Genomic DNA, 223069 nt, shown 5'->3' with positions numbered 1-223069 from the left:
GCCCGGGAGGGTCTGTCGGAGCGGCTGGAGGAGGCGGCGGAGCGGCTGCGCAACGAGCGGACGGACCGTTCCGCCGAACGGGGGCGGGGTGCCGCCCCGGCGGGCGCGAGCGCGCTGACGCGTTCGCGCGTACGGCTCGACCAGCCGCGGCCGGCGCGCCGCAGGCTGCTGCCCGAGTACGACCCGGAGGCCTTCGGGCGGCTGTCGGAGCGGGTCGCCCGGTTCCTCGGCACGGGCCGGTTCATCGTCTGGATGACCCTGGTCATCGTGCTGTGGGTGCTGTGGAACATCTTCGCGCCCGACCACCTGCGCTTCGACCGGTACCCGTTCATCTTCCTGACGCTGATGCTGTCCCTCCAGGCCTCGTACGCGGCCCCGCTGATCCTGCTCGCGCAGAACCGGCAGGACGACCGGGACCGGGTGAACCTGGAGCAGGACCGCAAGCAGAACGAGCGCTCCATCGCCGACACGGAGTACCTGACGCGGGAGATCGCGGCGCTGCGGATGGGTCTGGGCGAGGTCGCCACCCGCGACTGGATCCGATCGGAGTTCCAGGACCTGATCAAGGAGATGGACGAGCGGCGGCTGTTCCCCGGTGAAAGTGACGAAGGCGACCGCTGATCGGCTTACCTGAGCCCTGCTGCCGAGCCGTACCATCGGGGGCATGGCTACCGAGACACCCTCCGCCGCCGTGCCGGAGCAGGACGCGATCCTGGACGCGCTGGCGACGGTCAACGACCCCGAGATCCACCGGCCGATCACCGAGCTCGGCATGGTCAAATCGGTGGAGATCGGCGAGGGCGGCGCCGTCGCCGTCACGGTCTACCTGACGGTGTCGGGCTGTCCCATGCGCGAGACCATCACCAAGAACGTCACCGAGGCCGTCGAGAAGGTCGCGGGCGTCGGCTCCGTCGCCGTCACCCTCGACGTGATGAGCGACGAGCAGCGCAAGGAGCTGGCGGCGACGCTGCGCGGCGGCACCGCCGAGCGCGAGGTGCCCTTCGCGAAGCCGGGTTCGCTGACCCGCGTCTACGCGGTCGCCTCCGGCAAGGGCGGCGTCGGCAAGTCCTCCGTCACGGTCAACCTGGCCGCGGCGATGGCCGCCGACGGCCTGAAGGTCGGCGTGGTCGACGCGGACATCTACGGCCACAGCGTGCCGCGGATGCTCGGCGTGGACGGCAAGCCCACCCAGGTCGAGAACATGATCATGCCGCCCTCCGCGAACGGCGTGAAGGTCATCTCCATCGGCATGTTCACCCCGGGCAACGCCCCGGTGGTGTGGCGCGGCCCGATGCTGCACCGGGCGCTCCAGCAGTTCCTGGCCGACGTGTTCTGGGGTGACCTGGACGTGCTGCTGCTGGACCTGCCCCCGGGTACGGGCGACATCGCGATCTCCGTGGCGCAGCTGGTGCCGAACGCCGAGATCCTCGTGGTGACCACCCCGCAGCAGGCCGCCGCGGAGGTCGCGGAGCGGGCCGGTTCGATCGCGGTGCAGACCCACCAGAAGATCGTGGGCGTCGTGGAGAACATGTCGGGCCTGCCCTGCCCGCACTGCGACGAGATGGTGGACGTGTTCGGTTCGGGCGGCGGCCAGAAGGTCGCCGACGGCCTGACCAAGACGGTCGGCGCGACGGTGCCGGTGCTCGGCTCGATCCCGATCGACGTGCGGCTGCGCGAGGGCGGCGACGACGGCAAGCCGGTCGTCCTGTCCGACCCGGACTCCCCGGCGGGCGCGGCGCTGCGCGCGATCGCGGGCAAGCTGGGCGGCCGCGCGCGCGGCCTGTCGGGCATGTCCCTGGGGATCACCCCGCGCAACAAGTTCTGACGCGAGGACGCGGGCGGCCCGGCCGCCCGCTCGGGAGGGGGCACCGCCGGGCCGGCGGTGCCCCCTTTCCCGTCCCCGGGCCCGGTCTACTCGTACGCCGCCAGGTCGGCGATCGCGGAGAACCCGAGCCCGTAGGCGCTCATCCCCCGCCCGTACGCCCCGAGGTGCACCCCGCTGGCGGTGGATCCGGCGAGCACCCACCCGAACTCCGACTCCCGGTAGTGGAACGGCGTCGGCTCCCCGTCCACCGGCAGCGACAGCGTCGACCAGTCCGGCCCCGCGAGGTCGTCGGCGAGTTCCCAGGCGGCCTCGGTCTGCTGGTCCAGCCAGTCGTCGCGCCGGGTGTGGTCCATCTGCGGCGGCCAGCTGTAGGTCAGCAGCCCCGAGCCGGCCAGCCAGGCCGCCGAGGCGACCGAGGTGGCCTCCAGGACGCCGGTCCCGTCAGCGCTGCGGCGCAGCGGGTTTCCGGCGACGGTGATCACCACCGCGAAGCGGTCCTTCTCGCCGGTGGCGATCTCGCCCCGGGCGGAGGGCTCGTCGCCGTGGCCGGTGGAGCCGTGCTGGACGGTGCCGTCGGCGCCGGTGCCGACCTGCATGAGCCAGCGGGGGCCGGTGAAGGCCCCGTCCAGCCCGTACCAGGGGAAGTCGGCCTTCAGGTATCCCGCCGCCCCCCGGCGGGCCGACGGGACGGGCGCGGCGGTCTCGGGGGCCTGGCCGGGGGCGGCCTCGGCGGTATGGTCCGGGGGCTCGGTCAGCCCGGGTGGCGGTGCGTCTTCAGGGGCTTCGGCAGGGCGTACGCCTACGCGGCCGGTGCTCGTCGTCTCCATGGGCGGCCTCTCGTTCCGTGGGGTCCGGAACGGCCCTCCCCCGCGCTGCGCTGGGGGACCCCTCCGCGGGCGGCCTGGGTCCGGACAGATGGAGGATAGCCATCCGGCCCGGGATCGAGGGGCAGGCTGCGGCTCAGGTGGCGTCGGCGTCGAAGGGCGTACGCGCCTCCTGGGCCGGTGCGGCGGGCTTCTTCAGCAGGTCCGGACCGGTCCCGGCGGCGGGCGTGGCGGACGGCGTGGCGGAGGCCGGGGCCGGTCCGCCCTCCCGGCTGTTGACCGCGTCGGTGACCTCGTTCAGCTCCTTGCGGAGGTCGAAGCTGGTGCGGAGCTCCTGGAGGTCCTCGTTCTCGGTCAGCTGCTTGCGGATGAAGGTCTTCGGGTTCAGGTCCTCGAACTCGAAGTCCTTGAACTCGGGGCCCAGTTCCGAGCGGATGTCCTGCTTGGCGCTGTCCGAGAACGCACGGATCTTGCGGATGAAGCCCGAGACGTCCTGGATCACCTTCGGCAGCTTGTCCGGGCCGAAGACGAGGATGGCGAGCACCACGATCGTGACCAGCTCGAGTGCGCCTATGTCGTTGAACACCTTGCCGCTCCTCGGCTCTCTCCACTTCCGGCCCGGTCAACGGTACCCGGCGTTCCTTGCCCGCCCCTACGCCGGTGCGGGACCGTTCACGGATTCACCCGGGCGTCATCCGGTATTCGTGTGGGGACGGCCCGTCTCAGGAGCCGCTCGCCGAGCCGAGGACGACGTCCAGCGTGCGCTCCTTGCCGTCGCGCAGCACGGTCAGGCCCAGGCGGTCGCCGGGCCGGTGGGCCCTGATCTTGATGATCAGCTCGTCGCCCCCGTGCACGCGTACGCCGTCCACCTTCGTGATCACGTCGCCCGGCCTGATCCCGGCGCGGGCGCCGGGCCCGTCGGCCACCACGGAGGGCTTGCCGCCCTCGCCCTTGGCGTCGACCCTGGCTCCGTCGCCGTTGTACTCCATGTCCAGGGTGACGCCGATGACGGGGTGGGTGGCGCGGCCGGTGCGGATGAGTTCCTCGGCGACGCGCTTGCCCTGGTTGACGGGGATGGCGAAGCCGAGACCGATGCTGCCGCTCTGGCGGGTGGGGTCGTCGCCGTCCTCGCCCTTGTCGGCTCCGCGGATGGCGCTGTTGATGCCGATCACGTGGGCGCGGGCGTCGAGGAGCGGGCCGCCGGAGTTGCCGGGGTTGATGGGGGCGTCGGTCTGGAGGGCGTCGACGTAGCTGATGTCGCTGCCGTCGCGCTTCTCGCCGCCGGCGGTGATGGGGCGGCCGGTGGCGCTGATGATGCCCGAGGTGACGGTGTTGGAGAGGTCGAAGGGGGCGCCGATGGCCACCACCGGGTCGCCGACCCGGACGTTCTCGGAGTTGCCGAGCGCCAGCGGGCGCAGGCCGCGGACGCCGTTGACCTTCACCACGGCCAGGTCGTAGCCGCCGTCGCGGCCGACCAGCTCGGCGGAGACGCTCTCGCCGGTGCTGAAGGTGACCGTTATGTCCCGGGCGTCGGCGACGACGTGGTTGTTCGTCAGGATGTGGCCCTGCCCGTCCAGGACGAAGCCGGTTCCGGTACCACTGCCGCCGCCCCCGCTGACGTGCAGGGTGACCACGCCGGGCAGTGCGGTCGCCGCGATGCCGGCCACGCTGTCGGGGGCCCGGCCCTTGTCGTCGGCGGCGGCCTGCGGGAGCTCCAGGCGGGTGCCGGTGCGCCGCTCGGCGAGGATGCCGAGGTAGCCGCCGGCGCAGCCCGCGAGGAGGGCGATCACGGCGCCGAGGACCGCCAGCTGCCACAGGGCCGGGCCTCCGCGCGCCCTGCCGTGGTCCACGACCTGGAGCGGGGCGGCGGACCAGGGGTCGTAGCGCGGGCCGGCCTGGGAAGTCGCGGAGGCGGATCCGGAGTCGGGGGCGGGGGCCGCAGGAACCTCTCCGGGCTCCGCGGCCGCCGTCTCCGGGGTGCCGGCGGGCCGGCTCCACCACCGCGGAGCCGGACCGTTGTGCTGACTGTCGGACATGGGCGCTCCCCCGCTGGGCCTGGCGCACCGCGGGGCGGCGCGTGTGCCGCAGATTCAACCAGGTGCCCGGGCCCCTCGGGGCCCGGGTCAGCGGGAGAGCGAGACCGGCTGCGCCGTCGCCGGGGCCGAGGAGGCGGCCGTCGGCAACTGCCCCACCGGGACCGGGCCGGCCGGCACGCCCGGGGTCGGCTCCCGGTCGCGGACGAAGGCGTCGGTCAGCGGCACGGCGGATCCGGGCCGGGTGGCCGGCGCATCGCCTCGCGCGTTCGGCTCGATCCCGTCCAGCGGCAGCGAGCCGCCGAGCGCGATCGCGGCCAGCGACACGGCTCCCGCCGCCACGAAGGCGAACCGGCGTCTGGGACGGCCCACCTCATGGATACGGAAACCCTCCCGCGGGGCGGCCGCGGGCGCGTACCGGAACGAGGAGAAGGGGTCGGCGCCCGGAGCCGGGGGCGCGAGCGGAGCCCCCGGTCCGCCGCCCGGCCCGGCAGGTCCCTCGGGACCCGCCCCCGGCAGCCCCTGGAGCCGGGCCAGCAGCCCGGCGGACAGCGGCGGCGGGGCGCTCTCCACGAACATCGTCTTCAGCCGGCGCTGCGCATCGGCCTCGGCCTTGCACTTGGGGCAGGTCGCCAGGTGCGCCAGCACCCGCTCGCGCGCGTCGTGCTTCAGTTCCCCGTCCACCAGGGCGGCGAGCCGGTCGCCCAGGTGCTGCTCCGCGGGGGAAGGACTGGCTCCGCTCACTCGGGGCCGCCCTCTCCCCCGGTGCCCGGCGCACCCACCGCCACGCCCGCGAGCGCGCGCTGTTCGGCGCGGGCGGCGGGAGAGCGATGCTTGAGCGCCTTGCGCAGGTGCGAGCGGCCCCGGTGGATCCGGCTGCGGACGGTGCCGAGCTTCACGCCGAGGGTCGCGGCGATCTCCTCGTACGACAGGCCCTCGATGTCGCAGAGCACCACGGCCGCACGGAACTCGGGCGCCAGGGTGTCCAGCGCCTGCTGCACGTCGGCGTCGAAGTGCGTGTCGTGCAGGACCTGCTGGGGGGACGGTTCACGGCTCGGCAGCCGCTCGGCGGCGTCGTCGCCGAGCGCGTCGAAGCGGATGCGCTGCTTGCGGCGCACCATGTCCAGGAACAGGTTGGTGGTGATGCGGTGCAGCCAGCCCTCGAAGGTGCCCGGCGTGTAGGTGGACAGCGAGCGGAAGACGCGGACGAAGACCTCCTGGGTCAGGTCCTCCGCGTCGTGCTGGTTGCCCGTCAGGCGGTAGGCGAGGCGGTACACCCGCGCGCTGTGCGTGCTGACGATCTCCTCCCAGGTGGGAGGGGTCCACGCCGGGGAGCCCGCATCGGCGGCAAAGGTCGCGGTGGTCGCGGTGGTCGCGGTGTGGGCGTTGTGGGCGGTGTGGAAACGGTCAGCGGTGTAGGTCACGGATTTCGGCTCACCCGCCGACCAGAAGAGACGTCTGAGGACGCCGCCACGATCCACAGGCGCAGCCGCACCTCCCCTGTCGGCTCTGGTGGTGTCCAGCGGAGTCCCTACCATAGCCACCCCTCCCGTCAGCTCTGGATAAGCTTTTTTGCAGTAACTTTGCACGGGCCTGGGGGTCCGGACCGCCGATCTGCCCGCAGCCGTCCCCTCTATCCCGCCTCTCACCCTCCCAACGCCCGGTCCCATCTGCGGGTTCCCGACGTCAGCGGATACAGTCACCGTTGCGCCAACTATGGGGACAGGAGAGGGTCATTAGCGGCAACCGGCAGACGAGCTGGGCGTTCGCCGACGCGTTTGTCGCCGAGGACGACGCTCTGCGATGGGCCCGAGACCGGTCCAGGGAAGCGGGCCTGCGGTCCGTGTCCCCCGGCACCGGGGCCGCGCTGCGCCTGCTCGCCGCCACCGCGGACGCCAAGGCCGTCGCCGAGATCGGCACCGGGACCGGCGTCTCGGGGATCCACCTGCTGCACGGGATGCGGCCGGACGGGGTACTGACCACCGTGGACCCCGAGCCGGACCGGCAGGCCTTCGCCCGCCAGGCCTTCCGCGCGGCCGGCTTCGCGGGCAACCGGGCGCGCTTCATCCCCGGCCGGGCGCTGGACGTGCTCCCGCGGCTCGCGGACGGCGGGTACGACCTGGTCTTCTGCGACGGCGATCCGACCGAGTCGCTGGACTACCTCGCCGAATCGTTGCGGCTGCTGCGACCCGGGGGGCTGGTGTGCTTCGAGGGGGTCTTCACGGACGGCCGCACCGTCGACTCCACCGCCCAGCAGGCGGAGGTCCTGCGGGTCCGCGAACTGCTGCGCAGCGTCCGCGAGAGCCCGGCCCTGGAGTCCGCCCTCCTCCCGGTGGGCGACGGGCTGCTGTGCGCGGTGCGGCGCTAGCCTCGGCGTGCAAAAACCGCGGCCCGGGCCGTACCGGAGCCGGATGGCCGCCGGGGCCGGGGCAGGCGCGAAACAACGCCGCCCCCGCCGCGGTGGCGGCGGGGGCGGGGTGAAGATCTGGTGGGGCCGAGGCTCAGCCGACGACCTTCTTCAGGGCGTCACCCAGGGCGTCCGCCTCGTCCGGCGTCAGCTCGACGACAAGCCGACCGCCGCCCTCGAGCGGTACGCGCATGACGATGCCTCGCCCCTCCTTGGTGACCTCGAGCGGGCCGTCGCCCGTCCGCGGCTTCATGGCCGCCATGCTCGTTCCCCTTCCTGAAACCAGCTCATCGTCAGCCGACGGCCCCGTTCAGGCGCCTAGTACCCGGCATCGAACACATTGCTTCCCAGCCATTATCCCGCATGTCAGGACCCGATGACCAACATCAGCGGGGAACGCTTGCGCAACGCGCTCGGCCAAAACCACTCATTTCGGGGATCCGCCTGCGATACTTCGCAGCTGCCCCCGGGGGAAGGGCTCCGCTTTGTAGGACGCACATCACATGACCGCCCCCGGTCCCGTCCGCCATGCTGGCCCTTGCACCGGCCGGTACCGGCCGGTAGCCAAGCCCGCGACGAAGGGGGACCCCCGCCATGGCCGACAGCGTGCTCTACGAAGTGAGCGACGGGCTCGCGACCATCACCATCAACCGGCCCGACGCCATGAACGCCATGAACACGGAGGCCAAGGTCGCCCTGCGCGACGCGGTCCGGGCGGCGGCCGCCGACACCGCCGTACGGGCGGTCCTGCTCACCGCCGCCGGGAACCGGGCCTTCTGCGTGGGCCAGGACCTCAGGGAGCACGTCGGGAACCTGGCGGCGGACCGCGAGAGCGGATCCCGGCTCACGATGAGCACGGTCTCCGAGCACTACAACCCCATCGTGCGGGCGCTGACGGAGATGCCCAAGCCGGTGGTGGCCGGGGTCAACGGCGTCGCGGCCGGGGCCGGCTTCGGTTTCGCCCTGGCGGCGGACTTCCGCGTCGTCGCCGACACGGCCTCCTTCAACACCTCCTTCGCCGGGGTCGCCCTGACCGCCGACTCCGGGGTGTCCTGGACCCTGCCCCGCCTGATCGGTGCCTCGCGCGCCTCCGACCTGCTGCTGTTCCCCCGCTCCGTCAAGGCGCAGGAAGCCTGGGAGCTGGGCATCGCGAACCGCCTGGTCCCCTCGGACTCGCTGCACGCCGAGGCCGAGGCGGTGGCCCGTACCCTCGCCTCGGGCCCGACGGTGGCCTACGCGGCGCTGAAGGAGTCCCTCGCGTACGGGGCCTCCCACTCCCTCTCCGACGCCCTGGAGCGCGAGGACGTCCTGCAGACCCGCGCGGGGGCCTCCGAGGACCACTCCATCGCCGTCCAGGCCTTCCTCTCGAAGCAGCCGCCGCAGTACCTCGGCCGCTGACGCCTCACCCCTCGCGGGAGACGCAGCCCGCGAGGTGGTCGTTGACGAGGCCGCAGGCCTGCATCAGGGCGTAGGCCGTGGTCGGCCCGACGAAGCGGATGCCTGCCTTCCGCAAGGCCTTGGCCAGGGCCGTGGACTCCGGGGTCACCGCCGGCACGTCGGCGGTGCTCCTCGGGGCCCGGCCCGGCTCCTCGGGGGCGTGGGACCAGATCAGCTCGTCCAGCTCCCCCGGCCGCCAGCCGGCCAGCACCTTCGCGTTGGCGAGGGTGGCCTCGATCTTGGCCCGGTTGCGGATGATCCCCTCGTCGGCCAGCAGCCGCTCGGCGTCGGCCGGGCCGAACCGGGCGACGGCGGCGATCTCGAAGTCCGCGAAGGCCTTGCGGAACCCCTCGCGCCTGCGCAGGATCGTCAGCCAGGACAGCCCGGACTGGAACGCCTCCAGGCACAGCCGCTCGTACAGCGCGTCGTCGCCGTGGACGGGCCTGCCCCATTCGGTGTCGTGGTAGACGACGTAGTCCGCCGTGGACAGCCCCCACGGGCAGCGCAGCCCGCCGTCCGGGCCCGCCAGCAGCCCGGCGCCGCTCACCGCTCGTCCTTGGTGAGGTCGACCCGCTCCGCCGGGGCCGGGTTCCGCGCCGCCGTCAGCTCCGCGATCCGCGCGTCCCGCTCGGCCAGCTCGGCCGCGAGCCGGTCCAGTACGTCGTCCACCTCGGCCATCCGGTAGCCGCGCGGCGCGACCGGCAGCCGCAGGGCGTCGATGTCGGCCCGTACCACCGGCCGGCTCTCCGGCAGCGCGTCGGCCACCCGGTCCGGCTCGGCTTCCGGCAGCACGGCCTCCGCGCCCGAGCCGATCACCGCGAGGGTGACCGCGGCCACGACCACGACCAGCGCGATCAGCAAGAACCAGAACACGATCAACTCCCCTGAGAGACTCCGGCCACCAGGTTAAGGTCGCAGACGAGGCGCGAGGGTCGCCGAAGGAGGAAAGAGCAGGATGCTGCGACTGGGCAGGCGCGAGTTCGACACCCACGAGCCGGTGATCATGGCCATCGTCAACCGCACCCCGGACTCCTTCTACGACCAGGGCGCGACCTTCCGCGACGAGCCCGCCCTCGACCGGGTGGAGCGGGCGGTGGCCGAGGGCGCGGCGATCATCGACATCGGCGGGGTCAAGGCGGGCCCGGGCGAGCACGTGGACGCGGCCGAGGAGGTCCGGCGCACGGTCGGCTTCGTGGCGGAGGTGCGCCGCCGCCACCCGGACGTGGTGATCAGCGTCGACACCTGGCGGCACGAGGTCGGCGAGGCCGTCTGCCAGGCGGGGGCGGACCTGCTGAACGACGCGTGGGGCGGGGTGGACCCGCAGCTGGCGGAGGTCGCCGCGCGCCACGGTGCGGGGATCGTCTGCACCCACGCCGGCGGGGTCGAGCCGCGCACGCGGCCGCACCGGACCTCGTACGAGGACGTGATGGAGGACATCCTGCGCGTCACGGTCGGGCTCGCGGAGCGGGCCGCGGCCCTCGGCGTGCCCCGGGAATCGATCATGATCGATCCGGGCCACGACTTCGGGAAGAACACCCGGCATTCACTGGAGGCCACCCGCCGCCTCGCGGAGATGACCGAAACCGGTTGGCCGGTGCTGGTCTCCCTGTCCAACAAGGACTTCGTCGGCGAGACCCTCGACAGGCCGGTCAAGGAGCGCCTGCTGGGCACCCTGGCGACCACCGCCGTCTCGGCGTGGCTCGGCGCGCAGGTCTACCGCGTCCACGAGGTCGCGGAGACCAAGCAGGTCCTGGACATGGTCCGCTCGATCCAGGGCCACCGCCCGCCGGCCGTGGCCCGCCGCGGACTCGCCTGAGGGCCGCGCCGCCCGGGGCCCGGGCGGCGCGGACCGAGCCGCTACTTGCCGACTTCCTTGGTCACCAGCGCGATGGCCTCGTCGACGTCGTCCGTGACGTGGAAGAGGTAGAGGTCCTTCTCCGAGGCCTTGCCCTGGGCGATGACCGTGTTGCGCAGCCAGTCGATCAGCCCGCCCCAGTACTCCGTGCCGAAGAGCACGATGGGGAACCTGGTGATCTTCTGCGTCTGGACCAGGGTCAGCGCCTCGAACATCTCGTCCAGGGTGCCCAGTCCGCCCGGCAGCACCACGAACCCCTGGCTGTACTTCACGAACATCGTCTTGCGGACGAAGAAGTACCGGAAGTTCAGCCCGAGGTCGACGTGCTGGTTGAGCCCCTGCTCGAAGGGCAGCTCGATGCCCAGGCCGACGGAGATGCCGTTCGCCTCGCGGGCGCCCTTGTTGGCCGCCTCCATCGCGCCCGGGCCGCCGCCGGTGATGACGGCGAAGCCGGCGTCGACGAGCGCGCTGCCGATCCGCACGCCGGCTTCGTACTCGGGTGAGTCGGCCGGCGTGCGGGCCGAGCCGAACACGCTGATCGCGGGCGGCAGCTCCGCCAGCGTGCCGAAGCCCTCGATGAACTCCGACTGGATGCGCAGGACCCGCCAGGGATCGGTGTGCACCCACTCGGAGGGTCCGGCCGAGTCCAGCAGCCGCTGGTCCGTCGTACTGCCGGCCTGCACCTGGCCCCGCCTGCGCAGCACCGGCCCGAGCTGTTGTTCCTCGGGCCGACGACGTGCAGACCTGTCGGGATTGCCGGGGTTGCCCATGATGTGCTCCCTCCTGCTGATCGTTGGATCAGGGTAGGCGCACGAAGGTGGCCGGAAGGGGAATTTACGAGGTCAGCCAGGCGCGGAGTCGTTCCTCGCAGTGCAGGATCGCCTTCGTCTCGACGCGCTCGTCGACCTTGTGAGCCAGCAGCGCGTCGCCCGGGCCGTAGTTGACCGCGGGGACGCCGAGCGCGCTGAAGCGGGAGACGTCCGTCCAGCCGAACTTGGGCATCGGCCGGCCGCCGACCGCTTCCATGAAGGCCGCCGCCGCCGGGTGGGACAGGCCCGGCAGGGCGCCGCCCGAGGAGTCGTCGACCACGAACTCGGCGACGCCGCAGTCCGCGAAGACCTCCCGTACGTGGGCCAGCGCGTCGGCCTCGCTGCGGTCGGGGGCGTAGCGGAAGTTCACGGTCACCGTGCAGGCGTCCGGGATGACGTTGTTGGCGACGCCGCCCTCGATGCGGACGGCGTTGAGGCCCTCGTGGTACTCCAGGCCGTCGATGACCGGCTTGCGGGGCTCGTACGCGGCCAGCTTCGCCAGGATCGGGCTCGCGGAGTGGATGGCGTTGGAACCCATCCAGCTGCGCGCGGAGTGGGCGCGCTCGCCCTCGGTGCGCAGCAGCACGCGCAGGGTGCCCTGGCAGCCGCCCTCGACCTCGGCGTTGGAGGGCTCGAGCAGCACGGCGAAGTCGCCGGTCAGCCAGTCGGGGTGGGCCGCCGCGACCTTGCCGAGGCCGTTGAGGTCGGCGGCGACCTCTTCCTGGTCGTAGAAGACGAAGGTGAGGTCGCGGTTCGGCTCGGGGACGGTCGCCGCGATCCTCAGCTGCACGGCGACCCCGGACTTCATGTCCGTCGTGCCGCAGCCCCACAGGACGTCGTTCTCGTCCAGGCGGGACGGGACGTTGTCGGCGATCGGCACGGTGTCGAGGTGGCCGGCGAGGACGACGCGCTCGGCGCGGCCGAGGTGCGTACGGGCGACGACGTTGTTGCCGAGGCGGTCGACGGTCAGGTGCGGGAGGGCGCGCAGCGCGTCTTCCACGAGGTCGGCGATCACCTTCTCGTCGCCGCTCACGGAGGGGATGTCGACGAGCCGGGCGGTCAGCTCGGCAGCGTCCAGGGTGAGGTCCAGCTCGGATTCGGGCATGGAACTGACCCTAACGCCCCGGGATGGGCGGGAAGCTGGAGCGTCCGGCCGGTGGACGGTATATCGGCCTCAAGTACGGTGGGCCGCGTGTCCGAGACCGATCGCCCCCGCCCCCGCCGCCGCCGGCCGTTCCGCAAGGCCGTGGGCCTGGCCGTCCTGCTCGCGGTGATCGGGTACTTCCTCGTGCAGCGCGCCTCCAACAGCGGTCCCGCCTACTGCACGGCTTCGGCCACCGGGGCGGGCACCGCGGGTGCGGGGACCGTCCAGACGTACGAGATGACCCATGAGCAGGCGGCGAACGCGGCGACGATAGCGGCGGTCGGCATCTCCAAGGGGCTGCCGGACCGCGCGGTGACCATCGCGCTGGCGACGGCGATGCAGGAGTCGGCGCTGCGCAACCTCGACCACGGGGACCGGGATTCGCTGGGGCTCTTCCAGCAGCGGCCCTCGCAGGGCTGGGGGACGCCGCAGCAGATCATGGACCCGGTGTACTCGGCGGGGATCTTCTACGACCGGCTCGCGGAGATCAAGGGCTACACCCGGCTGCCGCTGACGGTGGCGGCGCAGAAGGTGCAGCTCAGCGGCTTCCCGCAGGCGTACGCGAAGCACGAGCCGGACGCGGCGGTCCTGACGGCCGCCTTCGGCGAGAACGGCATCCCGGCCTCGCTGGCCTGCTCGGGCCCGGCGCCCGCGCCGGGCGACCCGGAGAAGGTGCGGGCGGAGCTCGCGCGGGCCTTCGGCAAGGAGGCCCGGGAGGCGCTGGGCGCGGGCCGGGCGGGCGCGGCGGCCGGCCGCTCGAAGCCGGCCGGCACGGTCTCCGAGGCGGAGGTCGGCCTGCGGCTCAAGGAGGGCGGCGGCCCGGCCGAGGCACGGCGGGGGCGGGCGATGGCCCACTGGGCGGTGGCCCGGTCGAAGGAGCTGGGGATCGTCCGCGTCTCGTACGACGGCTCCTCCTGGGTCGCCGGCCGGGACGGCGGCGCGTGGCGGGGCAAGGGCGGGGAGGGCGGCCGCAAGGGCGGCGCCGGGGACCCGCACGACGCGGCTCCGGGCGAGGTACGGATCTTCGTGGCCCGCGCCACGGCCCACTGAGCGGCCCGCGCCCGGCCCGCTGAGCGGCCCGCCGAACGGCCGGGCGGCCCTGGCGGGGGCGGTCAGGCGTACGGTCCGTCACCCGGGAGGGGTGTCCGGGCTCCCCGGCCGTACGGCCCGCGTACGGACAGAAGCGCAGGTGGGAGCGGGTCCGGTGCTCTTGTCACGGAAGCCGATTAAACGATGCGTTACCGATCCTTTACCCGGGGGGTCCGCAACTCCTCCCACCCCGGGAGCGGTTGTACGGGCGTACTCAGCCGCTACCGCTTAGGAGCATCATGACCCTCCCCCTGACCCGTCGGATCGCCCGCGCCGCGCTTCTCCTCGCAGCCGGTACCGCTCCCGTGGTCGGTGCGGCAGGCGCCGCCAGCGCGGCCGACGCCGTGGGCCTGGAGTCCCTGCCGAAGCTGAACACGCTCACCGCGCCGGACACCGGCGCGGCCACCGACGCCGCGCACACCGCCACCGAGGCCCTCCCGGCCGCCGCTCCCGTCGCCGGTCCCGCCTCCGACGTCGTGGGCGGCGCGGCCGGCGCGGGCCAGATGCTGGGCGGCCTGCCGGTCGCCGAGCAGCTGCCGGTGGGCCAGCTGCCCCTCGGCGGCCTGCCGCTGGGCGGCTGACCACCGGTCACCGGCCTCCGGTCACCGCGAGGACGCCGAGGGGGTCGGGAGCGCGTGCTCCCGACCCCCTACGGGTGTTCCCGGCGTCCCCGCGCTCAGCCGAGGCGCTTGACCGCGGCCGCGACCCGCTCGTCGGTGGCGGTGAAGGCGACGCGGACGAAGCGCGCGCCGGCCTCCCCGTAGAAGTCGCCCGGCGCCACCAGGATGCCGAGCTCGGCGAGGTGGGCGACGGTGTCCCAGCAGGGCTCGTCACGGGTCGCCCACAGGTAGAGGCTGGCCTCGCTGTGCTCGATCCGGAAGCCGTGCGCCTCCAGGGCCGTGCGCAGCGCCTCGCGGCGGGCGGCGTAGCGGCCGCGCTGCTCCTCGACGTGGGCGTCGTCGCCGAGCGCCGCCACCGTGGCCGCCTGGACCGGGGCGGGGGTCATCATGCCGCCGTGCTTGCGGATCTCCAGCAGCTCGCCGAGCACGGCCGCGTCACCGGCGATGAACGCGGCCCGGTAGCCCGCCAGGTTGGAGCGCTTGGAGAGCGAGTGGACCGCGACGAGGCCCTCGTACGAGCCCCCGCACACGTCGTCGTGCAGGACGGAGACGGGCTCGGCCTCCCAGCCCAGCTCCAGGTAGCACTCGTCGCTGAAGACCAGGATCCCGTGCTCGCGCGCCCAGGCGACGATCCGGACCAGCTCTTCCTTCGGGATGACCTTCCCGGTGGGGTTCGACGGGGAGTTGAGCCACAGCAGCTTCACGCCCGCCGGGTCCAGCTCCGTCGGGTCGTCGTAGACCACGGGCTCGGCGCCGCACAGCCGCGCGCCGACCTCGTACGTCGGGTAGGCGAGCCGCGGGTAGGCCACCTTGTCGCCGGCGCCCAGGCCCAGCTGGGTCGGCAGCCAGGCCACCAGCTCCTTGGAGCCGACCACCGGCAGGACGTTGCGGTGTCCGGCGGCGCTCGCGCCGAGCCGGCCCCGCAGCCATCCGGTGATCGCGTCGCGCAGCGCGGGCGTCCCCCACACCGTCGGGTAGCCCGGGGAGTCCGCGGCGCCGACCAGGGCGCGCCGGATCAGCTCCGGCACCGGGTCCACGGGGGTGCCGACCGACAGGTCGACGATGCCGTCAGCGTGGGCCGCCGCCGTGGCCTTGTACGGCTCCAGCTTGTCCCAGGGGAAGGCGGGAAGACGGTCGGAAACTGCGGCCACGGTGCTCTCTGCTCTCTGTGAGGTGCGGGGGCTGTGTCGTACGGAGAAACGGCTCGGTCCCGCGCGGCAGCGGGGCCGTACGGGACCGAGAGGCGCGTCTGCCGAGAACGGTCAGTGCTCGCCGGCGTTGATGTCGGCGGGCAGCGCGGCGACGAAGGGGTGGTCGCGCTCGATCAGGCCGAGCTTGGAGGCGCCACCGGGCGAACCGAGCTCGTCGAAGAACTCGACGTTCGCCTTGTAGTAGTCCTTCCACTCCTCCGGGGTGTCGTCCTCGTAGAAGATGGCCTCGACCGGGCAGACCGGCTCACACGCGCCGCAGTCGACGCACTCGTCCGGGTGGATGTACAAGGACCGCTGGCCCTCGTAGATGCAGTCGACGGGGCACTCTTCGATGCATGCCTTGTCCTTGACGTCGACACAAGGCTCCGCGATGACGTAGGTCACGCTCTCGTTCCTCCTCGGTAGGGCTGTCCATTCGCGCGGGAGCGCGGCGTCGTCGATGCCCGCACCTAGTATCTCCGTTCCCGGGCACGATCCGAACAGGAGGGGCGGACAGAGCTGTGGAAATCACTGCCGGTGGACTGCTGGAGATCCGTATCACCCCGGCTGACGTGGGTAAACGAGTCTCTGTACGACGGGTCGAGGAGGGCGGGAGCGCAGCCCCCTCCTTCGCGGACACGGTCGGGGTTCTCACATCCTGGACCGGGGGTGTGCTGACGATCACACGCAAGGACGGCGTGTCCGTCCACATCGCGGAATCCTCGCTGGTGGCGGGCAAGACGGTGCCCGCCGCACCGGCCCGCCGCAGGGGTCCCGCGGCCTCCTTCGAGGAGCTGGCGCGGATCACCGCGCGGGCCTGGCAGCCGCTGGAGAGCGAGCCGCTCGGCGAGTGGACGCTGCGGGCGGCCGCGGGGTTCACCCGGCGGGCCAACTCGGCACTCGCCCTCGGCGACCCCGGGATACCCGTCGGCGAAGCACTCGAGCGGGTGACCTCCTGGTACGCGGAACGTGGCCTTCCGGCGTACGTGCAGGCCGCGACGGGCGCCGCCGGGACGCAGGAGCTGCTCTGCGCGGAGCTGGAGCGGCGCGGCTGGGTGAACGAGGTCTCGGCGCAGGTGCGCATCGGGGCCCTGGCCCCGGTCGGCGACCTCGACGCGGACGGCGTGGACGCCGTACGGCTCACCCGCGAGCCGGACGAGGAGTGGCTCGCCCGCTACGGCAGGGTCCGGGACCCTGAGCCGGCCCGGAGGGTGCTGGTGGAGGGGCCGTCGGTGTGGTTCGCCTCGCTGGGCGGCGGCCGGGCGATCGGGCGGCTCGTCGTGGACGGCCGCTGGGCCGGCTTCGCCGCGGTGACGGTCGCTCCGGAGCACCGGCGGCGCGGGCTCGCGAGGGCGGTGATGACGGCCCTGGCCCGGCGGGGGCTGGAGGAGGGTGCGTCGGCGGCGTGGCTCCAGGTGGAGGCGGACAATCCGGCCGCCCGGGCCCTGTACGACGGGATGGGCTTCACCACGCACCACGCCTACCACCACTTCCGGGCGGCGGCGTGAGCGCGTCGACGCGGGAGCAGTTCGCGGCGGAAGCCCGCTCGGAGCGGCCGGACCTGGCCCGGCTGTGCCTGCTGCTGGCCGCGGAGGGGGACCCGGAGCTGGACGAACGCGCCATGGACTGGGCCGAGATCGAGCTGGACCGGCTGGCGGGGATGCTGCCGTACGGGCTGCGGGGCGCACGGGCGTGGGCCTCGGCGGTGACGGAGCTGCTCGGGGGCCGGATGGGCTTCCACGGCACCCCGGCCGACTACGACCGGCTGGAGTCCTCGCTGCTGCACGAGGTGCTGCGGCGCCGGCGGGGCCTGCCGATCCTCCTCTCGGTGGTGTGGCTGGAGGTGGCCCGGCGGGCGGGGGCGCCGGTGTACGGGCTGGGGCTGCCGGGGCACTTCGTGGTGGGCTTCGGGGACCCGGAGGAGTCGGTGGTGGTGGACCCCTTCGCGGGCGGCGCGTCGCTGGGCGCGGGCCCGGCGGAACTGGCGTCCTCCCCGAAGTCCCCGGCCCGGACCCTGGACATCGTGCTGCGGATCCTGAACAACATCCGGGTCTGGGCCTCCTCCCGGCCGGAGCACTCGGGGGTCGCGCTGTGGGCGCTGGACCTGTCGCTGCTGCTGCCGTCGCACCCGGCGGCCCTGCGGTACGAGCGGGCGCGGCTGCTGGTGGAGCGGGGCGCGTTCCGCGAGGGCGCGACCGAACTGGAGGCGTACGCGCAGGTCATGGACGCCATCGACCCGGACTCCGCGTCCCGCATCCGCGCCGAGGCCGTCTCGGCGCGCGCCCTGCTGAACTGACCCCCTTTCCACGCACCGCGCGAGCGGTGCGTGGAAAGGGGCGGGCTAGAGCCAGCCCTTCTCGCGGGCCGTGCGGACCGCTTCGGCGCGGTTGCGGGCCGCCAGTTTCTGGATCGCCGTCGACAGGTAGTTGCGGACCGTGCCCTGCGAGAGGCACAGCCGGGCCGCCAGCTCCGCGTTCGTCGCGCCGAACTCCGCCGCCCGCAGGACCTCCCGTTCCCGGTCGGTCAGCGGGTTCGCGCCCTCCGCCAGGGCCGCCGCCGCGAGGGTGGGGTCGATGACCCGCTCGCCCGCCAGCACGCGGCGTACCGCATCGGCGAGTTGCGCGGCCGGGGCGTCCTTGACCAGGAAGGCCGAGGCGCCCGCCTCCATCGCCCCGCGGAGGTAGCCGGGGCGGCCGAAGGTGGTCAGGATGACGATCCTGAGGTCGGGGAGGGAGGCGCGCAGCGCGGCCGCAGCCTCGATGCCCGTCATGCCCGGCATCTCGATGTCCAGCAGCGCGACGTTCACGTCGTGGGACCGGGCCGCCGCCACGACCTCGTCGCCGCGCGCCACCTGCGCCAGGACCTCGATGTCCGGCTCCAGCCCGAGGAGGGCGGCGAGGGCCTCCCTGACCATCGACTGGTCCTCGGCCAGGAGGATCCGGATCGGGGCGGCGCTGACGTCGGTCATGACCCGGATCCTAGGGGGACCCGCGCCAGCAGGCGGAAGCCGGACGTGCCGGCCCGGCCCGCCGGGCCGGCCGACAGGGTGCCGCCGACGGCATCCAGGCGTTCCGTCAGGCCCGTCAGGCCGTTGCCGGGGACGGCGGCGCCGCCCGTGCCGTCGTCGGACACCGCCAGTTCGACCACCGCCCCCGCGAGGGTCTGGCGGGTGGTCAGGGTGACCGTGCAGCGCCGCGCCCCGCTGTGCCGGACCACGTTCGTCACCGCCTCGCGCAGCGACCAGGCGAGCGCCGACTCCGCCTCCTCCGGGAGCGAGCCGTCCTCGAAGCCGGCCGGCAGGTCCGCCGTCACGCCCGCCGCCGCCAGTGCCGTACGGGCGCCGGCGAGTTCGCCGGGCAGGGTCGGCCGCCGGTAGCCGCTCACGGCCTCCCGTACGTCGACCAGCGCCTGCCGGCTGACCCGCTCGATGTCCGCCACCTGCTGGGCGGCCCGCTCGGGCTGCCCGGGCAGCATGCGGCCCGCCAGCTCGCTCTTGAGGGTGATCAGCGACAGCGAGTGGCCCAGCAGGTCGTGCAGGTCGCGGGCCATCCGCAGGCGTTCCTCGTTGGCGGCGAGCTGCGCCACCGTGGCCCGGGCCTGGCGCAGCTCCGTCGTGGTGCGGATCATGGCCCGGACCCCGACCATCGCGAAGCCGCCCATCAGTGCCGGGACCAGCAGCCCGGCCAGGTACTCGTCGCCGCCCGGCACCGAGAACGCCACCGCCGTCAGCAGCGCGGTCGCGCCCGGCACCGTCCAGCGGGAGTACTCGCCGGGCAGCGCGGCCCCGGAGGAGATGGACACGTACACGAAGAGCACCAGCCACTCGCGGCCCAGGGTCAGCGACAGCACCGCGGCCTGGGTGGCGAGCACCGCCAGGGAGACCAGGACCCGCGCGACCGGCATCAGCTTGGCGGTGCGGAACACGAGCACCAGGTACCAGCCGGTGAAGGCCAGCAGGCCCAGGCCGCCGAGCAGCCGGGCGGCCGTGCCGTGTCCGCCGCGCACGAGGTCGGTGACGGGCGCGCTGAGGTAGAAGAGCCAGATGCCGATCCACAGGCTCTTCACCACCTTGTGGGTGGTGCTCTCCGGTGCCTGGCCGATCCGGCCCAGGCCGTCGGGGTCCTGCGTCAGCGCCACGGGTTCATGCCTTCAGGGAGTCCTTGCGGTACAGCCAGGCGGCCGCACCGGTGAACAGTACGAAGTACACGGCGAGGATCGCCACGTCCTTCGCGTGCGGCGCACCGCCCAGCTCGATGGCCTGGCCGAGGCCCGCGTAGGCGTGGGTCGGCAGCCACTCGCAGATGTCGCGCAGCCACTGGGGGAAGTTCGCGGTGGGCATCCACAGGCCGCCGAGGATGGACAGGCCGAAGTAGAAGAGCATCGTGATCGGGCGGACGTTGTCGCCGCTGGCGAGGTAGCCGATGGCCACGCCGAGCGCGGCGAAGACGAGGCTGCCGGCCCAGATCGCGCCGGTGAGGGCGAACCACTGCCAGGCGTCGAAGCGTACGCCCTTGACGGCCGCGGCGACGGCGAAGACGACCAGGATGGACGGCAGGGACAGGACGCCCGCGCTGGCGGTCTTGGCGAGGACGTACCCGTGTCCGGGCAGGGCGGTCAGCCGCAGCTGGCGCACCCAGCCCTTCTCGCGTTCCTTGGCGATGCGCTCGCTGTTGCCCATCAGGACGGCGGTCAGGGCGCCGAAGGAGGCCATGGCGACCATGTAGAAGGCGGGCATGGCCAGTTCGGTGCCCATGACCTTCGTGGTGCCGTCCAGGGTGCCGCCGAGCATCAGGAAGAGGGCGGCCGGGTACAGGACGGTGAAGAACAGGTACTTCTTGTTGCGCAGGGCGCGGGAGATCTCCAGCTTGACCAGGCGCAGGGTGCCGGTGCTGACCGTGTTCGTCATCGGGTGGCCTCCTCGGCCTCGGTGAGGGCGATGAAGGCCTGTTCCAGGCCGAGGCCGGCGACCTCCAGGTTGCGGGGGTAGAGCCCGAGCGCGTAGACGGCGCGGACGGTGGCGTCGGCGTCGCGCGACTGGAGGCGCACGGTCGAGCCGGTCAGGTCGAAGGCGGTCAGTCCGGGCAGCGCGCGCAGGACCTTTTCGTCGACGGGGCCGTCGAGGTCGAAGGCGATCTTGCGGGCGCCGGCCCTGGCCTTGATCTCGGCGGCGGTGCCGTCGGCGAGCAGCCGGCCCTTGTTGAGGACCAGGACCCGGTCGGCGATCGCGTCGGCCTCTTCCAGGTAGTGGGTGGCGAACAGGACCGTGCGGCCCTGGGCGGCCTGTTCCCGCATGGTGGCCCAGAAGGCCTGGCGGGAGGTGACGTCCATGCCGGTGGTCGGTTCGTCGAGGACGATCAGGTCGTTGTGGCCGGCGGTGGCGAGGGCGAAGCGCACGCGCTGTTCCTGGCCGCCGGAGAGCTTGTTGACGAGCCGGCCGGCGATCTCCTGGATGCCGGCGCGGCTGAGCACCTCGTCCACCGGGTACGGGCGCGGGTGGAGGGCGCAGCCGAGGGTGACGAGCTCGCGTACGGTCACGTCCTCCATCAGGCCGCCGCTCTGGAGCATGGCGCCGACCCGGCCGGAGGCGATGGCCTCGCGGGGGGTGGTGCCGAAGAGGCGGACGATGCCGGAGTCGGCGGGGCGCAGGCCCAGGAGCAGGTCGAGGGTGGAGGACTTGCCGGCGCCGTTGGGGCCGAGGAGGGCGACGGTCTCGCCCGGATGGAGTGCGAGGGAGAGGCCGTCGACGGCCTTGACCTGGCCGTAGCTCTTCGTCACGTTCCGGAAGCTCACCACGGTGGCGGTGTCGCCGGTGCCGTCTGCGGGTCCCGGGGCGGCGGGGTGTGCCGCGGTCGTCGTCGTCATGGCCCAAGGTTCGCCCGCAGGGGGGTGGGCGCGGCAGTGTCGCGCGTCGTGACTGCCGCATGACAGATGTCATGCGGACGGCATGACACGCCTGGTGGGGCGGGGTGCGGTGAACACCGCGAAGCCCCTTCCCGGGAGCCGGGAAGGGGCTTCGTACGGTGCGTGCGGCCTGCGTACGGGCTCGCGTACGGGTCCGTCAGTTCGCGTTGGTGTCGATGGTGACGGTCCGTTCGGCGGCGGTCTTGCCGATGAGGGCCCTGCCGAGGGCGCCCGCGACGTCCTGCGGGGTGACGGGGGTCTTCGCGCCGGTGCCGCGGGTGATCAGGACCCCGTCGAAGGTGTTCCCGTAGGTGGCCTTCAGGGCCTCCAGGTCGTACTTCTCGACGAGGCGGCCGTCCACCGCGGACATGCTGAGGATCTTCGGCAGGGACTTGGCGCCGAAGGCGATGGACTTGCCGCCCGCCTTGACCGTGGCGTTGCCCGACATGGCCGGCTCCGCGAACTCCTTCATGGCCCGGTCCAGTTCGGCCTGGGTGACCGTGGGCTCCTTGGCCGCGGTGGGGAGGTCGACGGTGGGGGCCTTGCCGTTGGCGACGAGCTCGCGGAAGGCCTTGGTGACCTTGTCCACGGAGCCGTCGACGTCGAGGCCCTCACCGGCCTTGCCGGGGACGGCGACGGCCTTGCCGGTGTCGAACTTGATCGTGCCCTCGGAGGCCGAGCCGGCGGCGCCGGCCAGCTCCTGGAGGGACACCCGCAGCTTCTCCTCGTCGACCGGCATGACGGCGGTGGCCGTCCGCTCGACCCCGAACAGGGAGCCGATGACGGTGACCGGGTTGTAGTCGCTGCCGGTGGCGTTGCGCACGGTGGTCTGGCTGTCGAGGGTCAGGCCGGCCTTCTCGGGCTTCAGCTCGACCGTCTTGCCGCCGGCGCTGAGCTGGAGCGGGGCGGCGGCGCGCTTGCCGAAGGCCGCCTGGAGCTTGGCGACGGCGTCGTCGCGGCTGCCGCTGATGTCGACGCCGAGGACGGTGGTGCCCTTGGGGACGTCGGAGTGGTTCATCAGCAGTCCGGCGCCGTAGGCCACGCCGACGAGGGCGACGAGGCCGCCGCCGAGCAGGACCAGCTTGGAGCGGCCCTTCTTGGCGGTCTTGCCCGCCTTGCCGGCCTTGCCCGCCTTACCGGCCGGAGCGGGCGCGGGGCGGGCCTGGCGCGGCGGCTGCGGGCCGGGCGGCGGCGCGGCCGGGCCGGACACGGGGGCGGGGGCCGGGGCGTCGAAGGCCTCGGGGCCGGGCCAGCTCGGGGCCGCGTCGGCGCCCACGGGTACGGTGCCCAGCGCGGGTCCGCCGGTCGGCCCGGCGGGCTCCGGGAAGGCGGGGAAGGGCTCCGTCACGGGGCCGCCGTCGTACCCGGCGTACCCGTGGGGCGCGCCGGCGCCGGGGCCGCCCGGGGCGGGGGCCGGCGCGAAGCCGGCTCCGCTGCCGTGCGCGGCCGGGGGCTGCGGGCGGCCGGGGCCGCCGGCCGGGGGCGCGAAGCCCGCCCCGGTTCCGGCGGCGGGCGCGGCGGGCACGCCGGGAGCCGCGGGCACTCCGGAGCCGTAGCTCGCGCCGGGCCCGGCGGGCGCGGCGGGCGCCGCGGGCGGGGGCGTCGCAGCCGGCGGGGGCGTCGCCGCCTTGCGCGGGGCGAACCAGCCGCCGGCCGGCTCCGCGGCGGGCGCGGGGGCGGACTCCGGCGCGGGCCTGCCCGGCGCGGGCCTGCCCGGCGCGGGGGCCGGGGCCGGTACCGCGGGGAGCGAGGGGGCCGACGCCGCGGGCCGTCCCGGCGCGGCGGGGCGCTCGGGCGCGCGCGGAGCGCCGCCCGGGGCCGGTCCGGCGGCGGCCGCGGACGCGTCCTGGCCGCCGTCCTTCACGGGCTTGCGTACCACCACGGGCGGGATCGGCCGGGACCCGGGGATGTTGATCCGGATCCGGGTCGTCAGGTGGGTCTCGGTCTTCGGCCCGTCGGTGTCGGGCGTGGACGGGTTCGAGGTCACAGGATTCTCCTCCGGGACGGTCGCGGCGCCGGGACCAGGCGGCATGGCCGTGGACGGATACCGGCCGTTTCCATACGGCGGCGTACCCGAGGGGTAGGCGGCTCCACCGTGCCCTTGGGGCCCGGGGGACGAACTGTCGGTTTCACGACTCAAGGCAGGTTCTCCCGGTTGGCTCCGCCGCCCGCGTGCCGTGCGCGGGCAGCTCGGCGGCCCGTCCACCATACTGGCCGTCGCCCGCGCGCAACTGTCGCCCAGGAATCCGAGGTTCCTCTTACGCTCCCGCGCGCCCCCTTCCGAGGGACCGTCAAATCCCCGCAACACCTCCCCGATCGGCGGGAGCGGGAGTTCAGCGGCCCGTCATCCGCGGGAATTCGAGGCCGAAACGGAACCTTGCGCGGGGCCGCGCATCGTGGCACAGATCACAGCGGCCGCACTTCCCCCCAAAAGGTATGCGTACATGCCCATTCCGGAGGAACCGAGCAGGAAGTCCCCTTCGGGACGGGGGAGGCTGAGGACGACGTAGGAGAGGAACCAGCCGCCCGCCCCGGCGCCCACTCCGAGTCCCGTGCCGACGGCGATCCGGCCGGCGAGGAACAGCCCGCAGAGGGCCAGCAGCGCGAGCAGCAGCCCGCCCGGGAACCACAGGTCGACCACGAGCCAGCCGGCCGCACCGGTCAGCGCGCCCGCCACCAGCAGGCCGAGCAGGGCGGCGATCCGCCCGGGGGTCAGCGCGGTGGTCACACCCCCACCCCCGCGAAGAGGTCCCGCTCGCGCTCGCCGGCCGCGGCACCGGAGCGGCCGGCCGCCAACTCGTAGTACTCCCGGGCGAACAGGGGCTGGCCGAGGTCGTTGGAGAGGGCGAAGAAGGGGCCGTCGACCGCGATCTGGGTGGCGTGCGCCCGCATGGCGGCCGCCTTCGCCGCCGCCAGGACGCTCTCGCCGTCCTCGTCGCCGATCTCGGCGGTGATCCGCTCGTCGGGGACCACCCCCGGCACGTCGTCCGGGGCCGCGATGCCCGGGAAGGCGGCGCCCGCCGCACGCAGCCGCTCGAAGCCCTCCTCGACCACCGAGGCGGGGACGCGGTTCCAGTAGACCTTGGCGATCGCGTGCGGGGCGCCGAGCTCGGGGCGGAATGCGGCCTCGGCGGCCAGTTCCGCGCCGCGCACGGCGACCCGGTGGGCCTGGATGTGGTCGGGGTGGCCGTAGCCGCCGTTCGGGTCGTAGGTGACCAGGACCTGCGGGCGCAGCTCGCGGATGACCTCCACGAGGTACCCGGCGGCCTCGTCCGGGTCGGCCGACCAGAAGGAGCCGGGGCGGGCGTTCTGCGGGGCGCCCATCATCCCGGAGTCCCGGAAGCGGCCCGCGCCGCCGAGGAAGCGGTGGTCGGTGACCCCCAGTTCCTTCATGGCGGCGGCGAGCTCGCCGGCCCGGAACGGGCCGAGGGTGTCGTCGCGGTCCGGCGCCAGGTGGGCCAGATCCGGCGGGATGACCTCGCCCTCCTCGCCGAGGGTGCAGGTCACCAGCGCGACGTGGGCGCCCTCGGCCGCGTACTTGGCCATGGTGACGCCGTTGTTGATCGACTCGTCGTCCGGGTGCGCGTGCACGAGGAGCAGACGACGGGCGGGAAGACCGTTCATGGGGCCAGCCTACGAGCACGGCCTACAACTTGAGGCCACTGATCATGCTCGCCACGTTGGAGGTGAGCTGGCTGAGGGTGGGGGCCACCGTGGAACTCGCCAGGTAGAACCCGAGCAGTACGCAGACGAACGCGTGTCCCGCCTTCAGACCCGACTTCCGGACCAGAAGGAAGACGACGATCGCCAGCAGCACCACGGCCGAGATCGAGAGTGCCACGGCGTTTCACCTCCACGTCGAGCGGACATCGGTATGCGTACTCGTGCTCGGCGCATTCATACCCACCGTGCGCTACGGATCATAACTATCCGTACCAGCGCATCGATCGAATTCCGGCAGCACGCGGGGCGCATGCCGCGCACGGCCGGGGGCACGCGGAGGCCGGCCGGATGGGCCGCACGCCCCGCCGCACCCCCCGCCGGACGGCTGCCGGCCACCGCACGGCCGCACACGGTTCGGCGCGCCCGGCCCGGATCTCGGACAGAAACGGTCAAGTCGCCCCCATGTCCCCCGTGTTGATTCACCGGTGGAGCAGCCCGGGCCCGGTCTGCGGGGTGGCTGGAAATGATCGCCCGCGCGGCGTCGGGATCCGGCCGCCGCGGGCGCGCGCGGGCCGCGCACCGGCTCCTCCTCACACCGGTGGGGCGGGCGGCGGGGGGAGTTCGCCCGGGGGCGGCACCACCTGCTTCTCCGCCGCGAAGTGGCAGGCCGAGGGGTGGGCGGCCGGGCCCGAGGGGAAGACCGCGGGCACGGCCAGCGGCGGGACCTCCGTCGCACAGCGGGTTTCGGCCTTCCAGCAGCGGGTGCGGAAGGGGCAGCCCGAGGGCGGGTTGGCCGGGGAGGGTACGTCGCCGGTGAGGATGATCCGCTCCCGGTGGACGCGGGCCCGCGGATCGGGCACGGGTACGGCGGAGAGCAGCGCCTGGGTGTACGGGTGGGTGGGGTGGTCGTAGATCTCGGTGTCGGTGCCGATCTCGACGACGCGGCCCAGGTACATCACCCCGACCCGGTCGGAGATGTGCCGCACGATCGACAGGTCGTGCGCGATGAACACGTACGAGAGGCCGAACTCGTCCTGGAGCCGCTCCAGGAGGTTGACCACCTGCGCCTGCACGGAGACGTCGAGCGCGGAGACCGGCTCGTCCGCCACGATGACCTCCGGTCGCAGGGCGAGGCCGCGGGCGATGCCGATGCGCTGGCGCTGGCCGCCGGAGAACTGGTGCGGGTAGCGGTTGACGTACTCCGGGTTCAGGCCGACCACGTCCAGGAGCTCCTGGACCTTGCGGCGCCGGTCGCCCTTGGGAGCCACCTCGGGGTGGATCTCGTACGGCTCGCCGATGATGTCGCCGACCGTCATGCGCGGGTTCAGCGAGGTGTACGGGTCCTGGAACACCATCTGGATGTTGCGGCGCACCGCCTTCAGGGCGCGGCCCGACAGCTTGGTGATGTCCTCGCCCTTGTACGAGATCGCGCCGGCGGTGGGGCGTTCCAGGTTGACGAGCATCCGGGCGACGGTGGACTTCCCGCAGCCGGACTCGCCGACGATGCCGAGGGTCTCCCCCGGGGCGAGGGAGAAGGAGACCCCGTCGACGGCCTTGACCGCGCCGATCTGCCTCTTGAAGAGGATGCCCTGGGTCAGCGGGTAGTGCTTGACGAGGCCGCGGACCTCCAGGATGGGCTCAGGCACCGAGGCACTCCTTCCAGAAGAAGCAGGCACTGGCGCGGTCGGGGGCGACCTCGGCCAGCGGCGGCACCTCGGCCCGGCACACCGGCCGGGCCATCGGGCAGCGCGGGTTGAAGGCGCAGCCGGGCGGAATGGCCAGCAGGTTCGGCGGCAGGCCCTTGATGGCGTAGAGCTCCTGGCCCTTCTGGTCCAGGCGGGGGATGGAGTCGAGCAGGCCGCGGGTGTACGGGTGGGCCGGGGCCCTGTAGATCTCGTGGACGGGGGCCGCCTCGACGATCCGTCCCGCGTACATGACCGCGATCTTGTCGGCGACGTCGGCGACCACGCCGAGGTCGTGGGTGATCAGGATGAGGCCCATGTCGAGTTCGCGCTGGAGCTCGGCGAGCAGGTCCATGACCTGGGCCTGGACGGTGACGTCGAGGGCGGTGGTGGGCTCGTCGGCGATGATCAGGGAGGGTTCCAGGGCCAGCGCCATGGCGATCATGATGCGCTGGCGCATGCCGCCGGAGAACTGGTGCGGGTAGTCCCCCACCCGCTGGCGCGCCGCCGGGATCCTCACCCGGTCCATCAGCTCCACGGCCTTGGCCCTGGCGTCCTTGCGGGACATGCCGCGGTGGACCTCGAACATCTCGCCGAGCTGGGCGCCCACGCTGAGCACGGGGTTGAGGGAGGACAGGGCGTCCTGGAAGATCATCGCCATGTCGGCGCCGCGGATCCTCCGGCGTTCCTCCTCCTTCGTCTTCAGGAGGTCCTTGCCCTTGAAGAGGATCTCGCCGCCGGTGATCCGGCCCGGCGGCATGTCGAGGATCCCCATCACGGCCTGGGCCGTCACCGACTTGCCGGAGCCGGACTCGCCGAGCACGGCGAGGGTCTCGCCCTGGTCGACCGAGTAGTCCACTCCGTTCACGGCCTTGGCGACCCCGTCGCGGGTGGTGAACTCCACGTGCAGGTCGCGCACTTCGAGCAGCATCTGGCGGTCCCCTCCTCAGCGCAGCTTGGGGTCGAGGGCGTCGCGCACCGCGTCGCCGAGCATGATGAAGGCGAGCACGGTCAGGCTCAGGGCGCCCGCCGGCCAGAGCAGCATGTGCGGGGCGTTGCGGATCTGGGAGGCGGCGTTGGAGATGTCGATGCCCCAGGAGACGGTGGGCGGGCGCAGGCCCACGCCGAGGAAGGACAGGGTGGCCTCCAGGGCGATGTAGGTGCCCAGCGCGATGGTGGCGACGACGATGACGGGGGCGACGGCATTGGGGGCCACGTGGCGCAGCAGCATGCGGCCGTTGCCGGCGCCGAGGGCCCGGGCGGCCTGGACGTAGTCGTTCTGTTTGGCGGTGATCACCGAGCCGCGGGCGATGCGGGCGAGCTGTGGCCAGCCGAGCAGCACGATGAAGCCGACGACGGGCCACACGGTGCTGCTGGTGACCACGGACAGGAAGACCAGGCCGCCGAGGACGACGGGGATGCCGAAGAAGATGTCGGCGACCCGGGAGAGCAGCGCGTCGCCCCAGCCGCCGAAGAACCCGGCGAGCCCGCCGAGTACGGAGCCCAGCAGGGCGGCGCCGACGGTGGCGCAGACGCCGACGGTGATGGAGGCGCGGGCCCCGTAGACGGTGCGGGTGTAGACGTCGCAGCCCTGGGTGTCGTACCCGAAGGGGTGTCCCGGGGCGGAGTTCTGCTGTGATTTGGACAGGTCGCACTGGAGGGGGTCGCCGTCGGCGATGAGCTGGGGCCAGATGGCGATGACGACGAGGAAGAGGATGAGCAGCGCGGAGACGATGAAGACGGGGTTGCGGCGCAGCTGGTGCCAGGCGTCGGACCACAGCGAGCGGGCCTTCTCCCGCGGGGCGGCCGGACCGGGCGGCTGGGCGGTGCCTTCCACGCTTTCGGCCTCCTGGAGGGCCAGGTCCATGGCCCCGCCCTGGCCGGTGGGCGACATCGCCTCGCGGGAGCGCGGGCCCACGGGGTCGTAGCCGCCGGGGCCTTCGGGGCGCTCGGGCTCAGGCATAACGGATCCTCGGGTCCAGGACCGCGTAGAGCAGGTCGACGAGCAGGTTCGCCACCAGGAAGACGATGACGAGGATGGTGACGAACCCGACCACGGTGGGCGAGTTGTTGCGCAGGATGCCCTGGTAGAGCTGGTAGCCGACGCCGTGGATGTTGAAGATCCGCTCCGTGACGATGGCGCCGCCCATCAGGGCGCCGATGTCGGTGCCGATGAAGGTGACCACCGGGATCAGGGAGTTGCGCAGCAGGTGGCGGGTGATGACCCGGCGGCGCGGCAGGCCCTTGGCGACCGCGGTGCGGACGTAGTCGGCCTTGACGTTCTCGGCGATGGAGGTCCGCGACAGCCGGGTGACGTACGCGAGGGAGACCAGGGCCAGGACGATGCCGGGCAGGAGCAGCTGTCCGAGGGGGGCGTCCGGGGAGACGGTGGGGCGCACCCAGCCCCATCTGACGCCGAAGACGAACTGGAGCAGGTAGCCGGTGACGAAGGTGGGCACCGAGATGACGACGAGGGTGAGCACCAGCAGGGTGGTGTCGACGGCCTTGCCGCGGCGCAGGCCGCTGACCACGCCGAGGGTGATGCCGGCGAGGACCTCGATGACGATGGCGACCAGGGTCAGGCGCAGGGTGACGGGGAAGGCGGAGGCCATCAGCTCGGTGACCGGCTGGCCGTTGAAGGCCGTGCCGAAGTCGCCCTGGAAGATCTGCCCCATGTAGTGGACGTACTGCTGCCACAGGGGGCGGTCGAGGTAGAGGTCCCTGCGGATGCGGGCGGCGGTGGCGGGGTCGGGGGCCTTGTCGCCGAAGAGGGCCGCGACCGGGTCGCCGAGCGCGTACACCATGATGAAGATCAGGAAGGTGCTGCCGATGAACACGGGGATCATCTGGAGCAGCCGCCGGATCACGTAACGTCCCATGACTGCTCCAGGGTCGATCCGTCGGAGTGGTCAGCTGACCTTGATCTCGTTGTAGACCGGGACGCTGAACTGGTTCAGGGCGACGTCGGAGATCCGCTCGGAGTGCCCGGCGCTTCCGTTCTGGTACCAGAGGGGGATGGAGGGCATCTGCTCGGCGAGGATCTTCTCGGCGTCCTGGAAGGAGGCGGTGGCCTTGGCGGCGTCGGTCTCCTGGTTGGCCTGGTCGATCAGCTTGTCGAAGTCCGGGCTGCTGAACTTGCCGTAGTTGGAGGAGGCTCCGGTGTAGTACAGCGGCTGGAGGAAGTTCTGGATCAGCGGGTAGTCGGCCTGCCAGCCCGAACGGAAGGGGCCGGTGAGCTTGAAGGCGCTCTGCTGGTTGCGGAAGTCCGCGAAGGTGCCGACGGGGTTGACCGTGCAGACGGGTCCCTCGCCGAGGGCGTTGTTGACGCTGTTGCAGACGGCGTCCATCCAGTCGCGGTGCGAGCCGGTGTCCACGTTCGAGGTGAGGGTCATCTTGCCGCCGGGCAGGCCGCCGGCCTCCTGGATCAGCTTCTTCGCCTCGGCGGGGTTGTAGGCGCAGGCGTCCCCGCAGAGGGTGGACTTGAAGCCGCCCTTGTCGCCGAGGGCCGGGGACGTCCAGTCCTTGGCGGGAGTGCGGGTCTCGCGGAAGATCTGCTGGGTGATCTCGTCCCGGTTGATCGCCATCGAGATGCCGCGGCGGACCTTCTCCATGCCCTCCTTGCCCCACTGGGGGTCGTACAGCGGGAAGGTGAGGGTCTGGATGATGAGGGCCGGCTGGTTGATGTAGCGGTCGCCGAGGTCGTCCTTGACGTTCTTCAGCTGCTGGGCCGGGACGTCGTCGACGAGGTCGAGGTTGCCGGAGATCAGGTCGGTGTAGGCGGTGTTGTTGTCGGTGTAGACCTTGAGGTCCACGCCGCCGTTCTGCGCCTTGTCCGGGCCGGGGTAGCCGTCCCACGTGCGCAGCTTCATGCCGGTGCCCTTGGTGTACGAGTCCACCGTGTAGGGGCCGTTGCCGACGGGCTTGTCGAGCCAGGCGGAGTGGTCGGTGAAGAAGGCCTTGGGGAGGGGGGAGAAGGCCTGGTAGCCGAGGGTCTCGGGCCAGGTGGAGAACTTGGCCTTCAGGGCGACGGTGAAGGTCTTGGCGTCCTTGACGACGAGGCCGGACATCGTCTTGGCCTTGGGTTCGCCGTTCGCCGGGTGCAGGTCGGCGTAGCCGACGATGTCGGAGAAGAAGGGCGCGTTGTTCTGCTTGTTGCGCACGTCCGCCGCGTAGTTCCAGGCGTCCACGAAGGACTGGGCGGTCACCGGCTCGTCGTTGCTGAACTTCCAGCCGTCCTTCAGGGTGATGGTGAAGTTCTGGCCGTCGGTGGTCTCGATCTTCTCGGCGACCATGTTCGTGGCCTCGCCGGTCTTCGCGTCGTAGCGCTTGAGGCCCCGGAAGAGCATGTCGAGGACCTTGCCGCCCTGCACCTCGTTGGTGTTGGCGGGCTCCAGCGGGTTCTGCGGGTCACCCCAGGAGGAGCTGACGATCCCGTCCGCGCCACCGCCCCCGCCGCTGTCGCTTCCGCCGCCGCAGGCCGTCGCCGCGAGGGCGACGGCCACCGCACATGCGGCCCACTTGGCGTGGGTGGCTCCGCGCATGGAGTGCCTCCTATGGCTCCCAAGACTCACTTAGGGGCAATGTCACCCTATGTGGGATGCCGTGCACTCACGGTTGGACCGATTGCACCCTCGCGTCCCCCGCCTGTCACCCCTGCGAGTGCAACGGGAGCTCCCAGGTGTCGACCGCGTAGTGCAGGCCCATGCCGTGCGACTCGTACAGGGCCAGGGCGCCGCTCTCGTTGAGGGTGTCCACCCCGAGGCCCAGGGTGTCACGGCCGCGGTCGGCGTACACGGCGAAGGCGTGGCGCAGCAGGTGGCCGCCGACGCCCCTGCCGCGCAGGTCGGCGCGCACCCCGAGGTGGCTGATCCAGCCCATGCTGGTGCGGTCGTCGCGGCTGAACAGCACGGCCGCGTCGCCCTCGCCGGGCAGGCTCGCGATCCACACCAGCGACCAGTCGAGGGAGCGGCCGTCGACGTGGTCCAGCCAGGCCTCGTACGGCCGCTCGACGTGCCCGAAGTGGGCGGCGAAGGTCTCCTCCACCAGGGCGTGGGCGCGGCGCCGGTCGGCCTCGTCGGCGGCGCAGTCGCGCAGGGCGAGGCCCCCGGGCGGCGCGGGGGGCAGGTCGACGGGGCCCAGCCGCCGGGTCATCACCTGGTAGCGGCGCACGCTGCGGTAGCGGCGGCCGGTGAGGAGGGTGAGGTTCAGGGTGGGCTCGACGTTGAGCTGGATCCGCAGCCGGGCGCCGGCTCCGGTGCCCGCGGCCATCCTGCGGGCCCGCTCCTCCATCCGGTGCAGCAGCGCCAGGGCGGCCCGGTCGTGGCCGGGCAGTACGTAGTGGTCACCGTCGACCCGGCCGGGTCCGGAGTCGGCCCAGACCAGGGCGTAGGCGACGAGCCGGCCGCCCTGGAAGGCGAGCCAGGAGTCGGTGGCCAGGTCCACGTCGGGGTTCTTCAGATCGGCCTCGACGGTGCCCAGGTCGGTCTCGGGCCTGCCGATCTCGATGACGTCCACGGCGTTGAGCAGTGCGCAGATGTCTCGGGCGTCCCCGGGCCCGGCGGGCCGGACGGTCAGCGTGTCGGTCATCCGCCCACTGTCGGCGGCGGCGCGCCGCGGCCGCAACCGGCTTTTCCGTACGCGCACGCGCCGGGGCGCCCGGTCCGGAGGTGTTCCGGTCCGGGCGCCCCGGTGTTGCTGCGCCGTGCTCGGGTCAGACGCCCAGGACGGCCTTCTCCTCGGCGAAGTGGCAGGCCGACTCGTGCGCGGCCGGGGTGTCGACGCCCTGGAAGCGCGTCGGGATCGCCAGCAGCGGCTCCTCCGTGGCGCACTTCTCCTCGGCCTTCCAGCAGCGGGTGCGGAAGCGGCAGCCCGAGGGCGGGTTGGCCGGGGAGGGGACGTCACCGGTGAGGATGATCCGCTCGCGGCCCTCGCGGGCCTCCGGGTCCGGCACCGGGACGGCCGACAGCAGCGCCTGCGTGTACGGGTGGGTCGGGTGGTCGTAGATCTCGGCGTCGGTGCCGATCTCCGCCATCTTGCCCAGGTACATGACGCCGACGCGGTCGGAGATGTGCCGGACGATCGACAGGTCGTGCGCGATGAAGACGTAGGACAGGTTGAACTCGTCCTGGAGCTTCTCCATCAGGTTGATGACCTGGGCCTGCACCGACACGTCGAGCGCGGAGACCGGCTCGTCGCAGATGATGATCTCCGGGTTGAGCGCGAGGCCGCGGGCGATGCCGATGCGCTGGCGCTGGCCGCCGGAGAACTGGTGCGGGTACCGGTTGATGTACTCCGGATTCAGGCCCACGACGTCCAGGAGCTCCTGGACCTTGCGGCGCCGGTCGCCCTTGGGAGCCACCTCGGGGTGGATCTCGTACGGCTCGCCGATGATGTCGCCGACCGTCATGCGCGGGTTCAGCGAGGTGTACGGGTCCTGGAACACCATCTGGATGTTGCGGCGCACCGCCTTCAGGGCCGCGCCGGACAGCTTGGTGATGTCCTGGCCCTTGTAGAAGACCTCGCCGGCGGTGGCCTTCTCCAGGCTCATCAGCAGCTTGGCGACGGTGGACTTGCCGCAGCCGGACTCGCCGACGATGCCGAGGGTCTCACCGGCGTACAGGTCGAACGAGACGCCGTCGACGGCCTTGACCGCTCCGACCTGCTTCTTGAACAGGATTCCCTGGGTCAGCGGGAAGTGCTTGACCAGGTTGCGCACCTGGAGGATCGGCTCGCCCTTGGGCTCGGTGAGCTCAGCCATGGATCTGCTCCTTCCAGAAGTGGCACGCGCTGCCGCGGCCGGGCATCTGCGTGCCGTCCTGCTCGGTCACCTGGTGCAGGACCGGAACGTCGGTACGGCAGATGTCCTGGGCCTTGGGGCAGCGCGGGTTGAAGGCGCAGCCCGGGGGGATGTTGAGCAGGTTGGGCGGCAGGCCCTTGATCGCGTAGAGCTCCTGGCCCTTCTGGTCCAGGCGCGGGATCGAGTCGAGCAGGCCGCGGGTGTACGGGTGCGCCGGGCGGCTGTAGATCTCGTGGACCGGGGCGTTCTCGACGATCCGGCCGCCGTACATGACGGCGATCTTGTCCGCGACGTCGGCGACGACACCGAGGTCGTGGGTGATCAGGATCAGGCCCATGTTCATCTCGCGCTGGAGCTCCGCGAGCAGGTCCATGACCTGGGCCTGGACCGTCACGTCGAGGGCCGTGGTCGGCTCGTCGGCGATGATCAGGTCCGGCTCCAGGGCCATCGCCATGGCGATCATGATGCGCTGGCGCATACCGCCGGAGAACTGGTGGGGGTAGTCACCCACGCGCGCCTTGGCGGCGGGGATCTTCACCCGGTCCATCAGCTCGACGGCCTTGGCGGTGGCGTCCTTCTTGGACATGCCGCGGTGCACGCGGAACATCTCGCCCAGCTGGGCGCCGACGGTGTGCACCGGGTTCAGCGAGGACAGCGCGTCCTGGAAGATCATGGCGATCTTCTGGCCGCGGACCTTGCGGAACTCCTCGGCCGGGAGCTTCAGCAGGTCCTGGCCCTGGAAGAGGATCTCACCGGAGGGGATCCTGCCGGGCGGCATGTCCAGGATGCCCATGATGGCCTGGGCCGTCACGGACTTGCCGGAGCCGGACTCGCCGAGCACGGCGAGGGTCTCGCCGGCATCGACGGAGTACGAGACACCGTTGACGGCCTTGGCAACGCCGTCACGGGTGTGGAACTCGACGTGCAGGTCGCGCACTTCGAGCAGCGGGGTCCCCTCCGGCGCCGAGCGCGGCGCGGGGACGTTCGAGGTCTTGTCGATGGTGGTCAACGTACGCCCTTCCTCAGCGCAGCTTCGGGTCGAGGGCGTCGCGTACCGCGTCGCCGACCATGATGAATGCGAGCACGGTGATGCTCAGCGCGATCGACGGGAACAGCAGCACGTGCGGTGCCTGGAGCCAGCGGACGGAGGCGTCGCTGACCATCAGGCCCCAGGAGATCTGCGGGGGCTGCACGCCGATGCCGAGGTACGACAGGGCGGCCTCCGCCGAGATGTACACACCCAGGCTGATCGCGCCGACCACGATGACGGGGGCGACGGCGTTCGGCAGGATGTGGCGGATCGTGATGCGCAGGGTGCCGGCACCGAGGGCGCGGGCGGCGACCACGTAGTCGTTGTTCTTGTTCTGCAGCACCGAGGACCGCATGATGCGGAAGATCTGCGGCCAGCCGAGGATCGCGAGCACCAGCGAGACCGTCCAGGCGTTGCCCGGCAGGGCCGACATGATCAGCATGCCGCCGAGGAGCAGCGGGATCGCGAAGAAGATCTCGGTGAAGCGGGACAGGAAGCTGTCGACGATGCCGCCGACCCAGCCGGCGATCAGGCCGAGGGCGCCGCCGACGAGCAGGACCAGCGTGGTGGTGACGACGCCGACGATCACGGAGTTGCGGGCGGCCCACACCGTACGGGTGTAGACGTCGCAGCCCTGGATGTCGAAGCCGAACCAGTGCGCGGAGCTGGGGGTCTTGAGCGAGTCCTCCAGCTTGCAGGCGCCCGAGTCGAAGGGGCTGCCGTCGGTGAACAGCTGCGGCACCGCGGCGACGATCAGCAGGAACACGACGAGCACGGCGCCGATGATGAAGATCGGGTTGCGGCGCAGGTCCTGGAGGGCGTCGGACCAGAGGCTGGCCTCGCGGTCCTTCTTCTTCTTGACCTCGGGCGCCTTGGCGCCGGCGGAGGTGGCGCCGGCGGTCTGGGTGTCGGTCATCGAGTCCTCCACCGTCTTCGTGTCACGCATAGCGGATCCTCGGGTCGAGCACGGCGTACAGCAGGTCCACCAGGAGGTTGGCGACGAGGTAGATGAGGACCAGGAGGGTCACACCTCCCACGACGACGGCACCCTGCTTCAGGTACACGGACTGGGCGAGCAGGCCGCCGAGGCCGTGGATGTTGAAGATGCGCTCGGTGATGACGGCACCGCCCATGAGGGCGCCGAGGTCGGCGCCGAGGAAGGTGACGATCGGGATCAGCGCGTTGCGCAGCGCGTGGTTGACCACGACGCGGCGGCGGGGCAGGCCCTTGGCGGTGGCGGTGCGGACGTAGTCGGCCCGCATCGTCTCCATGAGGCTGGTACGGGTCAGTCGGGCCACGTACGCCAGGGAGGTGGAGGCGAGGACCCACGCCGGGAGGAGGTAGGCGCGGAATCCGTCGTTCTCGTTGAAGGAGACGGAGAAGAGCTCGATGCCCCAGTTGTTCTTCAGCTGTACGCCGAGGGTCAGCTGCAGGACGAAACCGGTCACGAAGACGGGGATCGAGATGACCATCAGGGTGGAGATGAGGACCAGCTGGTCGAGGAACTTGCCGCGGCGCAGGGCGGCCATGATGCCGGCCGCGACGCCGACGACGGCCTCGATGACGAAGGAGAAGATCGCGAGGTTCACCGTGTACGGGAAGGCCTCGCCGATCAGGTCGGCGACCTTGCGCCCGGTGAGGGTCTCGCCGAGGTCGCCCTGGAAGACGCCGGTGATGTAGTTCCAGTACTGCAGCAGGAACGGGTCGTCCAGGTGGTACTTCTCGCGCAGCATCGACGCGACGAGCGGGTCTGCCTTCTTCTCGCCGGCGAGCAGCTGAATCGGGTCAGCGCCGGGCATCGCGAAGGTCAGCAGGTAGATCAGGAACGTGGCACCGATCAGAACAGGGATCGCCTGTATGAGTCGGCGGATGAGGTAGCGGCCCATCAGACCTCCAGCAAAGAACAGGGGGAAAGGCGGGCAGACGGAAACCTGATTCCGTCTGCCCGCCCCCGAAGCCCCTAAGTGACGAGGGGTGTTAGTTGCGCTCGACGTTCGCCAGGTCCATGCGGCCCTGGGCGTCGACCTCGACGTTCTTCACGGACTTGGAGTAGGCCGAAGAAGACATGTACGTGAACACCGGGATGTACGGAAGGTCCTTGATGATGATGTCATCGGCCTTCTGGTACAGCTTCAGGCCCTCGGCGGGGTCGGTCGCCTTGTCGGCGTCCGCCATGACCTTCTCGAACTCGTCGTTCTTGTAGTGGCCGTAGTTGGAGCCCTGCTCGATCGCCTGCTTCGAGAAGATCGGGCGCAGGTAGTTCTCCGCCGCCGGGTAGTCCATGGACCACGCCATGCGGAAGCCGCCCTTGTACTTCGCCGCGCCCAGGTCGTCCAGCATGTCGCCGAACTTGGCGTACGGCTTGGCGGTGACCTCGATGCCGAGGTTCGTCTTCAGCTGGTTGGCGACGGCCTCGATCCACTCCTTGTGGCCGCCGTCGGCGTTGTAGCCGAGCTCCATCTTGTTGCCGGGGACACCGCCGGCCTTCTCGAAGAGCTCCTTGGCCTTGGTCGGGTTGTACTGGCCGACCTCGCCCAGCGCGCCCTTGCGGTAGCCCGGGATGATGGGGCTGATGAAGTCGTCGGCCGGCTTGCGGGTGCCGTTGAAGATGGTCTTCGTGATGGCTTCCCGGTCGATGGCCATGGAGAGGGCCTGGCGGATCTCCACCTTGCCGAAGGCCTCGGGGTTGGTCTCCAGCGGGAGGCCGATGTAGCCGACGCCCGACTCGGGCTTGTACAGGTAGCGGTCGCCGAACTCCTGCGAGACCGAGGCCATCGCGGAGACGGGGAGCTTGTCGACGATCTGGATGTTGTCGGCGCGCAGGTCGTTGTACGCCGTGTCCAGGTTGTCGTAGATCTTGAAGGTGACGCCGGCCAGCTTCGCACGGCCCTCGGCCGGGTACTTGTCGAAGCGCTTGACCTTGATCTGCTTGTTGTGCTCCCAGTTGCCGTCCATCTGGAAGGGGCCGTTGCCGATCGGCTGCTCGCCGAACTTCTTGACACCCTGCGTCTCGAAGGCCTTCGGCAGCGGGTAGAAGGCGTTGTAGCCCAGCATGGTCTTGAACTGGGAGAAGGGCTCCTTCAGCGTGACGGTGAAGGTCTTCTCGTCAACGACCTTGAGGCCCTTGAGCTCCTTCGCCGTGGGCTTCTTGTCCTTGCCCGGGGCGAGCTCGTCGGAGCCCTCGATCTTGGAGAAGAACGGCATGCCCTCGGCGGCGTTCTCCTGGTTGGCGCCCCAGTTCCAGGCGCGGACGAAGGACTGGGCGTCGACCTTCTCACCGTTGTGGAAGGTGAAGCCGTCCTTGACCTTGATGGTCCAGGTCTTCGAGTCCGTCGTCTCGATGGACTCGGCGACGTCGAGCTTCGGCTCGTTGGTCTTGTTGTCGTACTTGACCAGGCCGGCGAAGAGCGCGTTGAGGACCTCGGCGCCTTCGGACTCGGCCGTGTTCTGGCCCACCAGGCCGTGCTGCGGCTCGCCGAGCACAACGGTGATGTTGCCGCCCTTGCCACCGGCGTCGTTGCTACCGGTGCTGCAAGCCGTCGCGGCCATGGCCACGATGACGGCACCCGCGACCCACTTGGCGCTCGTTGCTCCGCGCATGGGTATTTGCCTCCTCAGGAGTCACTGTCGATTCGTGAAGGACCCGGTTCGCGCTGACACCCCTGACAGCGGGATCCGGTCCCATCGGTGTGTGCTCGTGAGTCGACGCTCCCCACAGCGTGTGACCCATTGACCCGAGCTCAATGGAGCCATCCTCAGGGACTGCCAGGCCGTAAACCACACTTAAGTGGTCTCGTTTTCACAACATCACCGCATGGCGAAAACCCGAAATCCGGACAAACAGATAGGAGACAGACACGTGCGAAACGGACGGTTGACTCATCATCCGGTGCGTCACGGCCGGTATGCGGACACCAGAACGCAACAATCCGTTTGACAAATGCGAACGGCCCCTCCCCGCACCGGTCCGGTGCGGGGAGGGGCCGTCGTCAGTCGATCGGTTCAAGCCAGAGCCGCACTCGCGTGCGACTCGCGTCCTACTTGGCCGACTTGGCGCGCGACGCGGTGCGCGAGCGCTCCTTCTGGTCCAGGACGACCTTGCGGATGCGCACGGCCTCCGGGGTCACCTCGACGCACTCGTCGTCGCGGCAGAACTCCAGGGACTGCTCCAGGGAGAGCTTGCGCGGCGGGATCACGTTCTCCGTGTTGTCCGCGGAAGCCGCACGCATGTTGGTGAGCTTCTTCTCCTTGGTGATGTTCACGTCCATGTCGTCGGAGCGCGAGTTCTCACCGACGATCATGCCCTCGTACACCTCGGTGCCGGGCTCGGTGAACAGGACACCGCGCTCCTGGAGGTTGATCATGGCGAACGGGGTGACCGCACCGGCGCGGTCGGCGACCAGCGAACCGTTGTTGCGGGTGACCAGCGGGCCGAACCACGGCTCGTGGCCCTCGTGGATCGAGTGGGCGATGCCCGTACCGCGGGTGTTGGTCAGGAACTCCGTGCGGAAGCCGATGAGGCCGCGCGACGGGACGACGAACTCCATGCGGACCCAGCCGGAGCCGTGGTTCGACATGTTGTCCATGCGGCCCTTGCGGACGCCCATGAGCTGCGTGACGGCGCCCATGTGCTCCTCGGGCACGTCGATGGTCATGCGCTCGACCGGCTCGTGGACCTTGCCGTCGATCTCCTGCGTGACCACCTGCGGCTTGCCGATGGTCAGCTCGAAGCCCTCGCGGCGCATCTGCTCGACCAGGATGGCCAGCGCGAGCTCACCGCGGCCCTGGACCTCCCAGGCATCGGGGCGCTCGGTGTCCAGGACGCGGAGCGAGACGTTGCCGATGAGCTCGCGGTCCAGACGGTCCTTGACCTGGCGGGCGGTGACCTTGCGGTCCTTGACCGCGGACTTGGCGTCCGCGCCCTTGCCGGTGCCGCCGCGGCCGACCATCGGGGAGGTGTTCGTACCGATGGTCATGGAGATCGCCGGCTCGTCCACCGAGATCAGCGGCAGGGCGATCGGGTTCTCCGGGTCGGCCAGGGTCTCGCCGATCATGATGTCCGGGATACCGGCGACGGCGCAGATGTCGCCCGGGCCCGCCACCTCGGCCGGCTTGCGGGTGAGCGCCTCGGTCATCATCAGCTCGGTGATGCGGACGTTGGAGATGGAGCCGTCACGCTTGATCCACGCGACCGTCTGGCCCTTGCGCAGCTCGCCCTGCTCGACGCGCAGGAGCGCGATGCGGCCGAGGAAGTTGTCGGCGTCCAGGTTGGTGACGTGGGCCTGGAGGGGGGCCTCGTCGTCGTAGACCGGGGCGGGGACGTGCTCCAGGATGGTGGAGAAGAACGGCTCCAGGCTGTCGCTGTCCGCGGGGACGGTGCCGTCCTCCGGCTTGGTCAGCGAGGCGACGCCGTCACGGCCGCAGGCGTAGACGATCGGGAACTCGATCTGGTCCTCGTCCGCGTCCAGGTCCAGGAAGAGGTCGTACGTCTCGTTGACGACCTCGTCGATCCGGGAGTCCGGGCGGTCCGTCTTGTTGATGCAGAGGATGACCGGCATCTTCGCCTGCAGGGCCTTGCGCAGCACGAAGCGGGTCTGGGGCAGCGGACCCTCGGAGGCGTCCACCAGCAGGACGACGGCGTCCACCATCGACAGACCGCGCTCGACCTCACCACCGAAGTCGGCGTGGCCGGGGGTGTCGATGATGTTGATCGTGATCGGGGCCCCGCCGTCCTTGGGGTGGTACTTCACCGCCGTGTTCTTGGCGAGGATCGTGATGCCCTTCTCACGCTCCAGGTCGTTCGAGTCCATCATGCGGTCGTCGAGCTGCTGGTGGGCGGCGAAGGCACCGGCCTGCTTGAGCATGGCATCGACGATGGTCGTCTTGCCATGGTCGACGTGGGCGACGATGGCGACGTTACGGATGTCGTGGCGCGTGGGCACTTCGGCGCTTCTCCCGGGATCGTGGATGGCGTCGCGTACGGTCCGGCACGCGCGCCTCGACCGGGCGGAAAACCTGCCACGGCCTTACCCCATCGTACGTCGATTGGCGGGAACCGGCTGCCGGGGGGTCTGTCAAGAGGCCGGAGGGCTGAGGAACGCCGGGTGTGGGGTGGGGGTTCCCGGCGGGGGCCGCGGCCTGTGTCCGTGCTGTGTTCGTGCTGTGTTCGTGCGGGTCAATGGGTAGGCACGACCTTGCCCGCCGGGGGATCCGGCGGGCAAGGAACTTGAGTCACTTCTGAGCTTGCCGGTCGCGGGTCAACCCGACAGGCCCCGTTTTTTCATCACTTCTTCTCCCCCGCTCCTCCTGCCCGGCTACTTCTTCTCCTTCTTGGCGTCCTTGTCCTGGGGAGGCTTCTTCCACCCGATGTCCTGGTAGCGGGGCACCCCGAGCCCGAAGGCCCCGGCGTTGGCCAGGTTCGGCTTGACGGCGACCAGCTCGGGCCGCTGGTAGAGCGGGATGGAGCCGGCCGCGGCCCAGATCCGGGCGTCCGCCTTGCGCATCAGCTCGCGGGCCTGCTCCTCGTCCAGCTCGCCGGCCGCCTGGTCGAAGAGCTGGTCGATGTGGTCGGTGCCGACCCGGGTGTAGTTCTGCTCGACCAGGAGCGAGCCGTCGGCGGCCGGCTCCGGCTTGGCGAAGATGGGCCGGGCGTCGGTGGCCGGGAAGGCCGTCGCGGGCCAGGAGTAGAGGGCCAGGTCGTACTGGCCCGAGGCGATGTGGTCCTTGAAGAAGCTCTCGTCCGCGACCTTGGTGATCTGGGTGCCGATGCCGACCTTCTGGAGCATCTGGGAGATCCGCTCGCCGACCGTGCGCAGGGCCTCCGAGCCGGGGCCCGCCGGGAGGACGAAGCGCAGGCTGAGGGCCTTGCCGTCCTTGGCGAGCATCGTCCCCGAGGTGCGGACGGCCTGCTTGGCCGGGGCGGGGGTCGGGCTGGCCACCGCGTCCTTGGCATCGTCCTCCGCGGCGGGGGCCTTGGCGTCGTCGGCCGCTGCGGAGGCGGCGGAGGCGGCCGCGGCCGCTTCCAGGGCCTGCGCCTGGCCCAGCAGTACCTGCTCCTGGTGGGCGGCGAAGGAGGCAGGCTCCGCCTCGAAGCCGCGCGCCGGCCCCTGCGGCAGGACGCGCAGCCCCGCCGCGGGGGCGCCGGGCAGCCCGGGCCGGGCCGCCGCCCCGCGCACGCCGAGGTCACCGGCCGCCGCGCGCAGGTCGCCGTTGCGCCCGTCGTCCTGGCCCACGATGTAGAGGCCGTCGTTGCCGGTGCCGGGGCCCTGCGGGGTCTTGGAGTCGTCCCGCGTGCTCTCGGGCCCCGCCTTCGCCCCGGCCGGCTCGGTGATCTTGCCGCCCCTGCGCCAGCCCGCGTCCGCCAGCAGGGCCTGCGCCGCCTGCGTGTCCTGGCCGCCGAGGGCCTCGCTGTTGTCCGCGTACGCCTGCTGCCCGGCCAGCGCCAGGTGGCTGCCGACCGGCTTCGCGGGCAGGCCCAGCGGTCCCAGGACGATCTGCGCCAGCGTCTTGCGGTCCAGGGCGCGGGCCACCGCCCGGCGGACCCGCTCGTCCGACAGCGGGCCGGAGGCGCCGTTCATGGCGAGCTGGGTGTAGGCGGGCTCCAGCGACTTGCGGACCGTGAAGCCGCGCAGGGCCGCCTGCTCCTCGGCGTACTTCCTGGCGGCCTCGGCGTTCTTCTGGCGGTTCTCCTGCTCCTCCCTGGCCTTGGTCTCGTCCGCGCCGTGGGCCAGCGCCCAGGACAGGGTGGCCTGCGCGACGGTGAGCGAGGCGCCCGGCCCGTGGGTGCCGTCCACGCGCCCGGCGTCCCGGTGGGCGAGGGCGATGCGGTCGGCGCCCGAACGGTCGATCTCGGCCAGGTCGACCTTCCCGGCGGCGAGCGCCGCCGGGCGGCCCGACCGGGGCACCGCCGTCAGCACGAGCGTGTCCAGCTTGGCCGGCCGGCCCCACCAGCGCGGGTTGCGGGACAGGGCCGCGGTGCCGGTCTTCTTGTCGATGGTCCCGAGGCCGAACGGCCCGGCCGTGACCTTGAGGGCGCCGCGGGCGCCCTCGTTGAAGGCCTCGGGGGTGCCCATGACCTGCTTGGGGTAGAGCGGGCTGAACAGGGACCGCCAGTCGGAGTACGGCCGGCCGAAGGTTACCTTGACCTCCAGGTCGGTCTTGCCGCGCTCGATCTTCTCGATCCGGTCGTAGCCGGCGTTGCGCGCGGTCCAGAACGCCGAGTCCTTGCCGTTCAGGGCGCGCCACTGGGCGACGAAGTCGGCGGCGCCGATCTCGCGCCCGTCGCTCCACACCGCCTGCTGGTTCAGCTTGTACAGGACGACCTGCTTGGGCTCGCGCTCGACGACCTCGGCCTTCTCCAGGTAGTCGGAATCGGCCACCGGCCGGCCCTTGGCGTCGAGCGTGAACAGCTGGGGCAGGACCGCGCCCGCGATCCGGGTGGTGGTGGCGTCCGCATCGGCCTGGAAGGTGTTCAGGGTCTGCGGCATGGAGTCCACGGCCCAGCGCAGCACGCCGCCGTCGGCGACCTGCTCGCGGACGGTCGCCGCGATGTCCGGTCCCGCGACGGCCGGGCCGCCCTCCTCCTCACCCGCCCCGCAGCCCGCGAGGAGCGGCAGTGCAAGGACTCCCGAGGCGAGGAGCGCCAAGGACCTGCGCTTTCTCTGGGTCATGGGTGGTACCTCCGGGGCGGGGCGTGAGGACTGCGAAACGGGGTTCTTGATCACGTTCGGCGGTATATGGAGCTGATCACACTGGTGCCGCACCCCACTGAAATCGACCGCCGCCCCCGTCCTTCGGAGCGGCCCCTCGCCACGCCGCGAACCCCACCCGTGCGGACCAATCCGGCTTGCGCCCCGGGCTCCGGCCCCCGCCCCGGTCGGCCGCCGGGACGCGCGCCCAGGCGAGCGTTCCCTCGTTCGAGGGATGAAGAGGGGGCAGGGAGGGGCGCACGGTTTGCGCCTGCGCGCCCGGAATCGCTGCACGTCCCTTCACAACCGGGGACGGGAGGCGCGACACTCGCAGGCGCCCGTGAGCGTTGCCACCGCACCCCGCGGAAGTGAGGGCAAGTCATGTCCCTGCAAGATGATCTGACCGCCGTACGACGCAATCTCAACGAGCTGGTCCGCTCGGTGGAGCAGCTGGAGAAGGACGTCGCCCGGCAGTCCGCCGCCGCCGGCTCCAGGCCGCCGGACACCTCCCGGATGGTCACCATCCCGGACACCCCGTACGACAGCGCGCTGTGGACGGACACCGACGACGAGGGCCTCGGCGCCCGCGACCGCCGCGCCCCCTAGAGGCCCGCCCGCCGTCCGCGTCCACACCGCACAGCACAGCACCCCCCTCCGGCCCGGCCGCTTCGGCGGCCGGGCCTCCTGAGCCACCCCTCACCACTCCACCCGGAGTTCCCTTTGGCCACAGGCACGGAACCACCCCAGCAGCGGTCCGGCGGGGTCCACGGCCCCTCGCGGGCCGCGATCGCGGCCCGGCACCTGCGGACCGACCGGTGGTGGCTGTCGCCCGCCGGCACCGCGGCCGGGCTGCTCGCCTTCATCGCGTACTCGACCTGGCGCGCCTTCGCCGACGACCACTACTACGCGGCCCCGTACGTCTCCCCGTTCTACTCCCCCTGCCTGGCGGAGAACTGCCGGGAGATGCGCGGCGGCCCCAACCTCGACCTGTTCGGCAGTTGGTGGGGCCTGTCCCCCGCGCTGCTGATCCTGGTCTTCCCGCTCGGCTTCCGGCTGACCTGCTACTACTACCGCAAGGCCTACTACCGGGGCTTCTGGGCCTCGCCGCCCGCCTGCGCCGTCGCCGAGCCGCACGCCTCGTACACGGGTGAGACCCGCTTCCCGCTGGTCCTGCAGAACCTGCACCGGTACTTCTTCTACGCGGCCGTGCCCGTCGCGGGCGTCCTCACGTACGACACGGTGCTGACCTTCCGCGACGAGCACTACGCGTGGGGCCACATGGGGCTCGGCACCCTCGTCTTCCTCGCCAACATCGTGCTGATCTGGGCCTACACCCTGTCCTGCCACTCCTGCCGGCACATCATGGGCGGCCGCCTCAAGCACTTCTCGCGGCATCCGGTGCGCTACCGCCTGTGGGGCTGGGTCAGCCGGCTCAACGCCCGCCACATGCAGCTCGCGTGGGCCTCGCTGATCAGCGTGGCCCTGTGCGACTTCTACGTGTACCTGCTGGCCAGCGGCACCATCACCGACCCGAGGATCTTCTGAGATGGCTCAAGTGGAACGGCAGCAGTGGGACGTGGTCGTGGTCGGCGCGGGCGGTGCCGGGCTGCGGGCCGCGATCGAGGCCCGCGAGCGGGGCGCCCGTACGGCCGTGATCTGCAAGTCCCTCTTCGGCAAGGCCCACACGGTGATGGCCGAGGGCGGGATCGCCGCCTCCATGGGCAACGTCAACGAGGGCGACAACTGGCAGGTGCACTTCCGCGACACGATGCGCGGCGGCAAGTTCCTCAACCAGTGGCGGATGGCCGAACTGCACGCCAAGGAGGCCCCGGACCGGGTGTGGGAGCTGGAGACCTGGGGCGCGCTCTTCGACCGCACGCCCGACGGGCGGATCTCCCAGCGCAACTTCGGCGGGCACGAGTACCCGCGCCTCGCCCACGTCGGCGACCGGACCGGCCTGGAGCTGATCCGCACCCTCCAGCAGAAGATCGTCCAGCTCCAGCAGGAGGACTTCGAGGAGCACGGGGACCACGAGGCGCGCCTCAAGGTCTTCCAGGAGTGCACGGTGACGCGCGTGTTGAAGGATCGCGGCCTCACGGACGGCGAGAGGGTCGCGGGCACCTTCTGCTACGAGCGCGAGTCCGGGCGCTTCTTCGTCCTGGAGGCCCCGGCGGTGGTGCTGGCCACGGGCGGGATCGGCAAGTCCTTCAAGACCACCTCCAACTCCTGGGAGTACACCGGCGACGGCCACGCGCTGGCCCTGCTCGCCGGCGCGCCCCTGCTGAACATGGAGTTCGTGCAGTTCCACCCGACCGGCATGGTCTGGCCGCCCTCGGTGAAGGGCATCCTCGTCACCGAATCGGTGCGCGGCGACGGCGGGGTGCTGCGCAACTCCGACGGCAAGCGGTTCATGTTCGACTACGTCCCGGACGTCTTCAAGGAGAAGTACGCCGAGTCCGAGGAGGAGGGCGACCGCTGGTACGAGGACCCGGACCACAACCGGCGCCCGCCCGAACTGCTGCCCCGCGACGAGGTGGCGCGGGCCATCAACTCCGAGGTCAAGGCCGGCCGCGGCTCCCCGCACGGCGGGGTCTTCCTCGACGTGTCCACCCGGATGCCGGCCGAGAAGATCAGGCGCCGGCTGCCCTCCATGTACCACCAGTTCAAGGAGCTGGCGGACGTGGACATCACCGCCGAGCCGATGGAGGTCGGCCCGACCTGCCACTACGTGATGGGCGGGATCGCGGTCGACTCCGACACCGCCGCCACCGTGGGCGTACCGGGGCTGTTCGCCGCCGGTGAGGTCGCGGGCGGCATGCACGGCTCGAACCGGCTCGGCGGCAACTCCCTGTCCGACCTGCTGGTCTTCGGTCGGCGGGCCGGGCTGCACGCGGCGCGGTACGCCGCCGGGACCGCGGGACGGCCCGCGGTCTCCCAGGCCGCGATCGACGCGGCGGCGGCGGAGGCGCTGGCCCCCTTCCACGCGGACGAGGGCGCGGAGAACCCGTACACCCTCCACCAGGAGCTCCAGACGGCGATGAACGACCTGGTCGGCATCATCCGCCGGGAGGCCGAGATGGCCGAGGCCCTGGAGCGGCTGGCGGCCCTGCGCGTACGGGCGGCCCGGGCCGGGGTCGAGGGGCACCGGCAGTTCAACCCGGGCTGGCACCTGGCGCTGGACCTGCGCAACATGCTGCTGGTCAGCGAGTGCGTGGCCCGTGCCGCGCTGGAGCGCACCGAGAGCCGGGGCGGGCACACCCGCGAGGACTGCCCGGCGATGGAGCGGCAGTGGCGGGCGGTGAACCTGCTGTGCCGGCCCGTGGAGCCGGCCCCCGCCGATCCCGCGGCGCCCCGGATCGCGCTCCAGCGGGTGCGTACCGAACCGGTCCGCCCCGACCTGCTCGCGCTCTTCGAGAAGGAAGAGCTGGCCAAGTACCTCGCCGAAGAGGAGCTGTACGGGTGACCACATACGACGCACGCTTCCGGGTCTGGCGGGGCGACGCGGAGGGCGGGGAGCTGCGGGACTTCACCGTCGAGGTGCACGACGGCGAGGTGGTCCTGGACATCGTGCACCGGCTCCAGGCGACCCAGGCGTCCGACCTCGCGGTCCGCTGGAACTGCAAGGCGGGCAAGTGCGGCTCGTGCAGCGCGGAGATCAACGGCCGGCCCCGGCTGCTGTGCATGACGCGGATGTCGGTCTTCAGCCGCGAGGAGACCGTCACGATCACCCCGCTGCGGGCCTTCCCGGTCGTCCGGGACCTGGTGACGGACGTGTCCTTCAACTACGCCAAGGCGCGGGAGGTGCCGGCGTTCGTCCCGCCCCCGGGTGTCGCGGCGGGCGAGTACCGGATGCAGCAGGTGGACGTGGAACGCTCGCAGGAGTTCCGCAAGTGCATCGAGTGCTTCCTGTGCCAGGACACCTGCCACGTGGTGCGCGACCACGAGGAGAACAAGGCCGCCTTCGCGGGCCCCCGCTTCCTGATGCGGGTCGCGGAGCTGGACATGCACCCGCTGGACGCGGCCGCCGCCTCGGGCCTGGACCGCAAGCGCACCGCCCAGGAGGAGCACGGGCTGGGCTACTGCAACATCACCAAGTGCTGTACGGAGGTCTGCCCCGAAGGCATCAAGATCACCGACAACGCCCTGATCCCGCTGAAGGAGCGGGCCGTGGACCGCACGTTCGACCCCCTGGTGTGGCTGGGGAACAAGATCCGGCGCCGTTCGGACGACGGCACGGCCTGAGCCGTCCCCATGGCGGCGGGGAGGCGGGGCGCTCCGGATGCGGGGGGAGGTACCGGCCCATAACCTCCCCCATGTGACCTCGCCGAGCAGCAGGACGCGGACCGGAACCGTCTGCGGGAGAGCCGTACGGGCCGGGCTCGCCGTCGCCGCCGCGCTGCTCGCACTCGGCGGGCCGGCGGCGGCGCCGGCCCGCGCCGAGGATCCCGTCACCCTGGCGCAGCAGGGCCAGGTCACCGACCGCGTCGGCGCCCTCGGCTCCCGCGCCCCCGCCGTGACGGCCGCCCTCGACCGGCTCTACGCCGACCGCCGGATCCAGCTCTTCGTCACCTACGTGCACGACTTCTCCGACCGCTCCCCGCAGAGCTGGGCCGACGCCACCGCCCAGAAGAACGGCCTGGGCCGGGACGACGTCCTCCTCGCCGTCGCGACCGGCGCCCGCCAGTACGCCTATTCGGCCGACGTGGACTCCGGTTTCACCGAGGAGCAGCTCGCCGCCGTCGCCCGTACGGCCATCGAGCCCGCCCTGCGCGAGAACGACTGGGCCGGCGCCGCGATCGGCGCGGCGGACGGCTACGACGCCGTCCTCGGCGGCCGGCCCGTCCCCGTCCCCGCCCTCACCCCCGGCCTGCCCGACCCCGGCGGCGGCCGGAGCGGCGGCCGGAACGGGGCCGGCGACTTCGTGGTGCCGGTGGCCGCCGTCGGCGCCGCCGGGGCGCTCGGCGTGTACGCGTACCGCCGCCGCAGGCGCGGCGCCGGCGGGGGTGCCGGGAGGGGCACCCGCACCAGCCACACCGGCTGGGACGGCGCCCGCGCCGTGCCCGCCCCGCTGCCGGAGCTCGACGCCACGGCGAAGGCCCTGCTCGTGGCCACCGACGACGCCGTCCGCACCAGCACGGAGGAACTCGGCTTCGCCACGGCCCAGTTCGGCGACGAGGCGGTCGGGCCCTTCACCGAGGCGGTGGCGTACGCCGAGGACGAGCTGACGCACGCCTTCCGGCTGCGCCAGCAGCTGGACGACGCCGAGCCGGAGGACGACGCCACCCGGCGCCGGATGCTGGACGAGATCGTGGCCCGCTGCACGGAGGCGAACCGGCGCCTCGACGCCCGGTCGGCGGAGTTCGACCGGCTGCGGGACCTGGAGAAGAACGCCCCGCAGGCCGTTGCCACCGTCGAGGAGCACTTCCGCGCGCTGACGGGGCGTACGGCGGCCGCCGGGGCGACCCTGGCCGCGCTGACGCGCCGGTACGCGGACTCCGCGTCCGCCCCGGTGGCCTCCCACCCCGCCCGGGCCGAGGACCGGCTGCTGTTCGCGTCGACCGCCCTCGGCGGGGCGCGGGCCGCGCTCGCCGCCGGGGACAACGGCCGGGCGGCCGTGCACGTACGGGCCGCCGAGGGCGCGGTGGACCAGGCGGCGACCCTCCTCGACGCGGTCGAGCGGCGGGCGCGGGAGCTGGAGGAGGCGGCCGGGAAGCTGCCGGGCGCCCTCACCGAGACGGAGGCGGACCTCGCCGACGCGCGCGGCCTGCTCAGCGGCAGCGCCGAGGGCTCCGCGACGGGGGACCTGCGCGGCCGCGTCGGCCGGGCGGAGTCCGTACTGGCCGGCGTACGCGCGGAGCGGGAGGCCGGCCGGTACGACCCGATCGACGCCCTGCGCCGGGTCGAGGAGGCGGACGCGGCCCTCGACGAGGCCCTGGCGGGGGCCCGGGAGCAGGAGTCGGGCCGGCGGCGCGCGGCGGCGCTGCTGGAGCCGGCCCTGCTGTCGGCCCGCAGCGCGATCGGCGCCGCGTCGGACTACGTCACCACCAGCCGGGGCGCGGTCGGCAGCCCGGCCCGGACCCGGCTCGCGGAGGCGCAGCGGCACCTGGAGCGGTCGGGGGCGCTGGCCGGCCAGGACCCGGCGGGGGCGCTGGCGGAGGCGCAGCAGGCGGACTCCCTGGCCCGGCAGGCGCAGCAGCTGGCGGAGCAGGACGTGGCGGCGTACCGGAACCCGTACGCGGGCCGGCGCGCGGGCGGCGGCCGGGGCGGGGCGGTCCTGGGCGGGATCATCCTCGGCGAGATCCTCCGCGGCGGCGGCCGGGGCGGTTTCGGCACGGGCTTCGGAGGCGGGGGCGGCTTCGGCGGAGGAGGCGGCGGGCCCGGCTCGTACGGCGGCGGCGGCACCCGCGGCCGCATGGGCGGCGGAGGCCGCTTCTGATCCGGCAGCAGACGGACCCGCACCCCACCAGGAGGGACCCCATGGGCAGGCAGACGATCCTCGGCCGCGTCACCCAGCTCGCGAAGGCCAACATCAACGCGCTGCTGGACCAGGCGGAGGACCCGCAGAAGATGCTCGACCAGCTGCTCCGCGACTACGCGGACAACATCTCGGAGGCCGAGCAGGCGGTGGCGACGACCCTCGGCAACCTGCGGCTGCTGGAGGCCGACCACAAGGAGGACGTGGACGCCGCCGCCGAGTGGGGCGGCAAGGCCCTCGCGGCCAGCCGCAAGGCGGACGAGCTGCGCGCGGCCGGTACGACGGCGGACGCGGACCGGTTCGACAACCTGGCCAAGGTGGCCCTGGGCCGGCAGCTGCGGTCGGAACAGGAGGCCCGGACGGCGGAGCCGGTGATCGCCGCGCAGACGCAGGTCGTGGACCGGCTCCGGGCGGGGCTGGCCGCGATGGAGGACAAGCTGGCGGAGCTCCGGGCCAAGCGGGACGAGCTGGTGGCCCGGGCGGGGACGGCCCGGGCGCAGAACACGATGCTGGACGCGGTGGAGAGCGTCGACGTCCTGGACCCGGCGAGCGACCTGAACCGCTTCGAGGAGAAGGTCCGGCGCGAGGAGGCGATGGCGCAGGGCAGGCAGGAGCTGGCGGCTTCCTCCCTGGACGCCCAGTTCGAGTCGCTGGAGGACCTCGACCGGGCCTCGGAGATCGAGGCCCGCCTGGCCGCCCTCAAAGCCCGGGCGGCCTGAGCCCCCTCACCCGACCGGCACCGGCCGCGGACGTCGCCGCCTCACCCGTACATGCTCAGCAGCTGCTCCGCCGACAGCTCGGTGACCGCCTCGCCCGGCGCGCCGCCCGGCATCGGGAGCGGGAGCTCGAACCAGACGGTCTTGCCCCGGTGGGTGCGGCGGGTGCCCCAGCCGGCCGACAGCAGGCCGACGAGCTGGAGGCCGCGGCCGCCCTCGTCGGTGTCCCGGGCGCGGCGGCGCCTGGGCTGGGCCAGGTTGCCGTCCCAGACCTCGCACACCAGGGTCCGGTCCAGCAGCAGCCGCAGCCGGATCTCGCCCTCCCCGTACCGCAGGGCGTTGGTGACGAGCTCGCTGACCAGCAGCTCCGTGGTGTCGAGCAGCCCTTCCAGGCCCCACGCGGGCAGCTTCGCCCGGGCCAGCTCGCGGGCCCGGCCCACGGAGCGGGCCTCGCGGGGCAGCTGCCAGTCGCCGACGGCGTCCACGGGCAGCCCCTGCACCCGCGCCATCAGCAGCGCGATGTCGTCCTCGCCGTGCCGGGTGTGGAGGGTGTCCAGGACGTGGTCGCAGACCTCCTCCAGCGGGCGGGACGGATCGGCGAGCGCCCCGCGCAGCCCGCGCAGGCCCTCCTCCAGGGGGTGGTCGCGGGATTCGACGAGGCCGTCGGTGTAGAGGGCGAGCAGGGCCCCCTCGGGCAGTTCGACCTCGACCTCCTCGAAGGGTTCGCCGCCCACGCCCAGGGGCATCCCGGTCGGGATCTCCAGCAGGAGTCCGGGGCGCGGTGCGGCGCCGTCCTCGGCGGGTTCGACCAGCACGGGCGGCATGTGGCCGGCGTTGGCGATGGTGCAGCGGCGGGTCACCGGGTCGTAGACGGCGTACACGCAGGTGGCGAGGTAGACCTCGGAGCGGTCCGCGTCGCGGGAGTGCAGGGCGGCGCGGGAGGCCTGCTGCGCACCGCCGGGGGCGCCGAGCCCGCGCGCGACCTCGTCGAGGGCGCTGAGCACCTCGGCCGGCTCCAGGTCCAGCAGGGCGAGGGTGCGCACGGCGGTGCGCAGTTCGCCCATGGCGACGGCGGCCCGCAGCCCGCGGCCCATGACGTCGCCGACGACCAGCGCGGTGCGGTGGCCGGGCAGTTCGATGACGTCGAACCAGTCGCCGCCGACCTCGGTGGCGGCGTTGCCCGGCAGGTACCGGCAGGCGATGTCCAGTCCGGCCGCCTCCGGGTCGCCGGGGGGCAGCAGGCTGCGCTGGAGGATCAGCGCCCGTTCGTGCTCGCGCCGGTAGAGGCGGGCGTTGTCGATGCACACGGCGGCCCGTGCGGCCAGTTCCACGGCGACGGCCCGGTCGCGCTCGCCGAAGGGCTCGCTGCCCTTCGTACGGGAGAACTGGGCGAGGCCGACCACGGTGTCGTGGGCGACCATCGGGACGATCAGGGTGGACTGGACGAGGTCGTCCGGGCCGCCGCCCGCGACGAGCCGGGGGCGTGCCGTGCGCAGGGCCAGCGCCCCGGGGGAGGCGGCCGGGTAGCGGTGGGTCTCCCCCACGGAGACCGGCGCGCCGGGCCCCGACAGCGGCGCGTCGGACACGGCGGAGGCGAAGGCCACCCGGCGCAGCGGCGCGGAGGGGGCGCGCCGGGCCCCCTGCCCGGGCAGCGAGGGCACCCCGGGGCCCTGCGGGCGGGCGGGCCGGTCGTCGTCGCCGAGCAGCAGCCCCTGGTAGAGGTCGACGGCGGCCAGGTCGCAGAAGCCGGGGACGGTGACGTCGAGGAGTTCGCGGGCGGTGGTCTCCAGGTCGAGGGAGTTGCCGATGCGGTGCCCGGCCTCGTTGAGCAGGGCGAGGTTGCGGCGGACGCCGGCGGCCTCGCGGGCGGCGAGGTGGCGGCGGGTGACGTCGGTCCCGAGGCCGGCGATGCCGATGGGGCTGCCGGTGCCGTCGTGCACCCGGTAGAGGTTGATGGACCAGTGCCGGTCGTCGCGGCTGCGGGGGGTGGCTCCGGTGATCCGCAGGTCGGTGACGGACTCGCCGGTCTCCAGGACCCGGCGCAGGGCTTCGGCCATGCGGTCGGCCTCGTGGGGCGGCAGGTAGTCGTGCACGGTCCGGCCGCGGTGCTCCTCGGCCGCTCCGCCGAAGACGGTCGCGAAGCGGCGGTTGGCGCGCTGCACCGTGAGGTCGGTGCCGAACAGCAGGAACCCGAAGGGGGATTGGCCGAATATGGCCTGGGAGGCGGCGAGGTCGGATTCGATGCGCCGCAGCGCGCGTACGTCCACGACGACGCACAGCGCGGCCCGCTCGGCGCTCTCGGTCAGGGTCGGCATCACATAGATCTCGGCCACGCCGCGGGCCCCGTTCCCGCCCGGGATCCGGAAGGGGACCAGGCCGGTCCATTCCTTGCCGTCGAGGATCTCGGCGACCTTGCGGTGGCCGTCCTCGCGCAGCTCGGGGGGCATGAAGGCGTCGACCGGGTCGCGCCCCACCGCCTGCGCGGCGCCGAGCCCGAACAGCTCCTCGGCGCGCAGGCTCCACTGGTCGATCAGCCCCTCAGGGCCGATCGAGAAGGAGGCCACCTTGATGTAGTCGTATATCGAGCCAGGCGGACTGCTGTGCCACAGGGAGTCGTGCAAAGGCTCCCCGGGCACCCGGGCCTGATGTGTCTGCGCAGGTATCTCGCTCACGCGACCGTCCCCTCCAGCTCACCGCAACCGGACCGGCCATGACCGAAGTATTCAGCACCACGGCCCCGTACGGCACGGCGTTCACGATCACAAAAGGGTCCCGTTGTTTTCCGGCCACGTCCGGCGGTCTTCCCGGACGCTGCCCGGGAGACCCCTGCCGCCCTTACGTGTGCCCCTTCTCCTTGTTACTCACCAGGAAGAGCCAACTCGAACCACACGGTCTTGCCCGATTTCCCGTGGCGGGTCCCCCAGCGGCGTGCGGAGACGGCGACCAGGTGCAGTCCGCGCCCGCCCTCGTCGTCGGGCGCGGCGACGCGCTCGCGGGGTGGATCCGGAAGCGGATCGGAGACCTCCACGAGCAGGGCCGGGCCGCCGGCCAGGTCGGGCGCGGCCGGATTGCGGCGGACCAGGCGGACCCCGATGGGGCCGGAGGCGTAGCGCAGGGAGTTGGTGACCAGCTCGCTGACCAGCAGGACGGTCACGTCACCGACGGAGTCCAGGCCCCAGGAGCGCAGGGTGCCGCGCACGGCGTGGCGTGCGGTGCGGACGGCACCGGGCTCGGCGGGGAAGGCCCACTCGGCGCATTCACCGTCTGTGTCGATCACGCCGATCACTTCCCGGGCCACCAGCGACCCCAGTCCGGTTCGTCGGGGACGAAAGGGGGACGAGATAGGGACTAATAGCGACATACCCGATATTCGGGACGCTGTACCACCCGATCCCCCGCGCACCGGCGCACTGTGGCGCGGACGGCCTAGAACGAGAGCCTCACGCGCCCCGGTGCGCCCCGCCGTGCGACTCGGTGCCCACCCCGGTGCCCACTCCGGCGCGCAGCCGGCGCCCGGCCTCCGCGACGGCGGGCCGGTCCTGGTCGAGCCAGTCCACCGAGTCCAGTTCGTGCGGGGCGAGCCAGCGCAGTTCGTCGTGGTCCTCCAGCGGGGCGGGCTCTCCCGAGACCAGCCGGGCGGTCCACACGTGCAGGACCAGGCCGGGCCGCAGCGGCCACTCCCCCGGGATCCGCTCCAGCGCCTCGGCCTCGACGCCGAGTTCCTCGCGCAGTTCGCGCACCAGCGCCTGCGGCACGCTCTCGCCCGGCTCGGTCTTCCCGCCGGGGAGCTCCCACCGGCCGGCCAGCTCGGGCGGCGCGCTGCGCCGGGCGGCCAGCAGGCGCCCGTCACGACAGAGGGCTCCGCCCACGACCACGCGTACAGTCATGGACGGAGCCTATGCCAGCACCTTCAGCCGGTCAGTTGGTGGTGGCGGTCTGGCTTTCCTGTCCGATCCGCTCGACCCAGTAGAGCTGCTTGTGTCCTTGGCCGTCGAGACTGTCGGCGACCTTCTGGGCCTCGGCCCGGGAGGGGTAGCGGCCCACCCGGTAGCGGTTGCCGTTGTCGTCCTGACGTATGACCAGCCATGGAAGCAGGGCACCGCTGTCGGTCATCGCGCTCCACCCTCCGCCGCTGTACCTGCCCAGGAAACCGCATTGCGCATATGCCTGAGCTTACGCCCGACCTTTACGGAGCGGATACGGTTTTTCACGAAGAGGTACCTGGGGGGCGTACGCATCCGGCCAGGCGTACGAGCGGGCCGTGCGCGCCGGTGCGAAGCCGGCGCACGGCGCCCGTCCGCGGGTGGGCGGCGGGTCGGCCGCCGGCCCCGCCGCGCGGAGCCGGATCGAACACGGGTCCGGAGCCCGCCCCGGACCCGTGCGATACGACCGAAAAGACCGTCCGCCGACGGGCCGGCCGGGCAGGGCTACCGGACCGGCAGGTGGTAGGAGAGGCGGTAGCGGTCCGCCGGGACGACCACGTCCGCGGTTTCCACCGCGCGCCCGGAGGCGAAGTACGTACGGCTCACCACCAGGACCACGTGCCCCGGGACCCCGCCCAGCGCGAGGATCTCCTCGGCCAGGCCCGGCCGCGCCCCGACCTCCTCCACCACGTTGTCCACGACCACGTCGATGGCCGCCATCCGGTCCACCACGCCGGAGCCCCCCAGCGGCCCTTCCTCCGGCAGCATCACGGGCGTGCGGCCGGTGACGGCGAGGGGCTCCCAGGAGGTGGAGAGCATCATCGCCTCCCCCGCGTCCCGGAAGACGTAGCGGGTGCGCATCACGCGGTCGCCCGGCTCGATGCCCAGCCGCTCCGCGATGGCGGCAGGCGCGGCCGCCTGCTCGCTGCTGGACTCCCACGTCCCGCGCGCGCCCGCGTCCGCCTGCTCCTGGCGGAAGGGGGTGGAGGCCCCGGCCGTGCGGTAGCCGGAGCGGGCGACCCGCCGCGGCACGGGCTGCTCGCGGACGTACGTCCCGGAGCCGGAGCGGCCCTCGACCAGGCCCTCCGCCATGAGGACCTTGCGCGCCTCCAGCGCCACCGTGTCGGAGACCCCGTACTCCTCGCGGATCCGCGCCTGGGAAGGGAGCCGGGCGTGCGGGGGCAGGGACCCATCGACGATCTTCCGTCGCAGATCCCCGGCGACGCGCAGATAGGCCGGCTGCTCACCGAAAGTCACGAGCCACTCCCATCAGGTTGACAGACAGCTACACCCTGGCAACCGACGGTTGAGCTGCGCAAGCACGGGCCAGGGTTTCACTCGATGTGATGAACCCAGGTCACTCAAACCCCTTACCGCGCGTTACCCACGGGGCCACCGGACGGATTCCGCCGAAGGGCCCCGACCGGCCCCCGCCCCGGGGCCGCCCGGGCCCGACGACAGCCACTCCGGGACCGTCGTGGCGAGCCCGTAGGCACCCCGCAGCGCCTTCTCCGTGTCCACCGTCAGCGCCGCCAGCGCCGCGTCCCACGCCCGCTGGAAGTCGGCCGGCCGGACCGCCCGGGACGCCCGCTGCCACTCCTTGCGCGCGGCCGCGACCTCCCCCAGCTGCGCCCGCACCGAGGCTCCCGCGCCCTCCCGCGAGGACGCGCCCTGGAGCGTCCGCTCCTCCGCCGCCAGCGCCTCGTCGACCTCCCGCGCCCAGGTGCGGTGCTCGGACAGCGCCTCCCCGACGTCCCGGCCGGGGGCGCGCCCCAGCGCCTGGTCGGCGGCGTTCAGCGCGCCCAGCAGGGCCACCTGGTCCGGCGTCAGCATGCCCGCGTCCTTGCGCAGACTGCCCCGGTGCTCCTGCGTCGACGTGCCGATCAGGCACAGCAGCCGCCGGTCGCCGCTCTGCCAGCTCTCCTCGGAGGGGGAGAAGTAGAACATCTCCGCGTACGCGGGCAGCGCCCAGGTGTCCATCGCGTACGCGTCCTGCGCCTTCCAGCAGGTGTCCGTGGCGGTCTCCTTGAGCTTCCCCGGGGCGGGGAAGCCGCCGGGGCCGAGCAGGGTCGTGGAGGTCACCTCGGCGTCGTGCACCTGGTCGCAGCCGACCCGGTAGGTGAAGCGCGCCTCGTCCAGCAGGTCACCGCCGGGGACGTTGAAGCAGTCGCCCGGCCGCAGGTCGTCCATCGCCGTCAGCCGGCCCTCGACGCTCTCGGCCTCCCGCGGCCCGTCCAGCCGGCCCAGGAAGGCCCCCGCGTAGCGCGCGGCGCCCGCCGCGAACACGCCGGTCATCAGGACGGAGACCACCAGGCCCACGACGGCCAGGGCCCGGCCCCGCTCCCGCTTGCGCGCGGTCTGCACCAGCGCCACGACGGCGAAGACGATCCCGAGCGGCGGGAAGCACAGCAGCCCGACCAGCAGGGAAGCCAGGGCGAAGCCGTTGAGCGCGGGCGGGTGCCCGGTCCCGGGCGGCCCCCACCCCGGCGGCGGTGACGGCGGCGGCCAGGAGTGGCCGGGGCCGGCGGCGGGCTGCTGCGGGGGCGGTGTGCTCACAGAATGAACTGCTCCATCACGGGGGCGCGAACGAATGCGCGAAATAGTACGCAGCGGGGGCGGCCGAGTGGTCGGTCGCCCCCGCGTTCACCGCGCGATCCAGCCTGTTGTCGCGCCCCTCGCCACCCGGTCGCCCGGGCGGAGGACTTGGGCTCCGGAAACCGGTGCCGGCCGCGTCAGAACTGCAGCGCCCAGGAGTCGATCTTGCCGGTGTCCAGGTTCGCGTTGTCGTTCACCCGCAGCTTCCACACCCCGTTGGCCACCTCGGACGAGGCGTTCACCGTGTAGGTCCTGATGAGGTTGTCGGCGCTGCCGCCGCTGCGGTTGTGCAGGTTGTAGAGGGTGCCGTCGGGGGCGACGAGGTCGACCTTCAGGTCTCCGATATAGGTGTGCTTGATGTCGACCGCGACGGTCAGCGCCGCCGGGGCGTTGCCGGAGATGCCGCTGACGGTGACCGGCGACTCGACGGTGGAGTTGTCGTTGACCGCGTAGTCGGCGGTGTTCTCGAACCGGGTGCCCGGGTTCGGCGGCGTGGTGCCCGTGCCCACGTTCAGCAGGCGGTTGGGGGAGCCGGTGCCGGGGCCGGTCACCACGTTGGGGGTGGCCGCCGCGACCAGGCCGTCGCGGACCTGCGCCGGGGTGGCGGCCGGGTTCTGCGAGAGGTAGAGGGCCGCCGCGCCGACGACGTGCGGGGTGGCCATCGAGGTGCCGGAGATGGTGTTCGTCGCGGTGTCGCCGGTGCCCCACGAGGAGGTGATGGAGGAGCCCGGGGCGAAGATGTCGAGGATGCTGCCGTAGTTGGAGTAGCTCGCCTTGGCGTCGGCGCTGGTGGTGGCGCCGACCGTGATGGCCTCGGCGACGCGCGCCGGGGACTTGGTGGAGGCGTCGGTGGACTCGTTGCCGGCGGCGACGCCGTAGGTGATGCCGGCGGCTATGGAGTTGCGTACGGCGGTGTCGAGCGCGGAGTCCGCGCCGCCGCCGAGCGACATGTTGGCCACGGCGGGCTTGACGGCGTTGCGGGTCACCCAGTCGATGCCGGCCACGACCTGGGCGGTCGTACCGGAGCCGTTGTTGTCGAGGACGCGCACGCCGACGATCTTCGCCTTCTTGGCGACGCCGTACGCGCCGCCCGCGACGGTGCCGGCGACGTGGGTGCCGTGGCCGTGGCCGTCCTGGGCGGTGTTGTCGTTGTCGACGGCGTCGTAGCCGTAGGAGGCGCGGCCCCCCAGGTCCTGGTGCGTGATGCGGACGCCGGTGTCGATGATGTACGCGGTGACGCCCTCGCCGGCCTTGTCCGGGTAGGTGTAGCTCTGGTCCAGCGGCAGGGCCCGCTGGTCGATGCGGTCCAGGCCCCAGGACGGCGGGCTGGGCTGGGTGGCGTCGACGGTGAAGGTCCGGTTCTGCACCACCGACCGCACGGCCGGGTCGGCGGCGAGTCTCGCGGCCTGCGCCTCGGAGACCTCGACGGCGTAGCCGTTGAGGGCGGCGCTGTAGGTCCGCTCGATCTTCGCTCCGTACCGCTTCGCGACGGCCTTGCCGCTGTCGGAGGTGGAGCGGGCGGCGGAGTCCTTCAGGGTCACGATGTAGCTGCCGGGGACGGCCCCGGCCACGCCGGCGTTCTCGATGACGCCCCGCGGGCCGCCGTCGGCCGCCGAGGCGGGCAAAGCGGCGGCCGCGCCGAGCGCGAGGGCGGCGACGGCGGTCGCGCTGATGCCGGCGATCCTCCGGCGGGTGTGACGCATCACGGACATGTGGGGGGCCTCTCGTAGGGGGTGGACCGGGCGCCGCGCGGTGGTGCGCGGACATGCGGAAAATCCCTGGTGCAGGCATGTTCATGACAACGAATTCCGCCCCGGGGGGCCGTCGTCTCCGAAAGGTTGACCCAGCTGTGCGGCATCCCACAAGAGCCCAACGGACGCGTAACATCCGTGCCATACAACGGCCATGAACGAGCAAAGGTGCTCAGCACATGACGCACGCACTTCCTGGTTACGTCTGTCCCGAGGACGGCACGCGCGCGGACGTGCGGACCGCCCCGTGGTGCTGCCCCCTCTGCGGCGGGCCTTGGGACCTCGACTTCGCACCCGATCCGGCCACGGTGCTCGAACCGGCGGCGGGACCCCACTCGCTGTGGCGGTACGCGGCCGCGCTGCCCCTGCCGGGGGCGTTCTCGGTGACGCTGTCGGAGGGGCACACCCCGCTGGTGCCGCTCACCGAGCGGATTCACGCCAAGCTCGACTTCCTGATGCCGACGCTGTCCTTCAAGGACCGGGGCGCGGTCATGCTCGCCGAGCTGGCGCGGCGGCTGGCACCGGAGCGGGTGGTCGCGGACAGCAGCGGCAACGCGGGAACCTCCGTGGCGGCGTACTGCGCGCGGGCCGGGCTGAGTTGTGAAGTTTTCGTGCCGGAGGGCACCTCGGAGAAGAAGACCGAGCAGATGCGGGCGCACGGAGCGGCCGTACGCGTCGTCGCGGGCGGCCGCGAGGCCACCGCGCGGGCCGCGCGGGCCGCGGCGGACGAGCCGGGGGTCTTCTACGCCAGCCACGTCTTCAACCCGTACTTCCTGCACGGCACGAAGACGTACGTGTACGAGATCTGGGAGGCGCTCGGCGGCCGGCTGCCGGAGGCGCTGGTCGTACCCGTCGGCAACGGCACCCTGCTGCTGGGCGCCGCGCTGGCGGTGGAGGAGCTGGCCCGGCGGGGGGTGCGGCCGCCGGCGCTGATCGGAGTGCAGGCCGAGGCGGTCGCCCCGCTGGCGCAGGCGTTCGCGGCGGGCGCGGAGGACGCCGGGGCGGTACCCCAGCTCCCCACCCTGGCGGAGGGCATCGCGATCCCGGCCCCGCCGCGGGCCCGCCAGATCCTGGCGGCGGTGCGGAAGTCGGGCGGCACGTTCCTGACGGTCCCCGACGACCGGCTGCGCGAGGCCCAGCGCGACCTGGCCCGGCGGGGCCTGTTCGTGGAACCGACGGCGGCCGCGTGCTGGGCGGCGGTGTCCCCGACCGCCCCCGACGACCCCCTCCAGGGCCGCACGGCGGTCATCCCCCTGTGCGGCGCGGGCGCCAAGACGGGCCTCCCCCCGTCCTGACCCCCGGGCCGGGCCGTCCCCGGCGGAAAAGTGCCAGCGCCGGCCCGGGCGGTCTGCTCAACTGGGGCCATGACCAGCAACCTTGACCGTGCCGCGCAGGCCGCCGCCTTCGCCGCCCTGCACACCCCCGCCGCCCCCCTCGCCCTCGCCAACGCCTGGGACGTCGCCAGTGCCCGTCTCGTAGAGGCCGCCGGGGGTGCCGCCGTCGCCACCACCAGCGCCGGGGTCGCCTGGTCGCTCGGCGCGCCCGACGGGGACGCCCTCGCGCGCGACCGCGCCCTGGACCTGATCGCCCGGGTGGCCTCCGCCGTCTCCGTGCCCGTCACCGCCGACATCGAGGGCGGCTTCGCCGCCGACGCCGCCGGGGTCGGCGAGACCGTGGCCGGGGTCCTGGCCGCCGGCGCGGTCGGCATCAACATCGAGGACGGCGACCGCGCCCCCGCCGAGCACGCGGAGCGCCTGGCCGCGGCGCGCGCCGCTGCCGACGCGGCCGGGGTGCCGCTGTACATCAACGCCCGCGTGGACACGTACCTCTTCGGCCTCGGCGAGAGCGGCACCCGCCTCGACGAGACCCTCGCCCGCGCCGCCGCCTACCTCGCCGCCGGCGCCACCGGCGTCTTCGTGCCCGGCGTCACCGACCCGGCGACGGTCGCGGAACTCGCCAAGGGCATCGACGCCCCGCTCAACGTCCTCGTCGGCCCCGGCGCCCCCTCCGTCGCCGAGCTCGGCGCGCTCGGCGCGGCCCGCGTCAGTCTCGGCTCCTGGGTCGCCGAGGCCGCGTACGCCGTCGCCCGCCGCGCCACCGAGGAACTGCTCGCCGGCGGTACGTACGGCGCCCTCGCCGGCTCCCTGCCCTACGGCGAGCTGAACGCCCTGCTCAAGGGGTGAGACATCGAGAAGCGTGCATGAGGCAACGACCGTAGGATCCGGATCATGAGCAGCATGGTCACGCCCCCCGCGCCCCCGGCCTCCGCCGCCCGCCGTACGGACGGCGCCGTGTGGACCGCCCTCGCGCTCGTGTACGTCGTCTGGGGCTCGACCTACCTCGGCATCCGGATCGTCGTCCAGACCATGCCGCCGTTCCTCTCCGCCGGAGCCCGCTTCATCACCGCCGGCCTGGTGCTGGCCGGGATCGTCGCCTGGCGGTACGGGCCGGCCGTGCTCAGGGCCACCCGGGCGCAGGCCGGCTCGGCGGTCCTGGTCGGTCTGCTGCTGGTCCTGGGCGGCAACGGCCTGGTGGTGCTGGCCGAGACCTCCGTGCCGTCCGGGCTGGCCGCGCTGCTGGTGGCGGCGGTGCCGATGTGGGTGGTGGTGCTGCGGGCGGCCACCGGGGACCGGCCGCCGCTGCGCACCCTGGCCGGGGTGCTCGTGGGCCTGGCGGGGCTGGCGGTGCTGACCAGCCCCGGGCTCAGCGGTGAGGTCCACCTGGGCGGGCTGCTGCTGGTGGTCGGGGCTTCGGTGCTGTGGTCGCTGGGCTCGTTCTCGGCGTCGCGGCTGGAGCTGCCGGCCAATCCCTTCACGGGCTCCGCGTACCAGATGCTCGCGGGCGGGGCCGGCGGGGTGGTGGTGGGGCTGCTGCGCGGCGAGCAGCGCGGCCTGGACGTGGGCGCCTTCTCCACCGCCTCGTGGGTGGCCCTGGGCTACCTCGTGCTGATCGGGTCGGTCGTCGGCTTCACCGCGTACGCCTGGCTGCTCCAGTCGGCGCCGCTGTCGCTGGTGGCCACGTACGCGTACGTCAATCCGGTCGTCGCCGTCGCGCTCGGGGCGCTGGTCCTGGACGAGGCGCTGACCCTGCCGATCGTGGTGGGCGGGGCGGTGGTGGTCGCCGCGGTGGGCGTGATCGTCAGTACGGAACGCCGCACGTGAGCGGGGGCGGGGCTCAGCCCTTCGCGGCCCGCTCGTAGAGGGCCTTGGCCTTCTCGTCGTAGAGCGCGGCCGTGGAGTCCACGTCCGTCTCCCCGCCGCTCAGGACCCCGATCAGACGGCCCGGCTGGCCCGTGCCGCCGCGGTCGGCGATCCAGGGGCTGCCGCTGGTGCCCGTCCAGAAGCCCGAGCAGTTGATGTAGAGCATGTCGGGGTCGTCGAGGTCGTGGCGGCTCTGGGTGGTGCAGGAGACGGGCTTGTTCTGCGGGTTGTGCTCGGACTCCGGGTAGCCGATGACGGTGACCTCCCGCTCGTACCCGGAGGTCCAGTCGGGGGCGGGTGCCTCGCCCCTGCCGACGGCCTCCTGGACGCTGCGGCCGTCCTCGTCCGGCTCGATGGTGAGGAAGGCGAAGTCGGCGGTCTCGTCGCCCCACTTCGTCCAGCGTTCGTCCACGTGGACCGAGCGGACCTTCCACACCCCGAGGGGCTGGGTGCCCGAGCCCTCCCCGGAGAAGGCGGGCGCGAAGGAGAGCTCGCCGATGGCGAGGCCGTCGTGGGCGACCTCGCCCGGCACTCCGTCCTCGCCGGCCGGGGCGACGCAGTGCGCGGCGGTCGCGACGACGTTGCCCCGGGGGCTGTCGACCACGCTCGCCGTGCACCAGTGCTCCCCGCCGGCCATGAGCACGCCGACGGTGGGGAAGGGGTGCACCGGCTGCTCACCGGACGCGCCGAGGAGCACGACGGCACACGCCGCCACGATGCCCGTGGCGGCGGCCGCCGCCGAGGCCCCCTTCACCACCGGGCTCACCGCACGGCGGGGTCGGGCGTCGGGCCCTGCATCACCTTGCTGATCCACTCCAGGGAGCCCTCCCTCATACCGCGTACGTACGACTTCCCGTTGTGCTCACCATCCTGGATCACCTGGAGCCGGGTGTGCACGGGGCCCCTGCCGTACTCGCGCATGAACCGCTCGGCCAGCTCGCGGCCGCTCTCCTTGGTGCCGATCTGGAAGTTGACGTAGACCTCCGGACCGCCCGCCTCGATCAGCTTCGCGGCGAGCTTCTCGGGGTTGTTCTCGTCCATGGCCTGCCGGTTCCCCTTCCACAGCGGGGAGTCGGGGACGATGTCGACTCCGCTGGCGATGACCGCTTTGAAGCGCTCGGGGTACTTCAGCACGTGCTTGAAGGCGCCGAAACCGCCCGAGGAGGAGCCCATGAAGGCCCAGCCGTCGCGGGAGGTGAAGGTGCGGAAATTGGCCTTCGTGAAATCCGGGACGTCATCGGCCATCCAGGTGCCCATCTTGGGCTGGCCGGGGATGTCGGACCCGTCGAAGTGGTGCTTGGTGTCGGCGTTGATCACCGGCATGACGAGGATGAAGGGCAGGCTGGTGCCCGCCTTGACCCCGTCGATCACCGCCTGCTGGAGCCCGAGGCCCGGGCCGGTGCCCCAGTAGTTGCGGGGGTAGCCGCGGCCGCCGGGCAGGGAGATCAGCACCGGGAAGCCGCTCTTGGCGTACCTCGGTTCGTCGTACTCCTTGGGCACCCACACCCACACGTCGCCCGTGAAGCCGGACTTCCTGCCGGTCAGGGTGGTCATGGCGATCTGCGTGCCGTCCGGGAGCCGGCTCGTGCGCACGAAATCGGCCTTCGGACCGGTGGGCATCAGCACGCCCGGGCGGATCTCCTCGGCGGCCGCCGACTCCTCCATCGTGTTGAAGGAGACCGGATCCCCCGTGTCCGAGAAGAGGCCGGCCTCGTACGCCGCGCCGCCCCCGGCGGCGAGGGCGAGGGCGAGTCCGCCGCCGATCAGGAACCGGCGCCGTCGCGGGCGCCGGGGGCGACGGCCGCCCTTGGTCGTGGGGCCGCCGTCGCCTTGGTGGTCATACTGCACGGATTCGTTCCCGTTCCTTCTCCGGCGCCCTGGTTGGGCGCGGGTCGGACCGATTGGTCCCCCTTGACACCTGTACAGAGGTGTGAACGACCGTATGGGTTGCTCGGGAGCGGGGCGACGTGGCGAGGGCCACGTGGCGCAGTCCCCCGGGGCGTCCGGCCTGCGGGAACAGGAGCGGTTCGAACGTACGGGGCCCGGGTGGGGCCCGCCGTGGGGTCAGCCGGTCAGCCGGTCAGCCCGCTTCGGGCCTGGGGCCCTTCAGGACCTTGCTGACCCACTCCAGCGAGCCCTCCTTCATGCCGCGCACGTAGTGCCAGCCGTTGTGCTCGCCGTTCTGGATGTCGCGGATGGTCGTCTTGACCGGGCCCTTGCCGTACTGCTGCACGAACTTCGCCATCCGGTCCTTGCCGGTCTCCTTCGTGCCGACCTGGAAGTTGATGTAGACCTCCGGGCCGCCCGTCCTGATCAGCTGGTCCGCGAGCTTCTCGGGGTTGTTGGCGTCCATCTCCGCCTGGTGGCCCTTCCAGAGCGGGGAGTCGGGGGTGATCTCGCCGCCGCTGGCGATCACGGCCTTGAACCTGTCCGGGTGCTGCAGGAGGGTCTTCATGCCGACGAAGGCACCGGAGGAGGAGCCCATGAAGGCCCAGCCGTCGCGGGACTTGTACGTACGGAAGTTCGCGCGGGCGAAGTCCGGGACGTCCTCCGCGATCCAGGTGCCCATCTTGGGCTGGCCGGGTATGTCGGCGCCGTCGTAGTAGTACTTGTTGTCCGGGTTGAGCACCGGCATGACCAGGATGAACGGCAGGCTGGTCCCGGCCTGGACGCCCTCGCTGACGGCCTTCTGGAGGCCGAGGCTGCGGTCGGCCCAGTAGTTGGTCGGGAAGCCGTTGCCGCCGGGGAGGGCTATGAGGACCGGGAAGGCGCTCTTGGCGTACTTCGGGTCGTCGTACTCCTTGGGAGCCCATACCCAGACGTCGCCCTCGAAGCCTGACTTCGCGCCCGTCAGGCGGGTCTTGGCGATGACCGTGCCGTCGTCGAGCTTGGCGGTCTGCTTGAAGTCGGACTTCGGGCCCGCGGGCATCTGCACGTCCGGGTCGCCGCTGGGCTTGGGCGGGGCCGGGGGCTCCGTCTTCTTCGCCCCGTTGCCGGAGGGCGCCCCGGCGCCGCCGTCCGTACCGGCGGGCGGGCGGGGCTTGCCGAAGCTGACGGCTTCGCCGTTGCCGGAGAACCAGTCGTTCCGGTAGGCGGCGAAGCCACCGCCGCCGAGGAGCAGGGCGCAGGCGACGCCCGCAGCGGTCCAGATCGCGCGCCGTGACTTCCTGCGGCCCTGCGCCCGCTCTGGCTCGCGCTCGGGCTCGTGGCCGGACGACTGCTGCGGGTACTGGTGCACGGGCTTCGCTCCGAACGGTCGGGACTGCCCCGGGCGGGGCAGGGCGGGGGGACGTCCCCCTGGTGACGATGCGCCGCGCCCGCGAAAAGTTCCAAATCCTTGCAAAAACGCGGCCGGAACGTCAGGTTTCCCGGGGCTCACTTCAGGGGCTCGAGCACCTCCGCGCAGCGGCCCAGCAGCTCGGTGAGCTGGGCCCGCTCCTCCGCCGAGAAGGCGGCGGCCAGGGCCCTCTCCACCCGGACGGCGCCGGCGTCGGCCAGCTCCATCGCGGCGCGGCCCTCCGGGGTGAGCCGGGTCTCCAGCACGTTGCGGTGCCATTCGTGGGGGGTCCGCTCGATGAACCCGCGCTCCTGGAGGTTCTTCAGCACCGTGTTCATGGTGGGCGGCGTGACCCCGCACAGCCGGGCGAGGGCGGCGGCGGAGATGCCCGGCTTCTCGGCGAGCCAGAGCAGGGCCGCGTACTGCGGAACCGTTACTGCGGCCGGCTTGCACGCGGTGTTCTTGGCCGCGAGCAGGGCCTGCTCGGCGCGCTTGATGTGCGCGCCGATGCGCTCCTCAAGGGGCATGGACGTCATTGCGGCATCCTACGACCCTTGTTAAGCATTAGAACTCTAACTATCCTTCCGATTCGTTCACTCGAAAGGGTTCACCCATGCGGAAGCTGTCTCATGCCCTCGTCGCCGCCACCGCCGTCGCGCTGACCGCGGCCCTCACCACGGGCGCCGCACCGGCGCCGCCGTCCCCCGTGTCCATGGCCTTCACGCTCCCCGGCTCGAAGGTCTACCCCGAGGGCATAGCCGTGGACTCCCGTACGGGCATGGTGTACGTCGGCTCGTACGCGGACGGCACCGTGTACCGCGCCCGACCGGGGGCCCGTACCGCCGAGGTCTTCCTCCCGGCCGGCACCGACGGCCGGCACACCGCGAACGGCCTGCGTGTGGACGACCGGGGCCGCCTGTGGGTCACCGACTCCACGGCCGGGGTCGCGGTGTACGACGCGGCGACCGGCGCCCGCCTGGCCCACTTCGAGGCCCCGGCCGGCACACCGCACTTCATCAACGACCTGACCGTCACCCCGGACGGCACCGCCTACCTGACGGACAGCGTCCGCGCGGTGATCTACCGCGTCACCCCCGGGCAGCTGCGCGCGGGCTCCGGGCCCCTGACGGTGGCCCACGACCTGAGCGGGCACGTCACCCCGCCGCCGCCGGGCCGGTTCACGCTCAACGGCATCACCTCCGACCGGGCGGGCCGCTACCTGCTGGCGGTCGACATGACCGCGGGCGAACTGCACCGCGTCGACCTGCGCACCGGCGCCCTGAGCCGGGTCACCCTGACCGGCGGCGACCTGAAGGCCGCCGACGGCCTCCAGCTCTCCGCGACCGGCGTCCTGCGGGCGGCCCACAACACCAGCAACACCCTGACCCGCTGGCAGCTGACCCCCGACGGCACCCGCGCCCGCCTGACCCGCACCCTCACGGACGGCTCGCTCCAGATCCCCACCACCCTGGCGCACCTCCCGGGCCGCACCCTGGTGGTCCGATCCCAGTTCGACAAGGGCGGCCCCATCACCCCGTCCACGGGCACCCCGACCACCTTCACGGTGGCAGCGGTCCGGGGCCTGTGACAGCACGCGGGCGCCGGAGTCCGGCGCCCGGTGCCCGCTGCCCGGTGCCCTTCGGGACGCGGGCCGTCAGAGCCCCGTCAGGTGCTCGGGGCGGACCGGCGTCCTGTTCAGCTCCAGCCCGGTCGCCGCGCGGATCGCCGCGAGGACGGCCGGGGTCGACGACAGGGTCGGGGCCTCGCCGATGCCGCGCACTCCGTACGGCGCGCGGGGGTCGGCCAGTTCCAGGTAGTCGACCGGGATCGTCGGGGTGTCGAGGATCGTCGGGAGCAGGTAGTCCGTGAAGGAGGGGTTGCGCACCTTCGCGGTCTCCGGGTCCACGATGATCTCCTCCATCACCGCGACGCCCAGGCCCTGGACGGTGCCGCCCTGGATCTGGCCGACGACCGACAGCGGGTTGAGCGCCTTGCCCACGTCCTGGGCGACGGCCAGTTCGACGACCTTGACCAGGCCCAGCTCGGTGTCCACCTCCACCACCGCGCGATGCGCGGCGAAGGAGTACTGCACGTGGCCGTCGCCCTGCCCGGTGACCGGGTCGAACGGCTCGGTGGGGCGGTGGCGCCACTCGGCCTCGATCTCCACGGCCTCGGCCTCGAGGACGTCCACCAGGTCGGCGATCACCTCGCCGTCACCCGTGACGACCTTGCCGCCCTCCAGGCGCAGTGCGGCGGTGTCCCACGCCCGGTGGTACGGCCCGAACCTGCGCCGGCCGATCTCCAGGACCTTCTCGCGGACGAGTTCGCAGGAGTTCTTCACCGCACCGCCGGTCATGTACGTCTGGCGGGCCGCGGAGGTCGAACCGGCCGACCCCACCCGGGTGTCGGCCGGGTGGATGGTGACCCGCTGGACGCCCAGCTCGGTGCGGGCGATCTGCGCGTGGACGGTGACGCCGCCCTGGCCGACCTCCGCCGCCGCGGTGTGGACCATCGCGACCGGCTCACCGCCGATGACCTCCAGGCGCACCTTGGCGGTGGAGTAGTCGTCGAAGCCCTCGGAGAAGCCGACGTTCTTGATGCCGACGGCGTAGCCGACGCCGCGGACGACGCCCTCGCCGTGGGTGGTGTTGGACAGGCCGCCCGGCAGGGCGCGGACGTCGGCCCCGCCGTCGGCGTCCTCCCACTGGCGCTCCGGCGGCAGCGGGCGGGCCTTGACCCGGCGCAGCAGCTCTGCGACCGGGGCCGGGGAGTCCACGACCTGGCCGGTGGGCATGACCGTGCCCTGCTCCATGGCGTTGAGCCGGCGGAACTCCACCGGGTCCATGCCCAGCTCCGCCGCGAGCTTGTCCATCTGGGCCTCGTACGCGAAGCAGGCCTGGACGGCGCCGAAGCCGCGCATCGCGCCGCAGGGCGGGTTGTTCGTGTAGAGGCCGATCGCCTCGATCTCGACGTCGTCGATGACGTACGGGCCGGCCGAGAGGGAGGACGCGTTGCCGACGACCGAGGCGGTGGAGGAGGCGTAGGCGCCGCCGTCGAGCACGATCCTGCACTTCATGTGCGTGAGCTTGCCGTCGCGGGTCGCGCCGTGCTCGTAGGACAGCTTCGCCGGGTGCCGGTGGACGTGGCCGAAGAAGGACTCGAAGCGGTTGTAGACCATCTTCACCGGCTTGCCCGTGCGCAGCGCGAGCACGGAGGCCAGGATCTGCATCGAGATGTCCTCGCGGCCGCCGAACGCGCCGCCGACGCCGGCCATCGTCATGCGGACCTTCTCCTCGGGCAGGCCGAGGACGGGCGCGATCTGCCGCAGGTCCGAGTGCAGCCACTGGGTCGCGACGTACAGGTCGACGCCCCCGTCCTCGGCGGGCACCGCGAGGCCGGACTCCGGGCCGAGGAAGGCCTGGTCCTGCATCCCGAAGGTGTACTCGCCGGTGACGATGACGTCGGCGCGCCTGCGGGCCTCCTCCACGTTGCCGCGAACGATCGGCTGGCGGTGCACGATGTTGGGGTGCGGGACGCGGCCGGCGTGGTGGTCCCGGCGGTTCTCGTGGACCAGGACCGCGTCCGTGGCGAGCGCGGAGGCCTCGTCGGTGACGAGCGGCAGCTCCCGGTACTCGACCTTGATCCTGGCGGCGGCGCGGCGGGCGGACTCCGGGTGGTCGGCGGCCACCAGGGCGACCGGCTCACCGTGGTGGCGGACCTTCCCGTGCGCGAGGACCGGCGTGTCCTGGAACTCCATGCCGTAGTACTTCACCGGGGCCGGCAGGTCCTCGTACGTCATGACCGCGTGGACGCCGGGGACGGTGAGGGCCCCGGAGGTGTCGATGGACACGATCTCGGCGTGCGCGACCGGGGACCGCAGGGTCTGGCCCCACAGCATGTCCTCGTGCCACATGTCCGAGGAGTACGCGAACTCGCCGGTGACCTTCAGGGTGCCGTCCGGGCGCAGCGTCGACTCGCCGATGCCGCCCCTGGTCCGGGATCGCTGGGTGACGTCGGTGGGGATTCCGGTGGTGTTGCCAGCCATGATCAGACCGCCTCTTCCTGGTGTTCCGTGACCCGGGGCGTGGACGGGACCGCGCCGCTCCGGCGCCGCGACCCCCGTGCGCGGCACCGGGCTCCGCTCTGGCCGAAACCGCTGTCGGCCGCACGCACAGCAGTAGACACAGCTCCCGCGGCGGCGAGGCAGTCACCGATCGCTCAGAACCGGCTTCCGTGCCGCCTGTGGACGACCGTGCCTTCCGTCCGCCGCACCCCGTTGAACTGCGGCGATACCCGTCGCGCAAGCAGCACGGCATGAGAGGGTGGCGCCCATGCGGCTACGCGAACTCCTGGACGCCGACGAGCTGGGGCTGCTGCTGCTCGTGGGCCCGCGCGACGGCGACGGTGGGCTCGATCGCGCCATATCCGCGGTCCCGACCATCGACCTGGCGGACCCCGGCCGCTTCCTCGGCGGCGGGGAACTCGTCCTCACGGGGCTCGCCTGGTGGCGTGCGGACGGGGACGCCGAGCCTTTCGTACGGGTCCTCGCGCGGGCCGGCGTCGCGGCCCTCGCGGCCGGCGAGGTCGAGCACGGGCTCGTCCCGCACGACCTCGTACGGGCCTGCCGGCGCCACGGCCTCCCGCTCGTCGCCGTACGGCCGGAGACCTCGTTCGCCGCGGTCACCGAGCACGTCCTGCACCGATTGCACCGCCGGGACGTCGGCAGCCTCGCCGCCGTCGTCGAACGCCACCGGCGGCTCCTCACCGACCGGGCCGCCCCGGACTCCGTACTGGAGCTGCTGCGGCACAGCCTCGGCCTGGAGGTCCGCGTCCTGTCGGCGACCGGGCGCCAGATCGCCGGGGCGCGCCCGCCCCTCCACCCCAAGACGGCGTCGGCCCTGGCCGCGCGGTACCTGGCCGCGCGCCGCGCGGGCGGGGCGGCCCCCCACCGGGTCACGGTCGGCGGCCGGCTCCACTCCCTCGTGCCGGTGCGCAACGGCCACGGGGACGCCGCCGAACTGGGCGACTGGCTGGTGGCGGTGGAGGCCGACGTGTCCCGGTGGCCCCCGACGGACGCGGAACTCCTCGACCGGGTCGTGGAGCTGCTCACCGACGCGCGGTCCGCACACGAGCGGGCCAAGGCGGCCCTGCGCGACCTGGCCCGCCGCTGCCTCGACCTGGTGCGCAGCAGCGTCCCGGCCGAGGAGATCCCCGTACGGCTCCGCAGCACGGCGCAGGCCGTCATCAGCGGGGTGGGCACCTGGCCGCGCTGCCAGTACGTGGTCGCGGGCGGCGAGCGGGACGGGGACCGCCCGGTTCCCGCGTCAGCGGTCCGCGTCCTGCTGGAGGAAGCCCTGGTCCAGGAGGACGGGCCGGTGAGGGCGACCGCGCAGGACATCGCCGCCACGGTCGACGGCGATCGGGCCGTGCTCCTCGTCCTGGTGCCCGAAGGGGCCGTCGACTGCGCCGCCCTCCAGCGACGGCTCTGCGCGGCGCTCGGGCGGTGGCTCGGCCCGGCGGACGGCGTCCGCGTCGGCGTCAGCTCACCGGTGGACGACCCCGGCGACTCCCGCCGCGCCCTGGCCGAGGCCCACAACGCGCTGCGGCTCGCCGCCGACGGCCCGGACCGGGTGACCGTACGCGGCCCCGACGACCTCACCGCGCACGTCCTGTCGCTGCTGCCCCTCATCCCGGCCGAGGCCCGCCGGGCCTTCGCCGCCCGCCACCTGGACCCCCTGCGCGACCACGACCGCCGCCACCGGACCGACCTGCTGGCCACCCTGGAGACGTTCCTCGACTGCGACGCGTCCTGGACCGAGACCGCCGCCCGCCTCCACCTGCACGTCAACTCGCTGCGCCACCGCATGGCCCGCATCGAACAGCTGACGGGCCGCGACCTGAGCCGCCTCGAAACCAAACTGGACTTCCTCGCGGCCCTCCGCTCCGGCTGATCCACACCGGACCGGCCCCGGGGGTGTCAGAGGCGGCTGCTTCCATGGCGTCATGAGCACCGTCCACGACACCGCCGCCCTCCTCCCCGACCCCGCCGGGCTCCGCGCCCACCTGCGCGCCCTGGCCGTCCTGGACGCGGCGATCGGCGACGACCCGCGGTACTGCCAGTACACCTTCGACGCGGCCTGGGGCCCCGGCACGGAGGCGGCCCTGATGGAGAACGGCTCGGGGGACGACTTCTCCGTGCTCTTCACCCCGGCGGGGGTGCTCGTACGCGGCTTCGACCACGAGTCGCAGATGAGCCCGTACGGCACGGACGACGAGCAGGTCTGGCCCGGCGTCATCGACGACGTGCCCGCCACGCTGCGCCCGCTCCTGGACGATCCCGCCTTCCACGAGGAGGGCCTCGGCGTCCCGCGGGTCACCGCCTGCCTGTGGCGGGAGACCGGCGACACCGCCTGGCGCACGGGCTCGGCCCTCACGTTCCCCCCGGGCAGCGCGGACCCGGACGGCTCCGGCTTCCTCTTCGACCTCCTCACGACCCGCTCACCCGAAGCGGTCCAGGCGCACTTCGAGGACTACTACGAGCGTCCCGTCCCCCTCGACGCCATCCGCCACGTCCTCGCCGGACACCCCCTCACCCCCGCCGTCGCCGCGGCCCTCAACCCGGCCGCCCTCTCGGACGACGCCCTGCTCGGCAGGATCGCCGCGCACCCGGAGGCCGCCTCCTACCTGGCCTGCGACGGCGAGTTCGACCTCGCCCGCACCGACCCGATCGAGCCGATCACCCTGCCTTGCGGCCTCCCGGTGGAACCCGTCGCCGGCTGCAACGCGGGCGGCACCCACTACCTCTGCGGCCCGGCCACCCCCGGCGGCCACCGGCCCGTCCTGTACACCGACTCCGAGGGCCGGGCCTCGCTGCTCGCCGAGTCCCTCGCCGAGGCCCTGACCCTCATGGTCGTCCTCCCGTCCTGGCACGACGCCCTGGCGGGCCTGCGCCCCCCGGCCCTGGGCGCCGACCACCTCGCCGACCACCCGGACCACCCCGCCGTCCGCGACCGCCTCCTCGCCGCCCTCCGTCTTCCCCCGGCCACCGAGCAGGAGGTCCTGGACCGCCTCCTCACCACCGCCGCCCGCACCGCCCCGGACGGCTTCCTCCCCCACGTCCCGGGCGAGGAGAACTCCCCCTTCGACCCCATGCTGCCCCCGAACCCCACGGCGCAGGACCCGACGCCCCGCTGACACGCCGGCTCCGACCTGCGACCCAGCACCGGTCCAGCCCGGCGCGAGTTGATCCAGAAAAGTCCAGCACCCACGGGGGGGACGACCGGCCCCGCCCGACCACCTGTGGCCGGCCATGGCGCGGCACGTTGCCGAAAGCCCCCGGACCGGGATCGCAGGCCCTCCAGCCTGAGCTGCGGGCCGCTACCGTGAAGCCATGACCGCACTGCCCGACTGGATGCGCCCGCCCCGCGCGGAAGGCTGGTTCGCGGAGGACCTCGACCGCCTCCCCGAGGCACCCCGCCACACCGAGCTGATCGACGGAGCCCTCGTCTTCATGATGTCGCCCCAGCGGTCCTGGCACGGCCGCCTCGTCACCGCCTTGACCACCACGCTCATGGCACAGGCACCGGCCGGCTTCGAGGTTGAGCGCGAGATGACGATCCGCCTCGATGCCCGCAACCGCCCTGAGCCGGACCTCTTGCTGACGAACCTGCCCTATGACCCCGACCGCACCTGGTACGCGCCGGAGGACGTGAAGCTCGTCGTGGAGGCGGTGTCACCCGAGTCCGCCCATCGCGATCGCACGGTAAAGCTCCGCAAGTACGCGGAGGCCGGCATCCCGCACTACTGGTGCATCGAGGACGAGGACGGGGCACCCGTCGTCCACGTCTACGAGCTCGACGAACCCACCGGCGCCTACGCACCCGCCGGGATCTTCCGAGGCACCCTCCAGCGCCCGGTGCCCTTCCAGGTCAGCCTGGACCTCGACAAGCTCACGCCGCCCCGAAGCAGCTGAAAAGCCAGCACCACGTCAGGACGGGAATGCAGAGCGGGTCGGACTCGTCAGAGTCCGACCCGCTCTGACCTGCACGTTTGATGAACCATCTCACGCCCAGTGACGAAACGATTACACGTTGAACCGGAACGTCTGACACAGAGCTGCGACCTGCGGAAACGCGCCCTCTGAAGATCGCATCCAGCACAGATCCAGCACGGTGGGAACCTAACCAGCACACCCAGCACATCAGGCAGCCGGACCGTACTCGCCGGGCTCTGCTGGAGCCTCGCTCTCGACCTCGACGGGCACCGGCCCCATGGCCTTCTGCATGATGGCACGGCAACGATCCCACGCCTCCGGGACGAGGTGCCCGTAGATGTCCACCGTGGTCTTGATCGACTTGTGGCCGAGCCACCGTGAGACCTCGTGGATCGGGATGCCGGCCGCCAGGGCGGTCGAGGCGAAAAAGTGGCGAAGCGAGTGCGGGTGGTACTTCGGATTGCCCTCGGCGTCGACCAGCCCGGCCAGCCTGCACGCCTTCTTGAAGTGGTAGCTGTAGGTGTTGGCGGTGGGCATGATCCCTTTGCCACGTTCACGCGGCGCAAAGAAGACCTTGACCTGGCGTGCCTTCCCCGCCGCGTTCTGGAAGGTCAGCGGAATCGGTTCCCACAGCTTCACGTGCGCGTCGATCTCGTCGCAGACGAATGGCGCGGCGGGCACGTCGCGGTACTCCCCCTCGTCGCGGTGCTTCAGCGGTACGAGCCGCGTCTTGCAATCCTCGCGGTGAGCCTTCGCGCTGATTTGCCAGCGGACGCGGATCACGTCGTTACGGAGACAGCCGACGTGGAAGGCGAGCGCCTCGCTGACCCGCAGTCCGGCCCCGGCCTGGAGCCAGACGGTGAGCTTGTACTGCGACGACATGTGCTCATGAAGCAGTCGCACTTCTTCAAGGGTGGGGATCTCGTCCTCGTCGACCGCGTGATTGCCGGGCGCGGTCTTCACGTCCTTGGTGGGGTCCTCCTGGATGACCTTCTCTTCCTTGGCCGACCAGAACATGTGCTTCACGAGCTTCATGCGATCGTGCACCGTGCTTGCCGCGAGCTTCTTGCTGATGGTCGCCTTGAAGTGCTCGATGTCCCGCTTCGCGACTCCGGCCATGGTCTTCCGGCCAAGCGCGGGTATCAGGTGGGTGTCGATGAATCCGCGGTAGTTCGAGTACGTCGAGTCCCCGATCACTCGGCGGCTCAGCCAGTCCTCCGCGTAGGCTCGAACCGTGATCTTCCCGGCCTGCGGGTCAATGAAGGTTCCGTGGTCTTTGTCGTTCTCAACCTTCGCGGCGAAGGCGTCCGCCGCCGTCTTCTTGGTGAAGCTCTCTTCCCGCTGGCGTGCGGTGCGCCCACCCGGCTCCCTGTACCTGACGGTCCAGTCGTGGCCGCAGCGCACCTTCTCGCAGGGGTAGAGCGGGCTTCGCTTATCTGTCTTGCATCTCTGAAAAACGGTAGCCATGTGGCCCCCCTTCGTGCTGGGGCAGGGCTGTGCCGTTACCCGTAGTTTTCGTCGAGGTACGCGACGATGTCGCGCTCACGGAATCGGAGGAGGCGGCCGACCTTCTGGGGCCGCAATCCCCACGTCCGGTACTTGTTCTTGACGGTGGTCTCGCTGACCTTGAGCCAGGCGGCCACCTCTTCCGGCGTAAGAAGCCGGTTACTGCCGCCCTGACTCAACGGGCGGGCCTCTCGCCTCGCTGCGCGTCGGTGAGCGAGTGCACTGTCTCCCAGGCAAGTGCTGCCGACTTCAGCGCGCGCTTCTGGTCCGCTTTGAGCCTCCGAATGCGGGCCGGCACGAGCGCTGGGTCGGAGAGGCCAAGGATTTTGGCGGCCTCGGCGAGCAGTTCCTTCGGGTCCTCAATCGGGGCGTGGCCGGGCTGGGAGTACACCCGGCACTCCTGGCCGGAGACGCCGAGCACCCAGCCCCAGCCGTTCGCCATGGCCTTCTCGCTGTACTTCAAGCGGCGGCCCCGATGTAGTCGGCGCGAGACTGCGCAGTCAGGTGCCACATTCCGTAATCGCACTCGTAGTACCGGTTCTCGCGGTACAGGCCGCGTCGGGACCCCTTGCGGTCGACTGCACGGTGCCGCATGGCCTGTGCGCGGCCGAGGGCCTTCTCGGCTGCCCGCTCGTCCTCGTAGGCGCGCTTGTTGCCGCACGGGCAAGTGCGGAACTCAACTGATCTGATACTCACGGCGGTTGTCCTCACTTCTCGAATCGGCTGCATGGGCAGGTGGGTATCTGACAGGCGCCTCGGGCGGCGCTGGCGGCGGAGTGGGTGAACGGGGCGTGTCCGCACTCGGAGTGCTGGCAGTAGCCCTTCCAGCCCTTCTTGCCGTCGATGTTGGCGAGCGTGACGCCGGGGCTGTTGAGCTTGACGAGCCGTCCTGTGCCGCCGATGGCGAGCTTGGAGGCGAAACTCTTGGCCTCGGCCTCGTTGCCAAACGGCGCCCAGTTCAGCCCGCGGCTTCCGTCACTCCAGGTGTGGACGAGGGCCACCCAGTCGCGCATCTGGAGGATGTCGGCGACTTGCTTGATGACCGCTTTGGCCATCTGGTCGGCACTGCTGAAGTCCGGGTCCTCCAGCAGTGCCTTGACCGCTTCGACCTCCTCCTTGCGGGGGGTCAGTCGCATCAGTCGTGGATCTTCACCGGGAAGGCGAAGAAGCGGGACGTGACCGCTGCTCCGACCCCGGTTACGAGGTAGGCGTCGGTGTCGATCTTGCGAGCGGTGTCTTCTTCCGCGTCGGTGAACACAGCTCCGACGGGCAGAGCGTTCAGGTCTTCCGGCGTCGTGATGGTGGCCATGGGGCTCCTCCTCTTTCCTGGTTCAACTTACCCTTTCAAGAGAGAGGGATCAAGTTTGCCATTCAGGTGCGCGGAGATCACTCGGAGCACCTCCCGGCCCAGCTCCTCGGGGCTACCGGCGTTCTCCAGGACCGCGTCGAAGCCCCACCCATCGAGGGCCGTTTCACTGCTGTGCGACGCCTCGCGGATGGCTGGCTGATCCGGGCGGACGAGCTTGATGACGATCCCGCCGCGCTTCCGGATTTCCTCGGCCTCGTTGGGGAAGCGCACGTCCGTGATCACTGTCGGCGCGTCTGGCTCCAGGTCGTTGAAGAGGGCCCTCACCCACACGTCCTCGCCGAGCACGGTCCGGCCGGCCTCGGTCCCGCACCGCTGCATCAGGCCCCGGAGATCCCAACTGAAGTCCTTCACCCGCTCCCACCCGTGCTTGTCGACCTCTTGGGCCAGGCCGTCAGGCTCGGCCGTCTCCACGCTGTCGATCATGGGGTTGAGCGCGTACAGGAAGCGCTTGATGGGGTCGGCGAAGGCTCGGCGCTGCCAGGTGCGTTCCCCGTCCAGCGCAGCGAGCGCCTGGGCGGCCGTATCCTTGCCCGCTCGGGCTGCGCCCGCGATGCCGATGAGGGGAGCGGCCGGTCGTACGGTCGGGGTTTCGTCCTGGGTGCTCTGCTCAGGGTCCGGCGCGGGGACCGGGATCGGGTCGGGCATGGGGGCTTCGAGGAGCTCGACCTCCCACTCCGGGAGCATCGTCACCCAGTTCTGACGCGTGGGTGCGGATTCGAGGCGCGGGTCAACATGCAGTCGGATGACCTTGGTTCGCGTGCCGTCCCAGGCGGCCGTCTTGTGCATGGGGTCGGCCACGAGGTAGCCCTCTCGGGTGACGGTGTGGCCTCGCGTGTCACGCCCGACCGCGCGGACCTTCTGCCCGGCCTTGAGTTCGGTGAGCTTGGCTTTCATGGTCATGGGGACTCTCTCTTCGTTCGTAGCCGCAGGCGCGGCCGGGCGGTCGTAGATTTCGGCGAGGTACGCGTGGAGCTGCGGCTCCCACTGCTTCCCCAGGAGGGCACCCATCACGACGGCGCCCATAGGCGGGGCGACGACATCGCCGATCTGCTGCGTGCAGGATGAGCGGGAGCCGGTCCAGGGGTAGCCGGGGCGGAAGCCGACCAGGAGCGCAGCCTCGTCGAGCGAGAAGCGCCGGTCTTTATCGTGCTCCCAGTACCAGCCGCGGATTTTCGAGGTGATGCCTGTCGCGGGCTTGTCCGCGCTCCAGCAGTTGCCGCCCGCCGTCTTGCGGACGCCTCGGGTGTTGACGCGGATACCGGAGGGCCAGCCGAGGGCCTCGGCGGCGGTGGTCGACGGCAGGGGCGCCTTCGGGGTGAGCGCCTCCATGTCCACGTAGGCGTGCCGGGCGGCCATGAGGAAGACGCGCTTACGCCGTGAGGCGAGGCCGTAGTCCACGGCGTCGAGGACGCGGTACTCGGCGCTGCACCAGTCGGCGGCCCACAGCTCCTCGCGTATCCCGTCGAGGATGTTCTCCGGCAGGGCGGAACTCTGTTCCATGGCCAGCCATCGGAGGTTGTCCCACTGAGCGGTCAGGGCGAGCGACCAGATCAGCACCTCGGCGATCAGGCCGATTCGCTCGTCCGTCATGTCGGCAATCGGTGATCGGACCTCGTCGAAGGTGAGGAGAGGCCCGGTGAAGCCCGAGTATCCGTCCCAGTCCGGGTTGCTACAGATCAGGCAGTGGTCCGCCCACTCGCATGGGCCGCACTCCCGGCTGTCGTGCCAGTGCCCGAAGGTGGCCTCGAAGGCCATGGTGAACACGTCCAGGAGGAGTTCCTGATTGCGCGGGTCCTGCCCGGCGCGCTTCCCGGCGGGCGTCCAGCACTGGCACGGCGCGGTGACGATCAGGCCGCGCACCCACCGAAGAGCAGGGTTCCAGGGGTCTAGGTCGCGCACGTCCATGGTGATCCGCTGGAACCCGGCTGCTGTCGCGGTGGCCGAGGCGTCCCGGTTCAGCTCTACGCCCACGATGTCGAGGGGGAGGCCGAGCACATCGCGGATGCCGACCTCTAGCCCTCCGGGGCCGCAGAAGAGGTAGACCACACGGTCGGGCTCTCCGGGTTCGGGCTCGAACAGCCATCTCGCGGGGAAGGGGGCGGCTATCGCCTCCAGCTCCTCTTGGGATCGTCCGGACAGATCCAGTTCGATCCTCGGGCCGAGAGCGCCAGCCGTGTCGAGACGGATCAGGGACATCAGATCGTCTCCGAGTGGGCCCAGGCGTCGAGCAACTCGGGCGTGCCTTTGAAGATGGCCTCGACCATGCACAGCGGATCGTCTTCGAAGATCCAGCTCGGCTCGATGGGCGCTTCTGCACCGGAGGGGCCGTTGGGGTAGCTGTCGACGATGCGCTGAGCCACGAGCGGGTAGGCGGCCTCACGCATGTTGCCGCTGGAGCCGCGCGGCACCTCGACCGTGCAGACCATGGACGGCATGTCGTACGAGACGCCTTCGGAGTCGCTCTCCCAGCGCACGACGAACGTCACGGTGAAGGTGTCGGCGCTCACGCGGCCTCCCCCAGGCCGTAGGTCTCGCGGTGCCGTCGCGGCATGTCGACGGGAGCGTGCCAGACGAGGGGCTCGTGCTCCTGGCGGAGGGCGTGAACGGTCAGGTGCTCGGCGGCCTCGTCCCGGCCGGCATGGTGGGCGTGGTCGAGTACGGCGGTCAGGAGGGCATCCGGGGCGACCTCGTACGAGGAACCAGCCCACTTGATCTCGTGGCGGAAGTCGATGGTCGGCTGGTGCTGGTAGATGTGCACCGTTGCCTTGCCTCCGCCCCACAGGAGTGTGATCCGGTAGGTGTCGTTCGTGAAGTAGCGGGCTTCGTCGCTGTTGAGCGCGACGGCGCCGTGCGTCGTGGCCATCAGGTACCGTGCCTTTCGTTGGGCTGGCGTGTTCATTTGGCTGGCATCGTCAGGCGGGGGACACCACTCCCCCGCGACCCGGCTCACCACCGGGTTTCGCCCACGGGCACCCCTCCCCACCTCGTATGGGGAGGGGTGCTTGCGTTGAAGCAGACGGTCAGAGGTCCGTGCCGTAGATGTCGGTCACGTCGCGGGAGATGTCGTGCGCGTCGTCGGTGTCGTGCGCGTCAAGCCACTCGTCCTCGTTCTCGTCGAGCCAGTCCTGAAGGGCCTCTTCGTCGTCGGCAATGTCGGCCGGGACGGTGACGGTGGCCTCCACGTCGGTGACCGTGGTCTCCGTGACCTCGAAGCGAACGGTCAGGGTGACGGTCTTGGGCTCGGTTACGGTCGTCACTTGCTCTCCAGTCGGATTCGTACGCGGCAGGGGGCGCAGGTCAGGTCTTCGTCGAGGAGCTCGGGCACGAGGCCGCACCCCAAGCACGGTTCGGTGTTGCGGTCGGTCATGAGCTAGCCCTTCAGCGCGCGGTCGAGGACCGGCCAGTAAGAGGGGCAATCCGAGTCGGGCCAACCGTTGCGCTTGCCCCACTCGCGGCGGGCCTGGGCGGCGCACTGCTCGCACATGAACTGGTCGCCGAGGACGTGCCTCGTCCAGGGGCCCCGGCCGCGCACCTTCCCCCGGCAGGTCTCGCAGGGACCACCACCGCGGATGTGCTGATAGACGAGCGTGGTCTTCCCGTTGAAGGGTGAGGTTGACCAGACGGCCGCGTGACCGTGCTCCTCGGCCCGCTCGTGGGCGAGCTTGAAGGCGTCGCGGTACCCGTAGTCATGGAAGGTGCCCTCGACCTGCTCCATGCGGTCGTGGCAGTAGAGGCCGTGGCTCGGCGCATCCGGGTCAGGGCAGACGTACACGTCGTATCGCCAGCTCACTTCGCTCCCTCCTTCGTGGCGTCCTGGAGGGCGTCGAGGATCTCGGCCATGGCGGGGCTCGGCCGCTCCTCCTCGGGGAGCAGCTCGGCGGGGAGGCTGATGAGGAGCCTGTGCGTCTCCTGGGAGAGAGCGAGCAGGGTGTACCACTCGGCCGTGCCGGGGTCGAAGTCCTCACGCCAGACGGTGACTTCGCGGCACATGCTGAGAACCCTGCGGATGGAGTCCTGGAGGTTGTCCATGTCGGCCTTTCAGGCTTCGGGAGGGGTGTCGTGGGCAATGCAGGTCGACCGGCGGCACGGGCGGCCGAGCGAGGCAATGAACTCGCGGTGGGCATCGAGCCCGGCCTTCAGCCAGTCGTCGCCCTCGACGAACTGAGGGCGCTTCTCGGCCCAGAGCTCTCGGGCCCACTCGATGTCGCGGACCTCGTGAAACTCCGAGGCCCCGTGTTGGCGGATCAGGTCGACCCAGGAGGCCCGAGCGCGGTCGTAGGCGCTGCGGGAGTGGTTGTATCCGGAGGCCGGATCGATGTCCTCCATGGGGACGCCAGACTCCAGGCAGAGGGCTATCCGGGCGTCGGCCATCGACGTGGCGCGGTCCGGGCACCGCGAGTTGGCGGCGGCGTAGAGGATGAGGGTGGCGCGGCGCATGGTGCCTTTCGGGCAGGGGGCCGCCCCGCCAGTGACAGGGCGGCCCAGGGCGTACGGGTGTGGTCAGGCAGGCGTGGGCGTCATGCCGCGATGGATCGGCCGGCACGGGTCCCGACGCGCTTCGCGCCTATGTCGGCCCGGCGACCGGCGGCCGAGCCCTCCTCGAAGGCGGAGGTCCGGCGTGTACGCGGCTTGTACTCGCCGACGCCGCTCGGGTTCGCCTCGTCGGCGGCCCGCTTGGCGATGGCCGCGCGGTCGGCGAGGACCAGGGCGACGGACGTGCCGTGCACGGCCTCGGCCTCTCCCTTGGCTCGCGCTTCGGCGTCCTTGATCCGCTGGACGACGGTGTACGTGAAGCCGCGCAGCCACGCCTTGCGGTGGGTGGCGAGGGTGGTGGACTCCCACCATTCGGGGCGCGTGGCCCGCAGCCCGTTGGACGCCTGGAGCGAGAGGGAGGCGTAGAGCATTTCGGCGCGCTCGATGTCGGACTCGAAGCCGTAGAGCTCGACCGTGTACGTGAAGCGCTTCTCTCCGCGCTTGCGCATCTGGCTCAGGATCGGTTCGACGCTAACCGCCTTGGCAATCAGCGCGGCCAGGAGTCGACGCTCCGAAGCGTACGAACCCTCGATCACGATGGTGCGCTGAATGACCTTGTCGGTAGTCGGGTCGGACGCGGCGAGCATGGCGCGCTCGATTCCGTACTTCCCCATCAGTTCGGCGGCCTTGCCGAAGTACGCCTCTGCTTCCTCGGGGGTGACTCCGGGGTCCTCCGCCTTGGCGAGAATGGCGCGGATCTTGGCAAGGGTTGCCTCGTTGGACATGTGACTCTCTTTCGTGCAATGCGGCTGGCATCATCAGGAGGCGGACACCACTCCGCCCCGACACCTCCTTCCGAAGGTGTTTCGCCAGTTACTTCGTCGGGGAATAGGCCATCAATTCGGTGAGCCAATTCCTGATGTCTGCAAGGGACTTGGCGTGCCTCGTGGCCGCGTCGGCACCCTGGGCGATGTAGGTACGAGCAGGGCCCTGCACATCCGGGAATTCGCGGCTAAGGCGGTCCGCTTCCACAAGGTCGGCAGCTTGGCGCCGAATGACGGCGATGTGCACGGCCTTGCCCGAGACCGCGACGAATTCGATAGCGCGGTCACAGGAATCGATTTCATCGACAGCCCGACCGAGACGCACTCGGGCGTCACGCATGTCGCTCGCTTCAGCGCTACGTTCACGGATTACGTCGAAGACGCCGGACAGAGTGCGCCCGTTGTTCCTCTCCGAGAATCGGCGGTGCTGGTTCCGCAACTCGATCACGTTGTTCTCAAGCCGCTCGATCTCGATGCGTAGTGCGCGATCGAGTTCGGCGGCGTAACGCGCCACAAGCGCACCGCAGTTGTGGCCGTAGGTTTCCGCGTTCATGGTGCCTCTTTCGTATTAATGCGGCTGGCATCGTCAGCACCCGGACACCACTCCGGGTGGACCTCCTTTCTGGAGGTTTCGCCATTGGCTACTTCATGTGTCCTTCCGTTTTTGGGCAGGGTGGAGCGTCGGCCTGGGGGTAGACCGGTCCCTTGGGGTGCGGGATTCAGGCCCCGATTACCTCGGCCTCTTCGATGTCGTCCGAGTTCTCCGACCCGTCCGCAGCCTGGTTGCCCATCTCGTGGTGCTTCATCCAGAGCTCACCGGCATCCGGGCGTCCGGCCGCAGCCAGCAGCGCGGAAAGCGCCGAGACCTCGCCGTATGTCAGACCGTCGGCCTGGTGCACAGCGGTAAGCGGGTTATCGAAGGCTTCGGCGAATTCGGCGACGGCGTAATTCAGCGCGCGGTGCGTCTGGGCCGTCACGCGGGCCTGCACCTCGGCCTCCATCGCCTTACGACGCTCGACTTCGAGGAGCGCCTCCAGGGCGTCGATCTCGTCGAGGGAGTGGTAAAAGGCGTGCAAGGCCAGGTGGCCGACCTCGGCCCGGAGCTTGCGGCGCTGAACCCAGTTCGTGATGAAGGGAATTCGCATTTCGTGCCTCTCACGTGCGGTGTGTTCTGCGTGCTTTGGCTGGCATCGTCAGCACCGGGACACCACTCCCGATGGACACCCCCTTTCAGGGTGTTTCGCCGGTTCAAGTTAGCCTTTCAGGCCCGAGAAAGGTCGCGGTTGTGCGTGACCTCCTGGACGTGGATTCCGTGCGGGTGCATCACTCCGCAGTCGGATTCGCCGCACCCGCATTCGTCGCGAAGGGTCTGCGCGTGCATCTCGGCGCAGCCCTGGGCGTACTGCCAGGCGGACCACAGGGACGTGAACACCGACTCGGCGTCCTTCTCGTACCCCTCGCGCTGCGTCACCCGGACGCGGTCGGGCGCCTCGGCCTTGACCTCCCAGTGCCCCAGGAGTTCGGCGACCTCGTTCCAGACGCGCACCTCGTGCGCAGGCTCGCACTCCCCTGCGAAAGAGCAACCAGTGCCGTCGCAGTGATCCGTGAAGCAGTGGTTCGAGTTCGCCGGGTCGCACGCCTCCCACTCGTCGCGGGGGCAGCCCTCACAGTACCGAGCGCCGAGGATCGTCCGACTGCAACAGTCGCAGTCGTGGTATCCGCGCACGATCTCCTCGGACTCGTCTTCGAGCAGCTCCCACCCCTCGGGCACGAACAGCTCGACGTCGTCCGGCTCCTCGGAGAGGTACTCCTGGATGTACGTCGTCTGGGTCGCCCCCGGACAGCCGGGGTACGGCTGAGCAACGATCAACATCAGGTTGTACGCCGCCTCGGACGGAGGGACGATCTTCGCGTTCATGTTGCCTCGTTTTCGTGTTCGTTCGGCTGGCATCGTCGGCACATCACCGACTCGTCAGGTCACGGGCACCACCCCGTGACGACGCTCGACTTCGAGCGTTTCGCCACGAGGGACAGGCCGGCCGCGGGGCAGACCTGTCCCCCAGACCCCGCTACGAGCGGGGGCGGAAACCGTTCGCTGGGACGAGATCCCCAGACTCGGAGCGGCGCCACATGTTCGCCGCCCTCATCGCGATCTCGTCAGCAGGCAGGGGACACAGGCGGCACCACCGCTTGAACTCCCCAGGTTTCGGCGCAGGGTTGGCGATCTCGATCACGTCCCCGCACCGCGCCATCGGAGCGGACTCCGACACGTGGTCGAGGGTGTGGAGAACGCCCCCCTGGCGTCCCGGCTTGAACCCGACTTCAGACATCTGGACCCATCCCTCATGAGGGGCCGCCCTCCCACCTCGTACGGGAGGGCGACCCTCGTGGTTCAAGTTAGCCAATCAGCGCCGAAAAGAAGGGCGTCACGGCAGGATCGAGAGCAGGGCGACCGTCAGCATGTCGGCCACATCCCGCGCCTCGTCGCGCTCAGCGCGGAGCATCTCCTCCTCCAGGATGGAGGCGAGGATGGTCACCGCGTGCGCTTCCCGCTCCTGGCGCAGCTCGGCCCGCGTCGCATCCAGCTCGCGCTGGACAGCGAACAGCCGCTCCGCCAAGTGCTCGGCCTGTACCGCGAAGTCGCAGTCCTGGGCATCCGTGGCCTTCTTCAGGTTCACACCGGGGTACGCCTTGAACGTGGTGCTGGACATGTGTCCTCTTCTCGTACGGGCCGGGACATGCCGGCCTGGAGGTACACCCCACCTCTTGATGGAGTGCTGGCACCCAACCGACCGGAGGCGATTGGGTCTCAGCACACCACCGAGCCGAAGCCCGGCGGGTGCTCACACGTTCGTTGTAGGCAAGGTGTCGGGTGCGGAGTTCTGCCGCAGTCGCGGCCCTCACGCACCTTCGCAGTCATCTATCCATCGCAGCCCAGCCCGCCCCACGTGGGCATTCGAGGCTGGTGACGGGCGCTTTCGCGCTCCAGTCCGCTGCGGAAATTCGCGTTCACTGTTGAGTTCTCAAGGGACAGCAGCTTGCTTTCTACTCACAACCCCGAAGGGCCGCTTTCGTCCGCGCCTACCAGGTCTTTCCCCTGGCGAGTCACCGCACTTCCGGCCGCAGTTTCCTGCCGCCCGCCCTACTCCTCCCCAGGTAGTCAGCCACCTGGGAGGGGGCCCGCCGATTACCCGGCGGTGGTGCACCCGATGCCCGGATGCTGGCGTGAAGGTCATCCGCTCAACCCCTGGGGGCCTCGCGGTGGCTCCGACCCTAGCGGATCTTCGCCGTTTGGTTCAAGTTCGCCTTTCGGCTTCGAGTGAAGCGGACTCCGTGACCCTTGCGAGCCCCGGTCCTCCGCTTCGGTCTGAACCGTATCAGGTCCGGGCTGGTGGTTCAAGTTCGCCTTTCGGCTTCGTTCCCGCGCTCCCCGACCCTTACGAGCTGGGGTTTCTGCGGTGAGCCCTAACCCTAACGGGCCAGTCCTCGTTGGTGCAAGTTGGCCTTTCGGCTTACTCGCGGCGTCCCGCTCCGGTCATTCGCTGGCCGTCCGGGTCCCGCCTCCATGGCTTCGTGTCTCGGTCGGCCGCTGCGGTGTCCGTCGTGGCGACGGGTCAGACATTGGCTTAGTTGAACCAAGCGGCGCAAGTCTGGTGTCCGCGATGTCCGAATAGTCTTCCGCATTGTCCGGATTCGTCCGCGCCTCGCGTGCCCGGAATGCCCGGATTCAAGCGCGCCCGGCCTGGCCTGCCCATGCCCAGGCCCGGATGAGGCGCGCGTTCCACTGCGCCGCGCGTCGCGCACACGGAAGATGTCCGGTTCGCCTTGCTGCATCCCGTTCTCACGTGGCTTGACGGGGTGCGCCGGGTGGGTGGGGGTATGACCCCCAGTACGCGAGCGGCCGGACCGCCATGTCTTAGCCGCTCGGATTCTGCCACGGTTCCAGGGTCGACCAACGGCCGAGGCCCCGGCTGCCACCTGGGCAAACGGGGCCTCGACGGGCGCAGGGATCGGGCCCTTAGCCCTCTCCGTCCTGCCTCACCCCTTCAACGCCTTGAGTGCTGTCGGTCGGGACATGACGCGGGCGGCCTTGTCGGCGACGCGATTCTTCGACAGGCCCCCTCGGTTCGCCTCGCGCATCGCCTCCACCAGCTCCTTGCCGGCCTGTTCTGCCGCGTGGTCAGCGATGAGCTTTGCCTCGATGGCCACTTCGAGAGCGTGCACCGAAGGCTCGGCCGGTGTGGGGTCGTCGACTGCGGCGTAGGCGCCGTTCGTGCCGGTCACCTCCACCGCCAGGACGTGTTCCTCGGCGTGCTCGGCCGGAGGGTCGGTCAGCCAGCGCTTCAGGATGTCGCGGCCGAGGTCGTGAGCGGTCCCCGTCCAATCCGCGGCGATGCCGGTGGCGATCTCCCGGCCGTCAACGACCTGGGGGTCGGGGCCAACGATCGTGTACTCGAAGATGAGAGCTTCGTGTTCCGTCATGCCGCCAGGATGCCGGTCAACGCCTTGACCAGTCAAGTGTTTTACCAGTAAAGGCGTTGACCAGCTATGGAGTGCCGGGTCAGGCCGCTCGAACTTCGCCGAGGTACCGGTACCCGGACCGTTTCGAGCAGCCGAGGCGCTCGGCGAGCGTCTCGCCGGTGACCTTCTCGCCCTTCGCCTGCATGGCGGCGACCGTGTTCTTGACGACTGCCAGCGGGACGGCCTTCCTGGCGGCACCCTTCTGCCGGGGCTTCTGCTCCGCCTTCTCGGCCTCTGCCAGGTCGCCGGTCAGCTCGTCGGTGATCTCGCCGAGCTCGTCCGCCAGTTCGTCGGCGGCGGCTGACAGATCCTCGTACTCGTTGACGATGCCATGGCTCTTGGCGACGAGCTGGCGGCCTGCCAGGTCGAGGGCCTCTGCCAGCTCGCCCGCCAGGTAGGTGGCCGTCTCCTCCAGCTCGCGCAACTGCTCGGCGACTGTGACTTCGGCGGCCGGCATGGCTGCCATGTGGAGCATGTGCGCCACGACGAGCGGTGGCACTGCGGATACGGCTGCGACGAGGATCGCCGAGGTTGCCATGTAGCCGCGATCGATTAGGTGCGCCACGACTTGAGCTGACAGTGCCAGGCCGAGGGCGGCCCCGGCGCCGATGGTGGCAGTGACACGGCCGGGCGCCTTGGCACGGCGGCGGATGTCGGAGATGACGGCTGCGCAGGCGGCGTAGGCGGAGACGCACACCGGCATGAGCCATGTCGTCCAGCCGTGCCAGCCCGCCAGTTCTGCCATGCGTATCTCGCCAGGGACGGACATGACGAGGGCGGCAACGAGGACGAGGGGCCTGCCAGCGGTGAAGACGACACGCGCGTACCAGGGCATGTGCATCGAAGACATGGGGTGCCTTTCCGGTACGGGCGGTCAGGCCGCGACGGCGGCGCGGCAGAGCGCGCGGCCTCGGCGGGCGGTATCGAGATCGTCGGCCTGGTCCTCGATGGCATGGGTGCCAGCCAGGAAGGCGGTGGCGCGATCGAGCTCTTCGCGGCAGGCGCCGCACACGGCGCCTCGACGGCCGAGCGGGAAGGGGGCGTGGCAGACCTCGCAGCGGTCGCGGGTGTCCGGCGCCGGGGGCGCCTTCGGCTGCGGCTTCGCGGGCATCTGGTTCTTCAGCCGGTAGGAGACCAGTGCGGCGGCGCTGTCGACCTGCTCGGGCAGGCGGTTGGTCAGCACGTTGACGATCTTGAGCTGGCTGTGGCCCTCGGTGAGCCAGGCGGCGGCGAGCGGGGCGAGGCGGAGAACCTCGGCGGTGCTGAGCGTCAGGCGGCGGTCGGTGTCGCCGAGCTTCGAGAGCGTCTGGGCGGCACGGCCCATCTCGGCGTCAGCCGTGGCGGCCTGATCGTTCTTGCCGCCGAAGGCTTCTTCCTCCTCCTCGTCGGCCTGGGCCTGCTCCTCGCCGTCGCTCTTGGCGGAGGGGGCGGGGAGGAGGTTCTTTTCCTGGGTCTTTTCTCCCTTGGGAGAGCCGCCGACGGACCGAGGCCCCGGTTCACCGACCGTCGGGATGTGGTCAGTCGGAAGATCAGAGACGTGCGTCTCGGTGCACCAGAGACCCGTCTCGGGGACCTGGAAGCGTTCGCGGCGGAGGTAGCCCGCGGCTTCGAGCTGGTTGAACGCCTTGCTGACCAGGCGCTTGCCTTCCTCCACGTCGTCGGTCATGGACTCGACCGTGACCTTCGTTTTGTCGGGGAGGGACAGCAGGGTGACGAGGAGACCGCGAGCGGTCAGGGAGAGCTTCTTGTGCCGCGCGGCCTGGTTGGGCACGACCACGAAGGAGTGGTCATGCCGGTTACGATGCACTCGCATTCAGAATCCAACCTTCTGAGTGTGCTTGATCAGGCCCCGGCCGGGTGTTCGCTGCACCTGGTCGGGGCCGCCTGCGTTGCAGGCAGGACCCGAAGGTACAAGTTCGCCTTTCGCTTGTCTACCCGGTTCAACTTCTCCCTTGCGCGGCCCCCGAGGGGCCGCCTCCGCTCGCCGCCCTCCCCGTCGCCGTGGCGGCTCCGGCTGTCGCCGTCGCCTGTGTCCCAGATCACTCGAACCACGTTTCCGAAACCAGGTACCTCGTTCCCTATATATAAGTAGAAGGCAATAAGGATTACTTAGCGCCTTCTATTGGCGGCCCCGAAGGGGCCGCACAGAGGGAAGTCACAAAAGGCTTGAGGGAGGCGCTATTCCTTCCTGGAGCTCTTCAGATAGGCGCTTGCGCCTGCCCCCCAATTGGCCACAGATCCGTAAGCGGATACTCCGCAGGGACGGCCATCGGTGCACAGCCAGAGACGATTACGGCGTGCGATGTGCCGAACCCGCCACGGATGTGGACCACATCATTCCCGGTGACGACCACCGAGAGCCCAACCTTCAGTCACTCTGCGGGTGGCATCACCGGGTCAAATCCTCCCGAGAGGGCGGTGCGGCTAAGGCCGCTATTCGAAGGCGCCACGAGCGCCGATTCCGCAGGACCGAGGAACACCCCGGCCTGATGTGACTGCGCTGGAGCTCCGGGCGTGTACCCGTCGAGCCCGCGCCGGCCCCCGAGGTTCTCCCCTCCCTCGGGGGCCTTCGATCCGAAAGGAGGTGGGCGAGATCCCTGGCCCCGTACCGAATCGGGAGGCGGATCTCGCCCGCCCCCGCGAGCGTAAAGGCGCCGATGTCCAGTCCGTCACCAAGGGTGTGCTTCGGGACGTCAAGGTTCCTAACGCTGACCGGGACTGGCATCCAATTGCACGCCGTCTCTGGGACTCCTTGAAGTCCAGCGGCCAAGCCGACTTCTACCAGAACAGTGACTGGGCATTCGCCTATTCGCTCTGCGAAGACCTGAGCTTCTACAAGAAGTCCGGAAAGAGATCCGGACAGATGCTTCAGACCATCTACAGCGCATTCGAAAGGCTGCTCGTCGCCGAGGGCGACCGGCGCCGCGTGCGTATCGAGCTGCACGAGCCCGAGCCCGAGGAGCAATCCGCGGCCGTACTCGCCATCGCCGATTACAAGAAGGAGCTGGGGCTCGCCGAGTGAGCCGCTCTCCGAGCGGCCCGACTCCATGAAGGGAGGTGAGTCCCATCTCAGCCCTGACCATAGAACAGATCGACGCTCTCGAACCGACCTTCCTCGGCCCGACGTGGCGGAAGACGCCAGACGGCTCCTGGGCACTGCCAGAGCGCACGCTCGGTTGGCAGATCGCCGGATGGTGCGCGGAATACCTGCGCGCCGAGGACGGCGGCCCTTGGAAGTTCACTCGCGAGCAACTGCGCTTCGTTCTCCATTGGTATGCACTGGATGAGTCCGGCCGGTTCCTGAACCGAAAGGGCGTTCTCCAACGCCTCAAGGGCTGGGGTTGACCGGCAAGGACCCCTTGCTTGCCGTCATTTCCCTGGTCGAATTCGTCGGACCCTCCCGATTCTCACACTGGGGCGCCTCCGGTAACCCTGTAGGCGTTCCACACCCTCAAGCCTGGGTGCAAATTGCCGCCGTTTCTCGCGACCAAACGAGAAATACCATGACGGTGATGCCTTCCCTCATGTCGGACAAGCTGATCGAGACGTACGGCATCAAGGCCGGCGCCGAGCTGATCCGGGCAAATGGTGGCCGTCAACGACTTGAGGCGGTGACAAGTAGTTATCGCGCCCTTGAGGGGGCGCGGTCCTTAGCGGTCCACGTTTGTTGTGCTCAACGAAACCCATCACTGGGTGCGGGGCAATAACGGGGACAAGATGTATGAGACGATCGACGGAAATGCGACCAAGAAGGACAGTCGCTATCTGGCGATCACTAACGCATTCCTCCCCGGCGAGGATTCCGTTGCGGAGAAGATGCGCGACGCCTTCGAGAAGATCGTCGAAGGCCGCGCGGCAGATATCGGGTTCCTGTACGACTCCGTAGAGGCCCACCCGAAAACACCGCTGACTCCTGACGCCATCAGGATTGTCTTGCCGAAGATTCGGGGCGACGCCATATGGCTTCGCGTTGAGACGATCCTTCAAAGCATCCTCGACACCACTCTCTCGCCTTCGCGCAGCCGCCGCATGTGGCTGAATCAGATCGTGGCCGAGGAAGACGCCCTATACGGCCCGGCCGAGTGGGATGCCCTCCGGGACGAGACGAAGACGCTGGCCCCCGGCGACGAGATCGTAATGGGATTCGATGGCGGCCTCCGCGACGACTCGACTTGTCTCATAGCTCTCCGCGTCTCGGACATGTGTGCCTTCGTTCTGGGCCTTTGGGAACGGCCGGACGGCCCGTCCGGAAAGGATTGGGAAGTTCCCCGCGCGCAGGTCGACAGCGCCGTACACGACGCCTTCAGCACTTTCGAGGTGCAGGGCTTCTACGCGGACGTTGCCCTCTGGGAGAGCTTCATCTCGGAATGGTCCGAGGCGTACGGCGAGGGCTTGGCGGTGAAAGCCCCCGGTAAGGATTCGATCGGCTGGGATATGCGGTCGAGCCAGAAGGCTTCGACGCTCGCGCACGAGCGTCTGATGCGAAGCGTCTTCGACCAAAAGCTGTGCCACGACGGCGACTTGGCACTTCGCCGCCACGCGCTGAACGCACGTCGGCGCACCAACAACTACGGGATCTCGTTCGGCAAGGAAAGCAAGGACAGCCCGAAGAAGGTCGACGCGTACGCGGCGCTCATGCTCGCGCACGAGGCCCTCTTCGACCTGCGGGCACGCGGCAAGAAGGTGCGTAAGCGCACCGGTCGCGGCTTTTTCCTCTGAGTCGAACGGCTAACTTGAACCAGGAGGTATCGCGTGACCGACACGTCGCCTGCCGCGCTCGCGCGGCAGCTCCTCGGCATCCTCAACCGGGACGGCGACCGCCTGAAGCGGATCGACGACTACCTCCACGGCCGTCATGACGACCCGTACATGCCGCCCCAGGCTGACGACGAGTACCGGCTCCTCGCGAGGCGCGCGGTGTCGAACTGGTTGCCGTTGCTCGTCGGGACTCCGGCGCAGGCCCTTTACGTCGACGGCTTCCGTTCCGGGAAGCCTGCGGGCGGGCTCCCGGCTCCGGTCGAGACGAGCTCACCCGAGTGGGAGCACTGGCAGCGGTCCCGGCTCGACGCCCGCCAGGCCGCCATCTACCGGGGCGCACTGACGTACGGCCATAGCTTCACGGTCACGGAGAGGGGCCGTGCCGGCCAGGTGCGCACGAAGGGGCTGTCCGCGCTTCGTACGGCTGCGCTGTACGAGGACCCGGCGAACGATGACACGCCGTACGCCGCCTTGACCGTGACCGCCTGGCCTGCGGGCGATACGCGCGGCCGGGCCCGCATGTGGGACGCCCAGCACGAGTACACGGTGACGTTCCGCGGCTTGGACGACGAGAAGGGGATCGCGGTTGCGCGGCTGCGCCGCCACGGCGCTTCGGAGTGCCCGGTCACGCGCTTCGCCTCCCTGGTGGATCTGGAGGGGCGGACTCTCGGCGTCATCGAGCCCATGATCGCCTTGCAGAACCGCATCAACCAGACGATCTTCGATCTGCTGGTGGCCCAGACGTACGCCTCCGTGAAGGTGCGCACGGCGACCGGCATGGCTCCGCCCATTCGGCGCGACCCCGCGACTGGGGAGCCCATTCTCGACGAGAACGGCAACCCAATCCCGCTGCCGATCAACCATAATGCGCGCAGGTTCTTGTTCGCCGAGGACCCGGATGTCAAATTCGGCAGCCTGGACGAAACTCCGCTCGGTGGATTCATCGACAGCGTGGATATGTCCATAAGGCACCTCGCCGCCGTCAGCCAGACCCCGCCTCACCATCTGCTCGGCCAGATAGCCAACCTGAGCGCCGAGGCGCTCCTAGCAGCGGAAACAGCCCTGAGTCGCAAGATTGCAGAATTTCGTACGGCATTTGGTGAGTCCTGGGAAAGAGTTTTCCGACTGGCCGCCGAATTGACTGGTGGCAGCGGCTCGGAAGACTACAAGGGCGAAGTCATCTGGCGCGACATGGAATCGCGGTCCCTTGCCCAGGCTGCCGACGCGCTCGGCAAGCTCAAGGAACAGCTCGGCATCCCGGCGAAGGGTCTGTGGCGTCGCGTTCCGGGCGTCACTCAGACCGAATACGAGGACTGGGAGGAGCTCGCCGAGGACGAGGACTCGGTACGGCAGCTCTCCACCGCGATCACCCGCGCGACCCCCGATGAAGCCCTACCGGAGGCCGCGTGACGAGCACAGCGCGTCAGGCAGAGGCCGACCAGGTGTCGGCCGCCTTCCATGTCGCCCTGACGCAGATCGGCGTGGAGACCACGGCCGAGGCCCTGTCCTTGTGGGCCGAGGTCCCGGCCGCGCAACGCGCGGCTACGGCGTCGAGCTGGCTGCGGCGGGCGATCACGCTGGTGATGTCGAAGCGGCGCATGTCGCGCGATCTGGCGCGGGCCTACTACAGGCTCGCGAGGGCTCTACAGACCGGTACGACGGTCGCCGATCCGTACCACCCGGAACCGTCGCACGTGACGCTCGGCGACCTCCGCAGGGAGTTCGCAGCCCTGGCAGGGACGTACACGCCCCCTGCATCCAGCCCTGTGGGCGAGGCCGCGACCGCCGAGCGTGGGGAAGCCTCGCCCACGTCCCCCGATGAACCGGATGGCACGAGCTCTGACGGTTCAACGGCGCCCCTGGCCGACGACTTGGAGGCCGGGCTCGACGACGAGCCGGAGGACTGGGAGCGCATCCTCGTCGAGGAGCTCGAAGGGCTTCGTGAGGAGGAGGAGCGGATCGAGCGTGAGGCGGAGGACGAACTCCGCGTCGTCCTCGACGCACTCGGCTCCCAGAACCTCGACCGGCGGGTGTCCGAGGTCGACGACGGACAGCCCGCCCGTGACGCAGATCGTCAAAGGGACGAGGCGCACCGACAGGCCGGCGCCCAGCAGGCAGCCGCCGCTTCCCGCGTCGCGATGAACGGCGGCCGATCAACCGCCTGGAACCACATGAAGCGCGACCGGCGCGCACTCGGGTACGTCCGGATTTCACGGACGGGAACCCCGTGCGGCTGGTGCGCGATGCTGATCAGCCGAGGACCGGTCTACAAGTCCCGTGAATCCGCCACGTTCAACGATGGCGACAGATTTCACGACAACTGTCATTGCTACGCGATGCCTGTCTTCTCGCGACAGCAGTACGGAGCATCCGAACTCTTCGCGCTGAACCGTGAATACGAGGCTCTGTGGCCGGAGGTCACAAAGGGCCACGCCGGTAAGAGCGCCCTCACCGTCTGGCGGCGGTTTATCCGCCAGAAGCAACGCGAACGGCAAAAGGCCGCAGCCCTGGCGGCGCGGCAAGCCACGACCACAGCCCAGGAGGCGTGACCCGTGCCCGAAGAGACTCCCGAGTCGTCCACCCCGGCGCCCCAGAGCGGCGAGACCGAGCAGCCCAAGGGCGAGGTCGAACAGCCCGCGGAAGAGGCCAGTACGCAGGAAGACGAACTTCCCGACTGGGCCCGCAAGGTGCTGGCCAAGGTCCGCAACGAGGCGGCCGGGTACCGCACTCGGCTGCGAGATGCCGAGACCAAGCTCTCCGAGGCCAAGAGCCCGGAGGAGTTCGAGACCGCCCTTGCCGAGGTGAAGGCACGGAACGCGGAGCTGGAGCACACGCTCGTCGTCGCCTCTGTGGCCCGGAAGTATGACCTCCCCGAGGCGCTGGCCGGCCGCCTGCGGGGCAGCACGACCGAGGAGCTGGAAGCCGACGCCAAGGCCCTTCAGGTTCTCGTCTCCCCGAAGGCCCCCGAGGGCCTGGGCGGCGGCCTCGACCCGTCCGAGGACCCCGACGAAGAGATGGACCCGCGCAAGCTCGCGCGGCGAACCCGGCGCTTTTAGCCGTTGTCTCGGCCGAGCAGCCCCAACTCGCCAAATACCCATCGAGCGAGGGCAAAAGAGCCGACGAAGGCCCCCGCGCCGTAGCAGCCGCTCTCCCAGAGCCCGCGATGTGCAGCGAGGGCTAGCACCATCACACCCAGCCCGAACACTGTCGCAATGAGCAGCACCATCAAGACGTACTGCCCCGTGAAATCTCGCCTAGTCACTTGTCGCCTTCCATGATCAAACAAATATCGTTTTCACGGTTTTTTTTGAGGCGCACGTTCCCCAGGCCGCTTCGCAGCACTGGCGGTCGAGCTCCGAGAGACACAACTCTCGTGTTCCTAGGCGGGAATGGCGCACACGGTAGCCCGTCGGCCCGACGGGCGCAAATCAGCGACGAACCGTAGGGCTGCACCCATCCATGTCAAGCCCATCGGAGGTAAACCCCATCCCTACCGCACAGCACCAGGTCGTCAAGCCACAGAAGCTCGTCAATGCCGCAGTCGGCATGCTGGAGCAGGAACTTCTCATCCCGAACCTGTTCCAGAAGCAGGGGATCGACCAGTTCAAGGGCGCCGAGAACGACACGATCTCCATGAAGGTCGAAGGCATCCTGCCGTTCCACGACTACGCGTGGCGCAACGACCGCTCCAGTCCGATCGTCTTCGACGAGTACGCGGAGCGGACCATCGCCGTGACCTTCGGCGGCAACGTGTACTCGGCCGTCAAGCTCACCGACGAGCAGAACGACTTCGACATCGATAGCTGGAGCAAGCTGCTCCGTCCGCAGTCGAAGGCCATCGCTCGCGGTCTCCAGCGCCGCGCGGTCAACACCCTGACCCGCCAGGCGTACGAGGTCACCATTGGTAACGCCGCGCAGAACCTCCGGTCGGCGCTGATCGAGGCCCGCCGCGTCCTGAACGCGTTCCACGCTCCGAAGGAGGGCCGGTACCTTCTGGTCGGTACCGAGTTCGAGTCGGCGCTCCTGAACGACGACAAGCTGAACCTGGCGCAGAACGTCGGCGACAGCGAGGCGGAGTCCGCACTTCGGACGGCGAGCATCGGCGACCGCATGGGCTTCCGGATCGTGGTCGACCAGACCATCCCGGCTGACAGCGCCTACGCGTTCGCGTCCTCGGCGTTCATCTTCCTGTCTGGCGCCCCGAGCGTCCCGCAGTCGGTTCCGTACGGTGCGACCACCTCCTTCGAGAACATCGCGCTTCGCTGGGTCCGCGACTACGACCCGCTGTACATGCAGGACCGATCCGTCGTGAACACGTACGCGGGTTTCCGCAGCGTGACGGACATCCTCGTCGGCTGGGACGCGGCCAACGAGAAGGAGATCATCTCGACCGGCGAGCACTTCGTGCGCGGCATCAAGCTCCAGCTCGACGGCAAGTCCGACTACCCCGAGGCCGCCTCCGAGCTGGCGAAGATCACCGGCGTCTCCGACGCGAAGGTCTGGACCCCGACCGGCGTGAAGCCGGAGGCCGATCCCGCCAACGCCTGATCCCCCGCCTTGTAGGGGCCGGTGCCACACGCGCCGGCCCCTGCTTGGCGTGCCCGAAAGGAGGTCGACGCGTGGCGTACGCGACGCTCGACGAGCTGAAGGGCCGCCTGGATTGGGAGCCCGATGAAGACGAACTGCGCATCGCCGTAACGGCGTTGGATGATGCGTCGGACCTGGCGGCTACCTACGGCCGCGACTGGCCCGAGGACTCGGCCCCCCGGCTGGTGCGCACGCTCGTGCTGAAGTCTGCGGTGAGGTACATGCGCAACCCCAACGGCTACACCCAGTCGAGGGCCGGTGACGAGACGCTCGCCTGGTCGGACGCCCACGGCCGCGACGCGGGCAGCGTCTACTTCACCCGCGAGGAGATCCGCCTCCTGGAGAACCTCGCCGGGAACCGCGCAGGGCTGGCCAGTGTGTCCGTCGTCGCCTGGGGCTCCAAGGCCCGCACAGGCGCCGGTTACGCGCCGGTCGACTACTCGACGGCCGCCCCCTTCCCCCTGTTCTCGAATGAGGTGGGGCCCTGGTGAGCGTCCAGCGGAGGCGCGGCCAGAAGGCGCGCGTCTGGCGAACAGTCGAGGTGGTCGACAACCGGGGCAACACCGTGATCGTGGCGGACCCTGAAGGCCCCATTGAGGTCCGTGCCGCCTTCATCCCGCAGCGCTCCTCGAAGGCGGAGGTCCCCGGTCAGCAGCAGATCAACGTGACCCGGATGGTGGTCGACGCTCATCTGGAGGGCGTCTCCCTGTGGTCCCGCGTGGAGTACAACGGCCGCGAGTGGGACATCGTGTCCCCTCCCGCTTACCACCATGGCGACCGCCGTACCCGGCACTGGAGCATCGACATTCGGGAGCGGCCCTGATGGCTTACATGTACGAGAAGACGAACCGGGTCCTCGCCCGCCACCAGGACGTGCAAGACGAGCTGGAGCGGGTCACGTTCGAGATCGCGGTGAAGGCTGAAGAGATCCTTGCCCAGCACCACGTCGACTGGCACTCGCGGATCGAGGTCGAGGAAGGCCGCATCGACAAGTACGTGGTCCTCTCCGACGACGCTGGCCAGAAGGCAGCCCTGAGCATCGAATATGGCCGCAAGGCGTACACCGTGACCCGCGAGGACAAGGACGGCAACGAGTACGAAGTCGAGGTCCCCGCGACGGACGGCCTCTACGTCCTCGCCACCGCCTCGGGCCTGCCCAAGAAGCGGAAGGGCAAGGTGAGGGTCGACTAGTGGCCGGCATTCCTGACCACATCAAGGCCATCGCCGAACTCAGCCCCGTCGAAGACCTCTTGCTCGCGGTCCTCCGCAAGGGCCTGCCAGGCATCCGGGTCAAGTCTCTCGTCGACCAGCACGAGACGTTTCCGCTCGTCCTGGTCCGCCGCGACCCCAGCTTCGGCGCCTGGGACGGTGACGCCCGTTTCACCGACGCCGCCCGCGTGGTGATCAACTGCTTCGCAGCTGACCCCAACGGGGATGAGGACTCGGCGATCTTGTCCGAGGCCGTCCGCGTCGTGCTGCGGGACGCCTGGCTCAACAACGAAGTCGTTCCCGGCCGAGGCCACATCACCCGCGTCGACATGAACTCTTCCCCACGCCGGGCCTCGGACTGGGCGACCGCGACCGGCCCCGTGCAGTACGCGGACCTGCCCACGGGCGTGTGGCGCTACGAGTCGATTTACGACATCCGTATCCGCAAGCCGCGGAAGCGCCCCTACCCCCTTCCCCACTAAGCACAGCAGACGAAAGGCCCGACCCCTTCCGGGGTGCGGGCCCTTTTTTATGCCCGCACGAAGGAACGTTTCTTCTTGGCGCTCAACGACCTTGCAACTCTCGTCGTCGGCTCCGGCAACTACCTGACGGCCCCCGTCGGTACGCCGATGCCTGACGATCTCCTCGTCCCCACTTCACCGTGGGAGCCGGTCGGCCACACCTCCCTGGAGGATGTCTTCGGCATCACCTCCGAAGGTGGCGAAGCCACCACGATCGGCAGTCTCCAGAACAAGACCCTCCGCACGAAGTACTCCGCCCGCACGGAGACCATGGCGCTGACCTTGCAGCAGTTCGACAAGGCCGCGCTGAAGCTCTACTTCGGCGCCAACGCCCCGACGCTGCCGGACGGCACGATCGGCGTCCCGGCCGACCCGCAGCCGACGCAGGCGGCCTTCCTCGCGGTGTTCGTGGACGGCGAGAACCACTTCGGCTTCTACGCCCCGAAGGCCGAGATCTACAGGGCCGACGACATGGCCATTGCCGACACGGAGTCCCTCGCTGGCCTCCCGCTCGGCGTCAAGCCCATGGTCTACGGCAACAACACCTGGACCTACGCGGTCACGCCCCTGGGCGGCACCGTCGCAACCGGCGCCACCGCTGGCACTCCGGGCTCCTTCACTCCGGACGGCTCCGTCACCCCCGCGAACCTCGCCGCACTGGCGACTGTCACCGCGAGCCCCCTGACGGCCTGGACCGCCGGTCAGTACGTCGCCCTCGGCAACGACTCCAACGCCTACTGGACCGGCTCCGCCTGGGCCTCCGGTACGGCGCCCAGCTCTGGCGCGTAACCCCCCTCGTCCCGGCGTGAGCGCTGCGGACCCGCTCGCGCCGGGCCCTTCTTCTCTTCGGTCCGCCTCCCCCCATCTCACTCAAATCTGGAGGTCCGCACCCCATGGCTTCTTACTCTCTTGACGCCATCCGCAACGCCGCAGAGGCCAAGTACCGCAGCACTGACATCGAGCTCGGCGACGAGACCGTCCGACTGCTCAACCCGCTGCGCATGGCCAAGACCGCGCGGAAGAAGCTCACCGCGCTTCAGGAGCGCCTCGGCGACGAGGGAGCCGACCAGGAGGAGCTTCTCTCCGAGGCGATCCGCCTGGTGGCCGAGCACCCGAAGGCGGCCGACCGGCTCCTCAAGGCGGTCAACGGCGACCTCGCGGTCCTCGCGGAGATCTTCGACCGGTACGGCGAGGGCACCCAGGCGGGGGAAGCCTCGGCCTCGCAGGGCTGATCGACCAGTACGGGGAGGGGCTGTATCCCGACCTGCGCTTCTACTACGGCGTGGATCTCGCCGACGTGATCGCAGGCCGCGGGCCCTCCCCGTCCCTGGTCCTCTCGCTCTTGCAGAGGCTTCCCGACACGTCCCTGACTGTCGCCCTCGCGTCCGGCGGCAGGGAGTACTTCGGCTGGGGCCAAGACCGCCACATGGCAGCCGATCTCTTCGACGCGCTCAACACCAACACCAGGGCCACGGGCCAGTGGGGCAAGGGCAAGGCGCCGAAGATCCCTGAATACCCGCGCCCGAAACCGAAGGCCAAGAAGAAGGCCGGCAAGCGGCCCGCCTCGGTGGCCGAGATCTACAAGCGGTTCGGGAGGTAGCCCATGCCCGCTGGGCAGGTCATCGGACGCGTGTCTGTACGCGTCCTGCCTGACACGTCTGACTTCAAGGAGCAGGCGAAGAGGCAGCTCGAAAAGATCGAGCAGCAGCTCAAGATCACGTTCGGCACGAAGGTCGATGCCAAGGGCGCTCAGGCGGGCGCGCTGGAAGCCGTCCGGGACATCAACCGTCACAACAAGACGACGGACGCACGCAAGATCCGCTTCTACACGACGATCGCCACAGAGGGCATGGCGACCGAGGTGCAGCGGGCGGCGGCCAAGCTCAAGGAGAAGGCCAAGCGGCAGAAGATCGACTTCCAGGTGGGCGAACTCACTGGTCAGGGCAAGGTGGAGCTGGAGCTCGACCAGCAATCCGCCGACCGCGTGAAGCACAAGCTCAAGGACTGGGCCGATGACATCAGCCCGCTGAAGATCAAGGTCGAGCCGGATCTTGCGAACGGCTTTGGCGCCCGGATCTCGACGCGCCTTCAGATCCTCACCCGCCCGCGTACCGTCCCGATCGTCCCGGATCTGGACAACGCGGCCGTTGCCAAGGTAGCGACGGCGCTCGCGGCATTGTCGGGTGCCCGCGTGCTGAACTCGATGTTCGAGAAGCTCGGGCGGACGCTCAAGAACCTCGACAAGAGCGTCCCGATCATCGGCTCTCTGGCTTCTGCTGTTGCGGGGCTGATCGGTGTCGCCATCGCGGCGACAAGCAACCTCTTCGCCCTCGCCGCGAGCCTTGCTCAGATCGGGCCGACTGCCGCGCTTCTGCCCGGTGCCCTGGGCGGCATCGCGGTCGGTTTGGGCGTCACGGTTGCCGCGCTCAAGGACTTCAACAAGGTCGTCCCGGAAGCGAAGGCCGCTCTCAGCGGGCTCCAGGACACGATCAGCGAGAACTTTTGGGCGAAGGCCGCAGCGCCCATCAAGACGATGGTCGATGAGCTCCTCCCAGAGTTCACGGCCGGAGTCGCCAAGACGGCCACGCAGCTCGGCGGTTTCTTCGGCGGGCTCGCAACCTCCCTGCAAGGCGCGCTCGACCCCGCGCTGGGCCAGATGTTCTCGGACCTGTCTGAGTCCATCAACATCGCGACCAAGGGCACGGGCGCTTTCGCGAACATCATCGCGACGCTCGGCAAGGTCGGTACCAGCTACCTTCCACAGCTCGCTCAGTGGTTCGTTGACCTGAGCCAGCGCTTCTCTGACTTCCTTGCCCGTAAGGGCGAGAACGGGATCAAGGCGGAGATCGACGAGGGTATTCAAGCCCTCAAGGATCTCGGCGGGGTCCTCTACAACACGTACGGCATTTTCTCGGGAGTCGCTCGCGCGGCCACCGAGGCGGGCGGTACCTCCCTCGCGTCGCTGAACGCGGCACTGAAGTCCATCCACGAAACGGTGGACAGCGAGGGGTTCCAAGAGGGCCTGACGAACGTCTTCCTGGCCGCCCACCAGGCGATGCAGCAGATCGCCACGATCAGCGGGCCGGCCGTCGAGAACCTGTTCATCACGCTCGGGCATCTGCTGACCGCGCTTCTTCCGCAGGTCGGCGCGATCATCGGGCAGGCCCTCGGCGCGGTGGCCGACGCCCTCGCGCAGCCAGAGGTCTTCAACGGCGTGCTGGCGATGTTCAACGGCCTCCAGAACGCCGTTGTCGCGCTGGCTCCCGCGATGGCCCCGCTCGGCCAGGCGCTCGGCGCGCTGATGGAAGTGATCGGCGCTTTCGCGACGATGCTCGGTCCGCTCGTGGCAGCCGCGCTTGTCCCGCTGGCCAACGCGTTCACGGCCCTTGCCCCGTCGATCATTCCGATCATCGGCCTCCTCGGAGGCGCGCTGACCCAAGCGATCGAGACGATCGCGCCGATCCTGGCACAGCTCGTTCCCGTCGTAGGCCAAGCGCTTGGCTCAGCCTTTCAGACGCTCAGCGGCATTCTGCCCACGATCGCCGAAGCCTTCGGTCAGATTGTCGCTGCGGTAGCCCCGGTCATCGCCCAGCTCGTCGGAGCGCTCGCCCCGATCCTGCCGATCATCGCGCAGCTCTTCGCGCAGATCTTCGCGGCCCTCGCACCGCTGGTTTCAACTCTGGCGTCTGCCCTGGCCCCGATCCTGCCGGTCCTTTCCGAGGCCCTACAGCAAATCCTGACGGCCCTCCAGCCGATCATCGCGACAGCGCTTCAGATCATCACGGCGGTCATTCAGCCACTCCTTCCGATGCTGAGCGAGGTCATCCAGGGCCTCCTTCCGCCACTGGCGGACGCGATTCAGCGACTGCTCGAAGCGATTCAGCCGGTCCTTGATGCACTGCTGGCAGTCGTCAACTTCCTGATGCCGGTCCTCGTACCGGTCATCCAGTTCATCGCCGAGCTCCTCGGCCAGACGCTCGTCGATGCCGTCAATGGGGTCGCCCTCGTCTTCGAGGGCCTCGTCGAGATCGTTCAGGGCGTCTGGGACACCATCGTCGGCGTCCTGAAGATCGCCTGGGGCCTGATCGAGGCCCTGTTCACAGGCAACTTCAGCACACTGAAGGAGGGTTGGTCGCAGTTCTGGTCCGGTCTCTGGAGCTTCGTCAAGGGCATCTGGGACACGATCCTCGGAGCCTTCAAGACGTTCCTGAGCGTCGGCATCCTCGGCGCGGCCGGCAAGGGCCTCAAGGCCATCGGTGCCGCCTTCAAGGCGGGCTGGAAGGCCGTCCTCGAATTCGGCAAGTCCGCCTGGTCGGCGATCACTTCCGGCTTCTCGTCGTTCGGCTCGACCCTCGCGGGACTCGGCCGAAGCATGATGTCGAAGGTCGGCGAGCTCTTCTCTGCGGGCTGGCGCGCGGTCACCAGCGCCGCAGGCGATGCCATGAAGGCGCTCGGTCGGGCGATCTCGACCGGCATCACCGAGGCGATCAAGTTCGTCAAGGAGCTGCCGGGCAAGGCCAAGAGCGCGCTCTCGAATTTGGGCTCCACGCTCGTCGGCGCGGGCAAGGCACTGATTCGCGGCCTGATCGACGGCATCAAGTCGATGTTCGGTGGGGTCAAGGACACCCTCGGCAACCTGACCAGCAAGTTCAAGGACTGGAAGGGTCCGCTCCCGAAGGACAAAATCCTTCTCTACGACGCGGGCCGCGCCATCATCAAGGGCCTGATCCGGGGTCTTGAGTCGCAGTACGACAACGTCAAGAACTCCCTGAACGACTTGACGGCGAAGATCCCGAAGAACGCCTCCAAGGGGCTCAAGGACCGAGTCAACGCCGACCGTGCGCAGCTCCTCAAGCTCCTGGCCCAGTGGGATGGAGTGGGGGACAAGCTCAAGGCGGCACGCGACAAGCTCGACAAGCTCCGCGAGGAAGCCTCGAACTACGCGGAGCAGGTCGCCAGGAAGGTCATCGACACGGGCGACGTGACCAAGGTGGAGGACTCCTCCTTCACCGGAATCACGACCGCCCTCACGAAGGCGATCGAGCAGGCGAAGCGATTCGCCACCGCGTTGGACAAGCTCAAGAAGCTCGGCCTGAACAAGGAAACCTTCGACCAGATCGCGAGTGCCGGCCCAGATGCCGGGCTCGCAGCGGCGGAGTCGATCGCAGGTGCCGGAGCGGACGGGATCAAGGAGCTCAACAAGCTCCAGGCCGAGTTGGAGAAGTACGCCAACAAGGCTGGTAGCACGGCATCGAATGCCCTGTACGAGGCGGGTGTTCACGCGGCCGAGGGCCTCGTCAAGGGCCTCGAAGCCCAGCAGGGCGCCATCGAGAAGCTGATGCTGAAGATCTCCGACTCGATGGTCAAGGCCATCAAGAAGTCGCTCGGCATCCACTCGCCCAGCCGGGTCTTCGCGAGGCTCGGCGGCTTCGTCGGCCGCGGATTCGCCAACGGCATCGAGAGCGAGTCCGGACGCGTGGCCAAGGCCGTGGACGCGATCACCGCGAAGCCCAGCCGCTCGGACTACGCCAGCGCGGCCCGCTCCGTATCCGCTGCGGTGAGCGGCGGCCTCGAAGGCCGTACGGGCTCGGCGGTGACCAAGGTCCTCAACTACTACGCGGCCCCCGGCTCCTCTATCTCGGCTGAAGAGGATCTGTTCGCGGCGGCCAACCGAGCACGAATGGTGGGCTGGTAGTGACATCACTCCTTCTAGAGACCGAGCGGGACACGCTCGACCTCGGAGAGGTACAGAGCACGGGCGCAGGGTTCCAGGCCACTGCCGGGCTGACCGGCATGGGCCTGCCCTCCGTCAACGTGCAGTGGCTCGAAGGGGCCGGGGACGGGTCGCGATGGCGGGGGCAACGGGTTCTGTCCCGTGAGATCGACATGCCGTTGGACATCGTGGGCCGGGACCGGCAGCACCTCGGTCAGCTGATATCGCGGCTCGCTCGGGCCGTGGCAGGCGCAATGCGGCTCGTCCTGGTCGACGACTCCGGGCGGCGCTGGTCCACGGTGGTCTACCGGACGGGCGGCGGCGAGATCGACCTTGGGTCCGGAGGGTCGGACATTCAGACGGTGCTCTCCCTCCGGGCGCCAGACCCGTACTTCACCGCTTCAGGTGTGTCCACACAGACGGTCGGCGGCGATCCGGGAACCACTCCGTTCCTGTCATCCCTGGCCTCGATGCCTCTGGCGGCATCACAGGCCATCGGCGAGATGACGTTGACCAACAACGGTGACGCCGACGCCTACCCCGTGTGGGAGGTGTACGGGCCAGGGCGGGACCTCACAGTGACTTCGCCGACTGGCGAGACGCTGCGGTGGACCGGCTCTCTCACCGCCTCGGAGCGGCTGACTATCGACACCCGCACCGGGTCGGTGACAGACGCCAAGGGGGCCAACCGGTACGCCCAGCTCGCCCCAGCGCCTCGCTTCTGGACGATTCCGCCCGGCGTATCGACTGCTGACGTGACTCTGATCGACACCACGGCGGCCTCCAAGATCGTGTGCTCCTGGCGGGCCCGCAGGTGGATGGTGATCTGACTGAAGCTGCAAGACCTCACCGTCGAAGTTCGAGATAAGGCACTGACACGGCTGGGTCTGATACGCCCCGAAGACCTGGCCCTCTCTATCGAGGATCAGTTCTGCAACGTCGGTACGTGGAAGCTGACGCTGCCCTCAGAGCACCTCCTCACCGACACCCTGCGATCACCGGGGGCCGGGCTGATCATCACCGGACCTACCGATGTGCTGATCTCAGGCCCGGTCGTCTCCTCCGAGTACGCGGCGACACCCGAGGACCGGCGCGGCTCCGTCGCCTTCGAGGGAGTGTCCGACTCGGTTGTCCTGTCGGACATGCTCGCCTGGCCGGAACCCGCGAACGGGGACGTGACCACACAGAAGGTCGGGCACGACGAACGCACCGGCCCGGCCGAGACCCTCATGCATCAGTACGTAGCGGCGAACTGCGGCCCCCTGGCTCCCACTGCCAGACGGCGGGCTGGCCTGACCATGGGAGCCGACGGTGGGCGCGGCCCCACCCTCACCAAATCGGCCCGCTTCCCCGTGCTCGGCGAGTTGCTGACAGAGATCGGCGCGGTGGCTGGCCTCGGCTTCCGCGTCGTCCAGCGCGGCAGCGTGCTCGTCTTCGAGACGTTCGAGATCGCCGACCGCACCAAAGAAGTTCGGCTCGATGTCGTGACCGGCACTCTCGCCGGACAGCGCGTCTCCGTCTCACCTCCCGGCGTCACGCGCGTGATCGTCGCCGGTCAGGGCGAACAGGAGGACCGCACCTTCGTACCGGTCGACTCCGAGTCCTCCGTGACCGCCGAAGGCGTCTGGGGCCGCCGGATCGAGAAGTTCGTCGACCAGCGCAACACCGACAACCGAGACGAGCTGACGCAGGCCGGAAACGAAGTCCTCGCCGACTCGGGCGACACCTCCATTGCCGTTCAGGCCGTACCCGTCGAGGACGCGGCGTCCATGGAGTTCGGCCGCGACTGGGGCATGGGCGACCGCGTGGCGGTGATCGCGGGCGGCCAGGAGCTTGTCTCGACTGTGACCGGCATGGTCATCAAGGCAGACGAAGACGGCTTCCGGGTCGGTGCCACGCTCGGAGACCCCACAGGGTTCGACCCTGCGGCTCTGGCCGCGAAGCGAATGCAGAGCACCGAGACCCGAGTGTCCGCCCTGGAGCGGCACACCGAAGCAGGCGGGGCCGATCCCGTCATGAGCCTCATGGGAGTGTGGTAGTGGCCAGCGCGCCAAAAGCCTTCTACAGGGCGGCACTTCCGACCGCCCTCACCACCGTCTACACCGTGCCGGCCGCAGGCCAGGCCGTCATCACGAACATCGTCGCCACCAACCCCTCGACAACCAGCGCCAGCGTCACCGTCCGTCTCGGCGGCGTCCCATTGCTCGCCAACATCGGCATTGCGCCGCACGGAGTGCTGACGCTCGACGTGCGGCAGGTACTCAACGCTGGCGACGGGATCGAGGTGCAGGGCAACGCCGCACAAGCCCTGACGCACATCAGCGGCGTGGAGGTTTCCTAATGGGACTCTCCGTATGGCCCGCCCCCGAAGACGCCGGAGTGGTCGGACCCACCGGAGCTACCGGCCCCGCAGGACCACAGGGCCCGAAAGGCGACACCGGAGCACAGGGCCCCAAGGGCGATCCTGGCACCAAGGGTGACACCGGTCCCGCAGGGCCCCAAGGCGCGAAGGGCGACACCGGAGCTCAAGGGCCAGCCGGGAGCCAAGGCCCGAAGGGTGACACCGGGCCCGCAGGCCCACAAGGCGAGCCCGGCCCCCAGGGCGCGAAGGGCGACCCGGGCTCGGTCAACACCGTCAACGGCAAACAAGGCCCTGATCCCGTCCTGACAGCCTCAGATGTCGGCGCAGTGGCCAATAACGGCCAATGCTCGCGCATGGACGGCATGTTGCACGTCGTTTACGGCGGCACAAGCGCTGACGTGTTCAAAGCATCCAACACTGATCAGTCGCTCTACACGGCGATCAACAAGGACGCGGAGCTCATCACTACGACCACCGCCACACTCCAGAACCTTCGCGTTGGCCCTGGCGGCACGTTCGGCGGCGCATCAGGCGGCGTGGTCTCCTTCGCCAACGCCACACAGCCCCCAACTGGCAACCCGTCTGGTGCGGTTATGTGGTCCGAGGCGGGAACCCTCAAGGTGCGGCAGAGCAACGGGGCGACCTTCGCCCTCGGCGCCGCCAGCACCTACGTGCCGCCGAGCGAGTTCACGCCCTCCGATCTCGGCCTCAAGGCGTGGTCATTCGATCCGGCGCTCACGGCGTCGACTCCCCTCTACTGCGGCACTACCCCACGCTTTGCCGCCGTCAAGGTCGCGGCCTCCGCCTCGGTCTCCAAAGTGGTGTGGCACTTCGGCGGCTACGCGGGCGGCCTGACCTCCGGGAGCTGGGCGGCCATCTACGACACGTCGATGGCTCGGGTCGGGATCGCAAGCACCATCGAGTCGGGCAACGAGCCGGCCGAACAGCACGGTTCCGGTGGTAACGCCTCCTCCACAGCGCTCGACGCGGCCGTAACGCTCGCGCCCGGCATCTACTACGTCGTCTGGCGCTTCAACTACAACACGACCACGGGTGACGGGCCCATGATCCTCGGCGCCGAGAACACCTTCGGCGCCCCGGCCAACACCTTCGGCCTGAACAACCTGTGGCGCTTCGGCCGCCTTTCCACCTCGCCAACCGCCCCGCCGACCACGCTCTCTGGAATCGCCAACGAGAGCAACCGCTTCTGGGTGGCCCTGGCGTGAGCACCGCACATCACAAGGAGTACCAGTGACCGTATCCGGCGGAACTCTCAACGCTGCACGCGGCGGCGAGGAGTACAAGGCCCCCATGCGGCTGTCCGTCTCCCTGCCCGACGACACGGACCTGTACCCCGACGACCGACTGACCGACGAGGAGCGCACGGTCGTGGTCGCCGCCGTGATGAGTGCAGCCGTCGACGCGCTTCCTGAGCGGTTCACGATCGCCTTCGCCCGGCAGAACGACGAGGCCCGCACCGTCACCGAGGTCGCCCGCCGATAGCACCCCAACGCCCACCGGCCTCCGCAGCCCACACGCTCGGGGGCCTTTCCCATGCCGCAGGAAGGACTCCTTCTTGGCGATCACCGCCTACCCCTTTGACTCGCAGGCCGTCACGGAGACCCAGTTCAGCTACCTCTTCCGGGAGCTCAGCTCCGGCGTCGCCGCATCGTCCGACTCACCCGCGTTCCGCGTCTCGGCTACTGGTTCCGCCATGACCGTCACGGTGCAGCCAGGTTTCGCCCTGGTTCGCGGGCACGCCGTTCTGTCGACGGCAGTGGAGACGGTGACGATTCCGGCCGCCGACACGGCCACCCGTACTGACGCGGTTGTTCTGCGTCTCGACCCCACCGCGAACACGATCTCTCTGGCCGTGCTGAAGGGATCGCCCGGCTCCGACTCTCCCACGCTGACCCAGACAGACAGTGGGATCTACGAACTGCGGCTCGCCTGGGTGACCGTGCCCGGCAACGCGACCTCCATTACCGCCTCGAACGTGGCCGAGGGCCGCCAGTTCACGCGCGGCTACGTCGGGTCCTGGTGGAACTCGACCCGTCCGACCTCACCGCGGCTTGGGGACCTCGGCTTCAACCGCAGCACCTCGGCATGGGAGTTCTGGAACGGAAGCGCCTGGGCAAACCTCGCCCCGTCCGTCTCGTGGCCGAGCGTCACAGACAAGCCGGCCGCCTTCCCCCCGGCGGCCCACACGCACTCGTGGTCCCAGATCAGCGACGCTCCGAGCACCATCGCTCCGTCCGCGCACAAGCACGCGTGGAGCGACATCACCGGCACCCCTTCGACCTACCCCCCGTCGAGCCACTCGCACGAGTGGAGCTCAATCACGTCGAAGCCCTCCACCTTCCCGCCGAGCACGCACTACCACGGCCAGTACCTCGAATCCGGAGACACGATCGCCTGGGCCAACGGCTCGAAGCAACCTCACGCTCGCGGGGTCAGCGGGTCCGGTACCTACTACGCGGTGTGGGTGCGAGGTGACGGCGGCTTCTGCCGCAACACCTCCTCGATCAAGTTCAAGGAGAACGTCCGCGACTTCGTGATGGACCCTGCGGACGTGCTCTCGCTGAAGCCGAGGGTCTACGACCGCAAGGCTCAGCTCGATGAGGACGGCACGGCCCAGGAGGGCGTGAAGGGCGAAGTCGGCCTCATCGCCGAGGAGGTCGCCGTGCACCTGCCCTGGATCGTGAACTACCTCGACGGCGAGATTGACGGACTGCGGTACGACCTGCTCGGCGTCGCACTCCTGCCCGTCGTGCAGGACCAGGAGGCGCGGATCAAGGCACTCGAAGAGCGCCTGTCTGCCCTCGAAGGTCAGGTGAGCACTGCGTGACCACCTCGACCTCGGCCGCTCTGATCTCGGCCGCTGGGACGGTGGCCGTGGCCCTGATCGGCGCCCTCGTCGAGCTGCTGCGCCGCCAGCACCGCGTCATGGGCGAAGTCCGCGATCAGGTGTCCAACACCCACACCACCAACCTCCGTGACGACGTGGACCGCGTGATCACCGGCCTCGGCCAGGTGCTCGACGGCCAGGCGCAGCACACCCGTGAGATGGCCGGCATCCGCGACGACCTGGCCCACGAGCGGGCCGAGCGCCTGGCGGTCGCCGAACGCCTTGACCGTCACGTCTCCGCCTCGTCCGAACACAGCTGACCCCATCCCCCCGTTCAGGCCCCGCTCAATCCGGCGGGGCCTTTCCCATGCCCAAGGAGGCACCACTTCTTGACCGCGCACATCTACCCGAAGGCCGACGCCAGCTCGCAGTGGTACGGCGGGACGTACCCCGGCGACACGATGCCGCATCCCAACGTCATCGTCCTGCACACCACCGAGGGCAACTCGTTCCCGACGTACGGCGGCGGCGGCTCGGCGCCGAACTTCACGATCAAGGGCGGCGTCGTGCGCCAGCACTTCTACGCCAACCACAGCGCGCGGGCGCTGGTGAACAAGGCAGGCGGCGTCCAGACCAACACGCTCAACTGCATTCAGATCGAGCTCGTGGGCACGTGCGACAAGGGCGGCCCTGGCCTGTACTGGCCGAACGCCTCGGATGCCGATCTGGCGGCTCTGGTCGACCTGGTGAAGTGGCTGACCGACACGTACCCGATCCCGCTGGTCTCCACGTCGAAGCCCTGGCTGTCGTACCCGTCCTCGTATGGGTCGCGGAACGGTCAGCGCATGTCGTTCGCCGAGTGGAACGACTTCCGTGGGATCGCTGGTCACCAGCACGTACCGGAGAACGATCACGGCGATCCTGGAAACTTCCCGATCAAGCGACTGATCGAGCTGGTGAAGGCGAAGAAGGCCGGCACGTCGCCCGAGCCGTCGAAGCCCGCGTCCTCGATCGTCGCCCTGAAGGCGGGGGTGAAGCCGGGCGCCACGCACGCCCAGGTGGCCGAGCTTCAGCGGCTCCTGATCGCGGCCGGGTACGGCCCGATCCCCGGCGCGGTCACCACGTTCTACGGCAAGAACACGCAGGCCGCCGTGGCGCGCTTCCACAACAAGAACCCCCACCTGAAGACCACGGGCCTCTCGTACGACCCGGCCATAGGCGCCCGCGGATTCGAGGAGCTCCAGAAGGAGGCTGGTCGCCGATGAGCAAGATGCAGATGCCCGGCTCCAAGCCGATCAGTCTCGTGAACCTGCTCCCTGTCCGTTACCGCACTCGCGTCGGTGCCGTTCTGGCTGCGGTCGGCGTGCTCGTGAGCATCGCGTCCATCGTGTACGCCGACAGCCCCGAGGTAGCCGTGATCGTCCAGATCCTCACCGCGCTCGGCGTGGTCGAGACGGGCAGCCCCGAGCCCGACGACGAAGGCTGACACGAAGAACCCCCTGCTGGTCTCCGCCAGCAGGGGGCTTTCGTCGTTTCACTGCTCGGCGCCTCTTCGCTGGGCCGCCTTCAGCTTCTCGATCTCCTCAAGGGTCATGACCTTGCGCTTGCTGGAGCGCCGACGAGCTGGGGCAGGCGCGGCGCTGGTGTCATCGGCGTCCGCTGCCGGTTCGGCGGCTCGCGCGAGCACGTCCTCCACCGGCGCGGCGTGGTCCGGGCACAGGTCGACGACCCTTTCGGTTGCACCTACACGTTCAATTCGATACTTCTGCGTAGGCAAACCGGGCGTTTTACAGACATTACAGACTGTGACAGTCATCTCGATTTGCCTCTCCGGTACAACCAAGCGCAAGTTCCACGTTGACGAGTCTAACGTGTATGTGTAACCGTAGGTTGGGACAGGCGAGCGTCCTTGGCGCTCAACACCCCGCGCAGCCTGCGGGATTCAAGATCCAAGCCAAGGGGAGACATGCCCGCACCGTCGAAGATCGTCGACGAAGCCGAAGTCGAGAAGTGGTTCCAGCAGAACAAGACCTACGCATGGATGGTCCAGGAGTACCAGCGAAAGTACCAGCGAAAGACCTCCATCTCCATGTGGGGCAACTACAGGCGCCGGCACAAGCTGAAGAGACGGATCACGCGCGATGACGACCTGATCCCGTGGGCGGTTGAGGAGAAGCACCGCTTTCGGTACGAGGTGATCATGCTTCGACTGGAGGCGCGCGTGCGCGATGGTCAGGAGCTCGCGGACCGGGACGCCAAGAAGCTGCGCTCGTGGCTCGCTGACCTGGAGGAGAAGAATGCCGTCGTCCACTACGACCCCGAGACCGAAGAGGGCTTCTTCCTCATCCCACGGGAAGAGCAGGACACCGACATCATCCGCCAGCCCGCAGAAAAGACGACGAAGCGCCGTCGCGCCGACTGAGCCGAGAAGCCATCAACCCCCAGGGACATCGATTCCCTGGGGGTTTTTGCGTTTCGCCGGTCACGAGGCCACGCGTCGGGCGGGCACGCGCCCGGTCCGGGTTCGATCTCGACTCCTCCACGAGTGTTCGAACAAACTATCGAACATCCTCCTGTGGGGTGATCCCGATGTCAGATGCGGCGGTTAGGATTCCGCTAAGTAAGGCAAACTTGCACCAAGCACGACAGAGGGGCCAAGTCGAGTGGAGGAGCAGCGCGAGGCAACCACAGTCCTCGCACACTCGGGGGAAGCCTGGCGGGAGGCCGGGGTTCAGCGGATCACAGAAGGCGGTGCCGTCCTCTGCGTGGACGCCGACGCGTTCGAGTTCCACCTGACCCTTTCGCTGGATTACACAGAGCACGACCTTCAGTGGGGTGTCGCGCAGGCGGCAGCCCTCGACCTCGCCCTGATACCCGAGACAGAGGAGGAGGCCGAGCTCATAGGCGACGGCCCCGACTTCGTGCGCATCCACTTGGTCCCCACCTGGACGAACCAGAAGGAGCCCCCTATATGGCCCTGACCATTACCGCACTGCCCGCCCCTGCACCGTCCGTTCCACGTGATGGGTGGGGGCGGCCCCTTGTGGTCCCGAAGGAAGGCGGCAAGCCCCGCGGCCTCACCAGGACGACGACGTTCATCGACGCCATCGAGGACAAGAGTGGCCTGATGTCCTGGAAGCAGCGGATGACCCTCGTGGGCGCCGCTCGCGAGGGCTCTCTTTTGCGCGAAGTGGCTAACTTGAACCCAGAGACGCGCGAGGGAAAGGCCCGCCTGGACGCGCTCGCCGAGCGGGCGGTCACGGTGGCCGGAGCGAACGCGAAGCGGGAGCGAGGCACACACCTGCACACGCTGAGCGAATTCGTAGACCGGGGCGAGCGCCTGCCTGCGGGGGTCGCCACTTCCGACGTGACGGACATGGCGGCCTACAAGATGTCGACGGCACCGTTCGATGTCGTCGCCGTGGAGACGTTCGTGGTGGTACCGGAGCTGGGCGTCGGCGGCACCTTCGACCGCATGGTGAGCTACAGCGGTCCCGGTCCGGACGGCGAGCACGTCGAGGGCCTGTTCATCGCGGACTTGAAGACGGGCTCGATCGAGTACAGCCGCCTCAAGATGGCGAGCCAGCTCGCGGTCTACAGCCGGGGCGAGCTGTACGACCACACCCTCTTCCCCGTCAACGACCGGGACAAGAAGGCCCTCGCCGCATGGAAGCGCCGGGAGGTGCCGGCCGATCTCGCGAAGGCTGCGTACGCCCCGATCCCGGCCGTCTCCCAAGACTGGGGCATCATCCTCCACCTTCCCGCAGGCTCCGGGGAGTGCACGCCCTATTGGGCTGACCTGCGGTTGGGCTGGGAGGCAGCGAAGGCCGCGCAGAACACGCGCGTCTTGCGCGGCAAGAACAAGAGCGCCCTTCGTCCGTTTTGAGTTGTTTTCCATGGCCTGAACGTGTAATTTGAACCTGGCGCCGGACGGTTCGGCGCTACACGAGAGGGGTGAGTTTGAGCGACACGCAGCGGTCGGTGACCGTGACCATCAAGTCGGGCCCGGAACCCGACGACTGGGCCGCAGCCTTCAAGGGGGCCGCGTACGAGGTGTACGACGACGTGGCCACTTTTTTCGGCTTCGAACGTGAAAGTGTAACCACGCTCAGCCTTCACGAGCTGGTCAGCGAGGCGTCCAAGACGGCTCAGGGCGTCGCGACCGTCGTCCGCGACCTGGGCGCCACCGTCGTTCCTGCCGCACAGCCTGCGACGCCTGGCGAGGACCCGTGGGCAGCCGCCCAGACGGCCCCAGCCCGCGAACCGGGCTCCGCGGCCTCCCTCCTGGAACAGATCAACGCCTGCGCGACCACGGACGACCTGAAGAGGCTGTGGGCGCGTAACCAGGACGCGTTCGCCGACCAGGCCGTGATGGACGCGTGGAAGGCGAGAGGCCGAGCCCTCAAGGCGGCCTCCGGATGAAGCCCCTGAGCCTGGCCCTGGCCGTGGTCTCTCTCCTCCTGGCCGTCTGGCTCTGGACAGCGGCCCCCTGTGAGCTGTGGACCTTCTCGAAGGCGGGCGACATGCCCGCCCGATGCATCAGCCGATAACTCGACCCCAAACACAAGGAGTTCCCCTTAGTGGCACTGAATCTCGCTTCTCTCCCGCAGGCCAACGGCGGCTGGTTCAAGCCGAAGGACGTGGCCGACGCGGTCGCGATCCTCGTCGAGGTCAAGGGCTTCGACCGACAGCGGCCGACGCCGAACGGGCCGAAGGACTCCGTCCTCGCCGACATCTCCGTCTGGAAGTCGCGGGAGCAGCTCGGCGCCGCCCCGGAGGTCAACAACGGTCAGCGCATCGAGCAGACGGTCCTTGCGCGCGACCTGGAGACCGTCGTGGGTCAGGCCGTGCTCGTCACCGTCGATCAGGTGCCCTCCAAGAAGCCTGGCGGCAACCCGGCGTGGATCTGGAAGCCGGTGACGGACCCGGAGATCGTCGCGGCCGTCGTGGCGTACGGCGAGAAGCGCGACGCAGCCGTGAGCGAGGCCGCCTCAGCGGCGCCCGACTTCGACTGACGCAGCAGGCCGGCACGGGGGCGGCCGTCCTGGTCGCCCCCGCCCCACCCAGAAAGGAGACACCGAGTGCTGACCCCTGGTCGCTCGCTGACGATGCACGCAGAATCCGGCCGCGAGCTGCCGCGCGTGGAAGCGTTCGAGGCGCTGTACAACCTGGGCTGCCGTCCGCGTCACGGTGAAGTCGTGATGATCGCCGGGCGGTCCGGCACGCAGAAGAGCGGGCTCGCCTTGTTCTGGGTCGCGCAGATGAACTTGCCGACCCTCTACTTCTCGGCGGACATGTCCGCCTTCACCGCGAGTAGCCGCCTCGCGAGCATGGCGACCGGCGACACCACGGAGATGGTCGAGGCCGGGATGTCCGCTGGCGGCCGGTATCGCGAGACGTACGTGAACGCTCTGCGGGGCTCGCGGATCACCTTCTCCTTCGGCAGTCCGATCACGTGGCGCGCGGTCGACGAGGAGCTGGAGGCATACGTCGAGCTCTGGGACGCCTATCCGGAGGTCTTCGTCTTCGACAACCTCATGGACTTCGAAGGCGCGGAAAGCGACTACACCGAGCAGATGGCCGTGATGTCCAACGCGACCGAGCTGGCCCGCGCGACGGGCGCGACCGTGATCATCCTTCACCACGCGTCAGACAAGTCCTGGGAAGCCAAGAGCGATCCGTGGGCACCGCCGAGCCGCGACCAGGTGAAGGGCGGCCTGAGCGAGAAGCCGGAGCTTTCGCTCTCCGTGGCGCTGGACCCGAACAGCCTGGAGTACAGGATCGCGGTGATCAAACAGCGCATGGGCCCCTGCGATCCCACGGCCCGCCGGTACGCCTCCCTGCGCTGCCACCCCGACGTGACCCGCTTCTCGAAGCTGGAGCGGATGACCCTCTTCAACCCCCCGGAGCCGAAGCCCTGGTCCCCCACGGCCGTGCTCGACAAGGCTTGACCTGAAAGGCTAAGTGTGACCGACATTGCGGCGAGGAACCGCCGGAACAAGCGCGCGGGCGCCCGCTGGGAGGCCGAGTTCCGCGATGAACTCCGCCAGGCCGGGTACGACATCGAGCGGCTGCGGCTGACCGGCACCGAGGACGAGGGCGACCACGTGATTCGCCGCCAGCCGGTTCGGCATCGCCCGTTCCTGATCACCGAGACGAAGAACGCCAAGTTCGAGCCGGGCACCTTCATCAAGGAGGCCCTCCGCGAGCGGGACAACTACGCGAAGCACCGCGACCTCGACCCGCGCGACGTAGACGTGGCCGTGATCGTCCGGCGACGGGGCGCGAGCTGGCGCCGCGCTTACGTGCTGAGCACGGTGGAGGAGTTCTTCGACCTCCCCCCGGAGACCGCCTCGTGAGGCAGTACGAGGAGATTGAAGAGCAGGCCCGCATCTGCCGCGAACTTGTCGAGCTGCTGGACGACTTCACCACACCACAGGGCCTCGGCGAACTCGGCTACGACCTCCACGCCCGCTTCTTCCGGGGGGAGCGCGTCGCGTGATGCCGGCCGAGGAAGTCTGCGGGTTCGAGGCGTTCCTCGACTGCCTCAACGATCACGACTTCGACGGCCAACTCCTCATGGAGCTGGAGGAGTTCTTCGAGATCCCGATGCACGACCTCGACGAATGGATGCTGCCGTGAACCTGGGGCGCCTCCGGGACGGCTTTGAGGACCAGGAGCACGAGAAGCCCACCCTCGCCGCCGTCCTCGACCACTACGAAATCGACTACAACCCCGAGCGCACGGCGGGCATGGCCCCGTGCCCTCTCCACGACGACAACACGCCGTCGTTCTCGTACCACCTCGACCGCGGATTGTGGAAGTGCCACTCGTGCGGCGAAGGCGGCGACAGCTACACGCTGCTGATGAAGAAGGAGCTAACAGACTTTGCCGGAGCACGAGCCCTTGCGTCCTCTCTCGCCCTCGCAACGGGTGATGCTGGAGGAGGCGACGAGCGCGTATCAGGCAGCGCTTACGCCGGACGCCGCGCGGTATCTCCTCGCTCGCGGAATCAGCAAGGACGAGGCGGCTACGTACCGGCTTGGCGTCGTCGCTGACCCTCACCCCGGCCACGAGCGGCAGGTGGGCCGCCTCGCGATCCCGTACCTGGCCCACGACGGGCACCCGCTCACCATCCGCTTCCGCTGCCTGGAAGACCACGACCACCGGGCCTACCGGCACGGGAAGTACAACACCCTGAAGGACGACCCGCCCCGGCTGTACGGGGTGGACGCGATCCACGCGGCGGGCGACGAGATCCACGTGACGGAGGGCGAGCTCGACGCGATCACCCTCCGCCGTCTCGGCCTCCACGCGGTCGGCGTGCCAGGGGCCGCCCTCTGGCAGCCGAGGCACCGCCGGATGCTGGCGGGCTTCTCTCGGGTGTGGGTCTGGGGCGACCCGGACGAGGCGGGGGCCGAACTGGTCACCCGCGTGTGCAAGTCCCTGAGATCGGCCCGAGGCGTCCGCCTGCGCGACGGCGACGTGACCGAGACGTACAAGGCCGGAGGCGCTGACGCCCTCCTCTCCCTGACTGACGAAGCGAGCAAGACGAAGTGACCGAGACGACCGCGAAAAAGACGACGACCAAGAGGCCGGCGCGGAGGCCCGACCCCGCGACGGCTGTCCTCGCGGAGGTGAAGGCGGCCCGCAAGGCGTACTCCGGGCAGTCCATGCCGGTCGCGGGCGGCCATAACCCGCTGAAGGGCCGGGAGCACCACGAGCGCGAGGCGAATCGGTGGATGGCAGCGGACACGGCCCGCAAATTCGACGGCGTTCCCGGCTGGGACTCCGCCGTCCTGGCGCAGGCGTACCGCACGCTCGCCGAGAGCGAGCCGGAGCACATCCGGGCCGGGCTGATCCGCCTGGCGGCCCTCGCGATCTCGGCAGTGGAGTCCCTCGACCGGGGGGCGCCGTGACGACGCGCTGTGACCTGCCTGGGCGTCCGGGCCCCCGGCTCCAAGCGATCTGGGCGGCCCTCGACGGGGCCGAGAGGAAGGCGTTCGAGCGCCACCTCATGAACGACACGGCCGCCGAGGATCTCGTCTGGATTCTCGACCGCTACGGACACCGTGTGTCCGCCTCCACCATCCGCACGTACCGGCGCCGACTGCGCCAGGAAGCGAACGATTCTTGAGCGACCTCCTCGACGAGCTCCTGTCGAAGCCCGTGGGCCCGGCCATCCCGGCTCGCCAAACCGATCCCGACAGGGACTTCACCCGGCAGATCGAGGTGAGTGGCGACGCTGCCGAAGTCACCGTTCGCGGCCCCGAGAGCATGGACCCGCAGGGCAGCGCGGCGGCCTGCTTGAAGGCGCAGGGCCTCGACCCGGCCGACTGGGAGGTGAAGGGCTTCCGGTCGAGCGAGTGGACGATGCCGAACGGCGAGACTGGCGTCTCGGCGCGCTTCCAGTTCGCGAAGAAGACGCCCGCCGACCGGTCCGGCCTGGACATTGACGAGCTCCTGGCGGCCGTCGACAACCACCAGCCTCGACAGCTCGCCACGGCCGCCGAGGGTGACCACACGTTCGTGATCGCGCTCGGCGACATGCAGTTCGGCAAGGCGGACGGTGATGGCCCGGCGGGCACCCTGAAGCGCACGATCGAGTGCATCGACCGCGCGGCCGAGCTGCTGGACGTGTACCGGCGGCGGTTCGACATCGGGCACGTCCACATGGGGTGGCTCGGTGATCACGTGGAGGGCTTCGTGTCGCAGGGCGGCTCGAACTCGTGGCGGACCTCGCTGACGCTCACGGAACAGATCCGCCTTACCCGCCGCGTGATGCTGCACGGAGCCCTGACCATGGCGCCGCTCGCCTCCCGCGTGTCGATGGCCGCAGTGCCCGGCAACCACGGTGAGGCCGTACGCATCGCGGGCCGGGGCGTGACGCGTTACGACGACTCCCACGACACCGAGTCCTTGATCTGCGTCCGTGACGCCCTGGCGCTGGCCCCCGAGCGCTTCGGCCATGTGGAGTTCTACGTGCCGGACACCGACGAACTGACCGTGGTCGTCGACTGCTCGGGCACCACCGTGGCTCACGCCCACGGGCATCAGTGGAGGCCCGGCCGGCACTTCGAGTGGTGGAAGGGGCAAGCCTTCAACAAGGCATCCGCCATGCACCAGGCGGACCTTCTCCTTGCCGGTCACCTTCACCACGAGCACGTGGACACGGACGGCCCGCGCACCTTCCTTCAGCCCCCGGCCATGGAGAGCGAATCGACCTGGTGGCGGCACGCGAAGGGCACCACGGGGGCGCCGGGCCTGATGGTCGCGGTGACGAGGGACGGCCACACCCCCGTGAAGGAAGTGGTCCGGTGAGCGCCTCTCACGACTGGACGCTCCTTGACGACCCGCAGGTTCAGCGCGTGATCGACGTGGTGGCCCGCAAGTTCGGCACGGAGTACGGGCTCGCCCTGGAGCGGGACGACGCCCGGCAGGAAGCGGCGCTCGTCGTCGCCGAGAAGGCCAGCGAGGCGCGCGAGATGCTCGCGGCCGGTCCCGGCCTCCTGCACCGCTGGCTGTGTCAGCAGCTCCGGAACGCGTGGCTCACGGATCTTCGCCACCAGTCGCGGCACCTGTCCTACGAGGCGGCCCTGAACGGGGCCGAGAAGGGTCTTCTGTGAGTACGTACGATCGCCGGGTCATCGAGCACCTTCTCCCGGCCGTGTGGTCGCCCGAGGCCGCGTACGGCATCCGGAACCCGGCCGCCCCGGACGCTGACATGCCGAAGGGCACCGTCGACAAGCGGGCCGCGGATTCCCTCTTCGCCCACCTCGCCGACATCCGCCGAGCCTGGGCGGCCTGCCCGCTCGAACTGGGTGAGCGCCGGGCCCTGTTTCTGCGGTTCGCCCTCGACTGGCCGGACGCCCTGATCGCTGCCCGCGACGGAGTGACCGACCGGGCGGTGCGGTACCGCGTCGAGCGTGGCGTGGGCAAGCTCGCCGCGTGGCTGAACGGCCGGACCTACATCGACGGGTACGACGAGCTGGAGGCTGCCGCATAGGCCAGGACGCGGCGGTGAGGGATCAGATTGGGCCAGGTCACGGCCGTATGCGGCTGATCAACTGCTCGTCCCTCCCGCCTCGTCCGCCTAGGGTCTTCTCCGAAGTCCCGGCAAGTTCTGGCAAGTTCCTCGTCTTCTAGCGGAGGCGCAGGCAAGCTCTGGCATGGGAAGTGTCACCGGCGACGTAGGAGGACATCATGGCCTTGCGAATGCTCGGTAAGGACCCGAACAGCCCTGACGGCAACTCGCCCACCATCTACCTGGACGACGAGACGGACAGGTACCTCGTGCAGGGGTACAACGTCCTGGATGAGGAACGGCTCAAGCAGTTGAACCTCCCCCCGCACGAGGGGGTGGTAGAGATTCCCCGCTATATGGTGCAGTTCTTCCTGTCGAGCGACAGGGATTCCGCCGCGAAGAACGCCGAGCCGGAGGAGAAGAAGGTTGTCGAGTCCCCTGACGTTTAAGGAACTGTTCCGCGACTGCCAGAGGACCGCCGTCCACCTGGAAGCCCGCGACGCCTACAGCAAGACGGACTCGGCCTTCGTCGACTGGAAGGCCGGCAAGCCTATCGACCCCGCCGAGCGTTGGGCCGCTTGGCGTTCGATCGTCTCGGAGGCGGTCGCGCGGGGTGTCGAGGTACGTCGGGCCCGTATCGTTTCGACACCCGTGAGCGAGTACATCCGCTTCGAGCACGAGGTGACCGAGGGACTCAACATCGCTGCGGGCGAGCAAGTGCGATGGCTCCCCCGGCGGAACGCTTCGGATCTGCTCCTGCCCGGCAACGACTTCTGGCTGTTCGACTCCCGTCTGGTGTACCTGAACCACTTCGACGGAGAGGGCGAGCCCACAGAGCCCGAGATCACCGAGAACGCGGAGTTGGCGAAGCTCTGCGAGTCGGCCTTCGAGAGCGTCTGGAACAGGGCGACACCGCACGCAGAGTTCGAAGCGCACTGAGCACCTCACATAGGACCGTCACCCCAAATGCAACCGGCATCTTCGAGCGCGCAGGAAGCCCGCAAGGCGCTCGGGAAACGCCTCGCTGAGATCCGGATAGCGGCCGGGCTCACCAAACGAGCCCTGTGCGCGAAACTGGGCTGGCACGAATCGAAGGCATCGCGCTTCGAGAGCGGCACACGCGCGCCCTCGGAGCGCGACCTTCGTGGTTGGTGCCAAGCCTGCGGAGCCGACAGCCTTGCGGAGGAACTCGTCAAGACGGCCCGCGGAATCGAGGGCATGTACGTCGAGTGGCACAAGATGGAGAGCGACGGGCTCAAATGGGCTCAAGAGTCCGCCCTCCCCCTCTGGGAGCGAACCCAAAACTTTCGGTTCTACGCGCCGTCGCTCATTCCTGGACCAGTACAAACCGCTTCCTATATCAAAGCGTTGTTGACTTCCATCCGCGATCGTCGTGGCCTGATCGACGACGTAGACGCGGCTGTCGAGGTCCGACTAGAGAAGCAGAAAATCGTCTACACGCCGCGCACGTTCGTCATCCTCCTGGAGGAGAGCGCCCTCTATAACCGCATCGGCGGGACGGACGTGATGGCCGGCCAACTCGGTTATCTCATCAGCGCTATGGCCTTGCCCACGGTGAGCATCGGCATCATCCCCCGCGATATCGACCGCCCGCTCATGCCCGTCGAGGGCTTCTTCATGTTCGACGACCACACCGTCAAAGTCGAACTGGTGTCGGCGCACCTAACGGTCTTGCAGAAGCACGAACTTGCCATGTATGCCAGGACGTTCGCTGAGCTGCACGAACATGCCGTCATCGGCAGCTCTGCACGTGAACTCATCACCCGCGCCATCGAATCTCAAGGGTGAGTTCCTGGCAAGTTCTGGCACACTCCTGGAGTACTTGCCACCCACTTCCCTAGCTTTATGGGCACGGCTCATAACGTGCCCGAAGGGGGCAGTGATGGCGTTGGCAAGTATCGGCAAGGAAAAGGGACTGTCTCAAAACTCGGTGGATCAGAGTTCGGCCGCGATCGACGTTGAGGCCATTTCCTCGCGCACTGACTCCGTTCTCACCATGCGGATGGACTCCTCGACCCGTGCGGACATAGACGGCGTCACGCCGGCCATCGTCCAGCAGCTCAACTCTCTGCTCGGTGAGGACTTGGGTGCGGAGGACGACCCGCAGGTGCGGGAGCTCGTCCGCAAGGGCAACAACCTGATCGACCCCAAGAACCGGCCGACCGCGAGCACTCCGGCTTTCGGAGCGTTCCTCTACCTTCGGGACGCGGCAACGCTCACGCGACGCCTCCTCTGGATCTACACCGAACGCAACGGGCTGGGTGCGCCGTGAGCGTCAAGGAAGACCAGATCATCCGGGAGCTCTCGCACTACATCTACGAGCACCCGGACGAACGGATGGCTTTGATGCCGGTGTATGACGCCGCCGTTGACCACTCACGGCGCCGAGGTTGCACCCACGAGCAGCGTTGCCCTCTCGTCGTCACGGGGGGCGTCGTCGTGAACGAGGATGGCCGCGTCCTCTGCCTACGGAACGGAACCCGCTATGCCCTCGCCGAGGCCGAGCCGGAAGACGAGGACGACACGCTCAGCGGTGCCGCTCTGCGCTTGCTGGCTGAGCAGGTCGGCATTCGGGACGTGTGGACCCAACCGGGTGCCGAGGGCCCCTTTCTGGTCGACGTGACCATGCCGGGACACCACCCCTACGGCCCCCGCCTCCGAGTCGGCATCCGCTACCTGTTCCGCGGGCACTCCGGCGCCGTCTTCCCCTCGGCGATCGAGATGGGTGCAGCCGCTTGGATGCCCCTCTCCAAGATCGGCATCGAGGCTGTCCAGCGTCGCGTCGAGACCCTCTCGGTTGGGGCCCAATGAGTCACCGCGCCCAGCAGTTCGCTTACATGGCTGCCGTCTTGTCGATCGGCGGCGCCATCGTGCTCGGAATCTGGAGAGGCTGAATGCACTACGTGCGCCAGAGCAGCAAGGCTGCGCGCGCTGAAGCGCCGCCTGCCCCGGTCGGGACCGTGAAGACGCGCAGCACGCCCAACGAGGTCCACATCGGCGACTTCGTACTTCTCGACGGCCAGTACCAGCGGATACGGGACATGCGGTCCCTGGGCACTGCTTCCGTTCGCGTCCTGCACTTCGCCGGACGGCCGCCCTGGGTCATGCGCGAGGCGCGCACCGTCTTCCGCCCCATCTGATCAGCCCGCTCGGGCTTCGTACCAAACACCTTCACCGCACGACGCGAGGAGCTTTGGCATGGAATTTCGCAAGGTCCATGGGGCGGGCAACGACTTCGTCCTCGTCACCAACGCGGAGCCGAGAGACGCCACGGTCTGGGCCAAGACGGCAGAGCGCCTGTGTGCGAGGCGTACCGGCGTCGGCGCCGATGGTCTGGTCATCAGCCGTCCCGCCAAGGACGAGACCAACGTGCTCGAAGTCGCCTGCTTCAACGCGGACGGGTCGGCGGCAACGATGTGCGGCAACGCGCTGCGGTGCGTGGCGTGGGTCGCCTACGACGAGAGCTCGGGGTCGACGACCGCCATGAAGCTCCGCATGGCGGGAGTCATGCACGAGGCGCTCGTCGACCAGGAAGCCGTATGGGTCACGGCCGAAGTGGGCGCCATCCAGCCCCGCGTCTTGCAGACGATCATCAACGGCAGGCCGACGTGGTTCGACAGCGCGCACACCGGCACGGAACACGTCGTCGCCGTCGTGGACGACGTGGACGCCATCCACGCGGAAGTGGTCGGCCGAGTCGTGCGGCACCACAAGAACGTGGCGCCGCTCGGCACGAACGTCAACTTCGTCCAGCGCCTCGGCCGCCAGGCGCTCAAGATCCGCACCTACGAACGCGGCGTCGAAGCCGAGACGCTCTCCTGCGGCAGCGGGGCCGTCGCAGCCGTCGTCATCGCCACCATGCGCGGTCTCGTCGCCAAGCGCGAGGTCACCGTTCACAACCAGGCCGGTGAGCCGCTCACCGTCCGTCCGCACGACGCCCGCCCGGAACGAGCCGCCTGGGTTGGCGGGCCCGTCACCCAGACCTTCGAAGGGGTACTCGCATGACCGTCTTTCTCGACTCGACCTCGAAGCAGGCGGCGCAGAACGCCGCCGAGAAACTCCGCGAGTGGGCGCAAGGCCGGCAGGGCCTCGGCGTCGCCCTCATCTACGGGCCCGTGTCCGCCGAAGACAGGCTCTACCACTCCCAGTGCCCCGTCGAGCAGCGGTCCGTGACCGCCCTGGGCGAGGCACTCGAAGAGATCGGCGCGCGGTGGAACGTGCTGGACCCCACCCAGCCCGACTTCATCAGGGAACTGGTCTCGTACGACGTGGCCCTCTCGAACCTGCACGGCCCCTACGGTGAGGACGGCCGTCTTCAGGGCCTGCTCGACTACCTCCGCGTGCCCTACTGCGGCAGCGGGGTACAGGCGTCCGCGGTGGCCGCTGACAAGATCCTCTGCAAGCGGATCATGCTGACCCTCGGCGTCCCGACGCCCGGTTGGCGCGTCTGGTCCGGCGGCCCGGTGAACTGGGGCAGCCGAGCCGTCATGGTGAAGCCGCCCTTCGGCGGGTCCAGCGTGGGCATGAGCCTCGTCCGCGACGCGGTCGACCTGCCCGGCGCCCTGGCGGAGGCCGCAGGGGAAAGCGGCGACGAGGTGCTCGTCGAGGACTACGTGGTCGGCACACCCGTGACCGTGGGAATGCTGGAGCTTCCGGGCGGCTCGGTGATCGTCTTCCCCCCGCTGACCACCGAGGCGACCGATGCCGAGTTCTACGACGCCGACACCAAGCTCGACGTGGACTCGAAGGGCGCCGTCACCGTCCGCGCCGCCGAGCTGGAGACCGTAGCGATGAACCGGATCGCCAGGGACGCCCGGACGCTGTGGGAAGGGATCGGACTGCGCGGCTCGGCCCGCATCGACTTCATCGTCACCGAGAAGGGCGACGCGTACGTGCTGGAGGTCAACAGCACGCCGGGCATGTCCCGTGACAGCAACTTCGCGGTCGGGGCGGCGATGGTCGGACTCACGCACACGGATGTCGTACTGGCGATGCTTCATGAGGCCCTGTCCCGGCCGCCGTACGATGTTCCCCTGCCCACTCCCGTGTTCTCCAGCACCACGGTGACGCGGGAGGCTGCCGTCTCCCTGTAGGAGCAATGCCGCTGTGCCGCGCGCCCACGAAGTCCCCATGTGCCGACAGCTCATCACCCCCGCCGAATGGGATCTCCACGGAGGGTGGGCACTGGGAGACAGGATCGAATGGTCCAACCGGGCGTGCGGCCTGGCGTCGCTCCGGATGATTCTCCTGGCCTACGGTCAGGAAGCGCCCACAGTGACGGAACTCCTGAAACTGGCTGTCAAGAACGAAGTGCTGACGCCCCGCGGAGCCCTGCACGCAGGGATCGCAAGCCTGGCCACCGAGCTCGGAGTTCCCTCGACCGCTGAACCCGTCCTCGTCGAGGAACTGCCGGCCAGACTCGATGAAGCACCACTCATCGTGTCCGTGACCGAGCAGTTCCCCGACGATGGACGTTCGGGCGGCCACCTCGTCATCCTGCGCGGATACGAAGACGGCCCAGATCCAACCATCCACTTCCGCGACCCGTCCGCGTGGGGCCAGAGGCACGACAGCGTTCCACTCAGCCGCCTGGCCCCCTCTTACACGGGCCGCGCGATTACCTTCGCTCCCCTGACCAACGGAGAGTTCCGATGACCGAGGCAGACGGTTCGACCGCCACCGACGTAACCGATGCAGAAGCCCAGCCGGTAGGCGGACGGACGATCGCTGTACTGGGCGAGATGCTGGAGCTGGGCGACGAAGCCGTGGAGGCCCATCGTTCCGTTGGTCGCATGGCTGGCGAGCTGGGCGTTGACATGGTGATCGGCGTCGGCGGGGACATGGTGAAGCAGCTCGTTCTATACGCGGGCGCGGCCGGGGTACCTGAACTCGCGATGGTCGCCGACAACAAGACCGCCGCAGAGCTACTCGAAAAGATCCTCCTACCTGGTGACAAGGTGCTCGTGAAAGCGTCGCGCGGCGGCATGTTGTGGCAGGTCGCCCAGCGGTTGACTGGGCAGCCCGTCACCGGGTTCTGATAGGCCATCGCCTAGAGATCGTGAGCGTCCGCGAGGTCTCCGACGGCCTCCCGGACCGCCTCCTCCTCGGCCCCCGTCCCGTCGCTGGCCTCCAAAACCGCGTCGACAACTTCGTTCACAGCCACTCGCGGAACGTCGTCCGGGTCGTGCACGATCGCCGTACTCTCCGACTTCACGACGCCTGTCTCCGGGTGCGTCACGGTCGTCGTGATCGTGCACGGCTTCCGCTCGCCGGGTCGCGGCTCCTCGACGGGCACCTTGGCCTCGACGGTGACCGCCACATCTTCGCTGACCCTCGTAGAGCCCGTGACCGTGACCGTGTCGGTTACCGGGTCGGGCTCGGACACCTCAAGCTCGACATCGACGCCGTACATGCTCAAGTCTGTCAGGAAGGCGCGGAACGGGTTGAAGGGTCCGAGGACATCCTCGATCGGGTCCGGGATCTGGTCCTTGAGCTGCTGCTCGAAGACATCGGCGACGGACGGCTTCTCGCGCCGCTCGTCCTTCTTCGGCGTTCGATCCTGCTCCTTCTCGCCCCCGACCTGGCGCTCGTCTCGTCGCCCCTGAGTGCCGGCGCCCTCGCGTCGCGCCTGGTTCCCCGGCTTGGCGCCACCCGCGCTTCGAGCTGGGGCCTCTACCGATGCGTGGTCGACCTCGGTAGGCGCAATCTTCCGGTAGACCGGCTGGCGTCCGTTTCCGTCCGCCAAGACGGTGTCCTCGCCACCAGCCTCGGAATCCTCGCCGTATGCCAGATCGTGCGCCGCTTCCTCCGACATCCCCCGACGCATAGCCTCGGCCACAACGGCTCGGCGCTGCTCCTCGGTCAGTGGGACGCCCGCGATGCCGCCGTGCCCATCGAAGTACGTGGGGACATACCCGTCGCGTTCGTCCTCGCTGAAGACCGGAGCGGGCTGCGGCTGCCCCTTCGAGGGGACTGCGCCTTCGTCCATCTCCACGTCCTTGCCCGGCACGTCGGCCTCGGCGGGTCCGTGGTCGGGCGCGGCGGCCAAAGGGGGCCTTCTCGCTGCCTGACCGTGGTCCTCCCTGGCGACCGCCATGGTTCCCGTGAAGACGACGGCAGTGGCCAGTAGGCCGTACCCGAGAGCCGCTGACACCCGATGCTCGTGGCCTCGCTCGGGTATAGCGAGCAGGTCGACAAACGCGGACTTCGTGCGGCTGGGCAAGGCGATCCTCCGTCTCGGAACGACATGTTCCGCCAGTAGAACATGGAACGCCTGTTCGAGTGGAGGGAGTATTTGAGTGCGTTCCGGTCTCATCCTTCAGTCGCAGAGAAAGCGGACATAAGGAGGATGCGGAGGGGCCGCCCGAATGTCCTCGTGACGAGTCGGGCACATCCAGCACAGATCCAGCACGGTCGGGATGATCAGGGGTGACGAGAGGTGATGACGCGTCAGATTATCCAGCACCGATCCAGCACGGGAAAAACTAAGGGGTCCGACTCCGAAGAGCCGGACCCCTTCTGACCTGCATGTTTGCCAGATCAGTGAAGTGGTGGTATGTCACCCACTACACATTGAAGCGGAACTCCACCACGTCGCCGTCCTGCATGACGTAGTCCTTGCCCTCCATGCGGGCCTTGCCCTTGGCGCGGGCTTCGGTGACCGAGCCGCATTCGACCAGGTCCGCGAAGGAGATGACCTCCGCCTTGATGAAGCCGCGCTGGAAGTCGGTGTGGATGACGCCCGCCGCCTCCGGGGCCGTGGCGCCCTGCTTGATGGTCCAGGCGCGGGTTTCCTTCGGGCCGGCCGTCAGGTACGTCTGGAGGCCCAGGGTGGCGAAGCCGACGCGGCCGAGGGTGGCGAGGCCGGGCTCCTCCTGGCCGACGGACTGGAGGAGCTCGAGGGCCTCCTCGTCGTCCAGCTCCGCGAGGTCCGCCTCCAGCTTCGCGTTCAGGAAGATCGCCTCGGCCGGGGCGACCAGGGCGGACTGCTCCGCCTTGAAGGCCTCGTCCGTCAGCTCGTCCTCGTCCACGTTGAAGACGTACAGGAACGGCTTCGTGGTGAGCAGGTGGAGCTCGTGGAGGAGGTCGCCCTGCTCCGTGCCCTTGGTGATGCCCTTCGAGAAGAGGGTGTCGCCCGCCTCGAGGATCTTCTTGGCCTCGACGACCGCCGCCAGGACCGCGACCTTGTCCTTCTGGAGGCGGGACTCCTTCGTCAGGCGCGGCTCGGCCTTCTCGATGGACTGGAGGTCGGCGAGGATCAGCTCGGTGTTGATCGTCTCGATGTCGTCCTTCGGCGAGACCTTGCCGTCGACGTGGACGACGTTCTCGTCCTTGAAGGCCCGGATGACCTGGCAGATCGCGTCCGACTCGCGGATGTTCGCCAGGAACTTGTTGCCCAGGCCCTCGCCCTCCGACGCGCCGCGCACGATGCCGGCGATGTCGACGAAGTCGACGGTGGCCGGGAGGACCTTCTGCGAACCGAAGATGCCGGCCAGGACCGCGAGGCGCGGGTCCGGGACGCCCACGACGCCGACGTTCGGCTCGATGGTGGCGAACGGGTAGTTGGCCGCCAGCACGTCGTTCTTGGTCAGGGCGTTGAACAGGGTCGACTTGCCGACATTCGGCAGGCCGACGATTCCGATCGTGAGCGACACGTTGGCGACTTCCCGTAGCTGGAGGGGGCGGCGGCCCGGAGGTGGGCCACCGGACAGTTTACTTTCCGATGAGCGGGGGTGGACGTACGCGTGTCCGGCCCGGGATTCCGCCGTCGTCCCGCCTAGTTTGGTGGGGTGGAGCAATACAGGATGCGTTCGGTACGTCACCCCCGGGCGTCCGCCCAGGTGCCCGCCCAGGCCCGGCGGCCCGCCGCGCCCCGGCGCATGCCGCGGCGGACGCCCCGGCGGATGCCCCGGCCCCTGCTGACCGGGTTCGGCGGCGGGCTGCTGGCCTGCCTGGCGATGCTGCTGGTCGCCGGGGTCTGCCGGCTGCTCTTCGGCTCCTCGCTGTTCGCGTACGGGCTGCTCTTCCTGCCCGTCGCCGCCGCGGTCGCCGTGTGGGTGCGGCCGGCGGACCTGATCACCGCGCCGATCTCGGCCCCCATCGCCTTCGCCGCCGGGGTGTGGCCCGTCTCGGACGGCTCCGGCGGCTTCGGCGGGCAGCTCATGGGCATGGTGTCCGCGCTGTCCCTGCACGCCGGGTGGCTGTATGCGGGGACGCTGGCCGCCGCCCTGATCGCGCTGGTGCGCCGGGCCGCCCTGAGCGGGCGCAAGCGTGCCGCCCGTCAGCAGCGCAGGGCCGCCGGCGCCCGCCTCCTGACCCCGCGCCCCTGACGACCCGCGCCCCTGACGACCGGCGCCTACCGCCCTTCCCGGTCGCGCGCCGCCATGGCCGCGCCCACGATCCCCGCGTTGTTCTGGAGCTCCGCCGGGACGATCGGCGCCCGGATCCCCGTGATCAGAGGGAGGAACTTCTCCGGCTTGCGGCTGACGCCGCCGCCGAGGATGAACAGGTCCGGGGAGAAGAGCATCTCGACGTGCGCCAGGTACTTCTCCAGCCGGTGCGCCCAGCGCTCCCAGGTGAGGTCCCCGTCCTCCTTGGCCTTGACCGAGGCGCGGGTCTCCGCGTCGTGGCCCTTGAGCTCCAGGTGGCCCAGCTCCGTGTTCGGCACGAGCCGGCCGTCCCGGAACAGCGCGCTGCCGATGCCCGTGCCCAGGGTGAGCAGGGCCACCGTGCCCGCGACCCCGCGCCCCGCCCCGTACGTGATCTCCGCGACGCCCGCCGCGTCCGCGTCGTTCAGGACGGTGACCGCCCTGCCGTCCAGCCGGGCGGACAGCAGGGCCGCCGCGTCGACGCCCACCCAGCCCTTGTCCATGTTGGCCGCCGTCCGGATGACGCCGTCCGTGACCACGCCCGGGAAGGTGACGCCGACCGGGCCCTGCCAGGAGAAGGCGTCCACCACCTCCGCGACGCACCCGGCCACCCCCTCGGGGGTGGCCGGCTGTGGTGTCGGAACCTTGTGGCGCTCCTGCGCCAGTTCGCCGCGCTCCAGGTCCACAGGAGCGCCCTTGATGCCGGTACCACCGATGTCCACACCGAAGATCTGCATGGGCATACGGTACGAAAGGAGTTACTTGTCGGCGACCAGTTGCGCGGCCTCGGCGCGCAGGTCGCGGCGCAGCTCCTTGGGCAGCGAGAAGACGATCGACTCCTCGGCGGTCTTGACGATCTCCACGTCGGCGTAGCCGCGCTCCGCGAGCCACTCCAGGACCTGCTCGACCAGCACCTCCGGCACGGAGGCGCCCGAGGTCAGGCCGACCGTGGTGACGCCCTCCAGCCAGGCCTCGTCGATCTCGCTCGCGAAGTCGACCAGGTGGGCGGCGCGGGCGCCGGCGTCCAGGGCGACCTCGACCAGGCGGATGGAGTTCGAGGAGTTCTTGGACCCGACGACGATGACCAGGTCGGACTCGGCGCCCATCACCTTCACCGCGGCCTGCCGGTTCGAGGTGGCGTAGCAGATGTCGTCGCTGGGCGGGGAGACGAGCAGGGGGAACTTCTGCTTCAGCGCGTCGACGGTCTCCATGGTCTCGTCGACCGAGAGCGTGGTCTGGGAGAGCCAGACGACCTTCGACTCGTCGCGCACCTCGACCTTGGCCACGTCGTCGGGGCCGTCCACGATGGTGATGTGGTCCGGGGCCTCGCCGGAGGTGCCGATGACCTCCTCGTGGCCCTCGTGGCCGATGAGGAGGATGTCGAAGTCCTCGTTGGCGTAGCGGATCGCTTCCTTGTGGACCTTGGTGACGAGCGGGCAGGTCGCGTCGATCGTCGCGAGCTTGCCGCGCGCCGCCTCCTCGTGGACCACCGGCGCCACGCCGTGCGCGGAGAACATCACGATGGAGCCCGGCGGGACCTCCTCCGTCCGCTCGACGAAGACGGCGCCCTTCCTCTCCAGCGTCTGGACGACGTACTTGTTGTGCACGATCTCGTGGCGGACGTAGACCGGAGCACCGTACTGCTCGAGGGCCTTCTCGACAGCGATCACGGCACGGTCCACGCCCGCGCAGTAACCGCGCGGGGCGGCGAGCAGGACGCGGCGGGAGGCGGGAGCAGGGGCGGGAGCAGTCATGCGCTCCATCGTACGGGGGTCTCCAGCAGGCCGTACGTCGCCCGTTCGGCACAGACTTGGCCGAACGTCCGTCCCGACCGCCACCCGGAGGAACGATGGCATCCGCTACGGAATCCCGCACCGCGGCCCCCGCGGCGCTGCGGCGGAGCCTGGGCTTCCGGGATCTGGTGGTCTACGGGCTGCTCTTCATCGCGCCCATGGCCCCGGTGGGGGTCTTCGGCGCGCTCGACGCCAGGTCGCACGGGGCGGTGGCCCTCGTCTACCTCGTCGCGACCGCCGCCATGGCCTTCACCGCCTTCTCGTACGCGCAGATGGTCCGGGTGGCCCCGCGGGCGGGGTCGGTCTTCACGTACGCCCGCAAGGGGCTCGGCGAGGGGGCGGGGCTGATCGCCGGGTGGATGGCGATGCTCGACTACCTGCTGATCCCGGCGGTGGCGTACCTGTTCTCCGGCATCGCGATGCACGCGCTGGTGCCGGAGGTGTCGCGGTGGGTGTGGACGGCGCTGGCGGTGGCGGTCACCACGGCGCTGAACCTGTGGGGCGTACGGGTGGCCGCGCGGGTGGGTTTCGCGGTGCTGGCGATGGAGATCGCGGTGCTGCTCGTGTTCGTGGTGGCGGCGGTGACCGTGCTGGTCCGGGACGGGGCCCGGCGCGGCTGGCTCTCGCCGCTGCTCGGCGACGGCTCGCCGGGCTTCTCGGCGGCCGCCGTGCTGGGCGCGGTGTCCGTCGCGGTCCTGTCGTACCTGGGCTTCGACGCCATCGCCTCCTTCGCGGAGGAGGTCACCGGGGGCAGCGCCCGGGTGGCCCGGGCGGTGCTGTTCTGCCTGGCGCTGACCGGGGTGCTGTTCGTCGCGCAGACCTACCTCGCGGCGCTGCTGGCGCCGGTGTCCCCGGCGGAGCTGGCGGCGGAGCCCGCCCGGCAGGGGCCGGCCTTCTACGACGCGGTCGAGACCTCGGTCGGGCCCTGGCTGCACGACCTGGTGGCGGTGAGCAAGGCGGTCGGGGCGGCGTTCGCGGCGCTGGCCGGGCAGGCGGCGGCGGGGCGGCTGCTGTTCGCGATGGCCCGGGAGCGGCGGCTGCCGGGCGCGCTGGCGCGCACGTCGGGCGGCACCCCGAGGGCGGCGCTGCTGGTGGCGGCCGCGGTGACACTGGTCGCGGCGGTGTGGGCGGCCCGGCGCGACGACGGGCTGGACCACCTGGTCTCCGTGGTGGACATCGGGGCGCTGGTGGCGTTCACCCTGCTGCACGCCTCGGTGGTGGGGTGGTTCGTGGTCCGGCGGGCGCAGGGGGCTCCGGTGTGGTGGAAGCACCTGGTGGTGCCGGTGCTGGGGACGGCGGTGACGGTGGCGGTGATCGCGGCGGCCTCCTGGACGGCGCAGCTGGTGGGGGCGGTGTGGCTGCTGGCGGGGCTGGGGGTGCTGCTGGTCCAGCGGGGGCGTCCGGGGGGCGTGCCGGACGCCGACATCCCCCCCGGGGCCTGAGACGCTGTCAGCCGCGCCGGTTAGCCTGCCTGCATGGGTCTCAATACGTCGGCTGATGCGCCGCTGCCGGTCGGTAAGGTGTCCCGGCTCATCGGGGGCTGGATCGACCGGCTGGGCCAGGTGTGGGTGGAGGGGCAGATCACGCAGCTGTCCCGGCGGCCGGGGGCCGGGGTGGTGTTCCTGACGCTGCGCGACCCGTCGCACGACGTCTCCGTCAGCGTGACCTGCTTCCGCCAGGTCTGGGACGAGGTCGCGGACCTGGTCTCCGAGGGCGCGCGGGTCGTCGTACTGGCCAAGCCGGAGTGGTACGCCCCGCGCGGGCAGCTGTCCCTGCGGGTGAGCGAGATCCGCCCGGTCGGCATCGGCGAGCTGCTGGCGCGCCTGGAGCGGCTGAAGCGGTCGCTGGCCGCCGAGGGGCTGTTCGCGCTGGACCGCAAGAAGCCGCTGCCGTTCCTCCCGCAGCTGATCGGGCTGGTGGTGGGGCGGGCCTCGGCGGCCGAGCGGGACGTGCTGGAGAACGCGCGGCGGCGCTGGCCGGCGGTCCGCTTCGAGGTCCGCAACGTCGCCGTGCAGGGGGTGCACGCGGTGCCCCAGGTGGTGCGGGCGGTCAAGGAGCTGGACGCGCGACCCGACGTGGACGTCATCATCGTGGCGCGGGGCGGCGGCAGCGTGGAGGACCTGCTGCCCTTCTCCGACGAGGAGGTCGTACGGACGGTGGCGGCCGCCCGCACCCCGGTGGTCTCGGCGATCGGGCACGAGCCGGACTCCCCGCTGCTGGACCTGGTCGCGGACCTGCGGGCCTCCACGCCCACGGACGCGGCGAAGAAGGTGGTCCCGGACGTCGGGGAGGAGCTGGAGCGGGTGCGCCAGCTCCAGGGGCGGGGGCTGCGAGCCCTGCGCTCCCTGCTCGACCGGGAGGAGCGGGGGCTGGAGCACTGCCTCGCGCGCCCGGTGTTCGTGCACCCGCAGCGGATGGTGGAGACCCGGGAGGCCGAGCTGGAGGCCCTGCTGGCCCGCAGCCGGCGCACGCTCGGGCACCTGCTGGACCGGGCCGAGTCGGAGCTGGAGCACACCCGCGCCCGGGTGGTCGCGCTGTCTCCGGCGGCCACCCTGGAGCGCGGGTACGCGGTGCTCCAGCGGGCGGACGGGCACGTGGTGCGGGCGCCCGGGGAGGTCGCGGCGGGCGAGGTGCTGCGCGCGCGGGTCGCCGAGGGCGAGTTCGCGGTGGCGGTCGCGCAGCCCGGCGAGGCCCGGTCCGGCGAGGCCCGGTCCGGCGAGGCCTCGGACGGGGCGCTGGAGTCCGGCTCGAGCGCCGGCGCAGCCCCGCTCGAGAACTGACACATTCCACTCAATTCGATGCACGGCACACCTACGATGGGACACGGGGAATGACAGACACCGACACGGCGCTGGGGTACGAACAGGCCCGCGACGAGCTCGTCGAGGTCGTCCGCAGGCTGGAGGCCGGCGGCACCTCCCTGGAGGACTCACTGGCGCTCTGGGAGCGCGGCGAGGAGCTGGCGCAGGTCTGCCGGCACTGGCTCGAAGGGGCCCGCGCCCGGCTGGACTCGGCGCTCGCGGCCCGGGAGGCGGCGGCCGGGGAGGCCGAGGACGGCCGCGAGGAGTGATCCACCCCACCCGATCGGGAGAGTTAGTTGAAATTTCATCTACTTTCCCCTTACAGTCGGAAACACCGCACCACTCCGCAAAGAAGAAGGCCTACCGATGTCTCTCGTGCTCGACGCCGCTGCTCAGGACCTGCTGTTCCGCGAGGCCCGCACCGCCAACTCGTTCACCGACGAGCCCGTCACGGACGAGCAGGTCCAGGCGATCTACGACCTGGTCAAGTACGGCCCGACCGCCTTCAACGCGACCCCGCTGCGCGTCACCCTGGTCCGCTCCCCCGAGGCCCGCGAGCGCCTGGTGAGCTTCATGTCGGACGGCAACAAGGCCAAGACGGCCGCCGCCCCCCTGGTCGCCATCCTCTCCGCGGACAACGAGTTCCACGAGGAGTTCGACACCCTCCTGCCGCACTACCCGCAGGTCAAGGACTACTTCACCGAGCGCCCGGTGCGCGAGGGCTTCGCCGGCATGAACGCCGCGCTGCAGGCCGCGTACTTCATCGTGGGCGTGCGCGCCGCCGGCCTGGCCGCCGGCCCGATGACCGGCGCCGACCTGGAGGGCATCCGCAAGGAGTTCCTCGACGACGACCACACCGCGCTGATGGTCGTCAACATCGGCAAGCCCGGCGAGAGCGCCTGGTTCGACCGCAGCCCGCGCCTGGCCTACGACGAGGTCATCACCACCGTCTGAGCCGGTGAGCACGAAGAGGCCGCCCGCCCCGGGATCCCGGGGCGGGCGGCCTCTTCGTCGTGCGCGCCGTACGTCCTGCGGCGTCTAGGGGGTCTGGGGCCCCTGCTTGAACTCCAGCGCCGCCGCCATCGCGCCCAGCTGCTCGAAGGAGGCCGTGCCCGTCACCACGGTCACGTACCCCTGCTCCTGCCGGACGAGCGCGTCGTACTTCTCGCCGTCCCAGCGCTCCCAGGCGCGGTCGCCGACCTGCTGGCTCTGCCCGGTGGCCGCCGCCCGCTGGGTGATCCCGGCCACGTTCTTGGCGGAGGTGTCGGTGGACTGCTCCACGGCCACGTACTGCTTGTCCGGGTCCTGGAAGCCCAGGTGCCAGGCGTTCGCGTTCTTGCGCTCGAACGTCACCGAGGTCGCCCGCCACTGCTCCGGAAGGCCCACCGGCACGGCCACGGGGTAAGGAGCCGCGCGCCGGGCCGTCAGGGCCTCCACCCGGTAGTCCACCGTGCGCGTCGGGTCGGCCGTGTCGTCATGGGGGACGAAGATGTAGATGCCCGCCACGACCACGCCGATCACCGCCAGCGACCGGACCATGTCCCAGACCGTCTGCTTGCCTTTCATACCTGCCACCGCACCATCGTCCCGCATCGCCCGGGGCGATCACCGCCGGGGTGGGCGTGGCGGCCCCTGCGGGTGTCCCGCCAGGGGCGCGCGGTGTCCGCTCAGCCGGACACCATGACCGATATTCCGCTCATACGTGACCCGGTCTGCTCAATATGTCGACCAACCGATAGAGTTCCAGCACCCTCACATCCCGGCCGTCGTCGTACAGAAAGGTGCGCTCCGATGACCGAGCACAACCTGCCGCCCCAGCTCGAAGTGGCTCCCGATTCGCCCGACCGCAACCTCGCCCTGGAACTCGTACGGGTCACCGAGGCCGCGGCCCTCGCCGCGGGCCGGTGGGTCGGCCGCGGCGACAAGATCGGCGCGGACGGCGCCGCGGTCAACGCCATGCGCACCCTGATCTCCACCGTTTCGATGAACGGCGTCGTCGTCATCGGCGAGGGGGAGAAGGACGAGGCCCCCATGCTGTTCAACGGCGAGCGCGTCGGCGACGGCACCGGTGCCGAGGTCGACATCGCCGTGGACCCGATCGACGGCACCACCCTGAACGCCAAGGGCATGCCGAACGCCATCGCCGTCCTCGCGGCCGCCGACCGCGGCACCATGTTCGACCCGTCCGCGGTCTTCTACATGGACAAGCTGGTCACCGGCCCCGAGGCCGCCGACTTCGTCGACATCAACGCGCCCGTCTCGGTGAACATCCGCCGGGTCGCCAAGGCCAAGAACATCGCCCCCGAGGACGTCACGGTCGTCATCCTGGACCGCCCGCGCCACGAGGGCATCGTCAAGGAGATCCGCGAGACCGGCGCCCGGATCAAGTTCATCTCCGACGGCGACGTCGCCGGCTCGGTCATGGCCGTGCGCGAGGGCACCGGCGTCGACCTGCTGATGGGCATCGGCGGCACCCCCGAGGGCATCATCTCGGCCTGCGCCATAAAGTGCCTCGGCGGTGTCATCCAGGGCAAGCTGTGGCCCAAGGACGAGGCCGAGCGCCAGAAGGCCATCGACGCGGGCCACGACCTGGACCGCGTCCTGACCACCAACGACCTGGTGTCCGGCGAGAACGTCTTCTTCGTCGCCACCGGCATCACGGACGGCGAGCTGCTGCGCGGCGTCCACTACCGCTCGGAGACCGCGACCACGTCCTCGCTGGTCATGCGCTCGAAGTCGGGCACGATCCGGCAGATCGACTCCACGCACCGCCTGTCGAAGCTGCGCGCCTACAGCGGCATCGACTTCGACCGCGCCCAGTAGGAGCGGTCCGGCCGGCGACGGCACGGCGAAGGGGCGGTCCCGGTGCGGGGGGCCGCCCCTTCGGCGTGCGTGCGGTGCGTGCGGTGTTCCCGCGGTGTCGTGCCCGGTTCGGGGCGGCGGTGCGGCGGTGCGCGCCGCGCCTGCGGGGCTTCGCGTTCCGGCGTTCCGTCCGCGCCGGTGCCGCGCTCCCGCGGGGGCCCTGCGTGTCGCCCCCGGTGCCGCGCCCGCTCAGCCCGCTGCGGCGACCGGTCCGGGCGCGCCCGCGCCGGGCAGCAGCTCGGCGGCGCGCCGGCGCCTGCGTCCCAGCACCACCCTGCGCTCGGCGGCGGTGAGTCCGCCCCAGACGCCGTAGGGCTCGGGCTGGAGCAGTGCGTGCTCGCGGCAGGCGACCATCACGGGGCAGCGCGCGCAGACCCTTTTGGCGGCCTCCTCGCGGGCGAGGCGGGCCGCGGTCGGCTCCTTGGACGGCGCGAAGAAGAGGCCCGCCTCGTCCCGGCGGCACACGGCCTCGGTGTGCCATGGGCCGTCCTCCGCCCCGGCCCCGATCCGCGGCTTCGGCACGGCGGCCGGGCGCGTCTGAAGATCCTGGACGGCGACTGCCTGCAGGGACTGATGCGGCGGATGCGGCACGGTCTACTCCTGACGACGTATACGCGAGCGAGAGACGATGCACCAGTCCCTACCCGGGTGGACGTTCCGCTATGCCGGGCGCGCCACCGGGGCGACCGGGTTCGTCCGAAACCGGCCGTTCCGCAGCCGCGTTCAGTCCGGGTGCCGGCGCAGCCGTGCCGCCAGGTCGACCAGGCGCGACCCCCGCTTGGGGCGCGCCTCGATGTTGCCGAGCAGGGCGAAGCCGCGGACGATCACCACGGGGGCCTGCGGGTCGGCGGCGGCGCCCTCGCCACGGACGTCGAAGTTGCCGAGGACCCCGCTGCCGTAGCCGCGCAGGGTGACGTTCTCCGGGACGAGCACCTCGACGTTGCCGAGGACGCTGGTCACGGTGATCTCGGTGACCTGCTGCTCGAAGACGGCCCCGGTGAGGTCGAGGGTGATGTCGCCCATGACCGACACCGCGCGGGTGCGCGCGCCGGGGCGCCAGCGGCCCGTTCGGGCGGAGCTGCTGCACACGGCGACCACCGTCTCGACCGGTCCGGCGGCGGGCGGCGGCACGGCGGCAGGCGCCGGCGCGGCCGGCCGGGGTGCGGCGGCGGGCGCGGGGAGGTCGCGTACCAGCTGGTCCAGCTCCCCCACCGTCTTGACGGTGTACAGGGTGTCCAGGCGCTCGGAGTGCTCCTCGGAGGTCAGCCGGCCCTCCGCGAGGGCGTCGGCGAGGATCCCCGCGATCCGGTCCCGGTCGGCGTCGGAGGCGCGCAGCGCGGGGGGCCCGGCGGCGGGCGCGGGGGCAGGGGCGGCGGAGTGCTTTTCCAGGTCCACACGGCCAGCATAGCGAGACACGATAGATCGCGATACTGCTGGGTGAGCCTTACCTCACAGACACAGCGGCCGCGAGAGGTCCTACGCTGGATAGCCGCGCTGCCAATTGGTCGCCAGCGCTGTCTGCCGAGTTGAGGAATGGCTACCGACATGCCGGAGTTCGCGTACACCGACCTGCTGCCCCTGGGCGAGGACACCACCCCCTACCGGCTGGTGACCTCGGAGGGCGTCTCGACCTTCGAGGCCGACGGCCGTACGTTCCTCAAGGTCGAGCCCGAGGCGCTGCGCAAGCTCGCCGCAGAGGCCATCCACGACATCCAGCACTTCCTGCGCCCCGCGCACCTCGCCCAGCTGCGCCGCATCATCGACGACCCGGAGGCCAGCTCGAACGACAAGTTCGTCGCGCTCGACCTCCTGAAGAACGCGAACATCGCGGCGGCCGGCGTCCTGCCGATGTGCCAGGACACGGGCACGGCGATCGTCATGGGCAAGCGCGGCCAGAACGTGCTGACCGAGGGCGGCGACGAGGCGGCGCTCTCGCGCGGCATCTACGACGCGTACACCAAGCTGAACCTGCGCTACTCGCAGATGGCCCCGCTGACCATGTGGGAGGAGAAGAACACCGGCTCGAACCTGCCCGCGCAGATCGAGCTGTACGCGACCGACGGCGGCGCGTACAAGTTCCTCTTCATGGCCAAGGGCGGCGGCAGCGCCAACAAGTCCTTCCTCTACCAGGAGACGAAGGCGGTCCTCAACGAGGCCTCCATGATGAAGTTCCTGGAGGAGAAGATCCGCTCGCTCGGCACGGCCGCCTGCCCGCCGTACCACCTGGCGATCGTGGTCGGCGGCACCTCGGCCGAGCACGCGCTCAAGACCGCCAAGTACGCCTCCGCGCACTACCTGGACGAGCTGCCCACCGAGGGCTCGGCGCTGGGCCACGGCTTCCGCGACCTGGACCTGGAGCAGCAGGTCTTCGAGCTGACCCAGAAGATCGGCATCGGGGCGCAGTTCGGCGGCAAGTACTTCTGCCACGACGTGCGCGTCGTCCGCCTCCCCCGCCACGGCGCCTCGCTCCCGGTCGCGATCGCCGTCTCCTGCTCGGCGGACCGCCAGGCGGTCGCGAAGATCACCGCCGAGGGCGTCTTCCTGGAGCAGCTGGAGACGGACCCGGCGCGCTTCCTGCCGGACACCGAGGACGCGCACCTCGACGAGTCGGCCGACGTGGTGAAGATCGACCTGAACCAGCCGATGGACGAGATCCTGGCGACCCTGACCAAGCACCCGGTCAAGACCCGCCTGTCCCTCACCGGACCCCTGGTCGTGGCCCGCGACATCGCGCACGCCAAGATCAAGGAACGGCTGGACGCGGGCGAGGGCATGCCGCAGTACCTCAAGGACCACCCGGTGTACTACGCCGGCCCCGCGAAGACCCCCGAGGGCTACGCGTCCGGCTCCTTCGGCCCGACGACGGCCGGCCGCATGGACAGCTACGTCGAGCAGTTCCAGGCGGCGGGCGGCTCCAAGATCATGCTGGCCAAGGGCAACCGCTCGCAGCAGGTGACGGACGCGTGCGGCGCGCACGGCGGCTTCTACCTCGGCTCGATCGGCGGCCCGGCGGCCCGCCTGGCGCAGGACTGCATCAAGAAGGTCGAGGTCCTGGAGTACGAGGAGCTCGGCATGGAGGCGGTCTGGAAGATCGAGGTCGAGGACTTCCCGGCCTTCATCGTGGTCGACGACAAGGGCAACGACTTCTTCCAGAACCCGGCCCCGGAGCCCACCTTCACCCACATCCCGGTCCGCGGCCCGGGCCTGTAGCCGGTGTCGTGAGGGCCCCCTTCCCCGCCCGGGGGGAGGGGGCCCTCGCGCGTGCCGGTGCCGGCCCCGGCGGCGGGTTAACGTCGGGGGCACCGGCCTGCCCCTGGCCGTTCATCCCGGTTCGCAAGGATTCCCGTATGGCACCGACGACCTCGTACTCCCGCACCGCGCGCGCCGTCCGCGTCGTCGCCCATCGCGGGGCCTCGCACGAGCATCCCGAGCACACCATCGAGGCCTACCGGCAGGCCGTCGCCGACGGGGCCGACGCCCTCGAGTGCGATGTGCGGCTCACCGCCGACCGCAGGCTCGTCTGTGTGCACGACCGGACCGTGGAGCGGACCTCCGACGGGCGCGGGGCCGTCTCGGCGATGACGTACGAGGAGCTGTCCGCCTTCGACTTCGGCCGGCGGAAGGGCGAGGCGCACCGCGGGGCCCGGGTGCTGCTGTTCGAGGACCTGCTCAAGGAGGCGCTCGCCGCGGACCGGCCGGTCGGGCTGGCGGTGGAGACCAAGCACCCCACCCGGGCCGGCGGCCGGCTGGAGGCCGAGCTGGTGCGGATGCTGCGGGACCACGGGCTGGCCGACGGCAGGTCCGGGCTGGTCGAGGTGATGAGCTTCTCGCGCGGCGCGCTGACCCGGCTGCACCGGCTCGCGCCGGGGCTTCCCGCGGTCCACCTGATCGAGCGCCGGCTGCGGGCCCCGCGCCCGCCGTTCGCGGGGCACGCCGGTCCGGGCATCGACCTGGTCCGCAAGGACCCGGGGCTGGTGGGGCGGTTGAGGGCCAAGGGGCTGCGGGTGCGGGTGTGGACCGTGGACGAGCCCGAGGACGTGGAGCTGTGCGTCCGGCTCGGGGTGGAGACCCTCATCACCAACCGGCCCCGGCAGGTGCGCGAGCAGCTCGCGGCGCTGTGAAGCCGTGGGCTGCCGGTGTCGGGGGAACACCCGGCCGGGTGCACTCCGGCCGGGTGTGGGGGGTCCGGTGGCGGTGAGGGGGCCGCGGGGCTACGCGAAGCGCTGGGCCGCCGAGCCGTTGCAGGGCTGCAGGCGCAGCTGCTCGTGGGCGGCGGAGACCGTCAGGCACGTGCCGGGGGCAGAGGCGGGGCGCAGGGTGGCGCCGTCGCGGACGAACTGCTGGTTGGCGCCGCCGTGGCAGTCGTAGAGGATCAGCCCGGTGCCGGCGCGGTAGTCGGCGCCCGGGACGTCCAGGCAGCGGTCGTGGGTGAGCTCGGTGCGGACGGCCTTGCGGGAGGCGTCGTACCACCAGCCCTGGTTGCGGCCGCCGTGGCAGTCCCAGCCCACCACCTTGGTGTCGTTGGCGCTGGAGCCGCCGAAGGAGTCGAGGCAGTTGCCGGTGGCCTCGTTCTTCAGGGGCTTGTAGAGGGAGTCCCAGGCCCCGGCCTGGAGGACGGGCGTGCCGGTGCTCGCGGGGTCGGCGCAGGAGGCCTCGCGCAGGCCGGAGGCGTAGAGCTGGGTCAGGCAGGACGCGAAGGCGCCGTGGCCGCGGTAGTTGGGGTGGAAGGACTGGCGGGCGGTGTTCTCGTCCCAGGGGAAGTGGTCGCCGAGGTCGAGGTAGAGGCCGCGGGCCCAGGCGTCCTCCATGCAGACCTCGTGGCCGTGGAAGAGCCGCGAGTTGTCCAGGTAGAGCGCGCCGGAGGCGAGGGCCGCCGCGCGCATGCCCTTCTCGAAGGCGGGCACGGCCTGGTTGCGGCCCCAGGCGGCGTCGGAGTCGTAGCCGGCGCAGCCTCCGGGGAGCTTGCCGGGGAAGTTCGGGTTGTCGTAGAAGTCGGGGCCGATGGGGCTGGGGTAGCCCATCACGACGAGCTTGTAGTCGGAGTCGGCGTAGCCGGCGTCGCGCATGACCGTCTTGAGGTCGGCGACGGTCGCCTCGACCTTGGGCTTCAGGCCGTCGACGCGCGCCTGCCAGCCGGGGCCGTACTTGGGCTCGCAGGTGCCCTGGCTGAGCACCCAGCGGGTGACGCAGTCGGTCATGACCGGGCCGAACTGGAGGTCGTCGTTGGCGCCGGCGACCAGCACCACCATCTTGATCCTCGTGTTGCGGGCCTTGACGGCGAGGCTGTCGCTCTGCACCAGTTCGTCGGCGTACTGCTTGCTGCCGCCGATGCGGATGTTGCCCGTGTAGCCGCCGGAGCAGGCGACGTTGAAGGTGAGGTCGGCGGCGATGCCGGTGCGGTGGATGGCCGCGTCCGGCGAGCGGTGGCACTGGTTGGCCGAGGTGTTGGTGGCGGGGTCGTAGTTGCCGGTGCCCTCGCCGGAGATCTCGCTGTCGCCGAGCGAGATGAGGCCGGTCTTGCGGTCGGCGAGGGGCCGGATGGCCGGGTCCCCGTAGATCCTGGTCGCCTCGGCGGCGCGGACGGCCTCCAGCTCCGGCGGCAGGGGGGTGATCGAGCCGGACGCGGCGGGGGCCGCGTGGGCCGTGGGGGTGACGGCCGTGACTCCCCCGAGGGCGGCCGCGAACGCCGCGACGGCGGCGAAGGTAGATCTGAGCCTGGGTTTCGTACGCGCACGTGCCATGAACGCCTCCCCGATGTCGGTGTTACCCCCGGTATTTACTGGCCGGTAGGGGAGATGGGAACAGTTCGAACAAGACAATTGCTCAACTTTTTGAGGAGGCTACGCACATGACCGACGATCAGCAGCCGCAGGAATACCGCACCGAGCACGACTCCATGGGCGAGGTACGGGTGCCCGCGCACGCCAAGTGGCGCGCCCAGACCCAGCGCGCGGTGGAGAACTTCCCGCTCTCCGGGCAGCGCATCGAGCGCGCCCACATCGAGGCGCTCGCCCGGATCAAGTCCGCGGCCGCCCTGGTCAACGCCAAGCTCGGCGTGGTGGACGGGGACCTCGCCCAGGCGATCCGGTCCGCCGCCGCCGAGGTCGCCGACGGGCGCTGGGACGAGCACTTCCCCGTCGACGTGTTCCAGACCGGGTCGGGGACCTCGTCCAACATGAACGCCAACGAGGTGATCGCCACCCTGGCCACCGAGCGGCTCGGGCGCGAGGTCCACCCCAACGACCACGTCAACGCCTCGCAGAGCTCCAACGACGTCTTCCCCTCGTCGATCCACATCGCCGCCACCGCCGCCGTCTCCCGCGAGCTGGTCCCCGCCCTGGAACACCTCGCCGCCGCGCTGGAGCGCAAGGCGGAGGAGTTCGCCGAGGTGGTCAAGGCCGGGCGCACGCACCTCATGGACGCCACCCCGGTCACCCTGGGCCAGGAGTTCGGCGGGTACGCCGCCCAGGTCCGCTACGGCGTCGAGCGGCTGCGCGCGGCCCTGCCGAGGCTGGCCGAGCTGCCGCTGGGCGGGACGGCGGTGGGCACCGGCATCAACACGCCGCCCGGGTTCTCGGCGGCCGTGATCGCGGAGGTGGCCGCCGCCACGGGTCTGCCGCTGACCGAGGCGCGCGACCACTTCGAGGCGCAGGGGGCCCGGGACGCGCTGGTGGAGACCTCGGGGGTGCTCCGTACGATCGCCGTTTCGCTCACCAAGATCTGCAACGATCTGCGCTGGATGGCCTCGGGCCCGCGCACCGGATTGGCCGAAATCAATCTGCCGGATCTCCAGCCGGGGTCCTCGATCATGCCGGGAAAGGTCAATCCGGTCGTCCCGGAGGCCGTTCTGATGATCGCCGCACAGGTGATGGGGAACGACGCGACGGTCGCCGTGGCGGGCGCCGCCGGCAACTTCGAGCTCAACGTGATGCTCCCGGTGATGGCCCGGAACCTGCTCGAATCGATCCGGCTGCTCGGCAACGGGAGCCGCCTGCTGGCCGACCGCACCGTGGACGGGATCACCGCCAACTCCGAGCGGGCCAGGGAGTACGCCGAATCCTCGCCCTCGGTGGTGACCCCGCTCAACCGGTACATCGGGTACGAGGAGGCGGCCAAGGTGGCCAAGCGGGCGCTCGCCGAGCGGAAGACGATCAGGGAGGTCGTCCTGGAGTCCGGATACGTCGACCGGGGCGACCTGACCCTCGCTCAGCTGGACGAGGCGCTCGACGTCCTGCGGATGACCCGACCCTGAAAGCCGTTCCGGACAGGGGCCGAATCCAGTCGTTTACGGCCCTCGGCCCCCTCCGTGACCTGCACCGCAGCATCCGGCGGGGCCGCCGCCCTAAGATCTGCGCATGACAGGTACCTACAGCCCCGGGGGCGGCGCGGCGCGGCCCGCCGCGCGGGGTGGGACGCGGGAGGCGCACTGGGCGCCCGGGGACCGGATCCTCTGGCGCTACCGCGACCACGCCCCGGGGCTCCGGGGCCGGATCCACATCGCCCGCCCCGTGACGGTGGTGCAGGACACGGACGAGCTGCTCGCGGTGTGGATGGCTCCCGGCACCGAGTGCGTCAAGCCGGTGCTGGCGGACGGCACTCCGGTGCACCGCGAGCCGCTCGCCACCCGGTACACCGCGCCGCGGACCACCGTACGGTCGCACTGGTTCGGCGGGGGCGTGCTGAAACTGGCCCGCCCCGGGCAGCCGTGGTCGGTCTGGCTGTTCTGGGACGGAGACTGGCGGCTCAGGAACTGGTACGTCAACCTCGAGGAGCCGCGCACCCGGTGGGCCGGCGGGGTGGACTCCGTGGACCACTTCCTCGACATCGCCGTCTACCCCGACCGCAGCTGGAAGTGGCTGGACGAGGACGAGTTCGCGCAGGCGCAGCGGATCGGGCTGCTGGACCGGCACCAGGCGCGGCGGGTGCGGGAGGCGGGGCGCGCGGCGGTGGACGTCGTGAAGGCCTGGGGGGCTCCGTTCTGCGACGGCTGGCAGGACTGGAGGCCCGATCCGGCCTGGGGAGTTCCGGTTCTGCCCGAGGACTGGGACCGCACCCCGGCGCATATGACCTCATGAGACCCTTGATGCGCCCCCGGGGTTCAAACGTAGGATCGTCCTCCGCCGGTCGTACGCGGGGGGGGGTCTCCGCGGTCCCGTATCCGTAAATGACCTGCGGCGACCGGGACTTGACCGGAGGTCCACGCGAGCGAAAGGTAACGAGCGGGACGCGGTACCCGGGGGTGGTGGTGCCCCCGCCGCTGAGCGGGTATACCGCGACTGACCGAGTTGAGTGCAGCGCACATCGAGCGCAAACGGACGGAATTCCACGCGTGACGGAGTACCCCACCTCCCAGGAGGGCCCGCAGCCCGCCGTCGCCTCCGGCGGGGGTACGGACGAGCTCGGCCACGGCAAGGCCCCCATCGCGGCCGCCGAGGCCGTACGCACGCATGCCGACTTCCCGCGCCCGCGCGGCACCACCGGCGAGGGCTCCGGGCACGGCCCGGCGGACACCGGCCCGGCGGCCGCGCGCAGCCGCGACGGCGAGGCCGCCCGCAACGCGGGCCGGCGCGGGCCGCAGACCGACGGGGTCCCGGCCGGGCCGTCCGGCGCCGAGGCCGCCGTACGGGCGGTGGTGGACGCGGGTCCGGGCACCGGTGTCGGCGCGGCCGGCGCGGGCTCCGGTTCCGGGCCGGGCCACGGCCCGGGTGAGGTCGGCGTGGCCCGCCGCGAGGGCGACCGGCTGCGCTTCGTCGGCGCCGCGACGCGCCGGATCGCGCGCGGCATCGACCTCGACGAGATCGTGCTCGGCCTGTGCCGGGCGACCGTGCCGACCTTCTCCGACGCCATCCTGGTCTACCTGCGCGACCCGCTGCCCGTCGGCGACGAGCGGCCGGTCGGCCCGGTCGTCTTAAGGCTGCGCCGCACCGACCGGCTCCGGCCGATCGACGACCTCACCGACGCCGCCGAGGGCGCCGGGGCCGCGGGGGGCCCCGGCGAGCTCGACTTCAGCCAGCTGCCGCTGGTCGGGCCGCAGGGCGACCTGCCCGCGGCCGAGCTGTGCGAGATCCGGCCCGGCGGGGCCCTCGCCGAGGTGCTGCGCGGCGTACGGCCGGTGTTCGGGTCGGCCGCCGGGGCCAAGGACGCGCTGCCGGAGCTGCTGGGCGCCGACCACCCGGTGCCGCGCGGCCAGCGGGCCATCCTGGCCCCGCTGCGGGGCCGCCGCCGCGTGATCGGCGCGGCGGTGTTCCTGCGCACCCCGGACCGGGACGCCTTCGAGCAGAACGACCTGCTCGTCGCCGCGCAGCTGGCCACGCACACCGCGCTCGGCATCGACAAGGCCGTGCTCTACGGCCGCGAGGCCTACATCGCCGACGAGCTCCAGCGCACCATGCTGCCCGACGGCCTGCCCCAGCCCACCGGGGTCCGCCTGGCCTCCCGCTACCTGCCCGCCGCCGAGACGGCCCGGGTGGGCGGCGACTGGTACGACGCCATACCGCTGCCGGGCAGCCGGGTGGCGCTGGTGGTCGGTGACGTCATGGGCCACTCCATGACCTCGGCGGCGATCATGGGCCAGCTGCGCACCACCGCCCAGACCCTGGCCCAGCTGGACCTGCCGCCGGCGGAGGTGCTGCACCACCTGGACGAGCAGGCGCAGCGCCTGGGCTCCGACCGCATGGCCACCTGCCTGTACGCGGTCTACGACCCCGTCTCGCACCGCATCACCATCGCCAACGCCGGCCATCCGCCGCCGGTGCTGCTGCACCTGGGCGGCCGCGCCGAGGTGCTGCGCGTACCGCCGGGCGCCCCCATCGGGGTCGGCGGCGTGGACTTCGAGGCCGTGGAGCTGGACGCCCCGGCCGGGGCCACGCTGCTGCTGTACACGGACGGGCTGGTGGAGTCCCGGCTGCGGGACGTGTGGACCGGCATCGAACAGCTGCGGGAGCGGCTCGCCGCCACCGCGCAGCTGACCGGGCTGGACCACCCGCCGCCGCTGGAGGCCCTCTGCGACGACGTACTGGACATGCTGGGCCCGGGAGACCGGGACGACGACATCGCGCTGCTGGCGGCCCGCTTCGAGGGGATCGCGCCCAGCGACGTGGCGTACTGGTTCCTGGACCCGGAGGAGACCGCTCCGGGCCGGGCCCGCCGGTTCGCCCGGCGGGCGCTGACCCGGTGGGGCCTGGAGGAGCTGAGCGACTCGCTGGAGCTGCTGGTCAGCGAGGTCGTCACCAACGCCGTCCGGTACGCGGAGCGGCCGGTGACGCTGCGCCTGCTGCGCACGGACGTGCTGCGCTGCGAGGTCGGGGACGACTCCCCGCAGCTGCCGCGCCAGCGCAGGGCCCGGGAGACCGACGAGGGCGGGCGCGGCCTGTTCCTGGTCAACCGGCTGGCCCGGCGCTGGGGTGCGACCCGGCTGAGCAGCGGCAAGGTGGTCTGGTTCGAGCTGCCGCTGCCGGGGGCGCACGAGCGGCGCTGACCCCGGACGACCGGTACGGCCGCGGCCCCGCAGCGTCTTCGCTGCGGGGCCGCGGGCCGTTCGGTGCCTAGCGCTGCTGCGGGTTCGGCAGCAGTATCGGCGGGGTGGGGTCCTTCGTCGGGGTCGGGTCCTTCGTCGGCGGCGTCGGTTTCTTCGTCGGCGGCGTCGGGTCCTTGGTGGACGAGGTCGGGTCCGGCTTGCCGGAGCTGCCCGACGGGTCCGGGGTGCCGGACGGGCGGGCGCCGGAGGTCGTCGGCGACGGGGAGACGGTGCCGCTGGGGGTGGCCGACGGGCTGGCGGAGCGCGCGGGCGGCGGGGTGCCCATCTTGGCGTCCGACAGGTCGAACTGGCCCGTGGTCTGGCCCTTCAGCGCGGCCGTCGTGTACGCCTGCCAGATCTGCGCGGGGAAGCTGGAGCCGCCCGCGCGGCCCTTGCCCGCGGTACCGGTCAGGGTGACCTGGTTGTGGGTGTTGGGGTCCTCGCCGAACATGGCGACGACGGTGACCAGTTCCGGGGTGTAGCCGGTGAACCAGGCGGCCACGTTCTTCTCGGTGGTGCCGGTCTTGCCCGCGGCCTCGTAGGCGGAGCTGCGCACGGCCTTGCCGGAGCCGTCCTCGACGACGCCGGTGAGGACCTTGGTGACGGTGTCGGCGGTGGTGCTGGTGAGGACCTGGGAACCGATGGGGGTGACGGGCTTGAACTCGCCGTCCTTGTGCTCGGCCTTCTTGATGATGGTCGGGGTGACCTTCTTGCCGTGGCTGTCGAGCGTGGCGTAGACGGCGGCCATCTCCACGGTGTTGGCGCTCATCGTGCCGAGCGACATGGCGGGCCTGTCCGCGAGCCAGCCCTCACGGTCGACCATGCCGAGGGAGAGCGCCGTCTTCTTCACGTTCGCCGGCTTGGCGTCCACGATCAGCTGGGCGTAGACCGAGTTCACCGAGGAGTTGGTGGCCTCCTGGATGGTGACCATCGGGTCGCCGTAGTTGATGTCGTCCTGGTTCTCCGGGGCGAACGGGGTGTCGCTGCCGACCACGGGGCGCTTGCTGGTGCCGTCGTAGAGGGTGTTCGGGTTGATCGGACGGCCGTCCTGGGTCTTCGCCCCGTTCTCCAGGGCGGAGGCCAGCACGATCGGCTTGAAGGTGGAGCCCGGCTGGTAGTCGGTGCGCAGGGCGTTGCTCGCGGACTTCTCGGTCAGGCCCACGCCGCCGTACATCGCGACGATGTAGCCGGTCTTGGCGTCCACGGAGGTGGCGCCGGCCTGGACGCTCTGGTCCTGGGGCCGGTCCTTGGTGTTCTTGCGCTCCAGCTTGGACTCCAGCTCGTCCTGGACGGCCTTCTCCAGGGCGGCCTGCTTCTTCTTGTCGATGGCGAGGGTGATCGTCCAGCCGCCGGCGGCTATCTCGGAGTCCTTGATGCCCTGCCGGTTCATCTCGACCTCGGCGGCCTGGATCAGGTAGCCCTTCTGCCCGTCCATGCCCGGACGCGGCTTGGGCTTGATCGGCTCCTGGAACTTCAGGGTCTGGCGCTTGGCCTTGTCCAGCTTGCCCATCTCGACCATGTTGTCGAGGACGGCGTTGAAGCGGATCATGACCAGCCGCTTGCCGTTGGGGCCGGCGGTCGCCCAGTCGTACTGGCTGGGTGCCTGGATGACGGCGGCCAGGTAGGCGCCCTGCTCCAGGGTCAGCTTCTCGGAGTCGACTCCGTAGTAGGCCTGGGCGGCGGCCTGGATGCCGTACGCGTTGCGGCCGTAGAAGTTGGTGTTCAGGTAGCCGGCCAGGATGTCGGGCTTCTCCATGCGCTGGTCGACCTTGAGGGAGATGATCAGCTCCCGCAGCTTGCGCGTCGGCGACTGGTCCTGGGTCAGGTAGTAGTTCTTGACGTACTGCTGGGTGATCGTCGAACCGCCGGCCGTGCCCTTGCCGCGGACCGTGTTGACCAGGCCCCGGGCCACGCCCATGACGTCGACGCCGCGGTCCTGGTAGAAGGTCTTGTTCTCGATGGCGATGAACGCGGTGCGGACGTCCTCGGGGATCTTGTCGATCGTGACGATCTCGCGGTTCATGTCGCCGGTGCGGGCCATGATCGAGCCGTCGGCGTACTTGTAGGTGTTGCTCTGGAGCGTCGCGGTCTTGTTCGGGTCGCTCGGCTCGTCCACGGAGAAGTAGAGGGCGACGGCGGCGACGACCATGAGGAGGAGTCCGCCGAGGAAAGTCCCCAGGATCGTCTTCCAGTTGAGGAAGCGGCGTATGCCGCTGCGCTTCCCGGTCGCCTTGCCCGCGCGCCCGCCGGCGCGCCCGCTCGGCGCTTTCCGCGCACCGCGTTGCTGCTGCGCCCGTCGCGCATCTGCTCGGCCCATCGCTCCCGCTCCGCTCGATTACCCCCCCGACGTCAGCTCAGAAAACTAACACCGCAGGCTGTGACAAAGGTTGATCAACCCTGATCAATACCGGTCAAATCGGACGTGAGAATCAGCACCCACTCCGATGGAACCGACGCTCACGATGCCGGAAGGGTTGCGGTGACCGCAAAAAGTGATATCACTTTGATAGGGGGCCGCGGTCGACGACGGCCGGACGCAACGGTTCAAACTGGGGGAATCCATGACAGTCGCAGCTGACACACGGTCCGGCGAGGTACGGGAGTTCACGGCCCGCAGCGTCGGCGGCGGGCCCGCCCTGCTCGGCGGGCTGGCGGGCGTCGCCGCCGGTGCGGGCCTGCTCGCCCTCGCCGCGGCGGCGGACACGACGGCCGCCAGGGCGGTCCTGATCCCGCTGGGCGCCCTGCTGGCCCTCGGCGCGCTCTTCGCCATGACCGGGCTGAACACCGTGGCCCCGGGCGAGGCCCGGGTGGTCCAGCTGTTCGGCCGCTACCGGGGCACGGTGCGCACGGACGGGCTGCGCTGGGTCAACCCGCTGACCTCGCGCGAGAAGATCTCCACCCGGGTCCGCAACCACGAGACGGCCGTCCTGAAGGTCAACGACGCCTACGGCAACCCGATCGAGCTGGCGGCGGTCGTGGTGTGGAGGGTCTCCGACACCGCGCGGGCCGTCTTCGAGGTCGAGGACTTCACCGAGTTCGTCGAGACGCAGACCGAGGCGGCGGTGCGCCACATCGCCATCGAGTACCCCTACGACTCCCACGAGGAGGGCGGCCTCTCCCTGCGCGGCAACGCCGAGGAGATCACCGAGAAGCTCGCGGCCGAGCTGGCGACCCGGGTCGAGGCGGCGGGCGTGCGGATCATCGAGTCCCGCTTCACGCATCTCGCGTACGCTCCGGAGATCGCCTCCGCGATGCTCCAGCGCCAGCAGGCAGGCGCCGTCGTGGCGGCCCGCAAGCAGATCGTGGAGGGTGCGGTGGGCATGGTGGAACTCGCCCTGACCCGGCTGGCCGAGGAGGACATCGTGGACCTGGACCCGGAGCGCAAGGCCTCCATGGTCTCGAACCTGATGGTGGTGCTCTGCGGCGACCGCGCGGCCACGCCGGTCATCAACACGGGCACCCTCTACCAGTGACCCCCTCCGGCGGAGCGCGCCCCGGCGGCCAGGACCCGGGCGAGCCGGGGGCCGCCCGGGCCGGGCGGCAGGCGCGCAAGCAGGTCCTCCTGCGGCTGGACCCCCAGGTGTACGAGGCCCTCGCGCGCTGGGCCGGCGAGGAGCTGCGCAGCGCGAACGCGCAGATCGAGTTCCTGCTCCGCAGGGCCCTGTCCGAGTCGGGCCGCCTCCCCGGGGGCGCCGCCCCGATCCCCCCGCGCGGCCGCCCCCGCAACTCCCCCGACTCCTGAGCCGGACGGCGCGCGGCGCGCGCCACTCCGTACGCCCCACCCGCACCCGAAGGCCCGCCTGCGCCCCGCCGGCGGGCCTTCGGCGTGACCGGTCGCGCAAATCCGCACCTCGGGCAGCTATACACCGTGCGTATACACCCCATGTATAGTCGCGCCCATGTCCATCGGTCACACCCTGCTCGGCCTCCTGGAGGCCGGCCCGCGCCACGGCTACGACCTCAAGCGCGCCTTCGACGAGACCTTCGGCCACGACCGCCCCCTCGCCTACGGGCAGGTCTACTCGACCATGTCCCGCCTCCTGAAGAACGGCCTCGTCGAGGTCGAGGGGATCGAGAGCGGCGGCGGCCCCGACCGCAAGCGCTACGCCATCACCAGCGCCGGCATCACCGACGTCGAGCACTGGCTCTCCCAGCCCGAGAAGCCCGAGCCGTACCTCCAGTCCACCCTGTACACCAAGGTGGTCCTGGCCCTGCTCACCCACCGCAGCGCCGACGAACTGCTGGACACCCAGCGCGCCGAGCACCTGCGCCTGATGCGCATCCTGACCCAGCGCAAGCGCAAGGGGGACATCGCCGACCAGCTGGTCTGCGACCACGCCCTGTTCCACCTGGAGGCCGACGTCCGCTGGCTCGAACTGACCGCCGCCCGACTGGACCAACTCGCCCGGGAGGTACGCCGATGACCCCGGCCGGATCCCTGCTCACCGCCACGGACCTGTGCAAGGCGTACGGACCCACCAAGGCCCTGGACGGGGCCGGGTTCTCCATCCACCCCGGCGAGGTCGTCGCCGTCATGGGACCCTCCGGCTCCGGCAAGTCGACGCTCCTGCACTGCCTCGCCGGGATCGTCCGACCGGACTCCGGCACCGTCACCTACGCCGGCCGCGAGCTGTCGGCGATGGACGACGCCGAGCGCAGCGCCCTGCGCCGCGGCGACTTCGGCTTCGTCTTCCAGTTCGGCCAGCTCGTCCCCGAGCTGACCTGCGTGGAGAACGCGGCCCTGCCCCTGCGCCTGGCCGGGACCAGGCGCAAGGAGGCCGAGCGGACCGCCCTGCACTGGATGGAGCGGCTCCAGGTGGAGGACCTCGCCGCCAAGCGCCCCGGCGAGGTCAGCGGCGGCCAGGGCCAGCGCGTGGCCGTGGCGCGGGCCCTGGTCACCGGCCCCCGGGTGATCTTCGCGGACGAGCCCACGGGCGCCCTGGACTCCCTCAACGGCGAGCTGGTGATGCAGCTGCTCACCGAGGCCGCGCGGTCCGCGAACGCCGCCGTCGTCCTCGTCACGCACGAGACGCGCGTCGCCGCGTACTCCGACCGCGAGATCGTCGTACGCGACGGCCGGTCCCGCGACATGGAGCGGATCGTATGAGCACCGCGCGGGCCTGGGCCCGGGACCTCGCGATGGGCGCCCGGTTCGCCCTCGGCGGCGGGCGCGAGGGCTGGTTGCGCACCCTGTTCACCGGCGTCGGCGTCGGCCTCGGCGTGGCGCTGCTGCTGATCAGTACGGCGGTCCCCGGCGCGCTCCGCGCCCGGGACGAGCGCGCCGACGCCCGCTCCACCGTGTCGGCTCCCGAGGCGGCGGCGCCGGGCCGGAACACCCTGCTGGTCGGCAACGCGAACATGACCTTCCGCGGCCAGGACATCGAGGGCCGGCTGCTGCGGCCGGAGGGCTCCGAAGCCCCGCTGCCGCCGGGCCTGAAGGCGTTCCCCGCACCCGGCGAGCTGGCCGTCTCCCCCGCCCTGGACGAGCTGCTGCGCTCCCCCGGCGGCGCGCTGCTGCGCGAACGCCTCGACGGGCGGATCAGTGCGGTCATCGGCGACGCCGGGCTGACCGGTCCGGCCGAACTCGCCTTCTACCAGGGCGCCGACAGCCTCCCGCTCCCCGGGCCGGGCGAGTACCGCGTCAAACGCGTCACCGGCTTCGCCGACGCCCTGGAGAGCGGGCCGCTCAGCCCGGTGCTGATGCTGATGGCCGTGCTGACCTTCGTGGCGCTGCTGATGCCGGTCGCCGTGTTCATCGCCGCCGCCGTCCGCTCCGGCGGGGAGCGGCGCGACCTGCGGCTGGCCGCGCTGCGCCTGGTCGGGGCCGACGCCCGGACGGTCCGCCGGATCGCGGCCGGCGAGGCGCTGGCCGGGGCGGTGGCCGGGCTGGTCCTCGGCTCCGGGTTCTTCCTGATCGGGCGCCGGCTGGTCGGCTCGTTCTCCTTCAACCAGCGCAGCGTCTTCCCGGCCGACCTCGACCCCTCGCCGGGGCTGGCGGCGCTGGTGGCCCTGGCCGTGCCCCTCGCGGCGGTCGGCGTCACCCTGTTCACGCTGCGCGGGGTCGTCATCGAGCCGCTGGGTGTCCTGCGCACGGCCGCGCAGGGCCGCCGCCGCGTCTGGTGGCGGCTGCTGCCGCCCCTGGGCGGGCTCGGCCTGCTCGCGCCGCTGGCGGGCCGGGGCAACGACCACGGCCGCTTCAGCCAGTGGCAGGTCACCGCGGGCGTGGCGCTGCTGCTGGTGGGGATCACGGCGCTGCTCCCCTGGCTGCTGGAACGTTTCGTCGCACGGCTGGGCGGCGGTCCCGTCTCCTGGCAGCTGGCCGTGCGCCGCCTCCAGGCCTCCAACGGCCCCGCCGTCCGCCTGGTCAACGGCATCGCGGTGGCGGTCGCCGGGGCCATCGCGCTGCAGATGTTCTTCACCAGTACGGAGGGCGACTTCACCGAGGAGACCGGGCAGGATCCGTCCCGGGCGTCGGTGGCGGTCATGCTGCACAGCGGCAGGGAGTCCGGCATGGAGGCGCTCGCCCAGCGGATCGCCGCGACCCCGGGCGTGGTGCGGACGGTGGCGCTGGAGCACGTCAACACCGCGGCGCAGGTGCCCAGTCCGGAGTCGGTGCCGTTGACCGTCGGCACCTGCGAGGCGCTCGCCGAGGTCGCCGAGATCGGCGCCTGCCGGGACGGGGACGCCTTCGTCCTGTCCGGCGGCCCCCTCGGCTTCGCCGTCAACCCCGGTGACCGGCTCTTCGCCGGTGACGTCTCGGTCTCCCCGCAGCAGTCCGCCGACGCGGGCGGCAGGACGGTCGAGTGGGCCGTCCCGGCGGACGCCCGCACGGTCCCGGCGCGCGAGGACCCCGCGGGAGGCTTCCGCACCGGCCTGCTCGCCACCCCCGGCGCCGCCCCGCAGGGCCTGGCCCGCGCCAGGTCCGCGCAGGTCTTCGTCCAGGTCGACGAAGCCGACCCGGACGCGCTGGAGCGGGTCCGGACGGCCGCCTTCAAGGCGAACCCCTTCGACACGGCGATGACCCTGCGCTCCACCCGGCAGGACCCCCACTACACCGGCATCCGCACCGGGCTGTTCTTCGGCGCGACCGGGGTGCTGGTCCTGATCGGCACCAGCCTGCTGGTCTCCCAGCTGGAGCAGCTGCGCGAGCGCCGCAAGCTCCTCTCGGCGCTGGTCGCCTTCGGCACCAAGCGCTCGACGCTGAGCCTGTCGGTGCTGTGGCAGTCGGCCCTGCCCGTCGGCCTCGGCCTCGTCCTGGCGGCGGCCGTCGGCATCACCCTGGGCGGGGTCCTGACCCGGATGGCACGCGTCCCCTTCCGCGTCGACTGGGGCTCGGTCCTCGCGCTCACCGGCGCCGGCGCGGGCGTGGTGGCGGCGGTCACCCTGCTGTCCCTGCCGGCGCTGCTGCGGCTGATGCGCCCGGACGGGCTGCGCACGGAGTAGCGGGGCAACGGGGCAGCGGGGCAACCCCGGCAGCGGCGCACGGCCTCAGTCGGTGGGCCACACCGGGAGCGGGCGCACCGCCTCGCGCAGGGCGCCCGCGACGGCCCGGAACTCCTCCTGGCGGGCCGTGCCGGTCCGCATGGCCAGCGCGATCCGCCGCGAGGGGGCCGGCTCGGCGAAGTACCCGGTCGCCAGGTGCTCGTTGCGGGCCGTCTCCAGCCGCAGCGCGGTACGCGGCAGCAGGGTCACCCCGAGCCCCCCGGCGACGAGCTGGACGAGCGTGGAGAGCCCCGCCGCCGTGGTGGTCACGTCCGCTCCGGCGCCGCGCCCGGCCTCCCGGCAGATGTCCAGGGCCTGGTCGCGCAGGCAGTGCCCCTCGTCGAGCAACAGGAGCTGGAGCCCGCGCAGTTCCTCGCGCGGAATGTCACGCCGCCCGGCCAGCGGGTGCTCGCGCGGGGCCAGCAGGACGAAGTCCTCGTCGAAGAGCGGCAGTTCGGTGACGCCGGGCACGCCCAGCGGCACCGCGAGGAGCAGCAGGTCCAGCCGCCCGCCGGCCAGTCCCTCCAGCAGCGAGGCCGTCTGCTCCTCGTGCACCTGGAGGTCCATCCCGGGATAGCTGCGGTGGAACAGCCCGAGCACGGTCGGCAGCAGGTACGGGGCCACGGTCGGGATCACCCCGAGCCGCAGCACCCCGGTGAAGGGGGCCCGTACCGAGTCGGCCTCCTCCAAGAGCCCGCCCAGCGCGTCCAGCACGCCCCGCGCCCGCACCGCGATCCGCTCCCCCGCCGGGGAGAGCAGCACCTTGCGGGTGGTGCGTTCCAGCAGCCGCACCCCGAGGGCCTCCTCCAGCGCCGAGACGGCACCGGAGAGAGCGGGCTGGCTCATGCCGATCGCCGCGGCGGCGTCGCGGAAGTGCAGGTGCTCCGCGACCGCCGCGAAGGCGCGCAGCTGCGCCAGCGTCGGCTGCTTCGGTCCTCTACTACTCACAGCCACTGATAGGTACCTCCGATCACCCGACACAAGACTAGCTATTTCCGCAATCAATGCAGCTGTGCCAGCATGTGAGATCCGTCCAACCCTCTCGGAAAGCCCCCAAAAGGGTCACTTTCCATTCCGCAAGGAGTGAGTGTGCTCACTGTCGGTGACAAGTTCCCCACCTACGATCTGACCGCCTGCGTCTCCCTGGAGGCCGACAAGCAGTTCGCGCAGATCGACCACAAGGCCTACGAGGGCAAGTGGCGCGTGGTGTTTTTCTGGCCTGCCGACTTCACCTTCGTCTGCCCGACCGAGATCGCCGCGTTCGGCAAGCTGAACGACGAGTTCGCGGACCGCGACGCGCAGGTCCTCGGCGTCTCGGGCGACTCGGAGTACGTCCACCACGCCTGGCGCAAGGACCACGCGGACCTGCGTGACCTGCCCTTCCCGATGCTGGCCGACGTCAAGCACGAGCTGATGCAGGCCTGCGGCGTCGAGGGCGAGGACGGCTTCGCCAAGCGCGCGGTCTTCATCGTCGACCCGAACAACGAGATCCAGTTCGCCATGGTGACCGCCGGTTCCGTGGGCCGCAACCCCAAGGAGGTCCTGCGGGTCCTCGACGCCCTGCAGACCGACGAGCTGTGCCCGTGCAACTGGAACAAGGGCGAGAGCACCCTCGACGCCGGCGCCCTGCTGGCCGGTGAGTGACGGATGTCCCTCGACTCCCTCAAGTCGGCCATACCGGACTTCGCCAAGGACCTGAAGCTCAACCTCGGTTCGGTCATCGGCAATCAGGACACCCTGACCCAGCAGCAGCTGTGGGGCACCGTCCTGTCCTGCGCGATCGCCGCCCGCTCCCCGCGCGTCCTGCGTGAGCTGGAGCCCGAGGCCAAGGCCGCGCTGTCCCCGGAGGCGTACACCGCCGCCAAGTCCGCCGCGGCGGTCATGGCGATGAACAACGTCTTCTACCGCACGCGCCACCTGCTCTCCGACCCGGAGTACGGCACGCTGCGCGCGGGCCTGCGGATGAACGTCATCGGCAACCCGGGCGTGGAGAAGGTCGACTTCGAGCTCTGGTCCCTCGCGGTCTCCGCGATCAACGGCTGCGGCCAGTGCCTGGACTCGCACGAGCAGGTCCTGCGCAAGGCGGGCGTCGGCCGCGAGACGGTCCAGGAGGCCTTCAAGATCGCCTCGGTGATCCAGGCCGTCGCCGTCACCCTCGACGCCGAAGCGACCCTGGCCGCCGAGTAGCACCCGTACGGGTCCTCCCGTACGCGCCACCGTGCCCCCGCAGCCCTTCCGGGCGGCGGGGGCACGGTCGTAGGCTCAGGCTCGCTGATCGTCCCCGGCCTCCAGCGCGGCAGCCCGTACCGCGGTGGCTCCGTGCGGCCCCGGGCCGCTCGCGGCGCCGGCCCCGTGGTTCCGCTCGCGCGAGTAGGCCCGCAGGTAGACGACCACGGTGTTGGTGACGGCCACCAGGGGCACCGCGACCACCGCTCCGCCGATGCCCGCGATCATCCCGCCGGCCGCCACCGCGAGCACCACCGCGAGCGGGTGGACCCGTACGGCCCGGCCGAGGATGAAGGGCTGGAGCACGTGCCCCTCGATCTGCTGGACCGCCAGCACCACGCCCAGCACCGCCAGGGCGATGACGGGCCCCTGCGTCACCAGCGCCACGACCACGGCGAGCGCCCCGGAGATGACGGCGCCGACGAGCGGGATGAAGGCGAACAGGAAGATGAACACGGCCAGCGGCACGGCCATCGTCACGTCAAGGAAGTACAGCCCGAGACCGATGAAGACGGCGTCGATCAGCGCGACGAGGACCGTGCCGCGCACGTACGCGGTCAGCGTGCGCCAGGCACGCGGGCCGGCGCCCGCGACGCCGGGGCGGGCGGCGGCCGGGACCAGGCCGAGCACCCAGGTCCAGATGCGCTTGCCGTCGTAGAGCAGGAAGAGCGTCGAGAACATCGCGAGGAGCATGCCCGTCATCACCTCGACGAGCACCGTCACGCCCTGGAGTCCGGCGGAGGTGATCTCCTCGGTGTTGGTGCCGATGGTCTCGCTGAGGTTCTTCGCGATGTCGTTGATCTGCTTCTCGGTCACGTGGAACGGACTGTCCAGTGCCCAGCTCTTGAGCTCGTTGATGCCCTCGCGGAGCCGGTTGGAGAGGTCGTCGAGGTTCTCCATGACCTGCCAGACCACGAACCAGCCGACCAGTCCGATGACGACGAACCCGAGGATCGCGGTGACGGCGGTGGCCAGACCGCGCGGCAGGCCGAGCCTGCGCAGCCGCACCACGAACGGCTGGAGCAGCGCGGTGACGAGCAGGGCCGCGGCGAAGGCGAGGACGACCAGGCGGACTTCGCTGATCACCTTCATCAGCACCCAGACCATCCCGGCGAGCAGCAGCAGCCGCCAGCTGGCCTCGGCGGCGACCCGCACCCCCCACGGGATGACGGTCACCGGGTCGGGCCGCGCGGGCGCCGGGAGCACCGCGTGGTGCCCGGCCGCCTCCTCGGCGCCGGGCACCGGCGCGGCCACCACGGAGGCGGGCAGCGGCGGTTCACCGGCGTCCTCCGCCTCGACCTCGGCCCGCCGTTCGTGCAGGCGAGCCTCCATCCGGCTCAGTCTGCTGCCGAGCCGGCCGAGCCAGCCTGCCCTCTTCGCCATGTCGTTCCCTTCCCCCGCCCAGCGGTGACACCTCGCACGACCGTACACGCGCGGAACCCCACACCGTCGTACGGTGTGGGGTTCCCGAGGTTGTACCCGGGCCCTACGAGGGGGCTCTACGCGGGGCTCTAGTACCAGCCGTTGGCCTGGTGGAAGCTCCAGGCGCTGCACGGGCTGCCGTAGCGCTCGTTCATGTAGCCCAGGCCCCACTTGATCTGGGTGGCCGGGTTGGTGCGCCAGTCGGCGCCGGCCGAGGCCATCTTCGAGCCGGGGAGCGCCTGGACCAGACCGTAGGCTCCCGAGGAGGAGTTCACGGCCTTGTAGTTCCAGGTCGATTCCTGGTTGATGATGTTCGAGAAGCACTGGAACTGGCCCGCCGGGACCAACTGCTGGGCGATGGCCTTGACCTGGGCGACCGTGTAGGAGCCCTGGACGGCGAAGTCGCCGGCGTCGCGCGTGGCGGACCGGCTGGCGACCTCGCCCTTCTCCTCGCGCTCTTCCTTGAGCTTGGCGTCGGCTTCCGCCTTCTTCGCCTGCTCCGCCTTCTCGGCCTCCGCCTTCTTGGACTTGGCGTCCTCGGCGGCCTGGAGGCGGGCGGCCTCCTCCGCCGAGCGCTTGGCGTCGGCGTCGGCGGCGTGGGCGATGCTGTCGGCCTGCTGCGCCAGGGTGGCGCTCTGGACCTGGGCCTGCTCGCCGACCGGGATGTCAGTGAGGAGAGTCGCGCCGGACGCGGTCGTCTCGAGATCGTTCGAGGCGGCATCGCCAGTGGCGACGCCGACGACTGCGCCGACGGTGGTGACCGCGGTGGCCGAAGCCACTGCGAACCCCCGGACCGAGATCCGGCTCACACGGTGTCCTTCCAGCAGCGTCCGCAGTGACCGCGCGGTCGCAAGAGTGCCCCCTCGACACTGGTCTCCGGGGTGATGAGGTCACTGGAGACGCGGGCCCGTGGGCAACTCCCTTGCGGGGGCTGCCGCGTGTTCCGGGCGGCATACGGACGTCGGCTGTGGAGTTGTGGTACTGCGCGTATCCCAACGGGAGATACACCTGTGCCGTATGCGGGGCCTGACGGAAAACAGACTCTGCCGGACCTCGACGCCGCAGGGCAATTCCGCGTTGCGTGGGAAAGGTCACACCTGCCATGACGCCGCTGATTTCGGCAAAGGCCTGTGCAGCGGGACGCCGCCCGGCTAGGCTCCTGCGCCTTTGCCGGGCGGCGCCAACTCACCGGCCCGCTATGGGGGATTTACCCCCTTCTCGGCTAGAGGTTCTCCAGCATCTCCGTCACGAGGGCGGCGATCGGGGAGCGCTCGGACCGGGTCAGCGTGATGTGGGCGAAGAGCGGATGCCCCTTCAGCTTCTCAACGACGGCGACCACTCCGTCGTACCGGCCGACCCGCAGATTGTCCCGCTGGGCCACGTCATGGGTCAGGACCACCCGGGAATTGGCCCCGATCCGGGACAGAACGGTCAGCAGGACGTTGCGCTCCAGGGACTGGGCCTCGTCCACGATGACGAACGCGTCGTGCAGCGACCGGCCGCGGATGTGCGTGAGCGGCAGGACCTCCAGCATCCCGCGCCCCAGCACCTCCTCGATGACCTCGCGCCCGGCGACCGCCGACAGGGTGTCGAAGACGGCCTGCGCCCAGGGGCTCATCTTCTCGGCCGCGTCCCCGGGCAGGTAGCCGAGGTCCTGGCCGCCCACCGCGTACAGCGGCCGGAAGACCATGACCTTCTGGTGCTGCCTCCGCTCCAGCACCGCCTCCAGGCCCGCGCACAGCGCCAGCGCCGACTTGCCGGTGCCGGCCCGGCCGCCCATCGAGATGATCCCGATCTCCGGGTCGAGCAGCAGGTCCAGGGCGATGCGCTGCTCGGCGCTGCGGCCGTGCAGCCCGAAGGCCTCGCGGTCGCCCCGTACGAGCTTCACGTTGCCGTCGGCCGTGACGCGGCCCAGGGCCTTGCCGCGCTCCGACTGGAGGACCAGCCCGGTGTGCACGGGCAGTTCCGCGGCCTCCGGTACGTGGAGCCGCTCCTCGGAGTAGAGCAGGTCGACCTGCTCCCCGGAGAGCGCCAGGTCGCTCATGCCGGTCCAGCCGCCGTCCGTGATCGCGAGCTCCGCGCGGTACTCCTCGGCGAGCAGCCCCACGGAGGAGGCCTTGATGCGCAGCGGGAGATCCTTCGAGACGACCGTGACGTCGTAGCCCTCGGCCTGGAGGTTGCGGGCGACCGCGAGGATCCGCGAGTCGTTGTCCCCCAGCCGGAAGCCCGCCGGCAGGACGCCGGGGTCGGAGTGGTTGAGCTCGACGCGCAGGCTGCCACCCAGATCGCCCAGCGGGATGGGGGCGTCGAGGCGGCCGTACCGGACCCGGAAGTCGTCGAGCAGGCGCAGGGCCTGACGGGCGAAGTAGCCGAGTTCGGGATGGTGCCTCTTGGCCTCCAGCTCGGTGATCACCACGATCGGGAGCACGACCTCGTGCTCGTCGAAACGGGAGAACGCGTTGGGGTCGGCCAGCAGGACGCTGGTGTCGAGGACGTAGGTCCGCCTGTCGGGCAGGCGGCGCTTTGTGCTGGTCACCACGGAAGGACGTACCCCCTCGGAAGAGGTCGGGCCATGAAGACCGGACCGGTCATCGGCGCCAGTGCCAGGGCCGAATTCCGGCCCTCCAATCCGTCCGTGCGAACCGCACGCGCGTCCTGGTGCAAAGGGCCTCCCGGGCGGACGGCCCTGTGCCGTCCGCTGAGACTCGACACCCGTGGATCGGGCATCGACCTGCCAGGGTTATGCCCTCGAACGAGCGCCGCCATGCCATGGCATATGACGGACGCTCGGTGAATCCCAGGTGAAGGCTTTTCGCGGGGTCGGGAGGGGCCGAGGGGGTGTCAGCCGCTCCCGGTCAGGTGCCGTACCGCCGGTGGCGGGCGGCGTAGTCGCGCAGGGCGCGCAGGAAGTCGACCTTGCGGAAGGCCGGCCAGAAGACCTCGCAGAAGTAGTACTCGGAGTGCGCGCTCTGCCAGAGCATGAATCCGGACAGCCGCTGCTCACCGCTGGTGCGGATCACCAGGTCCGGGTCGGGCTGGCCGCGGGTGTAGAGGTGCTCCGCGATGTGGTCGATGTCCAGGACCTCGGCGAGCTCCTCGAAGGAGGTGCCCTTCTCGGCGTGCTCCAGGAGGAGCGAGCGGACGGCGTCGGCGATCTCCTGGCGGCCGCCGTAGCCGACGGCGACGTTGACCAGTATCCCGTCGACGTCGTGCGTGGCCTGCTCGGCCTCCTTCAGCACGGTCTGCGTCCGCGCGGGCAGGATGTCCAGGTTGCCCACGTGGTGGACGCGCCAGCGGCCGTCCTCGGCGAGGCCCCGGACGGTGTTCTCGATGATGTTGAGCAGCGGCCGGAGCTCGACCTCCGGCCGGTCCAGGTTGTCCGTGGAGAGCATCCACAGGGTGACGACCTCGACGTCCGTCTCGGTACACCAGCCGAGCATCTCGGAGATCTTGTCGGCGCCGGCCTGGTGGCCCTGCTCCGTCGTACCTCCGGACGCCTTGGCCCAGCGCCTGTTCCCGTCCAGGATGACGCCGATGTGCTTGGGCGACGCGTCATGGTCGAGGCGGCCTTCCACCCGGCGTGCATAGAGCCTGTACACCAGGTCGCGCAGCTTCACGATCTTCCAGCCCCTCCGTGCAAAGCCCCCGTGCGAATTGCGGTCTCCCCCGAGTCCGCCACATTACTGCGCGGCGGGATCGGGTACCCAACTCGGTCCGTCACAGGTCCGTGATAGCAAGGACAACGTGACTGATAACAATCCCTATCGGGCAGAGCCCTCGCGCTACGACTCCATGCACTACCGGCGCACGGGTCGCAGTGGCCTCAAGCTCCCCGCCATCTCCCTCGGCCTCTGGCACAACTTCGGCGACGACCGGTCCCTGGAGTCCCAGCGGGCGATCCTGCGCCGCGCCTTCGACCTCGGCGTGACCCACTTCGACCTGGCCAACAACTACGGCCCGCCGCCCGGCTCCGCCGAGCTGAACTTCGGCAAGGTCTTCGCCCAGGACTTCGCGCGGTACCGCGAGGAGCTGGTGCTGTCCACCAAGGCCGGTTACCTCATGCACCCCGGCCCGTACGGCGAATGGGGCAGCCGCAAGTACCTGCTGGGCTCGCTGGACGCCTCGCTGAAGCGGATGGGCGTGGACTACGTCGACATCTTCTACTCGCACCGCTTCGACCCGCAGACCCCGCTGGAGGAGACCATGGGCGCGCTCGCGTCCGCGGTCCAGCAGGGCAAGGCTCTGTACGCGGGCGTGTCCTCGTACACCGCCGAGCAGACGGCGCAGGCGGCGCGGATCCTGACGGACATGGGCGTGCGGCCGCTGATCCACCAGCCCTCGTACTCCATGATCAACCGCTGGACGGAGGAGGACGGGCTGCTGGACACCCTGGAGGAGGCCGGCATGGGCTGCATCTCCTTCGCGCCCCTCGCGCAGGGGATGCTGACCGGCAAGTACCTCCGGGGGATCCCGGAGGGCTCGCGGGCCAGCCAGGGCAAGTCGCTGAGCCCCGAGCTGCTGTCGGACGACGTCGTCCGCCGGCTCGGCGGGCTGAACGACATCGCGGCCCGGCGCGGGCAGTCCCTGGCCCAGCTGGCGCTGACGTGGGTGCTGCGGGACGACCGGATGACCTCCGCGCTGATCGGCGCGTCGAGCGTGGAGCAGCTGGAGGAAAACCTCGCCGCGCTGTCGGCGGAACCGCTGACGGAGGAGGAGCTGAAGGAGATCGACTCCTTCGCGGTGTCCACCCCCGGCACCAACCTCTGGGCCCAGCGCGGCTGACCTGCGCGTTTGCCCGGGGGGCGGGTGGAACGAAAAACGGGCCGGTCCGTGGGGGGGATACGGACCGGCCCGAGGGGGGGGTTCCACCATAACCCTTCGTAAAGCGTCCTGCGTGCATTGGCGCAAGATGATTACGCTCCGAATCCGCCCAGCAGCACTCCGGTGAGGGCTCCGGCGGCCATCCAGGGGCCGTAGGCGAAGCCCTGGTGGCGGCCCGCCCGGCCCCGCAGCACGAGGGCGAGGCCGTACAGCGCCCCGTAGAGCAGCCCGAGGAACGCCCCGGCCGCCCATACCCCCCATCCGTACCACCCAAGAGCGACCCCCAGCGGGAGCGCCAGCTTGACGTCGCCGAGGCCCATCCCGGCGGGGTTGACCAGGAACAGCACGAGGTACGCGGCCCCGAGCGCGGGCCCGCCCAGCAGGGCGAGCCGCCACGACCCGGCGGCGCCCGGCAGCAGTGCGGCCGCGCCGAGCAGCGCGGCGCAGGCCGCGGCCAGGGGCAGGGTCAGCACGTCGGGGAGCCGGTGCACCGCGAGGTCGACGAGGGCCAGCAGCACCAGGGCCGGCGCCAGCGCGATGAACACCGCCGCCTCGGGCCGCGCCCCGACGGCCGCGCCGAGCCCGGCGCACACGGCTGCGGTGGCGGCGGCGACCCGGCCCGCGCGGGGTCCGTAGCCGGGCGCGGCGCCCAGCCAGCCGGGCAGCGGCCGTCCCCGGGGGCAGTGCGCCCGCCAGGGCTCGCCGGGCGCGACGGAGAGCCGGTAGGCGGCGCGCGGCAGCCCGAGCCCCGCGGTGGCCCCGTACGCGGCGCCGAGGATGATCACTAGTACGCCCACCCCCCGACGGTAGGCCCGCCGCACCCCCGCGGGGATGGGCCCGTGGACCCCTTCCGCGCCGGGGACGGGCCGGGGACGGCCGGGGACGGCCGGGGACGGGCCGGGGACACCTAGGGTGGCCGCATGGCGCACTGGCAGGACGGCCCCGGCACCCTCCGCTTCGGCACGTCGGCGATCCCGCTGGAGATCGCCGCCTCCTACCGGGCCCGGACCCGCGGCCTGCTCGGCCGCGACGGCGTCGAGGGGGCGCTGCTGCTGACCCCGGCCGCGAGCGTGCACACCTTCCGGATGCGGTTCCCGATCGACGTGGCCTACCTCGACCGCCGCATGCGCGTGATCGCGCTGACCACGATGCCGCCCGGCCGCCTCGGCCTCCCCCGCCTCCGCGCCCGGCACGTCCTGGAGGCCGCGGCCGGTGCGATGGCCGGCTGGGGTCTCGGTGTCGGGACCCTGGTGGCCGTCTCGACTCGGACTGGGTGACGCGCCGTCCGGGCGGTAGGTTGGGGCGGTTGAGCTGGGGTCTCAGGGGAGCGGCATGACGGAGAACGCGCGGATCAAGGCGCTGGAGCAGATCATGCCGGCGACGCACGGCGCCGACGAGGACATCGACTGGCAGGCGGCCGAGGCCGTCTGGGGGACCCGTTTCCCGTCCGACTTCGTGGCGTTCATGGGGCGTTTCGGCGCCGGCTCCATCAACGGCGAGGCCAGCATCCTGCTGCCGCTGCCCAAGCCGGGTCTCCAGTGGGACCCGGCCGAGATGGCCGAGGAGACCGCCAACGCCCGGCAGATCCTCCGGGAGGCCGCCGGCGGCCGGGACGCCTTCGACGTGGACCCGGAGTCGGTCATCGCCTGGGGGGTCACCGGCGGGTCCGACATCCTGTGCTGGCTCACCACCGACCCCGACCCGGACCGCTGGCCGGTGCTGGTCATCGGCCGGCACACCGCCGACGCCTTCGCCGTCCACCCGTACGGCATGGCCGAATTCCTGCTGCGGCTGTGCTCGGACGAGTTCGACGTCAGCCCCGTGAGCATCACCTTCTGGGACGGCGGGCACCTCAGCTTCGTGCACTGGCGCAAGGCCCAGCGCCGCTGGCAGGAGGGCCGCAACCCCGAGACGGGCGAGCCCGACCCGTACGCCGGCGAGTTCGCCGACTAGCCTCCCGCCCCCGAAAGGCTTCGAGCCCGTTTTCCATCCGGAAACGGGCTTTTCGGCATGTCTACGCGCGTCCCATTCCTGGCGCTCATATCGGAAAGCACAATGCGGAAAACCCATGGTTGGAGCATTCGCCACACGTTCCGACCCCGCGGAATCAATCCCACCGCTCTCGGGAGAGAATTCCGGCCAGACGGGCCACGGCGGGACACCCCAGCCCGGAGCAACTCATAAGTAACAACGGGACTCAAAAGAAAATCAGGGGTATCCACCCGTGCGAAGAAGAATGTTCGGTGCGGCCGCCACCGCAGCCGTGTTCGGTCTACTGATACCGCTGTCCGGCTGCGGAGGCTCCTCGGGGGACGGCGGCGACGGCGACACCCTGCGGCTGATCGCCGCGGAATACGGCAACACCTCCGCCAACAGTTCCAAGGCTTTCTGGGACAAGGTGACGGCCGATTTCACCAAGGCCAACCCCGGCCTCAAGGTCGAGGTGAAGCTCCTCCCGTGGGCCGACATCGACCGCGAGGTCTCCCGTATGGTCAGCGCCGGCAAGGCGCCCGACATGGCCCTGATGGGCTCCTACTCGGACTTCGCCGCGCAGGGCAAGCTGTATTCCGCGGAAGAACTCCTCTCGATCACCGCCGAGGCGAACTTCCTCCAGCCCCTCGCCGAGGCCGGCTCGGTCGGGAACACCCTCTACGGCCTGCCCTTCGTGGCGAGCAGCCGCCTGCTCTTCTACAACACCAAGCTGTTCGCGGACGCGGGCATCCTCCCCAAGGACGGCTCGGGCACCTGGCAGCCCAAGACCTGGGCGGACCTGAAGACGGCCGCCAAGGCGCTCCAGACCAAGGGCGTGAAGTTCCCCTACGCCCTGCCGCTGGGCCCCGAGGAGGCGCACGCGGAGGCGATGATCTGGGAGCTGAGCAACGGCGGCGGCTACGCCGACAGCAGCGGCAACTACAGCCTCGCCTCGGACCAGAACATCCAGGCCTTCAACTGGCTCAAGACGGAGATGGTGGGCCCCGGACTGACCGGCCCGACCTCGCCCTCGCAGCTGAACCGCGCCGACGCCTTCGCCGCGTTCCTGCGCGGGGAGGTCGGCATGCTCAACGGCTACCCGTCCCTGTCCCACGAGGCACGCGCCAAGGGCATCACGGTCGGCGCGGTGTCCATGCCGGTCTCGGACTTCCTCGGCACCGGCGAGACCCCGCCGACCGTGGGCGTGGCCGACTGGATGATGGCCTTCAAGCAGAACGGCAAGCGCGCGGAGATCGGCAGGTTCCTGGACTTCCTCTACCAGGACAAGAACCTGTCGGACTTCGCGGGCCGCTACCACCTGCTGCCCTCGACGGTCACGGCCTCCCGCACCCCCGCGGGCGGCGGCCTCGACAAGAACGACGAGCAGTTCCTGACCGCCCTGCGCGGCGCCCAGCTCTACCCGGTCAACGACCCGGCCTGGGTGACCGTCAGCGACACCATCAAGCGCAACATCGGGCGGGCCGTCGAGCCGGGCGGCAACCCGAAGGCCGTCCTGGAGGACATCTCCTCGAAGGCGAGCGCCGCCTCCAAGAAGAAGAGCTGAGGACCGCCGGCTTCCGGACCTCCGCCCCCCTGCCGCACCCCATCCCGTACGGCAGAACCGCCGACGGCACTTGATCCAAGGCCGCGGCCCCGTCGCCCGCCGAGCGCCCACAAGGTGCGCGGGGCGACAGGCCTTCCCCGCCGCTCCTCCGCGCCGCCGGGCCCTCAGGCCCCGCCGTTCTCCGTGGAGAACGCCGTGCGGTACCGCTCGCAGCTGGAGTCCCAGCGCAGCTTCCCCGTCACCGTCCCGTAGTGGGTGCGGGTGACCGACCACTCCACCGTGTACTCGCCGGTGTCACAGGCGATCCGCTTGGAGCCCGCGACCTTCTGACGCCCCGTCGCCGGCTGCCCGGTCAGCTTCTGCTCCACCTCCGCCGCCTCGGCCCCCCTCGCGTCGCGCAGCACGGCGCGCACGACGATCGGGTGCTTGCCGTTCTTGGTGGTCAGGCCCTTGTTGACGAGGACGTCGGACACCGCCCAGGCGAACTCGTACGAGGGCATCCAGGCGAGCGTGCTCGGGTCGGCGACCCGGCGCTCGTCCCTCGGGTCACCCGGACGGGCGGGGCGGGCAACCGTCTCGTACTGGATCCCCGGGTGGAAGCGGACCTGGCCTTCCAGCTTGTGCTTCTGGTCCTTGGTCCACTGGGACTTCATCTCCTTCTCGCCCCCGGCCGGGTCCTGGAGGTACCCCGTGCCCGGTGCAGCGGCGGCGGACGCCTGGCCGAGGGCGGGGGTGACGGCCGCGGCGGCCGCGGCGAGGGCGAGGGCAGCGGTGCGAGTGCGCTTCATGACCGGCCCAACGGGCTCCCGCGGCGGGCCGGAACGACGCCGCGCGCGCGTTCACCCGTACGGGAGCGGCCGGCGGACGCGCAGGTGACAGATTCCGCTGCGGAACGGAACACGTCCGGGGGCGCGGTGGTTGTCTGGGCCCGGACGAGAAAACGATCTACGCGGGGCTACGGGGGATGTCATGGGTGTGACGGTGGACGGTACGGTCGCGCCGGGCTGGGAGACGGTCCGGGACGAGTTCGAGGCGTTCGTGTCCCTCGAACCGAACCCGCCGGAGGCCCAGCTGGCGGTACGCCACCACGGCCGGACCGTGGTGGACCTGTGGGGCGGCGAGGACACCGACGGGGGCACCCTGAGCCCGGTCTTCTCGATCACCAAGGGCGCCGCCCACCTGGTCGTGGCGCTGCTGGCGCAGGAAGGCGCCCTGGACCTGGAGCGCCCGGTCTCGGCGTACTGGCCGGAGTTCACCGGGCACGGCAAGGAGCGACTGACGGTACGGCAGCTGGTGTCGCACCGCTCGGGGCTGATCAACAGCGACGAGGGCTTCTCGTACGAGGAGATCGCGGACGACGCGGTCGTCGCGGCCCGGCTCGCCGGGCAGAAGCCGTTCTGGGAGCCCGGTACGGCGTACGGCTACCACGCCTTCGTGATCGGCGCGCTGACGGGCGAGGTGGTACGGCGGGCCACGGGCCGCTCCCTCCAGGAGCTCTACGAGGAGCGGGTGCGGGCGCCGTACGGGCTCGACCTGTACATGGGGCTGCCGGAGGGGCTGCTCGACCGCTGGAAGCCGATCCTGGAGATGCTGCCGACGCCCGCGCAGCAGGAGCTGCTCGCGGCGCGCGGGCCGCTGCCCGAGATGATGAAGACCGCCTTCAACGGGCACCGCGAGCCGCCGATGGACCCGGTCGCGTACGCCAACCACCCCACGACGCGCGCCCTCGGCCCGGCTTCGGCGGGCGGCACGGGCTCGGCGCGCGGGGTGGCCGCCCTGTACGCGGCGGCCGTCGGCGGGCTGGACGGCCGGCCCGCGCTGCTGGAGCCGGCGACCGTGGCCGACGTCGCCCGGCTGCACACGCCGGGCGTGGACCGGGTGACCTCCGAGGCGGACCACTTCGGGCTGGGCTTCGAGACCCAGGCGGCGGTGGGCCCGGAGGCGTTCGGGCACTGCGGCGCGGCGGGCGCCCAGGGCTTCGCCGACCCGGTCACGGGGATCGCGTACGGGTACACCCGCCGCCGTTTCGGCTTCCCGGGCGGGCTGGCCCCGGAGAACGGGCGCCTGACGGCGGCGGTGCTGAAGGTGGCGCGGGGGCTGTAGCCGCGGGTCCCGCTCAGGCCTGGCCGGTTTCGAAGCGGCTGATGTGGCCGTCGGAGACGGTGAACCGCCAGGCGGTCCGCATCTCGCCCCAGGTGTCGTTGCGGTAGTTCGCGACGAGGGCCCGGCCGCCGTCGGACTCGGACTCGACGTCCATGTGGCCCCGGGAGGCGAAGATCTCCCGCTCCGCCCACTCCTGGAGGTCGCGGTCGGAGCCGTCGTCGGACATGGTCGCGCCGGGGGCCAGCACGGCCGCGAAGGCGTGCTGGTCGCCGGCGTTGACGGCGGTGACGAAGGCGCGGACGGCGGGATCGGTGAGCTGGGCCGGCTTGATCACGGGGCCTCCTGGTCGTGCGTACGGTGCTGCGCGCGGTGTGGTGCGCGCGACCAGGGAACACCCCCGGCGGGGCCGGCGGGCCGACCCTCACCCGTTCGCCGCCCGGCGGCGTGTCAGGAGGGGTCGGGGGCGGTGCGTACCGGGAATCCGGTCGGCCGGCCCTGCTCCTCCAGCCAGGACAGCACCTGGTCGAGCGCGGCGACGGTCTGCCGGCGGTCGCCGCCGCCGTCGTGGAAGAGCACGGTGGGGCCGTTGCCGAGCTCCCGCTTGACGGCGTCGGTGATGGCGGCGGTCCCGGGCTTGTGGAAGTCCTTGGTGTCGACGTTCCAGCCGAGCGGGCGCATGCCGTGGGCGGCGGCGACGCGCCTGCTGTCGGGGGTGAAGGCGCCGCCCGGGGCCCGGTAGTACTCGACCTTCGCGCCGCCGCCGGCCGCTTCCTCGATCAGCTTCTTCGCGTCGAGGATCTGCGCCTCCTGGTAGGCGACGGGCTTCTTGTCCATGGCCGTGTCGTGGGCCATGGTGTGGTCGCAGAGCCGGTGGCCGGCCGCGACCACCTTCTTGACCAGGTCCGGGTGGGCCTTGGCCTGCGGGCCGATCATGCAGAAGACGGCCTTCACGTCGTGCCGGGCGAGCACGGCGAGGACCTGCGGGGTCCAGCGGGGGTCGGGGCCGTCGTCGATGGTGATGTTGACGGCGTTGCCGCCGGCCTCGGAGGCGTGGGCGATGCTGTCGGGCAGCGCGGCCGGCTGCGCCTGCGGACCGGCGCCGGGGCGGCCCGCGCTCGGTCCGCTCCCGCCCCGGGGGCCGTCCGTACCGGTCCGGCCGGCGGCGTGTCCGGGCCGGGGGGCGGGGGCGTCGCCGGGGGTGACCAGGGCCGTCACGCCCCAGATGGTGGCTGCCACGGCGGCGGCCGAGGCGCCGACGGCTATCCGGGCCCGGAGGCCGTGCTGCTGCGTGCGCGTCATGTTCCACTCCCCGTCCGGCCGTGCAAGGGTCTTGTGGGTCATGACGCCTTGACACCTGGCGGGGTTCCCCTGAATTGCCCGACAACTTCCTGGTAATAGGGTCTTTGATCCTCAATAACCTCACATGTCACAGGGGTTGGCGGGCATGCAGAAGGCGGGTGCGGCCCGGGGGGAACCCGGGCCGCACCCGCCCTGCGGCCGGCCGGCCGGTCAGTGCGCGAAGGAGTCCTGCGGGGCCTGCGCCGTCTTGGCGGACTCGCCGGCCGGGGCCGGACCCGCGCCGCGCAGCGGGACCTCCTTGACGAACCAGGCGAGCGCGAAGCCCACCACGGCGATCGCCGCGCCCAGCAGGAACGCCGAGTGCGTACCGGCGGCCACCGCGTGCTGGTAGGCGTCACGGACGGCCTCGGGCAGCTTGGCCAGGCTCGCCGCGTCCAGCTGGGCCGAGCCGGCGGCCTGGGCGGCCTGCGGGCCGAGCCGCTCGGTCATGGTGTCGGTGACCTGCGAGGTGAACAGGGAGCCCATGAGGGCCACGCCGAAGGAGCCGCCCAGGGTGCGGAAGAGGGTCGCCGAGGAGGAGGCGACGCCCATGTCCTTCATGTCGACGCTGTTCTGCGCGACCAGCATGGTGATCTGCATGAGGAACCCGAGACCGGCGCCGAGGACGGCCATGTAGAGGCCGGAGACCAGGCGGGTGGTGCCGGTGTCCATCGTGGCGAGCAGGAACAGTCCGACGACCATCAGCGCGCCGCCGGCGATCGGGAACACCTTGTACTTGCCGCTGCTGGTGGTGATCCGGCCCGCGACGAGCGAGACGGCCATCATCGACAGCAGCATCGGCAGGAGCAGCAGGCCCGAGTTGGTTGCGGAGGCGCCCTGCACCGACTGCTGGAAGAGCGGGAGGTAGAGCACGCCGCCGAACATGGCGAAGCCGACGAGGAAGCCGATCACCGACATGAGGGTGAAGTTGCGGCTGCGGAAGATGTGCAGCGGCATGACCGGCTCGGCGGCCTTGGTCTCGGCGTAGAGGAAGGCGGCGATGGACAGGACGCCGACGACGATCAGGCCGATGACCTCGGCGGAGCCCCAGGCGTACTCGGTGCCGCCCCAGGTCGTCACGAGGACGGTCGAGGTGATGGCGACGGTCAGCAGGGCCGCGCCGAGGTAGTCGATCCTCGGCCGTTCGCCCTGTCCCGTCTTCTTCGGCAGGTGCAGCACGGCGGTGACCATCGCGAGGGCGACGGCGCCGAGCGGGAGGTTGATGTAGAAGGACCAGCGCCAGCCCATGTGGTCGGTGATGGTGCCGCCGACCAGCGGGCCGCCGATCATGGCGAGGGCCATCACGCCGGCCATCATGCCCTGGTACTTCCCGCGCTCGCGCGGCGGGATCAGGTCACCGATGATCGCCATGACGCCGACCATCAGACCGCCGGCGCCCAGGCCCTGGACGGCGCGGAAGCCGATCAGCTGGCCCATGTCCTGGGCCATGCCGCTGAGCGCGGAGCCGACGAGGAAGATGATGATCGAGGTGAGGAAGGAGCCCTTCCGGCCGTACATGTCGCCGATCTTGCCCCAGATGGGGGTGGAGGCGGCGGTGGCCAGGGTGTACGCGGTGACCACCCAGGAGAGGTGCTCGAGGCCGCCCAGCTCGCCGACGATGGTCGGCATCGCGGTGCCGATGATCATGTTGTCCAGCATGGCCAGCAGCATGGCGATCATGAGGGCCATCAGGACGACGCGGACGCTGCGCGGCTTCACCCCCTCCGCGGCCTCGGCCTGCTTCACTGTCTCGCTCATGTCCGTCCACTCCCCTGGCGCCGGCGCTCCGCGCCGCTCATCTGCCGTTCTTCCGAGCCGGCCGGGACTTACTTGTCGCCCGGCTAGTTCACTACACTGGGGAAGGTAGACCCGCTACTAGCCGGGCGTCAAGTAAGTTCCTTTGGGGAGAATCATGTCCAGCAGCTCCAGCGACGGCGGCGCGAGCAGCGCTCCGCAGGCCAGGCGCGGGAACACGCGCCAGCGCATCCAGGACGTCGCGCTGGAGCTCTTCGCCGAGCAGGGGTACGAGAAGACCTCGCTGCGGGAGATCGCGGAGCGCCTCGACGTCACGAAGGCGGCGCTGTACTACCACTTCAAGACCAAGGAAGACATCATCATCAGCGTCTTCGAGGACCTGACGCGGCCGATCGACGAGCTGATCGAGTGGGCGCAGGAGCAGCCGAGGACGTTGGAGACCAAGCGGGAGGTGCTCCGGCGCTACAGCGAGGCGATGGCGGCGGGCGCGCCGCTGTACCGCTTCATGCAGGAGAACCAGGCCACGATGCGGGAGCTGAGCATCGGGGAGACCGTCAAGCGGCGGCTGTTCACCCTGGTGGAACTGCTGCGCACGCAGGAGGGGCCGCTGACGGACCAGGTGCGGTGCGTGAGCGCCCTGTTCACGCTGCACGCGGGGATGATGTTCCTCCAGCACGTGGAGGGCGACCCCGAGGAGACCCGGCTGGCGGCCCTGGAGGTCGCGACGGACCTGATCACCCGGGCCCACCACGGCGAGGCGTAACCCGCCGGCCGACGCCGGCGGCGTACGGGTCAGGCGCCGTCCGCCGGGGGCGTGGAGGCCTTCGAGGAGGCACGGCGGGCCCGGAGGAGCGCGGGGACGCCGAGGCCGAGCGAGGTGCCCAGGGCCAGGCCGAGGCCGATGTTGTCGAACACCAGGAGCCCCAGCACGAGTCCGGCGGACATCCCGGCCGACAGGCCCATCGCGACGTCCTGGTTCGCGGAGTCCGGGCGGGCGTCGCGCTCGTCTTCGTGTGTCATGCACACAGTGTGTCAGTTTCCCCCGTACGGGGGAGGACGCGGCGCGGCATGGCGGCGGCGGGGTGAGCAGGCGGTAGGGCATGGGGTGCACGCTCGGCGGCGAGGCTCCCTGGAGGCCCCATGACAGCGGTGGACCACGCGGCCCGGACCGAGCGGCGGGTGCGCCAGGGCTCGGCGGTGCTGCGGTGGCTGACGACCACCGACCACAAGGTCATCGGCAACCTCTACCTGGTGACGGCCTTCTCCTTCTTCCTCTTCGCCGGCGCGCTCGCCCTGCTCATGCGGGCCGAACTGGCCCGCCCCGGGCTCCAGATCCTCTCGAACCAGCAGTACAACGAGGCGTTCACCATCCACGCCACCATCATGATGCTGCTGTTCGCGACGCCGGCCTTCACCGGCTTCGCCAACGCCGTGATGCCGTTGCAGATCGGCGCGCCCGACGTGGCCTTCCCCCGCCTGAACGCCTTCACCTACTGGGTCTACCTCTTCGGCGGCCTGATGGTCGTCTCCGGCTTCCTCACCGCCGACGGGGCGGCGTCCTTCGGGTGGTTCGCGTACGCCCCGCTGAACAGTGCGGTGTTCTCCCCCGGTACGGGACCCGACCTGTGGGCGATGGGGCTGGCCGTGGCGGGGCTGAGCACGATCCTGGGCTCGGTCAACTTCATCACCACGATCATCTGCCTGCGCGCCCCGGGCATGACGCTCTTCCGGATGCCGATCTTCACCTGGAACGTGCTGTTCACCTCGGTCCTGGCGCTGCTGGCCTTCCCGGTGCTCACCGCCGCCCTGCTGTGCCTGGAGGCGGACCGCATGTTCGGCGCGCACGTCTTCGACCCGGCGAACGGGGGCGCCCTGCTGTGGCAGCACCTGTTCTGGTTCTTCGGGCATCCGGAGGTCTACATCGTGGCCCTGCCGTTCTTCGGCGTGGTGAGCGAGATCCTGCCGGTGTTCAGCCGCAAGCCCATGTTCGGCTACGCCGCCCTCATCGGGGCGACGATCGCCATCACCGGGCTGTCGGCGACGGTCTGGGCGCACCACATGTTCGCGACGGGCGCGGTGCTGCTGCCCTTCTTCTCGCTGCTGTCGTTCCTGATCGCCGTGCCGACGGGGGTGAAGTTCTTCAACTGGATCGGGACGATGTGGAAGGGCTCGCTCTCCTTCGAGACGCCGATGCTGTGGTCGACCGGGTTCCTCGTCACCTTCCTGCTGGGCGGTCTGACCGGGGTGCTGGTCGCCTCGCCGCCGCTGGACTTCCACCTGACCGACAGCTACTTCGTCGTCGCCCACCTCCACTACGTCCTCTTCGGCACGATCGTCTTCGCCACCTTCGGCGGCCTCTACTTCTGGTGGCCCAAGCTGACCGGGCGGATGCTGGACGAACGGCTCGGGAAGATCCACTTCTGGACCCTGTTCACCGGCTTCCAGATCACCTTCCTCGTCCAGCACTGGCTGGGCGAGGCGGGGATGCCGCGCCGGTACGCCGACTACCTCGCGGCCGACGGGTTCACCCTCCTCAACACGGTCTCGACGGCCGGCTCCTTCCTGCTGGGGCTGTCCACGCTGCCCTTCCTCTTCAACGTGTGGTTCACCCGCCACCACGGCAGGCGGGTCACCGTCGACGACCCGTGGGGCTGGGGCCGCTCCCTGGAGTGGGCGACCAGCTGCCCGCCGCCGCGGCACAACTTCCACGCCCTGCCCCGGATCCGCTCGGAGTCCCCGGCCTTCGACCTGCACCACCCGGAGGTTCCCGTTGAAAGGTGAGGCCTGGCTCTTCACCGGTACCGCCCTGTTCTTCGGCGTCACCACCGTCGTCTACGGCTCGCTGTCCGACGAGCCGGCGGGCAGTGCCGCGCTCTGCGTGTCCTTCGTGATGTCGGGGCTGGTCGCCGCGTTCCTGTGGCGGCAGTACCGGCGGGGCGGGGAGCGGGCGGAGGACCGTGCGGAGGCCGAGGTGCGGGAGGCGGGCGGGCGCCGGGGCTTCTTCCCGGCCCGCAGCTTCTACCCCGTCCTCACCGCCGCCGGGACGGCGCTCGTCGGCCTGGGCGTGGTGGAGGGGCTGTGGCTGTGCCTGATCGGCTTCGGTGTCCTGCTGCCCGGGGTCCTCGGCTTCGCCTTCCAGAACCTCGGCCACGCCGAGTAGGTCAGGGCCGGTCCGCGGGGGGCGCGGGCCGGTCCGGTCCGGCGAGGGTGGCGGCGATCTTCCGGCGCTGCTCGGGGGTCACGGGGTACGGGACGCGGTCGCGGTAGTACCAGGCGCTGATCGCCGCCCGGGTCCGGTGCAGGGCCCGGCGCGGGCGGGAGCGGGCGGGGTCGTCCTCGTATTCCAACGGCCGGGGAAGGTCCCGGGCGAGCAGGGCGTAGCGCTCGTCGGGCGGGAGGGGCGCGTGCTGCGGGTGGAAGCCGCCTTCGACGCCCTGGACCGCGAGGCCGGTCTCCCCGCCCTCCGTCAGCAGGGCCCGTTCGTGCGCCTGGAGGGCCAGGCACAGCCGCCTGGTGAGCCAGAAGACCGCCACCGGCACCGCGAAGAGCGCGACGCGCAGCGTCCAGGTCAGCTCGGGCAGCGGCAGGGCGAAGACGAAGGCGAGGACGTCCTGGGCCCCGGCCAGCAGCAGGACCGCGTACCAGGAGACGCCCGCCGCCCCGAAGGCCGTACGGACGGGCCGGTCGCGGGGGCGGTCGCACAGGTGGCGCTCGCCGTCCGCGCCGGTGATCCAGCGCTCGAAGAAGGGGTAGGCGTAGAGCACCGCGAAGAGCAGGCCGGGCATGAGGACGGCCGTCACCAGCGGGTTCCAGGCGATGGTGTGCCCCCACAGCCGGGTCTCCACGCCGGGCATCAGGCGCAGGGCGCCCTCCAGGAAGCCGATGTACCAGTCGGGCTGGGAGCCGTCGGACACCAGGTCCGTGCGGTAGGGGCCGTAGACCCAGATGGGGTTGACCTGGGCGACGGCGGCGAGCGCGGCCAGGACTCCGAAGACGGCGAGGAACAGGCCGCCCGACTTGGCCAGGTAGTGGGGGAAGAAGGGCTGGCCGACGGCGTTGCGGGCGGTCCTGCCGGGGCCCGCCCAGTGGGTGTGCTTGAGGTGGACGACGAGCAGCAGGTGCACGGTGACCAGCCCCAGCAGGAGGCCGGGAACCAGCAGGATGTGCACGGGGTAGAGGCGGGAGACGATGTCCGTGCCGGGGAACTCGCCGCCGAAGACGAGGAAGCCGAGGTAGGTGCCGGCCACCGGTACGGACAGCAGGACGCCCTGGGCGATGCGCAGACCGGTGCCGGACAGCAGGTCGTCGGGGAGCGAGTAGCCGGCGAAGCCCTCCAGCATCGCCAGCATGAACAGGGTCACGCCGATCAGCCAGTTCACCTCGCGCGGGCGGCGGAAGGCGCCGGTGAGGAACACGCGCAGCATGTGCGCGCCGATGGAGGCGAGGAAGACGATCGCCGCCCAGTGGTGGATCTGGCGGATCAGCAGGCCGCCGCGCACGTCGAAGCTGATGCGCAGGGTGGAGAGGTAGGCCTGCGACATGAGGACGCCGCGCAGCGGCTCGTAGGAGCCCCGGTAAGGGGTTTCCCGCATCGACGGGTCGAAGAAGAGGGCCAGGTACACCCCGGTCAGCAGCAGGACGACGAAGCTGTACAGGGCCAGCTCGCCCAGCAGGAACGACCAGTGGTCGGGGAACGCCTTGCGCAGCGTCCCGCGGGTGAGCTCCGCCAGTGGCAGGCGTTCGTCAAGGGCCTGGGCTCCCCGTACCGCCCGTGCTCTGCGCTTGGACCCCGGCACCGGCCTGCACCTCCTGACCGCGCCGCCCGACGCGTACGCCACGCCACGCTACCGAAACCGGTCAGGAGGGCACAGAACAGACACGGCGCCTCAGTCGCGCAGACGCCGTTCGGACTCCGCGATGGGGACGTCGTTGATGCTGGCCTCGCGGCGGCGCATCAGGCCGTCGTCGTCGAACTCCCACTGCTCGTTGCCGTGGCTGCGCCACCACTGGCCGGCCGCGTCGTGCCACTCGTACGTGAAGCGGACGGAGATGCGGTTGCCGGTGTACGCCCACAGCTCCTTGCGCAGGCGGTAGTCGAGCTCGCGCTCCCACTTCTCGGCGAGGAAGGCGCGGATCTCGGCGCGGCCGGTCAGGAAGCGGTCGCGGTTGCGCCAGACGGAGTCCTGCGCGTAGGCGAGGGCGACCCGTTCGGGGTCGCGGGTGTTCCAGGCGTCCTCGGCGGCCTGCACCTTGGCGCGGGCGGTCTCCTCGGTGAACGGGGGGGTGAGCATGGGTGGTTCCTCTCGCGTCACGGCTGGGAGAACGATCGTTCCCCACCGTAGAGAACGAGCGTTCTCGCCGCAAGGCGTTCTGAACTACCCTTCACCCCATGGACGATGACGAGGCACGGACCCGGCTGCTCGACGCGGCGGAGGCGCTGTTCTACGCCGAGGGCATCCAGGCCGTCGGCATGGACCGCGTGCGCGAGCGGTCGGGCGTACCGCTGAAGCGGCTCTACCGGGTCTTCCCGTCGAAGGAGGCCCTGGTCGCCGCCTGCCTGGAGCGGCGCGACGCCCGCTGGACCGGCGGCCTGCGGGAGGCGGTGGCCGGGTCCGCGGAGCCGGTGGCGGCCGTCTTCGACTGGCTGGCGCGGTGGTTCTCGGAGCCGGACTTCCGCGGCTGCGCCTTCCTCAACGCGTACGGGGAGCTCGGCGCGGGCCCCGCCGCCGTACTGGACGTCGTACGGCGCCACAAGGCCGGGCTGCGGTCCCTGCTGGGTGGCCTGACCGACTCCCCCGCCCTCGCGGACCAGCTGCTGATCCTGGTCGAGGGCGCCACGGTGGTGGCCGCCCTGGACCCGGGCCCGGAACCGGCCCTGCGGGCCCGCGAGGCGGCACTGCGCCTGCTGGAGCCGGCGGGGGGCTGAGGCGGGGGCGCGAGGCCCCGGGGCGGGGCCGAGGCGTCGGGAGCCGTACGGACGCCGGCTCAGGCCCGGGGGCCGGTCACCACCGGAAGAGCACTCCGCGCCAGGTCCATCCCGCGCCGAGGACCGCGTCCCGCAGGGGATCCCTCATGTCCCGCGAGTCGTAGCGGGACGTCTCGACCAGGCGCCGACGACCGTCGGGCCCCTTCTGGAACTCCCACGTCCGGGAGACCCTGGCCCCGCCGCCCCGTGCGTACTGCCGGCCGGAGTGCTCGTGCGAGAGCTCGCCCCACTGCTCCTGGAGCGTGTGTACCTCGCGGCTCGCGGGGACCAGCCGCAGCCGGATCGCGACGGTCAGGTCGGGCTCGGTGATCCGGCGCTCCGCCACCAGGTCGGCCTTCTCCTTCGGGAGGGCGTGGCGCACGCGGAACGGCGCATCCGGTCCGTTGAGGGCCAGCAGCGCTTCCCGGAGCTCCATGGTGTGCAAGGTCCTGCCGACCCCGGCGGGATACCTGGTGCCGGTCACCCTGTCCCAGAGCCGCCCCATCGTCAGACCTCCGCTCCGGCGTCCGGGCGCGCTGTGCGCACGACGTCCCAACCTACGCGCGGACACCGGGCAGATTGTCATGACCCGGTAACGGCTCTTGGCCGGGCGGAAGTTGCCGTGCATATGATCAGACCCTTCCGACGGGGGAGTTCAGGACATGGCAGAGGACACCGCCCAGGGCCTGGTCGGCATGCGGCTCAACCACGTACCGCCGGAACCGTCATCCGGGCCCGGCGGCCTCGGCGGCTCCGGCGACTTCGCCTCGACACCGGCCGAGAAGAAGGCGGCGGCCAACACCATCGAGACCGAGCTGGAACCGAACACCAAGAAGGCCGCGGAGCACGCGGACGAGGCCACCGGCACCGCCCGGAAGGGCTTCGAGGGCTGGGAGACGGCCGCCGGCCTGAAGACGGTGGCGGACACCTGGGACCAGCAGGTCAAGACCCTGATGGGCCGTCTGTCGGCGGAGAAGACCTCCCTGCGCGGGGCCTCCGGCCTCTTCGTGCGCAACGACGTCGGCACCGGTGACCAGTTCCTCGCCTCGCGTTCGAAGCTGAACGGCCTGTAGGGGGAGCCGTGGCACTGAACTACTACGAGGTCATGACCACGGACCTCGGCCTGCTGACCACGGCCGCGGGCAAGTGGGAGGCCATGGCGGGCGAGCTGAAGAAGGTCGAGACCCGCTACGGCGACACCGTCCAGAAGATCACCACGGGCCAGGACTGGCAGGGCCTCAGCGCCGGAACCGCCCACACCGCCTTCGCGGCGACCCGCTACGAGTACACAGCCGCGCAGATCCAGGCCAAGGCGATAGCCGGCCTGCTGCGCGAGGCACACGAGAAGTTCACCGACCTCAAGAAGAAGCTCGAAAGCGCGCGGGCCGACGCGGTCGCCGCCGGCATGACCGTCTCCGAGCAGGGCCGCGTCGCGTTCGACCACGCCCGCCTCACCCCCGCCGAGCGGAGCGCCTACCACCACGACCCCGACGGCCAGAAGACGATCGCCGAGGCCGTCACGAAGTGGCAGCAGCACCTCGACGACCGGGTGAAGGCCGTCACCGAACTCGACCAGGGCGTCAAGAACGCCCTCCAGGGCGCGGTCGTCGACAGCAACAAGGACGCCTTCGGCAAGGGCGCGGACCAGACGCTGACGGGATTCAACGCGGGGGCCCGGGGCGAGCTGGCCAAGGCGCCGAAGCCGGACGAGTCCGCGGTGACGACGAAGCCGGACGGCGCCGAGTTCACCGGCCCCGACGCCGGCTTCAGCGTCAGCGGCACGAAGTACGGCAAGGAGGGCTCGGTCAAGGCGTACGCCGAACTCTTCCACTTCACCGCGAAGGGCGAGTCCACCAAGGGCGGGGTGAACTGGTCCGGGATCGACGACTGGTCCCTGGGGGCCCGGGCCAGTGCGAACTACGGTGCCACCAACAGCGGCATCACGGGCAAGGCCGAGGTGTCGGCGGGCCTGCGCGGCTTGCTGGAGGGCCGCGCCCAGAAGGGCTACGGCGAGGTGTACGGGCGAGGCGAGGTCTTCGTCGGCGGTGAGGCCTCGGCCAGCCTGGGCGTGGGCAAGGACGGGTTCAACGCCGGGGCGAAGGCGTTCGCCGGGGAGAAGGTCGGCGCGGCCGGCGGTGCCGAGCTCGCCGGGCTCGGCGCCGGCGGGACCGCCGAAGCCTGGTACGGCGCGGGCGCCGAGGCCAAGGCGACCTTCGGCAAGGGCGACGACGGCAAGTGGCACGTCGGCGGCGAGGTGGGGCTCGCCCTCGGTATCGGCGGATCGGTGGGCGCGGAGTTCACGGTCGACACGGACAAGGTGGGCGAGGCCTTCGACGACGCGGCCGACGCGGTCGGTGACTTCACCGGGGGCGTCAAGAACACGGTCGGCGGCTGGCTCGACTGATGTACGTTTCCGAGGTTGCCGAGCAAGGAGGGCCCGAGATGCCCGCGACACTGCCCGTCCCGATCGAGTTCCGGCTCCCGCAGGGGTGGCAGGCGGCCCCGCCGGACGAGGTCGGCGCCCCGGACGTGGCGTTCGTGGCGCTGCGTCCGCAACCGGACGCGCCGGACGCCGGGTTCACGGCGAACATCACGGTCGACGGTGAGTTCCTGGCCGACGGGGTGACGCTGGAGGAACTGGCCGACGCCTCGGTGGCGCGGGTGGAATCCGGCGCCGAGGCGGTGCGGCTGGCCGGTCGCCGCGAGATCGGCTCGCCGCAGGCACCGGGCCTCACCCAGCGGCTGGACGTGACGGCCTTCACCGGCGGCGCCCTGCGCGAGCTGGTCCAGCTCCAGGTCTACATGACCATCCAGGACATCGCCGATCCCCACAAGCGTGCGGTGATCCGCCTCGTCCTGACCGCCACCGCCGCACAGCACGACGGCGTACTGGGGGACTTCCAGGAGTTCCTCCGCACGGTGCGCCCCGACACGCGCCCGGTGTCCTGACGGTGGGCCTCTGGGACAGGTTGACGGGCACCCGGCATCCGGACCCCGGCGCCGAACCGCTGTCCTCGCCGGAGGTCCGGGAGGCCCTCCGCTCCGTGGGGGGCGCGGACAAGCCGTACGTCGTACGCACCGCCCGCCCGGCGGAGAAGGCGGACCTGGTGGCGGAGTGGCGGGTGCTGGAGCCGGCCTGGCGGGCCTTCTTCCTCCCGACCCGGGTGCAACGGACCCTGAAGATCCGCATGCGTCTGGTCGCCGAGGAGTACGAGGTGCGGGCGCTCGACGAGCAGCTGGAGATCGAGTGGGTCGGTGACACTCCGACCCTGGCCGTGCCGGCCTCGACCGAGTTCAGGCGCGGGCAGACCCGCACGGTCTCGAAGCGGTGGACGGTCGAACGGGGCCCCGGCGGGCGCCCCCGCCTGTCACCCGACCGGGTCCTCGACACGGCCGACCTGAAGGACCCCCTGCGCAAGGCGGTCCTCGGCGCGGGCTGGACCTGGCGCGGCGTGCTGTTCCGGCTCTGACGCCGGCCGCCGTTCCGCCGCCCGCCGGCCCCGGCCGGGCCGGTCGCGTCAGCGGCAGTCGACCTCGTGCAGGGCGGGCTGTACGGGGTCCCCCTCGCGGCCGTGCAGGGTCAGGGCGCCGTCGTCCGGGCCCCACCTCAGCTCGTACTGGCCTGCCGCGACGGGGCGGATGCCGTCGTCGGTCATCCACGAGCTGCTCCTGAACGCCAGGCCCATGCCCTTGGCCGCGTACAGGTCGCCGCTGCCCCCCATGAGGAACGCGGTCTCGCGCACCACGGCCCGGCAGCCGTCCGGTCCCGCCGGCTCCAGCACCCGGTACTCCGCCCACAGATCCCCGAGCCCGCCGAACGCGGTGCCGGCGAGGGCCGCCAGGGCGGACAGCGCGAGCACCGCCCACTGCCATCCCGCGCGGTCGGGCGCGGGGCGTCGCCGGAACAACACCCGGACCGCGGCGGCGGCCGGCAGCAGCAGGAACCCGGCGACCACCCAGTGCGGCAGCACCCACCCGGGGACGACCAGGATCAGGTCGGTCCAGCCCACGACGGCGGCGAGCGCCGCGCACAGGACGGCACACAGATACGGCAGGTCCACCGCGCTCCGCCGTCGATCCGTGTCGCTCACCATCCGCCCAGGGTAAGGGGATTGCTGCAAATGATCATGACCTGGGGTAACGCCCTACGGTGGGCCCCGACCACGCGCACCACGCGCGAGCAACACCGGCGGCCTTAGCCGCCACGGGGAAACGCGGCCCTGCGGGCCGCGTCGTAAGGAACGCATGTTTCAGCAGGTCAGACAGAAAATCGTCGTACTCCTCACCGTCCTGTGCCTGACGGTCGGGGCGGGGGCCGGTACGGCAGCGGCCGCCGAGCCGCCCGAGCGCGAGCCCACGCTCCTGGAGATGGCCGCCAAGGTCTCGAAGTACGCGAACTGCCGGTCGCTGCCGCTGCTCCAGCGGCCGCAGTGCGCCAAGGACTTCGCCCTCAAGTCCCTCAAGCTCAGCCTTGCCGTGGGCGCCTACCTCTACGTCTCGCAACCGGCGATGAAGGACGGAGGGGCGGCCTTCACCGAGGTGAACAAGGAGCTGGGCACGCTCGCCGGCCAGCTCCAGCCGCTCCTGACGCAGGCCGGGCACGAGACGGACCCCGCGCGGCGCAGGGAGATCTACAAGCAGCTCGCCAAGACGTACAAGGCGGCCCGGCCCCACCTGGAGAAGTTCCGCGGCCAGCTGTTCAAGGCCTCGGAGCTCGCCGACGCGATCGGTGAGCCGTCCGCCGAGTTCACGACCCTCCTCTCCGTCTACCTGGGGGACTACTTCCCGGAGCGGAAGCCGGTCGAGCCGGCGCCCGACGGTCCGAGCATCTTCGACGCGCTCGACGAGCTCAAGGGCATCGGCAAGGACATCGACAAGATCATCGCGGGCCTCGACCAGATGAACGAGGCCCTCGACGAGATGAACGCCGTCATGGTCGACGTCAACGACAGCATCGACGGAATCAACAAGGGCCTCGACCAGGCCAACCGGGGCATGGACCAGCTCAACAAGGGCGTGGCCCAGATGAACGAGGGCCTGGGCCAGGTGAACACGGCCGTGACCGGGTTCAACAAGGTCGCCGACGGCATCCTCTCGGTACCGGACTTCAAGTTCGACTTCTCCCACGTCAACGAGGCGATCGGCGCGAACATGGTGCCGGCCGAGGTGCAGGCCGCCCAGGACCGCAAGATGAGCCTCCTGCTCGACATGCTCCCCGGCGTCGGCGACGCCAAGGGCGTCGTCGAGGCCATCCGGGGCAAGGACCTGGCCACCAACGAGGAACTGAGCGTCACGGACCGCGCGCTGGGCGCCCTCGTCGTGCTGCGCTGGGTCAGGACCGGCGGCAAGTTGACCGCCGAGGCCATCCGCGCCGCCCGCAAGGGCGAGAAGGTCGCCGGGTGCTTCAACAGCTTCCCGGCCGGTACGCCGGTGCTGACGGGTGACGGGACCACCCGGCCCATCGAGCAGATCGAGGTCGGCGACACGGTCCTCGCCACCGACCCCGAAACGGGCACCACCGGCCCGCGCCGGGTCGACGCCACGATCCACACCCCCGACGACCGTGACTTCACCGGCATCACCGTCCGCCAGGACGCCGCCCGGGGCTCCCTCACGGCCACCGACCACCACCCGTTCTGGTCGGAGAGCCGCAAGCAGTGGACGGACGCGGCCGATCTCAACTCGGGCGACACCCTCCGCACGCCGGACGGCACGACTGTCGAGATCGACCAGGTCGTCCACTGGAAGGAACTCCAGGGCGCCTACAACCTCACGGTCAACGACCTCCACACCTACTACGTCCTCGCCGGCGCCACGCCCGTCCTGGTCCACAATGCCAACGGACTGTGCAGCAGGCCGGGTGCCATCGCCCAGGCGACCGGGTACTCCGTGAAGCAGGTCAAGGACGCGATCCACAAGGTCAAGGCCCAGGGAGGGTGGCGCGGCATCGGCGGGAACAAGAACCCCGACATGCTCGTCGACCCCAGGACCGGCGAGGTCTACCCCCAGATGCCCGACGGCAGTCCCGGTGAGAGCATCGGGAACATCTTCGAGTACCTGCGGGGCAGAGAGTGATCCAAGAGCTTGACGACCGCTGGATCCTCGGACTGAGGGGCAGCCGCGTCGTGGCCGTCGGCCGTGCGCAGGACGGACCGGAGCTGGTGGTGACGCTCGCCGACGGCACGGTACTCGCCGTCTCCGGGCCGGTGCTGCTGACCGACGGGCCGTGCTCGGCCCCCGGGGCGGCGGCGCTTCCCGTCGAGGAGTCGGACCGGCTCGTCGGGGCCACCGTCCTGTCGGCGGTCGCCTTCCGGTCAGGTCTTCTGCGGTTCGTGTTCAGTACGGGCCACCACCTGAACGTCCGCGGAGCGGAGCCCGGGGTCACGGCGCGCGTGCGGCAGCCGGAGGTGTTCTCCTGGCGGTGCCGCCGGGGGGTCGCCACCATGGAGGTCCCGGGGCCGGAAGGGGCCGGGCACTAGCCCACGGGAGCCGGGCCGCCGGTCGTGCACGCCACGCCCGGCGACCCGGCCGCTAGCCGGACGCGCCGCGGGGGAAGGTGATCTCCACGCGGCGGTTCTTCTTGCGGCCCTCTTCGGTGCCGTTGTCGGCGATCGGGTAGTCCTCGCTGTAGCCGCGGACGTCGTAGGTGACACCGGGGCTGGTGACGGTCTTGGCCAGCTCGGCCTGGACGGCGTCGGCACGCTGCTTGGAAAGCTCCTTGCCGTGCTCGTAGCTGCCCTGGTCGTCGGTGAAACCGAAGACGCGGATGCGGGTGGCCTTCTGGGTGTTGATCTCCTGGGCGATGGCCTGGATGCGGGAGGCGGCCTGGGCGTTGAAGACGGCGCTGTTCTCGGGGAAGAGGACCTCGGACTGCAGGGCCATCATGACGTTCTGGTTGGTCTCCTGACGCCGCTGCTCACCACCGAGGTCTTCGACGACCTCGGCGATGTCGAGCACCTTGATGGGTGCGAGGGTGCCGCCCTGGGGGATCTTGAGGCCGGGGGCGTTGGGATCGACCTGCACGGGCGCGGCGGCGGAGGGCTCCGTGCCGGGGGGTACGGAGGGCTTGGGGTCATCGGCGTGGGCGCTCGTCGCGCCGACGAGATGGGCGCCGGCGATGACGAGGCCGACGACGGCTGTAGCTGCGGCTACGCGGTGGCGTTTGGTCATGGGGTCACCCGGAGAGTTTGACGGTGGCCGTGGCGAAGGTGGGCATGTTGAAGTCGACTTGGTTCGTGCTGGTAGGCGGCACGGGGAACTGGGCGAAGAACGGCACTGTCTGACCGGCCTCGATGAGAGTCAGGCCCGTCGTACAAAGACACCTGCCATCCGTGTCCCGCAATACGTAGTAGCGCTTCTTGCCCGCCTTGTCGACGAGTGTTACACCCGCGACGGAGGACCCGCTGCTGTTGAGTTCGTTGCCCCGCCACGCAGCGGTACTACCGAATGCCTGAGTACCGGTGTTCTTGAACTGCCCGCTGATCGTGAGGAAGCCGCCTGCATCGCGCACGGCGGAATTGATGGTGAGAGTCATACCTTGCTCACCGTTGACCGTGGCAAGCACCTCCGTCGGAGCAGGCTGGGGCGCACCGTTCGGGGCCTGCGATTTCGGCGTTTCTCCCTGCGCCTGCGCCGACGACGGATCCTGGGAACCCTTGGGCTTCTCGTCTCCTCCGCCGCAACCCGCCACCGTGATCGCCAGAACGGCCGCAGCCACGGCAGTCGCTCCCCCGCGAACCTTCACCGAGTGCCGAGTGCTCATCTACGCAGATTCCTTTTCTCGTGTACGTGTCAATCGACCAGTCGAACCGTGAAGAGCGTCCTCGCCAGCTTGTTCAGCGGGCCGGGATCGGCCAGATCCAAAGCGAGCGACTCCCCGCCACAGACGAATGTGACGCTTCCTGGCCCCGGTGTGGAGCTCGGGCTTGGCATCGGCGTCGGGCTCGGGGGCGGCACGGGTGACGAGGGAACCGGTGCGGATTCCAGTGAGCAACGGGGCTTGATACGAGCCTTGGCCGTGGCCTTTGCGTGGACGCTCTCAGTACCTGGCACCACCGACTTTCCGACGGTCCCCTTGGTTGTCACCGTGACCGTGACCACTGGGATGGCCACCTCACACTCCACAGTGGCGTCGTTCAGAGCGGCGAACTCATCTGCCCTGGCGCAGGCTCCTTTGCCTGCGAGAAGGCCTCCGTCCACAAGCTTGACCCAATCCGCGGGCTTGAGCCTGAGCAAATCGAGCCCCGAAAAGGCATTGTCCCTAGCCTCACCCGCGGCTGCGAGGGCAGCCGCATCGGCAGCCCCTTGCGCATTGCTTCGCGTCACCCCTGCCTGACCCACGACAAAGAAGGCCAGGGCAGCGAATAGCAGACCTGCCAGCACGACGATATAGACAGGGAATGCCTGCCCCCGCTCGTCCCGCAGCCCCTTCAGCCTCACTTCCCTGCGGTAATACTTGCGACCGCAGTGGTGATCTTGTTCGTGATGGCCTGCCCGATACCCGTGCCCACGATCGCGCCGATGATCACCACGACCACCAGGATGATCCCCAGGTACTCGAACGCCGTCTGTCCACGATCCCTCGCGCCCTTGTCCGCGTACCGCTTCCGCATCCTCGCCAGGGTGTTCTGCAACATGGGGGTTCCCTCCCGGGCCGGTGCCGCTGTTGATGGGCGGAATGTACGCGGAGTGACGAGCGATAACCAAGGGTCCCGGGGCCCAAATACGGACCCATTGCGTACTCCGTCTACCCATGACCGGTCACTCCTGGACGGGCGGTTCCCAGCCAGCGGGCTATCGCCTCGCTGCGGGTGGTGCTCTGGAGCTTCGCGAAGATGCGGTTGATGTGGTTCTTGACCGTCTTCTCGCTGATGAAGCAGGCGCCGGCGATCTGCTGGTTGTTCATGCCGGACGCGATCAGGTCCATGATCTCCACCTCTCGCGAACTGAGCCCGAACACAACGGAGTTGTGCATGCGCTCCGTCGACTGTCCCACAGAACGTTGCGTTTGCGAAGAGGACCGGAGTTCTGCCAGGACCGCCGTCGCCGCCGTCGGGGTGAAGTGGGCGCGGCCGTCGCGGACGTCGTGGACCGCGCGGATCAGTTCCTCCGCGGTGAACTCGCCGTGGACGAGGTAGCCGCCCGCCCCCAGGAGCAGGGCCTCGCGGACGGAATCGGCCTCCTGGCTGTACGTCAGCATCAGGACCGGCGCCCGGCACACCAGGTGCGGCAGGGCCGAGATGCCGTCCACCCCCGGCATCCGTACGTCCAGCAGGATCACGTCCGGGGCGTGCAGCCGCGTCAGGTGCAGGGCCTCCCGGCCGTCGCGGGCCTCCGCGACCACCCGGAGGCCCTCGGCCGTGGCCAGCAGGGTGCGCAGGCCCGCCCGGACGACCGGGTTGTCGTCGGCGATCAGGATGTCGATCGGGGTCATCGGATCCCCTCCAGCGGGAGCGAGAGACGGACACGGGTGCCCGGGCGGCCGGCCGGGCGGGGGCCCAGCGAGAGGGCGGCTCCGATCGCCGCCGCGCGTTCCGTCATGCCGAGCACGCCGAAGTGGGCCCCCGAGGGCGGCTGCGGCGGCAGGCCGCGGCCGTCGTCCTCCACCGACAGGGTGAGGTGCGTGCCGGTCACCGACACCGTCAGCAGGGTTTCCGTGGCCTCCGCGTGGCGGCGTACGTTCTCCACCGCCTCCGCGGCCACCGACAGGATGTGCCCGGCCACCCTCGGGGGGAGCGCGGGCAGCGCCCCCGTCACCCGGACCTCCGCGTCCAGGGCGCGCAGGGCCGGCAGCAGCGGGACCTCCACGGCCCGCAGGTCCGTCAGCAGGGCCCGCGACTCGGAGGCCGCGCGGCGGGCCGCCGCGGCCACCAGTGCGGCCTGCTCCCTGAGGACGGCGGGGTCCGAGGTGCGGGACAGCGCGTCAGCGGTCAGCGCGAGGCCGTGCAGGGTCTTCGACACCGAGTCGTGCATCTCCCGCGCCATCCGCTCCCGCTCCTCCCGGACCGCTTCCGCCGCCGCCAGCCGCGCCCGGGTCTCGGACAAGCGGAAGAGGAAGTCGCGCACGGAGGAGCCGGCCGCCCCCGCCAGGACGCAGAGGAGGGACAGGACCAGGCCGCCGCCGAGGGCCGCCACCACCACCGTCTGCGCCGCCGCGAACAGCGCCGAGCCGCGCCAGCCGTACACCAGTCCCGCCAGGAGCGGGGTGCCCAGGGCCACCAGCCCCAGCGGGGACGAGGGCGTGGCGGTGACCAGCAGCAGCGCGCCCACCGCCATGTCGGCGGCCAGCAGCCACCGGTGGCGCAGCAGCAGCGGCCCGAAGCGCTCCCAGTCGCGGAACAGGAGGTAGGAGAGCATGAAGGTGCCGAGGACGGCCCCGCCGACCAGGTACGTCGGGATGCCGGGCGCCGTCCGCCCCAGGGCCGGCGGTGCGCCCAGGGGGATCATGACCAGCCGTACCGCGAACACCTGGCGGCACAGGGCCTGGAGGGCGTTGGCTTCCAGGCGCATGGCTCAGCCGCCCCCCAACAGCGCGCCGAAGTCGACGTTCGCGCCGTAGACGAAGCCGCAGACGAGGAGGATCAGCGTCCCCGGCAGCATGAACATCGTCACCGCGAAGGTGGCCTTCGGGACGGCGCGGGCGGCGCGCCGGCGGGCGTTCTGGGCGTCCGTGCGCCGCATGTCCTCGGCGATGGCGATGAGGGTGTCCACGATGGGGGAGCCCAGCTCCTCGCCCTGCTGGAGGGCGGTCACGAACTGGGCGACCTGCTCGCTGTCGTTGCGGCGGCGCAGCTCGTCGAAGGCCTGGCGGCGGCTGACGCCCATGTCCATCTGCTGGAGGGTGATGCGGACCTCGTCCGCCCAGGGCCCCTCGTACTTGCCCGCCACCCGCTCCAGCGCCTGCCGGAAGCCGAGCCCCGCGCTGACGACGACCGCGAGGACGTCGAGGAAGTCGGGCAGGGTCCGCTCGATGTTGTCGCGGCGGATCCGGATCGCCGACCACAGGCCGGCCTCGATCCAGAACAGCCCGAAGGCGATCATGAGGAGGGCGGGGACGAGCTTGTCGTTCATCAGCATGGCCAGGGCGCCGAGGCCGCCGAGGAAGCCGTACACCGCGCGCCGGGCGGCGTACCGGTCGATGGTGAGGCCGGCCGGGTTGCCCGCCATGTCGATCTGGCGGCGCTTGCGGGCCACCTGCTTGGGCCCCATCAGCCGCAGCACCAGCGGCGCCCAGCGGATGCCGAGGCGGTCCACGGCCGAGCCGACGGCCGTCGTACGGGTCGCGCCGACCTCCAGGGCGAGCGCGAGGTCGGTCGGGAGTTTGACGTCGGCGCGGTAGAGCCGGACGCCGTACAGGATCCCGAAGACGGAGAGGGCGGCGGCGAGGGCCAGGAGGAGGGGGAGGTAGGTGTTCATCGCTGCGGCCGGCCCCTCAGACGTCGATCTTCGAGAGGCGGCGGATGAGGATGAACCCGAGCGTGAAGAGGCCGAGCGCGACCAGCACCGCCGTCTGGCCGATCAGGGCCCCGGTCATCCGGTCCAGCGCGCCCGGCATCATCATGTCGACCAGCAGCAGCGAGCCCAGCCCGATGGCCGGGACGAGGTACGCGGTCACGGTGACCTGCGAGAGCTGCGTACGGATCTCCCGGCGCGTCTCCTTGCGCTGTTCCAGGGTGACGGTGAGGTTGCGCAGGCTGCCGACGATGGCGCCGCCCGCCCGCGCCGACAGGACGAGGGTGGAGACGAGGACGACCAGTTCGCGCGACGGGAGCCGCTCCACGATCTCCCCGAGGGCCTCCTCGATGGAGTGGCCGACCGCGAGCCGGTCCGCGACCCGGGAGAGCTCCTCCCCCGCCGGGGCCTCCAGCTCCTCCGCCGCGATCCCGATGGCGGTGCGCAGGGCGAGCCCGGCCTGGGTGGCGTTGGCGAGGATCCGGGCCAGCTCGGGCAGCTGGTTGATGAACCGCTCCGTGCGCCGGGCCCGCTGCCAGTTGAGGAAGGCGTTGGCGGCCCACAGCCCGATCAGGCCCGCGACCGGCCCGAAGAACGGCGCCAGGAGGGAGGCCGCGACGAGCCATGTCCCGGCGACCGCCATCAGCACGTAGACGAGGAACTCGCCCGGGGTCAGGTCCAGGCCGGTCGTCGCGAGCTTCAGCTCGATCCGCCGGCCGAGCCCCGTCCCGCGCAGGCGCCGGTCGACGCCCTGGAAGCGGCGCCGCCGGCCGGCGGGCTCCGCCGCGCCCTCCGCGGAGAGGCGTTCGACGAGGGCGGCGCGCTGGGCGAGCCCGGCCGCGTACGCGTGCACCCCGAGGGACACGAGCAGACCCGCCAGCAGGGTGGCGCCGAGGGTGAGGAGGACGAGGTGGGTCACAGGACGGTCCGGGAGGTCAGCGGGTCGAGGTGGTCCTCCGGGGCGACGCCGAAGGCCTGGGGGATGGGCTGGTTGCTCATGTAGAGGCGCTCCGCGATCCGGCGGGGCAGCGGGGCGTAGGCGAAGTAGCCGTGCACGCGCCCGTCGGCGCCCATGGGCTGGGCGACGTAACGGCAGACGGTGGTGATCCGGAACGGCTCGCGGCCGTGGGAGTCGAGGATGGAGATCTCCGTGATGCGGCGCGAGCCGTCGCCGAAGCGGGTGAGCTGCACGATGACGTTGACGGCGCTGTTGATCTGGTCCTGGAGCGCTTCGAAGGGGATCTCGACCTCCGACATGGAGGCGAGCGTCTGGAGGCGCATCAGGGCGTCCTGCGAGCTGTTGGCGTGGACGGTGGCGAGGGAGCCGTCGTGGCCGGTGGACATCGCCTGGAGCATGTCGAGGGTCTCGCCGCCGCGCACCTCGCCGACGATGATGCGGTCGGGGCGCATGCGCAGGGAGTTGCGTACGAGGTCGCGGATGGTGATCTGTCCCTTGCCCTCCACGTTCGCGGGGCGGGATTCGAGCCGGATGACGTGCGCCTGCTGGAGCTGGAGCTCGGCGGAGTCCTCGATGGTGATGACGCGCTCGCCCTCGGGGATCAGCCCGGAGAGGGCGTTGAGGAGGGTGGTCTTGCCGGTGCCGGTGGCGCCCGAGACGATCAGGTTCATCTTCGCCTGGACCAGCCCGGAGAGCAGGAGCAGCATCTGCTCGTCCAGGGAGCCGAGGGCGATCATCTCGGTCAGGGTGAAGGCGCGCGGGAAGCGGCGGATGGTGAGGGTCGCGCCGGTGAGCGAGAGCGGCGGGATGATGACGTTGACGCGCTCCCCGCTGGGCAGGCGCGCGTCGACCATCGGGTTGGCCTCGTCCACCCGGCGGTTGACGGTGGAGACGATGCGCTCGATGGTCTGCATCAGCTGCTCGTGCGAGGCGAAGCGGATCGGGAGCTGCTCGACGCGGCCGGAGCGCTCGACGAAGATCTGGTCGGGCCCGTTGACCATGATCTCGGAGATGGAGGCGTCCTCGAGGAGCGGTTCGAGCACGCCGAGCCCGAGCGCCTCGTCCACGACGCGGCGGATCAGCTGGGCTCGTTCGGCGGTGGAGAGGACGGGGCCCTCGCGGCTGATGATGTGCCCGAGGACGCGCTCCAGGCGCGCCCGGCGCTCGGCGGGCGCGAGCGCGGACATCTCGGCGAGGTCGATCTCCTCCAGCAGCTTGGCGCGGTAGGAGGAGACCAGCCGGCCGTCCTCGCGGGGGCCGTGGCGGTCGTCGGGGGTGTTGACCCGGGAACGCAGGCTCATGGGCGGTCTCCGTTCGGGTCGTCGTTGGGCATCACGGCGGTGGCCGTTGCGCTGTGGGCGCCGAGTCCGGGGATGATGGAGTTGGCGGTGAGGGTGACGGTCACGCGGACGGCGTCGTCCGAGTTGGACCAGGCGAAGGTGGCCGTCGACGCCAGGCCTCCGCTGATGGCGGCCGTACCGGCCGCCTCGCCGCGGCCCTTGTGGCGGGCCTCCGCGCGGGCCGCGGTACGAGCGGCCGTGCCCGCCTGCTCCTCCGCGTACGCCACCCAGCCCAGCTGGATCCCGCACAGCGCGACGAACAGCAGGATCGGCACGAAGCCGATGTACTCCAGGGCGACCTGGCCCCGGTCGGAGCACCGTTTCATGTCACTCCTCCCGTTCCATCGCGGCTCCGCCCTTACCGGTGATCCCGCCGAAGTTCAGGCCCGGATAGAAGACGGGAATCTTGAGCTTGACCGTCGCCGTGTAGATGTCCCCGGACCGGCCGCAGTCCGCCTCCATGCCCCACGCGCCCCCGATGTGCTCGCCGGCGGCCGCCTCGCAGGACCCGGCGTCCCCGTGGACCGCGCCCGCCCGCGCCGCCTCGTCCGCCGCGTTGCCGGCCAGGGAGAACGCGTAGCCGATCAGCACGCACTCCCACACCGCCGCCACGAGCAGCAGGATCAGCGGCACCATGCCCACGAACTCCAGGGCCACCTGCCCCCGGTCCCGGTCCTCCCGCACGGACCCGCGCGCCGGCACGGCTCAGCCCTCCCGGCCGCGCCGCAGCCGGGCGACCGGGCCGGCCGCCCGGACGGCCAGGGCGGAGCCCGCGCCGGCCCCCGCCCGGCCGGCCGGAACCGGTGCCTTGTCCGGCGCCGACAGCAGGCCCAGCTCGCCGGCCACCGCCCACAGGGCCTGCTTCACCGTGGAGCGGTTGTCGAGGTCCTGCACCCGCCCCGCGTCCACGACGGCCTGGAGTTCCTTGAAGGCGGCGGGGACCGGGGTGCGCACGGCCCGGGTCCTGGTGATCTTCTCGATCAGCGAGGGCTGGATCTCGGTGTGCTTGCTCCAGCGGTTCACCATCACCGCCGTGTCCTCGGCCTTGCGCACCTGGAGCCGCTCCCACATCCGGACCATCCGCTTGGTGGCCCGTACGGAGACCACGTCCGGGGTGGTGACCAGGACGGCCACGTCGGCCTGTTCCACGGCCGCGGCGTTGGCGCCGGTCACCTGGGTGCCGCAGTCGATGACGACCAGCTCGTAGCGGGCGCGCAGGGCTCCGATGACGTGCCGGGCCGCCCGCTCGTCCACCTCCTCGCCCCGCTCCCCCTCCGCCGGGGCCAGCAGCAGCGCGAGGCCGGTGCGGTCCTCGTACACGGCGTCCTGGAGGACCCGGGGCGAGATGTCCTGGATGCCGGCGAGGTCGGCGATGGAGCGGCGGAACTGCACGTCGAGGTAGGAGCCGACGTCCCCGGCCTGGAGGTCGAGGTCCACCAGTGCCGTGCGCCGCCCCGAGGCGGCCGCCGCGAGCGCGAACTGGACGGCGGTGAAGGTGGCGCCGACGCCGCCCTTGGCGCCGGTCACGGTGACGACCCGGCCGCCCGGGCCGGAGAACGCCTGCGCGCCCCCGCCCAGGTGGCGGCGTACGCCGACGGCCCACAGGGCGGCGGCCTGGACGCGGGCGGCGAGCTCCTCGTACGAGAGGGGCAGGCTGATCAGGCCCCGCGCGCCGGAGTCCATCGCGGCGGAGAACAGGCCCGGGCCGGCGTCGGAGGAGAGCAGGACCACGCCCACCGCCGGGAAGCGCAGGGCGACTTCGCGGATGAGCTCCAGGGCGGGGACGGGCCCGATCCGCTCGTGGACCAGGACGACCTCGGGGAGCTCGTCGACGGACTCGGCGGCGAGGCGGCCCAGCACGTCGAGGAGGGAGGTGGAGTCGGGGACGGGAGGGGCGGGCTCGGCGTCCGGCAGCTGGCTGAGCAGGGCCACGATGGAGCGGGCGGCGTCCGGGTCGCCGGCCGCGGGGAGGATTCGAGTGGTCATCCGCGCCTCACTTGTCCCCGTCGAGGGTGTACGTGCGGTCGGCCGGGCCGGGGGCCGAGTCGGTGCCGGGGGCCACCAGGGCCAGCCGGACGTGCTCCGCGAAGGACTCGGCGTAGGCGACGCGCTGGGTGTCCTTCGTGTTCAGGGCGAAGGTGATCGGCACGGCCTCGGCGGGGCCCTTGCGGTCGCTGTCCTTGTCGAGGGCGGTGAGCTTGCCGACCCCCAGGACGCGGGCGTTGGCGACGATGATCACCGAGCGGGAGGGGTCGGTCTCCTTGGCGCCCTTGAAGGTGGCGATGATGTTGACCTTGGCCCCGGAGGTGATCTTGCCGGCCACGCCGGTGGCCGCGTCGATCATGATGGCGATCTCCTGCTCCCCCGCCTGGAGCTGCGGTTTGTCCACGAACATGTCGCTCTGGAGCAGGGAGCCCTTCTTCAGGGTGGTGAGCGCGATCTTGCCCTGGAGCGCGCCGAGGTCGTCGACGGCGGTGTCGGACAGCCACCGCTCGGGGACCTTCACCTCTTCGAACTGGCCGGCCGTGAGCGCGCTGTACGGCGCGATGTCGCCCTTGACGCGGTACGCGACGACCTCGTTCCCGACCTTGGAGTTGACGTCGCCGATCACGACGAGGACCCCGGCGAAGGCGGCGAGGGCGCACAGGACCGACAGGAGCAGCAGGATGACGCCGCGGCGCTGGCGTGAGTTCATGGGCCGTACTACCTCGCCGTTCTTCGTTCGTTCGGGCGGTCAGGATCCGGATCCGGAGCGGGCGGCGGGCACCTCGGGCGGGGGTGCGGCCAGGGGGGCGGCGCAGAAGCCGCAGCGGTCGCCGATGAGCTCGAGGCCGCACCAGCCGCACTGCTCGCGGCGGACCGAGGCGACCAGCTGGTGGAGCACGGAGACGTCGGGGATGGCGGCGGCGAACTCGACGAGCTTGGGGGTGGCCCACCAGCGGGCGGAGTCGGCGGGGAGCGGGTTCTCCATGACGCCCTGCACCTGCCAGGCGGGGGCCAGTTCGGCCGTCACCCAGTCGGAGGCCAGCTGGCCGCGCGCGAACGTCAGGTGCGTGGCGAAGGCGGGCCCGGGCGGCAGCACCCCGGCCGCGCCGGGGTTGCCGAGCCGGGCCAGGTGCGGGGAGGGGTGGGCCAGTACGGCGAACTGGGCGCCGGGCGACCAGGAGCGGGCGTGCGCCTTCAGCCCGACCGGCACCCGGTCGAGCTTGGCGACGCTGCCGAGCAGGGCGCCCGCGTAGACGTAGTGGGACAGCAGCCGGGCGGCGGAGGCGATCACGCCCGGGCTGAAGTCGCAGACGGTGAGCTGGCGCAGCTGACGCACCAGCACGGCGGTGCCCAGCGGCGGGAGGTCGACGTCGAGGAGCGCGATCCGGTCGGTCTCCAGGATGGCCCGCACCGTGCGCAGCCGGCGGACGGTGGCGGGCGGCAGCCAGGGCGGTACGACGGCCACGAGGTGGCCGTGCCGCTCCAGCAGGGCGGCGGTCTCGGCGAGCGAGGCCTCCAGGTCGGCATCGGCCGGCGGGCGCAGTACGGCGGCGCCCGGGGTGTGCCGGTCGGGGGCCGGCAGCACCAGATCGGCACTGGTGACAGCGATGGCGGTCGGCACGCGGATCCCCCCGTTCACCCTCTGCGCGGCGCCCGTCGGCCCGCCGTCGACCGGCCTTCGCGTACGCGCGTATGCTGCGCGACCGCAAACGATCGACGCTCTTCCCCCTTGCCCCAGCACCATATCCGCGTCACCCCTGACAGGGCAGGGGCTTGGAGATTCCCGCTCGGTGAGCACCTGTCACAGGAGGCGGAAAACCCGGACAACAGGGAAGGGCGCTCCGAGCATTTCAAGCCACATTGCAAACACTCTTGACACGGGGATTGGTCTGGACCAACTTGGCTGGCGCCGGCTTTCGGTCCCGGAGACCCCACTCCCCGTCCGCTCCTCCCCCTTCCGCTTCTCCCCTTCCTCCCCCCACGGAGCCCACGTGAACCGCATACGCTCCCTCGCCCTGCTGGGCGCGGCCACCCTCACCGCCGGCGGGCTGACCGCCCTCGCGGCGGGCCCCGCCCAGGCCGCCGACGTCAACGTCGCCCGCAACGGCGGCTTCGAGTCCGGTCTCGCCGACTGGTCCTGCTCGAACGGCAGCGGCGCCTCCGTCTCCTCCCCGGTCCACACGGGGGCGGGCGCCCTGAAGGCGACCCCGGCCGGCTCGGACAACGCCCGGTGCAGCCAGACCGTCACGGTCAAGCCGAATTCCACGTACACGCTCAGCGCCCAGGTGCAGGGCTCGTACGTCTACCTGGGCGCGACCGGCACCGGCACCCAGGACGTCTCCACCTGGACGCCCGGCACGGGCGGCGGCTGGCAGAAGCTGTCGACCACCTTCACCACCGGGCCCGCCACCACCCGGGTCACCGTCCACACCCACGGCTGGTACGGCCAGCCGGCCTACTTCGCCGACGAGTTCAGCGTCTTCGGCCCCGACGGCGGCGGCCCCACCGATCCCGGACCGGGCCTGCCGGGCGCGCCCTCGGGGGCCGCCGTTTCCGGCCAGAGCCAGAGCGGCCTCACCCTTTCGTGGAACGCGGTCGCCGGGGCGGCCGGTTACCACGTCTACCAGGACGGGGTGCGCGTCCAGACGGTGACGGGTGCCACCCGGGCCGCAGTCACCGGACTGGCGGCCGGCACCTCGTACTCCTTCCAGGTGAGCGCGTACAACGCGGCCGGCGAGGGTCCGAAGTCGGCGCCCGTGACCGGTACCACCACCGGGGGCGGCGGCCCGAACCCGAACCCCTCGGTGCCCCGGCACGCGCTGACGGGCTACTGGCAGAACTTCGACAACGGGGCGACCGTCCAGCGGCTCTCCGACGTCTCCGCCCAGTACGACATCATCGCCGTCTCCTTCGCCGACGCCACGGCCACGCCGGGCGCCATCGCCTTCCACCTCGACTCGGCGGGGCTCGGCGGCTACACGGTGGCGCAGTTCAAGGCGGACGTCGCGGCGAAGAAGGCGGCCGGCAAGTCGGTCGTCCTCTCCATCGGCGGCGAGAAGGGCACGATCTCGGTCAATGACTCCGCCTCCGCGGCCAACCTGGCCGACTCCGCCTGGGCGCTGATGCAGGAGTACGGCTTCAGCGGGATCGACATCGACCTGGAGAACGGCCTCAACCCGACGTACATGACGCAGGCCCTGCGCGCGCTGTCGGCGAAGGCGGGCCCCTCCCTGGTCCTGACCATGGCCCCGCAGACCATCGACATGCAGTCCACGCAGGGCGGGTACTTCAAGACCGCGCTGGCCGTGAAGGACATCCTGACGGTCGTGAACATGCAGTACTACAACAGCGGCGCGATGAACGGCTGCGACGGCAAGGTCTACTCCCAGGGCTCGGTCGACTTCCTGACCGCACTGGCCTGCATCCAGCTGGAGGGCGGTCTCGACCCCTCGCAGGTGGGCATCGGGGTGCCGGCCTCGCCGAGCGGCGCGGGCAGCGGCTACGTCTCCCCCACGGTCGTCAACAACGCCCTCGACTGCCTGGCCAGGGGCACGAACTGCGGGTCCTTCAAGCCGTCGAAGACCTACCCGTCGCTGCGCGGGGCGATGACCTGGTCGACCAACTGGGACGCCAAGGCGGGTGGCGCCTGGTCCAACGCGGTGGGTCCCAAGGTCCACGGACTGCCGTAGGCGGTAGAGGTGTGGGGGTGGCTGATTCGGTCCGGTGCGCACACGGGGTCATTGACCGGGACATGCCACGAGAGCACGCTGTGCGCGTCCGCACGGCTACCCCCACACTCCCACCCAGGAGAACGCATGCGGCTCCACCACCGCCGAAGGGCCGCCGTCACCGCGGCCCTGCTGGCGCTCGCGCTCGGCGCACCCGCCTACGGCATGAGCGCGACGGCAGCACCCCCGCCCAGCCCCTCGACCGCCACCCTCGACGAGGCCGTCGTCCAGTACGAGATCCAGGGCCCCTCCACGGCCGCCGAACGCACGGCCCTGCTGCGCACCGGGGTCTCGATCGACGAGGTGGACGCCCGCTCGGTCGTGGTCAGCGCCGACCCCGCGCAGGCCAGGAGTCTGCGCGCGCTGGGCTACACGCTGACCGCCCTGCCCGGGCCGCCGGACCGCAGCGAGCGGGGCGTCGCGGCGGCCCCGATGGACTTCCCCTCGGCCGACTCCCGCTACCACAACTACGCCGAGGCGAACGCGGAGATCGACCAGCGCATCGCCCAGTACCCCGGGATCATGAGCAAGCGGGTCATCGGGAAGTCGTACCAGGGCCGCGACCTCGTGGCGATCAAGATCAGTGACAACGTCGCCACCGACGAGGCCGAGCCCGAGGTGCTGTTCACCGCCCACCAGCACGCGCGCGAGCACCTGACCGTGGAAATGGCCCTGTACCTGCTCAAGGAGTTCGGCTCGAAGTACGGCACCGACTCCCGGGTCACGAACATGATCAACGGCCGGGAGATCTGGATCGTCCCGGACCTCAACCCCGACGGCGGCGAGTACGACATCGCCACCGGCTCCTACCGCTCCTGGCGCAAGAACCGCCAGCCCAACAGCGGCTCCTCGTACGTCGGAACCGACCTCAACCGCAACTGGGACTACAAGTGGGGCTGCTGCGGCGGCTCCAGCAGCAGCAAGGGCTCCGAGACCTACCGCGGGCCGGCGGCGGCCTCCGCACCCGAGGTGAAGGTGGTCTCCGACTTCGTGCGCAGCCGGGTCGTCGGCGGCAAGCAGCAGATCACGGCGGCAATCGACTTCCACACGTACAGCGAGCTGGTGCTCTGGCCCTTCGGCTGGACGTACAACGACACCGCGCCGGGCCTGACGGCCGACGACCTCGCCGCGTACAAGAAGATCGGCACGAGCATGGCGGCCAGCAACGGCTACACGCCCGAGCAGTCGAGCGACCTGTACATCACCGACGGCACGATCGACGACTGGCTGTGGGGCGACCAGAAGATCTTCGCCTACACCTTCGAGATGTACCCCGCGAACGGCGGAGGCGGCTTCTACCCGCCCGACGAGGTCATCGACCGCGAGACGGCGCGCAACCGGGACGCGGTGCTCCAGCTGCTGGAGAACGCGGACTGCATGTACCGCTCGATCGGCAAGGAAGCCCAGTACTGCCCGCCGGCGTAACGGCCGGACGGGCCGGGGCGCCCCACCGCCAGGGGGGCGCCCCTCACCCGCGCCGGCCTCGGGGTCAGGCCAGTACCGCGAGGGCGTCGATCTCGATCAGCAGGCCGGCCGGGAGGCCCACGTACACCGTAGTGCGGGCGGCCGGCGCCTCCTTGAGGCCCTGCTCCTCGAAGTAGGCGTTGTAGATCTCGTTCATCTCGGCGAAGTGGCCGGTGTCGGTCAGGTAGACGCGGATCATCATCACGTCGTCCCAGTCCGCGCCGCCCGCCTCCAGCACGGAGCGGACGTTCTCCAGCGTCTGGAGGGTCTGCTCGCGCAGCGTCGGCCCGGCCGTGGCGGGCGCCTTCCCCTCGACGTGCGGCAGGTAGCCGACCTGACCGGCGACCTGGAGGATGTTGCCCTTGCGGACGCCGTGCGAGAACTTCGCGGGCGGCGCGGGGTGGGAGTCGGGGGTGACGGCGGTCTTCTCGCTCACGGGTGTCCTCCGGGTCGGGGTCGGTCGTGGGGGTGTTCCCCCGGCTGATGGTGTCAGCGGTGCGGGGTGCACGGGGCGTCCGCTCGACCGGTTCCCGAGCACGGCGCCCGTCGGCGCTCCCGGCGGAACCGGGGGAACGTTGACCCTCGTCCCCCCGGGTGTTAGACCACAGGCACCACGCGCAGCACAGCCGCACCACCCCAGGAGGACCCCATGGGCAGCGACGCAGTCCGCCGGCTCGCCGATGACCCCGTCGACCACCGCTTCAAGGGGCTCCCCCCGGACGCCCAGGCGGCGGGCCTCACCGTCGGGGAACTCGCGGCCCAGCGGCGCGACCTCCACACCGGCGGGTTCACCACCCCCCTCCTCACCCTCGACGCGGACGCGCTCGCGCACAACCTCACCGCGCTCGGCACGTACGCCGCCCGCCACGGCCTCGCCTTCGCGCCCCACGGCAAGACCTGCATGGCCCCCCAGCTCTTCGAGCGGCAGCTCGAGCACGGCGCCTGGGGCATCACCGCCGCCGTGCCCCACCAGGCGCGGGTCTACCGGGCCTTCGGGATCCCGCGCATCTTCCTCGCCAACGAGCTCGTCGACCCCGCCGCCCTGCGCTGGGTCGCCGCCGAGCTCGCCGCCGACCCCGGCTTCCGGTTCGTCTGCTACGTCGACTCCGTGCGCGGGGTCGCCCTCATGGACCGGGCCCTGCGGGGGCAGGGCGCCGTCCTGGACGTGGTCGTCGAGCTCGGCGGCGGCGAAGGGGGCCGCACCGGGGCGCGTACCGACGAGGACTGCCGGGCGGTGGCCGACGCCGTCGCCGCCACCGCCACCCTGCGCCTCGTCGGCGTCGCCGGCTACGAGGCCGAGGTCCCCGGGGCCGACTCCGAGCGCGTGCACGCCTGGCTGCGCCGGCTCACCGGCCTCGCCGTCGAGTTCGACAAGGCCGGGCGGTTCGGCCCCGACGTCGAGGAGATCGTCGTCAGCGCCGGCGGATCGGCCTGGTTCGACGCCGTCGCCGACGTGTTCGGGGAGCTGCCCGAGCTGTCCCGGCCCACGCTGCGGCTGCTGCGCTCCGGCGCGTACGTCTCCCACGACCACGGCTGGTACGGCCGCCTCACCCCCTTCAACCGGGTCCCCGAGGAGGGAGGGCTGCGCCCCGCCTTCCGGCTGTGGACGCAGGTCGTCTCCCGCCCCTCCCCCACCCAGGCCTTCGTCAACGCCGGCAAGCGCGACGTCGCCTACGACCTCGGCCTCCCGGAGGCCGAGCTGGTCCGCGACGCCCTCGACGGCACCGAGCGGCCCGCCACCGGGATCCGGGTGGTCAAGCTGTCCGACCAGCACGCCTGGCTGGAGACGGACTCCGCCGAGGACGTGCAGGTCGGCGACTGGGTCGCGCTCGGCATGTCGCACCCCTGCACCATCTTCGAGAAGTGGCCGCTGATCCCGGTCGTGGAGGCCGACGGCACGGTCGGCGACTACGTCCGGACGTTCTTCTAGCCGTGGACCTCGTCATCCGGGGCGCCCGCGTCGTCGACGGCACGGGCGGGCCCTCGTACACCGCGGACGTCGCCGTGCACGAGGGCCGGATCGCCGCCATCGGCCGGATCCGGGCCGGCGGGCGGCACACCGTCGACGCGCACGGGCTCGCCCTGGCCCCCGGGTTCGTGGACATGCACGCCCACAGCGACCTGGCGCTGCTGCGCGACCCGGACCACGGCGCCAAGGCCGCCCAAGGCGTCACCCTCGAAGTCCTCGGCCAGGACGGCCTGTCGTACGCGCCCGCCGACGAGCGGACCCTGGCCGGGGTGCGGACCGCGATCGCCGGCTGGAACGGCCCGGGAGAGGACGTCGACTTCGACTGGCGCACCGTCGGGGAGTACCTGGACCGGCTGGACCGCGCCCACGGCGGACGGGGCATCGCCGTGAACGCCGCCTACCTCGTACCGCAGGGCACGGTGCGCGCGTACGCCCTCGGATGGGACGACCGCCCCGCGACCGCGGCCGAGCTCGCCCGCATGCGGCAGCTGGTCGCCGAGGGGATGGAAGAGGGCGCCGTCGGCATGTCCTCCGGGCTCACCTACACCCCGGGCATGTACGCCTCGGGCGCCGAACTGACCGAGCTGTGCAAGGTCGTGGCCCGGTACGGCGGCTACTACTGCCCGCACCACCGCTCGTACGGGCGCGGCGCGCTCGCCGCCTACGCCGAGATGCTCACGCTGGCCCGCGAGGCCGGCTGCGCCCTGCACCTGGCGCACGCCACCATGAACTTCGGGGAGAACCGGGGCCGCGCCCCCGAGCTGCTGGCCCTGCTGGACGCGGCCCTGGCCGACGGCGCCGACGTCACCCTCGACAGCTACCCGTACACCCCCGGTTGCACCACCCTCGCCGCGCTGCTGCCCGGCTGGGCGCACGAGGGCGGCCCGCAGGCCCTGCTGGCACGGCTGCGCGACGAGGACACCGCCGAACGGATCCGGTACGCGCTGGAGGTGGAGGGCTCCGACGGCTGCCACGGGGTCCCGGTGGACTGGGCGAGCGTGGAGGTCTCGGGGACGAGCGACCCCGCGTACGGCGGCCACGTCGGCCGGCGCCTCGACGGCTGGGCCACCGCCCGGCGGCTGCTGCTCGGGGACCGGCTCGGGACGGTCGTCCTCCAGCACGTCGGCCACGAGGAGAACGTCCGGGTGATCATGCGCCACCCGGTCCACACGGGCGGCTCCGACGGCATCCTGCACGGCGCGAAGCCGCACCCCCGCGCGTACGGCACCTTCCCGCACTACCTCGGGCACTATGTGCGCGAGCTGGGCGTCCTCTCCCTGGAGGAGTGCGTGGCGCACCTCTCCGGCCGGCCGGCGGCGCGGCTGCGGCTGCCCGACCGCGGGCTGGTCCGCGAGGGCCACCGCGCCGACCTGGTGCTGTTCGACCCGGAGACGGTCGCGGCCGGGTCCACGTACGAGCGGCCGCGCGCGCTGCCCACGGGGATCCCGTACGTGCTGGTCGACGGACGCTTCGTCATGCGGGACGGGGCCCGGACCGACGTCCTGGCAGGACGGTCCGTACGCCGCGTACGCCGAAAGGCCGTTCACACCTGACACATACGATGAACGCCATGGCCGCCTTCCTCCTCCCCGCCCTCCTCTTCCTCGCCTTCTGCGTCAGCGTGTTCAAGGACCGCCGCCGCTTCAGCAACGCGGTGCTGTTCGGCCTGACGTTCGTATCCCTCTCGGCGGCCCTGCTCTTCCAGCTGACCGCGCTGCCGCCGTGGGCGGCCCTCGGCATCATGCTGGTCGCCTTGGCGATGCCCGCGCTCGGCACCATGGCGATCGGCGTCTTCCTGATCGCCAACGGCGTGACCATGATCCGCAGGGAGGGCCGCAGTCCGGCCAACCTCATGTCGATGCTCGCCGGACTCGGCATCTTCGGGATGATCGCGCTGCTGGTCGTCGTCCCGCAGTTCCACTCGACCGTCCTGAACGGCATGGCCGCGACCCTGACCCTGGTCGTCGCCTACGTCTCCTTCCTCTTCCTGTGCTTCCTCGGGTACGCCTTCCTCTACGGCCGGATCAAGGTCCGCGGGGACGTCGACCACGTGGTCATGCTGGGCTCCGGCCTGGTCGGCGGGGACCGGGTGCCGCCGCTGCTGGCCTCGCGCCTGCGCAAGGGGCAGCGGATCCACGCGGCCCAGCTGGCGCGCGGCTCGCGCCCGCCGGTGCTGCTCGCCTCGGGCGGCAAGGGCTCCGACGAGAGGGTCTCGGAGGCGCGGGCGATGGCGGACTGGCTGATCGCCGAGGGGGTGCCGGCGGAGCACGTCGTGCTGGAGGACCGCTCGCGCACCACCGAGGAGAACATGCTGTTCTCGAAGGAGATCATGCTGGCGGGCGACCCGGGCTACCGGTGCGTGATCGTCACCAACAACTTCCACGCCTTCCGGGCCGCGATGATGGCCCGCAAGGCGGGGGTGAACGGGCAGGTGGTCGGCTCGCCGACGGCCCGCTACTTCCTGCCGAGCGCCACCCTGCGCGAGTTCGTCGCCGTGTTCTGGGAGCACCGGGTGGTCAACCTGTGGATCTGCGGGGTGCTCGTGGCGGCCGGCGCGGCGGCGACGCTCGCGGCCGCCGTCTGACGGACGTACGGCGGGGGTGGCGGTTACGCCTTCTGCCGGAGCGCCGGGACCACGGGCGGCGGCGGTGGCTCCGGCTTCGGCCTCGTGGGCGAGGCCGTTCGGCCCCTCCCCGGTGTCATGGCCGGGCGTCCCCGCGGCCCGAGGTGCGTTCATGGGGCCGGGCGCGGAGTATGGGGGCCTGGGGGGCACCGTAGGAGGTATCCGATGGACAGTGAACCGAACGAGCAGCCCACCCGGTCGGACCGGCTCTTCACGGGTGGGGAGCGCGCGTACGACCCCGAGGACCTGGTGATGGCGACCGGCCACGACCCGACTCCGGAGCGGGTCGAGAAGGCGCGGAAGCTGATCGAGAAGGAGGGTCCGCAGGTCATCGAGCGCTTCCTGCCGTAGCGGTCGGCCGACCGGAGGCTGTTGGGCCACGGCCCGGGGTCGCACCCCGGGCCGTGGCCGATTCGTGTCCCGGCCACCTCCGGCCCCGCCGGGGGCTCGGGGGTGCCGCCAGACCACCGGGCGTCCAGACCTGCGGGCGTGCGCTACGGATCCGGCGCATCCAGAATCGGTAAAGGCTCGTTAGCGCTCCGGGGGCCGCCCTACGGAGGTCAGATGAACAGCGTTGCCGTGCCGGTCGCCCGGGTGCTCCCCGTCGACTGGGACCACCCGACGGACCCGCACCCCGGTCCGCGGCTCGACCACGTCCGGACCTACGTGGCGAGCGGGGGTACGGACGGCCACCTGTGGCGCGGGGTCCCGACCCTGCTCCTGACCACCCTCGACCGCGCGACGGGCCGGGCGGTGCGCACGCCGCTGATCTACGCCGAGGACGAGGGCCGCCACCTGGTCGTGGCCGCCGGCTGGGGACGGCGGCGCCACCCCGCGTGGTACCGCAACCTCGCCGCCCATCCGCAGGTCCGCCTCCAGGTGGGCCCCCGGACCTTCGCGGCCTGGGCGCGCACGGCGAACGCGGTGGAGCGGGAGACGTACTGGGAGGCGCTGACGGCGCTGTGGCCGCCCTTCGACGACTACCAGGTCCTCGCGGGGCCCCGGGAGCTGCCGCTGGTGATCGTGGAGGGGTGAAGGAGCGCCCCCGGGCACCGTCCGGGGGCGGATCAGCCGCCGGCACGTGGGTGCCGGAACCCCTTGACGACGAGCCAGAGCGCGAGGGAGACCTCCCAGGCGAACACCGGGAGCGCGGCGAGGGAGCCGGGCAGGGACAGCTGGGCGTAGAGCCCGAACATCACGGCGACGGCCGAAGCGCAGATCAGCGGGCCGCCGAGCAGGCCGAGCACGGCGATGGGCCGCGGCACCAGCCGGGAGCGGTGCACCAGCAGGGCCAGCAGGGCCGTGTTGACCCCGAGGGCGATGTTGGGGCCGAGCAGGAACGTCCAGGCGTGGACGGCCACCAGCGCCGTGTCGGTGGCGGCCGAACCCGGGCCCGCCGCGTCCCGGCGCAGGGTGACCAGGGCGAGCACGGCGACGATGCCGACGAGGATGAGGGCGGCCTCCAGGAGGCGGGCGCAGACGTATCCGAGGGCCATCCCCTCGCCCCACCGCCTGACCACCGGGTACAGCGCGGCGCCGGTGCCGGCCACGGCGCCCACCAGGACCAGCTCGCACAGCGCGCCGAGCAGCGCCCGGCTGCCGGCCGCCGCTTCCGCGCCGCCCCCGAGGAGCGGTTGGTAGAGGACGGCCCCCGCGATGGCGGCGACCTCCGTCACGAGGAACAACACTCCGGCGACGACCGCGGTTCTTCTGTCCGACTTCATTCCCTGCCCCCTGAGAGGGAGGTGTACGGCGTACACCTCGTGCTGCGCCGAACCATAGGTGTACGCCGTACACTCGTCAAGGAGGGGGAGCAGGACGAAGGACGAAAGGGAGAGGGAGGGCCGATGACGCGGCTGAACCGGGAGCGCGTCCTGCGGGCCGCCGTCGCGCTCGCCGACGAGGGCGGGATCGACGCGCTGAGCATGCGCCGGCTGGCACAGGAGCTGGACGTCGTCCCGATGGCGCTCTACAAGCACGTGGCCAACAAGGAGCAGCTCCTCGACGGCATGCTGGACGTCGTCCTCGGCGGGATCGACCCGCCGCTGCCCGGCCCCGACTGGCGGGACGTGGTACGGCAGCGGATCCTCTCGGCCCGGCGGGTCCTCCTGGGCCACCGCTGGGCGTACCGGGTGATCGAGTCGCGGTCCGTACCGACGCCGGCGGTGCTGGAGTACCTGGACTCGATGATCGGCGCGTTCCGGGACGGCGGTTTCTCCGCCGACCTCACACACCACGTGATGCACGCGATGGGCAGCCGGCTGCTGGGGTTCAGCCAGGAGCTGTTCGACGACTCACGCGGCGCCGGGCCCCCGGACCCGGCGATGGCGGAGCGCTACCCGCGCATCGCCGAGCTGGCCGCTGCGGCGGCGCACGACGGGGACTCCGTGGTGGGCGGGGGCTGTGACGACCAGTTCGAGTTCGAGTTCGCGCTGGACCTGCTGCTGGACGGCTTCGAGCGGCTGCGCGAACGGGGCTGGACCTCGGGCCCCGGCGGGGGCGGGTGAGGCGGGGGGTGCGGGGGCCGGGGGTGGGGCGGCCCATGCAGTTGCCTCAGAGCTGCGGGGATGGTTGCCCCGTCTGTGACGGAGTGGAGGCGCGGGCCAGCGGGTCAGCGGGTCAGCGGGTCAGCGGGTCAGCGGGTCAGCGGGTCAGCGGGTCAGCGGGTCAGGCACGCTCCGTACCATCCATAGGTGATCAACCCGTTCTTCCACGCACCCGGACGCCGCTTCATCACCCTGGCCGTGCTGGCTGCCGTTGTCGCCTTCGGCTGGTACGCCGTTCAGCCGGTCCATCCGCGATGCACGGTCCACTCAGCGGTCGGCTCAGGGGCCCTCGTGCCCGCCGGCACCTCGGCGGAAGAGATGGAAGCCGTAGCCAGGCAGGCTTACGAGGACGCCTTGGCCGACGGCGCGTGCGGACCATCACACGCCCGATTCCGAGACTGGATTGGCTGACCTGAGCCCGCAGCCCGACGCGCTGCGGCCCTTGCCGCCGTCGTGGGGGGGCTTGGGCTGCCAGAGGCCGCCACTGCCCTCGCCCGGCCCGAGCCGAGGGACCGATCGTCATTGGCCGGGGTGGCGAGCGGGCCGGCCACCTGCCGGAACACGGCCTCCAGCACGTCCTCCCCGAGCCGGGCTCGCGCCCGGCACAACGATGACCGGTTCACCCGCGTGAGGACCCGGCTGGGGGGCAACGATCCCCTCGACTCAAAGGCAACTGCATCGGGTGGGGCGGCGCCCGGGCCGCTGTGCGGGCCTAGGGGGCCGGGGGTCGCCCGGCTGGGGTGGCCACCGCGGTGTAGGTGCGGCCGGCCGCCGCGTACTCGCCGAGCGGGGTCATGCCGAAGGCGTCCACGTGGACCCGCCAGGACGGCACGTTGCCGGACTCGATGAAGGCGACCAGCGCCTCGGCGCGGCCGGCCGACGCCTCGACGGCCCTCGCGTACAGGCCCCGGGCCACGCCGTGCCCGCGGAAGGCGGCGTCGACCACGACCGGCCCGTACAGCAGCCACCGCACCCCGCTGAGGGGCCGCCCGTGCCAGGTCAGGGCGTCCTGCGCCCGCAGCAGCCCGAGGACCGCCGCCGGCGGGTCGTCCATGTCCGCGGCGACCGACAGTGCGAGCAGCCCGGCGACCCGCCCCTGCCCGGCGTCGGCCACCAGCAGCTCCCCGTCCCGGGCCATGCCCCGCAGGGCGTCGACGCCGAAGGCCCCCTGCACGAAGCCCTGCGCGGAGCGCTGTTCCGCGGTGAGGGCGTCATGGTGGTTGGCGGCGAACAGCCGGGCCATGGCGGGCGCGTCGGCCTCGGTGGCGTATCGGTAGCGCATGGGGCGATGCTGCCACGGCGTCCCGGCGGCGGATGGCGGGCCGGGGTCGAGTGTCATGTCCGCGCGGGCACGGAGGTGCCGTCCCGTGCGGGCCGAGCCGCTGTGATGGAGGGGGCCGGATCTCGGGACGGAGCATGAGGGCGGGGCACGGTTGAGGGGGTCGGTGGTGTGCCGGGGGCTGCCCGCCAGTCCACTGTCCTTCCGTGCCGGTCCGGTCCCTCAAGGGCGCTCCTTCGTCGCGTCGCTTCGCGATGGCCCTCGGCCACCCTTGACCGACCGGCCCGTCCCGGAATGCCAAAGACTGTCGGGAAGCCCCCGAGGAAACGGCATGGGGGAAGCGTTCAAGGACGGGCCCGTCACAGACCCGCGAGGGACTGGGCTCCGCTACCTCCCGGATGCGGCCCCATGCGCATGACCCGGGGGCAACGCGCGCATCAGATCGCTACCCGCTCCTCCTGGCTTGGCGTCCGGCGGCCGTCTGGGGCCGGTCCTCGCGCCACGCGCCGGTGGTGCGCTCAGCGGTTGGTGTTGAGGAAGCCGATGACCACCGCGCCCCACCAGCAGGCCTGGGAGACCAGGGCCGTGGCGCCGCCCCAGAGGAGGAGGCCGCGGCCGATCGGGGCGGTGGCGGATCCGAGGCGGCGGCCCAGCAGGCCCGCCTGGAGGCCGTTGACGGTGAGGAGGGCCACCAGGCCGATCTTGGTGAGGGTCAGCGGGGAGTCGAGGTCCGGGTGCAGCATCAGGCCGCTCACCACGAGGCCCCCCAGGCCGGCCCAGATCGGGACGTGCAGCCGGGACGTCGCGCCGAGCACCTCCGCGATGCCGCAGCGCCCGGTGGCCCACAGGAGGCCGTAGTAGTCGGCGGACAGCACCGCTCCGAAGCCGAGCACCAGCGAGGCCAGGTGCACGAAGAGCGCGGCCGAGTGCATGGAGGCGTCGGCCTGCATGTGGAGGGAGCACCACAGCCCCGCCGCCAGGACGACCAGTGCGCACAGGGCCCCCGCCGCGACGGTCCACCAGGAGTCGTACAGGCGGACGGGGCGGGGGGAGAGTCTGGCTGCGGGGGACGACATGGCGGCTGGCTCCGGGATACCGACGGGCGCGGCTCGGTCTGCCGCGTCAAAGCAAGGTAAGGCTCACCTAAAGGGCCCGCGCCGTCAATCCGGGTCCACGGGCCGGGACCGTGAGCCCGGACACACGCCCCCGGCCGGCGGCGAGCCGGGGCCTCGCCGCCTGGATGGGGACCGGCCCGGGCGTCGCGCGGGGATACCCGGGGGTGCCCCCTCCGGGGGGTGACGAGCGCAACACCGGGGCGGTCGGCGGTCGCGGCCGTTCACCCATTCCGCAGGCCGGACGGCGCCCCGGCCGCCGTTTCAAAGGGTGGGCAGGGCCGCCGCCTGGCCATCGCGCGAAGTGGGACATTTCGCTCGGTGGAATTCCGCCGGAACAGCCGAGCGGGCGCGCCGCAGGGCCCGTAAGCTCCCGTCATGCAGGTGATCCAGTCAACGAAACTCGCCAATGTCTGCTACGAGATCCGCGGACCCGTCCTCGAAGAGGCGATGCGGCTCGAAGCGGCAGGTCATCGCATCCTCAAGCTGAACACCGGCAACCCCGCGGCCTTCGGCTTCGAGTGCCCGCCGGAGATCCTCGAGGACATGCTCCGCAACCTGGGGAACGCCCACGGCTACGGCGACGCGAAGGGCCTGCTGTCGGCGCGGCGCGCGGTCATGCAGCACTACCAGACCAAGGGCATCCACCTGGACGTCGAGGACATCTACCTCGGCAACGGCGTCTCCGAGCTGATCCAGATGTCGATGCAGGCGCTGCTGGACGACGGGGACGAGGTGCTGGTCCCCGCCCCGGACTACCCGCTGTGGACGGCCTCCGTCTCGCTGGCCGGCGGCACGGCCGTGCACTACCGCTGCGACGAGCAGGCCGACTGGATGCCGGACCTCGCGGACATCGAGCGCAAGGTCACCGACCGCACCCGCGCGATCGTGATCATCAACCCGAACAACCCGACCGGCGCCGTCTACGGCGACGAGATGCTGCGGGGTCTGACGGACATCGCGCGCCGGCACAACCTGGTCGTGTGCTCCGACGAGATCTACGACCGGATCCTCTACGACGGCACCACGCACACGAACACCGCCGCGATCGCCCCGGACCTGCTGACGCTGACCTTCAACGGGCTGTCGAAGAACTACCGCGTAGCCGGGTTCCGGGCGGGCTGGATGGCGGTCTGCGGGCCCAAGAAGCACGCCTCGTCGTACATCGAGGGCCTGACGATCCTCGCGAACATGCGGCTGTGCGCCAACATGCCCTCGCAGCACGCCGTCGCCACCGCGCTGGGCGGGCGGCAGTCGATCGTGGACCTGGTCCTGCCGGGCGGGAGGCTGCTGGAGCAGCGCGACACGGCGTACGACCTGCTGACGCAGATCCCGGGCATCACGTGCGTGAAGCCCAAGGGCGCCCTGTACCTCTTCCCGAAGCTCGACCCGTCCGTCTACAAGGTCAAGGACGACCGGCAGATGGTCCTGGACCTGCTGCGGGCCGAGAAGATCATGGTCGTGCACGGTACGGGCTTCAACTGGCCCGAGCCCGACCACTTCCGCATCGTGACCCTGCCCAACGCCACGGACCTCGCGGACGCCGTGACCCGGATCGGGCGCTTCCTGGACGGGTACGGGCAGCCGTAGCGGCTGGCGGGGCCCGGCGGACGGCGCTCCGGCCCCGCTCTACCAGGATTCAACTCAACCTTAGACCGGTTCCAATGTAGGATGGCCTCCTGACCCAGCAGGAGGCCTCCTCATGTACGAGCCGATCCGCACAAAGTCGGTCGTCCACCGAGTGGACGGCAACCGCACCGACGCCGCCACCTACCCGCAGAGCAGCCGGGGCGAAGCCCTCGACATCCAGCTCGCGGGGCACCTCTCCGCACTGCTCGCCGTCACCGACGAACTCGGCCTCGACGACGACGGCGCCGTACGCATCGCCGCCCAGGTGACCCGCCTGCGCGGCTCCCAGCCCGTCCGCGTCGCCTACCCGGCGCTCGCCGACGGTGCCGACACCCGCACGCTGCACCGCCGCGCCCGCGACCTCGCCGCCCGCGCCCTGCTCGTCGCCGCCTCGCGCGCCGACACCGCCGCGGCGATCCTCGCGGCGCAGCGCATGGACGCCCACACCGCCGCCCTCGCCTCCACGGAACGGGCCGGCGCCCACTGACGGCCCCGGTCCGGGACCGCGCAGGCTCCGGACCGGGCGCCCTGTCCTTTCAGGGACGGGATCCAAACCATTCCCGTGCAATCGAAGTGACTCGTGCGCCTGCGCCACCCCGGCCGGGCCGAGCAACAGCGCGGTGAGCTCCGAAGACCAACCGCGCCGTTGTTCCGGTCATATGGCACGCGGCTTGGCGTCCCGCCGGGAGAGCGCCAGGACACTCAGGGCGAACATCAGGACGCCCAGGGGGACGTGGACCGCGGGCACGTGGGCGATGCCCAGCACGACCTGGGCCGAGGCGAGGACGAGGAAGCCGGACGCGTACAGGACCGGGCGCGGCGAGCCGCCGCCCGGGCGCCACGCCAGTACCGCGGCGAGGACGTACAGCATCGACGCCCCGTACATCACGCGCGCCCCGACGCCGTGGAGCAGCTCGCCGTGGGACGAGGTCAGCAGGAGTCCGGCGGTGACCGCCTGGAAGAAGATCGCCAGGGTCTGCAGGGCTGTCGCGACCTGGACGAACGTGGGGCGGCGGCGTTCCGTGGCCATGATGTGGTCCCCCTCTTCTGCCGTACGGCAGTTGATCGGTACTGTCTCGACAGTCCGACGACGCAGGCCCGTGAAATGTGAGACCGCCATGAGCACACCGGCCGAGCAGGTCGTCTTCGGCGAACGGCGCCGGCTGCTCAACATCGCCTACCGGCTGCTCGGTTCGCTGGCCGAGGCCGAGGACGCCGTACAGGAGGCCTACACCCGCTGGTACGCGATGTCGCGACGGCAGCGGGAGGCCGTCGAGTCGCCCGGCGCCTGGCTGACGACGGTGGCCGGACGGATCTGCCTGGACGTGCTCGGCTCGGCGCGGGTCAGGCGCGAGCGTTACGTCGGCGCATGGGTGCCCGAGCCGCTGCCCGACCCCGCGGAGTGGGCCGGCACGGCCGATCCCGCCGACCGCGTCACCCTGGACGAGTCGGTGGACATGGCCTTCCTCGTCGTCCTGGAGTCGATGACCCCGGCGGAGCGCGTGGCGTTCGTCCTGCACGACGTCTTCCGGTACCCCTTCGACGAGATCTCCCGGATCGTCGGCCGGACACCGGCGGCCTGCCGGCAGCTGGCCTCCTCGGCCCGTCGGCGCACCCGCCCCGCGCAGAGGCCGCCCGCGGCCGAACAGGCGGCTCTGCTGCGGGACTTCAAGGAGGCGTGGGAGGCCAAGGACATCAAGGCGCTCGTCGGCCTCCTCGACCCCGACGCCACGATGACCGCCGACGGCGGCGGGCTGGTCGGCGCGGCCCTGCGCCCCGTCGAGGGCGGCGACCGCATCGCCCAGTACCTGGTCCACCTCGCCGACAGGGCCCCCGGGCTGACGCTCCTGGAGCGGACGGTCAACGGCCGGCCGGGCCTGGTCGCCCAGCACGCCGGCGTGACCATGACCGTCGCGGCGTTCGGCCTCACGGACGGCCGCATCGCCAGCATCTGGGCGGTCCGCAACCCGGAGAAGCTCCGCCCGTGGAGGACGGCCTGATGAACGGATCGCCGCTGATCACGCACCTCTCGTGGGGGGAGATGGAGGCCGAACGGCTCGCCCCCGCGAAGGACTTCGTGCTGTATCCGGGGGGCGGGCACCCCTGGGACTGGAACAGGCACGGCACCCGGCACGACCCGGGCATCCGGCCCGGGGACGTACGGGAACTCCTCGACCACGGCTGCACGGTCGTCGTCCTCAGCCAGGGCATGGACCGCCGCCTGAAGACGACACCGGAGGCCCTGCGGCTCCTGCACGAAGCGGACGTCACCGTGCACGTCGTGGACACCGAGGCCGCCGTCGGCCTCTACAACCGGCTGGCACGGGCCGCCGAACCGGTCGGGGGCCTGTTCCACTCGACCTGCTGACCGGGGCGCGCACACGAGCCCCCGGACGCCCCTCAGCCCGCGCCCTCCACTCCCTCGACCCCGCACCACACCCCGGCCCCCGCCGCCCACACCGGGCCGACGGCCTCCGTGCGGGCCGGCGGGGCGTCAGGGCTCAGGCCCGGCAGCCGGACCAGCACCCGGGCCTCGCGGGCGTCCGGAGCCGACGGCCGCCGGTCGCGGAACCCGACCGTGGCCACGTACGAACCCTCGCCGCGCGCCTCCAGCACCGCCACCGCCCGCCGGCTCGGCCGGTCGATCCGGCACCCGGTGACCCGCACCTGCGGCGGCGCCGCCGCCGGGCCGGAGGAGGGGCCGCCGCCGGCCCACACGTACAGCCCCAGCGGGGCGAACACCAACAGGCACGACAGGCCGACCATCCCCACCACCCAGCCCTGCCATTTCCCTGCCATGCCCCGATCCTGCCGCCGCCCGCCCCCTCCCACCAGCACCGCCGAACCCGCACGGCATTTCGAAGCGGAAAGCCTGACGGCGGACCTCCAGGACAGGGAGGTCCGCCGTCAGCAGACGCACACGGCCCATGGGACGGACGGCGGCCGGGACAGTGGCCGGTCGTCGGTCAGGCGTGTGCTGCGGTGGAAAGCCCTGGTCGGGGATTCCCACAGCGGCGGGAGCACCTTGGTCGGGGACTCCCACGTTCGTGTGCCCTGTCGTGCCAGGGCGGGCCGGTCGCCGGGCGGGCGGCCGGCCGGTCAGGCGGTCAGCCCAGGCGCTCGACGAGCGCGTGGTACTGGTCCCACAGCTCCTTGGGGGTGTGGTCGCCGTAGGTGTTCAGGTGCTCGGGGACCAGGGCGGCCTCCTCGCGCCAGACCTCCTTGTCGACGGTGAGGAGGAAGTCGAGGTCCTCGTCGGCGATGTCGAGGCCGTCGAGGTCCAGGGCGGCCTTGGTCGGCAGGACGCCGATGGGGGTCTCGACGCCCTCGGCGGTGCCGTCGAGGCGGCCGACGATCCACTTCAGGACGCGGCTGTTCTCGCCGAAGCCGGGCCACACGAACTTGCCCGCGTCGTTCTTGCGGAACCAGTTGACGTAGTAGATCTTCGGGAGCTTGGCCTGGTCCTTGTCGGCCGCGACCTTGACCCAGTGGGCCATGTAGTCGCCCATGTTGTAGCCGCAGAAGGGCAGCATCGCGAAGGGGTCGCGGCGCAGTTCGCCGACCTTGCCCTCGGCGGCGGCGGTCTTCTCGGAGGCGATGTTCGAGCCGATGAAGACGCCGTGGTTCCAGTCGAAGGACTCGGTGACCAGCGGCACCGCGGAGGCGCGGCGGCCGCCGAAGAGGATCGCGGAGACGGGGACGCCCTTGGGGTCCTCCCACTCGGGGGCGATCGTCGGGCACTGCGCGGCCGGGACCGCGAAGCGGGCGTTCGGGTGGGCCGCCGGGGTCCCGGACTCCGGGGTCCAGGCGTTGCCCTTCCAGTCGATGAGCTCGGCCGGGGGCTCCTCGGTCATGCCCTCCCACCACACGTCGCCGCCGTCGGGGGTGAGCGCGACGTTGGTGAAGACGGTGTTGGCGTACATCGTCTTCATGGCGTTGGCGTTGGTGTGCTCGCCGGTGCCGGGGGCGACGCCGAAGAAGCCGGCCTCGGGGTTGATCGCGTAGAGGCGGCCGTCCTCGCCGAAGCGCATCCAGGCGATGTCGTCGCCGATGGTCTCGACCGTCCAGCCGGGGATGGTCGGTTCGAGCATCGCCAGGTTGGTCTTGCCGCAGGCGCTCGGGAACGCGGCGGCGACGTACTTGGCCTCGCCCTCGCCCTGCGGCGGGGTGAGCTTGAGGATCAGCATGTGCTCCGCGAGCCAGCCCTCGTCGCGCGCCATGACGGAGGCGATGCGCAGCGCGTAGCACTTCTTGCCGAGCAGGGCGTTGCCGCCGTAGCCGGAGCCGAAGGACCAGATCTCGCGGGTCTCGGGGAAGTGCGAGATGTACTTGGTGGTGTTGCACGGCCACGGCACGTCGTCCTGGCCCTCGGCGAGCGGAGCGCCGAGGGTGTGGACGGCCTTGACGAAGAAGCCGTCGGTGCCGAGCTCGTCGAGGACGGCCTTGCCCATGCGGGTCATGGTGCGCATGGCGACCGCGACGTAGGCGGAGTCGGTGATCTCGACGCCGATCGCGGAGAGGTCGGAGCCGAGGGGGCCCATGCAGAAGGGGACGACGTACATCGTCCGGCCCTTCATGGAGCCGCGGAAGATGCCCTGCTCGCCCGCGAAGATCTCCTTCATCTCGGAAGGAGCCTTCCAGTGGTTGGTCGGGCCGGCGTCCTCCTCCTTCTCGGAGCAGATGAAGGTGCGGTCCTCGACGCGCGCGACGTCGGAGGGGTCGGAGGCGGCGTAGTAGGAGTTCGGGCGCTTGGTCTCGTCGAGCTTCTTGAACGTGCCCTTCGCGACGAGCTCCTCGCACAGGCGCTCGTACTCGGCCTCGGAGCCGTCGCACCAGACGATGCGGTCCGGCTGGGTCAGGGCTGCGATCTCCTCCACCCAGGAGACGAGCTCCCGGTGGGTCGTCGGGACGGAAGTGGGAGCCGCGTTGTCGCGCGCCACGATTGCTCCTTGTTGAGGGGTTTGTTTGGTGTATGCCCCGTGGGGGCTGCGACCCGGACGCTTCGCGCTCCGCTCATCCGGTGCCGACCGCACTCATCTGATCATCCGGTGGATGTGCGCATATGTCCAGGGGGCCTCTCACGTGAGCATCGCCACGTCCGTCAATCTTCCGTAAAGAGGGCCCGCGGAAAGCTACGGGCCCGTAGGTAGCATGTGGACCATGACTTCAGACGCCGCCGCCGCCCCGGCCGCCGAGGCCTCCCCTGTCGTCCAGGCCCTGGAAGCGGCCGAGACCGCCCTGGAGGAGAAGCCGCTCATGCGCGGCTGGCTGCACCTCGGGATGTTCCCCGCCGTGGTGGTCGCCGGCCTGGTGCTGATGGCCTTCACCGACTCGACGCGGGCCCGGGTGGCCTGCGGCGTGTACGTCCTCACCGCCTGCCTGCTCTTCGGCGTCAGCGCGGTCTACCACCGCGGTACGTGGGGCCCGCGCGGCGAAGCCGTCCTGCGCCGGCTCGACCACGCCAACATCTTCCTGATCATCGCGGGCACCTACACCCCGCTGACCGTCCTGCTGCTGCCCGGCTCCACCGGCAGGACGCTGCTGTGGGCGGTGTGGATCGCGGCCGCGGCCGGCATCGCCTTCCGGGTCTTCTGGGTCGGTGCCCCGCGCTGGCTCTACACCCCCTGCTACATCGCGATGGGATGGGCGGCTGTCTTCTTCCTCCCCGACTTCATGCGCACCGGCGGCGTCGCCGTCCTGGTGCTGGTGATCGTCGGCGGTCTGCTCTACAGCGCGGGAGGGGTCATCTACGGGATGAAGCGCCCCAACCCCTCCCCCCGCTTCTTCGGCTTCCACGAGGTCTTCCACTCCTTGACGCTCGCGGCCTTCGTGGCCCACTACGTCGGCATCTCGCTGGCCGCGTACCGGCACGCGTAACCGGTACGCCGTCGCCCGGCGCCGTGACGCGTCGGCCGCGTGAGGCGGTGCCGGCCGTGACGTCTCGTCAGCGGTGGCCGTGCGGGCCGGCAGCGCGACCGCCGGACGTGATCCGCCCGATCCGGTCGCCGGTCAGCTCCGTGAACCACAGGTGGCCGTCGGGGCCGGCGGTGATGTGGAAGGGCGTGCGGTCCGCGCCGGACGCGGGCAGCGGGTACTCGGTGACCTCGCCGTGCCGGGTGATCCGCCCGATCCGGTTGACGTTGGACTCGGCGAACCACAGGTTCCCGTCCGGGCCCGCCGTGATGCCGACCGGGCCGCTGTCGGCGCGGGGCAGCGCGAACATCGTGACCTTGCCGTGCCGGGTGATCCGCCCGATCGCGTTGGCGGTCGGGTCGGTGAACCAGAGGTTCCCGTCGGGGCCTGGGGTGATGTTGAAGGGGGCGCCCTCCGCCGCCGGCAGCGCGTACCCGGTGACCTTGCCCGACGGGGTGATCTTCCCGATCCGGTTGGTGGCGGGCTCGGTGAACCACAGGTTCCCGTCCGGGCCGTTGGCGATCCGGTACGGCGCCCCCTCGCCGGCGGGCAGCGGGAACTCGGTGAGCCTGCCGCGCGGGGTGATCCGCCCGATGCGGCCGGTACCGTTCTCGGCGAACCACACGTTGCCGTCGGGCCCCGCGGTGATGCCGACCGGATAGCTGTCGGGCTGCGGCAGCGGGAACTCGGTGACCTTGCCGGACGTGGTGATCCGCCCGATGCGGTTGCCGCCGGGCTCGCTGAACCACAGCCGGCGGTCGGGCCCCGCGGTGATGTCGTCCGGGAAGCCGCCGGGGCGGGGCAGCGCGAACTCCTCGATCCGGCCGCGCGGGGTGATCCGTCCGATCCTGTCGGTGGCGTTCTCGGTGAACCACACGTTCCCGTCAGGGCCCGCGGTGATGCCGACCGGACCGCTGCCGGCCGTGGGCGTGGCGTACTCCCTGATGCTCCCGACGTCGTCGGCGGCCTGCGCCTGCCCGGCGAGGACCGGCGGACCGAGCAGGGCGCAGGCCAGGAGCACGGCGAGACACCTGCGGCGCACGGCCGGCGCGGCAATCGGGGCGGACGGAGCGAGCGGGGCGGGCGGAGCGGTCTCGGGCATGGGCGCGGAACCTTTCGACCAGAACGGGACAGGCCGGAAAACTCAGCGCTCAGCGTAGGAGCCCGGCCCGCCGGGGAGCCGGGACGCCGGGCCGTCAAACGGGTGCAATTCCCTTGCCCCGCACCCCGGCTCGACCGGGCCGCCGTCAACGCCGCCTGCGTCGACCGGCGACGGACGCAGCCGGACCCCCCGCCGTGCGGGCGGCGGGGGGTCCGGCGGGCCTGCGGCTCAGCAGGTGAAGCCGTCGCCGTCCGCGTCAAGGCGCAGCGGGTCGCTGCCGTTGACCTTCATCCGCTGCGGGAACCGGTGGGCGGCCAGCCACGCGCAGCGGGCCTGCGTCGTCTTCTTCACCTCCGCCGGGAAGGCGCCCGGTACGCACACGCCCGCCGTCCCGTAGTGCCGGTCGCAGCCGGCCACCGTGGGCGCGACCGGGGCCGCCTCCCGCTGCGCCGGGTTGGGCTTGGGCGCCGCGAGCCGGTCGGCGAAGGCGTGCTCGTGCGGGGCGGGCCGGGGCTGCTGCGCGGCAGCCGCCAGGGCGGGTGCTCCGCCCAGGTGGACCCAGGTCGCCACCGACGGGACGCCGTTCGCGTCGACGCCGAAGAGCATGTACCAGCCGGGCGGCGCCAGGTTGGGGTTGCTGGTGACGTTGAGGTCGATGGTGGTGCCGTCGACCACCGTCATCGGCAGGTCCACGAACCGCTGGTTGGGGTCGGAGGAGTGGGTGACCGCCGCGGGGCGGATCAGTTCCGCCTTGGCGATGGGCCGGTTCACGGTGATCCGCTGCGTGTCCCCGTACACCCACTCGGTGTCGATCACCGAGGTGAGCTGCGGGCGCGGCCCCTTGAACAGGTAGGGCGGGGTGTAGACCGACACCGCGTGGTTGTAGGTGCCGTTGCCGGGGTTGTCCCCGACGGACATGACCCTGCCGTCGGGCAGCAGGAACGCCCCGGAGTGGTACGTGCGCGGGATCGGGTCGGTGGCCAGGCCCGCCTGGTAGGTGTTGCTCGCCGGGTCGAAGAACGAGGCCTCGAAGACCGGGTCGGCCCGGTCGTGCAGGCCTCCGCCGGTCTCCAGCACCTTCCCGTCGGGCAGCAGCACCGCGGAGACGTACATCTTGCCCTCGGCGCCGGTCTGCGGGCGCTTGCCGGCGCCGGTGTCGACCAGGCCCTGGGGCAGGTCGGGGCCGGCGGTGTAGGCGGGGCTCGGCTTCTTCAGGTCGATGACGTCGGTGAGCCGGTTGGCCGCCGGGTTGCTCTCGTTGTTGCCGCCGCCGACCGTCAGCACCCGCTGGTCCTGCGCCGGGGGCAGCAGGACGCTGGCCGACTCGTCCCGCTCGTCCTTCCTGCGCAGTCCGGGCACGTCGGTGATGGTGTTCGCGTCGTAGTCGTAGACCGAGGCGCCCGAGCCGGCGGTGCCGTTGCCGAAGGTGTGGCTGCCGGAGTAGAAGAGCCGGCCGTCCTGCATGAGGATCATGGACGGGTACAGGCCCCAGTACGACCAGGTCTGGTTGACCTCGTTCATCGGCAGCCACCTGCCCTGCGCCGCCGAGAACTTCTCCGCGGTGACGTTGCCCGTGGAGTCCTCCTTCAGCCCGCCGAAGGAGATCACGTCACCGTTGCCGAGGATCGTGGCGGACGGGTACCAGTGGCCGCCGTTCATGTCGTTGGTCTTCGTGTACTTCTCGGTGGCCGGGTCGAAGACGTACGAGTCCTTCAGGCCCTGGTAGCCGATCGTGCCGTCGGCGGACGGGTAGCCCTTGTTGCCGCTCATGACCAGCACCCGGCCGTCCGCCAGCTGCACGTGCCCGGAACAGAACATGTCCACGGGCGTCGGGATCGTCTTGACGCTGCCGGCCACCGGGTCGTAGACGGCGGAGGTGAAGGTCCCCGCGTTGAACTGGGCGATGTCGTTGCCCGAGCCCGCGATCAGCAGCACCTTGCCGTTCTTCAGGACGACGGCGTGCATCGAGCGCACCGGGTTCTGGGCCGCCATCACCTCCCACTTGCCCTTGGCGCACTGCTCGGCCGTGCCCGTGCAGGACGGCTGGGGCGGAGCCGCGCCCACCTCCTCCACCGCGTAGTCGTCGGTGGTGAGGGTGCCCACGCCGTAGACCGACAGCCCCCACGCGATCCTGTCGGTGTTCGGGGGGACGGCCGGCGTACGGACCTCCGTGCGCGCCCACGCGGCGCTGACCGGCGGGTTCTGCAGGTCGGTCCAGTACTGCCAGCCGGCGGTGGTGTCGTGGCGGAACACGGTCACCGACACGTCGGGGGTGTTCGACTTGTACCAGGCGGACAGGTCGTACTGCTTCCCCGGGACGACGGTCGGCGCGCAGGCGGCGTTCTCCGTGACCAGGGCCTTGCGGTCGCCGCTGACGCGGCGGGTGAGGGAGACCTTCATGGCCTTGGTGCCGCCGTGCGCGTCGGCGACGGTGGCGAAGGTGAAGTCGTTGTCGCCCCAGCCCGACCTGGACCAGCAGGAGGGCATGTCGGAGCCGGCCGCGCCGGCCGTCTCGAAGCCGGGGTTGGTGAGCAGGTTGGGCGGTCCGGCCGCGGCCTGCTGGGGTGTGGTCAGGAGGAGGGAGGCGGTCATCGCGCCGACGGCGGCCAGGGCGGCCCGGCGCCCCGCCCTCCGTCGGATCTTCCTTCGCATACACGGGTCCTTTCGGTGCGGCTCGGCTCCTGGTGGTGGCGCTCAACTCCCGGTGGTGCGCGCCGCGCGCGGCCCGCGCGGCAGGTAGACGAGCGCTTCGGTGGCGGCGAAGCGCAGCACGAAGGTGGTGACCAGCGCGAGCGCGGTCGCGGGCAGCACGCCGAGGCCGAAGCGGCCCACGAACAGCGCGATCAGCGGGATGCGCAGCAGCAGGTCGGCGTTGGCGAGGAGCGCGAAGCGGGCGACGCGGTCCGCCCAGTGGCGGTGGCGGCGCCGGTCGCGGAAGAGCAGGGTCTCGATGAGCAGGAAGTTCCAGACCACCCCGGCCTGGTTGGCGAGCACCTCGGCGGCCAGGTACTGCATCCCGGCGTGGGTGAGCAGCCAGAGCGCCAGCAGGTTGGGGGCGAAGCCGGAGAGCCCGATGAGCCCGAAGCCGATCATGCGGGCGAGGGGGCCGGCCGAGCGCAGGGCCGCCAGGTGCGTCAGGAACCGCATCCCCTCGCGGGCGGTGGACTTCGACTCCCCGGCGAAGCGGTCCTGGAAGACGAAGGGGACCTCGGCGCGCCGCTCGGGACGGCAGCGGACGACGAGCTCCAGCAGGACCTTGTAGCCGAGCGGGCGGAGCGCCGCACCGGTGACGGCCGTACGCCGCACCGCGAAGAAGCCGCTCAGCGGGTCGCTGACGCCGCGCAGGGCGCGCGGGAAGAGCCCCTTGGCCAGCCAGGTCGCGCCGCGCGAGACGGCGACGCGGTAGCCGCCGGCGAGCCCGGCCCGGCTGCCGCCGGGCAGGTAGCGGGAGGCGACGACGAGGTCGGCCCCGGTGCGCTCGCCCTCGCCGACGAGTTCGGGGACCAGCTGGGGCGGGTGCTGGAGGTCGGCGTCCATGACGACGATCCAGTCGGAGCCGGCCCGGGCGATCCCCTCGACGACGGCCCCGCCGAGGCCCCCGTCCGGGCTCCGGCGGTGCAGGACGGACACCGGGAAGGGGCAGTCCGCGGCCGCCTTCTCGATGACGGCGGGGGTGTCGTCGGTGGAGTCGTCGACGAACAGGACCTCGCGGGGCGGCCGGTCCGGCACCGCGGCCCGCAGCCGGGCGAGCAACTCGCCCACGTTGGCGGACTCGTTGAAGGTCGGGATGACCAGGGTGACCGTCCCGGCGGCGGCCGCTGACGGAGCGTCGGCCTCCGGATCATCCAGGGCGTGCGGGGGCCACAGGTCCTCGCTCATGGTGGTTCAGCTCCCACTCTCGCGGTCGGTGCGGCGGATCTCGATGCGGTCCTCGCCCGTACCGAAGACGGCGACCGCGGTCGAATGCTCCAGAGCAGCCTTCACGGTGGGCAGGTCCGCCGCGTCGCGACGCACGGTGGGCGAGGAGACCACGTAGTCGATGTCGCGCCAGCCCCGCGGGAGGGTCCGGGTGACGGCCGGGTCGAGGTCCGCCTTGTAGAACCAGATGGCGCCGTCCCCGGGTGCGAAACCCTGGTGGACGGCGTCCAGCCAGAGCGCGTCGTCGACGAGGACGCGGGTGCCCGCCGGGTCGGCCACCTCCCGGCCGAGCCAGGCCGCCGCCTGCCGGTACGGGGCGTTGGCGTCGGCCGTCAGGGCCGTGCGGTCGCCCTCGTACCAGCGCGGCAGCACGTACGCGGCGGCCGCCGCGGCGAGTACGCCGACCAGCGCCCGGCGCGCGTACACCAGCCCCCGGCGCTCCCCCGGCGCGCGCCGGCGGCGCAGTACCGCGTGCGTGACGCTCGCCGCGGCGGCGGCGAGGACCAGGGCGAGGAAGGGCAGCGCCTGGATCACGTACATCGCCGGCAGGTAGCCGGAGGGGCGCATCGCGACCACGGCCAGCAGCACGGCCGCCAGGGCCGGCCCCGCCAGCGCGCGGGCGGTCACCGACCAGCGGTGGGTGACCAGCAGCAGGACGGCGCCGGCCAGGCCGCCGAGCGGCAGGACCGTGTCGTAGTACAGCCAGGACCGGAACACCCCGTGCGAGCCGGAACCGGGGTCGAGGATGAAGCCGGAACCGGGCCGGCTCATCTGGTACGTGATGCCGTCGATCAGGGACACGTGCCCGGCGCCGGGCAGCAGCTCGTCGTTGAGCAGGGCGAACAGCGGGTACGAGAGCCCTATCAGCGCACAGGCGGTGACCGCCCCGGTCACGGCGAACTTGCGGGTGTCCCGGTGGCTGTGGCGCCACATCGTCACCAGCAGCGCCGGCAGCACCACCAGCATCGTCTCCTTGGTCAGGACGGCGGTGGCGGCCGCCAGCCCCGCGCCGAAGTGGTGCCACAGGTGCCGGCTGGGCGACGCGGCGAGGCAGAAGGCCAGCAGCATCCACATCACGGCGAGGTTGTCGAGGAAGATCTCCCGCTGGAGCACCACGGACAGCGGCGACAGCCCGAAGAGCCCCATCGCCAGCCCCGCCGCCCACCGCGGCAGCCACAACCGGCGCGCCAGGACGTACAGCAGCACCGCACTCGCGGCGGAGACGGCCAGCATCGAGAAGCGCATCGGCGCGACCGTCATCCAGTCGGGCACGAACAGGGACGGCAGGTACGTCAGCCCGGCGATCTGTATCCAGCCCAGCGGCGGGTGGTCGTACCAGTACGTGTAGTGCGCCAGCCCGTCGCCCTGCTGGACGGCCCACGCCTGGGCGAGGTAGGTGCCCTCGTCGTCGCTCAGGGTCGGGAAGTGCGTGATGTTCCAGCCCTGTACGAGGACCACCGCCAGCAGGACCGCACCGCAGAGCAGCAGGTCCGGACGGGAGGAGCGGAAGCGCACCACCGGACGGTCCGGCGCGGCCGGACGCACCCCGGGGCCGCCGCCCCGCCCGCCGCCCCGGCCGCCGGGCAGGGGCCGGACGGGCAGGTGGGCGGTGGCCGGCGCCGGTGCGCAGGCGGCGGCGGTGGCGGCGTCGTCCGTACCGGCCGGCTGGGGATCAGTGGCCGTGGGCAGGGTGGCGGTCACCGGTGGCTGTCCTCTCGGGTCGGGGTGGCGGAGGTCAGGTGGGCACCGGTGTGGCTGGTCAGCTCCCACTCGTTGCGGCCGCGCTGCTCGCGCCAGACCGCACGGATCGCGGCGCCCGCCAGCATCACCTGGTAGAAGGGGCCGCCCACGATGAGCTTGAGGTAGTGCACGAAGCGCACGCGCAGGCCGTACTGGCGGCCGAAGTCGTGCAGCCCGACGATCTCGAAGACGAAGGTCACCATCGCCGTGATCATGGGCAGGAAGGTGATGATCGCGACGCCGACCGGCACGTCGAGGAAGAGGGCCACGGCGAAGTTCACCGGGATGATCACCCCGGAGGCGGCCTGCATGAAGGGCGTCATCAGGGTGTACCGGGCCAGCCAGCGCTGGCCCCGGCCGGGCAGTTGCCGCCAGTCCTTCTTCCGGTAGACCTGGAGGAAGCCCTGGTTCCAGCGGGTGCGCTGCTTGAGCAGGCTCATCAGCGAACCGGGGGTCTCCTCCCGCGTGACCATGTCGGAGTCGTACGCGACGACCACCTTCTTGCCGACCGAGGACAGCCGCACCCCGAGGTCGCAGTCCTCGGCCAGGCAGTCCTGGTCCCAGCCGCCGGCCTCCCGCAGCACCCCGGTGCGCACGAAGACCGTGTTGCCGCCCAGCGGGATGAAGCCCTTCTCCGCGTGCAGGTGCAGGCGCGAGCGGAACCAGAAGAAGTACTCCAGGCAGTTGCGCAGGCTGTACCAGCTGGAGTGGAAGTTGATGAGCTGCACCCCGCCCTGCACCACGTCCGCCCCGGTGGCGCGGAAGGCGTGGTCGACGTGGGTGAGCAGCTCGGGGTGGACCTGGTCCTCGGCGTCGAAGACCCCCACGATGTCGCCCCGGCAGTGCGGCAGGGCGGTGTTGAGGGCCTTCGGCTTGTTCTTGGTCGCGTTGTGGTCGACCACGACGCGTACGCGCTCGGGCGCGCGGGCGGCGGCCCGCCCGGCCACCGCCGCGGTCTCCGGGTCGTCGTGGCCGACGATGACGATGATCTCGTAGTCGGTGTGGCTCGATTCGAGCAGCCGGTCGATGGTGTGTTCCAGCACCGCCTGCTCGTGGCGGGCCGGCAGCAGCAGCGAGAAGGCCAGCCGGCCGCCGCCGTCGGGCCGGTCGAAGCGCGTCGAGGCGAGCGTCTCGGGCGTCCGCCACGCGTGCATCTGCCACCACAGCGTGAAGGCGGCCATCCAGAAGAGCGCCACAGAAATAGCGGAAACCAGCACGGACGTGAACAAACTGCCCCCCACAGACATGCCGCAACCCCAGGCGGCGATCACAACCCCCCGGAGACGGCACGGCCCCCCGGCCCGCCGGCTCCGCTTCCCCCACGCGCGCACCCCCCGGTGCGCGGTCTCGGCGACTCCCCAGGACACGAGACTAGGCAGCGAAGACGAAACCCAGGAGCCGCCCGGATAAAAACCACGTTTCCCACGCACCGGACGGCAACCGGAATTGACGGCACTCCCGCAGAATCAGGGGCGAACCACACCCAACTGCTCGGCCAGCTCGACCAGTTCGGTCGTAGGCCGCGCGCAGACGAAATGTCGACACACATACGCCGTCGGAAGGTCGCGCACGAGTGTGCGCTCGGCCAGAAGGGGGAACTCGCCGCCGCTGCCGTCCGCCGCACGCGGCAGACCGGCCGCCACCACCGCCCCCGGAGCCGTCCCCAGCAACGCCGTCCGGTGCAGCGCGGCCGTCGCCGGATCCTCCGGATGCCCGACCACCGCCACCTCGCGCGGCCCGTCCACCAGCGCCTCCGCGACCGCCAGCCCGTGCCCGATGAAGCGCGGGGCACGCGGTCCCAGGGCATGCACCACGCCGAGCGCCCGCTCCGCCGCCGTCCGGTGCGCCTGCGAGCCGGTGTGCGCGGCGTACGAGAGCAGCGCACCGGCCGCCGCCGTCCAGCCCGAGGGGGCCGCCGTGTCGGTGGGGTCCTGCGGCCGGCGGATCAGCTGCTCCGCGTCGTGCGCGGTGTCGTACAGGGACCCGTCCTCGGCGGTGAACCGGGCCATGACCAGGTCGACCAGGAACCCGGCGAACTCCAGCCACACCCCCTCACCGGTCACCGAGGCCAGCGTCAGGAAGCCCTCGGCCACGTCCCCGTAGTCCTCCAGCACCCCCGCGTTGGCCCCGGCCCGCCCGTCCCTGCTGGTACGCGCCAGCCGGGCCCTGCCGTCCATGTGGACCCGTACCAGCAGGTCGGCGGCCTCGATCGCCCGCTCCACCAGGTCAGGCCGCTCGAAGAAGGCCCCGCACTCGGCCAGCGCCGCGATCGCCAGCCCGTTCCAGGCGGCCACGACCTTGTCGTCGCGCCCCGGCGCGGGCCGCCGGCCTCGGGCGGCCAGCAGCCGCTCCCTGAGGGACGCGATCCGCGCGGCCTCCACGACGGGCCCGTCCTGCGGCAGTTGCAGCACTGACTTCCCGTGCTCGAAGGTCCCCTCCTCGGTCACCCCGAAGTACGCGGCGGCCAGCTCGCCGTCCTCCTCGCCCAGCACCTCGGCCAACTGCGCGGGCGTCCAGGCGTAGTACGCGCCCTCCACGTGCCGGCCGCTGTCCGGATCCTCGCTGTCGGCGTCGAGCGCGGACGCGAAACCGCCCTGCTCGGTGCGCAGTTCGCGGACCATGAAGTCGGCGGTCTCCAGCGCGACGCGGCGCGCGAGGTCCGAACC

Annotated in this window: 235 protein-coding genes and 5 other RNA genes (1 of these 240 running past the window's edge); 118 read left to right on the top strand and 122 right to left on the bottom strand. The window is 71.1% G+C overall.

Annotation, left to right across the window (positions count from 1 at the left end; all coding sequences use genetic code 11):
* Positions 1-45: 45 nt before the first annotated feature.
* Positions 46-621 carry a DUF1003 domain-containing protein gene (locus ACZ501_RS08370; protein ID WP_468793834.1) on the top strand — a complete coding sequence of 192 codons (576 nt, stop codon included), beginning with the start codon at positions 46-48 and terminating at the stop codon, positions 619-621.
* Positions 622-709: 88 nt separating this feature from the next.
* Positions 710-1825 carry an Mrp/NBP35 family ATP-binding protein gene (locus ACZ501_RS08365; RefSeq protein WP_361603232.1) on the top strand — a complete coding sequence of 372 codons (1116 nt, stop codon included), beginning with the start codon at positions 710-712 and terminating at the stop codon, positions 1823-1825.
* 86 nt (positions 1826-1911) lie between these two features.
* Here ACZ501_RS08365 and ACZ501_RS08360 read toward each other — a convergent pair whose 3' ends face one another.
* The 5 genes from ACZ501_RS08360 to sigE all read right to left on the bottom strand — a co-directional run bounded on the left by ACZ501_RS08360 (position 1912) and on the right by sigE (position 6220).
* Positions 1912-2652, bottom strand: coding sequence for a hypothetical protein (locus ACZ501_RS08360; RefSeq protein ID WP_361603181.1), 741 nt, complete (start codon positions 2650-2652; stop codon positions 1912-1914).
* Positions 2653-2785: 133 nt separating this feature from the next.
* Entirely contained in the window at positions 2786-3235 is a 450-nt protein-coding gene (locus tag ACZ501_RS08355; RefSeq protein WP_361603184.1) for a sec-independent translocase, read from the bottom strand.
* A 136-nt stretch (positions 3236-3371) separates the two neighbouring features.
* A complete protein-coding gene (locus ACZ501_RS08350; protein ID WP_468793437.1) occupies positions 3372-4685 on the bottom strand; it encodes a S1C family serine protease in 1314 nt (437 codons plus the stop codon).
* A gap of 87 nt (positions 4686-4772) precedes the next feature.
* The gene (locus ACZ501_RS08345; RefSeq protein WP_468793435.1) at positions 4773-5426 is read right to left on the bottom strand and encodes an anti-sigma factor family protein; all 654 of its coding nucleotides are present in this window, start codon (positions 5424-5426) and stop codon (positions 4773-4775) included.
* Positions 5423-6220, bottom strand: a complete 798-nt coding sequence (gene sigE, locus ACZ501_RS08340) for an RNA polymerase sigma factor SigE (RefSeq protein WP_361603190.1) — start codon at positions 6218-6220, stop codon at positions 5423-5425. Before sigE ends, ACZ501_RS08345 begins: the two co-directional genes overlap by 4 nt.
* Positions 6221-6387: 167 nt before the next feature.
* Here sigE and ACZ501_RS08335 point away from each other — a divergent pair, with 167 nt between their 5' ends.
* Complete coding sequence (locus ACZ501_RS08335; RefSeq protein ID WP_361603193.1) at positions 6388-7050, top strand: O-methyltransferase; 663 nt, start codon at positions 6388-6390, stop codon at positions 7048-7050.
* A 133-nt stretch (positions 7051-7183) separates the two neighbouring features.
* On the opposite strand, the gene ACZ501_RS08330 is transcribed toward ACZ501_RS08335, so the two are convergent.
* Positions 7184-7351, bottom strand: a complete 168-nt coding sequence (locus ACZ501_RS08330; RefSeq protein WP_003966491.1) for a DUF3117 domain-containing protein — start codon at positions 7349-7351, stop codon at positions 7184-7186.
* A gap of 332 nt (positions 7352-7683) precedes the next feature.
* On the opposite strand from ACZ501_RS08330, the gene chcB reads away from it, so the two are divergent.
* Entirely contained in the window at positions 7684-8487 is an 804-nt protein-coding gene (gene chcB / locus ACZ501_RS08325) for a 2-cyclohexenylcarbonyl CoA isomerase (protein WP_468793432.1), read from the top strand.
* Between the two features lie 4 nt (positions 8488-8491).
* Here chcB and ACZ501_RS08320 read toward each other — a convergent pair whose 3' ends face one another.
* Both ACZ501_RS08320 and ACZ501_RS08315 read right to left on the bottom strand, forming a co-directional pair.
* Complete coding sequence (locus ACZ501_RS08320) at positions 8492-9073, bottom strand: DNA-3-methyladenine glycosylase I (RefSeq protein WP_361603199.1); 582 nt, start codon at positions 9071-9073, stop codon at positions 8492-8494.
* Entirely contained in the window at positions 9070-9399 is a 330-nt protein-coding gene (locus ACZ501_RS08315; protein WP_468793429.1) for a DivIVA domain-containing protein, read from the bottom strand. Before ACZ501_RS08315 ends, ACZ501_RS08320 begins: the two co-directional genes overlap by 4 nt.
* 82 nt (positions 9400-9481) lie before the next feature.
* Here ACZ501_RS08315 and folP point away from each other — a divergent pair, with 82 nt between their 5' ends.
* Positions 9482-10342 carry a dihydropteroate synthase gene (folP, locus tag ACZ501_RS08310; RefSeq protein ID WP_361603205.1) on the top strand — a complete coding sequence of 287 codons (861 nt, stop codon included), beginning with the start codon at positions 9482-9484 and terminating at the stop codon, positions 10340-10342.
* A 41-nt stretch (positions 10343-10383) separates the two neighbouring features.
* Here folP and ACZ501_RS08305 read toward each other — a convergent pair whose 3' ends face one another.
* Together ACZ501_RS08305 and dapE are read right to left on the bottom strand one after the other, a co-directional pair.
* Complete coding sequence (locus tag ACZ501_RS08305; RefSeq protein ID WP_362461672.1) at positions 10384-11151, bottom strand: LOG family protein; 768 nt, start codon at positions 11149-11151, stop codon at positions 10384-10386.
* Positions 11152-11215: 64 nt separating this feature from the next.
* Positions 11216-12295 carry a succinyl-diaminopimelate desuccinylase gene (dapE, locus tag ACZ501_RS08300; protein ID WP_361603211.1) on the bottom strand — a complete coding sequence of 360 codons (1080 nt, stop codon included), beginning with the start codon at positions 12293-12295 and terminating at the stop codon, positions 11216-11218.
* Positions 12296-12382: 87 nt separating this feature from the next.
* Between dapE and ACZ501_RS08295 the strand changes: the two genes are divergently transcribed.
* Together ACZ501_RS08295 and ACZ501_RS08290 are read left to right on the top strand one after the other, a co-directional pair.
* Positions 12383-13384 carry a hypothetical protein gene (locus tag ACZ501_RS08295; RefSeq protein ID WP_362461678.1) on the top strand — a complete coding sequence of 334 codons (1002 nt, stop codon included), beginning with the start codon at positions 12383-12385 and terminating at the stop codon, positions 13382-13384.
* Positions 13385-13662: 278 nt separating this feature from the next.
* The gene (locus ACZ501_RS08290) at positions 13663-14004 is read left to right on the top strand and encodes an ATP-binding protein (protein ID WP_361603217.1); all 342 of its coding nucleotides are present in this window, start codon (positions 13663-13665) and stop codon (positions 14002-14004) included.
* A gap of 95 nt (positions 14005-14099) precedes the next feature.
* Here the strand turns inward: ACZ501_RS08290 and dapC are convergent, their stop codons facing one another.
* Both dapC and fdxA read right to left on the bottom strand, forming a co-directional pair.
* Entirely contained in the window at positions 14100-15194 is a 1095-nt protein-coding gene (gene dapC / locus ACZ501_RS08285) for a succinyldiaminopimelate transaminase (protein ID WP_361603220.1), read from the bottom strand.
* A gap of 111 nt (positions 15195-15305) precedes the next feature.
* Positions 15306-15638, bottom strand: a complete 333-nt coding sequence (gene fdxA / locus ACZ501_RS08280) for a ferredoxin (protein WP_007266339.1) — start codon at positions 15636-15638, stop codon at positions 15306-15308.
* Positions 15639-15754: 116 nt separating this feature from the next.
* Here fdxA and ACZ501_RS08275 point away from each other — a divergent pair, with 116 nt between their 5' ends.
* Together ACZ501_RS08275 and ACZ501_RS08270 are read left to right on the top strand one after the other, a co-directional pair.
* Positions 15755-16741 (top strand): GNAT family N-acetyltransferase, encoded by a 987-nt coding sequence (locus ACZ501_RS08275; protein WP_468793426.1) that lies wholly within the window; start codon positions 15755-15757, stop codon positions 16739-16741.
* Positions 16738-17529 carry a transglutaminase-like domain-containing protein gene (locus ACZ501_RS08270; protein WP_361603226.1) on the top strand — a complete coding sequence of 264 codons (792 nt, stop codon included), beginning with the start codon at positions 16738-16740 and terminating at the stop codon, positions 17527-17529. Before ACZ501_RS08275 ends, ACZ501_RS08270 begins: the two co-directional genes overlap by 4 nt.
* Positions 17530-17574: 45 nt before the next feature.
* Here the strand turns inward: ACZ501_RS08270 and ACZ501_RS08265 are convergent, their stop codons facing one another.
* The 21 genes from ACZ501_RS08265 to ACZ501_RS08165 all read right to left on the bottom strand — a co-directional run bounded on the left by ACZ501_RS08265 (position 17575) and on the right by ACZ501_RS08165 (position 42974).
* Positions 17575-18201, bottom strand: coding sequence for a response regulator transcription factor (locus ACZ501_RS08265; RefSeq protein ID WP_361610756.1), 627 nt, complete (start codon positions 18199-18201; stop codon positions 17575-17577).
* On the bottom strand, positions 18198-19370 hold the full coding sequence (locus tag ACZ501_RS08260) for a sensor histidine kinase (RefSeq protein ID WP_468793423.1): 1173 nt from the start codon (positions 19368-19370) through the stop codon (positions 18198-18200). The genes ACZ501_RS08265 and ACZ501_RS08260 overlap by 4 nt, the downstream gene beginning before the upstream one ends.
* Before the next feature lie 4 nt (positions 19371-19374).
* Positions 19375-20139, bottom strand: coding sequence for an ABC transporter permease (locus ACZ501_RS08255; RefSeq protein ID WP_361610760.1), 765 nt, complete (start codon positions 20137-20139; stop codon positions 19375-19377).
* Positions 20136-21095 (bottom strand): ABC transporter ATP-binding protein, encoded by a 960-nt coding sequence (locus tag ACZ501_RS08250; RefSeq protein WP_468793420.1) that lies wholly within the window; start codon positions 21093-21095, stop codon positions 20136-20138. Before ACZ501_RS08250 ends, ACZ501_RS08255 begins: the two co-directional genes overlap by 4 nt.
* Positions 21096-21291: 196 nt before the next feature.
* A complete protein-coding gene (locus tag ACZ501_RS08245; protein WP_468793417.1) occupies positions 21292-23274 on the bottom strand; it encodes a hypothetical protein in 1983 nt (660 codons plus the stop codon).
* 204 nt (positions 23275-23478) lie between these two features.
* Positions 23479-23862, bottom strand: a complete 384-nt coding sequence (locus ACZ501_RS08240) for a DUF6113 family protein (protein ID WP_361598307.1) — start codon at positions 23860-23862, stop codon at positions 23479-23481.
* On the bottom strand, positions 23859-24758 hold the full coding sequence (mshB, locus tag ACZ501_RS08235) for an N-acetyl-1-D-myo-inositol-2-amino-2-deoxy-alpha-D-glucopyranoside deacetylase (RefSeq protein WP_468793414.1): 900 nt from the start codon (positions 24756-24758) through the stop codon (positions 23859-23861). The genes ACZ501_RS08240 and mshB overlap by 4 nt, the downstream gene beginning before the upstream one ends.
* A gap of 22 nt (positions 24759-24780) precedes the next feature.
* On the bottom strand, positions 24781-24975 hold the full coding sequence (locus ACZ501_RS08230; protein WP_007266329.1) for a hypothetical protein: 195 nt from the start codon (positions 24973-24975) through the stop codon (positions 24781-24783).
* Positions 24976-25387: 412 nt separating this feature from the next.
* Positions 25388-26443: an ABC transporter ATP-binding protein gene (locus ACZ501_RS08225; protein WP_361598313.1), complete on the bottom strand. Its 1056-nt coding sequence runs from the start codon at positions 26441-26443 to the stop codon at positions 25388-25390.
* Positions 26436-27410 (bottom strand): ABC transporter ATP-binding protein, encoded by a 975-nt coding sequence (locus tag ACZ501_RS08220; protein ID WP_361598316.1) that lies wholly within the window; start codon positions 27408-27410, stop codon positions 26436-26438. The genes ACZ501_RS08225 and ACZ501_RS08220 overlap by 8 nt, the downstream gene beginning before the upstream one ends.
* A 15-nt stretch (positions 27411-27425) precedes the next feature.
* A complete protein-coding gene (locus ACZ501_RS08215) occupies positions 27426-28442 on the bottom strand; it encodes an ABC transporter permease (RefSeq protein ID WP_468793411.1) in 1017 nt (338 codons plus the stop codon).
* The gene (locus tag ACZ501_RS08210; RefSeq protein WP_468793408.1) at positions 28435-29358 is read right to left on the bottom strand and encodes an ABC transporter permease; all 924 of its coding nucleotides are present in this window, start codon (positions 29356-29358) and stop codon (positions 28435-28437) included. The genes ACZ501_RS08215 and ACZ501_RS08210 overlap by 8 nt, the downstream gene beginning before the upstream one ends.
* A gap of 30 nt (positions 29359-29388) precedes the next feature.
* A complete protein-coding gene (locus ACZ501_RS08205; protein ID WP_361598325.1) occupies positions 29389-31020 on the bottom strand; it encodes a peptide ABC transporter substrate-binding protein in 1632 nt (543 codons plus the stop codon).
* Between the two features lie 106 nt (positions 31021-31126).
* Entirely contained in the window at positions 31127-32065 is a 939-nt protein-coding gene (locus ACZ501_RS08200) for a GNAT family N-acetyltransferase (RefSeq protein ID WP_468793405.1), read from the bottom strand.
* A gap of 124 nt (positions 32066-32189) precedes the next feature.
* The gene (locus ACZ501_RS08195; RefSeq protein ID WP_361598331.1) at positions 32190-33236 is read right to left on the bottom strand and encodes an ABC transporter ATP-binding protein; all 1047 of its coding nucleotides are present in this window, start codon (positions 33234-33236) and stop codon (positions 32190-32192) included.
* Positions 33229-34284, bottom strand: coding sequence for an ABC transporter ATP-binding protein (locus ACZ501_RS08190; RefSeq protein ID WP_361598334.1), 1056 nt, complete (start codon positions 34282-34284; stop codon positions 33229-33231). The genes ACZ501_RS08195 and ACZ501_RS08190 overlap by 8 nt, the downstream gene beginning before the upstream one ends.
* Positions 34285-34297: 13 nt before the next feature.
* A complete protein-coding gene (locus ACZ501_RS08185) occupies positions 34298-35251 on the bottom strand; it encodes an ABC transporter permease (RefSeq protein ID WP_361598337.1) in 954 nt (317 codons plus the stop codon).
* Positions 35244-36191 carry an ABC transporter permease gene (locus ACZ501_RS08180; RefSeq protein WP_361598340.1) on the bottom strand — a complete coding sequence of 316 codons (948 nt, stop codon included), beginning with the start codon at positions 36189-36191 and terminating at the stop codon, positions 35244-35246. Before ACZ501_RS08180 ends, ACZ501_RS08185 begins: the two co-directional genes overlap by 8 nt.
* A 91-nt stretch (positions 36192-36282) precedes the next feature.
* Positions 36283-37905 carry a peptide ABC transporter substrate-binding protein gene (locus ACZ501_RS08175; protein WP_361598343.1) on the bottom strand — a complete coding sequence of 541 codons (1623 nt, stop codon included), beginning with the start codon at positions 37903-37905 and terminating at the stop codon, positions 36283-36285.
* A gap of 437 nt (positions 37906-38342) precedes the next feature.
* Positions 38343-40247: a translational GTPase TypA gene (gene typA, locus ACZ501_RS08170; RefSeq protein ID WP_361598346.1), complete on the bottom strand. Its 1905-nt coding sequence runs from the start codon at positions 40245-40247 to the stop codon at positions 38343-38345.
* A gap of 372 nt (positions 40248-40619) precedes the next feature.
* A complete protein-coding gene (locus ACZ501_RS08165) occupies positions 40620-42974 on the bottom strand; it encodes an ABC transporter family substrate-binding protein (RefSeq protein WP_468793402.1) in 2355 nt (784 codons plus the stop codon).
* A 399-nt stretch (positions 42975-43373) separates the two neighbouring features.
* On the opposite strand from ACZ501_RS08165, the gene ACZ501_RS08160 reads away from it, so the two are divergent.
* The 6 genes from ACZ501_RS08160 to ACZ501_RS08135 all read left to right on the top strand — a co-directional run bounded on the left by ACZ501_RS08160 (position 43374) and on the right by ACZ501_RS08135 (position 50186).
* Complete coding sequence (locus ACZ501_RS08160; RefSeq protein WP_361598352.1) at positions 43374-43598, top strand: hypothetical protein; 225 nt, start codon at positions 43374-43376, stop codon at positions 43596-43598.
* Positions 43599-43712: 114 nt separating this feature from the next.
* Positions 43713-44537 (top strand): hypothetical protein, encoded by an 825-nt coding sequence (locus ACZ501_RS08155; RefSeq protein ID WP_361598355.1) that lies wholly within the window; start codon positions 43713-43715, stop codon positions 44535-44537.
* 1 nt (position 44538) lies between these two features.
* The gene (locus tag ACZ501_RS08150) at positions 44539-46455 is read left to right on the top strand and encodes a fumarate reductase/succinate dehydrogenase flavoprotein subunit (RefSeq protein WP_468793399.1); all 1917 of its coding nucleotides are present in this window, start codon (positions 44539-44541) and stop codon (positions 46453-46455) included.
* Positions 46452-47234: a succinate dehydrogenase/fumarate reductase iron-sulfur subunit gene (locus tag ACZ501_RS08145; protein WP_361598361.1), complete on the top strand. Its 783-nt coding sequence runs from the start codon at positions 46452-46454 to the stop codon at positions 47232-47234. Before ACZ501_RS08150 ends, ACZ501_RS08145 begins: the two co-directional genes overlap by 4 nt.
* 73 nt (positions 47235-47307) lie before the next feature.
* The gene (locus tag ACZ501_RS08140; RefSeq protein ID WP_468793396.1) at positions 47308-49428 is read left to right on the top strand and encodes a TPM domain-containing protein; all 2121 of its coding nucleotides are present in this window, start codon (positions 47308-47310) and stop codon (positions 49426-49428) included.
* Between the two features lie 41 nt (positions 49429-49469).
* Positions 49470-50186 carry a PspA/IM30 family protein gene (locus tag ACZ501_RS08135; protein ID WP_468793392.1) on the top strand — a complete coding sequence of 239 codons (717 nt, stop codon included), beginning with the start codon at positions 49470-49472 and terminating at the stop codon, positions 50184-50186.
* Between the two features lie 41 nt (positions 50187-50227).
* Here the strand turns inward: ACZ501_RS08135 and ACZ501_RS08130 are convergent, their stop codons facing one another.
* The 7 genes from ACZ501_RS08130 to ACZ501_RS08100 form a co-directional block, all read right to left on the bottom strand.
* Positions 50228-52846 carry a SpoIIE family protein phosphatase gene (locus tag ACZ501_RS08130; protein ID WP_361598437.1) on the bottom strand — a complete coding sequence of 873 codons (2619 nt, stop codon included), beginning with the start codon at positions 52844-52846 and terminating at the stop codon, positions 50228-50230.
* A 194-nt stretch (positions 52847-53040) separates the two neighbouring features.
* Positions 53041-53469 carry an ATP-binding protein gene (locus ACZ501_RS08125; RefSeq protein WP_361598440.1) on the bottom strand — a complete coding sequence of 143 codons (429 nt, stop codon included), beginning with the start codon at positions 53467-53469 and terminating at the stop codon, positions 53041-53043.
* A 154-nt stretch (positions 53470-53623) separates the two neighbouring features.
* Entirely contained in the window at positions 53624-54070 is a 447-nt protein-coding gene (locus ACZ501_RS08120; protein WP_468793389.1) for a (deoxy)nucleoside triphosphate pyrophosphohydrolase, read from the bottom strand.
* Between the two features lie 31 nt (positions 54071-54101).
* Positions 54102-54296, bottom strand: coding sequence for an SPOR domain-containing protein (locus ACZ501_RS08115; RefSeq protein WP_361598373.1), 195 nt, complete (start codon positions 54294-54296; stop codon positions 54102-54104).
* 314 nt (positions 54297-54610) lie between these two features.
* The gene (locus ACZ501_RS08110; protein WP_361598376.1) at positions 54611-55363 is read right to left on the bottom strand and encodes a GntR family transcriptional regulator; all 753 of its coding nucleotides are present in this window, start codon (positions 55361-55363) and stop codon (positions 54611-54613) included.
* A 123-nt stretch (positions 55364-55486) separates the two neighbouring features.
* A complete protein-coding gene (locus ACZ501_RS08105) occupies positions 55487-56662 on the bottom strand; it encodes a DUF4190 domain-containing protein (RefSeq protein ID WP_468793385.1) in 1176 nt (391 codons plus the stop codon).
* Between the two features lie 176 nt (positions 56663-56838).
* Positions 56839-58413 carry a S8 family peptidase gene (locus tag ACZ501_RS08100; RefSeq protein ID WP_468793382.1) on the bottom strand — a complete coding sequence of 525 codons (1575 nt, stop codon included), beginning with the start codon at positions 58411-58413 and terminating at the stop codon, positions 56839-56841.
* Between the two features lie 218 nt (positions 58414-58631).
* Between ACZ501_RS08100 and ACZ501_RS08095 the strand changes: the two genes are divergently transcribed.
* The 3 genes from ACZ501_RS08095 (at position 58632) to ACZ501_RS08085 (ending at position 61613) form a co-directional block, all read left to right on the top strand.
* Positions 58632-59747: a pyridoxal-phosphate dependent enzyme gene (locus ACZ501_RS08095; protein ID WP_468793379.1), complete on the top strand. Its 1116-nt coding sequence runs from the start codon at positions 58632-58634 to the stop codon at positions 59745-59747.
* Between the two features lie 69 nt (positions 59748-59816).
* Positions 59817-60635, top strand: coding sequence for an isocitrate lyase/PEP mutase family protein (locus tag ACZ501_RS08090; RefSeq protein ID WP_361598386.1), 819 nt, complete (start codon positions 59817-59819; stop codon positions 60633-60635).
* A 54-nt stretch (positions 60636-60689) separates the two neighbouring features.
* Entirely contained in the window at positions 60690-61613 is a 924-nt protein-coding gene (locus ACZ501_RS08085; RefSeq protein WP_468793831.1) for an EamA family transporter, read from the top strand.
* A 13-nt stretch (positions 61614-61626) separates the two neighbouring features.
* On the opposite strand, the gene ACZ501_RS08080 is transcribed toward ACZ501_RS08085, so the two are convergent.
* From ACZ501_RS08080 to ACZ501_RS08065, 4 genes are all read right to left on the bottom strand, one after another.
* Positions 61627-62418 carry a trypsin-like serine peptidase gene (locus ACZ501_RS08080; RefSeq protein WP_361598389.1) on the bottom strand — a complete coding sequence of 264 codons (792 nt, stop codon included), beginning with the start codon at positions 62416-62418 and terminating at the stop codon, positions 61627-61629.
* The gene (locus ACZ501_RS08075; protein WP_361598392.1) at positions 62415-63500 is read right to left on the bottom strand and encodes an alpha/beta hydrolase; all 1086 of its coding nucleotides are present in this window, start codon (positions 63498-63500) and stop codon (positions 62415-62417) included. The genes ACZ501_RS08080 and ACZ501_RS08075 overlap by 4 nt, the downstream gene beginning before the upstream one ends.
* A 232-nt stretch (positions 63501-63732) precedes the next feature.
* Entirely contained in the window at positions 63733-64890 is a 1158-nt protein-coding gene (locus ACZ501_RS08070; RefSeq protein WP_361598395.1) for an alpha/beta hydrolase, read from the bottom strand.
* Between the two features lie 137 nt (positions 64891-65027).
* Entirely contained in the window at positions 65028-65465 is a 438-nt protein-coding gene (locus ACZ501_RS08065; RefSeq protein WP_361598398.1) for a MarR family winged helix-turn-helix transcriptional regulator, read from the bottom strand.
* 77 nt (positions 65466-65542) lie between these two features.
* Between ACZ501_RS08065 and ACZ501_RS08060 the strand changes: the two genes are divergently transcribed.
* Complete coding sequence (locus tag ACZ501_RS08060; RefSeq protein WP_468793377.1) at positions 65543-66517, top strand: SMP-30/gluconolactonase/LRE family protein; 975 nt, start codon at positions 65543-65545, stop codon at positions 66515-66517.
* Positions 66518-66583: 66 nt separating this feature from the next.
* On the opposite strand, the gene ACZ501_RS08055 is transcribed toward ACZ501_RS08060, so the two are convergent.
* A complete protein-coding gene (locus tag ACZ501_RS08055; RefSeq protein ID WP_468793374.1) occupies positions 66584-68974 on the bottom strand; it encodes a xanthine dehydrogenase family protein molybdopterin-binding subunit in 2391 nt (796 codons plus the stop codon).
* A 286-nt stretch (positions 68975-69260) separates the two neighbouring features.
* On the opposite strand from ACZ501_RS08055, the gene ACZ501_RS08050 reads away from it, so the two are divergent.
* The 3 genes from ACZ501_RS08050 to ACZ501_RS08040 all read left to right on the top strand — a co-directional run bounded on the left by ACZ501_RS08050 (position 69261) and on the right by ACZ501_RS08040 (position 72901).
* Entirely contained in the window at positions 69261-70880 is a 1620-nt protein-coding gene (locus ACZ501_RS08050) for a PucR family transcriptional regulator (RefSeq protein ID WP_468793371.1), read from the top strand.
* A 52-nt stretch (positions 70881-70932) separates the two neighbouring features.
* A complete protein-coding gene (locus ACZ501_RS08045; RefSeq protein ID WP_468793368.1) occupies positions 70933-72123 on the top strand; it encodes a hypothetical protein in 1191 nt (396 codons plus the stop codon).
* Positions 72124-72319: 196 nt separating this feature from the next.
* Complete coding sequence (locus tag ACZ501_RS08040; protein WP_468793366.1) at positions 72320-72901, top strand: Uma2 family endonuclease; 582 nt, start codon at positions 72320-72322, stop codon at positions 72899-72901.
* A gap of 228 nt (positions 72902-73129) precedes the next feature.
* On the opposite strand, the gene ACZ501_RS08035 is transcribed toward ACZ501_RS08040, so the two are convergent.
* The 25 genes from ACZ501_RS08035 to ACZ501_RS07915 form a co-directional block, all read right to left on the bottom strand.
* Positions 73130-74389 (bottom strand): tyrosine-type recombinase/integrase, encoded by a 1260-nt coding sequence (locus ACZ501_RS08035; RefSeq protein ID WP_356450156.1) that lies wholly within the window; start codon positions 74387-74389, stop codon positions 73130-73132.
* Positions 74390-74424: 35 nt separating this feature from the next.
* Complete coding sequence (locus tag ACZ501_RS08030; protein WP_356450158.1) at positions 74425-74607, bottom strand: helix-turn-helix domain-containing protein; 183 nt, start codon at positions 74605-74607, stop codon at positions 74425-74427.
* Positions 74604-74891 carry a hypothetical protein gene (locus ACZ501_RS08025; protein WP_468793363.1) on the bottom strand — a complete coding sequence of 96 codons (288 nt, stop codon included), beginning with the start codon at positions 74889-74891 and terminating at the stop codon, positions 74604-74606. Before ACZ501_RS08025 ends, ACZ501_RS08030 begins: the two co-directional genes overlap by 4 nt.
* A gap of 244 nt (positions 74892-75135) precedes the next feature.
* Positions 75136-75564 carry a hypothetical protein gene (locus ACZ501_RS08020; protein ID WP_356450164.1) on the bottom strand — a complete coding sequence of 143 codons (429 nt, stop codon included), beginning with the start codon at positions 75562-75564 and terminating at the stop codon, positions 75136-75138.
* Positions 75564-75737 (bottom strand): hypothetical protein, encoded by a 174-nt coding sequence (locus ACZ501_RS08015; RefSeq protein WP_356450166.1) that lies wholly within the window; start codon positions 75735-75737, stop codon positions 75564-75566. The genes ACZ501_RS08020 and ACZ501_RS08015 overlap by 1 nt, the downstream gene beginning before the upstream one ends.
* A gap of 27 nt (positions 75738-75764) precedes the next feature.
* Positions 75765-77993, bottom strand: coding sequence for a deoxynucleotide monophosphate kinase family protein (locus ACZ501_RS08010; protein WP_468793360.1), 2229 nt, complete (start codon positions 77991-77993; stop codon positions 75765-75767).
* Positions 77993-78304, bottom strand: a complete 312-nt coding sequence (locus ACZ501_RS08005; RefSeq protein WP_356450170.1) for a hypothetical protein — start codon at positions 78302-78304, stop codon at positions 77993-77995. Before ACZ501_RS08005 ends, ACZ501_RS08010 begins: the two co-directional genes overlap by 1 nt.
* Positions 78301-78660: a hypothetical protein gene (locus ACZ501_RS08000; RefSeq protein WP_468793357.1), complete on the bottom strand. Its 360-nt coding sequence runs from the start codon at positions 78658-78660 to the stop codon at positions 78301-78303. The genes ACZ501_RS08005 and ACZ501_RS08000 overlap by 4 nt, the downstream gene beginning before the upstream one ends.
* A gap of 34 nt (positions 78661-78694) precedes the next feature.
* An RNA gene (locus ACZ501_RS07995) (hammerhead ribozyme type II) lies at positions 78695-78762 on the bottom strand.
* A gap of 55 nt (positions 78763-78817) precedes the next feature.
* On the bottom strand, positions 78818-79054 hold the full coding sequence (locus tag ACZ501_RS07990) for a hypothetical protein (RefSeq protein ID WP_150171727.1): 237 nt from the start codon (positions 79052-79054) through the stop codon (positions 78818-78820).
* A gap of 113 nt (positions 79055-79167) precedes the next feature.
* Complete coding sequence (locus ACZ501_RS07985; protein ID WP_150171725.1) at positions 79168-79587, bottom strand: hypothetical protein; 420 nt, start codon at positions 79585-79587, stop codon at positions 79168-79170.
* Positions 79584-79826: a hypothetical protein gene (locus ACZ501_RS07980; RefSeq protein WP_356450172.1), complete on the bottom strand. Its 243-nt coding sequence runs from the start codon at positions 79824-79826 to the stop codon at positions 79584-79586. Before ACZ501_RS07980 ends, ACZ501_RS07985 begins: the two co-directional genes overlap by 4 nt.
* A gap of 9 nt (positions 79827-79835) precedes the next feature.
* A complete protein-coding gene (locus ACZ501_RS07975) occupies positions 79836-80234 on the bottom strand; it encodes a hypothetical protein (RefSeq protein ID WP_468793354.1) in 399 nt (132 codons plus the stop codon).
* An 80-nt stretch (positions 80235-80314) separates the two neighbouring features.
* Positions 80315-81055: a DUF2786 domain-containing protein gene (locus ACZ501_RS07970; protein ID WP_468793351.1), complete on the bottom strand. Its 741-nt coding sequence runs from the start codon at positions 81053-81055 to the stop codon at positions 80315-80317.
* An 18-nt stretch (positions 81056-81073) separates the two neighbouring features.
* Positions 81074-81142: hammerhead ribozyme type II (locus ACZ501_RS07965), an RNA gene on the bottom strand.
* A gap of 1 nt (position 81143) precedes the next feature.
* Positions 81144-81647 (bottom strand): hypothetical protein, encoded by a 504-nt coding sequence (locus ACZ501_RS07960; RefSeq protein ID WP_468793349.1) that lies wholly within the window; start codon positions 81645-81647, stop codon positions 81144-81146.
* An 18-nt stretch (positions 81648-81665) separates the two neighbouring features.
* Positions 81666-81731, bottom strand: an RNA gene (locus tag ACZ501_RS07955) — hammerhead ribozyme type II.
* A gap of 82 nt (positions 81732-81813) precedes the next feature.
* Positions 81814-82239 (bottom strand): hypothetical protein, encoded by a 426-nt coding sequence (locus ACZ501_RS07950; protein WP_356450180.1) that lies wholly within the window; start codon positions 82237-82239, stop codon positions 81814-81816.
* 33 nt (positions 82240-82272) lie between these two features.
* Positions 82273-82340, bottom strand: an RNA gene (locus ACZ501_RS07945) — hammerhead ribozyme type II.
* A gap of 15 nt (positions 82341-82355) precedes the next feature.
* Entirely contained in the window at positions 82356-83012 is a 657-nt protein-coding gene (locus tag ACZ501_RS07940; protein ID WP_356450182.1) for a hypothetical protein, read from the bottom strand.
* A 41-nt stretch (positions 83013-83053) separates the two neighbouring features.
* Positions 83054-83118: hammerhead ribozyme type II (locus ACZ501_RS07935), an RNA gene on the bottom strand.
* Positions 83119-83520: 402 nt separating this feature from the next.
* Positions 83521-83805 (bottom strand): hypothetical protein, encoded by a 285-nt coding sequence (locus ACZ501_RS07930; protein ID WP_356450184.1) that lies wholly within the window; start codon positions 83803-83805, stop codon positions 83521-83523.
* Positions 83806-85132: 1327 nt separating this feature from the next.
* Positions 85133-85576: a hypothetical protein gene (locus ACZ501_RS07925; RefSeq protein WP_467871678.1), complete on the bottom strand. Its 444-nt coding sequence runs from the start codon at positions 85574-85576 to the stop codon at positions 85133-85135.
* Between the two features lie 79 nt (positions 85577-85655).
* Positions 85656-86465 carry a hypothetical protein gene (locus ACZ501_RS07920; RefSeq protein ID WP_468793347.1) on the bottom strand — a complete coding sequence of 270 codons (810 nt, stop codon included), beginning with the start codon at positions 86463-86465 and terminating at the stop codon, positions 85656-85658.
* Between the two features lie 24 nt (positions 86466-86489).
* Positions 86490-87392, bottom strand: coding sequence for a hypothetical protein (locus ACZ501_RS07915; protein WP_468793344.1), 903 nt, complete (start codon positions 87390-87392; stop codon positions 86490-86492).
* 807 nt (positions 87393-88199) lie between these two features.
* Here ACZ501_RS07915 and ACZ501_RS07910 point away from each other — a divergent pair.
* From ACZ501_RS07910 to ACZ501_RS07795, 24 genes are all read left to right on the top strand, one after another.
* A complete protein-coding gene (locus ACZ501_RS07910; protein ID WP_468793341.1) occupies positions 88200-88637 on the top strand; it encodes a phage terminase small subunit in 438 nt (145 codons plus the stop codon).
* A 35-nt stretch (positions 88638-88672) separates the two neighbouring features.
* Complete coding sequence (locus ACZ501_RS07905; protein ID WP_468793338.1) at positions 88673-88960, top strand: hypothetical protein; 288 nt, start codon at positions 88673-88675, stop codon at positions 88958-88960.
* Positions 88961-89284: 324 nt separating this feature from the next.
* Positions 89285-90334, top strand: coding sequence for a terminase (locus ACZ501_RS07900; RefSeq protein WP_468793335.1), 1050 nt, complete (start codon positions 89285-89287; stop codon positions 90332-90334).
* A gap of 33 nt (positions 90335-90367) precedes the next feature.
* On the top strand, positions 90368-91783 hold the full coding sequence (locus ACZ501_RS07895; protein ID WP_468793332.1) for a phage portal protein: 1416 nt from the start codon (positions 90368-90370) through the stop codon (positions 91781-91783).
* Positions 91780-92922, top strand: a complete 1143-nt coding sequence (locus ACZ501_RS07890; protein WP_468793329.1) for a VG15 protein — start codon at positions 91780-91782, stop codon at positions 92920-92922. The genes ACZ501_RS07895 and ACZ501_RS07890 overlap by 4 nt, the downstream gene beginning before the upstream one ends.
* A gap of 3 nt (positions 92923-92925) precedes the next feature.
* Positions 92926-93429, top strand: coding sequence for a hypothetical protein (locus ACZ501_RS07885; RefSeq protein ID WP_468793327.1), 504 nt, complete (start codon positions 92926-92928; stop codon positions 93427-93429).
* A 403-nt stretch (positions 93430-93832) separates the two neighbouring features.
* Positions 93833-94921, top strand: a complete 1089-nt coding sequence (locus ACZ501_RS07880) for a hypothetical protein (protein ID WP_468793324.1) — start codon at positions 93833-93835, stop codon at positions 94919-94921.
* 71 nt (positions 94922-94992) lie between these two features.
* On the top strand, positions 94993-95451 hold the full coding sequence (locus tag ACZ501_RS07875; protein ID WP_468793322.1) for a hypothetical protein: 459 nt from the start codon (positions 94993-94995) through the stop codon (positions 95449-95451).
* Positions 95448-95783: a phage head completion protein gene (locus tag ACZ501_RS07870; protein ID WP_150171697.1), complete on the top strand. Its 336-nt coding sequence runs from the start codon at positions 95448-95450 to the stop codon at positions 95781-95783. Before ACZ501_RS07875 ends, ACZ501_RS07870 begins: the two co-directional genes overlap by 4 nt.
* Positions 95783-96151, top strand: coding sequence for a DUF5403 family protein (locus ACZ501_RS07865; RefSeq protein WP_467871706.1), 369 nt, complete (start codon positions 95783-95785; stop codon positions 96149-96151). The genes ACZ501_RS07870 and ACZ501_RS07865 overlap by 1 nt, the downstream gene beginning before the upstream one ends.
* Complete coding sequence (locus ACZ501_RS07860) at positions 96151-96651, top strand: hypothetical protein (protein WP_356450207.1); 501 nt, start codon at positions 96151-96153, stop codon at positions 96649-96651. Before ACZ501_RS07865 ends, ACZ501_RS07860 begins: the two co-directional genes overlap by 1 nt.
* A 75-nt stretch (positions 96652-96726) precedes the next feature.
* Positions 96727-97479: a phage tail tube protein gene (locus ACZ501_RS07855; protein ID WP_468793319.1), complete on the top strand. Its 753-nt coding sequence runs from the start codon at positions 96727-96729 to the stop codon at positions 97477-97479.
* Positions 97480-97583: 104 nt separating this feature from the next.
* Entirely contained in the window at positions 97584-97922 is a 339-nt protein-coding gene (locus tag ACZ501_RS07850) for a phage tail assembly protein (RefSeq protein WP_468793316.1), read from the top strand.
* A 194-nt stretch (positions 97923-98116) separates the two neighbouring features.
* Positions 98117-98290: a hypothetical protein gene (locus ACZ501_RS07845; protein ID WP_468793313.1), complete on the top strand. Its 174-nt coding sequence runs from the start codon at positions 98117-98119 to the stop codon at positions 98288-98290.
* A 3-nt stretch (positions 98291-98293) separates the two neighbouring features.
* Positions 98294-102385, top strand: coding sequence for a phage tail protein (locus ACZ501_RS07840; RefSeq protein WP_468793311.1), 4092 nt, complete (start codon positions 98294-98296; stop codon positions 102383-102385).
* The gene (locus ACZ501_RS07835; protein WP_468793308.1) at positions 102385-103233 is read left to right on the top strand and encodes a phage distal tail protein; all 849 of its coding nucleotides are present in this window, start codon (positions 102385-102387) and stop codon (positions 103231-103233) included. The genes ACZ501_RS07840 and ACZ501_RS07835 overlap by 1 nt, the downstream gene beginning before the upstream one ends.
* Positions 103234-104442 carry a siphovirus ReqiPepy6 Gp37-like family protein gene (locus tag ACZ501_RS07830; protein WP_468793828.1) on the top strand — a complete coding sequence of 403 codons (1209 nt, stop codon included), beginning with the start codon at positions 103234-103236 and terminating at the stop codon, positions 104440-104442.
* Positions 104442-104744 (top strand): hypothetical protein, encoded by a 303-nt coding sequence (locus ACZ501_RS07825; protein WP_468793305.1) that lies wholly within the window; start codon positions 104442-104444, stop codon positions 104742-104744. Before ACZ501_RS07830 ends, ACZ501_RS07825 begins: the two co-directional genes overlap by 1 nt.
* A gap of 374 nt (positions 104745-105118) precedes the next feature.
* Positions 105119-105991, top strand: a complete 873-nt coding sequence (locus ACZ501_RS07820; protein ID WP_468793303.1) for a hypothetical protein — start codon at positions 105119-105121, stop codon at positions 105989-105991.
* A 25-nt stretch (positions 105992-106016) separates the two neighbouring features.
* Positions 106017-106268: a hypothetical protein gene (locus tag ACZ501_RS07815; RefSeq protein ID WP_468793300.1), complete on the top strand. Its 252-nt coding sequence runs from the start codon at positions 106017-106019 to the stop codon at positions 106266-106268.
* Between the two features lie 73 nt (positions 106269-106341).
* A complete protein-coding gene (locus ACZ501_RS07810; RefSeq protein WP_468793297.1) occupies positions 106342-107613 on the top strand; it encodes a tail fiber domain-containing protein in 1272 nt (423 codons plus the stop codon).
* Positions 107610-107933: a DUF2746 domain-containing protein gene (locus ACZ501_RS07805; RefSeq protein ID WP_468793295.1), complete on the top strand. Its 324-nt coding sequence runs from the start codon at positions 107610-107612 to the stop codon at positions 107931-107933. Before ACZ501_RS07810 ends, ACZ501_RS07805 begins: the two co-directional genes overlap by 4 nt.
* Positions 107934-108002: 69 nt before the next feature.
* Positions 108003-108878: a peptidoglycan recognition protein family protein gene (locus tag ACZ501_RS07800; protein ID WP_468793292.1), complete on the top strand. Its 876-nt coding sequence runs from the start codon at positions 108003-108005 to the stop codon at positions 108876-108878.
* Positions 108875-109099, top strand: coding sequence for a DUF7439 family protein (locus ACZ501_RS07795; RefSeq protein ID WP_356450230.1), 225 nt, complete (start codon positions 108875-108877; stop codon positions 109097-109099). The genes ACZ501_RS07800 and ACZ501_RS07795 overlap by 4 nt, the downstream gene beginning before the upstream one ends.
* Before the next feature lie 48 nt (positions 109100-109147).
* Here ACZ501_RS07795 and ACZ501_RS07790 read toward each other — a convergent pair whose 3' ends face one another.
* Positions 109148-109390: a hypothetical protein gene (locus ACZ501_RS07790; RefSeq protein ID WP_468793289.1), complete on the bottom strand. Its 243-nt coding sequence runs from the start codon at positions 109388-109390 to the stop codon at positions 109148-109150.
* Between the two features lie 189 nt (positions 109391-109579).
* Here ACZ501_RS07790 and ACZ501_RS07785 point away from each other — a divergent pair, with 189 nt between their 5' ends.
* The 25 genes from ACZ501_RS07785 (at position 109580) to ACZ501_RS07665 (ending at position 123696) form a co-directional block, all read left to right on the top strand.
* Complete coding sequence (locus tag ACZ501_RS07785; RefSeq protein ID WP_356450234.1) at positions 109580-110035, top strand: hypothetical protein; 456 nt, start codon at positions 109580-109582, stop codon at positions 110033-110035.
* A 241-nt stretch (positions 110036-110276) separates the two neighbouring features.
* Complete coding sequence (locus ACZ501_RS07780; protein WP_356450236.1) at positions 110277-110594, top strand: hypothetical protein; 318 nt, start codon at positions 110277-110279, stop codon at positions 110592-110594.
* Positions 110585-111499 carry a hypothetical protein gene (locus tag ACZ501_RS07775; protein WP_356450237.1) on the top strand — a complete coding sequence of 305 codons (915 nt, stop codon included), beginning with the start codon at positions 110585-110587 and terminating at the stop codon, positions 111497-111499. Before ACZ501_RS07780 ends, ACZ501_RS07775 begins: the two co-directional genes overlap by 10 nt.
* 74 nt (positions 111500-111573) lie before the next feature.
* Positions 111574-112035 (top strand): hypothetical protein, encoded by a 462-nt coding sequence (locus ACZ501_RS07770; RefSeq protein WP_468793287.1) that lies wholly within the window; start codon positions 111574-111576, stop codon positions 112033-112035.
* 158 nt (positions 112036-112193) lie between these two features.
* On the top strand, positions 112194-112628 hold the full coding sequence (locus ACZ501_RS07765; protein WP_356450243.1) for a hypothetical protein: 435 nt from the start codon (positions 112194-112196) through the stop codon (positions 112626-112628).
* Positions 112629-112694: 66 nt separating this feature from the next.
* On the top strand, positions 112695-113564 hold the full coding sequence (locus ACZ501_RS07760) for an AAA family ATPase (RefSeq protein ID WP_223828485.1): 870 nt from the start codon (positions 112695-112697) through the stop codon (positions 113562-113564).
* A gap of 15 nt (positions 113565-113579) precedes the next feature.
* Positions 113580-113972, top strand: coding sequence for a hypothetical protein (locus tag ACZ501_RS07755; protein WP_356450245.1), 393 nt, complete (start codon positions 113580-113582; stop codon positions 113970-113972).
* Positions 113969-114115 carry a hypothetical protein gene (locus tag ACZ501_RS07750; RefSeq protein WP_356450246.1) on the top strand — a complete coding sequence of 49 codons (147 nt, stop codon included), beginning with the start codon at positions 113969-113971 and terminating at the stop codon, positions 114113-114115. Before ACZ501_RS07755 ends, ACZ501_RS07750 begins: the two co-directional genes overlap by 4 nt.
* Positions 114115-114255, top strand: coding sequence for a hypothetical protein (locus ACZ501_RS07745; protein ID WP_356450248.1), 141 nt, complete (start codon positions 114115-114117; stop codon positions 114253-114255). The genes ACZ501_RS07750 and ACZ501_RS07745 overlap by 1 nt, the downstream gene beginning before the upstream one ends.
* On the top strand, positions 114252-114671 hold the full coding sequence (locus ACZ501_RS07740) for a CHC2 zinc finger domain-containing protein (RefSeq protein WP_468793285.1): 420 nt from the start codon (positions 114252-114254) through the stop codon (positions 114669-114671). Before ACZ501_RS07745 ends, ACZ501_RS07740 begins: the two co-directional genes overlap by 4 nt.
* A gap of 25 nt (positions 114672-114696) precedes the next feature.
* Positions 114697-115173, top strand: a complete 477-nt coding sequence (locus tag ACZ501_RS07735) for a toprim domain-containing protein (protein ID WP_468793283.1) — start codon at positions 114697-114699, stop codon at positions 115171-115173.
* Entirely contained in the window at positions 115170-115532 is a 363-nt protein-coding gene (locus ACZ501_RS07730; RefSeq protein ID WP_468793281.1) for a hypothetical protein, read from the top strand. The genes ACZ501_RS07735 and ACZ501_RS07730 overlap by 4 nt, the downstream gene beginning before the upstream one ends.
* Before the next feature lie 214 nt (positions 115533-115746).
* Complete coding sequence (locus ACZ501_RS07725; protein ID WP_468793279.1) at positions 115747-116934, top strand: hypothetical protein; 1188 nt, start codon at positions 115747-115749, stop codon at positions 116932-116934.
* Positions 116931-117239, top strand: a complete 309-nt coding sequence (locus tag ACZ501_RS07720; RefSeq protein ID WP_356450258.1) for a hypothetical protein — start codon at positions 116931-116933, stop codon at positions 117237-117239. Before ACZ501_RS07725 ends, ACZ501_RS07720 begins: the two co-directional genes overlap by 4 nt.
* On the top strand, positions 117236-117619 hold the full coding sequence (locus ACZ501_RS07715; protein ID WP_150171645.1) for a hypothetical protein: 384 nt from the start codon (positions 117236-117238) through the stop codon (positions 117617-117619). Before ACZ501_RS07720 ends, ACZ501_RS07715 begins: the two co-directional genes overlap by 4 nt.
* Positions 117620-117816: 197 nt before the next feature.
* A complete protein-coding gene (locus ACZ501_RS07710; protein WP_468793277.1) occupies positions 117817-118086 on the top strand; it encodes a hypothetical protein in 270 nt (89 codons plus the stop codon).
* Entirely contained in the window at positions 118064-118576 is a 513-nt protein-coding gene (locus ACZ501_RS07705) for a DUF6879 family protein (protein WP_468793275.1), read from the top strand. The genes ACZ501_RS07710 and ACZ501_RS07705 overlap by 23 nt, the downstream gene beginning before the upstream one ends.
* Positions 118577-118603: 27 nt before the next feature.
* Positions 118604-119446 (top strand): helix-turn-helix domain-containing protein, encoded by an 843-nt coding sequence (locus tag ACZ501_RS07700; RefSeq protein WP_468793273.1) that lies wholly within the window; start codon positions 118604-118606, stop codon positions 119444-119446.
* A 94-nt stretch (positions 119447-119540) separates the two neighbouring features.
* Entirely contained in the window at positions 119541-119930 is a 390-nt protein-coding gene (locus tag ACZ501_RS07695) for a hypothetical protein (protein ID WP_356450266.1), read from the top strand.
* Positions 119927-120469 carry an NUDIX hydrolase gene (locus ACZ501_RS07690; protein ID WP_468793271.1) on the top strand — a complete coding sequence of 181 codons (543 nt, stop codon included), beginning with the start codon at positions 119927-119929 and terminating at the stop codon, positions 120467-120469. Before ACZ501_RS07695 ends, ACZ501_RS07690 begins: the two co-directional genes overlap by 4 nt.
* A 149-nt stretch (positions 120470-120618) precedes the next feature.
* Positions 120619-120798, top strand: coding sequence for a hypothetical protein (locus tag ACZ501_RS07685; protein ID WP_356450270.1), 180 nt, complete (start codon positions 120619-120621; stop codon positions 120796-120798).
* A gap of 58 nt (positions 120799-120856) precedes the next feature.
* Positions 120857-121663, top strand: coding sequence for a diaminopimelate epimerase (gene dapF, locus ACZ501_RS07680; protein WP_468793269.1), 807 nt, complete (start codon positions 120857-120859; stop codon positions 121661-121663).
* Complete coding sequence (locus ACZ501_RS07675) at positions 121660-122751, top strand: D-alanine--D-alanine ligase family protein (protein WP_356450274.1); 1092 nt, start codon at positions 121660-121662, stop codon at positions 122749-122751. The genes dapF and ACZ501_RS07675 overlap by 4 nt, the downstream gene beginning before the upstream one ends.
* Positions 122752-122788: 37 nt before the next feature.
* The gene (locus ACZ501_RS07670; RefSeq protein ID WP_356450276.1) at positions 122789-123313 is read left to right on the top strand and encodes a C39 family peptidase; all 525 of its coding nucleotides are present in this window, start codon (positions 122789-122791) and stop codon (positions 123311-123313) included.
* The gene (locus ACZ501_RS07665; protein ID WP_468793267.1) at positions 123310-123696 is read left to right on the top strand and encodes a glutamate ligase domain-containing protein; all 387 of its coding nucleotides are present in this window, start codon (positions 123310-123312) and stop codon (positions 123694-123696) included. Before ACZ501_RS07670 ends, ACZ501_RS07665 begins: the two co-directional genes overlap by 4 nt.
* An 11-nt stretch (positions 123697-123707) precedes the next feature.
* Here the strand turns inward: ACZ501_RS07665 and ACZ501_RS07660 are convergent, their stop codons facing one another.
* A complete protein-coding gene (locus tag ACZ501_RS07660; RefSeq protein WP_468793265.1) occupies positions 123708-124880 on the bottom strand; it encodes a hypothetical protein in 1173 nt (390 codons plus the stop codon).
* 343 nt (positions 124881-125223) lie between these two features.
* The gene (ychF, locus tag ACZ501_RS07655) at positions 125224-126312 is read right to left on the bottom strand and encodes a redox-regulated ATPase YchF (RefSeq protein WP_361598416.1); all 1089 of its coding nucleotides are present in this window, start codon (positions 126310-126312) and stop codon (positions 125224-125226) included.
* Positions 126313-126462: 150 nt separating this feature from the next.
* Between ychF and ACZ501_RS07650 the strand changes: the two genes are divergently transcribed.
* Entirely contained in the window at positions 126463-126987 is a 525-nt protein-coding gene (locus ACZ501_RS07650; protein ID WP_468793263.1) for a DUF6542 domain-containing protein, read from the top strand.
* Between the two features lie 26 nt (positions 126988-127013).
* On the opposite strand, the gene ppgK is transcribed toward ACZ501_RS07650, so the two are convergent.
* Together ppgK and ACZ501_RS07640 are read right to left on the bottom strand one after the other, a co-directional pair.
* The gene (gene ppgK / locus ACZ501_RS07645) at positions 127014-127763 is read right to left on the bottom strand and encodes a polyphosphate--glucose phosphotransferase (protein ID WP_362455416.1); all 750 of its coding nucleotides are present in this window, start codon (positions 127761-127763) and stop codon (positions 127014-127016) included.
* Positions 127764-127784: 21 nt separating this feature from the next.
* Positions 127785-128789 carry a 4-hydroxy-3-methylbut-2-enyl diphosphate reductase gene (locus ACZ501_RS07640; protein ID WP_361598422.1) on the bottom strand — a complete coding sequence of 335 codons (1005 nt, stop codon included), beginning with the start codon at positions 128787-128789 and terminating at the stop codon, positions 127785-127787.
* A gap of 86 nt (positions 128790-128875) precedes the next feature.
* On the opposite strand from ACZ501_RS07640, the gene ACZ501_RS07635 reads away from it, so the two are divergent.
* The 4 genes from ACZ501_RS07635 to ACZ501_RS07620 all read left to right on the top strand — a co-directional run bounded on the left by ACZ501_RS07635 (position 128876) and on the right by ACZ501_RS07620 (position 132574).
* The gene (locus ACZ501_RS07635; RefSeq protein WP_468793260.1) at positions 128876-130261 is read left to right on the top strand and encodes an APC family permease; all 1386 of its coding nucleotides are present in this window, start codon (positions 128876-128878) and stop codon (positions 130259-130261) included.
* A gap of 33 nt (positions 130262-130294) precedes the next feature.
* Complete coding sequence (gene xseA, locus ACZ501_RS07630; RefSeq protein WP_468793258.1) at positions 130295-131599, top strand: exodeoxyribonuclease VII large subunit; 1305 nt, start codon at positions 130295-130297, stop codon at positions 131597-131599.
* Positions 131600-131649: 50 nt separating this feature from the next.
* Complete coding sequence (locus tag ACZ501_RS07625; RefSeq protein WP_361598431.1) at positions 131650-131889, top strand: exodeoxyribonuclease VII small subunit; 240 nt, start codon at positions 131650-131652, stop codon at positions 131887-131889.
* Positions 131890-131986: 97 nt separating this feature from the next.
* Entirely contained in the window at positions 131987-132574 is a 588-nt protein-coding gene (locus ACZ501_RS07620; RefSeq protein ID WP_361598434.1) for a malonic semialdehyde reductase, read from the top strand.
* Positions 132575-132658: 84 nt separating this feature from the next.
* Here ACZ501_RS07620 and ACZ501_RS07615 read toward each other — a convergent pair whose 3' ends face one another.
* Entirely contained in the window at positions 132659-133186 is a 528-nt protein-coding gene (locus ACZ501_RS07615) for a DUF4245 domain-containing protein (protein WP_361608925.1), read from the bottom strand.
* Between the two features lie 225 nt (positions 133187-133411).
* Here ACZ501_RS07615 and glpX point away from each other — a divergent pair, with 225 nt between their 5' ends.
* Positions 133412-134443: a class II fructose-bisphosphatase gene (gene glpX / locus ACZ501_RS07610; protein WP_361608913.1), complete on the top strand. Its 1032-nt coding sequence runs from the start codon at positions 133412-133414 to the stop codon at positions 134441-134443.
* A gap of 228 nt (positions 134444-134671) precedes the next feature.
* Here the strand turns inward: glpX and ACZ501_RS07605 are convergent, their stop codons facing one another.
* Positions 134672-135073, bottom strand: coding sequence for a WhiB family transcriptional regulator (locus ACZ501_RS07605; protein WP_468793255.1), 402 nt, complete (start codon positions 135071-135073; stop codon positions 134672-134674).
* A 132-nt stretch (positions 135074-135205) separates the two neighbouring features.
* Positions 135206-135877 carry a DUF1707 SHOCT-like domain-containing protein gene (locus tag ACZ501_RS07600; protein WP_468793252.1) on the bottom strand — a complete coding sequence of 224 codons (672 nt, stop codon included), beginning with the start codon at positions 135875-135877 and terminating at the stop codon, positions 135206-135208.
* 150 nt (positions 135878-136027) lie between these two features.
* On the opposite strand from ACZ501_RS07600, the gene ACZ501_RS07595 reads away from it, so the two are divergent.
* Both ACZ501_RS07595 and ACZ501_RS07590 read left to right on the top strand, forming a co-directional pair.
* On the top strand, positions 136028-137692 hold the full coding sequence (locus ACZ501_RS07595; RefSeq protein WP_468793250.1) for a fumarate hydratase: 1665 nt from the start codon (positions 136028-136030) through the stop codon (positions 137690-137692).
* 137 nt (positions 137693-137829) lie between these two features.
* Positions 137830-138603, top strand: a complete 774-nt coding sequence (locus ACZ501_RS07590) for a glycerophosphodiester phosphodiesterase (protein ID WP_468793247.1) — start codon at positions 137830-137832, stop codon at positions 138601-138603.
* A gap of 90 nt (positions 138604-138693) precedes the next feature.
* Here the strand turns inward: ACZ501_RS07590 and ACZ501_RS07585 are convergent, their stop codons facing one another.
* Entirely contained in the window at positions 138694-140223 is a 1530-nt protein-coding gene (locus tag ACZ501_RS07585) for a ricin-type beta-trefoil lectin domain protein (protein ID WP_361608919.1), read from the bottom strand.
* 107 nt (positions 140224-140330) lie between these two features.
* On the opposite strand from ACZ501_RS07585, the gene ACZ501_RS07580 reads away from it, so the two are divergent.
* From ACZ501_RS07580 to ACZ501_RS07570, 3 genes are all read left to right on the top strand, one after another.
* Positions 140331-141734, top strand: coding sequence for a class II fumarate hydratase (locus ACZ501_RS07580; RefSeq protein WP_468793244.1), 1404 nt, complete (start codon positions 140331-140333; stop codon positions 141732-141734).
* Between the two features lie 103 nt (positions 141735-141837).
* Entirely contained in the window at positions 141838-142557 is a 720-nt protein-coding gene (gene fomD, locus ACZ501_RS07575; RefSeq protein WP_361608923.1) for a cytidylyl-2-hydroxypropylphosphonate hydrolase, read from the top strand.
* Between the two features lie 254 nt (positions 142558-142811).
* Positions 142812-144959: a SpoIIE family protein phosphatase gene (locus ACZ501_RS07570; RefSeq protein WP_468793241.1), complete on the top strand. Its 2148-nt coding sequence runs from the start codon at positions 142812-142814 to the stop codon at positions 144957-144959.
* A 67-nt stretch (positions 144960-145026) separates the two neighbouring features.
* Here ACZ501_RS07570 and ACZ501_RS07565 read toward each other — a convergent pair whose 3' ends face one another.
* Entirely contained in the window at positions 145027-147315 is a 2289-nt protein-coding gene (locus ACZ501_RS07565; protein WP_362455406.1) for a transglycosylase domain-containing protein, read from the bottom strand.
* A 244-nt stretch (positions 147316-147559) separates the two neighbouring features.
* Between ACZ501_RS07565 and ACZ501_RS07560 the strand changes: the two genes are divergently transcribed.
* The 5 genes from ACZ501_RS07560 to ACZ501_RS07540 all read left to right on the top strand — a co-directional run bounded on the left by ACZ501_RS07560 (position 147560) and on the right by ACZ501_RS07540 (position 152441).
* Positions 147560-148471, top strand: a complete 912-nt coding sequence (locus ACZ501_RS07560) for an SPFH domain-containing protein (RefSeq protein WP_468793238.1) — start codon at positions 147560-147562, stop codon at positions 148469-148471.
* Positions 148468-148740: a type II toxin-antitoxin system antitoxin gene (locus ACZ501_RS07555; protein ID WP_361598160.1), complete on the top strand. Its 273-nt coding sequence runs from the start codon at positions 148468-148470 to the stop codon at positions 148738-148740. Before ACZ501_RS07560 ends, ACZ501_RS07555 begins: the two co-directional genes overlap by 4 nt.
* A 157-nt stretch (positions 148741-148897) precedes the next feature.
* Positions 148898-149422 (top strand): PadR family transcriptional regulator, encoded by a 525-nt coding sequence (locus ACZ501_RS07550; RefSeq protein WP_361598157.1) that lies wholly within the window; start codon positions 148898-148900, stop codon positions 149420-149422.
* Complete coding sequence (locus ACZ501_RS07545; RefSeq protein ID WP_361598154.1) at positions 149419-150105, top strand: ABC transporter ATP-binding protein; 687 nt, start codon at positions 149419-149421, stop codon at positions 150103-150105. Before ACZ501_RS07550 ends, ACZ501_RS07545 begins: the two co-directional genes overlap by 4 nt.
* The gene (locus tag ACZ501_RS07540) at positions 150102-152441 is read left to right on the top strand and encodes an FtsX-like permease family protein (RefSeq protein WP_361598151.1); all 2340 of its coding nucleotides are present in this window, start codon (positions 150102-150104) and stop codon (positions 152439-152441) included. The genes ACZ501_RS07545 and ACZ501_RS07540 overlap by 4 nt, the downstream gene beginning before the upstream one ends.
* 45 nt (positions 152442-152486) lie before the next feature.
* On the opposite strand, the gene ACZ501_RS07535 is transcribed toward ACZ501_RS07540, so the two are convergent.
* Complete coding sequence (locus ACZ501_RS07535; protein WP_361598148.1) at positions 152487-153434, bottom strand: hydrogen peroxide-inducible genes activator; 948 nt, start codon at positions 153432-153434, stop codon at positions 152487-152489.
* 135 nt (positions 153435-153569) lie between these two features.
* Between ACZ501_RS07535 and ACZ501_RS07530 the strand changes: the two genes are divergently transcribed.
* Complete coding sequence (locus tag ACZ501_RS07530) at positions 153570-154124, top strand: peroxiredoxin (RefSeq protein ID WP_361598145.1); 555 nt, start codon at positions 153570-153572, stop codon at positions 154122-154124.
* Positions 154125-154127: 3 nt separating this feature from the next.
* Complete coding sequence (locus tag ACZ501_RS07525) at positions 154128-154667, top strand: alkyl hydroperoxide reductase (protein WP_468793236.1); 540 nt, start codon at positions 154128-154130, stop codon at positions 154665-154667.
* Positions 154668-154742: 75 nt separating this feature from the next.
* Here ACZ501_RS07525 and ACZ501_RS07520 read toward each other — a convergent pair whose 3' ends face one another.
* The 4 genes from ACZ501_RS07520 to ACZ501_RS07505 form a co-directional block, all read right to left on the bottom strand.
* Entirely contained in the window at positions 154743-156089 is a 1347-nt protein-coding gene (locus ACZ501_RS07520) for an AI-2E family transporter (protein ID WP_361598139.1), read from the bottom strand.
* 128 nt (positions 156090-156217) lie between these two features.
* A complete protein-coding gene (locus tag ACZ501_RS07515; protein WP_361598136.1) occupies positions 156218-156937 on the bottom strand; it encodes an aggregation-promoting factor C-terminal-like domain-containing protein in 720 nt (239 codons plus the stop codon).
* A 413-nt stretch (positions 156938-157350) separates the two neighbouring features.
* Complete coding sequence (locus tag ACZ501_RS07510) at positions 157351-158667, bottom strand: PhoH family protein (protein ID WP_361598133.1); 1317 nt, start codon at positions 158665-158667, stop codon at positions 157351-157353.
* Between the two features lie 316 nt (positions 158668-158983).
* Positions 158984-159745, bottom strand: a complete 762-nt coding sequence (locus ACZ501_RS07505) for an isoprenyl transferase (protein ID WP_125601088.1) — start codon at positions 159743-159745, stop codon at positions 158984-158986.
* Positions 159746-159872: 127 nt separating this feature from the next.
* On the opposite strand from ACZ501_RS07505, the gene mgrA reads away from it, so the two are divergent.
* Entirely contained in the window at positions 159873-160910 is a 1038-nt protein-coding gene (gene mgrA / locus ACZ501_RS07500) for an L-glyceraldehyde 3-phosphate reductase (RefSeq protein WP_361598129.1), read from the top strand.
* Between the two features lie 131 nt (positions 160911-161041).
* On the opposite strand, the gene ACZ501_RS07495 is transcribed toward mgrA, so the two are convergent.
* Positions 161042-161746, bottom strand: coding sequence for an A24 family peptidase (locus tag ACZ501_RS07495; protein WP_361598126.1), 705 nt, complete (start codon positions 161744-161746; stop codon positions 161042-161044).
* Positions 161747-161869: 123 nt separating this feature from the next.
* On the opposite strand from ACZ501_RS07495, the gene ACZ501_RS07490 reads away from it, so the two are divergent.
* The 3 genes from ACZ501_RS07490 to ACZ501_RS07480 all read left to right on the top strand — a co-directional run bounded on the left by ACZ501_RS07490 (position 161870) and on the right by ACZ501_RS07480 (position 164484).
* Positions 161870-162226: a DUF192 domain-containing protein gene (locus ACZ501_RS07490; protein WP_361598123.1), complete on the top strand. Its 357-nt coding sequence runs from the start codon at positions 161870-161872 to the stop codon at positions 162224-162226.
* Positions 162227-162281: 55 nt separating this feature from the next.
* Positions 162282-162902 (top strand): SMI1/KNR4 family protein, encoded by a 621-nt coding sequence (locus ACZ501_RS07485; protein ID WP_361598120.1) that lies wholly within the window; start codon positions 162282-162284, stop codon positions 162900-162902.
* 283 nt (positions 162903-163185) lie between these two features.
* Positions 163186-164484 carry an extracellular solute-binding protein gene (locus tag ACZ501_RS07480; RefSeq protein WP_361598117.1) on the top strand — a complete coding sequence of 433 codons (1299 nt, stop codon included), beginning with the start codon at positions 163186-163188 and terminating at the stop codon, positions 164482-164484.
* A gap of 164 nt (positions 164485-164648) precedes the next feature.
* On the opposite strand, the gene ACZ501_RS07475 is transcribed toward ACZ501_RS07480, so the two are convergent.
* On the bottom strand, positions 164649-165272 hold the full coding sequence (locus ACZ501_RS07475; RefSeq protein WP_361598114.1) for a hypothetical protein: 624 nt from the start codon (positions 165270-165272) through the stop codon (positions 164649-164651).
* A gap of 181 nt (positions 165273-165453) precedes the next feature.
* Between ACZ501_RS07475 and ACZ501_RS07470 the strand changes: the two genes are divergently transcribed.
* On the top strand, positions 165454-166587 hold the full coding sequence (locus ACZ501_RS07470; RefSeq protein ID WP_361598111.1) for a serine hydrolase domain-containing protein: 1134 nt from the start codon (positions 165454-165456) through the stop codon (positions 166585-166587).
* 13 nt (positions 166588-166600) lie between these two features.
* Here the strand turns inward: ACZ501_RS07470 and ACZ501_RS07465 are convergent, their stop codons facing one another.
* The 3 genes from ACZ501_RS07465 to ACZ501_RS07455 all read right to left on the bottom strand — a co-directional run bounded on the left by ACZ501_RS07465 (position 166601) and on the right by ACZ501_RS07455 (position 169683).
* A complete protein-coding gene (locus tag ACZ501_RS07465) occupies positions 166601-166921 on the bottom strand; it encodes a nuclear transport factor 2 family protein (protein ID WP_361598108.1) in 321 nt (106 codons plus the stop codon).
* A gap of 113 nt (positions 166922-167034) precedes the next feature.
* Positions 167035-167886, bottom strand: coding sequence for a polysaccharide deacetylase family protein (locus ACZ501_RS07460; RefSeq protein ID WP_468793825.1), 852 nt, complete (start codon positions 167884-167886; stop codon positions 167035-167037).
* A 210-nt stretch (positions 167887-168096) separates the two neighbouring features.
* A complete protein-coding gene (locus ACZ501_RS07455; protein ID WP_361598105.1) occupies positions 168097-169683 on the bottom strand; it encodes an MDR family MFS transporter in 1587 nt (528 codons plus the stop codon).
* Between the two features lie 154 nt (positions 169684-169837).
* Between ACZ501_RS07455 and ACZ501_RS07450 the strand changes: the two genes are divergently transcribed.
* Positions 169838-170443 (top strand): TetR/AcrR family transcriptional regulator, encoded by a 606-nt coding sequence (locus tag ACZ501_RS07450; protein WP_361598102.1) that lies wholly within the window; start codon positions 169838-169840, stop codon positions 170441-170443.
* A gap of 29 nt (positions 170444-170472) precedes the next feature.
* Here ACZ501_RS07450 and ACZ501_RS07445 read toward each other — a convergent pair whose 3' ends face one another.
* The gene (locus tag ACZ501_RS07445; RefSeq protein WP_361598099.1) at positions 170473-170700 is read right to left on the bottom strand and encodes a hypothetical protein; all 228 of its coding nucleotides are present in this window, start codon (positions 170698-170700) and stop codon (positions 170473-170475) included.
* A gap of 120 nt (positions 170701-170820) precedes the next feature.
* Between ACZ501_RS07445 and ctaD the strand changes: the two genes are divergently transcribed.
* Positions 170821-172461 (top strand): aa3-type cytochrome oxidase subunit I, encoded by a 1641-nt coding sequence (gene ctaD, locus ACZ501_RS07440; protein ID WP_468793234.1) that lies wholly within the window; start codon positions 170821-170823, stop codon positions 172459-172461.
* On the top strand, positions 172451-172840 hold the full coding sequence (gene ctaF, locus ACZ501_RS07435; RefSeq protein WP_468793232.1) for an aa3-type cytochrome oxidase subunit IV: 390 nt from the start codon (positions 172451-172453) through the stop codon (positions 172838-172840). The genes ctaD and ctaF overlap by 11 nt, the downstream gene beginning before the upstream one ends.
* A gap of 1 nt (position 172841) precedes the next feature.
* Here ctaF and qcrB read toward each other — a convergent pair whose 3' ends face one another.
* Together qcrB and ACZ501_RS07425 are read right to left on the bottom strand one after the other, a co-directional pair.
* The gene (gene qcrB, locus ACZ501_RS07430) at positions 172842-174476 is read right to left on the bottom strand and encodes a cytochrome bc1 complex cytochrome b subunit (protein WP_468793230.1); all 1635 of its coding nucleotides are present in this window, start codon (positions 174474-174476) and stop codon (positions 172842-172844) included.
* A gap of 90 nt (positions 174477-174566) precedes the next feature.
* Positions 174567-174971 (bottom strand): nuclear transport factor 2 family protein, encoded by a 405-nt coding sequence (locus ACZ501_RS07425; protein ID WP_362455393.1) that lies wholly within the window; start codon positions 174969-174971, stop codon positions 174567-174569.
* Positions 174972-175069: 98 nt separating this feature from the next.
* Here ACZ501_RS07425 and ACZ501_RS07420 point away from each other — a divergent pair, with 98 nt between their 5' ends.
* A complete protein-coding gene (locus ACZ501_RS07420; protein WP_361598084.1) occupies positions 175070-175606 on the top strand; it encodes a TetR/AcrR family transcriptional regulator in 537 nt (178 codons plus the stop codon).
* A 76-nt stretch (positions 175607-175682) separates the two neighbouring features.
* Here the strand turns inward: ACZ501_RS07420 and ACZ501_RS07415 are convergent, their stop codons facing one another.
* Positions 175683-176081: a hypothetical protein gene (locus tag ACZ501_RS07415; RefSeq protein ID WP_361598081.1), complete on the bottom strand. Its 399-nt coding sequence runs from the start codon at positions 176079-176081 to the stop codon at positions 175683-175685.
* Positions 176082-176307: 226 nt separating this feature from the next.
* Between ACZ501_RS07415 and ACZ501_RS07410 the strand changes: the two genes are divergently transcribed.
* From ACZ501_RS07410 to ACZ501_RS07395, 4 genes are read left to right on the top strand one after another with little or no spacing between them, the layout of a single operon-like run.
* Positions 176308-176718 carry a hypothetical protein gene (locus ACZ501_RS07410; protein WP_468793228.1) on the top strand — a complete coding sequence of 137 codons (411 nt, stop codon included), beginning with the start codon at positions 176308-176310 and terminating at the stop codon, positions 176716-176718.
* Positions 176719-176726: 8 nt separating this feature from the next.
* Positions 176727-178049, top strand: coding sequence for a hypothetical protein (locus tag ACZ501_RS07405; RefSeq protein ID WP_468793227.1), 1323 nt, complete (start codon positions 176727-176729; stop codon positions 178047-178049).
* A gap of 38 nt (positions 178050-178087) precedes the next feature.
* Positions 178088-178594 (top strand): hypothetical protein, encoded by a 507-nt coding sequence (locus tag ACZ501_RS07400; RefSeq protein WP_468793225.1) that lies wholly within the window; start codon positions 178088-178090, stop codon positions 178592-178594.
* Positions 178595-178596: 2 nt separating this feature from the next.
* On the top strand, positions 178597-179115 hold the full coding sequence (locus ACZ501_RS07395; protein WP_468793223.1) for a hypothetical protein: 519 nt from the start codon (positions 178597-178599) through the stop codon (positions 179113-179115).
* 48 nt (positions 179116-179163) lie between these two features.
* On the opposite strand, the gene ACZ501_RS07390 is transcribed toward ACZ501_RS07395, so the two are convergent.
* Positions 179164-179739, bottom strand: a complete 576-nt coding sequence (locus ACZ501_RS07390; protein WP_468793221.1) for a hypothetical protein — start codon at positions 179737-179739, stop codon at positions 179164-179166.
* Between the two features lie 151 nt (positions 179740-179890).
* Here ACZ501_RS07390 and ACZ501_RS07385 point away from each other — a divergent pair, with 151 nt between their 5' ends.
* Together ACZ501_RS07385 and ACZ501_RS07380 are read left to right on the top strand one after the other, a co-directional pair.
* Entirely contained in the window at positions 179891-181720 is a 1830-nt protein-coding gene (locus ACZ501_RS07385; RefSeq protein WP_468793219.1) for a polymorphic toxin-type HINT domain-containing protein, read from the top strand.
* On the top strand, positions 181717-182124 hold the full coding sequence (locus tag ACZ501_RS07380) for a DUF6188 family protein (protein WP_468793218.1): 408 nt from the start codon (positions 181717-181719) through the stop codon (positions 182122-182124). Before ACZ501_RS07385 ends, ACZ501_RS07380 begins: the two co-directional genes overlap by 4 nt.
* Before the next feature lie 52 nt (positions 182125-182176).
* Here the strand turns inward: ACZ501_RS07380 and ACZ501_RS07375 are convergent, their stop codons facing one another.
* The 14 genes from ACZ501_RS07375 to ACZ501_RS07310 form a co-directional block, all read right to left on the bottom strand.
* Positions 182177-182815: an OmpA family protein gene (locus ACZ501_RS07375; RefSeq protein ID WP_468793216.1), complete on the bottom strand. Its 639-nt coding sequence runs from the start codon at positions 182813-182815 to the stop codon at positions 182177-182179.
* A gap of 4 nt (positions 182816-182819) precedes the next feature.
* Positions 182820-183407 carry a hypothetical protein gene (locus tag ACZ501_RS07370; protein ID WP_468793213.1) on the bottom strand — a complete coding sequence of 196 codons (588 nt, stop codon included), beginning with the start codon at positions 183405-183407 and terminating at the stop codon, positions 182820-182822.
* Between the two features lie 29 nt (positions 183408-183436).
* Complete coding sequence (locus tag ACZ501_RS07365) at positions 183437-184084, bottom strand: pilus assembly protein TadG-related protein (RefSeq protein ID WP_468793210.1); 648 nt, start codon at positions 184082-184084, stop codon at positions 183437-183439.
* The gene (locus tag ACZ501_RS07360; protein WP_468793209.1) at positions 184081-184281 is read right to left on the bottom strand and encodes a hypothetical protein; all 201 of its coding nucleotides are present in this window, start codon (positions 184279-184281) and stop codon (positions 184081-184083) included. Before ACZ501_RS07360 ends, ACZ501_RS07365 begins: the two co-directional genes overlap by 4 nt.
* A 110-nt stretch (positions 184282-184391) precedes the next feature.
* Positions 184392-185078 carry a response regulator gene (locus ACZ501_RS07355; RefSeq protein WP_468793207.1) on the bottom strand — a complete coding sequence of 229 codons (687 nt, stop codon included), beginning with the start codon at positions 185076-185078 and terminating at the stop codon, positions 184392-184394.
* On the bottom strand, positions 185075-186154 hold the full coding sequence (locus ACZ501_RS07350; protein ID WP_362455379.1) for a sensor histidine kinase: 1080 nt from the start codon (positions 186152-186154) through the stop codon (positions 185075-185077). Before ACZ501_RS07350 ends, ACZ501_RS07355 begins: the two co-directional genes overlap by 4 nt.
* A 3-nt stretch (positions 186155-186157) precedes the next feature.
* Positions 186158-187060 carry a DUF5936 domain-containing protein gene (locus tag ACZ501_RS07345; protein ID WP_361598042.1) on the bottom strand — a complete coding sequence of 301 codons (903 nt, stop codon included), beginning with the start codon at positions 187058-187060 and terminating at the stop codon, positions 186158-186160.
* Positions 187061-187076: 16 nt separating this feature from the next.
* Positions 187077-188015, bottom strand: coding sequence for a type II secretion system F family protein (locus ACZ501_RS07340; protein WP_361598039.1), 939 nt, complete (start codon positions 188013-188015; stop codon positions 187077-187079).
* Positions 188012-189355, bottom strand: coding sequence for a CpaF family protein (locus ACZ501_RS07335; protein WP_468793205.1), 1344 nt, complete (start codon positions 189353-189355; stop codon positions 188012-188014). The genes ACZ501_RS07340 and ACZ501_RS07335 overlap by 4 nt, the downstream gene beginning before the upstream one ends.
* Positions 189352-189720 carry a TadE/TadG family type IV pilus assembly protein gene (locus ACZ501_RS07330; RefSeq protein WP_468793204.1) on the bottom strand — a complete coding sequence of 123 codons (369 nt, stop codon included), beginning with the start codon at positions 189718-189720 and terminating at the stop codon, positions 189352-189354. The genes ACZ501_RS07335 and ACZ501_RS07330 overlap by 4 nt, the downstream gene beginning before the upstream one ends.
* Before the next feature lies 1 nt (position 189721).
* On the bottom strand, positions 189722-190096 hold the full coding sequence (locus ACZ501_RS07325) for a TadE/TadG family type IV pilus assembly protein (protein ID WP_361598030.1): 375 nt from the start codon (positions 190094-190096) through the stop codon (positions 189722-189724).
* Positions 190097-190099: 3 nt separating this feature from the next.
* Positions 190100-191380 carry a CpaE/TadZ family protein gene (locus ACZ501_RS07320; RefSeq protein WP_362455373.1) on the bottom strand — a complete coding sequence of 427 codons (1281 nt, stop codon included), beginning with the start codon at positions 191378-191380 and terminating at the stop codon, positions 190100-190102.
* A gap of 7 nt (positions 191381-191387) precedes the next feature.
* Positions 191388-192089 (bottom strand): Flp pilus assembly protein CpaB, encoded by a 702-nt coding sequence (cpaB, locus tag ACZ501_RS07315; RefSeq protein ID WP_361598024.1) that lies wholly within the window; start codon positions 192087-192089, stop codon positions 191388-191390.
* A 39-nt stretch (positions 192090-192128) separates the two neighbouring features.
* On the bottom strand, positions 192129-193001 hold the full coding sequence (locus ACZ501_RS07310; RefSeq protein WP_468793202.1) for a hypothetical protein: 873 nt from the start codon (positions 192999-193001) through the stop codon (positions 192129-192131).
* A 370-nt stretch (positions 193002-193371) separates the two neighbouring features.
* On the opposite strand from ACZ501_RS07310, the gene ACZ501_RS07305 reads away from it, so the two are divergent.
* Together ACZ501_RS07305 and ACZ501_RS07300 are read left to right on the top strand one after the other, a co-directional pair.
* Positions 193372-195069, top strand: a complete 1698-nt coding sequence (locus ACZ501_RS07305) for a chitinase (RefSeq protein WP_468793200.1) — start codon at positions 193372-193374, stop codon at positions 195067-195069.
* A 126-nt stretch (positions 195070-195195) separates the two neighbouring features.
* A complete protein-coding gene (locus ACZ501_RS07300) occupies positions 195196-196533 on the top strand; it encodes a M14 family metallopeptidase (protein WP_361598015.1) in 1338 nt (445 codons plus the stop codon).
* 64 nt (positions 196534-196597) lie between these two features.
* On the opposite strand, the gene ACZ501_RS07295 is transcribed toward ACZ501_RS07300, so the two are convergent.
* The gene (locus ACZ501_RS07295) at positions 196598-197008 is read right to left on the bottom strand and encodes a RidA family protein (protein WP_468793199.1); all 411 of its coding nucleotides are present in this window, start codon (positions 197006-197008) and stop codon (positions 196598-196600) included.
* Positions 197009-197221: 213 nt separating this feature from the next.
* Here ACZ501_RS07295 and ACZ501_RS07290 point away from each other — a divergent pair, with 213 nt between their 5' ends.
* The 5 genes from ACZ501_RS07290 (at position 197222) to ACZ501_RS07270 (ending at position 202199) form a co-directional block, all read left to right on the top strand.
* Complete coding sequence (locus ACZ501_RS07290) at positions 197222-198502, top strand: alanine racemase (protein ID WP_468793197.1); 1281 nt, start codon at positions 197222-197224, stop codon at positions 198500-198502.
* A gap of 2 nt (positions 198503-198504) precedes the next feature.
* The gene (locus tag ACZ501_RS07285) at positions 198505-200094 is read left to right on the top strand and encodes an N-acyl-D-amino-acid deacylase family protein (RefSeq protein ID WP_468793194.1); all 1590 of its coding nucleotides are present in this window, start codon (positions 198505-198507) and stop codon (positions 200092-200094) included.
* Between the two features lie 17 nt (positions 200095-200111).
* Entirely contained in the window at positions 200112-201125 is a 1014-nt protein-coding gene (locus ACZ501_RS07280) for a YdcF family protein (protein ID WP_468793193.1), read from the top strand.
* Positions 201126-201329: 204 nt separating this feature from the next.
* Positions 201330-201515, top strand: coding sequence for a hypothetical protein (locus tag ACZ501_RS07275; protein WP_361598000.1), 186 nt, complete (start codon positions 201330-201332; stop codon positions 201513-201515).
* Positions 201516-201728: 213 nt separating this feature from the next.
* A complete protein-coding gene (locus tag ACZ501_RS07270; RefSeq protein WP_361601954.1) occupies positions 201729-202199 on the top strand; it encodes a nitroreductase/quinone reductase family protein in 471 nt (156 codons plus the stop codon).
* A 32-nt stretch (positions 202200-202231) separates the two neighbouring features.
* On the opposite strand, the gene ACZ501_RS07265 is transcribed toward ACZ501_RS07270, so the two are convergent.
* Positions 202232-202888, bottom strand: a complete 657-nt coding sequence (locus ACZ501_RS07265; protein WP_468793191.1) for a DUF4386 domain-containing protein — start codon at positions 202886-202888, stop codon at positions 202232-202234.
* 123 nt (positions 202889-203011) lie between these two features.
* On the opposite strand from ACZ501_RS07265, the gene ACZ501_RS07260 reads away from it, so the two are divergent.
* Both ACZ501_RS07260 and ACZ501_RS07255 read left to right on the top strand, forming a co-directional pair.
* Complete coding sequence (locus tag ACZ501_RS07260; RefSeq protein ID WP_468793190.1) at positions 203012-203671, top strand: TetR/AcrR family transcriptional regulator C-terminal domain-containing protein; 660 nt, start codon at positions 203012-203014, stop codon at positions 203669-203671.
* A 186-nt stretch (positions 203672-203857) separates the two neighbouring features.
* The gene (locus ACZ501_RS07255) at positions 203858-204121 is read left to right on the top strand and encodes a hypothetical protein (RefSeq protein WP_361601945.1); all 264 of its coding nucleotides are present in this window, start codon (positions 203858-203860) and stop codon (positions 204119-204121) included.
* Between the two features lie 301 nt (positions 204122-204422).
* Here the strand turns inward: ACZ501_RS07255 and ACZ501_RS07250 are convergent, their stop codons facing one another.
* Both ACZ501_RS07250 and ACZ501_RS07245 read right to left on the bottom strand, forming a co-directional pair.
* Entirely contained in the window at positions 204423-204992 is a 570-nt protein-coding gene (locus tag ACZ501_RS07250) for a GNAT family N-acetyltransferase (protein WP_361601942.1), read from the bottom strand.
* Between the two features lie 515 nt (positions 204993-205507).
* Positions 205508-206065 (bottom strand): hypothetical protein, encoded by a 558-nt coding sequence (locus ACZ501_RS07245; RefSeq protein ID WP_361601939.1) that lies wholly within the window; start codon positions 206063-206065, stop codon positions 205508-205510.
* Between the two features lie 414 nt (positions 206066-206479).
* Between ACZ501_RS07245 and ACZ501_RS07240 the strand changes: the two genes are divergently transcribed.
* Together ACZ501_RS07240 and ACZ501_RS07235 are read left to right on the top strand one after the other, a co-directional pair.
* A complete protein-coding gene (locus tag ACZ501_RS07240) occupies positions 206480-207691 on the top strand; it encodes a pyridoxal phosphate-dependent aminotransferase (RefSeq protein WP_468793188.1) in 1212 nt (403 codons plus the stop codon).
* A gap of 112 nt (positions 207692-207803) precedes the next feature.
* Positions 207804-208217, top strand: a complete 414-nt coding sequence (locus ACZ501_RS07235; RefSeq protein ID WP_361601933.1) for an SCO4983 family protein — start codon at positions 207804-207806, stop codon at positions 208215-208217.
* A gap of 168 nt (positions 208218-208385) precedes the next feature.
* On the opposite strand, the gene ACZ501_RS07230 is transcribed toward ACZ501_RS07235, so the two are convergent.
* Positions 208386-208760, bottom strand: a complete 375-nt coding sequence (locus ACZ501_RS07230; RefSeq protein WP_361601931.1) for a hypothetical protein — start codon at positions 208758-208760, stop codon at positions 208386-208388.
* 88 nt (positions 208761-208848) lie between these two features.
* Between ACZ501_RS07230 and sigJ the strand changes: the two genes are divergently transcribed.
* Together sigJ and ACZ501_RS07220 are read left to right on the top strand one after the other, a co-directional pair.
* Positions 208849-209730 (top strand): RNA polymerase sigma factor SigJ, encoded by an 882-nt coding sequence (gene sigJ, locus ACZ501_RS07225; RefSeq protein WP_468793186.1) that lies wholly within the window; start codon positions 208849-208851, stop codon positions 209728-209730.
* Positions 209730-210098: an Mth938-like domain-containing protein gene (locus tag ACZ501_RS07220; protein WP_468793185.1), complete on the top strand. Its 369-nt coding sequence runs from the start codon at positions 209730-209732 to the stop codon at positions 210096-210098. The genes sigJ and ACZ501_RS07220 overlap by 1 nt, the downstream gene beginning before the upstream one ends.
* 32 nt (positions 210099-210130) lie before the next feature.
* Here ACZ501_RS07220 and ACZ501_RS07215 read toward each other — a convergent pair whose 3' ends face one another.
* Together ACZ501_RS07215 and ACZ501_RS07210 are read right to left on the bottom strand one after the other, a co-directional pair.
* Entirely contained in the window at positions 210131-210529 is a 399-nt protein-coding gene (locus ACZ501_RS07215; RefSeq protein ID WP_468793182.1) for a hypothetical protein, read from the bottom strand.
* Between the two features lie 308 nt (positions 210530-210837).
* On the bottom strand, positions 210838-212670 hold the full coding sequence (locus ACZ501_RS07210) for a phosphoenolpyruvate carboxykinase (GTP) (protein ID WP_361601919.1): 1833 nt from the start codon (positions 212668-212670) through the stop codon (positions 210838-210840).
* A gap of 220 nt (positions 212671-212890) precedes the next feature.
* Here ACZ501_RS07210 and trhA point away from each other — a divergent pair, with 220 nt between their 5' ends.
* The gene (trhA, locus tag ACZ501_RS07205) at positions 212891-213607 is read left to right on the top strand and encodes a PAQR family membrane homeostasis protein TrhA (protein WP_468793181.1); all 717 of its coding nucleotides are present in this window, start codon (positions 212891-212893) and stop codon (positions 213605-213607) included.
* Positions 213608-213674: 67 nt separating this feature from the next.
* Here trhA and ACZ501_RS07200 read toward each other — a convergent pair whose 3' ends face one another.
* The 6 genes from ACZ501_RS07200 to ACZ501_RS07175 all read right to left on the bottom strand — a co-directional run.
* Positions 213675-214745, bottom strand: coding sequence for a Vgb family protein (locus ACZ501_RS07200; protein WP_468793179.1), 1071 nt, complete (start codon positions 214743-214745; stop codon positions 213675-213677).
* 228 nt (positions 214746-214973) lie between these two features.
* Entirely contained in the window at positions 214974-217397 is a 2424-nt protein-coding gene (locus ACZ501_RS07195; protein WP_468793176.1) for a galactose oxidase-like domain-containing protein, read from the bottom strand.
* 42 nt (positions 217398-217439) lie between these two features.
* A complete protein-coding gene (locus tag ACZ501_RS07190) occupies positions 217440-218624 on the bottom strand; it encodes a glycosyltransferase (protein WP_468793175.1) in 1185 nt (394 codons plus the stop codon).
* Positions 218625-218630: 6 nt separating this feature from the next.
* A complete protein-coding gene (locus ACZ501_RS07185) occupies positions 218631-220364 on the bottom strand; it encodes an ArnT family glycosyltransferase (protein WP_468793173.1) in 1734 nt (577 codons plus the stop codon).
* Positions 220361-221632: a glycosyltransferase gene (locus tag ACZ501_RS07180; protein ID WP_468793172.1), complete on the bottom strand. Its 1272-nt coding sequence runs from the start codon at positions 221630-221632 to the stop codon at positions 220361-220363. Before ACZ501_RS07180 ends, ACZ501_RS07185 begins: the two co-directional genes overlap by 4 nt.
* 237 nt (positions 221633-221869) lie before the next feature.
* Positions 221870-223069: the 3' portion of a thioredoxin domain-containing protein gene (locus tag ACZ501_RS07175; RefSeq protein ID WP_468793170.1), read on the bottom strand. 855 nt of this gene lie beyond the right edge of the window; 1200 of the gene's 2055 nt are visible here — the last part of the coding sequence; its start codon lies beyond the right edge, outside the window — the gene reads right to left on this strand; it ends in the stop codon at positions 221870-221872.

The organism is Streptomyces sp. NPDC034085, from assembly GCF_055575555.1.
This window is presented reverse-complemented; position numbering and strand designations above follow the sequence as displayed.

Coding starts and splice junctions, on each gene's coding strand:
- ACZ501_RS08255 (WP_361610760.1), bottom strand. CDS start 20,139: ATGACGAACACGGTCAGCACCGGCACCCTGCGCCTGGTCAAGCTGGAG.
- ACZ501_RS07700 (WP_468793273.1), top strand. CDS start 118,604: ATGCAACCGGCATCTTCGAGCGCGCAGGAAGCCCGCAAGGCGCTCGGG.
- ACZ501_RS07930 (WP_356450184.1), bottom strand. CDS start 83,805: ATGTCCAGCACCACGTTCAAGGCGTACCCCGGTGTGAACCTGAAGAAG.
- ACZ501_RS07785 (WP_356450234.1), top strand. CDS start 109,580: ATGCCCGCACCGTCGAAGATCGTCGACGAAGCCGAAGTCGAGAAGTGG.
- ACZ501_RS07240 (WP_468793188.1), top strand. CDS start 206,480: ATGCAGGTGATCCAGTCAACGAAACTCGCCAATGTCTGCTACGAGATC.
- ACZ501_RS08085 (WP_468793831.1), top strand. CDS start 60,690: ATGGTCACGCCCCCCGCGCCCCCGGCCTCCGCCGCCCGCCGTACGGAC.
- ACZ501_RS07845 (WP_468793313.1), top strand. CDS start 98,117: ATGGCAGCCGATCTCTTCGACGCGCTCAACACCAACACCAGGGCCACG.
- xseA (WP_468793258.1), top strand. CDS start 130,295: ATGGGTCTCAATACGTCGGCTGATGCGCCGCTGCCGGTCGGTAAGGTG.
- ACZ501_RS08065 (WP_361598398.1), bottom strand. CDS start 65,465: ATGACGTCCATGCCCCTTGAGGAGCGCATCGGCGCGCACATCAAGCGC.
- ACZ501_RS07480 (WP_361598117.1), top strand. CDS start 163,186: ATGTTCGGTGCGGCCGCCACCGCAGCCGTGTTCGGTCTACTGATACCG.
- ACZ501_RS07635 (WP_468793260.1), top strand. CDS start 128,876: ATGGCATCCGCTACGGAATCCCGCACCGCGGCCCCCGCGGCGCTGCGG.
- ACZ501_RS08165 (WP_468793402.1), bottom strand. CDS start 42,974: ATGACCCAGAGAAAGCGCAGGTCCTTGGCGCTCCTCGCCTCGGGAGTC.
- ACZ501_RS07330 (WP_468793204.1), bottom strand. CDS start 189,720: ATGAAACGGTGCTCCGACCGGGGCCAGGTCGCCCTGGAGTACATCGGC.
- ACZ501_RS07200 (WP_468793179.1), bottom strand. CDS start 214,745: ATGCCCGAGACCGCTCCGCCCGCCCCGCTCGCTCCGTCCGCCCCGATT.
- ACZ501_RS07520 (WP_361598139.1), bottom strand. CDS start 156,089: ATGGCGAAGAGGGCAGGCTGGCTCGGCCGGCTCGGCAGCAGACTGAGC.
- ACZ501_RS07745 (WP_356450248.1), top strand. CDS start 114,115: ATGCCGGCCGAGGAAGTCTGCGGGTTCGAGGCGTTCCTCGACTGCCTC.
- ACZ501_RS08180 (WP_361598340.1), bottom strand. CDS start 36,191: ATGGGCCGCTACCTCATCCGCCGACTCATACAGGCGATCCCTGTTCTG.
- ACZ501_RS07550 (WP_361598157.1), top strand. CDS start 148,898: ATGTCCATCGGTCACACCCTGCTCGGCCTCCTGGAGGCCGGCCCGCGC.
- ACZ501_RS08250 (WP_468793420.1), bottom strand. CDS start 21,095: ATGACGACGACGACCGCGGCACACCCCGCCGCCCCGGGACCCGCAGAC.
- ACZ501_RS08200 (WP_468793405.1), bottom strand. CDS start 32,065: ATGACCGACACGCTGACCGTCCGGCCCGCCGGGCCCGGGGACGCCCGA.
- ppgK (WP_362455416.1), bottom strand. CDS start 127,763: ATGCAGATCTTCGGTGTGGACATCGGTGGTACCGGCATCAAGGGCGCT.
- ACZ501_RS07320 (WP_362455373.1), bottom strand. CDS start 191,380: ATGACCACTCGAATCCTCCCCGCGGCCGGCGACCCGGACGCCGCCCGC.
- sigE (WP_361603190.1), bottom strand. CDS start 6,220: ATGGTAGGGACTCCGCTGGACACCACCAGAGCCGACAGGGGAGGTGCG.
- ACZ501_RS08010 (WP_468793360.1), bottom strand. CDS start 77,993: ATGTCCCTGATCCGTCTCGACACGGCTGGCGCTCTCGGCCCGAGGATC.
- ACZ501_RS07265 (WP_468793191.1), bottom strand. CDS start 202,888: ATGAAGTCGGACAGAAGAACCGCGGTCGTCGCCGGAGTGTTGTTCCTC.
- folP (WP_361603205.1), top strand. CDS start 9,482: ATGCTGCGACTGGGCAGGCGCGAGTTCGACACCCACGAGCCGGTGATC.
- ACZ501_RS08095 (WP_468793379.1), top strand. CDS start 58,632: ATGACGCACGCACTTCCTGGTTACGTCTGTCCCGAGGACGGCACGCGC.
- ACZ501_RS08150 (WP_468793399.1), top strand. CDS start 44,539: ATGGCTCAAGTGGAACGGCAGCAGTGGGACGTGGTCGTGGTCGGCGCG.
- ACZ501_RS07580 (WP_468793244.1), top strand. CDS start 140,331: ATGACCGACGATCAGCAGCCGCAGGAATACCGCACCGAGCACGACTCC.
- ACZ501_RS07960 (WP_468793349.1), bottom strand. CDS start 81,647: ATGAACGCGGAAACCTACGGCCACAACTGCGGTGCGCTTGTGGCGCGT.
- ACZ501_RS07230 (WP_361601931.1), bottom strand. CDS start 208,760: ATGGCCACGGAACGCCGCCGCCCCACGTTCGTCCAGGTCGCGACAGCC.
- ACZ501_RS08120 (WP_468793389.1), bottom strand. CDS start 54,070: ATGACTGTACGCGTGGTCGTGGGCGGAGCCCTCTGTCGTGACGGGCGC.
- ACZ501_RS07585 (WP_361608919.1), bottom strand. CDS start 140,223: ATGGCACGTGCGCGTACGAAACCCAGGCTCAGATCTACCTTCGCCGCC.
- ACZ501_RS07360 (WP_468793209.1), bottom strand. CDS start 184,281: ATGTTGCAGAACACCCTGGCGAGGATGCGGAAGCGGTACGCGGACAAG.
- ACZ501_RS08055 (WP_468793374.1), bottom strand. CDS start 68,974: ATGGCTGGCAACACCACCGGAATCCCCACCGACGTCACCCAGCGATCC.
- ACZ501_RS07980 (WP_356450172.1), bottom strand. CDS start 79,826: ATGGACAACCTCCAGGACTCCATCCGCAGGGTTCTCAGCATGTGCCGC.
- ACZ501_RS07455 (WP_361598105.1), bottom strand. CDS start 169,683: ATGAGCGAGACAGTGAAGCAGGCCGAGGCCGCGGAGGGGGTGAAGCCG.
- ACZ501_RS07445 (WP_361598099.1), bottom strand. CDS start 170,700: ATGACACACGAAGACGAGCGCGACGCCCGCCCGGACTCCGCGAACCAG.
- ACZ501_RS08160 (WP_361598352.1), top strand. CDS start 43,374: ATGTCCCTGCAAGATGATCTGACCGCCGTACGACGCAATCTCAACGAG.
- ACZ501_RS08060 (WP_468793377.1), top strand. CDS start 65,543: ATGCGGAAGCTGTCTCATGCCCTCGTCGCCGCCACCGCCGTCGCGCTG.
- ACZ501_RS07260 (WP_468793190.1), top strand. CDS start 203,012: ATGACGCGGCTGAACCGGGAGCGCGTCCTGCGGGCCGCCGTCGCGCTC.
- ACZ501_RS07710 (WP_468793277.1), top strand. CDS start 117,817: ATGGCCTTGCGAATGCTCGGTAAGGACCCGAACAGCCCTGACGGCAAC.
- ACZ501_RS07940 (WP_356450182.1), bottom strand. CDS start 83,012: ATGAACGCGAAGATCGTCCCTCCGTCCGAGGCGGCGTACAACCTGATG.
- ACZ501_RS07450 (WP_361598102.1), top strand. CDS start 169,838: ATGTCCAGCAGCTCCAGCGACGGCGGCGCGAGCAGCGCTCCGCAGGCC.
- ACZ501_RS07385 (WP_468793219.1), top strand. CDS start 179,891: ATGTTTCAGCAGGTCAGACAGAAAATCGTCGTACTCCTCACCGTCCTG.
- ACZ501_RS07665 (WP_468793267.1), top strand. CDS start 123,310: ATGACCGAGGCAGACGGTTCGACCGCCACCGACGTAACCGATGCAGAA.
- ACZ501_RS08175 (WP_361598343.1), bottom strand. CDS start 37,905: ATGCGCGGAGCAACGAGCGCCAAGTGGGTCGCGGGTGCCGTCATCGTG.
- ACZ501_RS07195 (WP_468793176.1), bottom strand. CDS start 217,397: ATGCGAAGGAAGATCCGACGGAGGGCGGGGCGCCGGGCCGCCCTGGCC.
- ACZ501_RS07470 (WP_361598111.1), top strand. CDS start 165,454: ATGGGTGTGACGGTGGACGGTACGGTCGCGCCGGGCTGGGAGACGGTC.
- ACZ501_RS07545 (WP_361598154.1), top strand. CDS start 149,419: ATGACCCCGGCCGGATCCCTGCTCACCGCCACGGACCTGTGCAAGGCG.
- ACZ501_RS07670 (WP_356450276.1), top strand. CDS start 122,789: ATGTGCCGACAGCTCATCACCCCCGCCGAATGGGATCTCCACGGAGGG.
- ACZ501_RS07795 (WP_356450230.1), top strand. CDS start 108,875: ATGAGCAAGATGCAGATGCCCGGCTCCAAGCCGATCAGTCTCGTGAAC.
- ACZ501_RS07525 (WP_468793236.1), top strand. CDS start 154,128: ATGTCCCTCGACTCCCTCAAGTCGGCCATACCGGACTTCGCCAAGGAC.
- ACZ501_RS07975 (WP_468793354.1), bottom strand. CDS start 80,234: ATGCGCCGCGCCACCCTCATCCTCTACGCCGCCGCCAACTCGCGGTGC.
- ACZ501_RS08100 (WP_468793382.1), bottom strand. CDS start 58,413: ATGTCCGTGATGCGTCACACCCGCCGGAGGATCGCCGGCATCAGCGCG.
- ACZ501_RS07615 (WP_361608925.1), bottom strand. CDS start 133,186: ATGAAAGGCAAGCAGACGGTCTGGGACATGGTCCGGTCGCTGGCGGTG.
- trhA (WP_468793181.1), top strand. CDS start 212,891: ATGACTTCAGACGCCGCCGCCGCCCCGGCCGCCGAGGCCTCCCCTGTC.
- ACZ501_RS07350 (WP_362455379.1), bottom strand. CDS start 186,154: ATGCGCCTGGAAGCCAACGCCCTCCAGGCCCTGTGCCGCCAGGTGTTC.
- ACZ501_RS07475 (WP_361598114.1), bottom strand. CDS start 165,272: ATGAAGCGCACTCGCACCGCTGCCCTCGCCCTCGCCGCGGCCGCCGCG.
- ACZ501_RS08195 (WP_361598331.1), bottom strand. CDS start 33,236: ATGGCTGAGCTCACCGAGCCCAAGGGCGAGCCGATCCTCCAGGTGCGC.
- ACZ501_RS07215 (WP_468793182.1), bottom strand. CDS start 210,529: ATGGCAGGGAAATGGCAGGGCTGGGTGGTGGGGATGGTCGGCCTGTCG.
- ACZ501_RS07355 (WP_468793207.1), bottom strand. CDS start 185,078: ATGACCCCGATCGACATCCTGATCGCCGACGACAACCCGGTCGTCCGG.
- ACZ501_RS07950 (WP_356450180.1), bottom strand. CDS start 82,239: ATGCGAATTCCCTTCATCACGAACTGGGTTCAGCGCCGCAAGCTCCGG.
- ACZ501_RS08305 (WP_362461672.1), bottom strand. CDS start 11,151: ATGGGCAACCCCGGCAATCCCGACAGGTCTGCACGTCGTCGGCCCGAG.
- ACZ501_RS08215 (WP_468793411.1), bottom strand. CDS start 28,442: ATGCCTGAGCCCGAGCGCCCCGAAGGCCCCGGCGGCTACGACCCCGTG.
- ACZ501_RS07865 (WP_467871706.1), top strand. CDS start 95,783: ATGGCTTACATGTACGAGAAGACGAACCGGGTCCTCGCCCGCCACCAG.
- ACZ501_RS08220 (WP_361598316.1), bottom strand. CDS start 27,410: ATGCTGCTCGAAGTGCGCGACCTGCACGTGGAGTTCACCACCCGCGAC.
- ACZ501_RS07775 (WP_356450237.1), top strand. CDS start 110,585: ATGGCCCTGACCATTACCGCACTGCCCGCCCCTGCACCGTCCGTTCCA.
- ACZ501_RS07485 (WP_361598120.1), top strand. CDS start 162,282: ATGACGGAGAACGCGCGGATCAAGGCGCTGGAGCAGATCATGCCGGCG.
- ACZ501_RS07540 (WP_361598151.1), top strand. CDS start 150,102: ATGAGCACCGCGCGGGCCTGGGCCCGGGACCTCGCGATGGGCGCCCGG.
- ACZ501_RS07425 (WP_362455393.1), bottom strand. CDS start 174,971: ATGCTCACCCCCCCGTTCACCGAGGAGACCGCCCGCGCCAAGGTGCAG.
- ACZ501_RS08015 (WP_356450166.1), bottom strand. CDS start 75,737: ATGGCCACCATCACGACGCCGGAAGACCTGAACGCTCTGCCCGTCGGA.
- ACZ501_RS07245 (WP_361601939.1), bottom strand. CDS start 206,065: ATGTCGTCCCCCGCAGCCAGACTCTCCCCCCGCCCCGTCCGCCTGTAC.
- ACZ501_RS08040 (WP_468793366.1), top strand. CDS start 72,320: ATGACCGCACTGCCCGACTGGATGCGCCCGCCCCGCGCGGAAGGCTGG.
- ACZ501_RS07560 (WP_468793238.1), top strand. CDS start 147,560: ATGACAGTCGCAGCTGACACACGGTCCGGCGAGGTACGGGAGTTCACG.
- ctaD (WP_468793234.1), top strand. CDS start 170,821: ATGACAGCGGTGGACCACGCGGCCCGGACCGAGCGGCGGGTGCGCCAG.
- ACZ501_RS08045 (WP_468793368.1), top strand. CDS start 70,933: ATGAGCACCGTCCACGACACCGCCGCCCTCCTCCCCGACCCCGCCGGG.
- ACZ501_RS08020 (WP_356450164.1), bottom strand. CDS start 75,564: ATGCGACTGACCCCCCGCAAGGAGGAGGTCGAAGCGGTCAAGGCACTG.
- ACZ501_RS08050 (WP_468793371.1), top strand. CDS start 69,261: ATGCGGCTACGCGAACTCCTGGACGCCGACGAGCTGGGGCTGCTGCTG.
- ACZ501_RS07300 (WP_361598015.1), top strand. CDS start 195,196: ATGCGGCTCCACCACCGCCGAAGGGCCGCCGTCACCGCGGCCCTGCTG.
- dapF (WP_468793269.1), top strand. CDS start 120,857: ATGGAATTTCGCAAGGTCCATGGGGCGGGCAACGACTTCGTCCTCGTC.
- ACZ501_RS07595 (WP_468793250.1), top strand. CDS start 136,028: ATGCCGGAGTTCGCGTACACCGACCTGCTGCCCCTGGGCGAGGACACC.
- ACZ501_RS07275 (WP_361598000.1), top strand. CDS start 201,330: ATGGACAGTGAACCGAACGAGCAGCCCACCCGGTCGGACCGGCTCTTC.
- ACZ501_RS08265 (WP_361610756.1), bottom strand. CDS start 18,201: ATGACCGACGTCAGCGCCGCCCCGATCCGGATCCTCCTGGCCGAGGAC.
- ACZ501_RS07280 (WP_468793193.1), top strand. CDS start 200,112: ATGGCCGCCTTCCTCCTCCCCGCCCTCCTCTTCCTCGCCTTCTGCGTC.
- ACZ501_RS07640 (WP_361598422.1), bottom strand. CDS start 128,789: ATGGAGCGCATGACTGCTCCCGCCCCTGCTCCCGCCTCCCGCCGCGTC.
- ACZ501_RS07620 (WP_361598434.1), top strand. CDS start 131,987: ATGTCTCTCGTGCTCGACGCCGCTGCTCAGGACCTGCTGTTCCGCGAG.
- ACZ501_RS07565 (WP_362455406.1), bottom strand. CDS start 147,315: ATGGGCCGAGCAGATGCGCGACGGGCGCAGCAGCAACGCGGTGCGCGG.
- ACZ501_RS07370 (WP_468793213.1), bottom strand. CDS start 183,407: ATGAGCACTCGGCACTCGGTGAAGGTTCGCGGGGGAGCGACTGCCGTG.
- ACZ501_RS08360 (WP_361603181.1), bottom strand. CDS start 2,652: ATGGAGACGACGAGCACCGGCCGCGTAGGCGTACGCCCTGCCGAAGCC.
- ACZ501_RS07850 (WP_468793316.1), top strand. CDS start 97,584: ATGGCTTCTTACTCTCTTGACGCCATCCGCAACGCCGCAGAGGCCAAG.
- ACZ501_RS08090 (WP_361598386.1), top strand. CDS start 59,817: ATGACCAGCAACCTTGACCGTGCCGCGCAGGCCGCCGCCTTCGCCGCC.
- ACZ501_RS07490 (WP_361598123.1), top strand. CDS start 161,870: ATGGCGCACTGGCAGGACGGCCCCGGCACCCTCCGCTTCGGCACGTCG.
- ACZ501_RS08330 (WP_003966491.1), bottom strand. CDS start 7,351: ATGGCGGCCATGAAGCCGCGGACGGGCGACGGCCCGCTCGAGGTCACC.
- ACZ501_RS07880 (WP_468793324.1), top strand. CDS start 93,833: ATGTCAAGCCCATCGGAGGTAAACCCCATCCCTACCGCACAGCACCAG.
- fomD (WP_361608923.1), top strand. CDS start 141,838: ATGACAGGTACCTACAGCCCCGGGGGCGGCGCGGCGCGGCCCGCCGCG.
- ACZ501_RS07400 (WP_468793225.1), top strand. CDS start 178,088: ATGCCCGCGACACTGCCCGTCCCGATCGAGTTCCGGCTCCCGCAGGGG.
- ACZ501_RS07235 (WP_361601933.1), top strand. CDS start 207,804: ATGTACGAGCCGATCCGCACAAAGTCGGTCGTCCACCGAGTGGACGGC.
- ACZ501_RS08185 (WP_361598337.1), bottom strand. CDS start 35,251: ATGCGTGACACGAAGACGGTGGAGGACTCGATGACCGACACCCAGACC.
- ACZ501_RS07840 (WP_468793311.1), top strand. CDS start 98,294: ATGCCCGCTGGGCAGGTCATCGGACGCGTGTCTGTACGCGTCCTGCCT.
- ACZ501_RS07290 (WP_468793197.1), top strand. CDS start 197,222: ATGGGCAGCGACGCAGTCCGCCGGCTCGCCGATGACCCCGTCGACCAC.
- ACZ501_RS08035 (WP_356450156.1), bottom strand. CDS start 74,389: ATGGCTACCGTTTTTCAGAGATGCAAGACAGATAAGCGAAGCCCGCTC.
- ACZ501_RS07420 (WP_361598084.1), top strand. CDS start 175,070: ATGGACGATGACGAGGCACGGACCCGGCTGCTCGACGCGGCGGAGGCG.
- ACZ501_RS07345 (WP_361598042.1), bottom strand. CDS start 187,060: ATGAACACCTACCTCCCCCTCCTCCTGGCCCTCGCCGCCGCCCTCTCC.
- ACZ501_RS07675 (WP_356450274.1), top strand. CDS start 121,660: ATGACCGTCTTTCTCGACTCGACCTCGAAGCAGGCGGCGCAGAACGCC.
- ACZ501_RS07970 (WP_468793351.1), bottom strand. CDS start 81,055: ATGTCCAACGAGGCAACCCTTGCCAAGATCCGCGCCATTCTCGCCAAG.
- ACZ501_RS08350 (WP_468793437.1), bottom strand. CDS start 4,685: ATGTCCGACAGTCAGCACAACGGTCCGGCTCCGCGGTGGTGGAGCCGG.
- ACZ501_RS07220 (WP_468793185.1), top strand. CDS start 209,730: ATGAACGGATCGCCGCTGATCACGCACCTCTCGTGGGGGGAGATGGAG.
- mshB (WP_468793414.1), bottom strand. CDS start 24,758: ATGAACGGTCTTCCCGCCCGTCGTCTGCTCCTCGTGCACGCGCACCCG.
- ACZ501_RS08115 (WP_361598373.1), bottom strand. CDS start 54,296: ATGACCGACAGCGGTGCCCTGCTTCCATGGCTGGTCATACGTCAGGAC.
- ACZ501_RS08205 (WP_361598325.1), bottom strand. CDS start 31,020: ATGCGCGGAGCCACCCACGCCAAGTGGGCCGCATGTGCGGTGGCCGTC.
- ACZ501_RS07625 (WP_361598431.1), top strand. CDS start 131,650: ATGACAGACACCGACACGGCGCTGGGGTACGAACAGGCCCGCGACGAG.
- ACZ501_RS08290 (WP_361603217.1), top strand. CDS start 13,663: ATGACCCTCCCCCTGACCCGTCGGATCGCCCGCGCCGCGCTTCTCCTC.
- sigJ (WP_468793186.1), top strand. CDS start 208,849: ATGAGCACACCGGCCGAGCAGGTCGTCTTCGGCGAACGGCGCCGGCTG.
- ACZ501_RS07190 (WP_468793175.1), bottom strand. CDS start 218,624: ATGAGCGAGGACCTGTGGCCCCCGCACGCCCTGGATGATCCGGAGGCC.
- ACZ501_RS07920 (WP_468793347.1), bottom strand. CDS start 86,465: ATGTCTTCGATGCACATGCCCTGGTACGCGCGTGTCGTCTTCACCGCT.
- ACZ501_RS07415 (WP_361598081.1), bottom strand. CDS start 176,081: ATGGAGCTCCGGGAAGCGCTGCTGGCCCTCAACGGACCGGATGCGCCG.
- ACZ501_RS07410 (WP_468793228.1), top strand. CDS start 176,308: ATGGCAGAGGACACCGCCCAGGGCCTGGTCGGCATGCGGCTCAACCAC.
- ACZ501_RS07590 (WP_468793247.1), top strand. CDS start 137,830: ATGGCACCGACGACCTCGTACTCCCGCACCGCGCGCGCCGTCCGCGTC.
- ACZ501_RS08000 (WP_468793357.1), bottom strand. CDS start 78,660: ATGGCCACGACGCACGGCGCCGTCGCGCTCAACAGCGACGAAGCCCGC.
- ACZ501_RS07375 (WP_468793216.1), bottom strand. CDS start 182,815: ATGACCAAACGCCACCGCGTAGCCGCAGCTACAGCCGTCGTCGGCCTC.
- dapE (WP_361603211.1), bottom strand. CDS start 12,295: ATGCCCGAATCCGAGCTGGACCTCACCCTGGACGCTGCCGAGCTGACC.
- ACZ501_RS07820 (WP_468793303.1), top strand. CDS start 105,119: ATGGACGGCATGTTGCACGTCGTTTACGGCGGCACAAGCGCTGACGTG.
- ACZ501_RS07335 (WP_468793205.1), bottom strand. CDS start 189,355: ATGAGCCTGCGTTCCCGGGTCAACACCCCCGACGACCGCCACGGCCCC.
- cpaB (WP_361598024.1), bottom strand. CDS start 192,089: ATGAACTCACGCCAGCGCCGCGGCGTCATCCTGCTGCTCCTGTCGGTC.
- chcB (WP_468793432.1), top strand. CDS start 7,684: ATGGCCGACAGCGTGCTCTACGAAGTGAGCGACGGGCTCGCGACCATC.
- ACZ501_RS07925 (WP_467871678.1), bottom strand. CDS start 85,576: ATGACGGAACACGAAGCTCTCATCTTCGAGTACACGATCGTTGGCCCC.
- ACZ501_RS08210 (WP_468793408.1), bottom strand. CDS start 29,358: ATGGGACGTTACGTGATCCGGCGGCTGCTCCAGATGATCCCCGTGTTC.
- glpX (WP_361608913.1), top strand. CDS start 133,412: ATGACCGAGCACAACCTGCCGCCCCAGCTCGAAGTGGCTCCCGATTCG.
- ACZ501_RS07390 (WP_468793221.1), bottom strand. CDS start 179,739: ATGGTGAGCGACACGGATCGACGGCGGAGCGCGGTGGACCTGCCGTAT.
- ACZ501_RS07250 (WP_361601942.1), bottom strand. CDS start 204,992: ATGCGCTACCGATACGCCACCGAGGCCGACGCGCCCGCCATGGCCCGG.
- ACZ501_RS08135 (WP_468793392.1), top strand. CDS start 49,470: ATGGGCAGGCAGACGATCCTCGGCCGCGTCACCCAGCTCGCGAAGGCC.
- ACZ501_RS07270 (WP_361601954.1), top strand. CDS start 201,729: ATGAACAGCGTTGCCGTGCCGGTCGCCCGGGTGCTCCCCGTCGACTGG.
- ACZ501_RS07695 (WP_356450266.1), top strand. CDS start 119,541: ATGGCGTTGGCAAGTATCGGCAAGGAAAAGGGACTGTCTCAAAACTCG.
- ACZ501_RS07460 (WP_468793825.1), bottom strand. CDS start 167,886: ATGACGCGCACGCAGCAGCACGGCCTCCGGGCCCGGATAGCCGTCGGC.
- ACZ501_RS07650 (WP_468793263.1), top strand. CDS start 126,463: ATGCGTTCGGTACGTCACCCCCGGGCGTCCGCCCAGGTGCCCGCCCAG.